General features: G+C 60.8%; 216 protein-coding genes, 3 tRNA genes and 1 other RNA gene (2 of these 220 running past the window's edge). 125 read left to right on the top strand and 95 right to left on the bottom strand.

Translation table 11 applies throughout. The features are described from left to right. Positions 1 to 648 carry the 5' portion of a phosphotransferase enzyme family protein gene (locus MC269_RS10825; RefSeq protein WP_239952398.1) on the bottom strand. It extends 357 nt beyond the left edge of the window, so 648 of the gene's 1005 nt are visible here — the first part of the coding sequence; it begins with the start codon at positions 646 to 648; the stop codon falls past the left edge of the window. 243 nt (positions 649 to 891) lie between these two features. On the opposite strand from MC269_RS10825, the gene eat reads away from it, so the two are divergent. From eat to MC269_RS10810, 3 genes are all read left to right on the top strand, one after another. Beyond that, the gene (gene eat, locus MC269_RS10820; protein WP_239952397.1) at positions 892 to 2256 is read left to right on the top strand and encodes an ethanolamine permease; all 1365 of its coding nucleotides are present in this window, start codon (positions 892 to 894) and stop codon (positions 2254 to 2256) included. Positions 2257 to 2308: 52 nt separating this feature from the next. Further along, positions 2309 to 3649: an aspartate aminotransferase family protein gene (locus MC269_RS10815; protein ID WP_239952396.1), complete on the top strand. Its 1341-nt coding sequence runs from the start codon at positions 2309 to 2311 to the stop codon at positions 3647 to 3649. Between the two features lie 170 nt (positions 3650 to 3819). After that, a complete protein-coding gene (locus MC269_RS10810) occupies positions 3820 to 4203 on the top strand; it encodes a RidA family protein (protein WP_239952395.1) in 384 nt (127 codons plus the stop codon). Positions 4204 to 4310: 107 nt separating this feature from the next. Here MC269_RS10810 and MC269_RS10805 read toward each other — a convergent pair whose 3' ends face one another. Continuing rightward, a complete protein-coding gene (locus MC269_RS10805; protein WP_239952394.1) occupies positions 4311 to 5063 on the bottom strand; it encodes a FadR/GntR family transcriptional regulator in 753 nt (250 codons plus the stop codon). A 195-nt stretch (positions 5064 to 5258) separates the two neighbouring features. Between MC269_RS10805 and MC269_RS10800 the strand changes: the two genes are divergently transcribed. From MC269_RS10800 to MC269_RS10770, 7 genes are read left to right on the top strand one after another with little or no spacing between them, the layout of a single operon-like run. Further along, complete coding sequence (locus MC269_RS10800; protein ID WP_239952393.1) at positions 5259 to 5999, top strand: SDR family oxidoreductase; 741 nt, start codon at positions 5259 to 5261, stop codon at positions 5997 to 5999. 13 nt (positions 6000 to 6012) lie between these two features. Beyond that, entirely contained in the window at positions 6013 to 6861 is an 849-nt protein-coding gene (locus MC269_RS10795) for a fumarylacetoacetate hydrolase family protein (RefSeq protein ID WP_239952392.1), read from the top strand. Then, positions 6858 to 8144: an L-fuconate dehydratase gene (locus tag MC269_RS10790; RefSeq protein WP_239952391.1), complete on the top strand. Its 1287-nt coding sequence runs from the start codon at positions 6858 to 6860 to the stop codon at positions 8142 to 8144. The genes MC269_RS10795 and MC269_RS10790 overlap by 4 nt, the downstream gene beginning before the upstream one ends. 1 nt (position 8145) lies before the next feature. Continuing rightward, positions 8146 to 9000, top strand: coding sequence for an amidohydrolase (locus MC269_RS10785; RefSeq protein WP_239952390.1), 855 nt, complete (start codon positions 8146 to 8148; stop codon positions 8998 to 9000). Further along, on the top strand, positions 8978 to 9754 hold the full coding sequence (locus MC269_RS10780) for an SDR family oxidoreductase (protein WP_239952389.1): 777 nt from the start codon (positions 8978 to 8980) through the stop codon (positions 9752 to 9754). Before MC269_RS10785 ends, MC269_RS10780 begins: the two co-directional genes overlap by 23 nt. After that, complete coding sequence (locus tag MC269_RS10775; RefSeq protein WP_239952388.1) at positions 9751 to 10101, top strand: L-rhamnose mutarotase; 351 nt, start codon at positions 9751 to 9753, stop codon at positions 10099 to 10101. Before MC269_RS10780 ends, MC269_RS10775 begins: the two co-directional genes overlap by 4 nt. 36 nt (positions 10102 to 10137) lie before the next feature. Further along, positions 10138 to 11364, top strand: coding sequence for a sugar MFS transporter (locus MC269_RS10770; RefSeq protein ID WP_081141114.1), 1227 nt, complete (start codon positions 10138 to 10140; stop codon positions 11362 to 11364). A gap of 35 nt (positions 11365 to 11399) precedes the next feature. Here MC269_RS10770 and MC269_RS10765 read toward each other — a convergent pair whose 3' ends face one another. Continuing rightward, positions 11400 to 12176 (bottom strand): hypothetical protein, encoded by a 777-nt coding sequence (locus MC269_RS10765; RefSeq protein ID WP_239952387.1) that lies wholly within the window; start codon positions 12174 to 12176, stop codon positions 11400 to 11402. Between the two features lie 397 nt (positions 12177 to 12573). Between MC269_RS10765 and MC269_RS10760 the strand changes: the two genes are divergently transcribed. The 3 genes from MC269_RS10760 to MC269_RS10750 all read left to right on the top strand — a co-directional run bounded on the left by MC269_RS10760 (position 12574) and on the right by MC269_RS10750 (position 14228). Next, positions 12574 to 13077: a DUF1543 domain-containing protein gene (locus MC269_RS10760; protein WP_239952386.1), complete on the top strand. Its 504-nt coding sequence runs from the start codon at positions 12574 to 12576 to the stop codon at positions 13075 to 13077. Positions 13078 to 13175: 98 nt separating this feature from the next. After that, positions 13176 to 13457, top strand: a complete 282-nt coding sequence (locus tag MC269_RS10755) for a hypothetical protein (protein ID WP_239952385.1) — start codon at positions 13176 to 13178, stop codon at positions 13455 to 13457. Between the two features lie 159 nt (positions 13458 to 13616). Further along, entirely contained in the window at positions 13617 to 14228 is a 612-nt protein-coding gene (locus MC269_RS10750; RefSeq protein ID WP_239952384.1) for a YbhB/YbcL family Raf kinase inhibitor-like protein, read from the top strand. Between the two features lie 31 nt (positions 14229 to 14259). Here MC269_RS10750 and MC269_RS10745 read toward each other — a convergent pair whose 3' ends face one another. Beyond that, positions 14260 to 15057, bottom strand: coding sequence for a helix-turn-helix transcriptional regulator (locus MC269_RS10745; RefSeq protein WP_239952383.1), 798 nt, complete (start codon positions 15055 to 15057; stop codon positions 14260 to 14262). A 345-nt stretch (positions 15058 to 15402) separates the two neighbouring features. Here MC269_RS10745 and MC269_RS10740 point away from each other — a divergent pair, with 345 nt between their 5' ends. Beyond that, positions 15403 to 15831: a GFA family protein gene (locus tag MC269_RS10740; RefSeq protein ID WP_239952382.1), complete on the top strand. Its 429-nt coding sequence runs from the start codon at positions 15403 to 15405 to the stop codon at positions 15829 to 15831. 104 nt (positions 15832 to 15935) lie between these two features. Here MC269_RS10740 and MC269_RS10735 read toward each other — a convergent pair whose 3' ends face one another. Beyond that, on the bottom strand, positions 15936 to 16388 hold the full coding sequence (locus tag MC269_RS10735) for an acyltransferase (protein WP_239952381.1): 453 nt from the start codon (positions 16386 to 16388) through the stop codon (positions 15936 to 15938). Between the two features lie 351 nt (positions 16389 to 16739). Here MC269_RS10735 and katE point away from each other — a divergent pair, with 351 nt between their 5' ends. Then, the gene (gene katE, locus MC269_RS10730; protein WP_239952380.1) at positions 16740 to 19004 is read left to right on the top strand and encodes a catalase HPII; all 2265 of its coding nucleotides are present in this window, start codon (positions 16740 to 16742) and stop codon (positions 19002 to 19004) included. A 70-nt stretch (positions 19005 to 19074) separates the two neighbouring features. Here the strand turns inward: katE and MC269_RS10725 are convergent, their stop codons facing one another. Continuing rightward, entirely contained in the window at positions 19075 to 19959 is an 885-nt protein-coding gene (locus tag MC269_RS10725; protein ID WP_371824335.1) for an SDR family oxidoreductase, read from the bottom strand. Between the two features lie 122 nt (positions 19960 to 20081). Here MC269_RS10725 and MC269_RS10720 point away from each other — a divergent pair, with 122 nt between their 5' ends. The 3 genes from MC269_RS10720 (at position 20082) to MC269_RS10710 (ending at position 23516) form a co-directional block, all read left to right on the top strand. Then, positions 20082 to 20984: an AraC family transcriptional regulator gene (locus MC269_RS10720; protein WP_239952379.1), complete on the top strand. Its 903-nt coding sequence runs from the start codon at positions 20082 to 20084 to the stop codon at positions 20982 to 20984. Between the two features lie 231 nt (positions 20985 to 21215). Next, positions 21216 to 23180, top strand: coding sequence for a methyl-accepting chemotaxis protein (locus MC269_RS10715; RefSeq protein WP_239952378.1), 1965 nt, complete (start codon positions 21216 to 21218; stop codon positions 23178 to 23180). Between the two features lie 129 nt (positions 23181 to 23309). After that, positions 23310 to 23516, top strand: a complete 207-nt coding sequence (locus MC269_RS10710) for a DUF2767 family protein (protein ID WP_081141125.1) — start codon at positions 23310 to 23312, stop codon at positions 23514 to 23516. Positions 23517 to 23545: 29 nt separating this feature from the next. Here MC269_RS10710 and MC269_RS10705 read toward each other — a convergent pair whose 3' ends face one another. Both MC269_RS10705 and MC269_RS10700 read right to left on the bottom strand, forming a co-directional pair. Continuing rightward, positions 23546 to 24109: a hypothetical protein gene (locus tag MC269_RS10705; RefSeq protein ID WP_239952377.1), complete on the bottom strand. Its 564-nt coding sequence runs from the start codon at positions 24107 to 24109 to the stop codon at positions 23546 to 23548. A 63-nt stretch (positions 24110 to 24172) separates the two neighbouring features. Continuing rightward, positions 24173 to 24502: a hypothetical protein gene (locus tag MC269_RS10700; protein ID WP_081141127.1), complete on the bottom strand. Its 330-nt coding sequence runs from the start codon at positions 24500 to 24502 to the stop codon at positions 24173 to 24175. Between the two features lie 213 nt (positions 24503 to 24715). Between MC269_RS10700 and MC269_RS10695 the strand changes: the two genes are divergently transcribed. Continuing rightward, entirely contained in the window at positions 24716 to 24895 is a 180-nt protein-coding gene (locus tag MC269_RS10695) for a hypothetical protein (RefSeq protein WP_081141128.1), read from the top strand. Between the two features lie 37 nt (positions 24896 to 24932). On the opposite strand, the gene MC269_RS10690 is transcribed toward MC269_RS10695, so the two are convergent. After that, a complete protein-coding gene (locus MC269_RS10690) occupies positions 24933 to 25289 on the bottom strand; it encodes a DUF4186 domain-containing protein (RefSeq protein WP_081141129.1) in 357 nt (118 codons plus the stop codon). Between the two features lie 98 nt (positions 25290 to 25387). Here MC269_RS10690 and MC269_RS10685 point away from each other — a divergent pair, with 98 nt between their 5' ends. The 3 genes from MC269_RS10685 (at position 25388) to MC269_RS10675 (ending at position 26553) form a co-directional block, all read left to right on the top strand. Further along, positions 25388 to 25612, top strand: coding sequence for a YgdI/YgdR family lipoprotein (locus tag MC269_RS10685; RefSeq protein WP_081141130.1), 225 nt, complete (start codon positions 25388 to 25390; stop codon positions 25610 to 25612). Between the two features lie 122 nt (positions 25613 to 25734). After that, entirely contained in the window at positions 25735 to 26118 is a 384-nt protein-coding gene (locus tag MC269_RS10680; RefSeq protein WP_239952376.1) for a hypothetical protein, read from the top strand. Between the two features lie 21 nt (positions 26119 to 26139). After that, positions 26140 to 26553 carry a GNAT family N-acetyltransferase gene (locus MC269_RS10675; protein ID WP_239952375.1) on the top strand — a complete coding sequence of 138 codons (414 nt, stop codon included), beginning with the start codon at positions 26140 to 26142 and terminating at the stop codon, positions 26551 to 26553. On the opposite strand, the gene MC269_RS10670 is transcribed toward MC269_RS10675, so the two are convergent. After that, positions 26554 to 27216, bottom strand: coding sequence for an MBL fold metallo-hydrolase (locus tag MC269_RS10670; protein ID WP_239952374.1), 663 nt, complete (start codon positions 27214 to 27216; stop codon positions 26554 to 26556). It abuts the gene before it with no gap. A 22-nt stretch (positions 27217 to 27238) separates the two neighbouring features. Beyond that, positions 27239 to 28165, bottom strand: coding sequence for a muramoyltetrapeptide carboxypeptidase (ldcA, locus tag MC269_RS10665; protein ID WP_239952373.1), 927 nt, complete (start codon positions 28163 to 28165; stop codon positions 27239 to 27241). Positions 28166 to 28332: 167 nt separating this feature from the next. Here ldcA and emtA point away from each other — a divergent pair, with 167 nt between their 5' ends. Beyond that, entirely contained in the window at positions 28333 to 28962 is a 630-nt protein-coding gene (gene emtA, locus MC269_RS10660; protein ID WP_239952372.1) for a membrane-bound lytic murein transglycosylase EmtA, read from the top strand. 4 nt (positions 28963 to 28966) lie between these two features. Here emtA and MC269_RS10655 read toward each other — a convergent pair whose 3' ends face one another. Then, complete coding sequence (locus tag MC269_RS10655) at positions 28967 to 29914, bottom strand: sugar-binding transcriptional regulator (protein WP_081141136.1); 948 nt, start codon at positions 29912 to 29914, stop codon at positions 28967 to 28969. Positions 29915 to 30097: 183 nt separating this feature from the next. Here MC269_RS10655 and MC269_RS10650 point away from each other — a divergent pair, with 183 nt between their 5' ends. From MC269_RS10650 to MC269_RS10620, 7 genes are all read left to right on the top strand, one after another. Then, complete coding sequence (locus tag MC269_RS10650; RefSeq protein ID WP_239952371.1) at positions 30098 to 31039, top strand: D-ribose ABC transporter substrate-binding protein; 942 nt, start codon at positions 30098 to 30100, stop codon at positions 31037 to 31039. A 20-nt stretch (positions 31040 to 31059) separates the two neighbouring features. Continuing rightward, positions 31060 to 31659, top strand: a complete 600-nt coding sequence (locus tag MC269_RS10645) for a DUF2291 family protein (protein WP_371824380.1) — start codon at positions 31060 to 31062, stop codon at positions 31657 to 31659. Then, entirely contained in the window at positions 31656 to 33170 is a 1515-nt protein-coding gene (locus MC269_RS10640; RefSeq protein ID WP_081141139.1) for a sugar ABC transporter ATP-binding protein, read from the top strand. The genes MC269_RS10645 and MC269_RS10640 overlap by 4 nt, the downstream gene beginning before the upstream one ends. Before the next feature lie 2 nt (positions 33171 to 33172). Continuing rightward, positions 33173 to 34279 (top strand): ABC transporter permease, encoded by a 1107-nt coding sequence (locus tag MC269_RS10635; protein ID WP_081141140.1) that lies wholly within the window; start codon positions 33173 to 33175, stop codon positions 34277 to 34279. A 94-nt stretch (positions 34280 to 34373) separates the two neighbouring features. Further along, the gene (locus MC269_RS10630; RefSeq protein WP_239952369.1) at positions 34374 to 35204 is read left to right on the top strand and encodes a transketolase; all 831 of its coding nucleotides are present in this window, start codon (positions 34374 to 34376) and stop codon (positions 35202 to 35204) included. Next, positions 35197 to 36141: a transketolase family protein gene (locus tag MC269_RS10625; protein ID WP_239952368.1), complete on the top strand. Its 945-nt coding sequence runs from the start codon at positions 35197 to 35199 to the stop codon at positions 36139 to 36141. Before MC269_RS10630 ends, MC269_RS10625 begins: the two co-directional genes overlap by 8 nt. 2 nt (positions 36142 to 36143) lie before the next feature. Beyond that, positions 36144 to 37631: an FGGY family carbohydrate kinase gene (locus MC269_RS10620; protein ID WP_239952367.1), complete on the top strand. Its 1488-nt coding sequence runs from the start codon at positions 36144 to 36146 to the stop codon at positions 37629 to 37631. Positions 37632 to 38088: 457 nt separating this feature from the next. On the opposite strand, the gene MC269_RS10615 is transcribed toward MC269_RS10620, so the two are convergent. Together MC269_RS10615 and MC269_RS10610 are read right to left on the bottom strand one after the other, a co-directional pair. Further along, positions 38089 to 39213, bottom strand: coding sequence for a mechanosensitive ion channel family protein (locus MC269_RS10615; protein ID WP_239952366.1), 1125 nt, complete (start codon positions 39211 to 39213; stop codon positions 38089 to 38091). Between the two features lie 95 nt (positions 39214 to 39308). Beyond that, positions 39309 to 40043 (bottom strand): flagellar brake protein, encoded by a 735-nt coding sequence (locus tag MC269_RS10610; RefSeq protein ID WP_239952365.1) that lies wholly within the window; start codon positions 40041 to 40043, stop codon positions 39309 to 39311. Positions 40044 to 40253: 210 nt separating this feature from the next. On the opposite strand from MC269_RS10610, the gene MC269_RS10605 reads away from it, so the two are divergent. Next, entirely contained in the window at positions 40254 to 40502 is a 249-nt protein-coding gene (locus tag MC269_RS10605) for a GlsB/YeaQ/YmgE family stress response membrane protein (protein ID WP_081141146.1), read from the top strand. Positions 40503 to 40562: 60 nt separating this feature from the next. Here the strand turns inward: MC269_RS10605 and MC269_RS10600 are convergent, their stop codons facing one another. Together MC269_RS10600 and treA are read right to left on the bottom strand one after the other, a co-directional pair. Then, positions 40563 to 42665, bottom strand: coding sequence for a TonB-dependent siderophore receptor (locus MC269_RS10600; protein WP_239952364.1), 2103 nt, complete (start codon positions 42663 to 42665; stop codon positions 40563 to 40565). Between the two features lie 165 nt (positions 42666 to 42830). Then, positions 42831 to 44516, bottom strand: a complete 1686-nt coding sequence (treA, locus tag MC269_RS10595) for an alpha,alpha-trehalase TreA (RefSeq protein ID WP_239952363.1) — start codon at positions 44514 to 44516, stop codon at positions 42831 to 42833. A 202-nt stretch (positions 44517 to 44718) separates the two neighbouring features. Between treA and ghrA the strand changes: the two genes are divergently transcribed. Genes ghrA through MC269_RS10580 form a run of 3 tightly spaced genes read left to right on the top strand, consistent with a single transcriptional unit; the run spans position 44719 to position 47027 of the window. Then, on the top strand, positions 44719 to 45660 hold the full coding sequence (gene ghrA / locus MC269_RS10590) for a glyoxylate/hydroxypyruvate reductase GhrA (protein ID WP_239952362.1): 942 nt from the start codon (positions 44719 to 44721) through the stop codon (positions 45658 to 45660). A 47-nt stretch (positions 45661 to 45707) separates the two neighbouring features. Continuing rightward, positions 45708 to 46445, top strand: a complete 738-nt coding sequence (locus MC269_RS10585; protein ID WP_239952361.1) for a phosphatase — start codon at positions 45708 to 45710, stop codon at positions 46443 to 46445. A 24-nt stretch (positions 46446 to 46469) separates the two neighbouring features. Beyond that, the gene (locus MC269_RS10580) at positions 46470 to 47027 is read left to right on the top strand and encodes a molecular chaperone (protein ID WP_239952360.1); all 558 of its coding nucleotides are present in this window, start codon (positions 46470 to 46472) and stop codon (positions 47025 to 47027) included. Between the two features lie 13 nt (positions 47028 to 47040). On the opposite strand, the gene MC269_RS10575 is transcribed toward MC269_RS10580, so the two are convergent. Both MC269_RS10575 and MC269_RS10570 read right to left on the bottom strand, forming a co-directional pair. Then, positions 47041 to 48399 (bottom strand): CoA transferase, encoded by a 1359-nt coding sequence (locus tag MC269_RS10575; RefSeq protein ID WP_239952359.1) that lies wholly within the window; start codon positions 48397 to 48399, stop codon positions 47041 to 47043. 47 nt (positions 48400 to 48446) lie between these two features. Then, positions 48447 to 49331 (bottom strand): DMT family transporter, encoded by an 885-nt coding sequence (locus MC269_RS10570; protein ID WP_239952358.1) that lies wholly within the window; start codon positions 49329 to 49331, stop codon positions 48447 to 48449. 180 nt (positions 49332 to 49511) lie between these two features. Between MC269_RS10570 and MC269_RS10565 the strand changes: the two genes are divergently transcribed. The 3 genes from MC269_RS10565 (at position 49512) to MC269_RS10555 (ending at position 52297) form a co-directional block, all read left to right on the top strand. Next, positions 49512 to 50234 (top strand): glutamine amidotransferase, encoded by a 723-nt coding sequence (locus tag MC269_RS10565; protein WP_239952357.1) that lies wholly within the window; start codon positions 49512 to 49514, stop codon positions 50232 to 50234. A 195-nt stretch (positions 50235 to 50429) separates the two neighbouring features. Next, positions 50430 to 51950, top strand: coding sequence for an aldehyde dehydrogenase family protein (locus tag MC269_RS10560; protein WP_081141155.1), 1521 nt, complete (start codon positions 50430 to 50432; stop codon positions 51948 to 51950). A 179-nt stretch (positions 51951 to 52129) separates the two neighbouring features. Further along, complete coding sequence (locus MC269_RS10555) at positions 52130 to 52297, top strand: hypothetical protein (RefSeq protein WP_239952356.1); 168 nt, start codon at positions 52130 to 52132, stop codon at positions 52295 to 52297. Positions 52298 to 52562: 265 nt separating this feature from the next. On the opposite strand, the gene fumA is transcribed toward MC269_RS10555, so the two are convergent. Then, the gene (gene fumA, locus MC269_RS10550) at positions 52563 to 54209 is read right to left on the bottom strand and encodes a class I fumarate hydratase FumA (protein WP_239952355.1); all 1647 of its coding nucleotides are present in this window, start codon (positions 54207 to 54209) and stop codon (positions 52563 to 52565) included. Positions 54210 to 54364: 155 nt separating this feature from the next. Next, positions 54365 to 55873 (bottom strand): anion permease, encoded by a 1509-nt coding sequence (locus MC269_RS10545; protein WP_094078531.1) that lies wholly within the window; start codon positions 55871 to 55873, stop codon positions 54365 to 54367. A gap of 579 nt (positions 55874 to 56452) precedes the next feature. Here MC269_RS10545 and MC269_RS10540 point away from each other — a divergent pair. Continuing rightward, positions 56453 to 59230, top strand: a complete 2778-nt coding sequence (locus tag MC269_RS10540) for a flavocytochrome c (RefSeq protein WP_239952354.1) — start codon at positions 56453 to 56455, stop codon at positions 59228 to 59230. A gap of 57 nt (positions 59231 to 59287) precedes the next feature. After that, a complete protein-coding gene (locus MC269_RS10535) occupies positions 59288 to 60262 on the top strand; it encodes an FAD:protein FMN transferase (RefSeq protein ID WP_239952353.1) in 975 nt (324 codons plus the stop codon). Here the strand turns inward: MC269_RS10535 and dcuR are convergent. From dcuR to pth, 5 genes are all read right to left on the bottom strand, one after another. Next, positions 60243 to 60962: a two-component system response regulator DcuR gene (gene dcuR / locus MC269_RS10530; RefSeq protein WP_081137182.1), complete on the bottom strand. Its 720-nt coding sequence runs from the start codon at positions 60960 to 60962 to the stop codon at positions 60243 to 60245. The genes MC269_RS10535 and dcuR overlap by 20 nt on opposite strands. Continuing rightward, on the bottom strand, positions 60959 to 62572 hold the full coding sequence (locus MC269_RS10525) for a sensor histidine kinase (protein ID WP_239952352.1): 1614 nt from the start codon (positions 62570 to 62572) through the stop codon (positions 60959 to 60961). Before MC269_RS10525 ends, dcuR begins: the two co-directional genes overlap by 4 nt. A gap of 104 nt (positions 62573 to 62676) precedes the next feature. Next, positions 62677 to 64455 (bottom strand): hypothetical protein, encoded by a 1779-nt coding sequence (locus MC269_RS10520; protein ID WP_239952351.1) that lies wholly within the window; start codon positions 64453 to 64455, stop codon positions 62677 to 62679. Between the two features lie 490 nt (positions 64456 to 64945). Continuing rightward, a complete protein-coding gene (gene ychF, locus MC269_RS10515; RefSeq protein ID WP_033747685.1) occupies positions 64946 to 66037 on the bottom strand; it encodes a redox-regulated ATPase YchF in 1092 nt (363 codons plus the stop codon). Positions 66038 to 66140: 103 nt separating this feature from the next. Further along, on the bottom strand, positions 66141 to 66728 hold the full coding sequence (gene pth, locus MC269_RS10510) for an aminoacyl-tRNA hydrolase (RefSeq protein ID WP_239952350.1): 588 nt from the start codon (positions 66726 to 66728) through the stop codon (positions 66141 to 66143). Between the two features lie 263 nt (positions 66729 to 66991). Between pth and ychH the strand changes: the two genes are divergently transcribed. After that, positions 66992 to 67261, top strand: a complete 270-nt coding sequence (gene ychH, locus MC269_RS10505; protein WP_239952349.1) for a stress-induced protein YchH — start codon at positions 66992 to 66994, stop codon at positions 67259 to 67261. Positions 67262 to 67320: 59 nt separating this feature from the next. Here ychH and prs read toward each other — a convergent pair whose 3' ends face one another. The 3 genes from prs to lolB form a co-directional block, all read right to left on the bottom strand. Further along, positions 67321 to 68268 (bottom strand): ribose-phosphate diphosphokinase, encoded by a 948-nt coding sequence (gene prs, locus MC269_RS10500; RefSeq protein WP_006118899.1) that lies wholly within the window; start codon positions 68266 to 68268, stop codon positions 67321 to 67323. Positions 68269 to 68405: 137 nt separating this feature from the next. Then, on the bottom strand, positions 68406 to 69263 hold the full coding sequence (gene ispE, locus MC269_RS10495) for a 4-(cytidine 5'-diphospho)-2-C-methyl-D-erythritol kinase (protein ID WP_239952348.1): 858 nt from the start codon (positions 69261 to 69263) through the stop codon (positions 68406 to 68408). Next, complete coding sequence (gene lolB / locus MC269_RS10490; protein WP_239952347.1) at positions 69260 to 69883, bottom strand: lipoprotein insertase outer membrane protein LolB; 624 nt, start codon at positions 69881 to 69883, stop codon at positions 69260 to 69262. Before lolB ends, ispE begins: the two co-directional genes overlap by 4 nt. Before the next feature lie 216 nt (positions 69884 to 70099). Between lolB and hemA the strand changes: the two genes are divergently transcribed. From hemA to kdsA, 6 genes are read left to right on the top strand one after another with little or no spacing between them, the layout of a single operon-like run. Further along, positions 70100 to 71356 carry a glutamyl-tRNA reductase gene (gene hemA, locus MC269_RS10485; RefSeq protein ID WP_239952346.1) on the top strand — a complete coding sequence of 419 codons (1257 nt, stop codon included), beginning with the start codon at positions 70100 to 70102 and terminating at the stop codon, positions 71354 to 71356. Positions 71357 to 71398: 42 nt separating this feature from the next. Then, the gene (gene prfA, locus MC269_RS10480) at positions 71399 to 72481 is read left to right on the top strand and encodes a peptide chain release factor 1 (protein WP_239952345.1); all 1083 of its coding nucleotides are present in this window, start codon (positions 71399 to 71401) and stop codon (positions 72479 to 72481) included. Continuing rightward, positions 72481 to 73314, top strand: a complete 834-nt coding sequence (prmC, locus tag MC269_RS10475; RefSeq protein ID WP_239952344.1) for a peptide chain release factor N(5)-glutamine methyltransferase — start codon at positions 72481 to 72483, stop codon at positions 73312 to 73314. The genes prfA and prmC overlap by 1 nt, the downstream gene beginning before the upstream one ends. A gap of 12 nt (positions 73315 to 73326) precedes the next feature. Beyond that, positions 73327 to 73725: a SirB2 family protein gene (locus tag MC269_RS10470; RefSeq protein ID WP_239952343.1), complete on the top strand. Its 399-nt coding sequence runs from the start codon at positions 73327 to 73329 to the stop codon at positions 73723 to 73725. Continuing rightward, entirely contained in the window at positions 73722 to 74531 is an 810-nt protein-coding gene (gene sirB1, locus MC269_RS10465; RefSeq protein ID WP_239952342.1) for an invasion regulator SirB1, read from the top strand. The genes MC269_RS10470 and sirB1 overlap by 4 nt, the downstream gene beginning before the upstream one ends. A gap of 26 nt (positions 74532 to 74557) precedes the next feature. Beyond that, positions 74558 to 75412, top strand: coding sequence for a 3-deoxy-8-phosphooctulonate synthase (kdsA, locus tag MC269_RS10460; RefSeq protein ID WP_096073022.1), 855 nt, complete (start codon positions 74558 to 74560; stop codon positions 75410 to 75412). A 635-nt stretch (positions 75413 to 76047) separates the two neighbouring features. Here kdsA and chaA read toward each other — a convergent pair. After that, complete coding sequence (gene chaA / locus MC269_RS10455; RefSeq protein WP_239952341.1) at positions 76048 to 77139, bottom strand: sodium-potassium/proton antiporter ChaA; 1092 nt, start codon at positions 77137 to 77139, stop codon at positions 76048 to 76050. A 369-nt stretch (positions 77140 to 77508) separates the two neighbouring features. Between chaA and chaB the strand changes: the two genes are divergently transcribed. Both chaB and MC269_RS10445 read left to right on the top strand, forming a co-directional pair. Continuing rightward, positions 77509 to 77739 carry a putative cation transport regulator ChaB gene (chaB, locus tag MC269_RS10450; RefSeq protein WP_239952340.1) on the top strand — a complete coding sequence of 77 codons (231 nt, stop codon included), beginning with the start codon at positions 77509 to 77511 and terminating at the stop codon, positions 77737 to 77739. 191 nt (positions 77740 to 77930) lie between these two features. Next, positions 77931 to 78608: a gamma-glutamylcyclotransferase gene (locus tag MC269_RS10445; protein WP_239952339.1), complete on the top strand. Its 678-nt coding sequence runs from the start codon at positions 77931 to 77933 to the stop codon at positions 78606 to 78608. Positions 78609 to 78645: 37 nt separating this feature from the next. Here MC269_RS10445 and MC269_RS10440 read toward each other — a convergent pair whose 3' ends face one another. The 8 genes from MC269_RS10440 to MC269_RS10405 form a co-directional block, all read right to left on the bottom strand. Further along, a complete protein-coding gene (locus tag MC269_RS10440; RefSeq protein WP_239952338.1) occupies positions 78646 to 80079 on the bottom strand; it encodes a serine/threonine-protein kinase in 1434 nt (477 codons plus the stop codon). A 44-nt stretch (positions 80080 to 80123) separates the two neighbouring features. Beyond that, positions 80124 to 81077, bottom strand: coding sequence for a hypothetical protein (locus MC269_RS10435; protein WP_239952337.1), 954 nt, complete (start codon positions 81075 to 81077; stop codon positions 80124 to 80126). Between the two features lie 14 nt (positions 81078 to 81091). Further along, a complete protein-coding gene (locus MC269_RS10430; RefSeq protein WP_081137213.1) occupies positions 81092 to 81868 on the bottom strand; it encodes a PP2C family serine/threonine-protein phosphatase in 777 nt (258 codons plus the stop codon). Then, a complete protein-coding gene (gene tagH, locus MC269_RS10425; protein WP_239952336.1) occupies positions 81865 to 82992 on the bottom strand; it encodes a type VI secretion system-associated FHA domain protein TagH in 1128 nt (375 codons plus the stop codon). The genes MC269_RS10430 and tagH overlap by 4 nt, the downstream gene beginning before the upstream one ends. A 36-nt stretch (positions 82993 to 83028) precedes the next feature. Continuing rightward, on the bottom strand, positions 83029 to 83727 hold the full coding sequence (tagF, locus tag MC269_RS10420; protein WP_239952335.1) for a type VI secretion system-associated protein TagF: 699 nt from the start codon (positions 83725 to 83727) through the stop codon (positions 83029 to 83031). A 13-nt stretch (positions 83728 to 83740) separates the two neighbouring features. Then, positions 83741 to 85852 (bottom strand): type VI secretion system membrane subunit TssM, encoded by a 2112-nt coding sequence (tssM, locus tag MC269_RS10415; RefSeq protein WP_239952334.1) that lies wholly within the window; start codon positions 85850 to 85852, stop codon positions 83741 to 83743. Continuing rightward, on the bottom strand, positions 85852 to 87069 hold the full coding sequence (icmH, locus tag MC269_RS10410; RefSeq protein ID WP_081137221.1) for a type IVB secretion system protein IcmH/DotU: 1218 nt from the start codon (positions 87067 to 87069) through the stop codon (positions 85852 to 85854). Before icmH ends, tssM begins: the two co-directional genes overlap by 1 nt. A gap of 85 nt (positions 87070 to 87154) precedes the next feature. After that, positions 87155 to 87649 (bottom strand): SH3 domain-containing protein, encoded by a 495-nt coding sequence (locus MC269_RS10405; RefSeq protein WP_239955104.1) that lies wholly within the window; start codon positions 87647 to 87649, stop codon positions 87155 to 87157. A 497-nt stretch (positions 87650 to 88146) separates the two neighbouring features. Between MC269_RS10405 and MC269_RS10400 the strand changes: the two genes are divergently transcribed. From MC269_RS10400 to cobA, 7 genes are all read left to right on the top strand, one after another. Next, entirely contained in the window at positions 88147 to 89376 is a 1230-nt protein-coding gene (locus MC269_RS10400; protein ID WP_239952333.1) for a nitrate regulatory protein, read from the top strand. A gap of 257 nt (positions 89377 to 89633) precedes the next feature. Next, the gene (locus MC269_RS10395; RefSeq protein WP_239952332.1) at positions 89634 to 90884 is read left to right on the top strand and encodes a CmpA/NrtA family ABC transporter substrate-binding protein; all 1251 of its coding nucleotides are present in this window, start codon (positions 89634 to 89636) and stop codon (positions 90882 to 90884) included. A gap of 11 nt (positions 90885 to 90895) precedes the next feature. Next, a complete protein-coding gene (gene ntrB / locus MC269_RS10390; protein ID WP_239952331.1) occupies positions 90896 to 91762 on the top strand; it encodes a nitrate ABC transporter permease in 867 nt (288 codons plus the stop codon). A gap of 9 nt (positions 91763 to 91771) precedes the next feature. Then, the gene (locus tag MC269_RS10385; RefSeq protein WP_239952330.1) at positions 91772 to 92557 is read left to right on the top strand and encodes an ABC transporter ATP-binding protein; all 786 of its coding nucleotides are present in this window, start codon (positions 91772 to 91774) and stop codon (positions 92555 to 92557) included. 10 nt (positions 92558 to 92567) lie between these two features. After that, entirely contained in the window at positions 92568 to 96632 is a 4065-nt protein-coding gene (gene nirB, locus MC269_RS10380; RefSeq protein ID WP_239952329.1) for a nitrite reductase large subunit NirB, read from the top strand. Then, positions 96629 to 99229, top strand: a complete 2601-nt coding sequence (locus MC269_RS10375) for a nitrate reductase (protein WP_239952328.1) — start codon at positions 96629 to 96631, stop codon at positions 99227 to 99229. Before nirB ends, MC269_RS10375 begins: the two co-directional genes overlap by 4 nt. Before the next feature lie 11 nt (positions 99230 to 99240). After that, positions 99241 to 100041 carry a uroporphyrinogen-III C-methyltransferase gene (cobA, locus tag MC269_RS10370; protein WP_081137235.1) on the top strand — a complete coding sequence of 267 codons (801 nt, stop codon included), beginning with the start codon at positions 99241 to 99243 and terminating at the stop codon, positions 100039 to 100041. On the opposite strand, the gene MC269_RS10365 is transcribed toward cobA, so the two are convergent. Next, entirely contained in the window at positions 100038 to 100856 is an 819-nt protein-coding gene (locus MC269_RS10365) for a DeoR/GlpR family DNA-binding transcription regulator (RefSeq protein WP_081137237.1), read from the bottom strand. The two genes, cobA and MC269_RS10365, sit on opposite strands and share 4 nt — an antisense overlap. Before the next feature lie 382 nt (positions 100857 to 101238). On the opposite strand from MC269_RS10365, the gene MC269_RS10360 reads away from it, so the two are divergent. The 9 genes from MC269_RS10360 (at position 101239) to MC269_RS10320 (ending at position 110225) form a co-directional block, all read left to right on the top strand. Further along, positions 101239 to 102036, top strand: a complete 798-nt coding sequence (locus MC269_RS10360; protein ID WP_239952327.1) for a GolD/DthD family dehydrogenase — start codon at positions 101239 to 101241, stop codon at positions 102034 to 102036. A 57-nt stretch (positions 102037 to 102093) separates the two neighbouring features. After that, the gene (locus MC269_RS10355; protein WP_081137241.1) at positions 102094 to 103029 is read left to right on the top strand and encodes a D-ribose ABC transporter substrate-binding protein; all 936 of its coding nucleotides are present in this window, start codon (positions 102094 to 102096) and stop codon (positions 103027 to 103029) included. Positions 103030 to 103074: 45 nt separating this feature from the next. Beyond that, the gene (locus MC269_RS10350) at positions 103075 to 103686 is read left to right on the top strand and encodes a DUF2291 family protein (RefSeq protein ID WP_239952326.1); all 612 of its coding nucleotides are present in this window, start codon (positions 103075 to 103077) and stop codon (positions 103684 to 103686) included. Between the two features lie 9 nt (positions 103687 to 103695). Beyond that, positions 103696 to 105228, top strand: a complete 1533-nt coding sequence (locus MC269_RS10345; RefSeq protein WP_239952325.1) for a sugar ABC transporter ATP-binding protein — start codon at positions 103696 to 103698, stop codon at positions 105226 to 105228. Between the two features lie 47 nt (positions 105229 to 105275). Beyond that, positions 105276 to 106343 carry an ABC transporter permease gene (locus tag MC269_RS10340; RefSeq protein ID WP_239952324.1) on the top strand — a complete coding sequence of 356 codons (1068 nt, stop codon included), beginning with the start codon at positions 105276 to 105278 and terminating at the stop codon, positions 106341 to 106343. Positions 106344 to 106355: 12 nt separating this feature from the next. Continuing rightward, on the top strand, positions 106356 to 107153 hold the full coding sequence (locus MC269_RS10335) for a glucose 1-dehydrogenase (protein WP_081137249.1): 798 nt from the start codon (positions 106356 to 106358) through the stop codon (positions 107151 to 107153). A 172-nt stretch (positions 107154 to 107325) separates the two neighbouring features. Beyond that, a complete protein-coding gene (locus MC269_RS10330; RefSeq protein ID WP_239952323.1) occupies positions 107326 to 108768 on the top strand; it encodes a YchO/YchP family invasin in 1443 nt (480 codons plus the stop codon). A 76-nt stretch (positions 108769 to 108844) separates the two neighbouring features. Then, complete coding sequence (locus tag MC269_RS10325; RefSeq protein ID WP_239952322.1) at positions 108845 to 109207, top strand: hypothetical protein; 363 nt, start codon at positions 108845 to 108847, stop codon at positions 109205 to 109207. A 109-nt stretch (positions 109208 to 109316) separates the two neighbouring features. After that, complete coding sequence (locus MC269_RS10320; protein ID WP_081137255.1) at positions 109317 to 110225, top strand: bestrophin family protein; 909 nt, start codon at positions 109317 to 109319, stop codon at positions 110223 to 110225. A 78-nt stretch (positions 110226 to 110303) separates the two neighbouring features. Here the strand turns inward: MC269_RS10320 and MC269_RS10315 are convergent, their stop codons facing one another. Beyond that, a complete protein-coding gene (locus tag MC269_RS10315; protein ID WP_305802618.1) occupies positions 110304 to 111377 on the bottom strand; it encodes a porin in 1074 nt (357 codons plus the stop codon). 918 nt (positions 111378 to 112295) lie between these two features. Here MC269_RS10315 and MC269_RS10310 point away from each other — a divergent pair. The 6 genes from MC269_RS10310 (at position 112296) to spy (ending at position 119128) form a co-directional block, all read left to right on the top strand. Further along, the gene (locus MC269_RS10310) at positions 112296 to 113516 is read left to right on the top strand and encodes an aspartate aminotransferase family protein (RefSeq protein WP_239952321.1); all 1221 of its coding nucleotides are present in this window, start codon (positions 112296 to 112298) and stop codon (positions 113514 to 113516) included. Further along, positions 113513 to 114544, top strand: a complete 1032-nt coding sequence (astA, locus tag MC269_RS10305) for an arginine N-succinyltransferase (RefSeq protein ID WP_239952320.1) — start codon at positions 113513 to 113515, stop codon at positions 114542 to 114544. The genes MC269_RS10310 and astA overlap by 4 nt, the downstream gene beginning before the upstream one ends. Continuing rightward, on the top strand, positions 114541 to 116010 hold the full coding sequence (gene astD, locus MC269_RS10300) for a succinylglutamate-semialdehyde dehydrogenase (RefSeq protein WP_239952319.1): 1470 nt from the start codon (positions 114541 to 114543) through the stop codon (positions 116008 to 116010). The genes astA and astD overlap by 4 nt, the downstream gene beginning before the upstream one ends. Continuing rightward, on the top strand, positions 116007 to 117332 hold the full coding sequence (gene astB / locus MC269_RS10295) for an N-succinylarginine dihydrolase (protein ID WP_239952318.1): 1326 nt from the start codon (positions 116007 to 116009) through the stop codon (positions 117330 to 117332). Before astD ends, astB begins: the two co-directional genes overlap by 4 nt. A gap of 36 nt (positions 117333 to 117368) precedes the next feature. Beyond that, positions 117369 to 118367 carry a succinylglutamate desuccinylase gene (astE, locus tag MC269_RS10290; RefSeq protein WP_239952317.1) on the top strand — a complete coding sequence of 333 codons (999 nt, stop codon included), beginning with the start codon at positions 117369 to 117371 and terminating at the stop codon, positions 118365 to 118367. 275 nt (positions 118368 to 118642) lie between these two features. Continuing rightward, positions 118643 to 119128, top strand: a complete 486-nt coding sequence (gene spy, locus MC269_RS10285; protein ID WP_239952316.1) for an ATP-independent periplasmic protein-refolding chaperone Spy — start codon at positions 118643 to 118645, stop codon at positions 119126 to 119128. 75 nt (positions 119129 to 119203) lie between these two features. Here the strand turns inward: spy and cho are convergent, their stop codons facing one another. The 4 genes from cho to MC269_RS10265 form a co-directional block, all read right to left on the bottom strand. Beyond that, on the bottom strand, positions 119204 to 120064 hold the full coding sequence (cho, locus tag MC269_RS10280; protein ID WP_239952315.1) for an excinuclease Cho: 861 nt from the start codon (positions 120062 to 120064) through the stop codon (positions 119204 to 119206). Between the two features lie 126 nt (positions 120065 to 120190). Beyond that, positions 120191 to 121015, bottom strand: coding sequence for an ammonia-dependent NAD(+) synthetase (gene nadE / locus MC269_RS10275; RefSeq protein WP_081137273.1), 825 nt, complete (start codon positions 121013 to 121015; stop codon positions 120191 to 120193). A 126-nt stretch (positions 121016 to 121141) separates the two neighbouring features. Further along, positions 121142 to 122335, bottom strand: a complete 1194-nt coding sequence (locus MC269_RS10270) for a multidrug effflux MFS transporter (RefSeq protein WP_239952314.1) — start codon at positions 122333 to 122335, stop codon at positions 121142 to 121144. Further along, a complete protein-coding gene (locus tag MC269_RS10265) occupies positions 122332 to 122919 on the bottom strand; it encodes a TetR/AcrR family transcriptional regulator (RefSeq protein ID WP_239952313.1) in 588 nt (195 codons plus the stop codon). Before MC269_RS10265 ends, MC269_RS10270 begins: the two co-directional genes overlap by 4 nt. Before the next feature lie 191 nt (positions 122920 to 123110). On the opposite strand from MC269_RS10265, the gene osmE reads away from it, so the two are divergent. Then, positions 123111 to 123446, top strand: coding sequence for an osmotically-inducible lipoprotein OsmE (gene osmE, locus MC269_RS10260; RefSeq protein ID WP_081137279.1), 336 nt, complete (start codon positions 123111 to 123113; stop codon positions 123444 to 123446). Positions 123447 to 123509: 63 nt separating this feature from the next. Here osmE and MC269_RS10255 read toward each other — a convergent pair whose 3' ends face one another. The 6 genes from MC269_RS10255 to hxpB form a co-directional block, all read right to left on the bottom strand. Continuing rightward, positions 123510 to 123893, bottom strand: a complete 384-nt coding sequence (locus MC269_RS10255) for a DUF6515 family protein (RefSeq protein ID WP_081137281.1) — start codon at positions 123891 to 123893, stop codon at positions 123510 to 123512. 797 nt (positions 123894 to 124690) lie between these two features. Further along, entirely contained in the window at positions 124691 to 126082 is a 1392-nt protein-coding gene (locus MC269_RS10250) for an L-cystine transporter (RefSeq protein WP_239952312.1), read from the bottom strand. A 154-nt stretch (positions 126083 to 126236) separates the two neighbouring features. After that, positions 126237 to 126827, bottom strand: coding sequence for a metal-dependent hydrolase (locus MC269_RS10245; protein WP_081137699.1), 591 nt, complete (start codon positions 126825 to 126827; stop codon positions 126237 to 126239). 140 nt (positions 126828 to 126967) lie between these two features. After that, complete coding sequence (gene kduD, locus MC269_RS10240) at positions 126968 to 127729, bottom strand: 2-dehydro-3-deoxy-D-gluconate 5-dehydrogenase KduD (protein ID WP_239952311.1); 762 nt, start codon at positions 127727 to 127729, stop codon at positions 126968 to 126970. A gap of 16 nt (positions 127730 to 127745) precedes the next feature. After that, complete coding sequence (kduI, locus tag MC269_RS10235) at positions 127746 to 128582, bottom strand: 5-dehydro-4-deoxy-D-glucuronate isomerase (RefSeq protein ID WP_239952310.1); 837 nt, start codon at positions 128580 to 128582, stop codon at positions 127746 to 127748. Between the two features lie 176 nt (positions 128583 to 128758). Beyond that, positions 128759 to 129439: a hexitol phosphatase HxpB gene (gene hxpB / locus MC269_RS10230; RefSeq protein WP_239952309.1), complete on the bottom strand. Its 681-nt coding sequence runs from the start codon at positions 129437 to 129439 to the stop codon at positions 128759 to 128761. A gap of 144 nt (positions 129440 to 129583) precedes the next feature. Between hxpB and MC269_RS10225 the strand changes: the two genes are divergently transcribed. Then, complete coding sequence (locus tag MC269_RS10225) at positions 129584 to 130120, top strand: YniB family protein (protein ID WP_239952308.1); 537 nt, start codon at positions 129584 to 129586, stop codon at positions 130118 to 130120. Positions 130121 to 130124: 4 nt separating this feature from the next. Here MC269_RS10225 and MC269_RS10220 read toward each other — a convergent pair whose 3' ends face one another. Further along, entirely contained in the window at positions 130125 to 131018 is an 894-nt protein-coding gene (locus MC269_RS10220; RefSeq protein ID WP_239952307.1) for a fructosamine kinase family protein, read from the bottom strand. Between the two features lie 136 nt (positions 131019 to 131154). After that, positions 131155 to 131445 (bottom strand): type V toxin-antitoxin system endoribonuclease antitoxin GhoS, encoded by a 291-nt coding sequence (ghoS, locus tag MC269_RS10215; RefSeq protein ID WP_081137295.1) that lies wholly within the window; start codon positions 131443 to 131445, stop codon positions 131155 to 131157. A gap of 354 nt (positions 131446 to 131799) precedes the next feature. Between ghoS and MC269_RS10210 the strand changes: the two genes are divergently transcribed. From MC269_RS10210 to MC269_RS10135, 16 genes are all read left to right on the top strand, one after another. Further along, positions 131800 to 132561, top strand: coding sequence for a YdiY family protein (locus tag MC269_RS10210; RefSeq protein WP_081137297.1), 762 nt, complete (start codon positions 131800 to 131802; stop codon positions 132559 to 132561). A gap of 240 nt (positions 132562 to 132801) precedes the next feature. Further along, the gene (thrS, locus tag MC269_RS10205; RefSeq protein WP_081137299.1) at positions 132802 to 134730 is read left to right on the top strand and encodes a threonine--tRNA ligase; all 1929 of its coding nucleotides are present in this window, start codon (positions 132802 to 132804) and stop codon (positions 134728 to 134730) included. Positions 134731 to 134734: 4 nt separating this feature from the next. Then, positions 134735 to 135277, top strand: a complete 543-nt coding sequence (gene infC / locus MC269_RS10200) for a translation initiation factor IF-3 (RefSeq protein ID WP_081137301.1) — start codon at positions 134735 to 134737, stop codon at positions 135275 to 135277. Positions 135278 to 135376: 99 nt separating this feature from the next. Continuing rightward, positions 135377 to 135574 (top strand): 50S ribosomal protein L35, encoded by a 198-nt coding sequence (gene rpmI, locus MC269_RS10195; RefSeq protein ID WP_081137701.1) that lies wholly within the window; start codon positions 135377 to 135379, stop codon positions 135572 to 135574. Positions 135575 to 135660: 86 nt separating this feature from the next. Continuing rightward, a complete protein-coding gene (rplT, locus tag MC269_RS10190; RefSeq protein ID WP_010616241.1) occupies positions 135661 to 136017 on the top strand; it encodes a 50S ribosomal protein L20 in 357 nt (118 codons plus the stop codon). A gap of 120 nt (positions 136018 to 136137) precedes the next feature. Continuing rightward, entirely contained in the window at positions 136138 to 136182 is a 45-nt protein-coding gene (gene pheM, locus MC269_RS10185; RefSeq protein ID WP_121626058.1) for a pheST operon leader peptide PheM, read from the top strand. A gap of 145 nt (positions 136183 to 136327) precedes the next feature. Next, positions 136328 to 137311 carry a phenylalanine--tRNA ligase subunit alpha gene (gene pheS / locus MC269_RS10180; protein WP_239952306.1) on the top strand — a complete coding sequence of 328 codons (984 nt, stop codon included), beginning with the start codon at positions 136328 to 136330 and terminating at the stop codon, positions 137309 to 137311. Between the two features lie 14 nt (positions 137312 to 137325). Beyond that, entirely contained in the window at positions 137326 to 139713 is a 2388-nt protein-coding gene (gene pheT / locus MC269_RS10175; RefSeq protein WP_239952305.1) for a phenylalanine--tRNA ligase subunit beta, read from the top strand. A 4-nt stretch (positions 139714 to 139717) separates the two neighbouring features. Further along, positions 139718 to 140020 (top strand): integration host factor subunit alpha, encoded by a 303-nt coding sequence (gene ihfA, locus MC269_RS10170; RefSeq protein ID WP_033747517.1) that lies wholly within the window; start codon positions 139718 to 139720, stop codon positions 140018 to 140020. A gap of 206 nt (positions 140021 to 140226) precedes the next feature. After that, positions 140227 to 140577, top strand: a complete 351-nt coding sequence (locus MC269_RS10165) for a DUF2502 domain-containing protein (protein ID WP_239952304.1) — start codon at positions 140227 to 140229, stop codon at positions 140575 to 140577. Between the two features lie 99 nt (positions 140578 to 140676). Further along, the gene (gene btuC, locus MC269_RS10160) at positions 140677 to 141660 is read left to right on the top strand and encodes a vitamin B12 ABC transporter permease BtuC (protein WP_239952303.1); all 984 of its coding nucleotides are present in this window, start codon (positions 140677 to 140679) and stop codon (positions 141658 to 141660) included. Positions 141661 to 141699: 39 nt separating this feature from the next. Then, the gene (locus tag MC269_RS10155; protein WP_239952302.1) at positions 141700 to 142245 is read left to right on the top strand and encodes a glutathione peroxidase; all 546 of its coding nucleotides are present in this window, start codon (positions 141700 to 141702) and stop codon (positions 142243 to 142245) included. A gap of 3 nt (positions 142246 to 142248) precedes the next feature. Then, positions 142249 to 142986, top strand: a complete 738-nt coding sequence (btuD, locus tag MC269_RS10150) for a vitamin B12 ABC transporter ATP-binding protein BtuD (RefSeq protein ID WP_239952301.1) — start codon at positions 142249 to 142251, stop codon at positions 142984 to 142986. Positions 142987 to 143058: 72 nt separating this feature from the next. Then, positions 143059 to 143520, top strand: coding sequence for a C40 family peptidase (locus MC269_RS10145; RefSeq protein WP_081137315.1), 462 nt, complete (start codon positions 143059 to 143061; stop codon positions 143518 to 143520). A gap of 303 nt (positions 143521 to 143823) precedes the next feature. Then, positions 143824 to 144555 carry an EAL domain-containing protein gene (locus MC269_RS10140; RefSeq protein WP_239952300.1) on the top strand — a complete coding sequence of 244 codons (732 nt, stop codon included), beginning with the start codon at positions 143824 to 143826 and terminating at the stop codon, positions 144553 to 144555. 137 nt (positions 144556 to 144692) lie between these two features. Further along, positions 144693 to 146129, top strand: coding sequence for a YdiU family protein (locus MC269_RS10135; protein WP_239952299.1), 1437 nt, complete (start codon positions 144693 to 144695; stop codon positions 146127 to 146129). A 4-nt stretch (positions 146130 to 146133) separates the two neighbouring features. Here MC269_RS10135 and MC269_RS10130 read toward each other — a convergent pair whose 3' ends face one another. Both MC269_RS10130 and MC269_RS10125 read right to left on the bottom strand, forming a co-directional pair. Beyond that, entirely contained in the window at positions 146134 to 147180 is a 1047-nt protein-coding gene (locus tag MC269_RS10130) for a 3-deoxy-7-phosphoheptulonate synthase (RefSeq protein WP_239952298.1), read from the bottom strand. Positions 147181 to 147331: 151 nt separating this feature from the next. Then, entirely contained in the window at positions 147332 to 148159 is an 828-nt protein-coding gene (locus tag MC269_RS10125; protein WP_081137326.1) for a pyruvate, water dikinase regulatory protein, read from the bottom strand. Between the two features lie 457 nt (positions 148160 to 148616). Here MC269_RS10125 and ppsA point away from each other — a divergent pair, with 457 nt between their 5' ends. Beyond that, the gene (gene ppsA / locus MC269_RS10120) at positions 148617 to 150992 is read left to right on the top strand and encodes a phosphoenolpyruvate synthase (protein ID WP_239952297.1); all 2376 of its coding nucleotides are present in this window, start codon (positions 148617 to 148619) and stop codon (positions 150990 to 150992) included. A gap of 70 nt (positions 150993 to 151062) precedes the next feature. Here ppsA and rprA read toward each other — a convergent pair. Both rprA and ydiK read right to left on the bottom strand, forming a co-directional pair. Continuing rightward, positions 151063 to 151170, bottom strand: an RNA gene (gene rprA / locus MC269_RS10115) — antisense sRNA RprA. Between the two features lie 244 nt (positions 151171 to 151414). Continuing rightward, positions 151415 to 152536 (bottom strand): AI-2E family transporter YdiK, encoded by a 1122-nt coding sequence (ydiK, locus tag MC269_RS10110; RefSeq protein ID WP_239952296.1) that lies wholly within the window; start codon positions 152534 to 152536, stop codon positions 151415 to 151417. 206 nt (positions 152537 to 152742) lie between these two features. On the opposite strand from ydiK, the gene MC269_RS10105 reads away from it, so the two are divergent. Beyond that, positions 152743 to 155796 (top strand): FAD-binding and (Fe-S)-binding domain-containing protein, encoded by a 3054-nt coding sequence (locus MC269_RS10105; protein ID WP_239952294.1) that lies wholly within the window; start codon positions 152743 to 152745, stop codon positions 155794 to 155796. A 33-nt stretch (positions 155797 to 155829) separates the two neighbouring features. On the opposite strand, the gene MC269_RS10100 is transcribed toward MC269_RS10105, so the two are convergent. After that, a complete protein-coding gene (locus MC269_RS10100; RefSeq protein ID WP_081137334.1) occupies positions 155830 to 156234 on the bottom strand; it encodes a hypothetical protein in 405 nt (134 codons plus the stop codon). A gap of 390 nt (positions 156235 to 156624) precedes the next feature. Between MC269_RS10100 and sufA the strand changes: the two genes are divergently transcribed. From sufA to MC269_RS10065, 7 genes are read left to right on the top strand one after another with little or no spacing between them, the layout of a single operon-like run. After that, a complete protein-coding gene (sufA, locus tag MC269_RS10095) occupies positions 156625 to 156999 on the top strand; it encodes a Fe-S cluster assembly scaffold SufA (protein WP_081137336.1) in 375 nt (124 codons plus the stop codon). Between the two features lie 7 nt (positions 157000 to 157006). After that, positions 157007 to 158500, top strand: coding sequence for a Fe-S cluster assembly protein SufB (gene sufB / locus MC269_RS10090; RefSeq protein ID WP_081137338.1), 1494 nt, complete (start codon positions 157007 to 157009; stop codon positions 158498 to 158500). A gap of 42 nt (positions 158501 to 158542) precedes the next feature. Continuing rightward, positions 158543 to 159289, top strand: coding sequence for a Fe-S cluster assembly ATPase SufC (sufC, locus tag MC269_RS10085; protein WP_239952293.1), 747 nt, complete (start codon positions 158543 to 158545; stop codon positions 159287 to 159289). Further along, positions 159264 to 160541, top strand: coding sequence for a Fe-S cluster assembly protein SufD (gene sufD / locus MC269_RS10080; RefSeq protein WP_239952292.1), 1278 nt, complete (start codon positions 159264 to 159266; stop codon positions 160539 to 160541). Before sufC ends, sufD begins: the two co-directional genes overlap by 26 nt. Next, positions 160541 to 161764, top strand: coding sequence for a cysteine desulfurase SufS (gene sufS, locus MC269_RS10075; protein ID WP_081137703.1), 1224 nt, complete (start codon positions 160541 to 160543; stop codon positions 161762 to 161764). The genes sufD and sufS overlap by 1 nt, the downstream gene beginning before the upstream one ends. Before the next feature lie 20 nt (positions 161765 to 161784). Continuing rightward, positions 161785 to 162201 (top strand): cysteine desulfuration protein SufE, encoded by a 417-nt coding sequence (gene sufE / locus MC269_RS10070; protein WP_081137342.1) that lies wholly within the window; start codon positions 161785 to 161787, stop codon positions 162199 to 162201. Positions 162202 to 162257: 56 nt separating this feature from the next. Next, the gene (locus MC269_RS10065) at positions 162258 to 163262 is read left to right on the top strand and encodes a L,D-transpeptidase family protein (RefSeq protein ID WP_239952291.1); all 1005 of its coding nucleotides are present in this window, start codon (positions 162258 to 162260) and stop codon (positions 163260 to 163262) included. 63 nt (positions 163263 to 163325) lie between these two features. On the opposite strand, the gene MC269_RS10060 is transcribed toward MC269_RS10065, so the two are convergent. From MC269_RS10060 to MC269_RS10035, 6 genes are all read right to left on the bottom strand, one after another. Continuing rightward, positions 163326 to 163562 carry a major outer membrane lipoprotein gene (locus MC269_RS10060; RefSeq protein WP_007374746.1) on the bottom strand — a complete coding sequence of 79 codons (237 nt, stop codon included), beginning with the start codon at positions 163560 to 163562 and terminating at the stop codon, positions 163326 to 163328. 301 nt (positions 163563 to 163863) lie between these two features. Next, complete coding sequence (gene pykF / locus MC269_RS10055) at positions 163864 to 165276, bottom strand: pyruvate kinase PykF (protein WP_239952290.1); 1413 nt, start codon at positions 165274 to 165276, stop codon at positions 163864 to 163866. 344 nt (positions 165277 to 165620) lie between these two features. After that, positions 165621 to 165697: transfer RNA gene (locus tag MC269_RS10050), tRNA-Val, on the bottom strand. A gap of 10 nt (positions 165698 to 165707) precedes the next feature. After that, positions 165708 to 165784: transfer RNA gene (locus tag MC269_RS10045), tRNA-Val, on the bottom strand. Positions 165785 to 165787: 3 nt separating this feature from the next. Next, positions 165788 to 165864, bottom strand: a tRNA-Val gene (locus MC269_RS10040). Positions 165865 to 166017: 153 nt separating this feature from the next. After that, a complete protein-coding gene (locus MC269_RS10035; RefSeq protein WP_239952289.1) occupies positions 166018 to 167391 on the bottom strand; it encodes an MATE family efflux transporter in 1374 nt (457 codons plus the stop codon). A gap of 193 nt (positions 167392 to 167584) precedes the next feature. Between MC269_RS10035 and MC269_RS10030 the strand changes: the two genes are divergently transcribed. Continuing rightward, positions 167585 to 168238 carry a riboflavin synthase subunit alpha gene (locus tag MC269_RS10030; RefSeq protein ID WP_239952288.1) on the top strand — a complete coding sequence of 218 codons (654 nt, stop codon included), beginning with the start codon at positions 167585 to 167587 and terminating at the stop codon, positions 168236 to 168238. Positions 168239 to 168274: 36 nt separating this feature from the next. On the opposite strand, the gene cfa is transcribed toward MC269_RS10030, so the two are convergent. Then, entirely contained in the window at positions 168275 to 169423 is a 1149-nt protein-coding gene (gene cfa, locus MC269_RS10025) for a cyclopropane fatty acyl phospholipid synthase (RefSeq protein ID WP_239952287.1), read from the bottom strand. 307 nt (positions 169424 to 169730) lie between these two features. Continuing rightward, positions 169731 to 170933 carry a purine nucleoside transporter PunC gene (punC, locus tag MC269_RS10020; protein ID WP_081137705.1) on the bottom strand — a complete coding sequence of 401 codons (1203 nt, stop codon included), beginning with the start codon at positions 170931 to 170933 and terminating at the stop codon, positions 169731 to 169733. Between the two features lie 123 nt (positions 170934 to 171056). Between punC and punR the strand changes: the two genes are divergently transcribed. Continuing rightward, positions 171057 to 171962 (top strand): DNA-binding transcriptional activator PunR, encoded by a 906-nt coding sequence (gene punR, locus MC269_RS10015; protein ID WP_239952286.1) that lies wholly within the window; start codon positions 171057 to 171059, stop codon positions 171960 to 171962. Here punR and purR read toward each other — a convergent pair. Beyond that, on the bottom strand, positions 171959 to 172984 hold the full coding sequence (purR, locus tag MC269_RS10010) for an HTH-type transcriptional repressor PurR (protein WP_081137356.1): 1026 nt from the start codon (positions 172982 to 172984) through the stop codon (positions 171959 to 171961). The two genes, punR and purR, sit on opposite strands and share 4 nt — an antisense overlap. A 285-nt stretch (positions 172985 to 173269) precedes the next feature. Here purR and MC269_RS10005 point away from each other — a divergent pair, with 285 nt between their 5' ends. Beyond that, positions 173270 to 173359, top strand: coding sequence for a YnhF family membrane protein (locus MC269_RS10005; protein WP_094078480.1), 90 nt, complete (start codon positions 173270 to 173272; stop codon positions 173357 to 173359). A gap of 45 nt (positions 173360 to 173404) precedes the next feature. On the opposite strand, the gene MC269_RS10000 is transcribed toward MC269_RS10005, so the two are convergent. Beyond that, a complete protein-coding gene (locus MC269_RS10000) occupies positions 173405 to 174205 on the bottom strand; it encodes a C40 family peptidase (protein WP_239952285.1) in 801 nt (266 codons plus the stop codon). 362 nt (positions 174206 to 174567) lie between these two features. On the opposite strand from MC269_RS10000, the gene MC269_RS09995 reads away from it, so the two are divergent. After that, a complete protein-coding gene (locus MC269_RS09995) occupies positions 174568 to 174903 on the top strand; it encodes a Grx4 family monothiol glutaredoxin (protein ID WP_174580892.1) in 336 nt (111 codons plus the stop codon). Positions 174904 to 174938: 35 nt separating this feature from the next. On the opposite strand, the gene rnt is transcribed toward MC269_RS09995, so the two are convergent. The 5 genes from rnt to eptA form a co-directional block, all read right to left on the bottom strand. Next, a complete protein-coding gene (rnt, locus tag MC269_RS09990; protein WP_081137707.1) occupies positions 174939 to 175610 on the bottom strand; it encodes a ribonuclease T in 672 nt (223 codons plus the stop codon). 111 nt (positions 175611 to 175721) lie between these two features. Further along, positions 175722 to 176129 (bottom strand): lactoylglutathione lyase, encoded by a 408-nt coding sequence (gloA, locus tag MC269_RS09985; RefSeq protein WP_081137362.1) that lies wholly within the window; start codon positions 176127 to 176129, stop codon positions 175722 to 175724. 111 nt (positions 176130 to 176240) lie between these two features. Further along, on the bottom strand, positions 176241 to 177338 hold the full coding sequence (locus tag MC269_RS09980) for an alkene reductase (RefSeq protein ID WP_239952284.1): 1098 nt from the start codon (positions 177336 to 177338) through the stop codon (positions 176241 to 176243). A gap of 48 nt (positions 177339 to 177386) precedes the next feature. After that, entirely contained in the window at positions 177387 to 177968 is a 582-nt protein-coding gene (locus MC269_RS09975) for a TetR/AcrR family transcriptional regulator (protein ID WP_239952283.1), read from the bottom strand. Positions 177969 to 178007: 39 nt separating this feature from the next. Further along, positions 178008 to 179648, bottom strand: a complete 1641-nt coding sequence (eptA, locus tag MC269_RS09970) for a phosphoethanolamine transferase EptA (RefSeq protein ID WP_239955101.1) — start codon at positions 179646 to 179648, stop codon at positions 178008 to 178010. Between the two features lie 202 nt (positions 179649 to 179850). Here eptA and MC269_RS09965 point away from each other — a divergent pair, with 202 nt between their 5' ends. The 4 genes from MC269_RS09965 (at position 179851) to MC269_RS09950 (ending at position 182256) form a co-directional block, all read left to right on the top strand. Further along, a complete protein-coding gene (locus MC269_RS09965) occupies positions 179851 to 180090 on the top strand; it encodes a DUF1289 domain-containing protein (RefSeq protein ID WP_239952282.1) in 240 nt (79 codons plus the stop codon). A gap of 57 nt (positions 180091 to 180147) precedes the next feature. Further along, on the top strand, positions 180148 to 181044 hold the full coding sequence (locus MC269_RS09960) for an aldo/keto reductase family oxidoreductase (RefSeq protein WP_239952281.1): 897 nt from the start codon (positions 180148 to 180150) through the stop codon (positions 181042 to 181044). Positions 181045 to 181160: 116 nt separating this feature from the next. Further along, positions 181161 to 181649 carry a superoxide dismutase [Cu-Zn] SodC gene (gene sodC / locus MC269_RS09955; RefSeq protein WP_371824334.1) on the top strand — a complete coding sequence of 163 codons (489 nt, stop codon included), beginning with the start codon at positions 181161 to 181163 and terminating at the stop codon, positions 181647 to 181649. 139 nt (positions 181650 to 181788) lie between these two features. Further along, positions 181789 to 182256 (top strand): hypothetical protein, encoded by a 468-nt coding sequence (locus MC269_RS09950; protein ID WP_081137374.1) that lies wholly within the window; start codon positions 181789 to 181791, stop codon positions 182254 to 182256. On the opposite strand, the gene MC269_RS09945 is transcribed toward MC269_RS09950, so the two are convergent. Genes MC269_RS09945 through MC269_RS09935 form a run of 3 tightly spaced genes read right to left on the bottom strand, consistent with a single transcriptional unit; the run spans position 182257 to position 185362 of the window. Further along, positions 182257 to 184257 (bottom strand): FUSC family protein, encoded by a 2001-nt coding sequence (locus MC269_RS09945; RefSeq protein ID WP_239952279.1) that lies wholly within the window; start codon positions 184255 to 184257, stop codon positions 182257 to 182259. Then, positions 184254 to 185120: an HlyD family secretion protein gene (locus tag MC269_RS09940; RefSeq protein WP_239952278.1), complete on the bottom strand. Its 867-nt coding sequence runs from the start codon at positions 185118 to 185120 to the stop codon at positions 184254 to 184256. Before MC269_RS09940 ends, MC269_RS09945 begins: the two co-directional genes overlap by 4 nt. After that, positions 185117 to 185362 (bottom strand): DUF1656 domain-containing protein, encoded by a 246-nt coding sequence (locus MC269_RS09935; protein ID WP_081137380.1) that lies wholly within the window; start codon positions 185360 to 185362, stop codon positions 185117 to 185119. The genes MC269_RS09940 and MC269_RS09935 overlap by 4 nt, the downstream gene beginning before the upstream one ends. A gap of 152 nt (positions 185363 to 185514) precedes the next feature. On the opposite strand from MC269_RS09935, the gene slyA reads away from it, so the two are divergent. Then, the gene (gene slyA / locus MC269_RS09930; RefSeq protein WP_081137382.1) at positions 185515 to 185952 is read left to right on the top strand and encodes a transcriptional regulator SlyA; all 438 of its coding nucleotides are present in this window, start codon (positions 185515 to 185517) and stop codon (positions 185950 to 185952) included. A gap of 42 nt (positions 185953 to 185994) precedes the next feature. Here slyA and MC269_RS09925 read toward each other — a convergent pair whose 3' ends face one another. Continuing rightward, entirely contained in the window at positions 185995 to 186462 is a 468-nt protein-coding gene (locus tag MC269_RS09925) for a glycine zipper 2TM domain-containing protein (RefSeq protein ID WP_081137384.1), read from the bottom strand. 282 nt (positions 186463 to 186744) lie between these two features. Here MC269_RS09925 and anmK point away from each other — a divergent pair, with 282 nt between their 5' ends. From anmK to pdxY, 5 genes are all read left to right on the top strand, one after another. Beyond that, on the top strand, positions 186745 to 187860 hold the full coding sequence (anmK, locus tag MC269_RS09920; protein ID WP_239952277.1) for an anhydro-N-acetylmuramic acid kinase: 1116 nt from the start codon (positions 186745 to 186747) through the stop codon (positions 187858 to 187860). Between the two features lie 17 nt (positions 187861 to 187877). After that, on the top strand, positions 187878 to 188210 hold the full coding sequence (locus MC269_RS09915; RefSeq protein WP_239952276.1) for an MliC family protein: 333 nt from the start codon (positions 187878 to 187880) through the stop codon (positions 188208 to 188210). A gap of 5 nt (positions 188211 to 188215) precedes the next feature. Then, positions 188216 to 188872 (top strand): pyridoxamine 5'-phosphate oxidase, encoded by a 657-nt coding sequence (gene pdxH / locus MC269_RS09910; protein ID WP_239952275.1) that lies wholly within the window; start codon positions 188216 to 188218, stop codon positions 188870 to 188872. 137 nt (positions 188873 to 189009) lie between these two features. Continuing rightward, on the top strand, positions 189010 to 190284 hold the full coding sequence (tyrS, locus tag MC269_RS09905) for a tyrosine--tRNA ligase (protein WP_081137391.1): 1275 nt from the start codon (positions 189010 to 189012) through the stop codon (positions 190282 to 190284). A 64-nt stretch (positions 190285 to 190348) separates the two neighbouring features. Then, complete coding sequence (gene pdxY / locus MC269_RS09900) at positions 190349 to 191209, top strand: pyridoxal kinase PdxY (RefSeq protein ID WP_239952274.1); 861 nt, start codon at positions 190349 to 190351, stop codon at positions 191207 to 191209. 6 nt (positions 191210 to 191215) lie between these two features. Here pdxY and gstA read toward each other — a convergent pair whose 3' ends face one another. Continuing rightward, positions 191216 to 191851 carry a glutathione transferase GstA gene (gene gstA, locus MC269_RS09895; RefSeq protein ID WP_239952273.1) on the bottom strand — a complete coding sequence of 212 codons (636 nt, stop codon included), beginning with the start codon at positions 191849 to 191851 and terminating at the stop codon, positions 191216 to 191218. A 145-nt stretch (positions 191852 to 191996) separates the two neighbouring features. After that, entirely contained in the window at positions 191997 to 193493 is a 1497-nt protein-coding gene (gene dtpA / locus MC269_RS09890) for a dipeptide/tripeptide permease DtpA (protein WP_081137398.1), read from the bottom strand. A gap of 443 nt (positions 193494 to 193936) precedes the next feature. On the opposite strand from dtpA, the gene MC269_RS09885 reads away from it, so the two are divergent. Continuing rightward, positions 193937 to 194143 (top strand): hypothetical protein, encoded by a 207-nt coding sequence (locus tag MC269_RS09885; RefSeq protein ID WP_239952272.1) that lies wholly within the window; start codon positions 193937 to 193939, stop codon positions 194141 to 194143. Between the two features lie 30 nt (positions 194144 to 194173). After that, the gene (locus MC269_RS09880; RefSeq protein ID WP_239952271.1) at positions 194174 to 194872 is read left to right on the top strand and encodes a CTP synthase; all 699 of its coding nucleotides are present in this window, start codon (positions 194174 to 194176) and stop codon (positions 194870 to 194872) included. 25 nt (positions 194873 to 194897) lie between these two features. On the opposite strand, the gene nth is transcribed toward MC269_RS09880, so the two are convergent. The 10 genes from nth to MC269_RS09830 all read right to left on the bottom strand — a co-directional run bounded on the left by nth (position 194898) and on the right by MC269_RS09830 (position 203636). Beyond that, a complete protein-coding gene (nth, locus tag MC269_RS09875) occupies positions 194898 to 195533 on the bottom strand; it encodes an endonuclease III (RefSeq protein WP_239952270.1) in 636 nt (211 codons plus the stop codon). After that, positions 195530 to 196234, bottom strand: a complete 705-nt coding sequence (locus MC269_RS09870) for an electron transport complex subunit E (protein WP_081137404.1) — start codon at positions 196232 to 196234, stop codon at positions 195530 to 195532. The genes nth and MC269_RS09870 overlap by 4 nt, the downstream gene beginning before the upstream one ends. Further along, on the bottom strand, positions 196227 to 196859 hold the full coding sequence (gene rsxG, locus MC269_RS09865; protein ID WP_239952269.1) for an electron transport complex subunit RsxG: 633 nt from the start codon (positions 196857 to 196859) through the stop codon (positions 196227 to 196229). Before rsxG ends, MC269_RS09870 begins: the two co-directional genes overlap by 8 nt. 3 nt (positions 196860 to 196862) lie before the next feature. Continuing rightward, positions 196863 to 197921, bottom strand: coding sequence for an electron transport complex subunit RsxD (rsxD, locus tag MC269_RS09860; RefSeq protein WP_239952268.1), 1059 nt, complete (start codon positions 197919 to 197921; stop codon positions 196863 to 196865). Beyond that, a complete protein-coding gene (rsxC, locus tag MC269_RS09855) occupies positions 197922 to 200186 on the bottom strand; it encodes an electron transport complex subunit RsxC (protein ID WP_239952267.1) in 2265 nt (754 codons plus the stop codon). Beyond that, positions 200179 to 200757 (bottom strand): electron transport complex subunit RsxB, encoded by a 579-nt coding sequence (gene rsxB / locus MC269_RS09850; RefSeq protein ID WP_033747391.1) that lies wholly within the window; start codon positions 200755 to 200757, stop codon positions 200179 to 200181. Before rsxB ends, rsxC begins: the two co-directional genes overlap by 8 nt. Beyond that, a complete protein-coding gene (rsxA, locus tag MC269_RS09845; protein ID WP_033747388.1) occupies positions 200757 to 201338 on the bottom strand; it encodes an electron transport complex subunit RsxA in 582 nt (193 codons plus the stop codon). Before rsxA ends, rsxB begins: the two co-directional genes overlap by 1 nt. A gap of 123 nt (positions 201339 to 201461) precedes the next feature. Continuing rightward, the gene (locus tag MC269_RS09840; RefSeq protein ID WP_081137412.1) at positions 201462 to 201905 is read right to left on the bottom strand and encodes a DUF2569 domain-containing protein; all 444 of its coding nucleotides are present in this window, start codon (positions 201903 to 201905) and stop codon (positions 201462 to 201464) included. A 91-nt stretch (positions 201906 to 201996) separates the two neighbouring features. After that, a complete protein-coding gene (gene ydgT, locus MC269_RS09835; RefSeq protein WP_081137414.1) occupies positions 201997 to 202212 on the bottom strand; it encodes a transcription modulator YdgT in 216 nt (71 codons plus the stop codon). Positions 202213 to 202667: 455 nt separating this feature from the next. Next, positions 202668 to 203636 (bottom strand): IS5-like element IS903B family transposase, encoded by a 969-nt coding sequence (locus MC269_RS09830; protein ID WP_000654812.1) that lies wholly within the window; start codon positions 203634 to 203636, stop codon positions 202668 to 202670. Between the two features lie 353 nt (positions 203637 to 203989). Here MC269_RS09830 and ytfQ point away from each other — a divergent pair, with 353 nt between their 5' ends. From ytfQ to yjfF, 4 genes are read left to right on the top strand one after another with little or no spacing between them, the layout of a single operon-like run. Continuing rightward, on the top strand, positions 203990 to 204946 hold the full coding sequence (gene ytfQ, locus MC269_RS09825; protein WP_239952266.1) for a galactofuranose ABC transporter, galactofuranose-binding protein YtfQ: 957 nt from the start codon (positions 203990 to 203992) through the stop codon (positions 204944 to 204946). A gap of 54 nt (positions 204947 to 205000) precedes the next feature. Further along, a complete protein-coding gene (locus MC269_RS09820) occupies positions 205001 to 206521 on the top strand; it encodes a sugar ABC transporter ATP-binding protein (protein WP_239952265.1) in 1521 nt (506 codons plus the stop codon). Next, positions 206514 to 207524: a galactofuranose ABC transporter, ATP-binding protein YtfT gene (gene ytfT / locus MC269_RS09815; RefSeq protein ID WP_239952264.1), complete on the top strand. Its 1011-nt coding sequence runs from the start codon at positions 206514 to 206516 to the stop codon at positions 207522 to 207524. Before MC269_RS09820 ends, ytfT begins: the two co-directional genes overlap by 8 nt. Beyond that, positions 207521 to 208507, top strand: coding sequence for a galactofuranose ABC transporter, permease protein YjfF (yjfF, locus tag MC269_RS09810; RefSeq protein ID WP_239952263.1), 987 nt, complete (start codon positions 207521 to 207523; stop codon positions 208505 to 208507). The genes ytfT and yjfF overlap by 4 nt, the downstream gene beginning before the upstream one ends. Before the next feature lie 507 nt (positions 208508 to 209014). On the opposite strand, the gene araA is transcribed toward yjfF, so the two are convergent. Together araA and MC269_RS09800 are read right to left on the bottom strand one after the other, a co-directional pair. After that, positions 209015 to 210517 carry an L-arabinose isomerase gene (gene araA, locus MC269_RS09805; protein WP_081137426.1) on the bottom strand — a complete coding sequence of 501 codons (1503 nt, stop codon included), beginning with the start codon at positions 210515 to 210517 and terminating at the stop codon, positions 209015 to 209017. Positions 210518 to 210528: 11 nt separating this feature from the next. Beyond that, on the bottom strand, positions 210529 to 212214 hold the full coding sequence (locus MC269_RS09800) for a ribulokinase (protein WP_239952262.1): 1686 nt from the start codon (positions 212212 to 212214) through the stop codon (positions 210529 to 210531). A 368-nt stretch (positions 212215 to 212582) separates the two neighbouring features. Between MC269_RS09800 and MC269_RS09795 the strand changes: the two genes are divergently transcribed. The 5 genes from MC269_RS09795 to MC269_RS09775 all read left to right on the top strand — a co-directional run bounded on the left by MC269_RS09795 (position 212583) and on the right by MC269_RS09775 (position 218247). Then, entirely contained in the window at positions 212583 to 213566 is a 984-nt protein-coding gene (locus MC269_RS09795; protein WP_239952261.1) for an arabinose ABC transporter substrate-binding protein, read from the top strand. A 61-nt stretch (positions 213567 to 213627) separates the two neighbouring features. Then, on the top strand, positions 213628 to 215148 hold the full coding sequence (gene araG / locus MC269_RS09790; protein WP_239952260.1) for an L-arabinose ABC transporter ATP-binding protein AraG: 1521 nt from the start codon (positions 213628 to 213630) through the stop codon (positions 215146 to 215148). Positions 215149 to 215162: 14 nt separating this feature from the next. Beyond that, positions 215163 to 216149 carry an L-arabinose ABC transporter permease AraH gene (araH, locus tag MC269_RS09785; protein WP_239952259.1) on the top strand — a complete coding sequence of 329 codons (987 nt, stop codon included), beginning with the start codon at positions 215163 to 215165 and terminating at the stop codon, positions 216147 to 216149. Between the two features lie 61 nt (positions 216150 to 216210). Beyond that, the gene (gene araC, locus MC269_RS09780; RefSeq protein WP_081137440.1) at positions 216211 to 217128 is read left to right on the top strand and encodes an arabinose operon transcriptional regulator AraC; all 918 of its coding nucleotides are present in this window, start codon (positions 216211 to 216213) and stop codon (positions 217126 to 217128) included. 78 nt (positions 217129 to 217206) lie between these two features. Continuing rightward, the gene (locus MC269_RS09775) at positions 217207 to 218247 is read left to right on the top strand and encodes an oxidoreductase (protein WP_239952258.1); all 1041 of its coding nucleotides are present in this window, start codon (positions 217207 to 217209) and stop codon (positions 218245 to 218247) included. 224 nt (positions 218248 to 218471) lie between these two features. On the opposite strand, the gene add is transcribed toward MC269_RS09775, so the two are convergent. From add to malX, 3 genes are all read right to left on the bottom strand, one after another. Further along, entirely contained in the window at positions 218472 to 219470 is a 999-nt protein-coding gene (gene add, locus MC269_RS09770) for an adenosine deaminase (protein WP_239952257.1), read from the bottom strand. 134 nt (positions 219471 to 219604) lie between these two features. After that, a complete protein-coding gene (locus MC269_RS09765; protein WP_239952256.1) occupies positions 219605 to 220786 on the bottom strand; it encodes a MalY/PatB family protein in 1182 nt (393 codons plus the stop codon). Between the two features lie 5 nt (positions 220787 to 220791). After that, positions 220792 to 222375, bottom strand: a complete 1584-nt coding sequence (gene malX, locus MC269_RS09760; RefSeq protein ID WP_239952255.1) for a maltose/glucose-specific PTS transporter subunit IIBC — start codon at positions 222373 to 222375, stop codon at positions 220792 to 220794. A 181-nt stretch (positions 222376 to 222556) separates the two neighbouring features. On the opposite strand from malX, the gene malI reads away from it, so the two are divergent. Then, positions 222557 to 223588: a Mal regulon transcriptional regulator MalI gene (malI, locus tag MC269_RS09755; protein ID WP_239952254.1), complete on the top strand. Its 1032-nt coding sequence runs from the start codon at positions 222557 to 222559 to the stop codon at positions 223586 to 223588. A 39-nt stretch (positions 223589 to 223627) separates the two neighbouring features. On the opposite strand, the gene MC269_RS09750 is transcribed toward malI, so the two are convergent. Continuing rightward, positions 223628 to 225127, bottom strand: a complete 1500-nt coding sequence (locus MC269_RS09750) for a YdgA family protein (RefSeq protein ID WP_239952253.1) — start codon at positions 225125 to 225127, stop codon at positions 223628 to 223630. Positions 225128 to 225260: 133 nt separating this feature from the next. After that, on the bottom strand, positions 225261 to 226436 hold the full coding sequence (gene manA, locus MC269_RS09745; RefSeq protein ID WP_239952252.1) for a mannose-6-phosphate isomerase: 1176 nt from the start codon (positions 226434 to 226436) through the stop codon (positions 225261 to 225263). A 189-nt stretch (positions 226437 to 226625) separates the two neighbouring features. On the opposite strand from manA, the gene fumC reads away from it, so the two are divergent. Beyond that, positions 226626 to 228023, top strand: coding sequence for a class II fumarate hydratase (fumC, locus tag MC269_RS09740; protein WP_239952251.1), 1398 nt, complete (start codon positions 226626 to 226628; stop codon positions 228021 to 228023). A gap of 42 nt (positions 228024 to 228065) precedes the next feature. Here the strand turns inward: fumC and tus are convergent, their stop codons facing one another. Next, positions 228066 to 228992, bottom strand: a complete 927-nt coding sequence (gene tus, locus MC269_RS09735; RefSeq protein WP_239952250.1) for a DNA replication terminus site-binding protein — start codon at positions 228990 to 228992, stop codon at positions 228066 to 228068. Between the two features lie 217 nt (positions 228993 to 229209). Between tus and MC269_RS09730 the strand changes: the two genes are divergently transcribed. Then, positions 229210 to 229516, top strand: the start of a protein-coding gene (locus MC269_RS09730) for an MFS transporter (protein ID WP_239952249.1). 809 nt of this gene lie beyond the right edge of the window; only the first 307 of its 1116 coding nucleotides appear in the window; the start codon lies at positions 229210 to 229212; its stop codon lies beyond the right edge, outside the window.

The following is a 229516-nucleotide window of genomic DNA, read 5'->3' as shown; positions in this document are numbered from 1 at the left end:
GCGCAGGTCGGCGTGGATTAGGCCGTAGCGGTCGGCCGACTGACCAAAGGCCGCCATCTCACGACCCACGTGCGCCAGCGTCTCTTCGATAATGCCGTGTTGTGACGGCGCTAAGCCCGCCACATCACGCCAGTCGCCCCAGTGGCCCGCGGGAGAGACCATGCTGTGATGATCCCAGACGATACGGCGAAAAGATTGCGGCTTTTGCCAGCGCCGACTGTGGTGGTGCAGCTGCGCGGTGATGCGGCCTAGCTGACGAAAAGCCGCCGGATCCACCGCATCGGTGAGCATATCGCCCTCGATCCAGTGAAACAGCACGGCATAGCGCTCACCGCCATCCGACAAGGGAAGGGTCTGGATGCGCTGACCCTGCTCGTCGCTCACGGCAACCGGCACGCAGATGTCAGCAGCCTGAAGGGCGTCCAGCCAGTGCAGCTCGCTTTCAATGTCCTGCTTAGCGTGGTAATCGCCCCGGTGAATGCGTAACGCATAGCGGCCCCGCGGCGTGGTGACAGTCAGGGTTGCGTTCTCGGAACGGCACAAAAGTTTGACCCCCGCGTGCCGACAGGCGGGATAGGCCTGCAGCGCCTGATGGGCAAGCTGAAGAATGGCGTCGTTACTTAAGGTGTCATATTGCTTAATGCTCATGGCTGGCTCCCGTTCTCTGCGTGTGGAGGCAGCATGGCGCTGAACCCACCTGGCACGCTTGACAGCAGAGCGGGCAAAAATTGACTTCAGCCGCGCGACCACGGCCTGAGCGGGGGCGACTTGACCGCAGCCGACGAGCTTCTGTTTTCTGCGGTCAAGTTTTTCTGAGGGCGCTGTGTCCATTATCTACCCGTCAGCTGTTTAGCCATCGCTTTTCACTTTACACAGACGGGGAACGCCGTGATGAAAGAGAAACTGAAACCCACCCTGGGCACCCTGCAACTCTGGGGCATCGCCGTGGGACTGGTTATATCGGGAGAGTATTTTGGCTGGAGCTATGGCTGGGGCGCTGCAGGCACCCTCGGCTTTCTGGTCACGACGTTGTTTGTCGCCGCCATGTACAGCTGTTTTATCTTCAGCTTTACCGAACTGACCACCGCCATTCCGCAGGCTGGCGGGCCCTTTGCCTACAGCCGTCGCGCCTTCGGCGATACTGGCGGATTGATTGCGGGCATCGCCACGCTGATCGAGTTTGTCTTCGCGCCCCCGGCCATCGCTATGGCGATCGGCGCTTATCTCAACGTGCAGTTCCCGGAGGTGAACCCCAAACTGATCGCCGTCTGCGCCTACCTGATCTTTATGGGCCTCAACATCATCGGCGTCAGCATTGCCGCCACCTTTGAGCTGCTGGTCACTCTGCTGGCGGTGATTGAACTGCTGGTGTTTATGGGCGTGGTGGCGCCGGGCTTCAGCCTGGCGAACTTTGTCGCGCACGGCTGGGCGGGGCAGGAGACGTTCTCGCTGGCGTCGGTGTCCGGCATGTTTGCCGCCATTCCTTTTGCCATCTGGTTTTTCCTCGCCATTGAAGGCGTGGCGATGGCGGCGGAAGAGGCAAAAGAGCCGCGCCGCACCATTCCTCGCGCCTATATCAGCGGCATTTTAACCCTGGTGGTGCTGGCGATTGGCGTCATGGTGTTTGCGGGCGGCGCAGGCGACTGGCGCACCCTCTCTGGCATTAACGATCCGCTGCCGCAGGCGATGAAAATGCTGGTCGGCAACGATTCGCGCTGGATGCACATGCTGGTGTGGATTGGGCTGTTCGGCCTGATCGCCAGTTTTCACGGCATTATTATGGGCTACTCTCGCCAGTTCTTTGCGCTGGCGCGCGAAGGCTATTTGCCGCCGTCGCTGGCAAAGCTGTCGCGCTTTAACACGCCGCACCGCGCGATTCTGGCGGGAGGCGCGGTCGGCATCCTTGCAATTTTCTCTGACGGCATCAGCTTTCAGGGCATGAGCCTTACCGCCGCGATGATCACCATGTCGGTGTTTGGCGCCATTGTCATGTACATCATGAGTATGCTGAGCCTGTTTAAACTGCGTCGCACGGCGCCGACGCTGGCGCGCAGCTACCGGGCGCCAGGTTATCCGCTGATCCCCGGCATCGCCCTGTGCGGCTCGGTGATCTGCCTGATCGCCATGCTGTGGTTCAACCCGCAGATCGGCGCGCTGTTTGTGGGGCTGATGGTGGCGGGCTACCTCTATTTTCTCACCACCCACTCGCGCCGCGGCGCGCTCGCGCAGCGCGCGGTTGCCGCAGAAACCGAGTAACGCTTATATCCGCCCTGCAGCGCCAGGGCAGCACCAAGACCAAGGAGTCACGATGACGGTACGATCAACCATTATGGATACCAACAGCTTTCGTGCTGAACACGCGGAAACGCTGGCGCCGGAGATTCGACAGCTGACCAGTAAGCGCAGCCAGGTGCTGGGCGAGTCCTATCGGCTGTTTTACCGCAACCCGGTGCATCTGGTGCGCGGGCAGGGCCAGTATCTGTGGGACAAGGCGGGCAATCAGTATCTGGATATGTACAACAACGTGGCCAGCATTGGTCACTGTCATCCGGCGGTGGTAGAGGCGGTGCATCAACAGATGATGCAGCTGAATACCCATACGCGCTATCTGCACGAGTCGATCCTGGCGTACAGCGAGCGCATTCTGGCCACTATGCCGGCAGAAATCGATCGCGCCATGTATATGTGCACCGGATCCGAAGCGAACGATCTGGCGATCCGCATTGCCCAGTGCTGGAGCGGCGGCACCGGGATCATCGTGTCTAAAGAGGCCTATCACGGCACCAGCGCGCTCACCTCCGGCGTCTCGCCTGCGCTGGGCAGCGGTCAGCCGCTGTCGCCGCATACCCGGCTGGTGGCGCCGCCCGACTTTTATCGCATCCAGACGGCGGATCAGGGCGCCTGGTTCGCGCAGCAAATTCAGCAGCAGATCGATGATATGCGCGCGCAGGGGATTAAATTTGCCGGTTTTCTGGCTGACTCGATCTTCTCGTCGGATGGCGTTTTACCGGGCCAGCCCGGCTTTCTGAAACAGGCGATTGACGTTGTGCATCAGAACGGCGGCATCTTTATTGCCGACGAAGTACAGCCCGGTTTCGCCCGCACCGGCGAGGCCTTTTGGGGCTTTGCCCGACACGGCATCGTGCCCGATGTGGTGACCACCGGCAAACCGATGGGCAACGGCATTCCGGTGTCGGGGCTGATGGCAAAAGCGCCGGTGCTGGCGGCGTTTAGCGATGCGCTGCCTTACTTCAATACCTTTGGCGGCAACCCGGTGTCGATGGCGGCGGCGCATGCGGTGCTGGATGTGATTGAGCAGGAGGGGCTGCAGGCGCACAGTCTGCACACCGGCGCCGCGCTGCTGGCGGCCCTGCAGGAGCTGCAGGCGACCTATCCCTGCATCGGTGAGGTGCGTGGTGCCGGTCTGTTTATCGGTTTTGAGCTGGTGAAGGACAGGGAAAGCAAGCAGCCGGATAAAGCGCTGGCGCTCGACCTGGTGGAGGCGCTACGCGAAGCGTTTGTGCTCACCTCTGTCGCCGGACCCTACGGCAACGTGCTGAAAATCCGCCCGCCGCTCTGTTTCCAGCTGCAGGATATCGACTGGGTGGTGAGCGCGATGGATCGCTGTTTGAGGAAGTTGACGGGCTGAGGTTAAGCTGTAAAACGCCTCCCTGTCCGCTGCAGGCGAAAAGCGGGCAGGGGAGAACATCCTCACCGCAGAGATAGTGTAATGCGCTTTGTTATGCTAAGAATATTTGCCAGGCAAAACGACTTTGCGCAGGCTGGCATTTATTCCATCCTCAGGGTGAGGAAAAAATCATGAAAAATTCGATAGTTCCTGAAGAGTTTCAGCATTATTTCAGTGACTGGCACTTCTCTCCCGTCATCGAAGCTGATGGCACTTTCTATCTTTCAGGTGTGACCGCCGCGCGTAAGGATAAACCGATAAGCCAGGACCCTGAAGAACAATTCCATGATGCGTTTTATAAGCTGGGTGTTTATTTAAACGCCGCCGGTTTAAATTATGAAAATATCCTTGAGATGACCACTTTTCATATCGACCTTAAAAAACACATCGCGGTTTTTTCCAGAGTAAAAGATGAATATATTAAGGCGCCATACCCGGCATGGTCTGCCATCGGCGTATCAGAATTTATTCCAGAAAATGCCCTCGTGGAAATGCGGATTGTGGCAAAAAGGTAGTTTTTGCGCGTCTCGCAAACAGGTCAGCCCTGTCCGCTGCTGCTAAAAAGCGGACAACGTTCTCTACTATCCAGTGGCCCAGTTCGCATCCAGCTGACCAGTTCCCCTCACTCCTGCGCCCGCTCAAACGTAGCGATCACCCGGTCAATATGCTGCTTCATCGCCGCTCTTGCCGCCTTGCCGTCGCGCTTCTCCAGCGCGGAGAGGATCTTAAGATGCTCGGTTTCCGACGCCAGCGGCATATCGCCCGGCGTATAGTGCGCCTGCAGCATGCGGAACATACTGCCGTAGCGATGGCCGAGCAGGTGACCGATGATAAAGCCGTAGGCGGGATTGCCGCTCGCCTGGGCAATGCGGATATGGAATAGCCGGTCGCCGGGATGGGTGCGCGACTGCGCGCGGTTATCTTCGCAGTTTTGCCGATAAGCTGCGCGGATCAGCGCCAGCTCCTCCTCGCTGGCGTGCACGGCGGCCAGCGCGGCGGCCTCCGGCTCAATCAGGCGGCGCGCCTGCAGCAGGGAAAAGGGCGGCAGCTCGGTGGAGAAATCGAGTTTGATGCCCAGCTCATCGTCCGGCTCGCTCCACTGATCGCGCCCGGCCTGCATCATCACCGGCTCCTGGGTGCTGGCGCGCGCTTTGACAATCACGCCATTGCCGACCTTCACATCCACCAGCCCGATCACCTCCAGCGCGATCAGCGCTTCACGCACTGAAGCACGACTGACCTGCAGCTGCTCAGCCAACTCCCGCTCCGCTGGCAGGCGACTGCCGGGGGGAAATTCGTTGTTGTTGATAAGCGTGATCAGCTGGTCAGCTATTTGTCTGTAAAGCCTGAGGTTTTCCATCTTTTTTATCGGCATGGCACAGCTACCTGTCTAAATAAATTCAGTGACCCGCTGCACAAATAATCAACAGGGCCCTTGTCAATGTTACGCAATTGTCAATAAAACGTAATGCGTCAGCGAAAAAGTAGCCAGCGTTATTTTGCACACCCGGACGGGCAAAACCTCTCTCCATTGGCCTGACCATTAGATCTTTGTACCAGAGGATATGCAATGAATTTACACGGAAAACGCGTATTAATCACCGCTGCCGGACAGGGCATTGGGCTGGCCAGCGCACGCTACTTCGCTCAGCAGGGCGCAGAGGTGATCGCCAGCGATATCAATCTGAACGCGCTGCAGGATCTGCCCGGCATCCGCGCCTACCGGCTGGATGTCACCGATCGCCAGGCGATCGCGGCGGCGGCGCAGGAGCTGGGCACGCTTGACGTCTTGTTTAACTGCGCGGGCGTGGTGCACAGCGGCAGCCTGCTGGCGTGCAGCGAAGAGGAGTGGCAGTTCGCGCTCGATCTCAACGTCACGGCGATGTTTCACATGATCCAGGCCTTTCTGCCCGCCATGCTGCAGCAGCGGAAAGGCTCGATTATCAACATGTCATCGGTGGCCTCCAGCGTGAAAGGGGTGGCGAATCGCTTTGCCTACAGCGCGACCAAGGCGGCGGTCATCGGCCTGACGCGATCGGTGGCGGCGGACTACATCGGCGAGGGCATCCGCTGCAACGCCATTTGCCCGGGCACGGTGGATTCGCCGTCGCTGCGCCAGCGCATCGCCGCACAGGCGCAGGCGGAAGGGCGCCCGGAAGCGGAAGTCTATGACGCCTTTGTGGCGCGTCAGCCCATTGGCCGTATCGGCACGCCAGAGGAGATCGCCTGTCTGGCGGCTTATCTGGCATCCGATGCCAGCGCCTACACCACCGGCACCGCCCAGATTATCGATGGCGGCTGGAGCAACTAACAGGAGTGGAACAATGAAATTATTACGTGTGGGCGAGCCGGGCAACGAGCGTCCGGCCCTGCTGGATGCGCAGGGCGAGCTGCGCGATCTGTCGCATTATATTGATGACCTCGCGGGCGAGGCGCTGCTGCCATCCTCGCTAGAGAAGCTGCGCCAGCTGCCCCTCAGCGAACTGCCTAAAATAGACGGCCAGCCGCGCATCGGCGCCTGCGTCGGGCAGATCGGCAAGTTTATCTGCATCGGCCTGAACTATGCCGATCACGCCGCCGAGACCGGCGCTGCCATCCCGCAGGAGCCGGTGGTGTTTGGTAAATGGACCAGCGCGGTGGTGGGACCTAACGACGCGGTGCGCATTCCGCGCGGCTCGGTGAAAACCGACTGGGAAGTAGAGCTGGGGGTGGTGATTGGCAAAGGCGGCAGCTATATCGACGAAGCGGATGCGCTCTCCCACGTCGCGGGCTACTGCGTGGTCAACGACGTCTCGGAGCGCGAATATCAGATCGAGCGCGGCGGCACCTGGGACAAAGGCAAAGGCTGCGACACCTTTGGCCCCATCGGCCCCTGGCTGGTGACCGCCGATGAGATCGCCGATCCGCAGCAGCTCGATCTCTGGCTGGAGGTTGACGGCAAACGCTATCAGAACGGCAACACCCGCACCATGATCTTCAGCGTCGCGCACATCATCAGCTATCTCAGCCGCTTTATGAGCCTGCAGCCGGGCGACGTGATCTCCACCGGCACGCCGCCGGGCGTCGGCATGGGGCAGAAGCCGCCGGTCTACCTGCGTCCGGGTCAGGTCATCCGCTTAGGCATCGCCGGACTGGGCGAGCAGCGTCAACTCACCGAGGGCAGCGAAGCATGACCAGACTGACTGCACTGCGCGTGGAAGATATCCGCTTTCCCACCTCCGCGCATCTCGACGGCTCGGACGCGATGAACCCGGATCCCGACTACTCTGCCGCCTACGTCATTATCGAAACCGATAACGCGGCGATCAGCGGGCACGGCCTGACCTTTACCATCGGGCGCGGCAATGAAATCTGCTGCGCGGCGATCCGCGCGCTGGAGCACCTGATCGTCGGCCGTCAGTTAGAGGCGATCGTTGCCGATATGGGGCAGTTCTGGCGCGATATCACCAGCGACAGCCAGCTGCGCTGGATCGGGCCGGATAAAGGCGCCATTCATCTGGCGACCGGCGCGGTGGTCAACGCGGTGTGGGATCTGTGGGCGAAGTCGGAAGAGAAGCCGCTGTGGCGGCTGGTGGCCGAACTGTCGCCGCAGGAGCTGGTGCGCTGCATCGACTTTCGCTACCTCACCGACTGCATCACGCCGGAAGAGGCGCTCGCCCTGCTGACGGCGCAGCAGCCGGGCAAAGCCGCGCGTATCCGTCAGCTTGAGCAGCACGGCTACCCCTGCTACACCACCTCGGCGGGCTGGCTCGGCTATGACGACGACAAGCTGCGCCGCCTCTGTCAGCAGGCGGTCGACGCCGGCTTCTCCCATATCAAACTCAAAGTGGGGCGCGATCTGGAGGATGACATTCGCCGCGTGCGCATTGCGCGCGAGGTGCTGGGGCCGGATCGCCAGCTGATGATCGACGCCAATCAGGTGTGGGAAGTCAATGATGCCATCGACTGGGTGCAGCAGCTGGCGTTCGCCGAGCCCTGGTTTATCGAAGAGCCCACCAGCCCGGACGACATCGAAGGCCACCGCACCATCCGTCAGGGCGTGGCGCCGGTCAAAGTCGCCACCGGCGAGATGTGCCAGAACCGCATCATCTTTAAGCAGCTAATGATGCGCGAGGCGATCGACGTGGTGCAGATCGACGCCTGTCGCCTCGGCGGCGTCAACGAAGTGCTGGCGGTGATGCTGATGGCGGCGAAATACCGGCTGCCGGTTTGTCCGCATGCCGGCGGCGTGGGGCTGTGCGAATACGTGCAGCACCTGTCGATGATCGACTTTGTCTGCATTGCCGGTAGCCATGAGGGCCGGGTCATCGAGTATGTCAATCATCTGCATGAACACTTCCTGCATCCGTGCGAGATCCGCGGCGCCGCCTATATGCCGCCGACCGTGCCCGGCTTCTCTATCGAAATGCTGCCCGCCTCGCGCGAGAGATACCGCTATCGCGGCGAGCGAGGCTGAGATGCGCATCGACGCGCATCACCATTACTGGCGCTACGACGCGACGAGCTATCCCTGGATCGCCGACAGCATGACGCGTCTGCAACAGGATTTTCTGCCGCAGGACCTTGCGCCGCTGCTGGCGCAACACCGGCTGGCGGGATCGATTGCGGTGCAGGCGCGGCAGAGCGCGGCGGAGACGCAGCAGCTGCTGCAGTGGGCGCAGGCGCTGCCGGCCACGCAGGTGGTGGGCTGGATCGACGTCACGGCGGCGGATCTGGCACCGCAGCTGGCGGCGCTGCGCCATCCGCGGCTGCGGGGATTTCGCCATCTGGTGCAGGATGAACCCGCTCCTGCTGGCTGGCTAAGGCAGCCGCGCGTGGCGGCGGGTATGCAGCAGCTGCAGGCGCAGCGTTACGTGTGGGAGATGCTGGTGACCTGGCGTCATCTGGCGGACGCCACGCAGTTTGCCGCGCGGCACGATCGCCACTGGCTGGTGCTTGACCATCTCGGCAAGCCGGATATTGCGCGCGGCGCGCAGGCCTGGGGCGAGCAGGTGGCCGAGCTGGCCGCGATGCCGCACGTGGTCTGCAAGCTCTCCGGGCTGGTGACCGAAGCGCCGCAGGGGCAGTGGAGCCGTGCGCAGCTGCGGCCCTTTATCGACGAAGCGCTGGCGCGTTTTGGGCCCGAGCGGCTGATGTTCGGCTCGGACTGGCCGGTCTGCTTGCTGGCGGCGGAGTATCACGCGGTGGCGCAGCTGGTTGACGAGGCAGCCGCTGAGCTGTCAACACACGAACAGGCCGCCCTCTGGGGCGAAACGGCCGCGCAGGTGTATGGCCTGACAGGAGAGAACAATGAATCTGTTTTTGCAGGATAAGGTGGTTATCGTCACCGGCGGCGGATCGGGCATCGGCGCCGCTATCTCCTGCCTGCTGGCGGAAGAGGGCGCGATCCCGGCAATCGTCACCAACGCGCAGCCGGATGAGAGGTGGCTGGCCGCGCTGCGTGAGCAACAGCCGCAAACCGAGGTCATCCTTGCCGATCTGTGCGACGAGCAGCAGTGCCAGCGCGCGGTTGAGAGGGTGCAGCAGCGCTTCGGGCGCATCGACGGGCTGGTGAACAATGCGGGCGTCAACGACGGCGTCGGGCTGGACGCGGGGCGCAGCGCCTTTGTTGCCTCGCTGGAGAAGAACCTGCTGCACTATTACCAGATGACGCACTTCTGCCAGCGCGCGCTGGAGAGAAGCCGTGGCGCCATCGTCAATATCGCGTCAAAAACCGCGCTGAGCGGGCAGGGCGGCACCAGCGGCTACTGCGCGGCAAAAGGAGCGATTCTGGCGCTGACGCGGGAGTGGGCGGTGTCGCTGCGGCACAGCGGCGTGCGGGTGAACGCCGTGGTGCCCGCCGAAGTGATGACGCCGCTTTATGAACGCTGGATTGGCACCTTTGCCGATCCCGCGGGCGAACTGGCAAAAATTACCCAGCGTATTCCGCTCGGCCAGCGCATGACCACGCCAGAGGAGATCGCCAACACCGTGCTGTTTTTGCTTTCGTCGCGCGCCTCGCACACCACCGGCGAGTGGCTGAGCGTCGACGGCGGCTATCTGCATCTCGATCGGGCGCTGCTATGAGCGGCGTCACCGCGCGCTACGCCCTAGCGCTGGATCTGGCGGACGAGGCGGAGAAGATCGCCGAATATCAGCGGCTGCATCAGCGCATCTGGCCGGAGGTGGCGCAGCATCTGCGCCAGCACGGCGTCGTCAATATGGAGATATACCGGCTCGGCACGCGCCTTTTTATGGTGATGGAGGTGAACAGACGCTTTAACGCGCAGGATTTTGCTCAGGCCTCTGAACAGGATCCGCACATTCAGCGCTGGGAGGCGCTGATGTGGCAGTTTCAACGGCCAACGCCCTGGACGCCCACAGGGGAAAAATGGGTGGCGATGGCGCGAATATTCTCTTTGCAGGACCAATAACAACACTTACCGACTCTACGCTACGAGGATATAACCATGGCAATACAACGCGTCGAGACGCCGGAAAATATCGGCGTCGGGGGATCGATCAGCCTGCGCTGGGCGTTCATGCTGATCACCACCCTGTTTTTTATGTGGGGCGTCTCCTACGGCCTGCTGGATGTGCTGAATAAACACTTCCAGGAAACGTTAAGCGTCACCAAAGCGCAATCGGGATTATTACAGGCGGCCTATTTTGGCGCCTATTTTATCGTGGCGCTGCCGGCCGGCTATTTTATGCGTCGTCACGGCTATAAGGCCGGCATCCTGGCGGGACTGGCGCTCTACGCCCTTGGCGCGCTGCTGTTTGTGCCGGCGGCGATGGTCAATAATTTCTCCGTGTTTCTGTTTGCGCTGTTCGTGCTGGCGTGCGGGCTGGGCTGTCTGGAAACCGCCGCCAACCCCTACGCCACGGTGCTGGGCGATGCCAGCGGCGCGGAGCGTCGTCTTAACCTGGCGCAGTCCTTTAACGGCCTCGGGCAGTTTGTCGGGCCGATGATCGGCGGCTCGCTGTTTTTCACCCACGCCACGCAGGATGCGGCGCAGGAGAGCGTAAAAACCACCTATGTGGTGATCGCCTTTGTGGTGATTGCCATTGCGCTGCTGTTTAAACGCACCGCCTTGCCCGATATCCGCGAGGCCGCCAGCGAACATGCGCAGCAGCCCGGCGCTACCCTGTGGCAGCAAAAACATTTTGTCGGCGGCGTGATTGCGCAGTTCTTTTACGTTGCGGCGCAGGTTGGCGTTGGCGCCTTCTTTATCAACTATGCCACCGAGCACTGGCACGGCGTCACCAACCAGAGCGCCTCCTATATGCTGTCGGTCGCGATGATCTGCTTTATGCTGGGCCGTTTCTTTTCCACCTGGCTGATGGGCCGCGTCAAGCCGGCGGCGATGCTGGCGGCCTATGCGCTGATCAATATCGTACTGTGCGCCGTGGTGATGCTGGGCGCGGGCGATGTCTCAGTAGTGGCGCTGATTGCTATCTTCTTTTTTATGTCCACCATGTTCCCGACCATCTTTGCCATGGGGGTAAAAAACCTCGGACCCTCCACCAAACAGGCCAGCTCGTTTATGATCATGGCGATTGTCGGCGGCGCGATTATGCCCTATTTCATGGGGCTGATTTCCGACCATGTCAGCACCGCCGTGGCCTATGGCCTGCCGCTGCTCTGCTTTGGCGTAGTGCTGGTGTATGCGCTGAGACAGCGTCGCGCGTTATAAAGGAGGGGCGATCCGGCGGGATCGCCCGGTTTGCTTTATCCTTGAGCCGGCGCGGCCTTCATAGCCGGACGCTGCGGCAGCAGCCAGAGGAAAGCGATAATCATCACCGTTAGCGCCAGCGAGGCGCTATAGCGGCTCAGCGCAAGGCCGCCGGCGGCGACTGGCTTGTCGAGGAAGTCGCCCACCACCGCGCCCAGCGGGCGGGTCAGAATAAAGGCCGCCCAGAACAGCGCGGTGCGCGAAAGCGAGGTAAAGCGGCTCGCCACCCATATAAGGGCCAGCGCGCCGACAAACAGCAGGATGCCGCCGTCGTAGCCCAGTCCTTCGCTGTCTGCCGTCCAGTCACCTAACGCGGTGCCCAGCGTTTGTGAAAACATAATGGTGACCCAGTAAAAGCACTCCGTAACGCCGTTGTTGACGGAGCTTACGGCGATGGTGCCGCAGGTCACGCGCCAGATAAACAGGGAGAGGATCAGCAGGGTGCTCAGCAGCAGCGTACCACCCAGATAGCCGATGCCCAGCGAGCGATCGGCAAAGTCCGCCAGCGTGGTGCCAACGGTGGTGGTGGCCACCACGGTAAACCAGTAGATCCATTTGTTGAAGCTGTGGCCTTTAATCTGCACCACCACAGCGACCAGAAAGATGATGGCAAAAATCAGCGTGCCGGTCAGGTAGCCAAGATTCATTGACATGGTCACCGCATCGCCGCCGGTTTCACCCAGGGTGGTCGCCGCGATTTTGGTTAACCAGAACGCCGCCGTGACGGCAGGAACTTTACTCAGAGATAGTGGGTCTGCGATCTTATTTTGCATAGGGAGTGCTCCGGAAAAGCCCAAAACGGGCTGATGCAGCACTGAAGCTATAGGATTATTCTTAAGAGAAGGTTAAGCGGGCGAGGCGACATGCAGAAGTGTGATCGCGCGCAGGAATGGGATAAGGGCGGAGAAGTTACAGGAGTGAAAAACACAATACAGTTACGCCTGCGTATATTAGCGATAGTCGCAATGGACCCAACTGTGAAATCAACCTTATCCCAGGTGGCGCCGCAATGACAACCGGATAGGGTTAAAGTAGCAGTAACGAAGGGCAGGTTTCGTACACCGATCAACGCCCAGATTCATAAACCCGGCAACATCTTTTACAGGATTGCAGTACAAGTCGTTATATATTTAAATGTATAGCGATGTTCATACCGAAAGAGGATGTTAAATGAATCTGTATATGTTCTATATTGGCGGCAATGCGGGTAAATCCAACATTGAAGTGCACGACATCCAGTTTGTTGCGGCAAACAAACCAGAGGATGCCTGGCCCGCTCTTCGTGACGTATGGTTTGGTGATAAAGATAAAATTCATATTGACGGCTACAGCCGTGTTACCTGGGCTGACGGATATTCTGTCACTCTGTCCGCTGAACCTTCCCGTTCAGCAAACAGGTTATTTTTCGTCAATGCAGGGGGCTACCGGCCTGATACGCTCGCTGAGTTACATGAATTCGATCTGTTTGTGGCCGAAAATGCGCAGCAGGCCAGGAAAAAAGCGTTACAGACGCTGCTGTGCGGCACCGACCATCAGCATAAGGATAATTTAAAGGACGTGGATGATTGCCTGTTGCTTGAAAAGATAGGTGAGTTCTTTATTCATTTGATTCCCTGCGACTCTGGACATCGTGATCAACCAGAGTGGCAGGGTTATCAACCTATAGGTATCTGACACTGGCCAGGCTGCAGGCGCGGCGATAATAGCAAAACATTTTTCTACCCGGCAGGTTATCTTAATTCCTGCCTAATCAACGGAGAAAGGACACTACCGTGAAAATCTACTGGACCCTGAAAAGCATCCCTGAACTGGCCGATTTATCCCTGTGGGAACGCGGCAGGCGGTGGCGGAGCGCATATAAGTCCGTTTATCGGCACTGGGAAACCTGGTGCGGGCTCGCGCTATGCGGTGGCTGTGCGGGTGTGGGCGCCCATGTATTTGATAGGGTGGGCGGCATACTGATGGCCGCACTGGGCGGTTTTCTGTACGGCCAAATAGCAACATACGTTGTCCTTAAATATTACCGCTATCGACTGCGCGGCGGAGCCAGGTAATTTTAGGAACGAACAACTTTTCCGCTCTGCAACTTCGCAATGGCATGCAATTTAGCTAACCGAAGCTGCTAATTAATTGCTAATAGATCCAGCAAAGCGTTTATTGAGCGTTTTGGATTAGAACATGAGCGGGGCGGGAGCGCGTTCTGGAGAAGGTCATTGATAGAATGGGGATCTGTTTTATTTCAACGGGTCAATATTGTGAATGCATTAAAAAAAATCATTGCCGCTGGTATTTTGTCCATTTTGAGTGGTGCGGCTCAGGCTAATCCCCCTGTCTCTTTCAAATTGTCCAGCCCGGAAATCAAAAATGGCCACTTTGAAAATAGCCATCTGAGCAGCGCCGCGTTGGGTTTGGGATGTGTTGGGGGAAATCGTTCACCTGCTCTTGAATGGGAACATGCTCCTGCTGGCACGCAGAGTTTTGTGCTGGAGATATTTGATAAAGATGCCCCAACGGGACACGGATGGGTGCACTGGACAGTGGTCAATATACCAGCCAGTAGCCACGCGCTTGCGGCTGGTATAGGATCAGATAATAAGGGATTGCCGTTACCTGCCTTTCAAACTCGCACCGATTTCGGTATACCGGGATACGGTGGGCCATGCCCGCCCGCCGGGCAGACACACCACTATGTGATCACCCTTAAAGCGCTGAATATTGCCACGCTGCCTCATGTTACAGCCGATGCTACTCCGGCTCTGGTTGGCTATCTTGCTAACATGAATATTCTTGCAGCAGCCCGTCTGGAAGTGATACAGAGCCGGTAATATTTCCAGGTTATGTCAGGGCAACGGGCGTTTACTGCACGCGAATTTGCTTTGGATTAAAACCATAGCGGGCACGGAAACGGGCAGAAAACTTCGATGGATTTTCATAACCCACGCTCAGCGCTATCTGGAATATTGTCTGGTCTGTAACCTGTAATAGTGCCAGGGCATGTCCCATTCTGGCTTCGGTGACAACATTCTTGAAAGAGGTATTTTCAGCATTAAGCCTGCGGCGCAATGTCGCCTCTGACATGGCAAAGTGACGGGAAATTTCTGATGCTGTCCAGTTTTTCAGGAGATCTTTTAATACCAGCTTTCTGATGCGCTGACTCAGCATTATGTTTGCCGCTGGCTTCAGCATCAGACCGAAACTTTCTAACCATAGGCACATTTCCTCCATGCGTTTCATTGCCACTCTGTCGGGAATGCCTGCGGTGTCCCGAATCGAGATGACCGCATGGTCGAAAGCCTGGCGAAAAACGAGGCTCACATCGCGGAGCACGCGCGGCATATTGCTTTCGTTTTCGCCAGTGGGGTCATATAGCGTTAATAAAGGAAAGCTCAGCCACACGGCCTCAAAAGGCGTGTGGTTTGATGGAGGAATATTGGTTACATCGAGTGAGCTTCCCGCACTGACCAATATGGCCTCGCCTGCAGACACAAGTATATCCTGGCCGCGCCACGCAATGCTTTTTTGCCCCTGGCGGACCATAACCAGCAGTGTTTCATCAATAAAAATCTGGTTTGTGAGTAAGCGTTCGACCTGAATAACATGGGCGGTACTGGCTATAGCCTCACGACTCCATAATGTCCTTGATGTTTTAAGCATGTGTCCTGTCTGAATGTCGGGAATGAAATACGAAAAAAGTCACTGTTATCGGACTGTATAACACGACAATTATTACCGCCAGGCATTTCCCCCGGCAGCGGCAGACCTGCCATCCAGTCGCGTACCGGGACGGAAGTGAGATTCACCTTATCCATGAAGCCTGCTGACAAGTTTACTGAATAATAATATGCACGTTGGATTCAATATTAACCTGATAGCGAAAAGTGGACGTCAAACCTGAGCATCAGCGGAGTTTACTCTCCCTCTCCAGGCGCGCTTATTCAGCATCACAAAAGATGATATTGTGTTTTACAGTAGCTAAACCTCAACCAGGATGGTTTTAAAATGAATGGCTCTTGTTTGTGTGGCACGGTGGTATTTGAATTATCTGATAAGCCAGCACGCTTTTATCGCTGCCACTGCTCGCTTTGCCGAAAGCAGAGTGGCGTAGGCTACAATCTCGCCACGCTGGTGAAAGGTGAGGGGTTTCGCTGGATCACAGGAGAAAACCATATCGCTTCATGGTCTAAACCTACTGGTTATCGCACCGATTTTTGCCAGCTATGTGGCTCGACGGTGCCTAATCCTTTGCGCGACCAACCTTATGTCTGGATCCCTGTGGGTTTACTGGATGAAAGCAGTGACATGGAATGTGCAGGCGATTTCTGTACTGATGATGCCATGCCCTGGGATAAAACGCGTTCAGCTAACCACCATCCAGGCGCTGTCGATTCACTGGCATCACTTTTAGAAAGCCTGAATATCGCGCTCTAATGCTGGCTCCTTGCCTCTGGTATCGGGTAGTAAAATGATAAACACGTTGGCTATTAACCAAACCAGAGGCTAACGGACGTTAACAAACAGCGTTGCCTTTACGGTTAAAGTTCTCTTAACAGCCTGGCGGGGTTACCCGCATAGATACCTTTAATCAGTATGGGTTTGGTCACCACGCTGCCTGCGCCGACAACCGCGCCACTACAGATTTCAGTTGTCAAAATGGTTGCGCCGCTACCTATGGTTACATCATCGCCTAATACAATGCGGATCCAGTTATCCGTGGTCGTGTCAGGACGACCCGTTTTAAACAAGTCGTTGGCGAAGTTAACGCCATGCCCAATAAAACACGCTTTACCCGTTGTCACATTTTCACAGATGAATGTATGAGACTGGACGCGGGTTCTGCTGCCGATAACACACCCTTTTTGTATTTCAACAAAGGGACCAATAAAGACATCGTCGCCCAGCTTACATTCATAAATATTCACAGGCATAACAACCCTGACATTCTGCCCTTCTTCAACATCGCGAATAGTGCTTTCGAAAATCTGCATATCACCTTTTACCTGGTTTCACTCTTTAGCGTTAAGATCGGTTAAAAAGCCAGAATGCCGTAATTTTTTACTTAGTAAAGATGAAAAATCTACGCCGAATTGACGCGGCTAAGACCAGCCAGCCTGTTGTACTTTGCTTTCGCAACATCGATTCTCGTCCCCGGCTATGATGGCCGGTTCCTGCCGGCTGCATCCACCCAAAACCCTGCGACCTTAGCAGCGAAAACAGGTCAAACCGCGCAAAAATCCACCACCGTCACCTTTATTGCCCGCCTTAACCCGCAGCTTCGTTCAGGTTGTTCTATCTTTAATGTCGTTAAAAAAATAAACCAACCGCTGGAGCATGGGTTAATGTCGAAAGAAACAGAGAAACAACCACTGAGCCACCGCGCGCCCACCACGGGCCCTGAATCCTCAGAACCGGGTTTAGGTTCGCTGGCACCGAAGGATGGGTCGCATCAGCCTTCGCCTGAGCCGACCCCGCCGGGCAAACAGCCAACCGCGCCAGGCAGCCTGAAAGCTCCGCAGACGCATAACGCCAAACTCGACCAGCTCGAAGCCAGCCGTAAAAACGGCACCGACCGCGCCCTTACCACCAATCAGGGCACACGCATCGCCAACGATCAAAACTCGCTGCGCGCCGGTTCGCGCGGTCCGACGCTGCTGGAAGACTTCATTATGCGTGAGAAGATCACGCACTTTGACCATGAGCGTATCCCGGAGCGCATCGTGCACGCGCGCGGCTCGGCGGCGCACGGCTATTTTCAGCCTTACCGCTCGTTAAAAGATCTTACCAAAGCGCAGTTCCTCAGCGATCCCGAGCAGACCACGCCGGTTTTCGTGCGTTTCTCCACAGTGCAGGGCGGCGCGGGTTCCGCCGATACCGTGCGTGATATTCGCGGCTTCGCCGCCAAGTTCTACACCGAAGAGGGGGTGTTTGACCTCGTCGGCAACAACACGCCGGTGTTCTTTATTCAGGACGCGCATAAATTCCCTGACTTTGTGCACGCGGTTAAGCCAGAGCCGCACAACGAAATTCCGCAGGGCCAGAGCGCCCATGACACCTTCTGGGATTACGTCTCTCTGCAGCCGGAAACCATGCATAACGTCATCTGGGCGATGTCCGATCGCGGCATTCCGCGCAGCTATCGCACCATGGAAGGGTTCGGTATCCACACCTTCCGCCTGATCAACGCCGAAGGCAAAGCGACCTTTGTTCGTTTCCACTGGAAGCCGGTGGCCGGTAAAGCGTCGCTGCTGTGGGATGAGTCGCAGAAGCTCACCGGTCGCGATCCCGATTTCCATCGCCGCGATCTGTGGGAGGCGATTGAAGCGGGGGACTACCCGGAATATGAGCTGGGGCTGCAGCTGATCCCGGAAGAGGATGAGTTCAAATTCGACTTCGATATTCTCGACGCCACCAAGCTGATCCCGGAGGCGCTGGTGCCGGTCGAGATCGTCGGCAAGATGGTGCTGAACCGTAACCCGGACAACTTCTTCGCGGAAACCGAGCAGGTGGCCTTCCACCCTGGCCATATCGTGCCGGGCCTGGATTTTACCAACGATCCGCTGCTGCAGGGGCGTCTGTTCTCCTACACCGACACCCAGATCAGCCGTCTGGGCGGGCCGAACTTCCACGAAATCCCGATCAACCGTCCGACCTGTCCTTACCATAATTTCCAGCGTCAGGGCATGCATCGTCAGGATATCGATACCAACCCGGCCAACTACGAGCCGAACTCCATCAACGACAACTGGCCGCGCGAAACGCCGCCGGCTGCTGAAGGCGGCGGTTTTGAAAGCTATCAGGAGCGGGTGGAAGGCCACAAGGTGCGCGAGCGTAGCCCCTCATTCGGAGAGTACTATGCCCAGCCGCGTCTGTTCTGGCTGAGCCAGACCGAGGTAGAGCAGCAGCACATCATCGGCGCCTACTCGTTTGAGCTGAGCAAGGTGGCGCGCGCCTATATCCGCGAGCGCGTGGTGGATCAGCTGGCGCGCATCGATATCGCACTGGCGCAGGGCGTGGCGGATAACCTCGGCATCGCCCTGACCGACGAGCAGCGTAATATTCAGCCGCCGGCGGCGGTAAATGGCCTGACCAAAGATGAGAGCCTGAGCCTCTATGCGAAGCCTGATGGCGAAATCAAAGGGCGTCAGGTCGCGCTGCTGATCAGCGATGGCGTCAAAGCCGCCGATGTGCTGAGCATCCTGCAGGCGCTGAAAGCCGAAGGCGTGCACGCCAAACTGCTGGCGCCGCATATGGGCCAGGTGCGCGCCGATGACGGCTCCGTGCTGCCGGTCGACGCCACCTTCGCCGGTCTGCCTTCTCTGACGTTTGACGCGGCGATCGTGCCGGACGGCAATATTGATGCGCTGCTGCTGAGCGGCGATGCCCGTTACTTCCTGCTGGAAGCCTACAAGCATCTCAAGGTGATTGGGCTGGTGGGTGGCGCGCGCCGCTTTAAAGCACAGTTCGGTCTGGAGGATGCGGACCAGGAAGAGGGAATTGTGCAGGGCGACAAAGCGGAGAGCGCGCTGATGGCGCAGTTCACGCAGGCGATGAAGGCGCACCGCGTCTGGTCACGCAGCCAGAAGGCTAAATCCATTCCGGCCTGACGGGATCCCGCAGGAGAGGAAACCGGGGCGCCATGTTTTCATGGCGCCCTTTTTTCGTGTAAGGGGGCAGTTAAACACGCATCTGCGCAAGATCGGCCAGCAAGCCCGGACCCGTCGGCTGCCATCCCAGCTGCGCCTGGGTGAGGGCGCCTGAGGCTGACATATCCAGCGCGACAAACTTGCTCAGCCAGCCAAAGTGCGCGGCGGCGTCAGCAGCGTTGATGCTTTTCACCGGAAGGTCAAGCAGGCGTCCAATGGTTTCGGCAAGGGTGCGCAATCGAATACCCTCTTCAGCCACGGCGTGATATCGACTGCCCGGCGCCGCCCGGTTCAGGGCCAGCAGGTAGAGCGCTGCCGCATCGTTCAGATGCACCGCAGACCAGCGAGTCTCCCCATCGTCAATCCAGGCCGACACGCCTTTCTCTCGGGCAAGCGCAATCAGCGGCGTAATCAGGCCCTGTTTTACCCGGTTGTGCACCTGAGAAAGGCGGATAAAAGAGACGTTGACGTTATTGCTCAACGCCGCGACGCCCGCCAGCTCTGACGCTTTACGCGGGTTGGGCTGTTCAGCATTGAAGTGATTTTCCACCGCGAGCGCGCCGGGTTTGTCCGCACCCATCCCGACAACCGAGGTGATCAGCAAAGGACGTGACGAGCCTTGCAGCGCGCGGGCGAGAGCGTCGATCGCCAGCCCGTCCCTTGCGCAGTTTGCGGGGAAGGTCGAAAAATCGTGATTGAACGCGGTGTGGATAACCCCATCGCTGGCCATTGCGCCGCGCCGCAGGCTTTCCGGCTCGGTGATATCGCCCGCCAGCGGCTCAACGCCCGCCGCGCGCAGCACCGCAGCTCCCTGCTGGCTGCGGGTGGGCCCGGTCACCTGATGGCCCGCCGCGATAAGCTGCGCCGCCACCGCCGAACCAATAAATCCGGTCGCTCCTGTCAAAAATATACGCATGCTCTCTGCCTTATCAGTAGGGAGGATTGCACTGTCAATCCAGCAGGGTCACTGTAAGCGCGGTCGCCAATACGATCTATGTGATAAAGTCGCTTTTTTATGTCTGATAGTCTGAGATTAAGATGGATTTACTGTCACAGCTGCTGTCGCTGCTTAAACCGGAAAGCTATGTCTCGGGCGGCGTGATGCTCGCGCCTGAACGGTCGGTGCAGTGGCCTTCTCATGACGGCGTAAAATGCTACGCCATCGTCTCGGGCGAGTGCTGGCTCGCGGTAGAGGGAGGTGCGCCGCTAAGGCTGCAAAAAGGCGACTGCTTTCTGCTGCCGCCTGGGCCCGCTTTCAGGCTGGCAACCGCGCTGTCGGCGCCAACGGTGGATTTCACCCGTGTGCGCACCGGTATGGTCTCTGCGGCAGCCGAAGTACAGGACGCAGCGTCAGGCTGCTTGCTGGCGGGCGGCCACTTTCTGCTGGCCGGGCGCGCGGCGAAGATGCTGCTGGATCCCTTGCCGACCGTGGTGCATATCCGCAACCCCGCAGACAGGGCCGCAATGCAGTGGGCGCTGGAAAGAATGGTTGAGGAGATCCGCGCGCCGCAGCCAGGCAGCGCGCTGATAGTGCAGCAGCTGGCATTTATGCTGCTGATACAGGCGCTGCGGCTCTATGCCAGCAGCAGTGAGAACACCGGCTGGCTGGCTGCTCTGCGCAACAAAAAACTGGCCGCTGCGCTGGTCAGTATGCACCAGCATCCCGAACAAAAATGGACGCTCGCGCAGCTTGCCGGCGAGGCGGGCATGTCGCGTGCGGTCTTTGCCAGACGATTTAAACAAACCGTGGGGATCGCGCCTGTCGACTATCTGACGCAGTGGAGAATGCTGATGGCCTGCGAGCGGTTGACCCATTCAGACGACACCATCGCGCAGGTAGCCGCCGCGTCTGGCTATGAGTCTGAGAGCGCCTTCGCCAAAGCCTTTAAGCAGGTGATCGGCTGTCCGCCAGGCAAGATCGCCGCGCCGCGCAAGGGCTAAACTCTGCCCCTTCAGGCTGCTGCTGCCCACCTCAACGCACACTTCCGATATCACATCAGTGATACCAATCACACTAATCGCTGAAGCTATTGGCGTGCGCGTCGATAACCTCCTCTCAGCGCCTCTTTAGCGCTGAACAGGGAACATGAGTACTGATTGCGAACGGACCTGCTTTTAGCCCCTCTTTTTTCAACACACCAGCAATTCTTTGATTACAGCGGAAATAATAATATGTCTCTCTTTAAGAGAATGGGTAAAAGCGTTATCGGTTCCCGTTTTGCCGGCGCGTCACAGCCCGCTAACGGTATTTTTAACTGTCAGGATCTACCGGCATCGCTCTCTGCGGCAGGCATCAACCGGCGCGCGGCGGGCATCCTGCTGACGTTCGTGCCGCCGGAGGCAAATTTCCATCAGGTCAGCCAGGCATGGCAGCGTTTTACCTCAGCGGATCTGACCGTGATTACGCTCTCCTCCAACGGCGCGCTCAGCGCCAGCGGCAGGCAGACCACCTACTGCAAAGGGGATGGACAAGAGGGAAGCTGGCTCTGGCTGCCCCGCAGCCTGATTGCGCAGCATGAAACTCATATCGTCGACCTGCATCTTGATGATGCCCATACGGCGACCGATCGCATTCGTGCCATCGAAGGGGAACTGGCCGCGCTGCAGCTGCAGATGCCGCTCTCCGCTGACCGCACCTTCGCCATGATCTACTGCGACGGGCTTTCGGCGTCGGAAGGTTTTCTGATGCAGGCCTGGTACAACAGCGGCCGCTTTCCCTGCCTGGCAATTGGCGGCTCCGCCGGCGGCCGCGTGAGCTTCGACGGCACCTGGATCGGCGTCGGCGGACGCGTGCTGCAGGGCAAAGCCGTTATCGTGTTCTGCCGCATGGCGGCGGGAAAATCGTTCTCGCCCTTTAAGAGCCAGAACTTTGAGCCGCTGAATAAAAGCTGGCTTATTGCAGAAGCGGATCCGGTGACGCGCACCCTGACCTCGGTGTTCAACGCGCAGGGACAGCAGAAGCCCTTTACCCAGGCGCTGGCGGAGCATCTGGCATGTCGCGAGCAAGAGCTGACGGAGCGGCTCAAAGGGCTGACCTTCGCCGTTAAGGTCGGCGATGCCTTTTTTATTCGCTCGGTGGCAAAGATAGAAAACCAGAAGCTGCACTTTTTCTGCGATCTGGAGTTTGGCGATCGGCTCTTTTTAATGCGCGAAACCGATTTCAAACAGGCCACGCTGCGCGACTGGCAGGCGTTTACCGCGCGCCACGGCAAGCCGGCGGCCGTGCTGATGAACGACTGCATCCTGCGCCGCGCGGGCAATGTCGATCGGCTGCACGACGCCCATTTCTTTAAGGGCATTCCCGCCGCCGGTTTCTCCAGCTTTGGCGAAATTCTTGGCGTGCCGATCAACCAGACCCTCTCTGCGCTGGTGTTTTTTAACCATGAGGCGAATGCCATGGCGCACTTTCCGGTGGAGTATGCCAGCTATGCCGCACACTACGCGCAGCGCGCGCTGCGCCGCTGGGAGGCGCTGAACCGCGTGCAGTCAGGGGTGCTGGCGCGCGTGGTCAACTATCAGCAGGAATTAGCTCCGATTGTGCAGGCGCTGCCGGTGCTGGAGGCGGCCACCCAGAGCCAGAGCGAGGCGCTGACCTTGGCCGAAAGCGCCATCCGCGGCATTAGCGATCTCGCCAGAGAGAGCCAGCAGGCGCAAAGCCGCCTGGGCGAAGGGCTGGACGATCTGGAAGCGATCTCGAACGGCATCAACGTCATCACGCATGGCATCAGCGATATCGCCTTCCAGACCAATATTCTGGCGCTTAACGCGGCGGTGGAAGCCGCGCGCGCCGGCGAGGCGGGCAGGGGATTTGCCGTGGTGGCGGGCGAGGTGCGCCGTCTGGCGCACTCCTCCCGCGAGCAGGCGGAAGCCACGGCGAGCAATATCAACGAGGCGGTAAGCACCATTTCACGCATTCGCGATGTAGCGACCCACACCGTTCAGACCGCCACCGATATGGCGGAACGCAGTATTCACGCCGCCGACAGCATTGCCGCCATGAGTCATCAAACGCGCCATGAGCGCGCCGATATGACCAAACAGCTGGACAGCCTGCGCACCCTGACGGCGGGCATGGACGCGATGCAGGAGGCGGTGGCGGAGCTGAAGGTGCTGCAAACCCTCTCCACCCGTCGCTAAGGCAGGGGAAAACGCAGCCCTAAACCGCAGATGCGCTCCTCAGCCGCTGGGTTTGCAGCCTGTACCAATCGTGACTACTGTTTCTGGACAGGCTGATAAAGCGACCGGCAAGGCGAAACAGGAGGAGCGATGAAGCGCGATGTCTTGAGTGAAGAGGATTACGATGAGGTGTGTCGCGTGATCGGCGATGCGGTGGTGGTGCTGGCGGAGTCGGGCCACGAAACCAAACGGGAAGAGATTTCCGGCCTGCTGAAGCGCGCGCGGCTGCATCGATCCCACAGCGAGCGCGATGAGCAGCGCATGCTGGAGCACGCTATTCGCCTGGTCAAGCCCTGAATGTCAAACCGGCCACCGCGCCGGTTTTTTTATGCCTGCCGCGCTGCTGGCGTCTGGCGGCAGGCGGGATACCAGCTCGCCAGAAAATGGCGCAGATGATCGAGGCACCATTCCGCCTCATCACGCTGCTGGCAGTAGTACATCACCGTGACCTTTTCATACTCCCGTCCACGCTGCCGCAGCGGCGACCAGCCCCAGTCGAGCACGCAGCGCGCGAAGTTAATCAGCGCGTCCGGCTCCAGCCCGTGCTGCGCCGCCTGCTCGCGCAGATAGCGGCCAAAGGCCTGATCGAGCGTCAGCGTCTCCTGTTGCGTCTCAGGCAGTTCGGGACGAAAGGCGAAATCGACGAAGCCGCACACCGCGTCGTCGCGCTGCTGCCAGTCACAGGCCAGCGTCATAAAGAGCCCGTCCTGCAGATTAATCTCTTCCAGCAAACGACGCAGATTAGCCGACTGCGCCAGCACCGCAATCTCATCAATGCGATCGGTCTGCAGGGTGAGGTCAATGCCGCACGGGTTCAGCGAGCCATCCTCGTTGCGCGTGGCGGGGAAGGGGAAATCGATATAGCCGTTGTTATCCAGTCGCTTTTCCATACGAGGTGAGCCTGCAGCCTGACAAGCCCCTGACAATAAACCATCTGGCCGCAGGACGCACGCTCAGGGGCACGTCCAGGTAATCATCGTATCTTCGTGCGGGTTGATCAGGCGGAACTGCTTATCTGACAGCCGCTGCGCGTAATAGCCTTCAGGGGTGACGGCGGAAGGCACATATTTGAAACGATCCAGCGATTGCAGTGTCCCACTCTGCACGTTAACCCCGTCGCGGCTGATGGTGAAGGCGCTGACGAGATCGAAGATCGTCGCCCGCGTCTGGCCCATCGGCTGCCCGTAGATGGTGCTGACTTCGCCCGGGCACTCCACCCCTTTCGGGCCGGAGGCGCAGCCGGCAAGCAGCGTAATAATAGTGAAAAGCGTGAGTCGCAACATATCCTGTACCTGCTTCAATCCCTGGGAATCCCGTGGCGCTGATTTCGACGCGTTGCGTCCCGGCTATTGTGATCATAGCAGGTCTGGCGCGGCTTCCCATTTGCAGTTCGATTAATAGTTAAGCTTTAAGCGTGCCAGAGGGTGACTTGAGTAGCACATTAAAGGTATTCTTGCCATCTTTGCGCACCAGTTGGGCGATTTAAGGGAAATTTAATGAAAGAAGAAGAAGCCAGTCTAATGATTATCCGTCATGCGATTGAAAAGCTTGAGGTTGAAAAAAAGCAACAGGTAATGGCATGCGTTGGGGCGATCCGCGACGTAATGCAGACGTTCGACGAGGAAAACGCCTACATGGCGCTGATGCTGATCGCCGCCGAGGTGGCTGCAGAATAATCCCCCGTCCGGCGCGGCAGGATGCGGCGCCGGGCTTCTATCGATTCATTTCCCCTACCAGCCAGCGGTGGATCACCGCGACGATCCAGGCCTGCTGCGCCTCGCTCAGCGGCTGATGGGCCGCAATATGGTGCCACTTCGCCAGACAGCCGCGACAGCAGGTCGCCGTGGCATGCTGGGCAATAAACACCGGATGACCGCGCATTGGCGTCTGCTTGCCGTCGTTAACCGGCTCCGCCGCCGCCAGACGCTGCGCGACGAAATCCGCCGCGTGCCGATCGATCACCTCGGGTCCTTTCGCCAGACAGTACGCTCGCTCTTTCGCCCCCAGATGAAAGCGGCGACGAAACGGCGACTGCGCCAGCCGCTGAAACAGCGCATCCTCGCGGGTCATGACATCTCCTTTAGGAATCAATGCGTTTTCAACCTGTTCCTGGTTTCGCTTTCGTCACGCTGTGCTAAACCTAATGCGAACCCAGGCAAGGAGGAAACATGAAAAAAACACTCACGATGATCGCTATGCTGAGCGCGGGCCTGATGCTGGCCGGCTGCGCCAACGACCATGTGCTGCACACCAACGACGGCCGCACCATTGTGGCGCAGGGCAAGCCGCAGGTGGATAGCGATACCGGTATGATCACCTATAAAGACGTCTACGGTAAAGAGCAGCAGATCAATCGCGACGCCATCAAAGATATGTCGGAAGTCGGGGATTAACGACAGCTTTTGACACATTTCGGCCCGCCCTGCGCGGGCCGTTTCGCTTTATGGGGCTGCTGGATATGTTACTCTGAAAATAATCAGATAAATCAGAGCATAACTTCAACGGAGCCTGAAAAATGAAAGCCCTTCTCGTGACCCTCGGCCTGCTAGGCTGCCATATCGCGCCCGCCTGGAGCGAAACCGAGTTTCAGATCACCTGTCCGGGCCGTCCCACCATGACCATCTCCCGCGCCGAGTATGGCCTCAGCACCCTGACGTGGCCGCAGCACCATTTTCAGATCGCCGCAGGCCAGCAGCGGATCCGCACCGAGGAGGGCGACAAGGTCTCCATTACCCGCTTTCGCAACGGCGATCGGCTGATCGTCAACAAGGCCAGCGAGGAAACCTTCTTCGTTTACCGCGACAGCGACCGGCTGTTACCCTGTAGCCGCAGCGAAACGCGCGATGTCGAGCAGCTGTCGCTGGAGCGCTATGACGATCGCGACCATCCGCACTCTTAACCCGCTTTAGCCGGAGAGCCTATGCAACTGAACGTGACGGAGAGGGTAACCCATCAGGATCTTGATGAGGTACGCCTGGGACTGAATGCCTTCAACAGCCGCTTTATCAATATCGACGAGTTAAAAGCGATCGGCGTCTTCGTCACCGACGAGCACGGCGTCAAGCTGGCGGGGCTGACCGGCTCTACCACCGGCAACTGGCTGCGCATCGACATGCTGTGGGTCAGCGACGCGCTGCGTGGGCAGGGCGTCGGCACGCAGCTGATCAGGGCGGCGGAAGCGGAGGCGCGTCAGCGCGGCTGTCGCTACGCGCAGGTCGATACCGCCAGCTTTCAGGCGCGCCCGTTCTATGAAAAATTAGGTTACACCCTGCGTTTCAGCCTCGATCGCTATCCGCGTCACCATCAGCGCCACTACCTCAGCAAGGCGCTGTAGCTAAAACAGCGGCTGCTGGCGCATATCCAGCGGCTGCTGCTCCGCCTCGTCAATCGCCGCCAGCCAGCTTTGCAGCGTCACCTCTACCCAGGAGAGATGGCCGCGCGTGGTGCTCAGCAGCACCACGTCGGGACGCAGCGTGCGGTAGAACTCCAGCGACTGCTGCAGCTCGTGCGGGTTGCTCTCCGGCACCAGCACGGTGATCCAGCGATGATGGTCGCGCGTCAGGGTATCGCCGACGAACAGGTAGGTGCGTCCCAGTGGAGAATGGTAGAGAAAGCTGCTGCTGCCCGGCGTATGGCCCGGCGTCGGCAGCAGATGGAAGTCGCCGAAGTGCGTCTCCTGCTGGGTAAAGGTATCGTCCGGCTCCAGCACGCGGCTGACCGGACCCAGCGAGCGGCTGTGGCAGTAGAGCGCGCTGCTGAAGCGCTGCTGGATGGCGCGTGCGCCGGGCGCCGCTTCATGCCAGTGCGTCAGGTAGTGGCGGATGACGCCGCCTTCGTCCGCCAGCGCCTCGTGATCGAGCGGATGCTCAACGCGGCCAATCAGCAGGTTGCCGCGCGGATGGCGCAGCATAAAGCCGTGCATCATCAGGTCGTTGACGGCCTCTTCTACCGGAAATTCCGGCGTGGAGATCCACAAATCGTCGTACAGCGGCTTCAATGGCGATCTCCCTGAGAACGGCTTATTGCTCGGGTAAAACCGGATGGCCGGTGGCCTGCAGCTCGGCCTGGTGGTCGGCCACGCGCAGGCAGGCGCGGGCGCCAAGCGGCAGCGTGACGGTATCCGCGTCGTGACCGAAGGCCAGATCGCTGATCACCGGCAGGCCGGTGAGGTCGCGCAGATAGCGCCAGACGCTGGCGAAATCAAAGCCGTTGTCATAGTCGCTCAGCGCGCTGCTGGTAAAGCTGCCGGTAATAATGGCGCGCTGTCGCGCCAGCACGCCGCTCTGCTGCAGCTGGATCAGCATGCGCTCGATGCGGAACGGATGCTCATTGACATCCTCGATCACCAGAATGCCGTCGTCGAACTGCGGCAGCCAGGGCGTGCCGATCAGCGAACAGATCATCGCCAGATTGCCGCCCCACAGCGTGCCCTGCCACTCGCCGGCGTCGGGCGTCTCGCTGCGCCAGCCCACTTTGACTGTAGGCGAAGTCAGCGCCTGCCAGAAGTGCGACAGGGTAAATTCAGATAAAGCCTCCGCGCCGAAGTTGCCCGCCAGCATGGGACCGCTGAAGCTCACCAGCCCGGTCTGCGCCAGCAGGGCGAGCTGCAGCGCGGTAAAGTCGCTGTGGCCGCACAGCGCCAGCGGCTGATTGAGCAGGCGACGCTGCAGGCCGACATAATCGATCTGCGCCAGCAGCCGACTGGCGCCGTAGCCGCCGCGCACCGCCAGCACGATATCGGGCAGCGTCTCAAGCTGCGCCAGCTGGTTAAACTCGGCGAGCCGCTCGGCGTCGGTGCCGGCGAAGCGCTGAAAACGGCGGGTGAGGGTTTCCAGGTTATCGACCTGATGGCCCGCCGCGCGCAGCCGCTCGACGCCGCGCCACGCGGCGGGCTGATTGTGACAATATCCAGAGGGCGAAACGAGGTGGATGGAGCGCGAAATCATAAGGCTATTCCTGCGGTTAGCGGGCGATTATCTGGCCGATGATGACGAAAAGCGCGACGGAAGTCACTGCGCGACACGCTTTTTTACGCAATTAAGATAAACGGCAATTTTGCTGCCGCGCGCGCCAGGTATGATAGCCTGCGACCCTATTGCATCAGGATGAATAATTGGTGAAATTTCGATACCTTGCCCTTTCCGCGCTGCTGCTCGCCGGCTGCGCCAGCGAGCCGCCAAAACAGGTCGTCAGACAACCCAACACGCCGTTAACCCAGGCGCCACCGTCAAATATCAACGCGGCCTGGGCGATGTTCACCGAAGATGCCGCCAGTCATTATGGCGTTGATGAGAAACTGCTCAGCGCCATTATTACTGTCGAGTCGGGCGGCAATCCCCGCGTCGTCAGCCGCTCCAACGCGGTGGGCCTGATGCAGATTAAAGCCGCGACGGCGGGCAGGGAGGTCTATCGCGTGCAGGGACGTCGCGGCCAGCCCTCTAACGCCGAGCTGCGCGATCCGGCAAAAAATATCGATATCGGCGCCGCCTATATCAAAATCCTGCAGCAGTCGGCGCTTGCCGGCATTCGCGATCCGCTGACGCTGCGCTACGCCACCATCGTCTCCTACGCCAACGGCGCGGGCGCGCTGCTGCGCACCTTCTCGCGCGACCGCGATCGCGCCATTGCCATGATTAACGCCATGTCGCCGGACGAGTTCTACCAGCACGTGCAGAACAAGCATCCTGCCGCGCAGGCGCCGCGCTACCTCTGGAAGGTGACCACGGCGTACCGCACCATCTAAAACGTTACTCCACCAGCAGCCGCGCGGTGGGGTAATCGACGATCAGCACGTTGACGTAGCCGCCGCGCAGCGCGCCGCGAATGGCGTGCGCTTTCTCTTTGCCGCCCGCCAGCGCCACCACCTGCTGGCAGTGGCGCACCTGCGCCAGCTCCATGCCAATCACCGGATCTTCCTCCGCGCTCAGCACCGGTTCGCCCTGCGCGTCGAAGTAGTGCAGGCAGATATCGCCCACCGCGCCGCGCTGCGCCAGGGTGCGCAGCATCTCTTCGTCGTAATAGTTGCCGGAGTTGCGCAGCAGCGCCGACGGCTCCAGGTCGCCGATGCCGACGATGGCCAGATCCACCTGCTCAAACTTCTCCAGCACCTCGGCGACGTCGGGGCTGGCGGCGAGCCGCTGACGATCCTGCACCGAATGCTCGATCGACTGCGACGGCAGCAGCCACGACGGGCAGTTGAGCAGCGCCGCCAGGTTCTGCGTCAGGATGGTCGCCTGCACGTTGCCGTTGGCGCCGACGCCGCCCAGCAGCTGGATCACCCCTTTGCAGGGCACGTTCAGCGGATGCAGCGCATCCACCATGGCGCGAATGGTGCCGCTCCAGGAGGAGATGCCGATCAGCTCGTCGGCGCGCAGCCGGGTCTCCAGATAGTGCGCCGCCGCCGAGCCGATCGCCTGCTTGATCTGCAGCGAGGAGGCGTTGTCCGGCACGTCCACCACAATCGCCTGCGGCAATCCGTAAGTCTGCTCGATCGCCTTCTCGATCGCCGGGAAAATATTGGCGGGCGGCACCACGCTGATCTTCACCACACCCTCTTTCACGCTGCGGTTGAGAATGCGCGAGACAAACGACTGCGATAACTTCAGCAGCTGCGCGATATCTGACTGCTTCATTCCTTCGCTGTAGTAAAGCGTGGCAATCTTCACCATCAGCCGTTGCTCATCCTGTTTCGCCATTCATCCTTCCTCTCTGTGTCGGCCTGGTATTGTTAACCAGGATGCCGTAAATCACAACGCAGGACATTTTGTGATCCTTTTCGCTTTTTAAACATTCCGGGTTGCGCGCCCGGTCAGAGCGGGTGCATAGTCATGTTGCATATAAAATCGCAATTGAATATTTATTCAAGCGGAGAATAACGAATGAACGCACCTCTCGTCAAACTTACCCTACTGGCTTCACTGATGGCGCTCTCGGCCGCCACGCACGCCGCCGATAAAGGCCTGCTGGCGATCATTACCCCGTCGCACGATAACCCCTTCTTTAAAGCGGAGGCGGACGGCGCGCAGGAGAAAGCTAAAGCGCTCGGCTACGCCACGCTGGTGGCGTCGCACGACGACGACGTCAGCAAGCAGAACCAGCTGATTGAAACCGCCATCGCGCGCAAGGCGAAGGCGATTATCCTCGACAACGCCGGCGCGGACGCCACCGTCGGCCCGGTGCAGAAGGCCAAAGAAGCCGGCATCCCGACGTTCCTGATCGACCGGGAGATCAACAAAACCGGCATCGCCGTGGCGCAGATCGTCTCCAACAACTACCAGGGCGCGCAGCTCGGCGCCGAGAAGTTCGCCAAACTGCTTAACGGCAAAGGGAGCTACGTCGAGCTGCTGGGCAAAGAGTCGGACACCAACGCCGGCGTGCGCTCGCAGGGCTATCACGACGTGCTGGACGACTACACCGATCTGAAAATGGTGGCGCAGCAGAGCGCCAACTGGAGCCAGACCGAGGCGTTCAGCCGCATGGAGACCATCCTGCAGAAGAACCCGAACATCGTCGGCGTGATCTCCGGCAACGACACCATGGCGCTGGGCGCGGAGGCGGCGCTGAAGGCGGCGGGCAAAACCAACGTTATCGTGGTGGGCTTCGACGGCAGCGACTACACCCGCGACTCCATTATCAACAAAGGCAATATCAAGGCCACGGTGCTGCAGCCGGGCTGGGCGCAGGCGCAGATGGCGGTGGAGCAGGCGGACTACTACCTGAAAAACGGCAAAGCGCAGAAAGAAGAGAAGCAGCTGATGGACTGCGTGCTGATTGACGACAGCAACGCGTCGAAGCTGAAAAACTTTAACCTGGCGAAATAACCGGAGGCGGCATGAAGCGGATGCGGGCCATTCTGGCCATTAGCCTGGCGTTAGCAGTAAGCGGCTGTACCGTGGTGGATCTCGACGCCAGCGGCAATCCGATCATGCCGAAAGATCCCCATGCGAAACCCGGCTACAGCAACCAGACGCCGCAGCAGATCGCCGAAGCGAGCTGGCAGAGCCGGGTGCTCGACGTGGCCCAGCAGCACGCCCTGAGCTGGGCGGATATGGAAACCAAAAGCAGCACGGTGAAAGCGGGCGGCAGCGAAAGCGTCTTCGTGCGCGCCAGCGGCACGGTGGCGGCGCTGGATGAGAGCAACAGCCGCGAACGCATCCTGACGCTGACCCTGAACGGCAAGCCGGTCAGGGTCAGTATCGGCCCGGTGATACGCAGCAACGCGCTGCGTGACGCGGCGGGTTTCCGCTTCGAGGAGTTCACCAATCAGGTGCAGTATGCGCAGCTGACCCGCGCGCTTAACCGCCACGCGGTGCAGCAGCTGCCGAAGGTGGACGCCAGCTGGGTCGGCAAACCGGTGCAGGCGCTGCTGGCGGTGGAGATGGGTCACGGCACCGTCAATGATGTGATGGCGGTCGAGCTGAAATCGGGAGAGGCGCCATGAGCGACGACATCATCCTGAGCGCCCACAACATCTCCATGCTGTTCCCCGGCACGCTGGCGCTGGATCGCGTCGACTACCGCGTCTGGCGCGGCAAGGTCAACGTGATTATCGGCGAGAACGGCGCGGGCAAATCGACCCTGATGAAAATCCTCGCCGGGGTGCAGCAGCCCACCAGCGGCGAACTCTTCCTCAACGGCGAAAAGGTGGTGCTGAGCAGCACGCGCGCCGCGGCGAAGCTCGGCATCGGCATGGTGCATCAGGAGCTGAACCTGTTTGAAAACCTCTCGGTGGCGGAAAATATCTTTCTCGGCCGCGAGCTGCAGCGCGGCATTCGGCCGATTAACGAAGCGGAGCAGGAGCGGCGCACCGCCGCGCTGATGGCGCGCCTCGACCAGCCGATTTCGCCGAAAGAGCACGTCGGCAATCTTAAGGTCGGGCAGCAGCAGCTGGTGGAGATCGCCAAAGCGCTGGCGGAAGACGCCGACATTCTGATCCTCGACGAACCCACCTCGGCGCTGAGCAAAACCGAGGTGGAGATCCTGTTCCGTGTGATCCGCGAGCTGACGCGCCAGGGCGTCACCATCATCTACATCTCGCACCGCCTCGAAGAGCTGATGGCGATCGGCGACAGGATCACCATCCTGCGCGACGGCCGCTTTCAGGCGGAGGCGGCGGTCAGCGAGATCGACGTGCCCTGGATCGTGCGCGAGATGCTCGGCAGCGAGCCGATGAGCAACTTCCTGCCGGAGGGACGCGCGTTCGGCGCGCCGGTGCTGGAGGCGGAGCATATCACCTGCGTCAGCCCCAACGGCAACACGGTGGTGGATGACGTCACCTTTAACGTGCGCGCCGGGGAGATCGTCGGCATCTACGGCCTGATGGGCGCCGGACGCACCGAGCTGTTCGAATGCCTGCTCGGCAGCGAGCGCAACTATCTTGGCAAAATCTGGCTCGACAGCAAGCCGGTGCCGACGCGGCTGCCGCCCGCCGAACGCATCCGCATGGGTATGAGCCTGGTGCCGGAAGATCGCAAGCGCGCCGGGATTTTTCCGGTGTCGTCGGTGGCGAGCAATCTCACCATCGCCAGCCTGTGGCGGCGGCTGTCGCACCGCTTCGCCATCGCCCAGCAGCAAGAGCAGGAGGCGGTAACGCACACCGTCGGCAATCTGGCGATCAAGATCTCCTCGCCGGAGGTGGCGATCAGCGCGCTGAGCGGCGGCAACCAGCAGAAGGTGGTCATCGGCCGCTCGCTGCTGACCAACCCGCGCCTGCTGCTGCTCGACGAGCCGAGCCGCGGCATCGACGTCGGCGCCAAGGCGGAGGTGTTCCGCATGATGGTGCGGCTGTCGGAGCAGGGCATCGCGGTGCTGTTCTCCACCTCCGATTTAAAAGAGATCATGGCGGTGGCCGATCGCATCCTGGTGATGTCGGGCGGCAAACTCACGGCTGATATCGCTCGCGGCGACGCGGAAGAGTCAGCGCTGGTCAAAGCAAGCGCACAGGGGTTTTAAGCATGAAAGGCAACAACGCTATGACGATGGCCGGCCAGCCGGCGAAGGCGTTTAACTCGCGCGAAAGCATTATCCTGCTGCTGCTGAAGCTGCGCACCTTTATCGCGCTGTTTTTGATCGTCGGCTTCTTTGCGATAACCGTGCCCGACTTTCTCGCGGTGGGCAGTCTGGTGATTATGGTGAAGCATATCGCCATCAACGCCTTCCTGGCGCTGGGCATCACCTTCGTGATCATCACCGCCGGCATCGACCTCTCTATCGGCGCAACGCTGGGGCTGTGCGGCATGATCGCCGGCTGGATGATCACCAAAGGGATCGTGCTGCCGATGTTCGGCATCGCCATCTTTCCCAGCGTCTGGATCATCGTGCCGCTGGTGCTGTTCATCGGCGGGCTCATTGGCGCGGCGAACGGCTGGATCATCACGCGCTACAACGTTGCGCCCTTTATCTGCACGCTGGGCACCATGTATATCCTGCGCGGCGCGGCGATGCTCACTTCGGGCGGGGAGACCTTTCCAGGCCTGCAGGGCAATCCGCTGCTCGGCAACACCGGCTTCGACCGCATCGGCGCCGGCTCGCTGCTCGGCCTGCCGTACGCCATCTGGATGATGGTGCTGCTGGCGCTGGTGATCGCCTATATCGCGCGCCGTCTGCCGTTTGGCCGTCAGGTCTACGCTATCGGCGACAACGAGCGCGCCGCCGAACTCTCTGGCGTCAAGGTGAAACAGGTGAAGATCTGGGTCTATACGCTCTCCGGCTTCTGCGCGGCGATTGCGGGCATCGTGGTGTCGTCGCAGCTGGTGGCCAGCCATCCCGCCAATGGCACCTCGTTTGAGATGAACGCCATTGCGGCGGTGGTGCTGGGCGGCACCTCGCTGGCGGGCGGACGCGGCACCATTCTCGGCACCCTGGTCGGCGCCTTTGTCATCGGCTTTCTCGCCGACGGCCTGATCATGATGGGGGTCAGCGAATTCTGGCAGATGGTGATCAAGGGCATCGTTATCATCATCGCCGTCATCATCGACCAGATGCAAAACCGCATGCAGCAGAAAGCGGCGGTGGTGGCGCAGAAGGCGCTGATCGAGGAGGGTGGCGAGGCGAAAAGTTAATCGGTGGCGGTGCAGGCGAGCTGTTTTGCTGCACCCCTTTTTTTACCCACTATGAATATATATTCGTATATGATTTTTAATTCAGAGGTGAGAGATGAATCCTTTCAATCTTCCGGTCGACGAACTGCAGCGTAAGGCGCGCGCCGTGCGCCGCCGTATTATCCAGCTTAACGCCGGCAGCCCGGCGGGCGGCCACACCGGCGCGGATCTGTCGCAGGCGGATATCGTCACCGCGCTCTATTTCCGCATTCTTAACTGCGCGCCGGATCGCACCGAGGATCCGCAGCGCGACATCTATATCCAGTCGAAAGGCCACGCCGTCGGTGGTTACTACTGCGTGCTGGCGGAGGCGGGCTATTTCCCCACCGAGTGGCTGCCGACCTATCAGCATGCTGACTCGCATCTGCCGGGCCATCCGGTGCGGCAGAAAACCCCCGGCGTCGAACTCAACACCGGCGCGCTCGGCCACGGCCTGCCGGTGGCGGTAGGGCTGGCGCTGGCGGCGAAAAAAGATGGCAGCCAGCGGCGCATCTTCGTGGTGACCGGCGACGGTGAGCTGGCGGAAGGCAGCAACTGGGAGGCGGCGCTGGTGGCGGCTCACTACGGCCTCGATAACCTGATTATCATCAACGACAAAAACAAGCTGCAGCTGGCGGGCGCGACGCGCGACATCATGAACACCGATCCGCTACCGGAAAAATGGCGCGCCTTCGGCCTGGAGGTGACGGAGTGCAACGGCAACGATATGGCGCAGCTGGTCGACACGCTGGAAAGCCTGCCGCAGAACGGCAGGCCACAGGTGGTGGTGGCGCACACCGAGAAAGGGTTTGGCGTCTCCTTTATTCAGAGCAAGGCGGAGTGGCATCACCGCGTGCCGAAGGGCGAAGAGATTGAACTGGCACTGGAGGAACTGAAAGATGAGTAATGCACAACATTTAGCCAGCGTAATGGTGAACGCGTTTATCGACGCGGTGAATCGCGGCGTCGATCTGGTGCCGGTGGTGGCAGACTCCACCTCCACCGCGAAAATTTCGCCTTTTATTAAAGCCTTTCCCGACCGGCTGGTGAACGTCGGCATCGCCGAACAGACGCTGGTCGGCACCGCCGCCGGGCTGGCGCTCGGCGGTAAGATCGCCGTCACCTGCAACGCCGCGCCGTTTCTGGTGTCGCGCGCCAACGAGCAGGTCAAAGTCGACGTCTGCTACAACAACACCAACGTCAAGCTGTTCGGCCTGAACGCCGGCGCCAGCTACGGCCCGCTCGCCAGCACCCACCACAGCATCGACGATATCGCGGTGATGCGCGGCTTCGGCAACATTGAAATCTATGCGCCATCCTGTCCGCTGGAGTGCCGCCAGATTATCGATTACGCCATTGAGCATGTCGGCCCGGTCTATATTCGCCTCGACGGCAAAGATCTGCCGCAGCTGCACGATGAAAACTACCGCTTCGAGCCGGGCAAAATCGATTGTCTGCGCGAAGGCAAGGATATTGCGCTGGTGGCGATGGGCTCGACGGTGCATGAGATTGTTCACGCGGCGGAGCAACTGGCTGAAAAAGGGATCGCGGCGGGTGTGATCAGCGTTCCATCCATCAGACCTTGCGATACCCAACAGCTGCGCAACCTGTTAAATCACTATCCAGCCGTGATCAGCGTGGAAGAGCACAACGTCAACGGCGGCGTCGGCAGCCTGGTGGCGGAAGTGCTGGCGGAAGGGGGCTGCGCCATTCCGCTGCTGCGGCTCGGCATCCCTGACGGCCAGTACGCTATTGCGGGCGATCGCGCCTCAACCCGAGCGCATCACGGCATCGACGCCGCGAGCGTGGTTAACAGCGCAGTGCGCATTTGCGCGGGAGCCTGACCATGGAAGACGCCGTTATTCTGGCGATTGATGAAGGCACCACCAACGCCAAGGCGATCGCCGTCAATCGTCAGGGCAGCGTGGTGGCGCGCGGCAGCCAGCCGCTGTCGCTGTCGCATCCGCAGCCGGGGCTGGCGGAGCAGGACGCGCTGGCGATCTGGCAGGCGGTGAAGCAGGCGGTGACCGACTGTCTGGCGCAGTGTCGCGGCGCGCCCGTGGCGGCGGTGGCGATCAGCAATCAGCGCGAGTCGGTGCTGATCTGGCAGCGGCGCGACGGCAAGCCGCTCACGCCGCTGGTGAGCTGGCAGGATCGCCGCTCTGAAGCGTTCTGCCGCGATCTGCGCGCCGCCGGCAGCGCCTCGCGCATTACCGGGCTGACCGGGCTGGCGGTGGATCCGATGTTCCCGGCGGCGAAGCTGACCGGCATGCTGGCGGGGATCCCGGACGGCGCGGCGCGCGCGGCGGCGGGCGAGCTGTGCATCGGCACCGTCGACAGCTGGCTCGCCTGGCAGCTCAGCGCGGGTGAGAGCTTTGTGACCGATCACGCCAACGCCGCGCGCACCCAGCTCTACAGCCTGCACAGCAACGGCTGGGACGATGAGCTGCTGCGGCTGTTCCAGCTGCCGCGCGCCGCGCTGCCGACCATTGTGCCGTCGGCCAGCGCGCAGGGCGTGGTGGCGATTGACGATATTCCCGGCCTGCCGCGCGGCACGCCGCTGCTGGCGCGCATCGGCGACTCGCACGCGGCGCTACAGGCGCAGCGGCGCGGCGACGAAGAGGTGGTAAAGGCGACCTACGGCACCGGCTCGTCGCTGATGATGTCGATGGCGACGCCGCTGCTCACCGACAACGGCCTCAGCACTACGGTTGCCTGGCATGACGGCGAGCTGCGTTTCGCCTTTGAGGGCAATATCACCCATACCGGCTCCGGCGCCGCCTGGCTGGGTAAAATGCTCGGCATTCAGGACCCGCGCGAGCTGACCGCGCTGGCGCAGCGCACCGACAGCAATCAGGGCATCTATTTTGTGCCGGCGCTCTCCGGGCTGGGCGCGCCCTGGTGGGATCTCAAGGCGCGCGGCATGGTGTGCGGCCTGACCGACGCCGCCACGCCTGCGGTGCTGGCGCGGGTGGCGCTGGAGTCGATCGTTTTTCAGATCGCCGACGTTTTCTTTGCTATGGAGCAGGCCGGCGGCCAGCATCTTTCGGCGCTCTGCGTGGACGGCAGCGCCACCGCCAACGACTGGCTGATGCAGCTGCAGGCGGACGTGCTGCAGCGTCCGCTGCTGCGCGCGCCCACGGCGGAGGTTTCCGCGCTCGGCGCGGCGCTGCTGGCGGGCAAGACGCTGGGCTGGTGGCAGCAGGGCAGCGAGATGCAGGCGCTGCAGGGCGGCACGCGCGTCGAGCCGCGCCGCGAGCAGGCGCAGGCGATGCGGGAGAACTACCAGGGCTGGCTGGAGGCGGTGGCGCGCTGTCGGTTTCAGCCGGCGTGAATGTTAGTGAATGTATTAAATGAGGTCTTCAACAAGGTGCGGACGTGGGTGACAAGGCCCGATCGCAAAGACGCAAAAAGCGTCATCCCTGACAGCTCGGCCCGCGCGTTTACGCCCCTCATCCCTGAGGGGCGCCCGTCACCGGGCCAACGCGTTGCGTTGTTCAAAAACGCTCCTGGCGTTTTTGTCCTTGTCGCGGGACGCTTTGCTCTTCGGTCCATGTCACCCACGTTTTAAGTTTATTAGCCGCCTGAAAAAGCATGGCATGACTATTTATTAACTGGGCCTCTAAACAGCCACACCATAGCCAAAGGGAAAGGGCGCTTCGCCCGAAGAGCAAAGCGTCCCGCGACAAGGATGTCGCGGGCCGAGGCGCAGGGATGCTTTATGCCGTCTTTGCGATCGGGCGAAACGCCCTTGACCCATCACGAAACGTAAAGCGACGGGTTCTGGCAAACTACGCCCGCCGCGCCTCTTTCTCATCGTTCTCCGCGTGCAGCATCTCCACCGGCGGAATACGTCCGCCGCTGAACTCCACCTGACGGATCGGGAAGGCGAAACGGATATCGCGCTGCTCCAGCGCCGCCATCAGCTGCAGGTTAATCTCCTGCTGAATATCCATATATTTGTTGTAGTCGGCGTCGAGCACGAAATAGACCACCTCGAAGGTAAGCTTCGAATCTTCGAAAGCGAAAAAATGGGCGCGGTCGAAGCGGGTCAGCTCGATGCCCTGAATAATCGACTTCACCAGATCGCTCACTTCGCGCACCTCAGCGGAGGGCGTGCCGTAGCTCAGGCCAAAACGAAACACAATGCGCCGCTGCTGCATACGCTTGTAGTTGTGGATGGTCTGCTGCAGCAAAATGGTATTGGAGCAGACAATCTGCTCGCCGCTCAGGCTGCGCAGGCGCGTGGTCTTCAGGCCGATATGCTCGATAGAGCCGGCGATATCGCCGAACACGATAAAATCGCCGTGCTCAAACGGCTTATCGAAGCCGATCGCCAGCGAGGCGAAGACGTCGCTCAGCACCGTCTGGATCGCCAGTGCGATGGCGATACCGCCTACGCCGAGACTCGCCACCAGCGCGGTAATATTGATGCCCATATTCGACAGAATGGCGAGCAGCATCATCACCCAGACCACCACGCGCAGCAGAATGCCGAGGATCACCGTGGTGACCGGGTTGCGCACATGCAGCGGGTCGCGCAGCAGATTATGCAACCACAGCCGGATGCCGCAGTCGATCCACATGGCCAGCTGCACGGCGAACGCGAGGAACCAGCCGTGGGAGATAAACCCGTTCCAGCTGGCAGGCACGTCGACGAAGCGCAGGGCGATCAGCAGCGAAAAAATCAGCAGCAGCAGCTGGCTGGTGCTGCGCAGGATCTCTACCAGAATCGAGGTGACGCGCACATGACGCTGCTCGCTGTAGCGCGCGATGCGGCCGCAGATAAAGCGAATGGCGCTGCGCAACAGCCAGTAGATCACCAGCGTGCCCACGACCACGATAGCGCTGTTGATCCAGAAAGTTTGATTAAGAAAAAGACGTTGAAAATAGCCGGATGAGAGCCAGTTTTCCATTGGGGAGATTCTCCTTGCTGGGAGCCGGTTTAAAAAAGAGAGCAAGGAGAAGCATAGCCTGGATGCGGCCGGAGGCCGCGCAAATCACTGAATAATTACTGAAATCGATTCGCTTTGTCGCGCGCCAGGCGCTCAAGGGCGAAAATCACCTGCTGCAGCTGACGCTCCTGCAGCGGCTCGATAGCGGTAAAACGGAAGCTGAGGCGTGGCGTAACGCGCGTTTCATTTTTGCTGCTGACCACGCTGCGCTCGCCGATATGCAGCAGCTGCGCCCCGACCTCAAACTGGCCATACTCGCCCAGCTCGACGCGCAGCTTGTTAAACCTGTCGCCGCTGTTCAAACCGTCCGGCAGCGCCTCGTCTACCAGCACGCCGATGCCGCCCAGCGACAGATCCTGCAGGCGAAAACGCACCTTCTTGCCGTTGGGCCACTCGCTGTGACAGTAAAACGTCGGCTCCAGCGGCGCAGAGATACGGAAAAATTCGCGGCGCTGAATTTGCCACAGCAGCTCCGGCAGCGGCGCGCTAAAGGCGGGCAGCCCGTCGAAGGTGGTTCTCTCCAGCGTGCCGAGGCTGAACTCTACCTTGGCGCCATGCGTTTCAGCGGAGACGCTCACCTCGTGGCAGGCGAGAATATAGTCGTTGTCGAGATTATTGCTGCCGAGATCGAAAATAATGCGCTCTGCATCGGCATCCAGCATGCGGCTGATAAACTGACCGCGCGAAAAAGTGACCATCAAGGGCGTCTGAAAACGCAGCAGATCCTTCATTACGCCTAAAACCGCCAGCGTGCCACGTTTGAGATACTGTTCGTTGTCGGCTTCTTTCACTTCCTGGCTCCAAAAGAGGGCAAATTTACGGTTCGTTAATCCATTATTCTTTGACCATTATCGGCGATCGCCGCGGGAGCTTTAGATTTTTAAGTCAATTTTTTGCCGCCGTTTACCCTGCAGTAAAAAATTTACTGTCTATACTTATCTCTGTAATTCTCCTGATTAATCAGGCGGTCACAAATTAAACGCAAAAGAAAGGAGTAGTTGATGGGTATCATTTCATGGATCATCTTTGGTTTAATCGCCGGTATTCTCGCTAAGTGGATCATGCCGGGTCGCGATGGCGGCGGTTTTATCGTCACGGTGATCCTGGGGATTATCGGTGCGGTGGTCGGCGGCTGGATCAGTACGCTGTTCGGCTTCGGTCGAGTAGACGGCTTCAACTTCGGCAGCTTTGTGGTGGCAGTTATCGGTGCGCTGGTGGTGCTGTTTATCTACCGTAAAGTCCGTAGCTAGTACGCATTGCGTCAGAACTGCAACGGGACGACCTCTGGTCGTCCCGTTTTACGTTAAACGCTAGAAATCATATCCCACCGTTAACAGCAGCGAGCGATCCGCGCCCCAGTAGCAATAGCCGGTGCCGTAGCAGGCCGCGACATAGTGACGGTTGGTCAGGTTACTGGCGTTAACCTGCAGCCACGCGCCCTTCAGGCTGTGCTGCCAGGCGCCTAAATCGGCGCGCACCGAGGCGTCAAACAGCGTAACCGAAGGCACGCGCCGGCTGTTTTCATTGTCCGCCCACTGCTTGCCGATATAGCGCACGCCCGCGCCGACGCCAATCCCGGCGTCAAACTGATAGTGGCCCCAGAATGAGGCGATGCTGTTGGGCGTTACATAGGGCGTATGGCCATCATTGCCGTCCACCGTCTCTTTATAGCGCAGATGATTCAGCGTATAGCCCGCCACCGTACTCAGGCGCGGCGTCAGCTGATTATGCGCCTCCAGCTCAATCCCCTGCGAATGCACCTTGCCGGTCGGCGTATAGGTGGAGTCGACGATATTGCGCGTGGCGACATCCTTTTGCGTCAGATCGTAGAGCGCCAGCGTGTAGAGATCGCGCGTGCCCGGCGGCTGAAACTTCACGCCCGCCTCATACTGCTCTGAGGTGGTCGGCTGCAGCAGATTGCCATCCGAGCCGGTCAGGGCGGTGGGGGTAATCGCCTGGCTGTAGCTGAGGTAAGGGGAGACGCCGCTGTCAAAGGCGTAGAGCAGCGCCGCGCGCCCGCTGATATGGTCGTCCTGCCGGCGCGCCGTGCCGCTGTTGTCGGCGACGATGCGGTCGTAGCGTCCAGAGAGATCGAGATGCCAGCGATCCCACGCCATCTCATCCTGCAGGTAGATCCCGGTCTGATAGTAGCGGCGCGTCTCGCGCGTCCAGCTCATGTCCGGCATCGGCCCGAGCGCCGCGCCGGTGGCGGCGTCGAGCGCGCTGGCGGCGCCGCTCGCCTCGCTGAGATCGTTCTTATAGCGATGATATTCCGCGCCGAGCGACAGGCGATGCGTCAGCTCACCGGTGGCGAACTCCGCCGTGATGCGGTTATCCGTCGCCCAGGCGGAAAGCGAGGAGCGCTCGCCGGAGTAGTAGCGGTTTAGCACGCGGCTGTCGGGCGCCTGCCAGCCGATCTGATAGACCTGATCGAGATCGACGTCAGAGTGGCTGTAGCTGCCCACCGAGCTAAAGGACCAGACGTCGTTAAAACGATGCTGGAAGTCATAGCTGTAGATCTGCTCGCGCCGTTTAAACTGGTCCAGCGACGGATCGCCGTCGTAGAATCCGGTGCTGAGCTTCGCGCCGTTGTGGGCGCTCAGCGCGCCGTCGCCCGGCACCGACCCGTGATAGCCACCCGACGGATCTTTTTGCAAATAGGCGCGCAGCAGCAGCTGCGTATCTTCCGTGGGCTGCCACATCAGCTGCGGCATCAGCGCATACTTCTCCTCGCGCGTGTGGTCATACTGGGTATCGCTGTTGCGCGTCATGCCGGTCAGGCGAAACGCCCACTGGTCGTTGATGGCGTTGGCATAGTCGAACGCCGCGCCGCGCGCGTCGTGGTTGCCCGCCGACAGCCGGAAGTGTCCCGTTTCGCTGAACTGCGGACGGCGCGTGGTCTGGTTCACCAGCCCGCCCGGCACCGTCTGGCCGTAGAGCGCGGACGAGGGGCCTTTGATTACGTCGACGCGCTCCAGAAACCAGGGGTCGACCTGCAGCACGTTATAGCTGCCGCCGTCGCTCATCAGGCGCAGGCCGTCGAGAAAGGTGTTATCGACGTCGCCGCCGTGGAAGCCGCGCAGCGAAATCGTATCGTAGCGCGTCGCCGCGCCGCCGAAGTTGGTAAACACCCCTGGCGTATAGTTCAGCACCTGATTGAGATCGATCGCGCCCTGATCGTCTATCTGCTGGCGGGTAATCACCGACACCGACTGCGGCGTCGTCACCAGCGAACGATCGCTTTTGGTGGCGCCCGCGCTGGTGGTGGCGAGGTAGCCCTGCGTCGGGCTGTCCGCGCGATCCTGCGGCGAAGCGGTGACCATAAGCGTCTCAGCCGCCAGGCTGGCGGCGGGCAGCGCGATCGCCAGCGCGCACAGCAGCGCGCAGCGGTGAGGGGTAAACGGCAGCGTCATGTCCTGTCCTTGTTTGGGCCGCAAAACGGGCGCGGCGGATAAATAGTAAAGATTCTCAAAATCAGAGTGAGAATTATTATCAATATGTGAAAAATGTTTCAAGCGTTGTGACAGGAGAGGAGTCTGAAAAAAGGGGCGAAGGGAGAACCCTTCGCCTGAGGGAGGTTATTTCGTGGTGGCCGAAGCCTGAGGAATATCCTGCGCGCTGTTACAGGTTTTCTCTTTCGGACAGTATTTGTCGAGCAGCATCAGCGTCACGCCGTTGGTCCAGCCGAAGCCGTCCTGCAGCGGATATTCGCCACCGCCGCCGCCGCCGAGGTTCGGCCCGTCGACCACATACTTCTCAACCAGCTTGTGCTCTTTGTCGTAGGTGGTCTGCACGTTCTGCAGGAAGCGCAGGCCGACCTGCTGCGCCAGCTGCGGCTTGTTGTAGTGCTCCAGACCTTCCACCGCTACCCACTGCAGCGGCGCCCAGCCGTTTGGCGCATCCCACTGCTGGCCGTTGTTCACCGTAGTGGTGAGCAGACCGCCCGCCTTCAGCAGCTGTTTCTCTACCGCCGAGGCGGTGCGATCGGCCTGCTTGTCGCTGGCCAGCTGCATATAGAGCGGGAAGAGCGCCGCGGCGGTCAGCTGCGGGCTGGCCTGGCGCGTCTTGCTGTCGTAGTCGGCGTACCAGCCCTGTTTCTCATCCCACAGGTAGCGATTCACCGCCGCCTGGCGCTTCTCCGCCCGATCCGCGAACTGCTTCGCCTTATCCTGCTGCTTGTCAAGGCGATACCCGTTGGCCAGCGTCTTCTCCAGGTGGAACATCAGGCTGTTAAGATCGACCGGCGCCAGCTGAGTGGTGCGAATTGAGGCCAGATTGTGCGCGTCGCTGAACCAGCGCGAGCTGAAGTCCCAGCCGGAGGCCGCGCCGGCGCGCAGGTCACGGTACAGTTCGCCTTTGTCACGCTGCGGCGCTTTCTTCGCGGTATTGACGTCATCCAGCCAGGATTCGGTGCGCGGCGCGTCGCGCGCGTCCCAGTAGCGGTTGAGCACCGTGCCGTCCGCCAGCTTGATCACGCGCTTGCTCGCCTGACCAGCGGCAACGCTGTCGCTGTCTGCCATCCAGTAGTCATACTCTTTTTGCAGCTGCGGCAGATATTTGCGGTAGGCCGCGTCGCCCTCGTGCGTCGCCAGCAGATCGATCATCAGGCTAAAGAAGGGCGGCTGCGAGCGGCTGAGGTAGTAACTGCGGTTGCCGTTGGGGATGTGGCCGTAGGTATCCAGCTCCCAGGCGAAGTTATCCACCATATCCTGCACGCGATCCCAGTGGCCGCTCTCGGCCAGGCCGAGCATGGTGAAATAGCTGTCCCAGTAGTACACCTCGCGGAAGCGGCCGCCCGGCACCACGTAGGGCTTCGGCAGCGGCAGCAGCGAGTCGTAGCGCCCGGCGCTTTTGGCGGTGCGCGTCAGCACCGGCCACAGGCCGTCGATATGCGCGCGCAGGCTTTGACCGGCGGGCGGCACATACTTTTCGCCCGCGGCGGGTAGGGTGAAGTTGCTGGCGACGAAGCGCTTGAGATCGAAATTGCGCTGATTTTTCTGCATCTGCCAGTCCGCCAGGATCGACGCGGGATCGAACTTAGGCACCGCGTCGGCAAAGGTTTTCTGGTCTGGATAAAACTGCGCCTGCTGCACCGCACTGAACAACGGGCCAAGCCGCACGTCCGGCGGCTGCGGCTGGCTGCTGAGCATACGGGATTGATCCTCTGCGTGCGCCGTCAGCGCAGGCAAACCCAGCAGCAGGGTCAGCAGCACTGGCGCGACGCCATGACGCCCGACAGGCGCGGTTACGACAGTTTTTTTCATCGGTTTTTCTCCTTGTCCGAAAGGCGGCCGCGCGTAACGCATTGACCACTCAAACAACTTTAGTCGCAATCTGGCAACGTAGCGCAACCAGACTACGGAAATGTGAAGCAGGCCAGGAGTGCGACACTACCCGACGCGGCGCTTTTCGCTTGCCCTGGCGCCGCTTTTACCGGAGGCTGAGGGCAAAAAAACGAGGAGCAAAATGGATATTATCTGGTATCACCCGACGCAGGAGGGCGCGATCTGGCTGGAGGGAATGCAGCGGCGCCTGCCGCAGGCGCGCGTGCGGCGCTGGCAGCCGGGCGACAATGCGCCCGCTGATTATGCGATTGTACGTCAGCCGCCGCGCGAGCTGCTGGCGGATCGGCCGGGCCTGCGTGGCGTGTTCGCCATGGGCGCGGGCGTGGACGATATTCTCGCCCAGCTGGCGCGCTATCCCGAAATGCTGGCGCCGTCGGTGCCGCTGATCCGGCTGGAGGATGGCGGCATGGCGCGGCAGATGCAGGAGTACGCGCTCTGCTGCGTGCTCAGCTGGTTTCGCCGCTTCGACGACTATGCCCGGCAGCAGCAGCAGGCGCAGTGGCAGCCTTTGCCGCTGATGCCGCGCGAGGCGTTCAGCGTCGGCGTGCTCGGCGCGGGCGTGCTGGGGAAGAGCGTGATCGACGCGCTGAGGCCCTGGGGTTTCCCGCTGCGCGTCTGGAGCCGATCGCCCAAGCAGATCGCCGGCGTCGAGAGCTTTGCCGGCCGCGCGTCGCTCGACGCCTTTTTGCGCGGCGCGCAGGTGGTTATCAATCTGCTGCCCACCACGCCGGAAACCCTTAACCTGTTTGACGCGCGCACCCTGCGCCAGCTGCCGCACGGCGCCTGTTTCCTCAATATGGCGCGCGGCGCGCAGGTGGTGGAAGCGGATCTGCTGGCGGCGCTGGAGAGCGGGGAGCTGCGCGCCGCCGCGCTGGACGTGTTCCAGCAGGAGCCGCTGCCGCAGCATCACCCGCTGTGGCGTCATCCGCGCGTCACCGTCACGCCGCATATTGCGGCATTGACGCTGCCGGATGAGTCGATGGACGCCATTGCGCGCGCTATCGGCGCCATCGAGGCGGGCGAGAAACCGTCGGGCTGCGTTGATCGCCAGCGCGGCTACTGATGCGCTAATGATTGTCCGCCCGCACGGGCGGCTGAGAGGAGAAGAGAATGTATCCTGTTGATTTGCATATGCACACCGTTGCCAGCACCCACGCCTACAGCACGCTGCACGACTATGTCGCGCAGGCGAAAAACAACGGCATCCGGCTGTTCGCCATCACCGATCACGGCCCCGATATGGCCGACGCGCCGCACTACTGGCACTTCGTCAATATGAAAATCTGGCCGCGCGTTATCGACGGCGTCGGCATTCTGCGCGGCATCGAGGCCAATATCAAAAACCAGCAGGGCGAAATCGACTGCTCCGGCCCGATGCTCGGCTCGCTGGATCTGATTATCGCCGGCTTTCACGAGCCGGTTTACGCCCCGCGCGACAAGAGTCATCACACCGACGCGATGATTGCCACCATGGCCAACGGCGTGGCGCATATTATTAGCCATCCGGGCAACCCGAAGTTCCCGGTCGATATCCGCGCTATCGCCGAAGCGGCGGCGCACTACAACGTGGCGCTGGAGATCAACAACTCTTCGTTTACCACCTCGCGTCCCGGCAGCGAGCCGAACTGCCGCGCCATCGCCGAAGCGGTGCGCGACGCCGGCGGCAGGCTGGCGTTTGGCTCCGATTCCCACACCGCCTTTACGCTGGGGAATTTCGAGCACTGCCTGCGCATCACGCGCGAAGTGGATTTTCCTGATGATCGCGTGTTAAATGTCACGCCGCGCCGCCTGCTCGATTTTCTTGAGCAGCGTACCGGCAAGCAGATTGCCGAACTGGCGGATTTTTAAACCCTTTTGCCTCTGGAATAGTGCATGAACGAGTTTTCCATTCTCTGCCGCGTCATCGGTTCCCTGTTTAATCGCCAGCCGCAGGATCCGCTGCTGGTGCCGCTGTTTACGCTGCTGCGCGAGGGCAAACTCAGCGCGCAATGGCCGCTGGAGCAGGATGAGCTGCTGCAGCGCCTGCAGCAGAACAGCGATCCGCAGGCGCTGGCGGCGGACTATAACGCGCTGTTTGTCGGCCCCGACTGCAGCGTGCTGCCCTATGCCTCGCAGTGGCCGGAGGGTAAACCTGAGCCGGAAGTGCGCGCCTTTCTCGCCTCGCGCGGCATGCCGCTCGGCGACGCGCCCGCCGACCACTTCGGCGTGCTGATGCTGGCTGCCTCCTGGCTGGAAGATCAGTCGGCGGAAGATGAGAGCGCGGCGCAGTGCGCCCTGTTTGACAGCTATCTGCTGCCCTGGTGCGGCGCGTTTCTTGGCAAAGTCGAGGCGCACGCCACTACCGCCTTCTACCGCACGCTGGCGATGCTGAGCCGTGAAGCGATCCAGGCGATGTGGGATGAGCTGAACGAAGAGGCGGGCGACGCGTAACGCCGCCCGCTGTTTACCAGCGCGCCGGGTGCGCGCCCGGTTCGCAGCCCGGCGTCGCGCAGAGCTGCGGTGTGCCGGGCAGACGCGCGGCGGCGCGTAGCCGTTCGCCGACGCCCCAGGGCGTCAGCTCTGTTGTGGGCAGCAGGTCATGCTGATGGGCGCTAATGCCTGCGCTCGCGTGCCGGGAAGGATGCTGCTGTAGCAGCAGGGCGGTGCGCGCCAGCGACAGCCGCGCCTGGCTGCCGTAGCCGGTGACGCGGCGCTGACGCAGCCCCTCCAGCGCGGCGGCGGCCATCAGATAGCCGGTGGCGTGATCCAGCGCCTGCACCGGCAGCGGCGTCGGCCTGTCGCTTGCCGCCCAGACCATGCCGCGCTCGGCGATGCCGCACGCCATCTGCACCAGACTGTCGAAGCCGCGTCGGTTGCGCCACGGGCCGCGCCAGCCCCAGGCGTTAAGGCTGATATCCACCAGCCCCGGCGCCAGCGTTGCGCGCGTCTCTGCGTCAAACCCCAGCCGCTCCAGCGCGTCGGCGCGATAGCCATGCACCAGCACGTCCGCCTGCCGCAGCAGCGCGCGCAGCGTCTCGCGGCCCGCCGCCGTGGTGAAATCGACCACCGCGCGCCGTTTGCCGCAGCTCATCTCTTCATCCAGCGTCGGCTCGCCCCAGTCGGGCGGATCGAGACGCAGCACCTCTGCGCCCAGGCTGGCGAGAAAGCGGGTCGCTACCGGTCCGGCGATCACGCGCGTTAAATCGAGCACCCGCACGCCGAGCAGGGGTCGGGCGGCGGGCATCGGCCAGTTGCGCGCTGGCGCGGCGGCGCCACGCTGCCAGGCGATCAGCGGCTCGTCGCGCACTGCCTGACCCTGTGCATGCTGCTGCCACCCCTTTTCGCTGCGCATCTGCGCGGCGCAGCCGCCTGCGTCAACAATCGCCTGCTCCAGCGTCTCCGTCTGCCAGCGTGCAACCTGCTGCGCCAGCGCGTGGCGATCGGCGTGCCGGCCCAGCACGGATTCCATCGCCGCGCGGTGAGGCGGCGCGTTGGTGTGCAGGCGGATCCAGCCGTCGGCGCTGCGGTAATCACCGGCAAAGGCGTCCCAGAGCGCGGGCGCAGGGCGATTACGCGGGGAAAAGCTGTGCTGAAACCAGCGCGAGGCGAGGCGCACATTGACGCTGACCGGCTGGTCGCTGCCGATCAGCTCTGCCGTTGCCCGCGTCGCCAGCCCGATGCTGGTGGCGGCCAGCTCGCTGACGGCGAAGGCGGAGGAGAAGGTGGCGGTATCGAGAAAAACAGGCGCGGCGGCGGCGGGCTGCGGGCCGCGCAATCCTTGCCACAGCTGCTGCCACAGCGACGCGGCGAGCGGATAATCCATAAGTGTGCTCCAGAAATAAGCGGTATCCAGAGCATAGCACCGCTTGTCTAGCGGCGGCGCAGACGCGGAAAGCGCGCGTGCATACGCAGGCTGCGCAGGTTGATCACCGCAATCGCCGTGCCGCAGACCACCAGCGAGGCGCCGATAATCTTAAAGCTGTTGAGGCTGTCGCCCAGCACCAGGATGCCCATCAGCACCGACAGCACCGGCGTCAGCAGCGAGTAGGGCATGATCAGATTGACGTTGTACTGCTTCAGCAGTCCGTACCAGAGGGTATAGGCGACAATGGAGGAGGCGAGGGCGCTGTAGAGAATGCCGAACCAGCCGCGCCAGCCCGCCTGGCTCAACGCGTAGAACTGATGCGACTCCATCACAAAGCTCGACAGGCCGACGATGGGCACCGCCAGAAAGGCGATCCAGCCGGTCATGGTAAGCGGCTTAATCGGCGGCGATTTCTTGACGATCAGATTGCTCACCGCCCAGCCGGTGGCGCTGCAGAGCAGGATCGCCAGCACCCACCAGGCGGGAATGGTCGGGCTGCCGGAGAGCACCGCCACGCCGCACAGCGAGACGGCGATGCCGACCAGCTGGATCGCCCGCAGCCGCTCTTTCAGCACCACCATCGCCAGCAGCATGGCGATAGGCGTGCCGAGCTGCACCACAATCGCGCCGGTGCCGGCGTCGGTATAGCGCATGCCGACGAACAGCAGCGAGAAGTGCATAAAGCCGAAGGTAAAGGCGAGCGCTATCAGCCACGGCAGCTGCTGCCGCGTGATGCGGCAGAAGGGGATCAGCACGATCGCCACCACCACGAAGCGCATCCAGGTGAGAAACAGCGGCGGCAGCTCCAGCAGCCCCCACTTTACCGCCACGTTGTTGAATGCCCAGATGGATACCACCATCAACACCAGAAAAAAATGCCGCAATGCCACAATACTGTCCTTCGCTGTTATTTTTTCGCCACGCCCTAATGATGGCACGAAGCGGCGAGGCGCCGACAGGCGGCGACAAATATTTTTATGTTATGACGCGGGCGGGAAAATCATAAGACAAGCCGCCGCTTTGCTGTCAGACTGCTCTACCGAGACGTTCACCTGCAAAGGAGTCGATTCGTGACTGCCACTTCCGCTTTGCCTCTTGCCCTGATTCAGTTAGAAACGCCCCCTGCCGACGTAGTCGCGCGTATCGGTGAACAGCCGCGCTGGTTTATCGAGGCGCTCGGCCTGCAGCCTGACGATTATGTGATTGTGCGCCCCCATCTGGGCGAATCCCTGCCGCAGTTCGATCAGATCGGCGGCGCCATCCTCAGCGGCTCCTGGGCGATGGTCACCGATCACGCCGAGTGGAGCGAGCGCAGCGCGGCATGGGTACGGGCGGCGCTGGAGGCGCAGCTGCCGCTGCTCGGCGTCTGCTACGGTCATCAGCTGATGGCCTACGCGCTGGGCGGCAAAGTGGCGGACAACCCCAACGGCTGGGAGCGCGGTCTGCTGCCGGTGGTGTGCGACGCGGCGGCGCGGCGCGACAACCTGCTGGCAGCGCTGCCGGAACGGTTTAGCGTCTGGCTGTCGCATCGCCAGTCGGTGTTAGTCCCGCCGCCGCAGGCGCAGGTGCTGGCGGCGTCGGAGAAAGATGGCTGTCAGATCCTGCGCTACTCGCCGCAGGCGCTGTCGGTGCAGTTTCACCCGGAATTTTCGCGTCGCATTATGCGCGCCTGTTTGCCGCCGGGCGTCAGCGACAGCGGCGCGGATATCGACGGCGACGACTGGGCGCGCGAACTGCTGCTGGCGTTCTGGCAGCAGACGCGTCCGCAGGCGAGCCAGGCGCAGGGCGCCTGAGCGAAAAAGCGCGCTGCCTCTCCTTTCAGCCACCCGTACTCCTCTCTGTTTCGCCTGCCATGCGCAGGCGTTACGCTTTTCCTTTGCGGCGGTCACAGTTCTAGACAGCAACATCTGACAGGCCAGGTTTGTTCGTTCATTGTTAACAACACGTTTCATTGTTGTTTCAAATCCTGACCTGAAAGGAGTTTGATCATGCGTTACGCCTCTCCCGGAGAACAGGGTTCTCTGATCCAGCTGCAGAAAACCTACGGCAACTTTATTAACGGCGAATTCGTGACGCCGGTGAACGGCAACTACTTTACCAACACCTCGCCGGTCAACGGCTCTGACGCGGGCGAGTTTCCGCGCTCTGATAAGGCGGACGTCGACAATGCCGTCGCCGCAGCGCAGGCCGCCGCTGACGCCTGGGGCAAAACCTCGCCGCAGCTGCGTTCGCTGGCGCTGCTGAAGATTGCCGACCGGCTGGAGCAGAACCTCGAGTATATGGCGGTCAACGAGACCTGGGATAACGGCAAGCCGGTGCGCGAAACCCTGGCCGCCGATCTGCCGCTGGCGGTGGATCACTTCCGCTATTTCGCCGGCTGCGTGCGCGCTCAGGAGGGCACCGCCGCCGAGATTGATGAATTTACCGCCGCCTACCATTTTCATGAGCCGCTCGGCGTGGTGGCGCAGATTATTCCCTGGAACTTCCCGCTGCTGATGGCGGCGTGGAAGCTGGCGCCGGCGCTGGGCGCGGGCAACTGCGTGGTGCTGAAGCCCGCCGAGCAGACGCCGCTGAGCATCACGCTGTTTGTCGAACTGATTAAAGATCTGCTGCCGCCCGGCGTGATTAACGTGGTGCACGGCTACGGCAAAGAGGCGGGCGAGGCGCTGGCCTCCCATCCCGGCATCGCCAAGGTGGCGTTTACCGGATCCACGGCGACCGGCGGCCATATTCTCGAGCTGGCGGCGAAAAGCCTGATCCCTTCAACCGTCGAGCTGGGCGGCAAATCGCCGAATATTTTCTTCGAAGATATTATGCAGGCGGAAGAGAGCTTTATCGAGAAGGCCGCGGAAGGGGTGGTGCTCGGCTTCCTCAATCAGGGCGAGGTCTGCACCTGTCCGTCGCGCGCGCTGGTGCAGGAGTCTATCTACGAGCCGTTTATGGCAGCGGTGATGAAGCGCATCAAAACCATTAAGCGCGGCGATCCGATGGACAGCGAAACCATGGTGGGCGCGCAGGCGTCGCAGCAGCAGTTCGACAAGATCCTCTCTTATCTGGAGATCGCCCAGCAGGAGGGCGCGGAAGTGCTGGCCGGCGGCGGCATAGAGAAGCTGGAAGGCCATCTCGCCAGCGGCTACTACATTCAGCCGACGCTGCTGAAGGGCAACAACAGCATGCGCGTTTTCCAGGAGGAGATTTTCGGGCCGGTGGTGGGCATCACCACCTTTAAGGATGAGGCGGAGGCGATCGCCATCGCCAACGACTCGATTTACGGGCTGGGCGCAGGCGTCTGGACGCGCGACATCAACCGCGCCTACCGCGTCGGCCGCGCCATTAAGGCGGGGCGCGTCTGGACCAACTGCTATCACCTCTATCCGGCGCACGCCGCGTTCGGCGGCTATAAAAAATCGGGCATCGGGCGCGAAACCCACAAGATGATGCTGGATCACTATCAGCAAACCAAAAACCTGCTGGTGAGCTACAGCGTGCAGCCGCTCGGTTTCTTCTGATTTCGCGGCTGACGGCGTGTTGCCGCTGGGCAACACGCCGTTTTTGTTTCATCTTTATCTCAGTGCATTTAGCGGTTTTTCGACCCATTGTGAACTGTCATAACAGCGTAAAATAGCTGTGGCATGGTCAGGGCGGTGGTTCCTGACAGGCCAGAGGCCGAACTGAATAAGGAATGTTGATGAACGAATTTTATAATGTGCTGACTGAACATGACGAGGTGCTGGACGGCGTGGAGTACAGCATCATTGCGGTTAATTTGCCGGTTTCGCTGCGCGATGGCGATGCCGCCGCTCGACTGCAGGCGGGAGAAACGAGCGATGCGGCGGAAGTGCCGCGTTTCTGGTAAAGACAGACTGGCGTGGTGAGGTCTGCAGCCGTTGCGCAGACGCGGACGGCAGGGTCTGATCGCAAAGTCGCTCAAGGCATCCATGCGCGCTCGGCCCGCGAGGATACGCACCTCATCCATGAGGTGCGCCCGTAAACGGGTCAACGCTGCGCGTTATTCAAAAACGCTCCCGGCGTTTTTGTCCCTGGCGCGGGACGCTTTGCTCTCCAGACCCTGCCGTCCGCTGGTTAAAGCAGGGTGCGGTCTTTAAAAGCCTGGCCCAGTACTATTTCACGCAGCGCGCGCAGGTGCTGTCCTGAATCTGCTTAAAGAAGTCGTTGCCTTTGTCATCCACCAGGATAAACGCCGGGAAGTTCTCTACCTCAATCTTCCAGATCGCCTCCATACCGAGTTCGGCATACTCCACGCACTCCAGTTTCTTGATGCTCTGCTGCGCCAGCACCGCCGCCGGGCCGCCGATGCTGCCGAGGTAGAAACCGCCGTGCTTGTGGCAGGCGTCCGTTACCTGCTGGCTGCGGTTGCCCTTCGCCAGCATGATCATGCTGCCGCCGTGCGACTGCAGCAGATCGACATAGGAGTCCATGCGGCCAGCGGTGGTCGGGCCAAGCGAGCCGGAGGCGTAGCCTGCCGGGGTCTTCGCCGGGCCAGCGTAATAGATCGGGTGATCTTTCACGTACTGCGGCAGCCCTTCGCCGCTGTCGATGCGCTCTTTCAGCTTGGCGTGGGCGATATCGCGCGCCACGATAATGGTGCCGCTCAGCGACAGACGCGTAGAGACCGGCCAGGCTGACAGCTGCGCCAGAATCTCTTGCATCGGCCGGTTAAGATCGACGCTGACCACGCCGCCTTCGCCCTGCTGACGCAGCGCTTCCGGAATATACTGCGCCGGATTGTCCTCCAGCTTCTCGATCCAGATGCCGTCGCGGTTAATCTTCGCTTTGATATTGCGGTCCGCCGAACAGGAAACGCCCATCCCCACCGGACAGGAGGCGCCGTGACGCGGCAGACGGATCACCCGAATATCGTGGGCGAAATATTTGCCGCCAAACTGCGCCCCCAGACCCAGCTGCTGCGCCGCCTCCAGCAGCTCCTGCTCCAGCGCCAGATCGCGAAACGCCTGACCGTGCTCGTTGCCGCTGGTGGGCAGGCTGTCGTAGTAGTGCGTCGAGGCGAGCTTCACGGTCTTCAGCGTGGCCTCCGCCGAGGTGCCGCCAATCACGAAGGCGATGTGATAGGGCGGACAGGCGGCGGTGCCGAGCGACATCATCTTATCTACCAGATAGTTCTTCAGCTTGCCGGGAGAGAGCAGCGCTTTGGTCTCCTGATAGAGATAGGTTTTATTGGCGGAGCCGCCGCCCTTGGCGATGCAGAGAAACTTATACTCGTCGCCGTCGGTGCTGTAGAGATCGATCTGCGCCGGCAGGTTGGTGCCGGTGTTCACCTCGTTATACATATCGAGCGCGGCGTTCTGCGAATAGCGCAGGTTATCTTCGATAAAGGTGTTATAGACGCCCTGCGACAGCGCGGCTTCATCGCCGCCGCCGGTCCAGACGCGCTGCCCTTTTTTGCCCATAATAATCGCCGTGCCGGTGTCCTGGCAGGTCGGCAGCACGCCTTTGGCGGCGATTTCCGAGTTACGCAGAAACTGCAGAGCGACATATTTATCGTTCTCGCTCGCTTCATCGTCCGCGAGGATAGAGGCGACCTGCTGCTGGTGCGCCGGACGCAGCATAAAAGAGGCGTCGTGAAACGCCTGCTGCGCCAGCAGCGTCAGCGCTTTGGGATCGACCTTCAGCACCTCTTCGCCCTCGAACCGGGCGATGGAGACGTGCTCGCGCGTCAGCAGATAGTACTGGGTGTCATCATGGGACAGCGGAAAGGGTTCTTGATAGTAGAAAGGTTTGTTCGACATCTCGGCTCACTTAATGCGACGGCTCCGCCTCACGCAGCGCGAGGAAAACAGCCGCAAATCTTGTTGGTTTTTATTTCGCCAGCCGCGCGGGACGCGGCTGGCGTAAGCAGAAGGGAAAAGATTTTACACTTTATTAACCTGTTTCGTCGCCCTCTTTAGAACATCATCACCATCCACGGATAGGCGATCAGCATCAGCAGCACCAGGAACAGCAGGCCGAAAATGGTGCCCAGACGCCAGTAGTCTTTGGTGGGCAGATAGCCGCTGCCGTAGTAAATCGGGCTTGGGCCGGTGCCGTACGGGGTGATAATCCCCATCACGCCGAGCGAGGTGCAGAGCATCAGGCAGAACACCGGCATATTGATGCCCGGGATCGCCGCGGCGATGGTCAGCATCGCGGGCAGCAGCGCGGTGGTGTGCGCGGTGGTGCTGGCGAACAGGTAGTGCAGCAGATAGAAGGCGATCAGCAGCACCACAGCGGAGACCTGCGGGTCATACCCCTGCAGCAGCATGCCGCCCTCTTTGCCCAGCCAGGCGATAAAGCCAACGCGCGCCAGACCATCCGCCAGCGCCACCAGGGTGGCGAACCAGGCGAAGGTGTTCCACGCCGCTTTGTTGCTGGTGATATCGCTCCAGTTCAGCACGCCGGTCCAGAGCATCAGTATGATCACCAGCAGGGCGGCCATCGCTGGCTCAATCCAGGCGGTGGCGAAAATCCACATCAGCAGGGCGCACACCACAAAGATCAGCAGCAGGATCTCATTGCGCGACAGCTTGCCCAGTTTTGCCAGTTCAGCGGTCGCCCAGCGCGGCACCTCGTCGTTGACTTTCACTTCCGGCGGATAGAGCCAGTAGGCCAGCAGCGGCATGGTAAGGATCAGCAGCACGCCAAGCGGCAGGAAGGCGATAAACCACATGCCCCAGGAGATATCGAAGCCCACCACGCTTTTTACCAGCGCCAGCGCCAGCAGGTTCGGCGCCAGCGCCGAGAGGAACATCGAGCTGGTGATACAGGCGGCGGTGATGGCGACCCACATCAGATAGGAGCCGATGCGGCGCGCGCTCGGGTCGTTGGGTTTCGAGCCGTAAAGCGGCGGCAGGTTGGCGATAATCGGGTAGATGGTGCCGCCGCTGCGCGCGGTGTTCGACGGCGTAAAGGGCGCCAGCAGCAGATCGGCGAAGGTGATGGCGTAGCCGAGCGTCAGGCTACGGCGGCCGAGATATTTCACCAGGATCAGCGCCAGGCGGCGGCCGAACTGGGTTTTATCGTAGCCGGCGGCGAACATAAAGGCGCCGAAGATCAGCCAGACGGTGGAGTTGCCGAAGCCGCTGACGCCCCATTTAAACGCCTCGGTGGCGACTTTGAAGCCCGGCTTCGCCAGCTCGGCGGGGCTGAACAGCACATACTGGCTGAACAGGGCGATAACCACTACCCCGGTCAGGCCGATTACCGCGCCCGGCAGGGGTTCAAAGATCAGCCCGACAATCACACCGACAAAAATGGCGAAGAAGTGCCAGGCGTAGGGTTCAAGGCCCGCCGGCGTCGGCACCAGCAGCAGCAGCGCGGCGACAACAATCGGCAGGGCCAGCATGATCCAGCGTTTGTGTTGTCCCGGCGGCGGGACGGGCGCAGGTTGCGCGGCTTCGTTCAGCGTCGTTTTCATGTTCATAGTGTTGGTCTGCAAGTTATAAAGAAGAGAATGTCGGCTTTGTTGATGCGCGATTTAATATTAACGCGCGTGTGAAGCTTGTCAGCAAAACCTTATTGAATAACGTCTCTGTATGACAACTTTATTAAATAATCTTTTGCGCCATGGCTATATGATGCGCCAGCCGTAATAGTAAATTTTGATCTAGATCAAAGAGTGAGTCAGCGTTTTTATTGACTTAAACCCTTTAAAAATGCTGCGGCTTCGTTAAGAAGAATCCTATGATGCGCTAAGAATTTTAGACGCTTTTTTCTGCAAATATCTAACAGATTATCATATTGTTTTTCAATGGTTATTTTTTAATTTTAACAATAATTTGATTTTTTCAGCGCTTTCGCTAACATTACTATAACTAAAATTGCAGGCATTGCAAAATAAATAACTCCGCTGGTTCAAAAGTTTTATAACTATATTCATTTCTTTTGTAGTTAAAGTTACTGGTATATTAGTGGCATGAAGTCGGACCTTTGAATAATCACCAGGATGCCCTGTCCGCAGAAATTTCTCAGCTTTTAATTTCCGGAGTTAATCTAGATGAATACTCGCACCCCGCTTTTAAATCCACTGACATTGCCGAACGGCGCGGTATTAAAAAATCGTCTGGTAATGGCGCCGATGACCACCTGTACGGGCTTTTATGACGGCACCGTGACCAGCGAACTGGTGGAGTACTATCGCGCCCGCGCAGGCACCCTCGGTACGGTTATCGTTGAGTCCTGTTTTATCGACACCAAAGGCCCAGCCTTTCCCGGCGCCATCGGTATTGACAGCGACAACAAGATCCCTGGACTTGCCCGCATCGCCGACGCAATCAAATCGCAGGGCTCGACGGCGATCCTGCAGATTTATCATGGCGGCCGCATGGTGGAGCCGGGGCTAATTGGCGGGAAAACCCCCGTCGGCCCCAGCGCCATCGCCGCGCCGCGCGAAGGCGCCACCACGCCGCAGGCGCTGACCGCCGATGAAGTCGAGGTGATGATCACCAAATTCGGCGACGCGGTGAACCGCGCCATCAAGGCGGGCTTCGACGGCGTCGAGCTGCATGGCGCCAACACCTACTTGATCCAGCAGTTCTTTTCCCCCAACTCTAACCAGCGCGACGACAAGTGGGGCGGCAGCCGCGAAAACCGCGCACGCTTCCCGCTGGCGGTGCTGGATATCGCCCATAAAATGGCGGAGCGCATCGCGCACAACACCTTTATTATCGGCTATCGCTTCTCGCCGGAAGAGATTGAAGTGCCCGGCATCCGCTTTGCCGACACGCTCTATCTGCTGGAGAAACTGGCGGAGCGCGGCCTCGACTACGTGCACTTTTCCATGGGGCAGCTGCTGCGTCCCTCTATCGTCGACACGCGCGATCCCACGCCGCTGATCGATAAATATATCGCCCAGCGCTCTGAGCGTCTGGCGAAGGTGCCGGTGATTGGCGTCGGCGGCACGGTGAATAAAGCCGACGCGGAGATGGCGCTGGAACACGGCTACGATCTGGTGGCGATCGGCAAAGCCTGCATCGCCTACCCGGACTGGGCGGATCGCGTGCTGAACAACGAGCATCTCGACCTCTATATCGACAGCACCCAGCGTGAAGCGCTGATGATCCCGGAGCCGCTGTGGCGCTTCTCGCTGGTGGACGCGATGATCCGCGAAGTCAGCGCACCGGGCCGCAAATACAAGGCGGGCGTCTATCAGGAGAAAGTCGAGGCGGAAGCGCTGAAGCTGAAAATCAACGTTACCCTCGACACCGACCGTATTACCGATATCTCAATGGTGCCGGACGATACGCTGGACGTCGACTTCACCGAAACCTTTGAAAGCCTGCGCAACCGCATCCTGGTGGCCAACAGCCCGCACGTCGACGCCATTACCGGCGCCACCACCCAGAGCGAGGCGCTGAAAAAAGCGGTGTCGCGTGCGCTCTCTACCTCCAGCAAAGAGTATGTGATTGAAGAGGGCGGCAACCCGTCGGCGCCGCAAAACTACGACGTGGTGGTGATCGGCAGCGGCGGCGCGGGGCTGGCGGCGGCAATTCAGGCGCACGACGAAGGCGCGCGCGTGGTGATCATCGAGAAAATGCCGACCATCGGCGGCAACACCATTAAAGCGTCGGTGGGGATGAACGCGGCGGAAACCCGCTTCCAGGCGATGAAAGGCATCAAGGACAGCAAAGAGCTGTTCTATCAGGAGACGCTGAAGGGCGGCCAGCATAAAAACAACCCGGTGCTGCTGCGCGAATTCGTCGAGCTGGCGCCAGAGGCAATCGACTGGCTGGCCGATCACGGCATCGAGCTGAACGATATCACCATCACCGGCGGCATGAGCATCGACCGCACGCACCGTCCGGCGGATCGCTCGGCGGTGGGCGGCTACCTGATCAGCGGCCTGGTGAAAAACATCAACAAGCGCAACATTGAAGTGCTGCTCGATACCTCGGTGGCGGAAATCCTCACCGAGAACGGTGCGGTAACCGGCGTGAAAGTGGTGGATGAGTATTACGACAGCCGCATCCTCTACGCGAAAAGCGTGATCGTCGCCACCGGCGGCTTCAGCGCCAACCGCGAGATGGTGGTGAAATATCGCCCGGAACTGGACGGTTTCGTCACCACCAACCACAAAGGCGCCACCGGCAGCGGCATCGCCATGCTGCAGAAGCTGGGCGCGGACACCGTGGATATGGGCGAAATTCAGATCCATCCCACCGTCGAGCAGACCACCTCCTATCTGATCTCCGAGTCGATTCGCGGCGGCGGCGCTATTCTGGTGTCGCAGGCGGGCAAACGCTTCTTTAACGAGATGGAGACGCGCGACAAGGTCTCTGCGCAGATTATCGCGCTGCCGGAGAAAAGTGCCTGGGTGGTGTTCGACGAACAGGTGCGCGCCAACAACAAAGCGGCGGACGAGTATATCGCCAAGGGCTTTGTTATCAGCGCGCCGACCGTGGGCGAGCTGGCGGTGAAACTCAATATGGAACACACCACGCTGGAGGAGACGCTGGCGCGCTATAACCAGTTTGTGGTGGACCAGAAGGATGAGGATTTCGGCCGTACCACTGCGCTGCGCCATCCGCTCAATCAGGGGCCGTTTTACGCCATCCGCGTCGCGCCTGGCGTGCACCACACCATGGGCGGCGTCACCATCAACACCGACACCGCAGTGCTGGACGGCAACAAACAGCCGATCCGCGGCGCCTGGGCGGCGGGTGAAGTGGTCGGCGGCATTCACGGCGCCAACCGCATCGGCGGCAACGCCGTGGCGGATATCATCATCTTCGGCATTCTTGCCGGACGCAACGCGGCGGCGCTGGCGCGCAGCTGAGGAATCAGGCGGCGCTTGCAATGGGCGCCGCCGCTTACCCTGACAGCCGAGGCGATTATGTCAGCCGACAGTGGCGTTTACGCCTATTCCGCAGTGCTGATGGGTTCGCCCATTCTGCTCAAACTCTTCGACGATAACGCCGCGCTCGCCGCGCAGGTGTTTCGCCTCATCCGCCACTACGAGAACATCCTGACGGTAAACCGCGCCGAGTCCGAGGTGATGGCGATCAACCACGCCGCCGGCCAGGCGGCGGTCAGCGTCAGCCGCGAGGTGTTCGATCTCATTCAGTGCGCCCATCAGGTGAGCCTGCTGCCGCACAGCCTGTTCAACTTCACCATCGGTCCGCTGGTCAAGCGCTGGAAGATTGGCTTTCAGGGCCGCAGCGTGCCGCCGCAGCGGGAGCTGGAGAGGCTGATGGCGTTAACCGATCCGCGCCAGGTGGCGCTGGATCCCGCAACCCGCAGCGTGTTTCTGCGCCAGCCCGGTATGGAGATCGATCTGGGCGCTATCGCCAAAGGCTATATCGCCGACGTGGTGCGCAGCTTTTTGCGCCAGCAGGGCGTGGAAAGGGCGCTGATCAACCTCGGCGGCAACGTGCAGACGCTGGGCGCGCCGCCGCACGCCGCCGGCTGGTCGGTGGGGCTGAAAACCCCGTTTGGCCAGGCTGACGAACTGATCGGCGTAATTGAGGTGGCGGGTAAATCGGTGGTCACATCGGGCATTTACGAACGCTATTTTGAGCTGGACGGGCGCCTCTATCACCATATTCTTGACGCCAGCAGCGGCTATCCGCTGGATAACGAGCTGCTGAGCGTCACGGTGATTTCAGACCGCTCGATAGACGGCGATATCTACACCACGCTGCTCTACGGGCTGGGCGTCGAGAAAAGCCTCGCGGCGCTGCGCGACACGCCGCACATCGAGGCGATATTCGTCACCCGCGATCGCGAAGTGATCTGCTCCTCGACGCGCCAGTTCGCCTTTCACCTGCACGACAGCCGCTATCGGCGGGTTACTGGCAGTACTGCTTAAGCAGCGAATGGTACTCCGGCTGCAAGCGATAGCGGTAAACCGGGCGGCCGGTGGCGCCGTAGTGGATGCTGGTGAACAGGATATTAATCTGCGCCAGCCAGATAAGATATTTACGGCAGGAGACGCGCGAGATATTTACCTCCGCCGCCAGTTCGTCGGTGGAGAACTCGCTGCCGGGATGAGCGTCGATCCACTGGCAGAGCGTGCGCAGCGTCTGCGGCGTCAGCCCCTTCGGCAGCCGTTTGCTGTCGCTGCTGGTGGGCGGGTTGCCGTGGATCAGCTGGTCGACCTCCGCCTGCTGATAGTAGAGATGGTTATCCATCAGCGATTTTTTCTGCCGCCAGTTGGTCAGCGCCTCTTCAAAGCGCGGAAACTGGAACGGCTTGATCAGGTAATCCACCACGCCGTAGTGCAGCGAGGTTTTGATGGTGGCGGCGTCGGCGGCGGATGAGATAATGATCACCTCAACGGGCTGCTTCGCCTCGCGCAGCTCCGGCAGCAGATCCAGTCCGTTTTCATGCTGCAGATAGATATCGAGCAGCACCAGCTCCACCGCCGGCTCGCTGTGTAAAATCATCTCTTTCGCCTGCTGCAGCGTCGACGCCGTGCCGACGCAGTGAAAGCCCGGCACCTGCCCGACGTAAACGCGATTCAGCTCGGCGACCATAGCGTCATCATCGACCACTAACACATTGATCATGCGGTTTTGTTGCCTCCATCCCAGGGAAGTTGTACGAAAAATTGGGTGAACACGCCAGGTTCTGACTCCACGCTGACGCTGCCGCCGAGGCTCTCCGTCTGCTGCTTCAGCAGATAAAGCCCGACGCCGCGATCCTCGCCTTTGGTTGAGAAGCCTTTGTCAAAGATAGCATCCAGCTGCTCGGTCGGGATGCCGGGGCCGTCGTCGCTCACTTCGCACGCCAGCCAGCCGTTCTGGTAGTGCAGCATCACGTGGATATCGCCGTTGTTTTCGCTGCCCAGCGCGTCGAGCGCGTTCTCAATCAGATTGCCGAGCACGGTGATCAGCACGGCGATCTGCTGCTCGTTGCCGATATCGGGCAAAAAGCTGGCGTCGCTCAGCGTCAGGCGATGGCCGCTGTCCGAGGCGCGATTGATCTTGCTCAGCAGGAAGCCGGCGATCACCGGCGACTTGATCTTATCCAGCAGCGAACCGATCTCGGTCTGATAGTTGTTCGCCGTCTTGAGAATATAGGCTTCCACCTGCGCATAGTTTTTCATGTGCAGCAGGCCAAGAATGACGTGCAGCTTGTTCATAAATTCATGCGAGCGCTCACGCAGCGCGTCGACGTAGTTTACCATGCCGCTCAGCCGCTGCAGCAGCTGCGCGATTTCGGTTTTATCGCGGAAGGTGCAGACCGCGCCGATCAGCCGCTGCTGGCTGTAAACCGGCACGGTGTTGCTCAGCAGCAGGTGACCGTTGATGTTCAGCTCTTCGTCGCGCCGCGCGCGGCCGCTGCGCAGCGTCTCCTGCAGCTGGGCGTGGATCACGCTGGCCTCATCCATGCTGCCGCTGGTTTTCTCTGTCAGCAGCTTTTGCGCCGCCTCGTTGATCAGCGACACCTCGGCGTGGGCGTCCACTGCGATTACGCCCTCTTTGACCGAGTGCAGGATCGCCTGACGCTGCTCGAACAGCGAGGAGATCTCCCAGGGTTCCAGCCCGAAGAGGATGCGCTTCAGGGTTTTCACCAGCGCCAGCGTGCCGAGCGCGCCCGCCAGCACGCCGATCAGAATGGTCCAGAGAATGCTCCAGCGGCTCTGGTTGATCTGGTCGCTCACCGCCTCCAGCGAGATGCCGATCGACACCACGCCGATCTGCCGCTGCTGCGCGTCATAAACCGGGGTAAAGACGCGCAGCGCCTCCGCCAGCGAGCCGCGATTCACCGAGACGTTCTCTTTGCCCTGCAGCGCCGGATTGATGTCGTCGCCGATAAAATGGTGGCCGATCAGCGCCGGATTAAGGTGCGAGTAGCGAATGCCCTGCATATTGGTCACCACCACGAACAGCAGATTGTTGTGCTGCTGCGCCGCGCGCGCGATAGGCTGAATAATGCCGGCGTCGGGCGGGCCGCTGAGCGCCTGCTGAATCGCCGGCACATCCGCCAGGGTGCGGGCGACCGCCATCGCCTTGTCTTCCAGCTGATGCTGGGTGGCGTTGCCGATCTGCACGAAGTAGAGCAAATGCACGCTCAGCAGCACGAAGCTCACCACCGCGCCGATCATCAGCGTCACCAGGGTGCTCAGCTTCATATGTTTTTTGCGGGTCAGGTTGCCTTGCGGGGTGTCGCGCATCGTCGGGCCTTTGTCGGAAAGCGGTGGGCTATTATCCCTTTCTCGACGGCTTTGCAAAGGCTTTTAGCAAAAAGGCCCGCGCCAGCGCGCGGGCCTGAGGGGCATTACTCGGTGACCGGCGTCAGCGCGATAGTGTAGGGGGTGCCATTAACCAGCACTCTCATTTTGTTGTCACTAACAGGCGCATGAAACAGCAGATCGTGATTGTTGTTATAGCCGAAGCCGACCTGATCGTTGCCCATCCAGTGCTGCATCAAGCACCAGCTGTCTGATTTGCTCTCCAGATCGGTGACGGTGGCGGCATCCGCTTTGCTGTAGGCCGGGATAAAGCGGAAATGGACGCCGGCCTCAAAGCGGTTATGGGTGTTGGTGGTGATATAGGCTTTCACATAGCCGGTCCAGGCGGCGATCTTAAGGTAGATCTTCGCCATATTGTTGCTGCCTGGCTCAACGTAGGCGGCGACGATCGGTGAGGCGCCGGTCGCTGACCAGCTGCCGCCGACGGTGCCGTTGATGTTTTGCAGCGAGAGCAGCGCGCCGCCCTCTGGGGTTTTGCCGGTGTAATCGGTGGGGGTTTCCGTCCAGGTGTTATAGGTCGCGCTGGCCACCAGCTGGATCTGCACCTGCGTGCTGTAGTCGCCCGCCTCAATTTCCCCCAGCAGGAACCAGGCGGCGCTCTCGGCGCGGTTATCCATCGACTTCAGGTTAGAGATATAGTCATAGCTCAGCGAGCCGTGAATATTGATGCCGTAGTTTTCGATATGGGTGGTGCCGTCCTCGTAAACGCTCAGCCAGCGCTCGCCCGCCTCGCTGGTGTCGAGGCCGTTAGCGCCCTGTACGTTAAGCGCGATAATGGTGAGGCGCGCGTAGTGGCAGGCGAGCGGTTTGCCGTTGCCTTCGAGGCTCAGGGTGTTGATGACCCATTCGCCGTTGGAGAGGTCGCCGGGGTTCTCGGTGTGCTCGATCCAGCCGTTGTGCAAGATGCACTGGGTGGCGCGCTGCAGATCAATCATCGGCTTATCGTAGCCGCTCTGGATGTTGAAGTTGCTCAGCTCGATGGCGGTCAGATGGTCCCAGTTGCCGGAGGCCTGGCCGGACCAGGCGCCGTAAATCACCGTGGCATGACACTGCGAGGCGTACCACTGGTCGATTTTGCAGTCGAGCGTATCGAGCAGATCCAGCCCGCGGCCGCCGAGATTGCTGAAGGTGACGCAGGAGACGCGCAGATACTGGCCGCCTTCAACGATATTGCGGAAAAAGCCTTTGGTATTAACCGCGCCTGTTGAATAGTCGCTTTCGCCATCCACCGCGATGCCGGTGATCTCCACCCGACGCGCTTTTACCTTGAACATATACTCATTGTTCTTTTTATCGGACACCAGCGTGGTGGTGGCGAAGTAGCCGAATTTTACCGGCTCGCCGCACAGGCGGAAGTGGGAGACTTCGCCGCTGACGTTGGAAATATCGAATTTTGAGATCATAAAGCGGCCCGCCGGGAAGCGGATGCCGAGGTTGAGATGATCCGCCAGGCCGCTGGCGGTGACCTGCTGCACCCAGTACCACATTCTGATCACTGCCTCTACGCAGTCGGTGACGCCGTCCGGCACCGCGCCGAAGTGGGTCACGTTCACCAGGTTGTAGTCGCTGATCTGCCGCGTCCAGAGTTTGCCGCCGGTGGTTCTGACGTTGACGCCGTCGTCGTTGGGCGTCGCGGTGTCGGTGATATCACTGACGAAAATGCCGCCGCCATACAGCGTGCCGGCGTTGTACTCGACAACCAGCACGCTCTCACCCGACGTGGTGGGTTCATAAGCGCGCAGATCGGCAAGAGTTTGCAGCGTGGCGACGGTGCCAGCGGCGGCGAGCGTATATTGGTTTTCCATGATTATTTTCCTTAATGTTTAAATGACGCAGTTCGTTGCGCCAGTTAAAGGGTGCCGAAAATAAAGCGGGAAAAAGTGCGCACAGATCACGCTTAATTGGCTTATTGCGGTTTTATGAATCCTGTTGATAATTGCGTGAAGGAGCGGTGTCATTCTGCGTTTTGCGTAGCCAGGCGGCGGGAATTATTTCATGTCTGTTTCAGCAGAAGAGGGTAGTGCATTATTTTACGCTGTGCTGCTGGCGACGATTTTGCGATGTCGAATGGTAAGATTAATTGGTGAAAAATAATCTATATTAATGATTTTTATCAGTTTAGTAATCAGGCTCGAGGAATGGAGCACGATAGTCTTTTTTGAGGTGAAGAAAGCGAAGGCTATTTTTAACAGCAATGAAAACTTATCTGTTAAATAAAGAGGGAGGATAAAAAAATCCACGCCGGAGCGTGGATTGAAAACAACTGTCGCGCGTTGTGAAACGGCGTAGGCGTTATTAGACGTTAAACAGGAAGTTCATTACATCGCCATCTTTCACGATGTACTCTTTCCCTTCTGAACGCATTTTGCCCGCTTCTTTCGCGCCCTGTTCGCCTTTATAGGCAACAAAGTCGTCAAAAGCGATGGTCTGCGCGCGGATAAAGCCTTTCTCGAAATCGGTGTGGATTTTACCTGCCGCCTGCGGCGCAGTGGCGCCGACCGGGATGGTCCAGGCGCGCACTTCTTTCACGCCGGCGGTGAAGTAGGTCTGCAGGTTCAGCAGCGCATAACCGGCGCGGATCACGCGGTTGAGGCCCGGCTCTTCCAGACCCAGCTCGGCCATAAACTCGGCGCGATCTTCATCATCCAGCTCGGCGATATCTGATTCTACCGCCGCACAAACCGGTACCACCACCGAGCCTTCCGCTTCCGCGATGGCGCGCACCTGGTCCAGGTAGGGGTTGTTCTCGAAGCCATCTTCGTTAACGTTGGCGATATACATGGTCGGCTTCAGAGTCAGGAAGCTGAGATAGCGGATCGCCGCTTTCTCGTCGGCGTCCAGCTTCAGTGCGCGCAGCATACCGGCGTTTTCCAGATGTGGCAGGCACTTCTCCAGCGCCGCCAGCTCAACCTTCGCGTCTTTATCGCCGCCTTTGGCTTTCTTCTGCACGCGCTGAATGGCGCGCTCGCAGGTTTCCAGATCGGAAAGCGCCAGCTCGGTGTTGATCACGTCGATATCTTCTGCCGGATCGACTTTGCCCGCGACGTGAATGATGTTTTCGTTCTCGAAGCAGCGCACCACGTGGCCGATCGCTTCGGTTTCGCGGATGTTGGTCAGGAACTGGTTGCCCAGGCCTTCGCCTTTCGACGCGCCTTTCACCAGGCCCGCGATGTCAACGAACTCCATGGTGGTCGGCACCAGACGCTGCGGTTTGACGATCTCCGCCAGCTGGTCAAGGCGCGGATCCGGCATCGGCACCACGCCGGTGTTGGGCTCGATGGTGCAGAACGGGAAGTTAGCTGCTTCGATGCCCGCTTTGGTCAGCGCGTTGAACAGGGTGGATTTACCGACGTTCGGCAGGCCCACGATACCGCATTTGAATCCCATGGTTGGTTACCCTTCTGACTTGATGTGCAACGCCTGCTGCAGGCGTTGCCGGAAACGAAAAAAAGTTGGCGCATTATACACAGAAATCGCGCGGGCAGGGCGTTTAGCTCGCCTTGAACGCGTGCAGCCGGTTCATCGCCTTCAGGCGATCCTCTTTCAGCCACACTTCGGTGCAGCGCGCCGCTTCATCAATGGCGTCGTCGATCAGCTTCTGCTCGCTGGCGGGCGGCTTGCCCAGCACAAATCCCGTCACCTTGTTGCGATCGCCCGGATGGCCGATGCCGATGCGCAGGCGGTGAAAGTTATTGTTGTTGCCCAGCCTGCTGATGATGTCCTTCAGCCCGTTATGGCCGCCGTGTCCGCCGCCCTGTTTGAACTTAGCCACGCCAGGCGGCAGATCCAGCTCATCGTGCGCCACCAGAATCTCCTCCGGCGCAATGCGGAAAAAGGTCGCCATCGCCGCCACGGCTTTGCCGCTGAGGTTCATAAAGGTGGTCGGCACCAGCAGGCGCACATCTTCACCCGCCAGGCTGATGCGCGCGGTGTAGCCGAAGAACTTCGCCTCTTCCTTCAGAGACTGATTGTGACGCTCCGCCAGCAAATCAACATACCAGGCGCCCGCGTTATGCCGCGTCGCGGCGTACTCCGCGCCCGGGTTGGCCAGGCCCACAATCAGTTTAATGCTGCTCACGATGATTATCCTGCTCAGGTGATGAAAAGGCGTTAGTGTACTGCGCGGCAGAGAAGAGAACAAACGGTGCAGCAAAGGGGTGATTACGTCGCGTGATTAACTATTTATTTCTTTAAATCAAGCGTCTAAGCGTAAATTTACGTCAGCCTTTATTGGGGTTTGTGATCCTGGACGCAATTCATCCGGGCTTCATTGCCTAAACTTATGACAAGTTAACATTACGTGCGGTTGGTATTGCTTGTTCATATGGACAGAGGTGAGTTATGAAACATCAACATTGTCGCAAAGCAGGAAACGCCATGATGGTTGTGGGGCTGATCGTGATGGTCTCCAGCATCATCTTCTCGGTGCTCAACCAGCTGCCAAATATGCAGATGCCGGCGTTGCTGGCGCAGGGCGCGATTTTAGGCATCTTTATCGGCGCGCTGCTGTGGCTGACCGGCGCGCGCGTCAGCGGCCGCGAGAAGATCGAAGACCGCTACTTCTGGCATCGCCACTATGACAAACGCTGCCGCCGCACGCCGCACCACTAACAGGGCCATTCAGGCATAAAAAAACCGGGCGCATGGCCCGGTTTTTTATTAGGCGAAAATCAGTGCTCGAACATTGCCGAGATCGATTCTTCGTTGCTGATACGACGGATCGCTTCCGCCAGCATGCCGGAAAGCGTCAGGGTGCGGACGTTCGGCAGCGACTTCATCTCTTCGGAAAGGGGGATGGTGTCGCAGACGATAACCTGATCAATCACCGATTTACGCAGGTTCTCCACCGCGTTGCCGGAGAAAATCGGGTGAGTGGCGTAGGCGAAGACGCGTTTCGCGCCGCGCTCTTTCAGCGCTTCCGCCGCTTTGCACAGCGTGCCGCCGGTGTCGATCATATCGTCGACCAGCACGCAGTCGCGGCCCGCCACGTCGCCGATGATGTGCATCACCTGAGAAACGTTTGCGCGCGGACGACGTTTATCGATGATAGCCATATCGGTATCGTTGAGCAGTTTGGCGATGGCGCGGGCACGCACAACGCCGCCGATGTCCGGGGAAACCACGATCGGGTTTTCCAGACCAATTTGCAGCATATCTTCCAGCAGGATCGGGCTGCCGAAAACGTTATCAACCGGGACGTCAAAGAAGCCCTGGATTTGCTCGGCGTGAAGATCGACCGTCAGAACGCGATCGACGCCAACGCTGGAAAGGAAATCCGCGACCACTTTAGCGGTAATCGGTACGCGAGCGGAGCGCACGCGGCGGTCCTGACGGGCATAGCCGAAGTAGGGAATAACCGCGGTAATACGACCAGCAGAAGCTCGACGCAGCGCGTCGACCATCACAACCAGTTCCATCAGATTATCGTTGGTGGGAGCACAGGTGGACTGGATGATGAAAATATCACCACCGCGTACATTTTCATTGATTTGTACACTCACTTCGCCATCGCTGAAACGGCCCACTGCGGCGTCTCCGAGGCTGGTGTAAAGGCGGTTGGCAATACGTTGTGCTAGTTCCGGGGTGGCGTTACCAGCAAATAGCTTCATATCAGGCACGAGAAGAACCTCAGGCTTGGCGTCCAGAGAATGAACGGCATTAGGGTAACCGGCGCATACCCTGATGCATGTTCATACGGGTGTGTTAATGCGCCGTGTGCAGCGTCTGGAACAGGGTGACACTGTCACACATGCGCTTACAGCCCGGAAAGGGTGCGATGCAGAGGCGAGACGTTAACGCCTCGCGCGACAAATCCGCATACCCATTTCGGGGCGAGTTCCAGCACCTGACGAGCGGCTGACTCGGTGTCAAATTCGGCAAACACGCAAGCGCCAGTGCCAGTCAGGCGCGACGGCGCGTATTCTAGCAGCCAGGAAACAAGCTCATCAACCTCGCGAAAACGTTTTCTTACCACTGCCTCACAATCATTGTGAAAGGGTGTCGATAAAAGCGCCGCCAGCGAACGCACCGGCGTGTCGCGCGTCAGCTGTGGATCGTTAAACACCTGTGGCGTCGAGACGCTGACGCCGGGATGCGCCACCAGATACCATTTTTCCGCCGGATCGGCAGGCTGCAGCTGCTCGCCAACCCCCTGTGCGAAGGCGGCGAACCCTCTGACGAACACCGGCACGTCCGCGCCGAGCGTGATGCCCAGCTCGGCCAGCGCCTCGAGCGAGAAGCCCGTGCCCCACAGATGATTGAGCGCTACCAGCACCGTGGCGGCGTCGGAAGAGCCGCCGCCCAGCCCGCCGCCCATCGGCAGCCTTTTTTCAATGGCGATCTGCGCGCCGGCGTCGGCGGGCAGCCGGTGCTGCGCCAGCGCCGCCTGGCGCAGCAGCAGCGCGGCGCGCACCATCAGGTTGTCGTCATGGGCGACCCCTGCGACCGGCGTGGTCAGGGTGACACGGCCGCTGCTGTCCGGTGTGATGTGCAGCTGGTCACCGTAGTCGAGAAACTGGAACAGGGTTTGCAGATTATGGTAGCCGTCAGCGCGACGGCCGGTGATATAGAGAAACAGGTTCAGCTTTGCCGGTGCGGGCCACGAGGTGATCATTGCAGCGTCCAGCTATCCATACGCAGCTTGATGCGCTGATCGCCTTCGCGCAGCTCAAGGTTCGCCGGCAGCGGCGGGGTGGTTTTGCTGTCGTAGTCCTGAATCGTCACCTGCCACGTCTGGCCGTTGGCGCTGTAATTCAGGCTTTTCAGCTGATAGTTGCTGTTGAGCTGATAGTCGCTGGCGTCGCCGGGCAGGCCCATCATCCACTGGCGCAGGTTGGCGAGCGGGATATCCATGCCGGTCAGCTGGGCGATCATCTTCTCCGCGTCGTTGCTGACGTAGCGTTTGCCTTTATTGTCCACCAGCTGCACGGTCTGGCCCTGCGCGTCGAGCTGAAGCTCGGTGCTGCCCAGCGGGTTGGTCAGCAGCAGGCGATAGCGATCCGGCGCGGTCTGCTGCCAGTTAAAGCGCGCATAGACCTTCTGCTTGTCGGACAGGTAGGCGAAGGCGCCGCGTGTCTGGTAGTGCGTGACGTGCGCCACAGCCTGCTGGTGCTGCTGCCACTGCGGCGCGGTGGTGCTCGGACCTGGACCCTGAGGTTGTTTAACGGCACAGGCGGCTAACAGGACGCTTGCCAGCGGCAAAAGGCGCAACATCGTGCGGGGTGAAAAGGTCATCACGTGGTCATCTCCTCGGACACGTTTTTAATTCGTAACGGATAACGCTAGCGATCCGCTTATAAACCGTCAATGCTGATAACAGTAAAATTGCGCACGATCAGTTTAATCTTATTACAGTCATAGCCTTTGTATGGCTTTTCATGATCTGCCGCATCTTGTAGAATGCGCATCACAAAACCCTGACATTATTGGGACATCCCAACTTTTATCGCCATGACGCTGCTCGCTCTCGGAATCAACCATAAAACTGCACCTGTCGCCCTGCGTGAACGCGTTGCGTTCGGGCCGGATGTGCTGGAGCAGGCGCTCGACAGCCTGCTTTCCCAGCCGATGGTGCAGAGCGGCGTCGTTCTCTCTACCTGCAACCGCACTGAACTCTACCTTAGCGTAGAACAGCAGGCGGATCTGCAGGAGCGCCTGGTGCGCTGGCTGTGTGACTATCACCATCTTAATGAAGAGGACGTGCGTCAAAGTCTTTACTGGCATCAGGACAACGCGGCGGTGAGCCATCTGATGCGCGTGGCGAGCGGTCTCGACTCGCTGGTGCTGGGCGAACCGCAAATCCTCGGCCAGGTGAAAAAAGCCTTCGCCGACTCGCAGCGCGGCCATGCGCTGAGCAGCGAGCTGGAGCGTATGTTCCAGAAAACCTTCTCGGTCGCCAAACGGGTGCGCACTGAAACGGAAATCGGCGCCAGCGCGGTGTCGGTCGCCTTCGCCGCCTGCACCCTGGCGCGGCAGATCTTCGAGTCGCTCTCTACCGTCAACGTGCTGCTGGTGGGCGCGGGCGAAACCATCGAGCTGGTGGCGCGCCACCTGCGCGAGCATAAAGTGCAGAAGCTGATTATCGCCAACCGCACGCGCGAGCGCGCCGAGCGGCTGGCAGAAGAGGTTGGCGCAGAGGTGATCGGCCTCGCCGACATCGACGCGCGCCTCGCCGACGCCGATATCGTGATCTCTTCTACCGCCAGCCCGCTGCCGATTATCGGCAAAGGGATGATGGAGCGCGCGCTGAAAGCGCGCCGCAACAAGCCGGTGCTGCTGGTGGATATCGCCGTGCCGCGCGACGTCGAGCCGGAAGTGGGCAAGCTGCCTAACGCCTATCTCTACAGCGTTGACGATCTGCAGGCGATTATCGAGCAAAATATGGCGCAGCGCAAAGCCGCCGCCGTACAGGCCGAAAGCATCGTGGTGCAGGAGAGCGGCGAGTTTATGTCCTGGCTGCGCGCCCAGAGCGCGGTTGAGACCATCCGCGAATACCGCTCTCAGGCGGAAGGCGTGCGCGCCGATCTCGAATCACGCGCGCTGGCCGCGCTGCAGCAGGGCGCTGATCCGCAGAAAGTGCTGCAGGAGCTGGCGCACAAGCTGACCAACCGTTTAATTCACGCACCAACCAAATCTCTGCAGCAGGCCGCCCGCGACGGCGACACTGAACGCCTGCAATTGCTTCGCGACAGCCTCGGTCTCGAGTAGACTGCGGGGCTGTTGCCCTCTGTAACGAGAAATCCATCACCAATGAAAACCTCTATTGTTGCCAAACTGGAAGCGCTGCAGGAGCGCCACGAAGAAGTGGAAGCGATGCTGGGCGATGCCAGCGTGATCGCCGATCAGGACCGCTTCCGCGCGCTGTCACGCGAATATGCGCAGTTAACCGACGTGACCCAATGTTTCCGCGCGTGGCAGAGGACCCAGGACGATATCGAGACCGCCCAGCTGATGCTGGAGGATGCGGAAATGCGCGATATGGCGCAGGAAGAGCTGCAGCAGGCGCGCGCCGAGAGCGAGCGGCTGGAGCAGCAGCTGCAGGTGCTGCTGCTGCCGAAAGATCCCGACGACGAACGCGCCTGCTTTGTTGAAGTGCGCGCCGGCACCGGCGGCGACGAGGCGGCGATCTTCGCCGGCGATCTGTTCCGCATGTACAGCCGCTACGCCGAGGCCCGCCGCTGGCGCGTGGAGATCGTCAGCGCCAACGAGGGCGAGCACGGCGGCTATAAAGAGGTGATCGCCCGCGTCACCGGCGAGGGCGCCTACGGCCGACTGAAGTTCGAGTCGGGCGGCCATCGCGTGCAGCGCGTGCCGGAAACCGAGTCCCAGGGACGCATCCATACCTCCGCCTGCACCGTGGCGGTGATGCCGGAGGTGCCGGAAGCGGAGCTGCCGGAGATCAACCCGTCCGATCTGAAGATCGACACCTTCCGCTCGTCCGGCGCGGGCGGTCAGCACGTTAACACCACCGACTCCGCTATCCGCATCACCCACCTGCCGACCGGCATCGTGGTGGAGTGCCAGGATGAGCGCTCGCAGCACAAAAACAAAGCCAAAGCGCTGGCGGTGCTGGGCGCGCGCATTCGCGCCGCAGAGATGGCGAAGCGCCACGAGGCGGAGGCGAGCACGCGCCGCAACCTGCTGGGCAGCGGCGACCGCTCTGACCGTATCCGCACCTACAACTTCCCGCAGGGCCGCGTCACCGACCACCGCATCAACCTCACCATTTACCGCCTGGACGAGACGATGGAAGGCAAGCTGGACAACCTGATTGAGCCGATCGTGCAGGAGTATCAGGCCGATCAGCTGGCCGCGCTGGCTGGTCAGGAGTAATGACCTTTCGTGACTGGCTGAAACAGGCTGTCGCCGCGCTACAGGGCGGAGATAGCCCGAAGCGCGACGCGCAGATCCTGCTGGGGTTCGTCACCGGCAAATCGCGCAGCTGGCTGATGGCGTTCGACGAAACCGCGCTGCTGCCCGAGCAGCTGACGCGCCTTGACGCGCTGCTGGCGCGTCGCGTGCGCGGCGAGCCGGTGGCGCACCTGATCGGCGAGCGCGAGTTCTGGTCGCTGCCGCTGCGCGTCTCCGACGCCACGCTAATCCCGCGTCCCGATACCGAAGTGCTGGTGGAGCAGGCGCTGGCGCGTCTGCCCGCCGCGCCGGCGCGCATTCTCGACCTCGGCACCGGCACCGGCGCCATTGCGCTGGCGCTGGCGAGCGAACGGCCCGACTGCGCGGTGCTGGGCGTGGATCGCATCGAGGCCGCGGTGGCGCTGGCGCAAAGCAACGCCGAACGGCTGGCGATCCCCAACGCCGCCTTTGCGCTGAGCCACTGGTTTGACGCGCTGCCCGCCGGGCGCTTTGACCTGATCGTCAGCAATCCTCCCTATATCGACGCAGCCGATGCGCATCTGTCGCAAGGCGACGTGCGCTTTGAGCCGCGCAGCGCGCTGGTGGCGGACGATGCGGGCCTGGCGGATCTGCGCCTGCTGGTAGCTCAGGCGCCGCAGTGGCTCGCGCCCGGCGGCTGGCTGCTGCTGGAGCATGGCTGGCAGCAGGACGCCGCCGTGCGCGCGCTAATGCAGCAGCACGATTTTCTTCAGGTCGCGACCGTGCAGGACTACGGCGGTAATCCGCGCGTCACGCTCGGTCAGATTTCATCTTAAAAAGGACGCACCATGGCCGCTTACTACCCGCTTATTAAACAACTGCATCTGCTGACGGTGTTTATCAGCATTGCGCTTTTTGTCCTGCGCTTTTACTGGCTGCGCAGCGGCTCGGCGCTGCTGCAGCGGCGCTGGGTGCGCATTACGCCGCACGTTAACGACACCTTTTTACTGCTTACCGGCGTGCTGCTGGTGGTGATTACGCACTTTTACCCGTTTTCACCGCAAGGAAGCTGGCTGACGGAGAAGCTTTTAGGCGTTATTATCTACATCGCCTTAGGTTCCGTGGCATTGAGTCGTCGCCCGCACACCAGCCGCACGCGCTGGATCGCTTTCCTGGTCGCGCTGGTCGCGCTGGTGACAGTGATTAAGCTGGCGGTGACCAAAATGCCGTTATTGGGGATAGTATGACCTCCGCAGAACAATTAGATTTTAGCCAGACGCCGCTGTGTGAAGCGGTGATTGGCGCCACCCGCGCCATCCGCGCCGATTTCCCGGCGTCGTCCGTGCAGGAGCAGCTGGCGGCGCTGGTGGCGGAAGCCCGCCGCTACGTCAGCGGCGAGCAGGACGCCGATATGCAGCTGGAGAAGCTGCTGGAACTCTTTTATCGCCAGTGGGGCTTCGGCGGCGCCAGCGGCGTTTATAACCTCTCTGACGCGCTGTGGCTGGATAAAGTGCTGAAGTCGCGCCAGGGCACGGCGGTGTCGCTTGGGGTGATCCTGCTGCATATCGCGCAAGAGCTCGAGATCCCGCTGATGCCGGTGATTTTTCCCACCCAGCTGATTCTGCGCGCCGACTGGATCGACGGCGATATGTGGCTGATCAATCCTTTCAACGGCGAGACGCTGGATACCCACACGCTGGAAGTGTGGCTGAAAGGCAATATCAGCCCGACGGCGAAGCTCTATGACGACGATCTGGAAGAGGCGAAGACCATCAGCGTGATGCGCAAGATGCTCGACACCATGAAGGCGGCGCTGATGGAGGAGAAGCAGATGGAGCTGGCGCTCGGCGTGAGTCAGGTGCTGCTGCAGATCGATCCTGACGACCCGTATGAGATCCGCGATCGCGGGTTGATCTACGCGCAGCTGGAGTGCGAGCATATCGCGTTGAACGATTTAACCTACTTCGTTGAGCAGTGTCCTGAGGATCCGGTCAGCGAGATGATCAAAGTGCAAATTCACGCAATTGAACAGAAACAGGTGACGCTGCACTAAGCGCACCACACAGTTAAGGAAAGGGCATGACTCAGAAAGTCGTCACTATTGGTGATATCAAGGTCGCTAACGATCTGCCGTTTGTGCTGTTTGGCGGTATGAACGTGCTGGAATCGCGCGATCTCGCCATGCGTATTTGCGAACACTACGTCAAGGTGACCGATAAGCTCGGCATCCCGTACGTGTTCAAAGCCTCTTTTGATAAGGCGAACCGCTCTTCCATTAAATCTTATCGCGGTCCTGGCCTCGAAGAAGGGATGAAGATTTTTCAGGAGCTGAAGCAGGCGTTCGGCGTGAAGATCATCACCGACGTGCACGAGGCGGCGCAGGCGCAGCCGGTAGCCGACGTGGTGGATGTGATCCAGCTGCCCGCGTTCCTGGCGCGTCAGACTGACCTGGTAGAAGCGATGGCGAAGACCGGCGCGGTGATCAACGTGAAGAAGCCGCAGTTTGTCAGCCCCGGCCAGATGGGCAATATCGTGGATAAGTTCGCGGAAGGCGGCAACGATAAGGTGATCCTGTGCGATCGCGGCAGCAACTTCGGCTATGACAACCTGGTTGTCGATATGCTCGGTTTTAACGTGATGAAGAAGGTCACCAACAACAGCCCGGTGATTTTCGACGTGACCCACGCGCTGCAGACGCGCGACCCGTTCGGCGCTGCCTCTGGCGGCCGTCGCGCCCAGGTGGGCGAGCTGGCGCGCGCCGGGATGGCGGTCGGCATTGCCGGCCTGTTTATCGAAGCGCATCCGGACCCGGATCACGCGAAATGCGACGGCCCGTCCGCGCTGCCGCTGGACAAGCTGGAGCCGTTCCTGGTTCAAATGAAGGCGATTGACGATCTGGTGAAGAGCTTCCCGGAGCTGGACACCAGCAAGTAAGTCGCGCTTCGCGCTAAGAAATAAAACAGAGCGACTCTGGTCGTGATGCTTGTCAGTAAAGGCCGCCGTTTTTTCAAAACGGCGGCCTTTGTTTTATGCGTGTGAGCTGTTGGTGCGGGCCACTGCACCTCCTCTGCTGCCGGGCCCTCCTCGCGCCGCTTCGCGGTGCCTTCGGCTGCAACGTCGTGCCGGACGGACCGTTCGTGTACGGCCATCCTGGCCTCCCCGAACTGCCTGTCGCATCCCTGCGACAGGCTCCTGGCACAACGTTTCCGCCTCAGCGCTGCGAATAGCCCTCTACAGCAGAGAAGGCGCAGTGGCCTCAGACAGGGTGCCTGTGTAGCCGTAAAAACGCCGCCGTTCTTTTCCAGCAGCGTACACGGAAGCTGGCCAGCAGGCTGGTGCCGCTCCGGGGCGGGCATTTCGCAGCGCTGAACAGAATGAGGCTGCCAGGAGAGCCCGCAGGGATGCGGGCGAAAGGTGGGGCTGGAACAGGGATGTTCCATCCCCACCGGTCCGTCAGGCAGGCGAATGGCGTGAAGGGACCGCGTCAGCGGCGCGAGGACCGTCCGCCCCGGAGCGGCACCAGACTGCGTAATTACCTCATGCCTGGTCGCTCTTTTTTTGCCTGCCGTTTACAGCATGATCGTCATCAGATAGCCAGCGAAAATCGCCAGGTGCGCCGCGCCGTTCAGCACATTGGTGCGCCCGGTGGAAAACGAGATATGGCACAGGATCAGCGCCGCTGACATCATCACCATCTGCGGCGGCTCCAGGCCGAACACCAGCTGCTGGTCGGTCAGGGTGGCGATAATAGTCACCGCCGGCACGGTCAGCGAGATGGTGGCCAGCACCGAGCCGAAAAACAGGTTCATGGCGCGCTGCACCTGATTCATCAGCACCGCCTTTAGCGCGCCCAGGCCTTCCGGCGACAGGATCAGCAGCGCCACCAGGAAGCCGGTGAACTGCGCGGGCGCATTAAACTCCGACAGCAGATGCTCCAGCGTGTTGGCGTTCATCTTGGTAACGCTGATCACCGCGATCAGATGCACGATCAGCCAGACGGTGTGCCAGACGCTGCTGTGCGCCGACGGCTTGCCATGATGCGGATCGCCGTCGTCGCTGTCATCCTCGTGCTCGTAAACAAACAGGCTCTGGTGCGTGCGGGTCTGGATCAGCAGGAAAACGCCATACATCGCTGCGGAAATGGCGGCAATCAGCAGCGCCTGGGTGGTGGTGAAGTTGCCGCCCGGCAGCGCGTTGGGGAACACCAGCACCAGGATCGCCAGCGGAAAGATGGCGATCAGATACTGTTTAACCCCGGCCAGATTGACATACTGGGTGGCGAATTTTCGCCCGCCCAGCAGCAGAGAGAAGCCCACCAGGCCGCCGGTGACGATCATGATAATAGAGTAGAGGGTGTCGCGCATCAGCGCGGGGGCCGCGTCACCGGTCGCCATCAGCGCGGAGATCAAACTGACCTCCAGAATCACCACCGACAGGCTAAGGATCAGCGAGCCGTAGGGTTCGCCCAGACGATGCGCCAGCACGTCGGCATGACGCACCACGCTAAAGGCGCTGCTGAGGATCGCCACCAGCGCCAGCAGGTTGATGCCGATCACCAGCGGCAGGCTGGTCTGGCCGCCAAAGAAAAACAGCACGCCCAGCGCGGCGAGAGGCAGTATCAGCGAGAACTCTTTGTGACGGGTTTTTTCATGTGTGGTCATTCACCATCCTCTTGGGAAAAATATTGGCGAAACCCAAACGGGGCTTCACAAAAGAGTAGAACTTTTATTGCGTTAAAGAGTGTAACTTTTCGCCGCTGCCGACGTGGAAAATTTACCGCTTTTTACTTTTAGGCTAAAAAAGTTCGACCATCTTGAAAAAGGCGATAAAGCAAAATTAAAGCCAGCTATTCAGCCTGTTAATTTTTACATTTATCTGTTTTTTACGCGGTTAAACGAGATAAACAGGGCGGTTAAGATCCTTTTTTGCGGTCTTGGTCTCTGTTTTGTCTTCAGAGGCGAGGAAAAGGCAGGTGGAAATTCTGTCTCCTTGCGCCAGGCTTAAGCCAGGCCCACAATGGAGAAAATAGCATGCCCTATAAAAACCGCGACGCGCTGCCGGACAACGTGAAACATGTGCTGCCGCCGCACGCGCAGGATATCTACCAAAAGGCCTTTAACAGCGCCTGGGATCAGTACAAAGATAAAGATGAGCGCCGCGGCGACGAGTCGCAGGAAGAGGTGGCGCACAAGGTCGCCTGGTCGGCGGTGAAAAAAGAGTATGAAAAGGGTGACGACGACAAATGGCATCCTAAAAAATAACCCGCCGCAGAGGAGGCCAGCCAGCCTGGCCTTTTTCCTGGATTTTTTTAATTTCCCCTCCTGTCGCAGCCTTGAAAGCGCTGCGGAAAATGCATACTGTCAGTGAATGCTGCGGCTCAAGTATGGTGCTCGCAAGCCGATTCTATAAAGGAGCCCGTCGGACAGGACGTTAATGACGTCAGGAGGTCGCATTGTTAACCCGAGAATTTTTATTAAAAGCAGACTGCAAAACGTCATTCGGCGATATTGAAGAGTCCCTGCTCTGGAGCTGTGAGCAGCGCGCGGCGTCGCTGGCGGCGACGCTGGCCTGTCGTCCCGACCAGAGCCCGGTCTGGATTTTCGGCTATGGATCGCTGATGTGGAACCCCGTCTTCGAGGCGGACGAGGTTGCTTCCGGCACGCTGGAAGGGTGGCATCGCGCCTTCTGCCTGCGCCTGATCGCCGGACGCGGCACCTCATCCCATCCGGGCCGCATGCTGGCGCTAAAAGAGGGCGGCTCGACCAGCGGCCTGGCATTTCGCCTGCCGGAGACGCGCCTGCATGAAGAGCTGGAATTGCTGTGGAAGCGCGAGATGATCACCGGCTGCTATCTGCCCACCTGGTGCGCGCTAACGCTGGAGGATGGACGCAGCGTCACCGCGCTGGCCTTTATTATGGATCCGCGTCATCCGCTCTATGAGTCGGACTCTTGTCCTGAGGCGATCGCGCCTTTGATCGCGGCGGCCAGCGGCCCGCTGGGCAGCAACGCGCAGTATCTCTTTTCGCTGGAGCAGGAGCTGGCGAAGCGCGGCATGGAAGAGGAAAACCTGAGTCGCCTGGCGCATCAGGTGCGCGCGCTGCAGGCGGGCGTGCGCTGCGCGCAGGGATAGCGGCTCGCGGCGTGTGGATGCACGCCGCGACAGCGCGCTAGTTGCCCGGATTCAGCAGCCAGGTGCCCGGCTTGTCAATCACCAGCGACTGCGCATGCATGCTGGTGCCCGAATGCACCTCGATACGATACTGCCCCGCCGCCAGGTTAAGCGCGGCAAAACCGTTGTTGCCGGTTTTTACCTCGACAGGCTGACCGTTCAGCACCACGTTGGCGCCGCGATCCAGCTTGAGGTAGACGGTTGCCAGCGCAGCCGGCGTGGTGACCGGCGGCGATGCGGTCGCCGTTGGGGGGGGCGCGGCGCTTTCGGACGCGTCGCTCTGCGGCGTCGCCGCGTGTCGGTTGGTCAGCCAGGTCACCGTCACCACGGCCAGCAGCGCCACCGCTGCCAGCGCCACCAGGCCCGGCGAGAGACGACGCACGTTGCGCGGCGTCACCGGCTCTACGCTGGCCGAGCCATGATTGACCGCCATCACCACCGGTGCGGGCGCGACGATCTCCTCTTCTTCCACCACGGGCGCGGGCGGCGGATCCGGCGGCGCCTGCAGGCGAGTCACCACCGCCTCCACATCGCTTACCGGCAGGTCGATCAGCGCCGCAAAGGCGTCAATCGACTGCGGCCGATCGGCGGGCTTCATCGCCAGCGCGCAGTCCACCGCGTGCAGCAGCGGCAGCGAATAGCCCGGCGGCTGCCGCTCCACCAGCGGCTGATAGTTGTCCTCGATGCAGCGCACCACGCTCACCGGCGGCGGATTGCTGGTGATCAGGCTGTGCAGCACCGCGCCGAGCGCATAGATATCGGTCCAGGGACCCTGTTCGTTTTCACCCTCTTCGCTGTACTGCTCAATCGGCGCGAAACCCGGCTTCAGCATAATCTCGGTTTCATCCGACAGGTTGCCGATCTCTTTGCGCGCCGAGCCAAAGTCGAGCAGCACCGGCAGCTGGTTTTCCTGAATCTGAATATTATCCAGCGAAATATCGCGATGCAGATAGCCCGCCTGATGAATGGTGTTGATGGCGCCAAACAGCGGCGGCAGCAGCCGACGGATCCAGGCTTCGTTCACCGATTCGGGGCTGGTCAGCTGCCACTCTTTCAGCGTCATGCCGCTGTAGTAGAGCGTGCCCATATAGGCGGTGCCGTTCTGTTCCCAGAAGCGCAGCACGTGCAGCAGGCCGGGATGGTTGAAACGCGCCAGCAGGCGCGCCTCCTGAATAAAGCTGGTCAGGCCGGCGGTAAACAGCCTTTGATAGCGTTCGCCGCGCAGCTCCAGCGACAGGTCTTCCGCACGCACCGCCAGCGACACCGGCATATACTCTTTGATGGCGATGGTGCGCTCGAGCTGATGATCCCAGGCGCGGTAAACGATGCCAAAGCCGCCGCCGCCAATCACTTCCTTGATTTCAAACTCGTTAAAACGGTATCCCGCCGGAAGGGCGTTAGGCACCGCTTTTTGATTATCATTTGCCGACATAGTGAACTCTCTGAACACCGCCTGGCGAGCAGGCTGCGCGGTAATTAATTGATGTTACGCCACGCACCTATCGCCGGGTCAACCAAATCGGCGTGCAGGGTGTCGATCAGTAACACATTCACTTTTTGCTGTGGCATAAACTGCGGTCCCCAAAGACCGCGCAACGTTTCCACCCGCGATTTCACGGCGTCAGGATCCTGCTGCGCCATATTCTTGTCCATTTTCACCAGCAGCGTGCCGTTAAAGCGCCAGACGTGGCTGGCGGGGTCGAAAGGCAGCACCAGCCAGCTATCCGCCGCATCGGCGCGCGTCACGATCATGCGCTCTTTATTCACGGCCACGATTTCCAGCGAGTTGCCGGCGATCGCCAGACTGGCGATCGGATAGCCCTGATAGAAGGTGATCGGCAGGGCGCCTGTTTTGCCCTTGTCCGCCACGGTGATCTCGCTTTTGCCCTCCAGCCAGCCGTCGTGCGGGCACTGGCTTTTCGCGCCGTCGGGAATAAACAGCGACTGGCCGTCGGCGTCCCACGCCGTACGGAAGCGGCAGCCGCCCGGCAGGTCGAAGTGCTGCAGCGGCGCGCTGTTCGCCGGGCGCGACAGATCGAGCGGCGCGGCGTTGGTCGCGCTGGCGCTGGCGGTGGCGTCGGCCATCACGATCGGCCGCCAGTTTTGCAATTTGCTGGCGCTGCCGCTGGCCAGCACGCTGCCCTCTTTACTGGTCATCTGCCAGGGCAGCACGTCCAGCGTGCCGCACTGGTTGGCCAGCAGGGTGCCGACGCGCGGCAAAAAGGTGGTCAGCACGGCGGAATCGGTGCTTTTGCCGGAGACGATACGCAGCGGCAGCGTCTCTTTACACCAGTCGTCGGGCGCTTTGCTTTTAACGTCGTCGATAAAGACTTCCAGCGCCAGGCTGGGCGAATAGACCACGCGATAATTTTCGGCCTGCGCGCTAAAGGCGATCAGCAACGTCGCAATGCCGGACAACCACAATTTCATAAGGATCCTTGGTATCAGTAGCGAGGCGGCAAAAAGCGCGCCGAATCCGCCGCGGAATAGAGCAGTGTGGCGTCCTGAGGTTCGCCGATCCAGACCGAGAGCGCGCTGAGATTATCTTTCTTCACGCTGCGGCTGACCGCTTTTTCCATCAGCGCCAGCCACTCTTCGCAGGCGTTGACCATGCGCAGCGCCTGCTCCATCTCTTTCGTCGTCAGGTTAAGCCAGAACCCGTCGGTGCAGACCAGAAAGGCGTCGCCATCTTCCAGCGCCAGTTCGGCGGAGAAGGTCACCGGACGTGCCGGATCCGCGCCGAGCGCATTATAGAGTAAATTACTGTTAATGCCGGTATTTTCATAGCCCGCATCTTTTAGCTGCTGCGCCAGGCTGTGATCGCGCGTGACGTCGAACAGGGTGCCGTGGCGAAAATGGTAAACCCGGCTGTCGCCGGCGTGCGCCCACCAGGCGCGCTGCTGCTGGCGATCGATAAACAGCGCGGCCAGCGTGGTGCTCATGCGCGACGCGTGCGCGTTGCGCGCCTGCTCTTCGCGCAGCGCCTCGCGGCAGCGCTCAATCGCCGCGTGGGTGTTCTCCGGCGTCAGGCGGGGCTGCTCATGCAGTTCGGCCAGCAGGGTGTCGCGCACCAGCTGCGCGGCGCGATCGCCGCCGGGCAGGCCCGCCACGCCGTCGCACACCACAAAACAGGCTTTATCCTCGTTGATCTCCGCGCCGGTGCGGTCCTGGTTCTCATCGCGCAGTCCCTGCTGGCAGCGACTGGCAAATACAATCTTCATGCTTCGTCCGTCCGGGTCTGCGAATCTTTATACTGGTTAACCTCCACGTCGTAGGCGTGCAGGAAGGCTTCGCCGAACAGGGTGTGGAAATCGTCTTCAATTTCGCCGGCGGTGCGCTGATAGTTACGCATAAAGTAGTCCCAGAGAGCGGCTTTTCGCGCCGTCGAGAAGGGGAGTTTCGGCAGCACGCCTTCGCTGCGCGCCTGCTCTTCCAGACGCTGCGGATTAAACGACTGCAGCATGGCGGCAATAATGGCGCGGATGCCGGCGATCATGCCGAGCTGATGCGCCTGTAAATCGACTAACGCGTCGCGCACCGCCTGTTCCGGCGGCATAAAGCCTGGCATCTGGCTCTGGTACATCTGCATCAGCACGGTTTTGCCGGAGGGCAGGATTTTAAACGGGTTGTTCGCCTCGTTGAGGATCATCGTCATATCCGCTTTCACGCCGCGCTTGAGGATCTGACGCGACGACAGCAGCGCCACCGTGCCCTGGGAAAAGAGGCTCAGCATCCGGCCGGTGACGCGCATCTGCTCTTCATCAACCGGGGTCGCATGGCCGTTATTCAGCCCCATGCCCTCCAGCAGCGCGGCGATCAGCTTCTCCTGATCCGGCAGCGCGGCCTCCGTCAGGCGGCGCGACTCGCTTTGCTGCGGATCGATAGCCAGCCGCGCGTCGCTGTGGCGCGCCGCCGTCGGCATGGCCGCTGCAACGTTCTCCGCCGGTTCGATGGCGAACAGGCCGAGCGGATCCGCTTCCTGCTGCGTCTCGTCGACGAACAGCGCCAGCGGATCGTCTTTGGCCGCCGCGGCGCGCGCCGGATCCTGCACCGCCAGCTGATAGTCGCCGATCTGCAGCGCGTCGCCGTGGCGCAGCTGCACCTGCGCGCCCCGACCCAGCGCGACGCCGTTGTGCACCACCGAGGTTACGCTGCCCTGGTTGGTCAGGCGGCAGTCGCCGTCGGCGGAAAGGTGCACCAGCGCCTGCAGACGCGAGATGGCGCGCGATTCATCCGGCAATACCAGATCGTTATCCTGGCTACGGCCGATGGTGCCGCCGGGCGGCTGAAACGCCACGGTGGTTACCGGAACATCCGTATTGCACTGCACAATGGTAAATTGCATGGGTCATCCCGTGTCTGATGGGCAAACGCAACGCCGTCACTCGAACATTGGCGGATAGAGGCCGTTACGTCCCGGCTGAGTGCCTGCCGCCGGGTTAAAAAGTAATGAAAACAGTTGCGCCGTCAGGTTGCCGCTGTGCTTATGGGTCGCATGGGCGAAGCCGTCGCAGCGGTTGGTCCACCAGTAGCTGATATGCTGCTGGGGATCGAAACGGTCCGCCACCTCGCGCCAGCTCAGGGTGCAGGGCAGATCGCCGAAGCCGATCACCTCCATGATGTCGGAGCGCCGTTTCTCCGGCACCATCAGCGGCGGCAGCGCCTGAATCTGCTGCTCCAGCTGCGCGGCGCTGCTCTGCACCTGCACCGCCTGGTAGAGCGCGGCGCCTAAATCCTGAAACCAGTCGCCGGAGATGGCCAGCTGCGCCGGATGCCACTGGCTGAGCGGGAAGGTGCGCAGCGCCAGCAGCGGCCAGGCGCGTCCGACGCGATCGCACGAGGGCATCAGACAGCCCATCTGCACCTGCTGCACGCCCGGCGTGACCGGCAACACGAAGTTCCACACCGGCGCCTGCAGAAACCAGCTGGTCGCCGCCTGCTCCTGACTGTGCCAGTGCATCAGCCCCTGCTGAAACCAGTGGGTCCAGGGCGCGATATGTTTCTCGCTCAACCGGTGGCGTAAAAAATCGCCGGTTGAGGGCAGCTTCCCGTACCAGCCGGGCGCGACGATCGCAGCCATACTCACCTCATCATTACTCGCTATGCGCGGTCAATCGCTGCGCGTCGACCGCGGGCGTCACGGCCAGCGCGCTGCCTTCACGGCCCGCATTTTTCAGATTTTCCGCAAGCTTGCGCATCATCAGCGCATTGTCGCGCGCATAGGGCGAAGACTGAATCTGCTGATCCAGCAGCTGGCTGAGATGCCAGTCAAGCTGTTGCAGACCGCGCGCGCTGACGTTTTCCGGCAGCGAGCGCTGTAAATTTTGCATCAGCCAGGCGCGGAGAAATTCGCCGTCGTAGTTGCGCGGCTGATAGAGCATCTGATAGGCGCGCAGCGCGTTGCGGCTGTAGTCGTTATCGTCGCCCTTGTCGTCACGCAGCAGGTTGGTGATCTGCTGCGCAACGCGCGGTAATAGCAAAGACTTTAGCGCATTTTGATAAAGCGCCCAGGCGGCATCGCTGACCTGGGTGCCGCGATAAAGGCCGGCGCGCATGGTAACCGGAGGATTATCCAGCGAAAAATGGTCAGAGAGCGGCAGCTTCACCAGATTATTCAAAAAGGGAAGCAGGTCAAAAATATTGTCAGCGGGCTGATGGATCACCTGCTGGCTCTGCCGGACGATGGCCGGCACGCGATAGGCCACCTGATGCAGGTAGCGCTGATTCTGGAAAAAACTCAGCAGCCAGAGTCCCGAGGCGATCGCCAGCCCGCCCGCCAGCACGCCGTAGCCGATCCAGTGAAACAGCTGGTTGCGGTACTCCCAGTGGCGGTTGCTGCCCGCCAGGCCGCTTTCGCGGAACACCAGGTCGCTGAGCAGGTCACGAATAAAGAAGCTCTGGCCTTTGTTGCCCGGAATCGGGCTGTTGCGGTTAACGCTGTCCCAGGCGGCGATGGTCTGGCCGCCGGCGTGCGGCAGCTGTAGCTTGCGGCTCAGCTCGCCCATGATGCGGTCGAAGGGCAGACCCTCCTGGGTGCCGCTGGTAAAGAAGAGGCCGCGCGCGCTCCAGGCGACCGGCTCCTGCTGGGCGGAGAACACCACGTCGAGATACTCATTCAGCAGCGGCCGCAGCGAGGCGAACTCCTGCGGAAACAGGAAGCAGTCGGCGCGCTGGTTAAGATCGCGCTCCTGCGCCATTTTGTGGCTGAGCTGCTGCTGCAGCTGCTGCTCGAGACGGTGAAACTGCTGGTTAAAGCTGCGATGCCACTCATCTTTATGCGGCTTGCCCGGCTCCCAGGGAAAGGTAAAGCCCCAGATGGCGTCGCGCTGACGCTTCTCCAGCGCGCCGAAATAGCCCATAAACCCTTTCAGCAGATCGGTCTTGGTCACCATCACATAGACCGGAAAGTGAATGCCGGTCTGCTGGTGTAGTTCGCTCAGGCGGTTGCGCATGGCGCTCGCCTGCGCGAAGCGCGTTTCGGCGGATTCGCTCAGCAGGTCGGCCACGCTGAGGGTCATAATCACGCCGTTGATCGGCTGGCGCGTGCGGTAGCGCTTCAGCAAATTAATAAAGCTGTGCCACTCGCCGGCGTCGCGCGCGCGCTGGCTCTCCTGCAGGGTGTAGCGCCCGGCGGTGTCGATCAGCACCGCCTGGTCGGTAAACCACCAGTCGCAGTGGCGCGTGCCGCCGACGCCGCGAATGGCGGTTTTGCCGACGCTGTCGGTCAGCGGGAAATCGAGCCCGGCGTTGAGCAGCGCGGTGGTCTTGCCCGCGCCGGGCGCGCCGATCACCAGATACCACGGCAGCTGATAGAGATAGTTGGCGTGAAAGCGCGCCAGCCAGCCGCCGCTTTTGCGGCTGAACGGCAGACGCTTCAGCTGCATCACCGCTTCGCTGAAGCGCTGGGTCAGCAGCTCTTCGGTCGCCTGACGGTCGGAGAGCTCCTCCGCGCCGGCCTGCTGCAGATTATTCAGCAGTTTGCTGTTGAACCAGGCGCGGTAGAGCGACGGAATGAACTGAAACAGGATCCAGATAAAAAACAGCAGGCCGACCGCCAGCTGGCGCGGCAGCGCCGGCTCCAGCGGGCGGGTTTCCCCCCAGCTCCAGAACGGGCCGAGGATCCAGACCAGGCAACTCAACGCCGTGACGCCGATAAAGCTCCACAGCAGGCGGTGAGTTAAAACAGAGCGTAAGGACGCGCGCATTACTGGGCTCCCTGATGATTACTGAGCGTTTCCGGCGCGGCGAACAGCGTGATCTCGACGCGACGGTTGCGCGTCCGGTTTTCGTTGCTGTCGTTGGGCAGCAGCGGATCGCTGTCGCCGCGTCCTTCAGAGCGGATGGCGTGGCCATCGGCGAGCTGGGTTTGCAACAGCTGCGTGACCGCGCGGGCGCGGGCAAAAGAGAATTCATAGCTGGAGGCGAAGCGGCTGTTGTCGACCGGTCGGTTGTCGGTAAACACCGACACCAGCACCGTGCCCTTGACGTTCTTCATCGCCGTGGCGACGCGCGCCAGCAGCGCGCGGCCCACCGGGTTAATGGCGGTGCCCTGTTCGGCGAACAGCTTGTCGGCAGGAATAATCACCTTGCTGCCGAAGGCGCCGTCGCTGACTTCGAGCTGACCGGCGGCAATCACGTCGTTCAGACGCTGGCGCAGATCGAGCAGCGCCTGCGGCGACGAGGGGCGGCGGCCGACGGTAATCTGCGGCAGCGGCGTCTGATAGATGGCGCGCAGCAGCGGCTCGGCGTCGTTGCCCAGCCGCCAGTTCAGGGCGCTGTAGAGCAGGCAGGCGATCAGCGCGGCGACGGTGGCGCAGGCCCAGAGCGGGATCATCGGGCGGGAGAGGGTGCTGACCAGTGGATGCACCTCCACCAGCGGCGCGACGCGCGCGCTTTCCGGCTGACGCTGCTCGTCAATCAGCTTCGCCAGGCGCTTGCGAATGGCGTCGCACTGCGTCCGTCCGCTGTCGCTGCCGCGATAGCGGCCTTCGTAGCCGAGCAGCAAGCAGTAGTGCACCACCTCCAGCAGCCAGAGGTGCTGCGCCGGGCTTTGCGAAATGCGCGACAGCAGCTGAAAAAATTTCTCGCCGCCCCAGCTTTCATTGTGGAAGGTGACCAGCATGCCGTTGCCCGACCAGACGCCGCGCGTGCCCCAGGGCGTCTGCGCGGCGGCTTCGTCCAGCGCGCTGCACAGGCAGTAGCGCGCGCCGATAATCATCTCGAACGGCAGTCCGGCCTGCTTACAGCGCTGCTCGAACTGGCGGATTTCATCAATCAGCGACTGACGCAGGCCAGCGGGATCGTCATGCGTGACCGCCTGACGAAGCTGCACCACGGCGTTCAGCAGCGGCGCCGCAGCCTGCAAAAGAAGGTTATCGTTGCCGGAGGCGTTAGCCTCTGCGGCCTGCGATTCTTGTGTCATTAACAGGGGTTCTTCCAGACAGGCGCACCTCCCTGAGTGGCGAACTCAGGGAGTAAAAAAGGGCAATATGCGCCGAATTCCATTATCAGTCTAAGATCCAGGTCGCGGTATCGTTAGTGCGACACGCCTTGCTGGCGCCGCCGACGTCGACGCAAACCTGCTTATTCTTACCGCGCGGGCGAGGGCGATCGCTGCGCAGGGTCGCCTCGTAGCGGCCGCTCTCAACGCCCGCCTTCAGCGGCACGTAGCCGATCAGCGGACCGTCAGCCTGGTCGGCGATCGCCAGCCAGTGATTTTCGACGCTTCCCAGCACCTCAAAGGGTTTCCCGTTCTCCAGGTAGCGCACCACCTTGCCGCCATAGTCGGGCGTGGTCATCACCGACGCCGCATAGAGCGCGCGCCAGGTCTCATTGACCGGAGTAAATTCGGCAGGCGCAGCGACCGCATGACGATGGACTAACTTCACGCCGTTGACTTCGCTGGTGACCAGCGTGTCATCGGTAACGGACGGCGGCGGCGCTTTACAGCCCGCCAGGGTCAAGGTCGCCAGCAGCATTAACGCAAGACTCTTTTTCACCATGTTCCTCGATTTCATCAGAGTAACTGCATAATACGCCGCCATCGTCATCCCTGTGACGACCTGCGTGCAGCATCATGCCTCTACAACATCAGCTAAAAAACAGACAAATTACATCAGGATAGTACTCTGCTCAGTCTACCTAAGACTTTTGAGATTTCAAACCATTGCGCTCGCGCTTCAGCCATGCTAGCCGCCCTGAAACCGCTTGCGTAAAAAAGCTGAAAAATACCGCCGTTTAGTACAGTTAAAGCAAACTTACTAATGGGCGAGGTAAGCCGATGAATTGTGCAGCAGCGTATTCTGTCACGCGCGCCGATGAATAGGAAATTATTAAATTTTTTTAATTGCTCACCTGACGTAAGGAGGATCGCGCTCCGCTAAGCAGCGGTTTATTTTCAGAATATCCGCGCGCGTCCGATCGCATTATTTCCCTAAAGCGGCACGCCTTTTGCTTCAATTTGCCTCAAACACGCGACCCGACACCCGAGGTGACCTCTATGACCGACGCGCTGGCGTATCTCAAGGCATCGCGCGACAGCGACATCGCCAGCCTGCAGCGGCTGCTGCATACCGGCCAGCTGATTGCGGCGCTGAGCGAGCTTATCCATCAGCTGCAGCGCGAGCGCGGCGCCAGCAATATCTGGATCTGCTCGCAGGGGCGGCTGTTCGCCCGTGAGCGGCTGGCGCGTGAGCAGGATGTCAGCGCGGCGACGCAGCGCGTCGCCCAGGCGCTGCCGCCCGCCGTCGCGCATCCCGGCGACAGCCGCTTCTGCAACCTTATCGCCGCCGCGCTGCAGGCGCTGGCGGCGCTCCCCGACTTGCGCGCGCAGATGCTGGCGGGCGAGCGCGATCAGGCGCAGGCGATGCAGGCGTTCAACGCGGTGATCCGCACGCTGTTGAATCTGGTGTTCGAAGCGGCCGACACCGCCAGCCACCCCGATATCTCGCGCGCGCTGATCGCGCTGTTCAGCTTTATGCAGGGCAAAGAGCTGGCGGGGCAGGAGCGCGCCACCGGCTCGGCGGGTTTTGCCGCCGGACGCTTCAGCGACGCCCAGCGGCAGCGCATGGTGGCGCTGATCGCGGCGCAGGAGCAGAGTTTCGCCACCTTCAGCCAGTTCGCCGACGCCGAGGCGCTGGCGCGCTGGCGTCCGCTCGCCTCCGCCAGCCGCGAGGTCGAGCGACTGCGGCGCATCGCCTGCACCTTCGATCAGGCCGAGGAGTCGGGCACGCTGCGCTGGTTTTCCCTGCTCAGCGCCCGCATCGATCAGATGAAAAGCCTGGAGGATCACCTGACCGCCACGCTGATGGCGCGCTGTCGTCAGGCGATTGAGACGGCGCACAGCGAGGCGCCGCCGGCGGCGCCAGCGGCGGACGGCAGCTTTAGCCTCTACGTTGGCGGCGCCGACTGGCTGCCGCCGACGGAGACCCGGCTGCACAGCGACGGGCTGGCGCCGCAGCTTGGCCGCTCGGTGCTGTCGCTGGTGCGCGAACAGGCGCAGCGCCTGCAGCGGCAGGCGGATGAACTGGCGACAATGCGCGCCACGCTGGACGAGCGTCGAATCATCGATCAGGCCAAAGCCTGGCTGATGCAGCAGCATCGCTACAGCGAGCAAGACGCCTGGCAGGCGCTGCGCAAAAGCGCCATGAACCAGAACAAACGCGTCATTGATATCGCCCAGGCGGTGCTGGCGGTGGCGGCGATGGCCCAGCCGCCCGCGTCGCCCTGACTACCTCCTGAGAGGTAGATGCACAACCGCTGTGCGCTGCGCGCCTTAGCAAAGTGCATCCGTCAGGCTTAGCCACGCGCCGCGCCGCGCCCGCGCGGCTTCTCCGACCTGGCACGCCTCTTGCTGTGCTTAAAGTGAATTCGCACTTCTTTCGCCAACGGCGGTGAAAAGAGTGCTTTGGATAAAGGCGTCCATCCGCATGCGCAGGCATGTCGGCGGGACGCCTTTTTTTATTCTCTTTTTTCAGGAAGCGAGCGATGAGTCAGACCCCATTTTCCGCCTCACGGCGTAAGTTGTTACTCGCCAGCGCCGCGGCTGGCGGCGCATACCTGCTGCCAGGGCTGCGCAACGCCGTCTGGGCCGCGGGTTCGGACGCGCCGGAAAAGATGAGCCTGCGCGTCGGCTTTATCCCGCTGACCGACTGCGCGCCGGTGGTGATGGCGGCGGTGAAGGGTTTCGATAAGAAGTACGGCCTGACGCTGCAGCCGAGCAAAGAGGCGAGCTGGGCGGCGGTGCGCGACAAGCTCACCTCCGGCGAGCTGGATGCCGCCCATGCGCTTTACGGCATGATCTACGGGCTGCAGCTGGGCGTCGCCGGGCCGCAGCACGACATGGCCAACCTGATGACCCTGAACAATAACGGCCAGGCGATCACGCTCTCCAGCCAGCTACAGGCGCAGGGCGTCACCGACGGTGCCAGCCTGAAGCGGGCGGTGGCGGCGCAGCCGAAAGGCGCTTTCACCTTCGCTCACACCTTTCCCACCAGCACCCACGCCATGTGGCTCTACTACTGGCTGGCCAACGCCGGCATCCATCCCTTCGACGACGTGCGCACGGTCGTGGTGCCGCCGCCGCAGATGGTGATGAACATGAAGATCGGCAATATGAGCGGCTTTTGCGTCGGCGAGCCGTGGAACCAGCGCGCCATCAGCGACCACATCGGCTTCACCGCCGCCACCTCGCAGCAGATCTGGCCGGATCACCCGGAAAAGATCCTCGCCACCCGCGCCGAGTGGGTCGCGGCCAACCCCAACAGCGCCCGCGCGCTCACCGCCGCGGTGCTGGAGGCGGCGCGCTGGATCGACGCCTCGGACGACAACCGCCGCGAAACCGCCGCGGTGCTGGCGCAGCGCGCCTGGATCAACACCAAAGTCGACACCCTGGAAGGGCGCATGCTCGGCCAGTACCAGAACGGCCTCGGCAAAAGCTGGCAGGACGCGCACCCGATGCGCTTCTTCCGCGACGGCGCGGTGAGCTTTCCCTGGCTCTCCGACGGCATGTGGTTTCTGACGCAGATGAAACGCTGGGGCATGCTCAGCGCCGAGCCGGACTATCTGGCGGTGGCGCGGCAGATCAACCGTATCGACATCTATAAACAGGCGGCGTCCGCCGTCGGCAACGTCGCGCTGCCGCAAAGCGAACTGCGCAGCAGCACCCTGATCGACGGCAACGTCTGGGACGGCAGCGATCCTGCCGCCTACGCCGCCGGTTTCGCCCTGAAACGATAAGCGAGGCAAACATGAAAAAAACCGCTCAGATCATTGCGCCCGCGGCCAGCGCGCCGGCGACCGTCGTGACCCTTAACATTACGCCGAAGCCCGCGCCGCGCCCGGCGCGCCTGCGTCCGCTGATGCAGCGGCTGATCCCGGCGCTGTGCGGCGGGGTGCTGATGCTGCTGGTGTGGCAGATCGCCGCGCTCTGGAGCAGCGGCTTTCCGACGCCCTACGCCACCTGGCAGGCGGCGCAGGTGCTGTTCGCCGATCCCTTCTATAACGCCGGCCCGAACGATCAGGGCATCGGCTGGAACGTGCTCGCCTCGCTGCAGCGCGTCGCCGTCGGCTTTGGCCTGGCGGCGCTGGTGGGTATTCCCGCCGGTTTTTTGCTCGGGCGCTTCACCTTTGTGGCGCGCATGTTCAACCCGATTATCGCGCTGCTGCGCCCGGTCAGCCCGCTCGCCTGGCTGCCTATCGGCCTGCTGCTGTTTCAGCGCGCCGAACCCGCCTCGAGCTGGACCATTTTTATCTGCTCGATCTGGCCAATGGTGATCAACACCGCCGAAGGGGTGCAGCGCATTCCGCAGGACTACCTCAACGTAGCGCGCGTGCTGCAGCTGTCGGAGTGGACGGTGATGCGCCGCATTCTGTTTCCCGCCGTGCTGCCGGCGGTGCTCACCGGCGTGCGGCTGTCGATCGGCATCGCCTGGCTGGTGATTGTCGCCGCCGAAATGCTCACCGGCGGCCTCGGCATCGGCTTCTGGATCTGGAACGAGTGGAACAACCTCAACGTGGAAAACATCCTCATCGCCATCCTGATTATCGGCGTGGTGGGGCTGTTGCTGGAGCAGGGCCTGATGCTGCTGGCCCGCCGTTTTGCCTGGGATAAATAAGGAGCCGCTATGTCACCGATTATTCGCGTTCAGCAGGTCAGCCAGCGTTTCACCACCGCGGGCGGCGATTTTCTCGCCCTCGACAACGTTTCGTTCGATATCCACGAAGGAGAGACCCTCAGCCTGATCGGCCACTCCGGCTGCGGCAAATCAACGCTGCTTAACCTGATCGCCGGGCTGACCGCGCCGAGCAGCGGCGTGCTGCTGTGCGACAACCGCGAAATCGCCGGGCCGGGGCCGGAGCGCGCGGTGGTGTTTCAGAACCACTCGCTGCTGCCCTGGCTCACCGCCTGGCAGAACGTCGAGCTGGCGGTGGATCAGGTGTTTCAGCAGAGCATGAGCAAGGCGGAAAGAGCGGAGTGGATCGAGCACAACCTCAATCAGGTGCAGATGAGCCACGCGATGCACAAGCGGCCCGGCGAGATCTCCGGCGGCATGAAGCAGCGCGTCGGCATTGCGCGCGCGCTGGCGATGAAGCCGCGCGTGCTGCTGCTCGACGAGCCGTTCGGCGCGCTTGACGCCCTGACGCGCGCCCATCTGCAGGAGAGCGTGATGCGCATCCAGCAGGCGCTTAACACCACCATCGTGCTGATCACCCACGACGTCGACGAGGCGGTGCTGCTCTCCGATCGGGTGCTGATGATGACCAACGGCCCGGCGGCGAAGGTGGGCGAGATCCTGAACGTCGATCTCCCGAGGCCGCGCTCGCGCGTGGCGCTGGCGGACGAGCCGCGCTACCACCAGCTGCGCCAGCAGGTGCTGCATTTCCTGTATGAAAAACAGACCGCAGCCTGAGGAGCAGCCGATGAAGCAACGGCTGCTGGTGGTGGGCAACGGCATGGCGGGGATGCGCATGGTCGAGCGCCTGCTGCATCTCGCGCCGCATCGCTATGCCATCACGGTGATCGGGCGCGAGCCGCACGGCAACTACAACCGCGTGCTGCTGTCGCCGGTGCTGGCGGGCGAGAAAACCTTCGACGAGACGCTGATCCATCCGCGCGACTGGTACACGGCCAACGGCGTCACGCTGCTGGCGGGCGAAACGGCGCAGCGCGTCGATCTGACGGCGCGTCGGCTCGACACCGACCGGCGCGCGCTCGGCTGGGATCGGCTGGTGTTCGCCACCGGATCGCGGCCGCGGCTGCCCGCCATTCCCGGCATTGAGCGGCCGCAGGTGAGGGGCTTTCGCAGCAAAGCGGACGTCGACGCGCTGCTGGCGGGCACGGGGCCGGTGGTGGTGCTGGGCGGCGGCTTTCTCGGCATCGAAGCGGCCGCCGCGCTGCAGGCTCAGGGACGCGACGTCACGCTGCTGCACCACAAGGCCTGGCTGCTGGATCGCCAGCTCGACGCCCATGCGGGCGCGCTGCTCCTCGCTCAGCTCCGCGCGCGCGGCCTGCGCGTGGCGCTCAACAGCGGGCTGGCGGCAGTAACGGAAACCGGCGTGCAGCTGACTGACGGCCGCACGCTGCCCGCCGCGCAGGTGGTGATCGCCATCGGCGTCGAGCCGGAGATCGCCGTCGCGGCGGCGGCCGGCGTGCCCTGTCGGCGCGGCATTGTGGTGGATCGTCAGTTGCGCAGCGCGCTGCCCGACGTCTACGCCCTCGGCGAGTGCTGTGAAATCGGCGGCGACACCGCTGGCCTGGTGGCGCCCTGTCTGGCACAGGCAGAGGTGCTGGCGGCGCAGCTCGCCGGTCAGCCGGTGGCGGATTTCCGCTATCAGGAGAGCGGCACCCGGCTCAAGGTGAGCGGCATTTCGCTGTTCAGCGCGGGCGATATCCGCGAGGCGGAGAGCTGCGTCAGCGTCGATCCGCTCTCCGGCGACTATCGCCGCCTGTTTCTGCGCGACGGCCGCCTGCGCGGCATCGTGCTCTACGGCGACTGCCAGCAGGCGGCGCCGCTGCTGGCGAAGCTGCAGGCGGGCGAGCGCGCCGCGCTGCACACCCTTTTTGATAATCAACCTGAACCGCAGCCGCAGGCTGCAGGAAGCCTGATGATGAGTAAACCGGTATTAGCCGTGGTCGGCCACGGCATGGTCAGCCACCACTTTCTCGAACAGCTGGTGGCGCGCGCGCTGCATCAGCGCTATCACATCGTGGTCTACGGCGACGAGCGGCTGCCCGCCTACGACCGCGTGCATCTCTCATCTTACTTTGACGGCAAAAGCGCCGCCGATCTGTCGCTGGTGGGCGATAACTTCTTTGCCGACCACAATATCGAACTGCGCAGCGACTGCCGCGTGGTCGCCATCGATCGCCAGCGGCGCAGCCTGCGCGACAGCCGCGGCAGCGAACTGGCGTGGGACAAGCTGGTGCTCGCCACCGGATCGCGCGCCTTTGTGCCGCCGATCCCCGGCCATGACGACGCCCACTGTTTCGTCTACCGCACGCTGGAGGATCTCGACGCCATCTCCGCGCGCGCGCGCCACAGCCGACGCGGCGTGGTGATCGGCGGCGGCCTGCTGGGGCTGGAGGCGGCCAACGCGCTGCGCCAGCTCGGGCTGGAAACCCACGTGGTCGAGTTCGCGCCGCGCCTGATGGCGGTGCAGCTGGACGACGGCGGCGCGCAGATGCTGCGGCGCAAAATTGAGGCGCTCGGCGTGCAGGTGCACACCGCGAAGCAGACGCAGACCATCGACCGCGAGGCGGATGGCAGCCTGACGCTGCGCTTCGCCGACGGCGAGACGCTGAACAGCGATCTGGTGCTTTTCTCGGCGGGCATTCGCCCGCGCGACGAGCTGGCGCGCGAGGCGGGGCTAACCCTCGGCCCGCGCGGCGGCATTGAGATAAACGACCTGTGCCAGACCAGCGACAGCGAGGTTTACGCTATCGGCGAATGCGCGCTGTGGAACGGGCAGATCTTCGGCCTGGTTGCGCCGGGCTACCAGATGGCGCGCGTGCTGGCCGGACACCTCGCCGACGAGGCGAGCGCCTTTCGCGGCGCGGATATGAGCACCCGGCTCAAGCTGCTCGGCGTCGAGGTCGCCTCGTTCGGCGACGCGCACGGCCGCACGCCGGGCAGCCAGAGCCTCTACTGGACCGACGAGCCCAAAGGCGTCTACAAAAAAATCGTGGTGTGCGCCGAGGGCAAAGCCCTGCTGGGCGGCGTGCTGGTGGGCGACAGCGGCGACTACAGCACGCTGCTGCAGATGATGCTTAACCAGATGGCGCTGCCCGCCGCGCCGGAGAGCCTGATCCTGCCCGCGCTGGCGGGCGCGCCGTCAGCGGGGCTGGGCGTGGCGGCGCTGCCTGATAGCGCGCAGCTCTGCTCCTGCCACAACGTCAGCAAGGGCGACATCTGCGCGGCGGTGCAGGGCGGCTGTGGCGATATGGCGGCGGTAAAGCAGTGCACCCGCGCGGCCACCGGCTGCGGCGGCTGCGCGGCGCTGGTGAAGCAGGTGATGGAGCATCAGCTGGCGGATCTCGGCGTCGAGGTGAAGAAAGATATCTGCGAGCACTTCGCGTATTCGCGTCAGGAGCTGTACCACCTGATGCGCGTCGGCGAGCTGAAAAGCTGGGAGGCGCTGCTGGCGGCGCACGGGCGCGGCCACGGCTGCGAGGTCTGCAAGCCGCTGGCGGCGTCGCTGCTCGCCTCCTGCTGGAACGACTACCTGCTGAAACCGGCGCACCTGCCGCTGCAGGAGACCAACGATCGCTACTTCGCCAATATCCAGAAAGATGGCAGCTACTCCGTGGTGCCGCGCGTGCCGGGCGGCGAGATCACGCCGCAGGGATTGATCGCCATTGGCGAGGTGGCGGCGCGCTACGATCTCTACACCAAAATCACCGGCGGCCAGCGCATCGACCTCTTCGGCGCGCGGCTCGATCAGCTGCCCGCCATCTGGGAGGCGCTGCTGGCGGCGGGCTTTGAGACCGGGCACGCCTACGGCAAATCGCTGCGCACGGTGAAATCGTGCGTTGGCTCCAGCTGGTGCCGCTACGGCGTGCAGGACTCGACCGCCTTTGCCATCGCGCTGGAGCAGCGCTACAAGGGGCTGCGCGCGCCGCACAAGATCAAGATGGCGGTGTCGGGCTGCACCCGCGAGTGCGCCGAGGCGCAGAGCAAGGATATCGGCGTCATCGCCACCGACAAAGGCTGGAACCTCTACGTCTGCGGCAACGGCGGCATGAAGCCGCGCCACGCCGATCTCTTCGCCAGCGACCTCGACGACGAGACGCTGATGCGCTACGTCGACCGCATTCTGATGTTCTACGTGCGCACCGCCGACCGGCTGCAGCGCACCAGCGTCTGGCTGGACAACCTTGAGGGCGGGCTGGATTACCTGCGCCAGGTGGTGATCGACGACAGCCTCAACATCGCGGCGACGCTGGAGGCGGAGATGCAGCAGGTGGTCGCGACGTATCAGTGCGAATGGCGCACCACGCTGGCGGATCCGTCGCGCCGCGCGCTGTTTACCACCGCGCTCAACAGCGACCAGCCGGATGAAACCCTGCACTATGCGCGGGTGCGCGACCAGCGCCAGCCCGCCGCGCAGCCGCGCATTCCGCTGCGGCAGCTGCCCGCCGAGCCCTGGAGCGCGCTGTGCGATCTTGAAGCAGTGCCGCCGCAGGCGGGCATCGGCGCGCGCCTCGGCAGCGAGCGCATCGCGCTGTTCCGCTTCGGCGACGATCTCTACGCGCTGGAGGATCGCGAACCCGGCAGCGAGGTCAGCGTGCTGTCGCGCGGCATCCTCGGCGACGTGGCGGGCGAGCCGGTGGTGATTTCGCCGCTCTATAAGCAGCGCGTGCGGCTGCGCGACGGCCAGAGCCTCGACAATCCGCAGCACCAGCTGCGCTGCTGGCCGGTGAAGCTGGAAGCGGGGCGCATCTGGGTGGCGAACCGCCCCCTTAACCTGATGGCGGAAGCGTCATGAACAGCACCTGTCCCTACTGTGGCGTCGGCTGCGGCGTCAGCGTGCGCGACGACGGCAGCGTCGCGGGCGACGTCAGCCATCCGGCCAACCTTGGCCGCCTGTGCGTCAAAGGCGCGGCGCTGGGCGAAACCCTGAACGCCAGCGGGCGGCTGCTGTGGGCGCAGGTGGATGGCGCGCGCGCGCCGCTGGAAACGGCACTGGAGAGCGCCGCCGCGCGGCTGCGCGCCATTATCGACCAGCACGGCCCTGAGGCGGTGGCGATCTACGCTTCAGGGCAGCTGCTCACCGAGGATTACTACGTCGCCAACAAGCTGATGAAGGGCTATATCGGCGCGGCCAATATCGACACCAACTCGCGGCTCTGCATGGCCTCGGCGGTGGTGGGCTACAAGCGCGCCTTCGGCGCAGACGCGGTACCCTGCTGCTATGAGGATTTTGCCGCCGCGGATCTGGTGGTGCTGGTCGGCTCAAACGCCGCCTGGACCCATCCGGTGGCCTATCAGCGGCTGGTGCAGGCGAAGCAGCAGCGTCCGGCGCTGCGCGTGGTGGTGATCGATCCACGCCGCACCGCCAGCGCCGATCTGGCGGATCGCCATCTGCCGCTGCGGCCGGGCAGCGACGGCGCGCTGTTCAGCGGCCTGCTCCACTGGCTGGCGCAGCATGAGGGCATCGACAGCAGCATGCTGCCGCACCTGAACGGGGTGGCGGAGACGCTTGAGGCGGCGCAGCCCTGGACGCTGGCGCGCGTCGCCGCGGCGTGCGAGCTGGAGGAGGCGGCGCTGGCGGACTTCTACCGGCTGTTTACCCGCTGCGAGCGCGTGCTGACGCTCTGGTGCATGGGCGTCAACCAGTCGGCGACCGGCAGCGACACCAACAACGCCATCCTTAACGTGCATCTGCTGAGCGGCAAGCTGGGCCGCGCGGGCTGCGGGCCGTTTTCGCTGACCGGTCAGCCCAACGCTATGGGCGGCCGCGAAGTGGGTGGGCTGGCGAACCAGCTGGCGGCGCATATGGGCTTTAGCGACGCGGAGTGCGACCGGCTGCAGCGCTTCTGGCGCAGCCCGACTGTGGCGCGGCGGCCCGGCCTGACCGCCGTTGCGCTGTTTGAGGCGGTGGCGCGCGGCGAGGTCAAAGCGGTGTGGATCCTCGGCACCAATCCGGCGGTGTCGATGCCGGAGGGCAACCGCGTGGCGCAGGCGCTGGCCGCCTGTCCGCTGGTGATCGTCTCCGACGTCATGGCGCACACCGACACCACCGCCTTCGCCGATATTCTGCTGCCCGCGCTCGGCTGGGGCGAGAAAAATGGCACCGTCACCAACTCCGAGCGGCGCCTGTCGCGCCAGCGCGCCTTTGTGCCGCCGCCCGGTGAGGCGAAGCCGGACTGGTGGCTGCTGGCGCAGGTGGCGCAGCGGCTCGGCTTCGGCGACGCCTTTGGCTGGAGCCATCCGGCGCAGATATTTCGCGAGCACGCCGCGCTCTCCGGCTTTGAAAATCACGGCCAGCGCGCCTTTGACATCAGCGGGCTGGCGCAGCTCAGCGACGCGCAGTGGGATCGGCTGCAGCCGGTGCAGTGGCCGGTCAACGCGCGCTTTCCCGACGGCTGCGCCCGCCTGTTCGGCGATCGGCGCTTTTACCATGCCGACGGCAAAGCGCGGCTGCTGCCCTGCGCCGCGCCCGCTGCGACGCCGGTCAGCGCGGCGCTGCCGCTACTGATGAACAGCGGGCGCATTCGCGATCAGTGGCACACCATGACGCGCACCGGCGCGGTGGCGCGACTGATGCAGCATATCGACGAGCCCTTTATCGCCCTGCATCCGGCGACGGCGCAGCGCTGGGGCCTCGCCAGCGGCGACCTGGCGCGCGTGCAGTCGGCGCACGGCTGGATGGCGGCGCGTGTACGCCTCGACAGCGGCATGCGGCTCAACGAGCTCTTTGCGCCGATGCACTGGAGCCGTCAGTTCGCGCTGCAGAGCAGCGTCGACGCGCTGGTGGCGGCGCGCGGTTGTCCCCATTCGGGACAGCCCGCCTTCAAACAGACGGCGGTGCGCCTGGCGCCGCTGCGCGCCGACTGGCAGGGCTGGCTGTGGCAGCGCGGCATCGCCGCGCCCGACGGCGTGCGCTACTGGGCGCGCGCGCCGCAGGCAGGCGCGCAGCGACTGACGCTGGCGGGCGACGGCACCGCGCATGACTGGGCGCAGGCGCAACTGGCGACCCAGGGAATGCAGCTGCAGCAGGCCGTGGGGGCCGCCGGAGAATACCGGCTGCTGGCGTGGCGCGACGGCGCGTTACAGCTGGCGTTCTACGCCGCGCCGCGTTTGCCGACCCTCGATCAGGATCTGATCGCCGCCGCCTTCCGCGCGCCGCCTGGCGACGCCGCCGGGCGCTTTGCACTGCTGGCGGGCCGCGCGGCGCAGAGCAGCGGCACAGGCCGCATCATCTGCAGCTGCTTCGGCGTCGGCGAAAACGCTATCCGCCAGGCGATCGCGCAGGGCTGCGACTCGCCGGCGGCGCTGGGCACCGCGCTAAAGTGCGGCACCAACTGCGGCTCCTGCCTGCCTGAACTGAAACAACTGTTAGTCACGCCGGCCACGGCGTAACGGAGAAGCTGATGACCTGTGCAATCGAAACACTGAATACACTGCTGGCGAACGGCCAGGGAGAGGGGCGCGTCTGGCTGGTGGGCGCCGGTCCGGGCGACGTCGAGCTGCTGACGGTAAAAGCGCTACGGCTGCTACACCAGGCGGAGGTGGTGGTCTATGACCGGCTGGTGAGCGAGGCGGTGATGGCGGAGGTGCCGGCCTCGGCGATCTGCATCGACGTCGGCAAGCAGCCGGGCCGTCACGGGCTGAAGCAGGGCGAGATCAATCAGCTGCTGGCGGATCTGGCGCGCGGCGGCCGCGAGGTGGTGCGCCTGAAAGGGGGCGATCCCTTTATCTTCGGGCGCGGCGGCGAGGAGCTGGCGTTTCTGCAGCAGGCGCAGGTGCGCTGCGAGGTGGTGCCGGGCATTACCGCCGCGGTCGGCTGCGCCGCCGCCAGCACTATCCCGCTGACGCACCGCGACTGCGCCCAGTCGCTGCGCTTGATCACCGGCCACGGCAAACTCGGCGAGCCGCGGCTGGCGGAGCAGGCGCTGAGCGACCCGCGCGAGACGCTGGTGTTCTATATGGGGCTGCGCTGGAGCGCGTCGATCGCCGAACAGCTGCAGCGCCAGGGGCGCGCGGGCGAGACGCCGGTGGCCATTATCGAGAACGGCACGCGTGCGGATCAGCGGGTGCTGATCACCACGCTGGCGGCGCTGGCAGAGACGGTGGCGCAGCAGCAGCCGGTGTCACCGTCGCTGCTGATCGTCGGCGAGGTGGTGCGCTACGCCGCCGCCGCGCAGCCCGCCGCGGCCGCCGCACAGGCCTAAACCGCGCGCCGCTGCGCCTGCGGCAGCGACGCCACCAGCACGTTGACGCCAAGCGCCTCGAAGGCGGCGATCTGCGCCGCGCTGATGCCGTCATCGGTGATCAGATAGTGGATATGGCTCCAGTCGCAGGGCAGCGCGAACATCGACACCTTGTCGATTTTGCTGGAGTCCGCCACCACGTAGACCTGGCTGGCGGATTTAATCATCGCCATTTTTACTTTGATGTCGGTCTCGCTGGGAAAGCTGAGGCCGAGGCGCGGCGAGATGCAGGCGGTGGCGAGAAACAGCTTCTCTGCCAGCACGTTTTCAAAGAAGTTCGCCGCCTTTTCGCCGGAGGTGGAGAGCGTGGGGAACTTAAAGGTGCCGCCGGTCAGCAGGATGTTGATGCCTGGCTCGCCGCCCAGCTTGAGGGCGATATTCACCGCCGTGGTGACCACCGACAGGCGGCGAATATGGCCAATCGCTTCGGCAATGGCGGTGGTGGTGGTGCCTGAATCGAAAATCACCGTGTCGCCGTTTTCGATATGCTGCGCCGCCAGCCGGCCAATCGCCTCTTTCTCCTCCAGATGGGTCTGCCGCTCCAGCAGCAGCGCCCCGGTATTCTGCTTGCCGGTCATCAGGGTGGCGCCGCCGTGATAGCGCTGCACAAACCCCTGCTTTTGCAGCATTCTCAGGTCGGTACGGATGGTGGCCTCTGTCAGGCCGAACGCCTCCGTCAGCGCCTTCACCGTCACCGTGCCGTCTTCGCGGATCATCTCCAGGATCTTTTCGCGGCGCTGCTGCATATCGGCAAGCTGCTCAGTTTTGCTTTTCAATCGAAATGCTCCCTCTTTTCAACCACGGTCGTTTCTGGCGAACAGGCGCCTGTCGCTGAGTTTACCCCGCACTTTTGGCGATTGCGAGACGGCTCGGTGGTGCTTTTATTTTCGAACGAAAATGATATGTGCGCATGTTGTTGAATGTGCTGGGTTCGCGTAGCGCCTTTATCCATGCGGCTTGTTAGCATTACCGCTGATTGCACGGCAAAACAAGGGGATAAAATTTATTTTTGCGAGGTGTATGAAATTTGATCTCACCCACATACCGTATCGATTCGATAGCATATATTTTTGTTCGAAAATGAATGATTCCTTTGCGGCCAGTAAAAAATCACGGTTATCGGGCGCGGCCGCCCGGCACCACACAGGAGAAGCACAGATGAGCAGTGAATATGACGTAAACCTGCGCTACGGCGTCGACAGCAGCCTGGATCTCGGCGGCAAAGTGGCGGTGGTCACCGGCGGATTGGGCGGCATCGCCATGGCGAGCAACGAGATGCTGCTGGCGAAAGGGGCGCGTCTGGCGCTGCTCTATCCCCCTTTTGAGGCGGAGAAAGTCGCCAGCCTGCGCGACGGCTTCGACGCCGATAAGGTGCAGTTCGTCGAGTGCGACGTCACCGAACCCGCCTCGGTGGAAAGGGCGTTCGACGCGGTGGCGCAGCACTACGGGCAGATCGACATTCTGGTCAACTGCGCCGGCTACGTGATGCTGCAGCCGGTGCTGGAGACCGACTTCGCCGAATGGCAGAAGCAGATCGCCGTCAACCTCACCGGGCCGTTTCTCTGCGCCCAGGCGGCGGGCAAACGCATGGTGGCAGCGGGCAACGGCGGCAAGATTATCAACATCGCTTCGCAGGCCGCCTCTATCGCCATCGACAACCATGTCGCCTACACCTCGGCGAAGGCGGGCCTGCTCGGCATGACCAAAGTGATGGCGAAAGAGTTCGCCCCGCACCGCATCAACGTCAACACCCTGTCGCCCACCGTGGTGCTGACGCCGATGGGCGAAAAAGCCTGGCGCGGCGAGAAAGGCGAACAGATGAAAAAACTGATCCCGTTAGGACGCTTCGCCTACACCGACGAAATCGCCGCCGCCGTGCTGTTTTTCGCCAGCAACGGCAGCGACATGATTACCGGCGCCGATCTGATGATCGATGGCGGTTTTACCATCTGGTAATGCAGCACCACACCCGTACAGCGTCACAACCCTACACATAGAAGAGAGAACCTCACCATGACCATCCGCTCCCTGTTGTGCACCGCGATCGCCGCCAGCCTCTTCTCCAGCGCCGGCTTCGCGGCGGAGAAAGGCACCATCATGATCCTCGTTAACTCGCTGGATAATCCCTATTACGCCTCGGAAGCCAAAGGCGCCAACCTCAAGGCGCAGGCGCTGGGCTACAAAACCTCGGTGCTGTCGCACGGCGAAGACGTCAAGAAGCAGAGCGAGCTGATTGACGCCGCCATCGGCAAAAAGGTGCAGGGCATTATTCTCGACAACGCCGACTCTACCGCCAGCGTGGCGGCGATCAAAAAAGCCAAAGCGGCCGGCATCCCGGTGGTGCTGATCAACCGCGAGATCCCGGTGGATGACGTGGCACTGGAGCAGATCACCCATAACAACTTCCAGGCCGGCTCCGACGTCGCCACCGTGTTCGTTGAGAAGATGGGCGAGAAGGGCAAATACGCCGAGCTGACCTGCAACCTGGCGGACAACAACTGCGTCACGCGTTCGAAATCCTTCCATCAGGTACTGGATCAGTATCCCGATATGCAGAGCGTGGCGCGTCAGGACGCGAAAGGCACCCTGATCGACGGCAAGCGCATTATGGACAGCATCCTGCAGGCGCACCCCGATGTGAAAGGGGTGATCTGCGGCAACGGGCCGGTGGCGCTGGGCGCTATCGCCGCGCTGAAGGCGGCGGGGCGCGACGACGTTACCGTGGTGGGCATCGACGGCAGCAACGACGAGCGCGACGCGGTGAAAGCCGGCACGCTGAAAGCCACGGTGATGCTGCAGGCGCAGGCCATCGCCGCCCAGGGCGTCACCGATCTGGACAACTTCATTCAGAAAGGCACTAAACCGGCGAAGCAGCGCGTGATGTTCCGCGGCATCCTGATCACGCCGGACAACGCCAGCGGCGTGCAGGACTTCAACTTTAAGTCGTAATCACTCGCAGCGGCGCCCGTGCTCGACGGGCGTCAGGAGAATCGAATGGACAGACGACTCTGGCTTCTGCTGCCGATGATGGTGCTCGGCGGTTGCCGCATTGTGTCGCAGCAGGAGCTGGCGGATCTGAAAAATCCGCCCAACCCGAAGATGGCGAATATCGCCCAGACCTGGCGCGAGCAGCTGGTGCCGCAGGTGCAGCACGATGCGAAACCGGCGGCAGCGCTGCTGCAGGCGCTGCAGGCGGAGAAAGATTTCGACGCCGCCTGCCGCACGCTGGGCTACCGCAGCCAGGCGGAAAACCCCTGCATCTTTAGCGTCAGCGTCAGCGGTGAGGTGACGGCGCTCAACACCACCTCGCGCAACGGCCGCATGACGGTGAAAACCGCCGCCGGCGACAGCGTAACGGTGCAGACCGGCCCGATTATCCCCGGCACCGCGCTGCGCGACGCCTACAAGGGCGCCAGCTATCAGGACTTCAACGATCAGGTGCTGTTCGGCGACTACGGCCGCGCCATCAATCAGCAGGCCGCCGATATGATGGCGGCGTTTAAACCGGAGGTCGGCGACAGGGTTCAGCTGACGGGCGTGTTCAGCAGCTGGGACGTGCCGCAGCAGATCCCGAACGTGACGCCCGTCGCAATCGCGCGGCAGTAAGGAGCGGCTATGCATAATCCACAAGCGGACGCGGCCAGCGAGGTGATCATCGAGACGCGCAACTTGTCGCGCATCTATCCCGGCGTCACCGCGCTCGATCAGGTCAACTACCGCGTCTACCGCAACAAGGTCAATGTGCTGATCGGCGAAAACGGCGCGGGCAAATCCACCATGATGAAGATGCTGGCTGGCGTGGAAACACTCTCCAGCGGCGAGATCCTGCTCGACGGGCAGCCGGTGACGCTCGCCTCGACCCATCAGGCGGAAAAACAGGGCATCAGCATCATCTTTCAGGAGCTGAACCTGTTCCCCAATATGAACGTAATGGACAACATCTTTATCGCCAACGAGTTCTTCCAGCGCGGCACCATCAACGAGAAGTATCAGTATGCGCTGGCGAAGTCGCTGCTGGAGCGGCTGGAGCTGGATGTCGACCCCTACGCGCCGCTCGGCGAACTGGGCATCGGCCATCAGCAGCTGGTGGAGATCGCGCGCGCGCTCTCGAAAGATACGCGCGTGCTGATTATGGACGAGCCGACCAGCGCGCTCAGCCAGTCAGAGGTGCGGGTGCTGTTCAATGTGATCGACCAGCTGAAGCGGCGCGGCGTCACCATTATCTATATCTCCCATCGGCTGGAGGAGCTGATGGAGATCGGCGACCACATCACCATCTTCCGCGACGGCCGCTTTATCAGCGAGCGCGAGGTGCGCGACGCCAGCGTGCCCTGGATTATCGAGCAGATGGTTGGCGACAAGAAAAAGCACTTCGACTATCAGGCGGCGCCGCAGGGGGAGACGGTGCTGGAGGTGAGCGGCCTGACTGCGCTGCACCAGAACGGCGGCTACCGCCTCAACGACGTCAGCTTCTCGCTGCGCAAAGGGGAAGTGATCGGCATTTACGGCCTGCTGGGCGCCGGGCGCACCGAGCTGTTCAAGGGGCTGATCGGTTTAATGCACTGTCAGTCGGGCAAGGTGCGGCTGGCGGGCAGCGCGCTGGAGCGCAGCAGCTTTCAGCAGCGTCTGAAGCGCGGCATCGCGCTGGTGCCGGAGGATCGCCAGGGCGAAGGGGTGGTGCAGCTGATGTCGATCACCGCCAATATGACCCTGACCGACCTCAGCCTGCGCGGCTTTCGCCGCGCGCTGCGGCTGCTGCGTCCGGCGCAGGAGAAGCGGCGCGTGGACGAAATGATCGGGCACCTGGCGATCAAGGTCAGCGATCCCGAGCTGCCGATCACCTCGCTGAGCGGCGGTAACCAGCAGAAGGTGGTGCTGGGCAAGGCGCTGATGACCGGGCCGCAGGTGGTGCTGCTGGATGAGCCGACGCGCGGCATCGACGTCGGCGCAAAAACCGACGTTTATCACCTGATCGGCACGCTGGCGCAGCAGGGACTGGCGGTGATGTTCTCTTCGTCCGAGCTGGATGAGGTAATGGCGCTGGCGGACCGCGTGCTGGTGATGGCCGACGGACGCATTACCGCCGATTTATCCCGCGCCGACGCCACGCGCGAGAAACTGATTACGGCCTCGACGCCGCATGACTAAGCCGCCGGTTTCACAGGCATGACGGGCGATCGCCTGCTGGAGAAATGATGAACCAAAAATACCTGCTCTATATGTACCTGCTGAAAGCGCGCACCTTTATCGCGCTGCTGATTGTTATCGGCTTTTTCAGCGTGATGGTGCCGAACTTCCTTACCCCGTCGAACCTGCTGATTATGACCCAGCACGTCGCCATTACCGGGCTGCTGGCCATCGGCATGACGCTGGTGATCCTCACCGGCGGCATCGACCTCTCGGTCGGCGCGGTGGCGGGCATCTGCGGCATGGTGGCGGGCGCGCTGCTCACCAGCGGCGTGCCGCTGTGGGGCGGCAACACCCTGTTCCTTAACGTGCCGGAGGTGATCCTGGCGGTAGCCGTGTTTGGCATGATTATCGGGCTGGTGAACGGCGCGGTGATCACCCGGCTCGGCGTCGCGCCCTTTATCTGCACCCTCGGCATGATGTACGTGGCGCGCGGCGCGGCGCTGCTGTTCAACGACGGCAGCACCTACGCCAACCTGGTGGGCCTGCCGGCGCTCGGCAACACCGGCTTCGCCTTTCTCGGCTCCGGCACGCTGCTCGGCGTCTACTTGCCGATCTGGCTGATGGTGGGCTTTCTGCTGCTCGGCCTCTACCTGACGCGCAAAACCCCGCTGGGACGCTATATCTACGCCACCGGCGGCAACGAGTCGGCCGCGCGGCTGGCGGGCGTGCCGATCGTCAAGGTGAAGATTTTCGTCTACGCCTTCTCCGGCCTCTGCGCCGGGCTGGTAGGGCTGGTGGTGGCGTCGCAGCTGCAAACCGCCCATCCAATGACCGGCAATATGTTCGAGATGGACGCCATCGGCGCCACGGTGCTGGGCGGCACGGCGCTGGCGGGCGGACGCGGCCGCGTCTCCGGCTCGATTATCGGCGCCTTCGTTATCGTCTTCCTTGCCGACGGCATGGTGATGATGGGCGTCAGCGATTTCTGGCAGATGGTGATCAAAGGGCTGGTGATCGTCACCGCCGTGGTGATCGACCAGTTCCAGCAACGGTTGCAAAGCAAAGTGGTGCTGCTGCGTCGCCATGAAAAAAAGCAGCAGTCGACACCCCTGTCTAAAGTGAGTCATGGATAAGCGGAGGGCAACATGACGCGTAATTTTCAAGGACAAACCGTAGTGATTACCGGCGCCTGTCGCGGCATCGGCGCCGGCATCGCCGAGCGCTTCGCGCGCGACGGCGCAAACCTGGTGATGGTCTCCAACGCCGAGCGGGTGTTTGCCACCGCCGAGACGCTGGCGGCGCGCTACGGCAGCGAGATCCTGGCGCTGCAGGCGGACGTCACCGATGAAGAGGCGGTGCGCCAGCTTTACCAGCAGGCGTTTGACCGCTTTGGCCGCATCGACGTCTCAATTCAGAACGCAGGGGTGATCACCATCGATCGCTTCGACGCGATGCCGAAAGCGGACTTTGAGAAAGTGCTGGCGGTCAACACCACCGGCGTCTGGCTCTGCTGTCGTGAAGCGGCGAAATATATGGTGCAGCAGAATCGCGGCAGTTTAATCAACACCTCGTCGGGCCAGGGCCGTCAGGGCTTTATCTATACGCCGCACTACGCGGCGAGCAAGATGGGGGTAATCGGTATCACCCAGAGCCTGGCGCTCGAGCTGGCGCCCTGGCATATCACCGTCAACGCCTTCTGTCCCGGTATTATCGAAAGCGAGATGTGGGATTATAACGATCGCGTCTGGGGTGAGATCCTCAGCAGCGAGAAGAAAACCTATGGCAAGGGCGAGCTGATGGCGGAGTGGGTCGAAAATATTCCGCTGAAGCGCGCCGGTCAGCCCGAGGATGTTGCCGGACTGGTGGCGTTCCTCGCCTCGGAGGACGCGCGCTATATTACCGGCCAGACCATCAACGTCGACGGCGGCCTGATCTTCTCCTGACGTATCCGCTGGGTAAACAGCCTGTTTATCCAGCGTTCCCCCGCCTTTTTCGCCCGCTTTTCCCACTATATTGCCGCTTCGGCCTGCATAATAATGACGATGTGTTAAAGTTACGCTATTGGTTTTGTGAGCAAGGTCTCGTTAATACGCTGAAAAACAGATTGTGCCCCTGATGCTTTTTTATCGTTCTCCTCTCTTACTGGGTAGATGGCTACGGGTCGCTGCGGCGGCGCTTATTAGCGTGCCTGCCGCCCAGGCCTTTACCGAAACGCCCTCTGTCGCGCAGGCGCCCTTCGACGATCCGGCGCGCTTTCAGCAGCAGCTGGCGGCGCTGCCCGCGCTGGGCAACGCCAGCAGCGACGATGAGTGGAATAAGCGCCTCGCCACCATCGCCAAAAGCATCGGCGAAGCGAGTCAAAACGGCGACAGCGACACCACGTTCGGCCAGCAGGCGGGCGTCTGGGCCTTTAACCACTTCCGCGACGAGGTAGCGAACCGCGTCGAGAGCGAAGGGAAGTCGCTGCTCTCGCCCTACGGCAACGCCCAGCTCGATCTGATGGTGGATATGCAGGGCAGCTTTACCGGCACCGGCGGCGATCTTTTTACCGCGCTGTCGGACCAGCGCAGCCATCTTACTTTTAGCCAGGTCGGGCTGCGCGACACCAGCGACGGGCTGGTGGGCAACGTCGGGCTGGGCCAGCGTTGGGTGACGCCGAACTGGCTGCTTGGCTACAACGCCTTTCTTGACCGCAGCGTCGATATCGGCCAGCAGCGCGCCTCGCTCGGCACCGAGGCCTGGAACGAAAATCTGCGCCTCTCCGCCAACTACTATCATCCGCTGGGCGGCTGGAAGAACAGCGGCGAGACGCAGCAGCAGCGCATGGCGCGCGGCTATGACATCACCACCCAGAGCTATCTGCCGTTCTACCGCCAGCTCGGCGTGTCGCTGAGCTGGGAGCAGTATCTCGGCGACAACGTCGATCTGTTTCACAGCGGTAACCGCTATCACAATCCCTCAGCGCTGTCGCTCGGCCTCTCCTATACGCCGGTGCCGCTGGTAACGCTGTCGGCCAGCCATAAAACCAGCAGCGCGGGGGAAACCCAGGATCAGCTCGGCCTGAAGCTCAACTACCGCTTCGGCGTGGCGCTGAGCAAGCAGCTGGAGGCGAGCAATGTTGCCGAGGCGCGCTCGCTACGCGGCAGCCGCTACGACCGCGTTACCCGCTCAGACACGCCGGTGCTCGATTTCCGCCAGCGTAAAACCCTGTCGGTGTTTCTCGCCACGCCGCCGTGGCAGCTGACGCCGGGCGAAAGCCTGCCGCTGAAGCTGCAGATCCGCCACAGCAACCCGATCAAGGCGGTGAGCTGGCAGGGCGACACCCAGGCGCTGAGCCTGACGCCGCCGGCGGATAACAGCCAGCCGCAGGGCTGGAGCCTGATTGTGCCCGCGTGGGACGACTCCCCAGGCGCCAGCAACGAGTACCGTCTGTCAGTGACGCTGGAGGATGATAAGCAGCAGCGCGTCACCTCCAACTGGATCACCCTGACGGTGCAGCCGCCGATGCGGGTCGATAACGGGCAGGAAGGGGATCGCTTCGATATTATGGCGCCCTGAAGCGTTGTTGAGGCGAGCGTGACGCAGCGTGCGCTAGAGTCACCTTTTTACGCTTAACGCCTTAAAGGGGGATACCATGAAAGCACTTTCTCTCGCCTTTGCTGCCTGCCTGCTCAGCGGCTGCGTCGATCTGGGGCATGTGTCGGCCCATCCTGAAACCACCGTCGGCTACTTTTCTGGCCATCGGGCCGGCGTTGAGGCGTGTCTGGCCAGAGAGGCGCGCCACCAGCGACTGCGCCTGGAAGCCGACGATCCTCTGCCGGGCGGCGTCGACCGATTCAACCTGCTGGATGGGCATGACGAGGCGGTGGCCTGGGTTGAGGTGACGACAGCCAGCCGCCGCGAAACCAGCGCTCAGTTCTATTACGCGCCGGATGAGCCTGACGCCGCGCGCGCCGTGGCGGCGATGCTTGCCCGCTGCGGCAGTATCAGCGCGTAACCTGTCTGCCTGGTCAGCGATTAATTGTGACAATTGTCACAATTAATCGCTGGTCAGGCGCGCGGGAAAGTCGCAGAATCGCCGCAAAATCCCTTTTCATCTGCCTATCATGATCGTTCGTCCCCATCGCCACTGGTTCGTTCGTTTGTTCGCCTGGCACGGCTCAGTGCTGCCTGATATTTCGTTTCGTCTGTTTCTCAATTTGCTGATGTCGCTGCTGGCGCTCTGGCTGCTCAACTGGTACGAGACGCTCGGCATCCGGCTGACGCTGGCGCCGTTTAGCCTGCTCGGCGTCTCTATCGCGGTTTTTCTCGGCTTCCGCAACAGCGTCTGCTTTGCACGCTTCAGCGAGGCGCGTCACTTTTTCGGCGCGCTGCTGATCGCCTGCCGCACGCTGCAGCGTCAGGTGCTGGCGCTGTTTCCCAACGATGCGCCGCGCATCCAGGCGCTGCTGCTGGCGTTCTGCTACAGCCTGAAGCATCAGCTGCGGCGCAGCGATGCGCGCGCCGATCTGCAGCGGCTGCTGGGCGAAGAGGCTGAATGGGTGCTGTCGCGCCGCTCGCCGACCAATATGCTGCATCTGCAGCTGTCGCACTGGCTGGCGGATCAGCGCCGTCAGGGCAACATCAGCGATCTGGTGTGGAGCAACATTGACGAGAGCCTGAATCAGCTGGCGGCGGTGCTCGGCGGCTGCGAGCGGCTGGCGAGCATGCCGGTGCCGTTCGCCTACGGGCTGCTGCTGCACCGCACCGTCTACCTGTTTTGCACGCTGCTGCCGTTCGCGCTGGCGCCCGATCTGCACTACATGACGCCGCTGGTGTCGATGTTTATCTCCTATACCTTTTTGTCGCTCGATACGCTGGCGGAGGAGCTGGAGATGCCGTTCGGCTATCAGAACAACCATCTGCCGATGGATGCCATCTGCGCCAATATTGAGATCAGCCTGCGCGAAATGGCGGGAGAAGAGGAGACGCTGCCGACGCCGCTGCGGCCCGACGTGCGCTACCGGCTGACGTAAAGCGATAAAAAAAGGCCGCTTGCGCGGCCTTTGCGCGCCCGACTGACACAAACCGGGCGCCTGTGAGGGTAAAGCGACTCAGAACTGGTAGATCAGACCGACGGCGGTGATATCGTCGGTTTTCAGGCCGAGCGGGTTATTATCGTCAAGCAGGTTGATCTTGTACTCCACGTAGGTGGACATGTTCTTGTTGAAGTAGTAGGTGACGCCAGCAGAGACATATTTGAAAATGTCGGCGTCGCCGATATTTTCAATCTCTTTGCCCTTCGATGAGACATAGGCCAGCGACGGACGGAACCCGTTCAGGAACTGGTACTGCGCCACCGCTTCAAAGTTTTGCGCTTTGTTGGCGAAGCCGCCGCTGATCGGCGTGGCGTTCAGGGTTTCGCCATACATCGCCGCCAGGTAGATCTGGTTGGCGTCATATTTCACCGCCGTCGCCCAGTTCTGCGCTTTGTCGCCGTCACCGCGCGCCGCCGCGTTCTGCGCCTCGGTGCGATCCAGGCTGGCGTAAGCGCCGCTGATGCTCAGGCCGAAATCAGTATCGTAGCTGGCAGAGAGCGCATAGCCGTCGCCGTTAGAGCGGCGTACGCCATCGGTGTTAGCGGCGCGATCGTTTTTGCCTTCATACTGCGCCGCCAGGTTCAGGCCCTTCAGCAGCCCAAAGAAATCTTTATTGCGCCAGGTCAGCACGCCGGTAGAGCGGCCCGCGAGGAAGCCGTCGGTGTAGCCCGAGTCGCCGCCGAAGAAGGGCAGCATATCGGTGTAGGCCAGTGAATCGTAGACCAGACCGTAGTTGCGGCCGTAGTCCAGCGAGCCCGCCTTGCCGAACTTCAGGCCGGCGTAGCCCAGGCGAGTGCGGTTGCCGGTCTGGGCGTCGCTGCCTTCAGAGTTGCGCAGGCTGTACTGATACTGCCAGAAGCCGTAGCCGGTGAGCTGGTCGGTGATTTTCGTCTCGCCCTTAAAGCCCAGACGGGCATAAGAGGAGGTATCGCCGTCATTGTTACTGTCGTCTGAAAACAGGTGCGAGACGTTAATTTTCCCGACTAAATCGAGCTTGTTGCCATCTTTATTATAAATTTCTGCTGCCTGACCGGCAGATATTCCGAGCATGGACGACACCACCGTCGCCAGTAAAGCGCGCTTCATCATTTATATTTACCCTGTCTTTGTAAGTTATTATTCCCCGCTATCTGGGGTGAAAGAAAAATGACACAAAAGGATAAATTGACCTAGTGCAATAAGTGTAACTAAATATTTCTATGCGGGTTTTCCTCTTTGTGGTGCAATGGTTGTGCATCAGGTGGGATTGCGCCAGCGGGTCAGACAGAAATGTTCAGACAGCTTATTTTATTTTAACTTTATGATAATTATTTAATTTTATGGGTGGGTCTGGCTTTTATCTTATTGCGCATAACGGCAGGTTATTCGCTAGCTAATCCCGGATGAAAATCAAGCTTAACCAAAAAAGTGCAAAGAAAAATATAAACCTGATGCTCTAATAATTAGCTTGCTTACAGTTGTTTCCGACTGGGAGTGGTTTATTTCTGGCCTGATAATAACGTCAGCAATAATTGTGTTGGCGCTCATCATTTATTATCTATTTCTGCTCAAAAAATAGCCTTTTCTTTTCTCGCCTGCTTTATTTGCGCGTGATGAAAAAGGTTGTGCGCATTATTTCTGACGCACGGCCGCCTTATTTTTTTGCCTGCGCTGCGCGTTTACAGGGCAGCATGCACCGTCAGAGTGCGTAAATTGCCCTTAAGCGGCCATAAAAGTCAGGAGCGATCACAAAAGCAACATTTACTCCGGCGAGTGCATAAATCCGCTGCGGATTGTGCGGCGCAAGCGCGGCGCCAGCAAAATTATTCACTATCTATTCATTTTAAGTGAATAGCGTCGTTGCGTAACATGTTGATATTCCGTTGCGTCGAGGCTTTTATGCATTTCTTCGCTTGGCTGGCACGTTAGCTGCAATCTAGAGTAGGGCTGCGTTTACCCCGATTTCACAAATTTAAAACATTCGCTTTACTCACCGGCGCGCCGGGCGGGAAGGCAGGAGAAACAGTTATGTCACTGCAGGTTTCGCGTCACGATTTCGATCAATGGATGGTGCCGGTCTATGCGCCAGCGAACTTTGTCCCGGTACGCGCTGCGGGATCGACGCTCTGGGATCAGAACGGCAAGGAGTATATCGACTTTGCCGGCGGCATCGCCGTTAACGCGCTGGGCCATGCGCATCCGGCGCTGCAGCAGGCGCTGACCGAACAGGCGGCGCGCCTGTGGCATACCGGCAACGGCTACACCAACGAGCCGATTTTGCGCCTGGCGAAGCAGCTGATCGACGCCACCTTCGCTGACCGCGTCTTCTTCTGCAACTCCGGCGCCGAAGCCAACGAGGCGGCGCTCAAGCTGGCGCGCAAAACCGCGCACGATCGTTTCGGCGCGCAGAAAAGCACCATTGTCGCCTTTAATAACGCCTTTCACGGCCGCACCCTGTTTACCGTGTCCGCCGGCGGCCAGCCCGCCTACTCAAAAGATTTCGCCCCGCTGCCGCCCGATATTCGTCATGCCCCGTTTAACGACCTGGAGGCGGCGGCGCAGCTGATTGACGACAATACCTGCGCGGTGATTGTCGAACCGATTCAGGGGGAAGGCGGCGTGCTGCCCGCCGATCCCGCCTTTTTGCGCGGCCTGCGCGAACTCTGCGATCGACACCAGGCGCTGCTGATTTTTGACGAAGTGCAGAGCGGGGTGGGCCGCACCGGGTCGCTTTACGCCTATATGCACTACGGCGTCACCCCGGACGTGCTGACCACCGCCAAAGCGTTAGGCGGCGGTTTTCCCATCGGCGCAATGCTGACGCGCGAGGATCTGGCGCAGGTGATGAACGTCGGCACCCACGGCACCACCTACGGCGGCAATCCGCTGGCGGGCGCGGTGGCGGGCAAGGTGCTGGAGCTGATCAACCAGCCCGTCACGCTGGTGGGCGTAATGGAGCGCCATCGCTGGATCGTCGAGGCGCTGGAGGAGATCAACCAGCGGCTGCATCTGTTTAAAGAGGTGCGCGGCCTTGGTCTGCTGATCGGCGCGGTGCTGAATGATGACTACGCCGGCAAGGCGAAGCAGTTTAACCTGGCCGCCGCCGAGCAGGGCGTAATGGTGCTGATCGCCGGCGCGAACGTGGTGCGCTTCGCGCCCGCGTTAAATATCAGTGAAGAAGAGGTGAAAACCGGCATGGCGCGCTTCGCCGTCGCCTGCGAACACCTGGCGCGAGGATCGACATCATGATGGTAATACGCCCGGTTGAACATGACGATCTGGCGCAGCTGCTGGCGCTGGCGGCGAAAACCGGCGGCGGCCTGACCTCGCTGCCGGTGGACAGTCCAACTCTACAGGCGCGCATCGAGCGATCGCTGCAAACCTGGCAGGATGCGCTGCCGCGCGCCGAACAGGGCTACGTCTTTGTGCTGGCGGACAGCGAAGATAACCGCGCCGTAGGCATCTGCGCCATTGAGGTGGCGGTCGGGCTGCAGGAGCCCTGGTACAATTTTCGCGTCGGCACCCAGGTGCACGCCTCGAAAGAGCTGAACGTCTACGCGGCGCTGCCGACGCTGTCGCTGAGCAACGACCACACCGGCAGCAGCGAACTCTGCACCCTGTTTCTCGATCCCGACTACCGCGACGGTAAAAACGGCTATCTGCTGTCGAAGTCGCGCTTTTTGTTTATGGCCAATTTTCGCCATCTGTTTATGGATCGCGTGGTGGCGGAGATGCGCGGCGTCAGCGACGACGAAGGGCATTCGCCGTTCTGGGAGAGCGTCGGCAGCCGCTTTTTCTCGATGGAGTTCCGTAAGGCGGACTTTCTCAGCGGCACCGGCCAGAAGGCGTTTATCGCCGAACTGATGCCGAAGCATCCGCTCTATATTGATTATCTCTCGCCCGAGGCGAAGGCGGTGATTGGTCAGGTGCATGAGAAAACCGCGCCCGCGCGCGCGGTGCTGGAGGCAGAAGGCTTCCGCTATCGCAACTATATCGACATCTTCGACGGCGGCCCGACGCTGGAGTGCGAAATCGACGACATTCGCGCCATTCGCAAAAGCCACGTGCGCAGCGCGGCGCTCGGCGAGCCGGACCCTCATGCGCCGCTCTGTCTGGTGGCGAATCTGGACTACCACCATTTCCGCGTCGCGCTGCTGCCGGCGCGTATTGAGCAGCACGACGTAGTGCTGAATGAGCATCAGCTCAGGGCACTGCGCGTGCAGTCAGGCGACAGCCTGCGCGTGGTGACGCTGGGTGGCGAGGAGAAAAGAGCATGACGCAGATGATTAACGGCGAATGGCTGCCGGGCCAGGGCGACCCCCTGCATAAAATCGATCCGGTTTCCGGCGACACCCTGTGGCAGGGCAACGCCGCCACGGCAGAGCAGATTGCGCAGGCCGCCGCCGCCGCCCGCGAGGCGTTTCCCGCCTGGGCGCGGCGCCCCTTCGCCGAGCGCCAGGCGCTGGCGGAGCGGTTCGCCGCGCGGCTGGAGAGCAGTAAAACTGAGCTGGCGGAAACCATCGCCGCCGAAACCGGCAAGCCGCGCTGGGAGGCGCTGACCGAAGTGCAGGCGATGATCAATAAGGTCGCTATCTCGGTAAAGGCTTTCCACACGCGCACCGGCGAACAGCACGAAGGCGAAAGCTCGCTGCGCCATCGGCCGCACGGCGTGCTGGCGGTGTTCGGCCCCTATAACTTTCCCGGCCATCTGCCTAACGGCCATATCGTGCCGGCGCTGCTGGCGGGCAACTGCGTGCTGTTCAAGCCGAGCGAACTGACGCCGCTGACGGCGGAAAAAACCGTGCGGCTCTGGCTGGAGGCGGGGCTGCCGCGCGGCGTGCTGGCCCTGCTGCAGGGGGCGCGCGCCACCGGCCAGGCGCTGGCGGCAGAGGCGCAGATCGACGGCGTGCTCTTTACCGGCAGCGCGGGCACCGGCTATCAGCTGCATCGCCAGTTCGCTGGACAGCCAGAGAAGATGCTGGCGCTGGAGATGGGCGGCAACAACGCGCTGATCGTTGAGGATCCCGCTGATATCGACGCGGCGGTGCATATCGCCATCCAGTCGGCCTTTATTACCGCCGGCCAGCGCTGCACCTGCGCGCGCCGCCTGCTGGTGAAGCGCGGCGCGGCGGGCGACGCCTTTCTGCAGCGGCTGGTGGAGGTGAGCGCGCGGCTGCAGCCTGACGCGTGGAACGCCGACCCGCAGCCCTTTATGGGCAGCGTGATCTCTGTCGAGGCGGCGGAAAAAATTTATCAGGCGTGGCAGCATCGCGTCGCGCTCGGCGGCAGGCCGCTGCTGGAGATGCGCTGGCCGCGACGCGGCGCGGCGCTGCTGACGCCGGGCATTATCGACGTCACCCAGCTAAGCGGTCTGCCAGACGAAGAGGTGTTCGGCCCGCTGCTGAACGTCATCCGCTACGATCGCTTTGATGAGGCGATCCGCCTCGCCAACGATACGCGCTACGGCCTCTCATGCGGCCTGATCTCACCCTCACGCGGTCAGTTCGACCAGCTGCTGCTGGAGGCGCGCGCCGGTATTGTCAACTGGAATAAACCGCTGACCGGCGCGGCGAGCAGCGCGCCGTTCGGCGGCATCGGCGCCTCCGGCAACCATCGCGCCAGCGCCTGGTATGCAGCGGATTACTGCGCCTGGCCGATGGCGTCGCTGGAGACGCCCGACCTGACGCTGCCCGCCGCGCTCTCGCCGGGGCTCGATTTCTCGGCGCGCGAGGAGCAGGCATGAAAACAGTTGAAGCGAACTTCGACGGGCTGGTGGGCCTGACGCACCACTACGCTGGATTATCGTTCGGCAATGAAGCCTCGACGCGCCACCAGCATCAGCCGTCGAATCCGCGGCTGGCGGCGAAGCAGGGGCTGCTGAAGATGAAAGCGCTGGCGGATCGCGGATTTTTGCAGGGGGTGATCCCGCCGCATGAGCGGCCCAATCTGCCGCTGCTGCGCCAGCTCGGCTTTAGCGGCAGCGATGCGCAGGTGCTGGCGCAGGCGGCGAAACGCTCGCCAGGACTGCTGTCGGCGGTGAGTTCCGCCTCGGCGATGTGGGTCGCCAACGCGGCGACGGTGTCGCCTTCGGCCGACAGCGCCGACGGACGGCTGCACTTCACCGTGGCGAACCTGAATAACAAATTCCATCGCGCCATGGAGGCGCCGCAGACCGCCCGGCTGCTGCGCGCTATCTTTCGCGATCCGCAGCGCTTCGCCGTGCACGACGCGCTGCCGCAGTCGGCGCTGTTCGGCGACGAAGGGGCCGCCAACCATAACCGCCTCGGCACGGCGTATGGCGAACGCAGCCTGCAGCTGTTCGTTTACGGGCGCGACGATAACGGCGGCAGCGCGCCGGGACGCTATCCCGCGCGGCAGACGCTGCAGGCGAGCCAGGCGGTTGCCCGACTGCATCAGCTGGACGAGCGCCACACGCTCTTTGCCCAGCAAAATCCGCAGGTGATCGATCAGGGCGTGTTTCACAATGACGTTATCGCGGTGAGCAACCGTGAGGTGCTGTTCTGCCATCAGCAGGCGTTTGTCGATCAGCCGGCGCTGCTGGCGACGCTGCAGCAGCGCGTGCCGGGCTTTACCGCTATCGAAGTGCCCGCCAGCCGCGTTTCGGTGGCGGACGCGGTCAGCACCTATCTGTTTAACAGCCAGCTGCTGACGCGTGAAGATGGCGCGATGCTGCTGGTGCTGCCAGAGGAATCGCGCCAGCATGCGGGCGTCTGGAATTACCTGAACGAACAGCTGGAGCAGGGCGGACCGCTGCGCGAGCTGCTCAGCTTCGATCTGCGCGAAAGCATGCACAACGGCGGTGGCCCCGCCTGCCTGCGGCTGCGCGTGGTGCTGACGCCGCAGGAGCAGCAGGCGCTGAACCCGGCGGTAATGATGGACGATCGCCTGTTCGCCACGCTCAACGGCTGGGTGGATCGCCACTACCGCGACCGCCTGACGCAGGCGGATCTGGCGGATCCGCAGCTGCTGATCGAGGGGCGCGACGCGCTGGACGAGCTGACGCGGCTGCTGGACTTAGGCAGCGTATATGCGTTCCAGCAGTAGCGGGAACGGCGCTTTACATCGCAGACAGGAGTAGCTATGCACGATTTTCTTCAGCAAACGCTGTCAGGGGAGGCGCCGCGTCAGCGATGCGGCAAGACGCCCTGGTTGCGCTGGCAGTGGCACGATCATGGTATTCTTCAGCTCGATCCCCTCAGCGACCCGCAGCAGGCGCTGGTGCTGTCGGCGGGTATTCACGGCAATGAGACCGCGCCGGTAGAGATCATGAACAGCCTTATCGGCGCGCTGCTGCGCGGCGAAATGGCGCTGCGCCATCGCGTGCTGGCGATCCTCGGCAACCCTGCCGCGCTGCGCGCCAACAAGCGCTACCTGCGCCATGACGTCAATCGCCTGTTCGGCGGACGCTGGCAGCAGATTGACGACTGTGACGAGGCGCGGCGCGCGCTGCGCCTGGAGCAGGCGATAGAAGCCTTCTGGCTGCAGGGATGCAAAGAGGATCAGCCGCGCTGGCATCTCGATCTGCATACCGCCATTCGCGGCTCCTGGCATACGCGCTTTGGCGTGCTGCCGCTTAATCCCCAGCCCTGGCCGGACGCCTTTCTTCACTGGCTCGCGGCGGCGGGGCTGGAGGCGCTGGTGTACCACACCGCGCCCGGCGGCACCTTTACCCACTTCAGCTGCGCCACTTTTAACGCCGCCAGCTGCACGCTGGAGCTGGGCAAAGCGCTGCCGTTCGGCGCCAACGACCTGACCCAGTTCGCCGCCGCGCAGCAGGCGCTGACCGCGTTGCTGAGCGACGCGCCGCTGCCGGCGCCGCAGCAGACGCCGCGCCGCTACCGGGTGGTGCAGCAGATCACCCGACTCAGCGAGCGGTTCAAACTGCATATGGACGCGGAGACGCGCAACTTCACCGCCTTTCCGCAGGGCACGCTGCTGGCGGAGGATGGCGAGACGCAATACGTGGTGCAGCAGGCGCGCGAGTGTGTGCTGTTTCCCAATCCTGGCGTGGCGCTGGGGCTGCGCGCCGGGCTAATGCTGGTGGAGGAGGGCGCGTCAGCCGAGGCGCTGCCGCGCTGACGAAAAAAACGGCGGCAGGTGCGGGATTTTCCTTCCGCTTTGCTGCCGTAACCCTTACACTCCTCCACTATTCCTGCCATATTCGCTTTAAATTCATACTCTTTTGCAATTCCTCACGCAATTCTTCTCATTCTCTCCATGATTGGCCGAATGTTGTCTTTTATGCTTTCACGGCTTTACTCACTCTCTGAGTGATTGACATTCAGCAGCGTAATCTTGTTCTCGAAGACGCGACAGGCTGCTGTCGTCATTAACTGAATGATAAGGACACTATTATGCGTAAACTGACTTCCCTGATTCTGGCTTCTACTCTGGCATTCGGTGCGGCAAGCGCGGTGCACGCAGCGGCCGACAACCTGACGCCGCCGCCGGGCGGCAGCGAAAAGCCGATGCATAAGCCACCGATGCACCACGGCATGATGATGTTCAAAGGCCTCAACCTGACCGACGCGCAGAAGACCCAGATCCGCGACATCATGAAAGAGAGCCATAAAGAGTTTAAACGTCCGTCGCTGGAAGAGCGCCGCGCCGGCCACGCGATTATCGCCTCTGACAGCTTCGACCGCGCCAAAGCGGAAGCGCAGGCAGAGAAAATGACCGCAGACGCGAAAGAGCGCGCGGTGGCGATGATGGAAACCCAGAACAAGCTCTATAACGTGCTGACGCCGGAGCAGAAAAAGCAGTACAACGCCAATTTTGAAAAGCGTCTGACCGAGAAAGGCCCGCGTGACGGCAAAATGGCACCGCCGCCGGCTGAATAATCCGCTGAATTAAGGCAGTAAGACCGCCGACGTTGTCCAGACAAGCAGAAAGTCTGGGCAGCGTCGGCGGTTTTTTTATAGGGGTTCGATAGGATAGTGGCCGGAGAGCAGCGGCCGACACAAAATTTTATAGCCGTCGTGATCGAAGCCGCTCGGCGCGCGCTTCAGCCGGCGCGCCTCTTCCATACTGTTAACCGACCCCAGATAGAACCAGTGATCGATAACGTGGATCTGCGTCATCAGCTTGCCTTCCTCGATCAGCGCCACCGGACCCTGCCACGGCCAGCAGATCACCCGCACGCTCTCCAGCGCCTCCAGCAGGCGCGCCTGATGATCGTCCAGCGTCTCGCGGCCGCAGCAGGCGCCGGCGCAGCGGCGCAGGGCGGCACGGAAACAGGCGCGGTTGGCGCTCAGCTTCTCCAGCCCGAGCAGCCCGTGACAGAGCTGATGCTCGTCGGCGAGATATTTCAGCGTCTCCAGCGCCTTATGGCGGCTGCGGTAGAGGCCGAACAGGTTGGGCGAGTGGGAAAAGTCGACGTCGCGCGCGTAAACCACCTCGGGCTTGCCCTCGGCGATCTGAATCGAGCAGAGCTGGCGATTTTTGCGCAGGCGCTTGTTGAACAGCGGCTGCTGCGTTTTGATCATCTGCGCTTCCAGCAGCAGCGCGCCGAGATCGCCGGCGGTGGGGATCCAGCTGACGCGCCGTGACTGGCGCAGCATGCGCGCCTCTTCCGGCGTGCGAAAATGGGACATCACTCGCGATCGCAGATTAATGCTTTTCCCGATATAGAGCGGCAGCGTCTCGCTGTCGCCGTGAAAGGTGTAGACGCCCGGCTGATTGGGCAATCCTTCCAGCCATTCGCGCAGGTGTTCGGGATATTCGTAGATGGCAGCCGCGTCGAACTCGAGGCGGTGCGTGGCGGCACGTCGAACCAAGACAGACTCCTGTAACTGTGTATTCATACAGCATATCAGTCTGCTCAGGCTTTCGCCAGCGGGTTAATCGGTGAACATTCAGGCGGGAAAACATTTCCCCTGCCGGTGAGCAGGGGAAAAGGGCGCTTATTTCCAGAAGTCGTCGAATACCGTGATTGGCGGGCGACGTTTGTGCTCGGTTTTCTGATACCAGTTTTCGATGATTTTCGCCGTTTCCGGCGCGACGCTTTTGCCTTCCAGATAGTCGTCAATCATCTCATAGGTGACGCCGAGCGCGACTTCATCCTCCAGGCCAGGACGATCGTCTTCCAGATCCGCCGTCGGACGTTTCAGGTAGAGATGCTCCGGGCAGCCGAGGGTTTTCAGCAGCAGCTTGCCCTGGCGCTTATTCAGGCGGAACAGTGGGTTGATGTCGGTGCCGCCGTCGCCATATTTGGTGAAGAAGCCGGTTACCGCTTCCGCCGCATGGTCGGTGCCCACCACCAGGCCTTTGCTCATGCCGGCAATGCTGTACTGCGCCTTCATACGCTCGCGCGCTTTTTCATTGCCGCGCACAAAGTCAGAGAGTTCAATGCCCGCCTCGCGCAGCGCGCGTTCGCTGGCCAGCACCGACTCTTTGATATTGACCACCAGCGAGCGATCCGGCTGGATAAACGCCAGCGCGTCCTGACAGTCCTGCTCATCCGCTTGCACGCCATAGGGCAGACGCACGGCGATAAAGGCATAGGCGCTGTCGCCGCTCTCTTCGCGCAGTTCGCTGATGGCGAGCTGTGACAGCTTGCCCGCCAGCGTCGAGTCCTGGCCGCCGCTAATGCCCAGCACCAGCGTTTTCAAAAACGGATTGCGCTTCAGATAGCTTTTGAGGAAATCGACGCTGCGGCGAATTTCCTGCTGCGCGTCGATTTCAGGGCTAACGCCGAGTGCGGTAATGATTTCCTGCTGCAGTGACATGAATCTCTCCTCGAGTCAGAGGCCTGTCGGCCCGTGCGAACCTTTTATTAAAGCTAACGTGCATCGCCGAAAACAACAAGCCAAAGCGCCGGTTGTTTCCGGTTAACCGTTGCCATATCAGGCAGTTTATCCGCGCGGCACCGGTTTCTGCGCCAGGAAAATAAACATCAGGATCGCCAGCATAAAGCAGCCGAAGATGGTGCCGGTCATGCTGAGCAGCGAGGTGCCGCCCAGCCCGGTCACGGGCACGGCGATGGCGCCGAGCGAGAACATGCAGACGCCGATCACCGCCGAGGCGCTGCCGGCGCGATGGCCCTGGCTCTGCATCGCCAGCGAGGAGGCGGTGGTGGCGATCACCCCGTTGCTGGCGATAGTGAAGAAGAGCGCGACCAGCACCAGCGGCAGCGGCGCGCCGGTGATACCCGCCAGCAGCAGCAGGCTGGAGGCGACGAACGCCAGCGTCAGGCCGCCTTTCAGCACGCGATACTCCCCCCAGAGCGGGCAGAGGCGCGCGCTGGTCTGCGAAGCGATCACCAGACCGACACCGTTTGCGGCGAAGCAGAAGCTAAACGCCTGCGGCGACAGGCCATAAATCTGCTGCAGCACGAACGGCGAGGCGCCGATATAGGCGAACATGCCCGACATCATAAACGCCTGCGTCAAACAGAAGCCCATAAAGGGACGATGGACGATCACCTGGCCCAGCGCCGCCCAGGCGGAAAAGACCGAGCCCTGGCTGCGGCGTTCAGGCGGCAGGGTTTCATGCAGCTTCCAGCGCGCCGGCAGGATCAGCAGCAGCGCCGTCGCGCCCAGCACCGCGAAGATGCCGCGCCAGTTAAGCACCGTCATCAGCACGCCGCCCAGCACCGGCGCGCCAATCGGCGCCAGTCCGTTGACCAGCATCAGCAGGGCGAAAAAGCGCGTCAGCTCATGCCCGCTGTACATATCACGCGCCACCGCGCGCGACAGCACCGCGCCGCCTGCGCCCGCCAGGCCTTCAAACAGGCGCGCCAGCAGCAGCTGGTGGATATCCTGCGCCAGCGCGCAGCCGATGGAGGCGATAAACAGCAGGATCAGCGAGAGCGTCAGCGGGCGCAGACGGCCGAACTTATCGCTCATCGGCCCGAACAGCAGCTGCCCCGCGCCCAGCCCGAGCAGGCCAGCGGTCAGGCTCAGCTGCGCGGTGGCGGTCGAGGTATGGAGATCGCGCGCCAGTTCAGGCAGCGCGGGAAGGTAGAGATCGATGCAGAGCGGGCCGAGCGCCGCCAGCAGACCTAGCGTGATGGCATAGACCAGTCGGTTATTTAGTGCAGGTGTCATTTGTCCTCTGAGGGCTTAACTAAGTCGTGGATCATCTGTTTGTAGAGGGTATGAAGCAGGTCCGCTGACGCTTTCTGCGTCGTCAGGCGGCGAAACGCGGTGCCTTCCACCAGCACTGCCAGCACTTCAACGCAGGCGGCGCGCTGCGCGTCGCTGAGGTGCGGATAGTCGACGCGCATTTTTTCACAGGCGTTGTGAAACAGCCGCGTTTCGGCGGTTTGCAGGATCTCGGCGACGCGCGGATTGCGGCTCGCTTCGGCGGCCACCTCCAGCATCAGCATCTCATCCTCTTCGTTCAGGGTGTCGCGACGGGCAATCATATCGGCGAGATGGCTGGCGTCGGTCTGTTCGCTCATCGCCGCCACGCGGCTGTCGACGATGCGCGTGACCATCTCTTCAATCAGCGCGTCTTTACTGGGAAAGTAGCGGTAGATCTGCCCGACGCTCAGGCTGGCGGCGCTGGCGAGCTGCGCCATGCTGGCGGCGTGAAAGCCCGACTGACGAAAACAGCGGCGCGCCGCCGCGATGATTTCATCCTGGCGGGTACGATGTCGCACATCGCGCGCTTCACGCTGTTTGTTCATCTCGCCTCCGAAACTAGTTTTGAGAGTGCTTATTCTCGCGCCAAATTATACGGGTCGATCGCCATAAGAACAGCTTTTTTACGCTAACCTGACGTTTCAGACTCAACTTAAAAACGCGCCATAAAGTTGATTAATCTGCTTTTATGTTCCAGGCTTATGCTCACATGGACTATACAATGAGGAACAACAAGATGAAAAAAGCAATGGGATGTATCGCTGCGGCGCTGGCGCTGGCCGCACTGTCTGGTTGTACGGCTTACGATCGTGCTGAGAGCTACGTCAGCAAGCCGGTAGTTAAGGATGTGAAAAAAGGCATGACGCGCGATCAGGTGCGCCAGATTGCGGGACCGGCTTCCACGGAAATCACCATGGTCCACGCGCGCGGCACCTGCCAGACCTATGTGCTGGGCGAGCGTGACGGCAAACCGCAGACCTACTTCGTCAGCTACAGCGACACCGGTCGCGTGATGAACTACGGCTTCCAGAGCTGTAAAGATTACGACACCGATCCGCAGGCTGCGCAGTAAGCCGCGACCCCACAGAATAGCAAACGGCCCGTCATTGACGGGCCGTTTTTCGTTGGGCGGTTTTTACAGGCCGGCGGGACGCGGCACTTCGATATATTCGCCGTTAATGTCGCGCTGGTAGTAGTGGCCTTCCTGCACGTAGAAGCGACGGCCGTTAAAGTCCAGCACGCGCATTGCGCTGCCCGGCTCCGCTGGCGGCTGCACCACCACGTAGTTTTCGCCCTGACGCTGGTAGTAGGCGCCGTTGAGCATATAGTAGGTCAGACCGCCGATCAGCACCGCGGTGGCCGCTTCAGGCAGGAAGCGCAGCGGGCCGGGACCACCCCAGCCGCGACCGGGACCGCCCCAGTGCGGGCCTGGGCCGGGACCCCAACCGCCGGGATGAGCAGAGACAATGGCTGGCGACAACAGCGTTAACGCCAGCAGTGAGGCGATAACTTTTTTCATGGGTTTTCTCCTGCGATAACTGCCAGCAGCATTCGCTTTTTCCGTCGAAAAAACAAGCGCAGAGGCGCGACTTTTTCCTCTCTTTACCACGCTTAACGCTTTCTTAACGGGGCCGCCATAAAGGCAGCGGATTAAGGAGCGCAGCCTTAAAAAACCGGCCTAATACTTGTCAGTTAAGCACGCGGTGATCACGTAGTCGGGGGCCGCTCAGGGGCGTGCGGTCCTCGCGCCGCTGACGCGGTACCTTCACGCCATTCGCCTGCCTGACGGACCGGTGGGGATGGAACATCCCTGTTCCAGCCCCACCTTTCGCCCGCTTCCCTGCGGGCTCTCCTGGCAGACTCACTCTGTTCAGCGCTGCGAAATGCCCGCCCCTGAACGGCCCCAGCCTGCTGGCCAGCTTCCGTGTGCGCTGTTAAAACAGGACGGCAGCGTTTTTACAGCTACAAAGGGCACTCTGCCTGAGGCCACTGCGCCTCCTCTGCTGTAGAGGGCTATTCGCAGCGCTGAGGCGGAGACGTTGTGCCAGGAGCCTGTCGCAGGGATGCGACAGGCAGTTCGGGTAGGCCTGGATGGCCGTACCCGAACGGTCCGTCCGGCACGACGTTGCAGCCGAAGGCACCGCGAAGCGGCGCGAGGACGGCCCGGCAGCAGAGGAGGTGCAGTGGCCCGCACCGGCATGCTCACATGCGTATAAAAAAGGCCGCCATTTAAAAAAATAGCGGCCTTACCTGAACATGACCTTAACTGACAAGCATCAGGCGCAGCGGCCCGCTTTCAGTTGGCGAAGCGAGCGCTTAGCGATGCGCCAGCTCGGCCTGTTCGTCGCTCTCCAGCACCGCTTTGTCGGTCAGGCCGAGCCAGCGGCTGGTGAGCGAGCCGGCGGTCATCGCGCCGTTGACGTTAAGCGCAGTGCGGCCCATATCGATCAGTGGTTCGATAGAGATCAGCAGGGCGACCAGCGTCACCGGCAGGCCCATGGCCGGCAGCACGATCAGCGCGGCAAAGGTCGCGCCGCCGCCGACGCCTGCGACGCCCGCCGAACTCAGGGTAACGATGCCGACCAGCGTGGCGATCCAGATCGGATCGAACGGGTTGATGCCGACCGTTGGCGCGACCATCACCGCCAGCATCGTCGGGTAGAGGCCGGCGCAGCCGTTCTGACCAATAGTGGCGCCAAAAGAGGCGGAGAAGCTGGCGATAGACTCCGGCACGCCCAGGCGACGCGTCTGGGTTTCCACATTCAGCGGAATGCTCGCGGCGCTGGAGCGGCTGGTAAAGGCAAAGGTGATCACCGGCCACACCTTGCGGAAGAAGCGCAGCGGATTGATGCCGTTGACCGACAGCAGCAGCGCGTGCACGCCGAACATAATCGCCAGCCCCAGATAGGAGGCGACGACGAAGCCGCCGAGCTTGATGATGTCCTGCAGATTGGAGCCGGCGACCACTTTGGTCATCAGCGCCAGCACGCCGTAGGGGGTCAGCTTCATGATCAGGCGTACCAGCTTCATCACCCAGGACTGCAGGGTGTCGATCGCCACCAGCACGCGCTCGCCTTTGGCGGCGTCATCTTTCAGCAGCTGCAGCGCCGCGACGCCGAGGAAGGCGGCGAAGATCACCACGCTGATGATCGAGGTCGGGCTGGCGCCGGTCAGATCGGCGAACGGGTTTTTCGGCACAAACGAGAGCAGCAGCTGAGGAACGGTCAGATCCGCCACTTTGCCCGCATAGTTGCTCTGGATAGCGGCCAGACGCGCGCTCTCCTGCGCGCCCTGTACCAGACCCTCGGCGCTGAGATGGAACAGGCCGGTAACGAAAACGCCGACCAGCGCCGAGATAGCCGTGGTCACCAGCAGCACGCCGATGGTCAGCAGGCTGATTTTGCCCAGCGACGAGGCGTTATGCAGACGCGCCACCGCGCTGAGGATCGAGGCGAACACCAGCGGCATGACAATCATCTGCAGCAGCTGCACGTAGCCGTTGCCGACAATATTGAACCAGCTAATAGAGGTTTTCAGCACCTCGCTCTGCTGACCATAAATCGCCTGCAGCGCCAGTCCGAACAGCACGCCGATCACCAGGCCGACCAGCACCTTTTTCGACAGGCTCCAGCCTTGACGGCCAAGGCGCGACAGCAGCAGCAGCAGCGCAACGAAGGCCACGAGATTAAGTATCAGAGGTAGATCCATATTGGCTCCAGAGAGAACGTCCGGCTGCGCACGCCGCGCCGGCACGCCAGATAATGTGACGCACGAATTAAGTGCCGGTATGTTACCAGCTCGCCTGCGCGCTCACTTATATCCAAATGGAATGGCTTATAACCAGACAGCGTTTTCTGCTGCTTTAATGCGCTTTTTGCGTAGATATCAGTCGGGAAACGCCATTTTGCAACGTATCGAAGAGCTGCGACGGCCACCCTTGCGCACCAAAAGAGGGCGCGCCCGGCGGGAACCAGAGCGCGTAGCCCACCAGCGCCAGGCAAAGCGTGCGCTCCAGCTGGTTGCCTTTCTGGCTTCTGAGAATGGGCAGGCGAAAACGCCAGCGGCACGGCCACAGCAGCGGCACGCCGGCGGGCGTCAGCATATCCGCCACAATATGGCTGAGATAACCAAGCGTCATGCCCTGCAGGACATCCGCAGGCAGCAGCCAGTCGTCCGGCACGTTGATCTGAAACAGCCACAGGCTGGCCGCTACCGCCAGCAGGCTATGGGTAAAGCCGCGATGGCCAAAGGCGCGCGCGATAGGATAGGAGAGCCACTTCAGCCGCTGGCCGAGCAGCGACTTAGGGTGATCGATATCAGGCAGCAGGCAGGTGAGCAGCGAGGCGGAGATAAGGTGCCACCAGTCAGCCTGCGCCAGCACGGGCGTCAGCTCCGCGCGCTTGGCAAAAATAGCGGTGGCAATAGCGAAAATTACGTGGCCTTCGCCCGTCATGATAAAACCTGGCTGCAAACTGTCGATGCATCCAGTATAGGGATTTATCCAGTAAATGAGAAGTTGTGACGCTGTAACGAGGCGTGAATTTTTTCACGACACAGCGGCAGGGCGCCGCCGTGTCGTCAGGCAAGAAAGGCTTAGCGCGCCAGCCATCCGCCGTCGACGGCCAGCGTATAGCCGTTAACATAGTCTGAGGCGGCAGACGCCAGGAACACCACCGGCCCCATCATATCCTCCGGCACGCCCCAGCGTGCGGCGGGAATACGCCCCAGAATCTCCGCGCTGCGGCCTTCGTCGCTGCGCAGCTGCTCGGTATTGTTGGTGGCCATATAGCCCGGCGCGATGGCATTAACGTTGATGCCGTGCTTCGCCCACTCGTTTGCCATCAGGCGCGTCAGCCCCATTACCGCGCTTTTCGACGCGGTGTACGAGGGCACGCGGATGCCGCCCTGGAACGACAGCATAGAGGCGATATTGATGATCTTGCCGCCGCTGCCCTGAGCGATAAACTGGCGCGCCACCTGCTGCGACAGGAAGAAAACGCTTTTACTATTGATGTTCATCACATCATCCCAGTCCTGCTCGCTGAAATTAAGCGCGTCTTCGCGACGGATGATCCCGGCGTTATTGACCAGAATATCGATTCTGCCGGCGGCGGCCACCGCCTGTTCCACCACGCCCGGCACCTGTTCGGTGCGGATCAGATCCGCCTGAAGCGACCAGAAGCGGCGGCCCAGCGCCTCGACGCGCTGCTGCGTTTCCGTGGGATCGTCGCGGTTGACCCCAACGATATCGCAGCCGGCCTGTGCCAGCCCCAGCGCCATACCCTGGCCGAGACCGGTGTTGCAGCCGGTGACCAGCGCGATTTTTCCTTCCAGATTAAATGCGTTAAGTATCATGAGAGCGCCTCCTTTATTAGCGCAGATCGCGGATGTTGACATGATCCATGTCGTCGAATACCTGATTCTCGCCGACCATGCCCCAGATAAAGGCGTAACGTTCGGTGCCGACGCCAGCGTGAATCGACCAGCTGGGGGAGATGACCGCCTGCTCGTTATGCACCAGCAGATGACGTGTCTCCTGTGGCTGGCCCATCATATGAAACACTGCGCTTTCCGGGTTCATATCGAAGTAGAAATAGACCTCCATGCGGCGCTCGTGGGTGTGACAAGGCATGGTGTTCCACAGGTTGCCATTCTCGAGGCGGGTCAGGCCCATCGTAAGCTGACAGGTGGGCAGCACGTCCGGCACCAGGTATTTGTTGATGGTGCGTCGGTTTGAGGTCGCCGCATCGCCGAGCGTGGTGCGCACCGCCTCCTCTTTGCCGATTTTTTTATCGGGAAAGCGGCTGTGCGCCGGGGCGCTGTTGAAATAGAACCTGGCCGGACGGCTGGCGTCGTGGCTGCGGAAGCTCAGGGTTTCGGCGCCTTTGCCCACATAGAGCGCCTCTTCGCTGCCGATCTCCCAGACTTTGCCGTCCACCTCGACGCTGCCTGGGCCGCCGATATTGATCATGCCCAGCTCCCGCCGCTCCAGGAAGTAGCTTACGCCGAGCTGTTTGCCCATCTCATTGCCGAAGGCGACGCTGCCGGCAACCGGCATCACGCCGCCGATAATAATGCGGTCGATATGGCTGTAGGTCAGGGTATAGCGGTCGGCTTCAAAGATTTTCTCAATCAGAAATTCGCGGCGCAGCCCGGCGGTGTCGAGCTGCCTGGCGTGCTCACTATGAATGCTTTGACGTACGTCCATCTTAATCCTCTCTGGCGAAGTCAGGTACGCGTGCCCCGCAGGGCGTCTGAAGGGCATCTTAAGAGGAGTGGGCGCGCAATTCAATAAAAATGAAACGATGTTTTATTTTTTGAGAGGGCGATCATGCCGCAACAAAAAACCCGCCGCTGGCGGGTTTCTGCGATGAACAGCCTGCATCAGCTGTGCGCATTGCCCAGCAGATGCGCGGCGGTCAGCTGGGTCAGATCGTCCAGCCTGACGTCTGCCAGCGACCAGCGCGCATCATCGCGCAGCGCCGCAGGCGGTACTACCACAGAGCGCATGCGCGCCGCTTTGGTGGCGATCATGCCGTTAACCGAGTCCTCTAGCGTCACGCAGTGCAGCGGATCGACGTTGAGCCGCGCCGCGGCGTCGAGATAGACCTGCGGATGCGGCTTGCTGTAGGGCAGCGCCTCGGCGGAGACCAGCACGTCGAAATCGCCGCGCAAATCGAACAGCGCCAGCACCCGCTCCAGCATCATCAGCGGCGAGGCGGAAACCAGCCCCGTTTTTAGTCCACGCTCGCGGCACAGCTGCAGCGCCTGTTTCACACCCGGCAGCAGCGGCCGCTTCTCCTCTATTAGCGCCAGCGCGCGGGCGATAATGCGCGCGGTCACCTCCTGCTGATCCGGGCCGGACCAGGGCAGGGTTTCATACCACATGCGCACCACCTGATCGATGCGCAGGCCCAGCGTGTCTGGCAGTTCGGCGCGGCGCGACAGGTCGATGCCCAGCGAGGCGAAAATATCGAGTTCGGCCCGATCCCACAGCGGTTCGGAGTCGATAATCAGGCCATCCATATCAAACAGGGCGGCGTAAACAGGGCGGGTATAGGGCATCGGCTGGCTCCTTGTAGAATTTGCGCTACCTTATCATGGGCTGAGGCGCGCGGCGAAAGCGGCGCAGGTGACGCTTTTTTCAGGAAATAAAAGTGACAGGCAGGTAGACTGACTGCAAACGGGAATTCAGGTACAGGAGATACCATGACATATCAACAGGCTGGCCGCATCGCCATCCTTAAGCGAGTGGCTGGCTGGGCAATTTTTTTGCTCGCGCTGCTGTCGACCATGATTTCAGTGCTGAGCTTTATGTTCAGGCACAGCGAAAAACAGCCGGGCATCGATGCCGTGATGCTCGACTTCGTGCATGTGATCGTCGATATGATCCGCTTTAACACGCCGTTCCTCGGCTTTTTCTGGCGTAATTCGCCGGTGCCGGAGTTTCACGGCCAGATGAATGTCGGCTTCTGGATTATCTATATCCTGATTTTCGTCGGTCTGGCGCTGGAGGCGTCGGGGTCGCGCATGGGTCGTCAGGCGAAGCACATCAAAGAGGGAATTGAGGATCAGCTGATCCTGGAGCAGGCGAGAGGCAGCGAGGCCCGCACGCGACAGCAGCTGGAGGAGAAAATCCGCGTGCCGCACCATACGATTTTTCTACAGATTTTTCCGCTCTATATCCTGCCGGTCGTAATCGCCGTCGCGGGCTATTTCGTGCTGTCGCTGCTCGGGTTTCTGTAAGCCGTCAGGCCGGTCTGGCCTGACGCTGCGCCAGCGCGTCTTCGTCGAGCAGGCGCGCGATGGCGAACTGCGCCTCGCTTACCCAGCTGCCGCCGAAGACGTTGGCGCGATTAAGCAGATAGTAGAGCTGATAGACCGGCTGGCGCTGTGAGAAGCCGTCCGGCAGCGGCCAGACGCTTTGATAGCCCTCATAAATCTCTCGCGGCATGGCGGGAAACCAGCTCAGCATTGCCAGATCGCACTCGCGATCGCCCCAGTAGCAGGCAGGGTCGAAAATCCAGGGGCCGCCTGCGCTGCCGGCGCAGTTGGCGGGCCAGAGATCGCCATGCAGCAGCGAAGGCTGTGGATGATGCGAGGCGAGGGCGCGCTGCACGCAGTTGACGATCGCTTCGGTATTGCCGTAGGTGACGCCTTTCTCTTCGGCCAGCTGCAGCTGCCAGCCGATACGCTGTTCCGCGAAAAACACCGACCAGCGTCGCAGCCAGCTGTTGGGCTGCGGCGTAGTGGTGATGTTATTATCGAAGTCGAGGCCAAACTGCGCCTGCTCGCTCCACTGGTGCAGACGCGCCAGCTGCTGTCCCAGCGCAAAGGCGTTCTCTCCCTCCAGCGGCTCAGGGGCAATATACTCCAGCAGCAGAAAGCTTTGGTCGCGGTGGTGGCCAACGCCGTAGACCGCCGGCACGCGAACGCTCTGCGTGCGCGCCAGCAGCGCCAGCTGATCCGCCTCCCAGGTGAACAGGGTCAGCATCTCTCGATGATTGCACTTCATAAAGACGTCGTGCTCGCCATAGCGAATACGCCAGGCGGGATGGACGTCGCCGCCAGGAAGCTCATGGCGTTCGGTAATCTCGGCATGGCCAAACTGTTCGCTTAACAGACGACTAATAGCGTTCCACATTGGGCGATCCTCTTTTTAACCTGTCAGGCTGCAAAGTCGGTCAGGGTTCTCTCCTGCACCGCGGCGATTATATCGCGTGAAAACAGGCGAAAACCCGCGCTTGCGCACAGCTTACCGGAACGGATAGCGCGCGTGTTTACAAATGGGCGTCGCGTAAGAACGCGTCCAGCGTCGTAACGCTGACGTCGGGCTTTTGATGCAGCACGCTTTCCCCGGCGGCAACGGCCTGCTGCTGCAGATCGTCCGGCGAGAGCGCGCTGATGAGCCCAAAGCTGTTGGTGCCCAGCTCGTGCGGTTTGCCTTCATCGTCGTTGAGCGTGGTGGTGAATCCGGCGGCGACCATCGCGCTGTTAAGCGCCTGAATGTCGCCGAGTCCCGATTCCTGATAGCGAAAGGTGACAATGTAACGCTTAAGTTCGTCGTTCATCTTCTACCTCTGTGCGGCATGACTGTGCTCAGCGTAGACCATGGTGAAAAAATGCGCGAATAATGAACGGGATAAAGCGTGCGGTTTGTTACAAGCACAAAAGTAAAGCTGGGTAAAGGCAGGGAAACAGTCAGGTGAAAAATCTTGTCGCAACTGAGCTGTTTTTTTCTTGCCCGATCACTATAATGCGCGCCGTTAATGAGAAAAGTCCCAATAATCAAGCGGGATTGCGCGTATGCGGCGTCTTTCTGGCGAGTTAATACTTATTTACAATACTTACCGTAAATTGCATTGATTGGCCCGCAAAACTCTTCACACTCACTGTTTTTTAAACTGTCGTACGGGTCACAATAAATGAAAGTGCTTAACAAGCTCTCTGCCGTTCTTTTGCTCTCCGCCGGCGCGTTTTGCCACCAGGCATTGGCGGACAACACCGTTTTCACCGCGATGGACGATCCCTCAACGGCGAAAAAGCCGTTCGACGGCAGCGCGTCCGCGGGTTACCTGGCGCAAACGGGTAACACCACCAGCTCCTCGCTGACCGCGCAAACCAATATGACGTGGTACCAGAGCTCGATGGCGTACAGCCTGTGGGGCAACGCGTCGAACACCTCGTCCAACGATGAGCGCTCGTCGGAAACCTACAGCATCGGCGGCCGTTCGCGCTACAACCTCAACAGCTTCGACTACCTGTTTGGCCAGGCGAGCTGGCTGAGCGACCGTTTCAACGGCTACGACTCACGCGACGTGCTGACCGCCGGTTACGGTCGTCAGATCCTGAACGGCCCGATCCATTCGCTGCGTGCGGAATTTGGTCCGGGCGTGCGCTATGACGATTTCCACGACGGCGGCAGCGAAACCAAAGCGCTGGGCTACGGCGCGCTGAGCTATCAGTGGCAGCTCACCGACAACACCAAATTTATTCAGGGCGTCTCGGTGCTGAGCAGCTTCGGCGAAGACACCACCGTGAACTCGGAAACCGGTCTGCAGGTCGGCATCAACGATCACTTCGCGCTGAAGCTGGCGTATAACGTCACCTGGAACAACAATCCGCCGGAATCTGCGCCCGATCGCACCGACACCAAAACCAGCATTATGCTGACCTACGCGATGTAACCTCGCCGCGTAAACCACTTACTGACCGCAGCCCTGGCTGCGGTTTTTTTTCGTCGCTTCCTCGACTTAGCAAGCCGTGCACGGGTTTTGCTGGCCGTTCAAAGCTGTTATCATCAGCGGCGCACTACAATCCTGGCGTCATTCCGACAACGTGGGTCTGACATCACGCCGGGCAACGACTCTTACTCAATGTTGTATGTAAGCTTTCGTGTGGCTTACCACTGCAATTAAGGATATGAAATGCCTGTAATTACTCTTCCTGATGGCAGCCAGCGCAGCTACGATCGCGCGGTGAGCGTGATGGATATCGCGCTGGATATCGGTCCTGGCCTGGCGAAAGCCTGTATTGCCGGACGCGTTAACGGGCAGCTGGTGGATGCGGTCGATCCCATCACCGAAGATGCCTCCGTCGCCATCATTACCGCAAAAGATGAAGCGGGTCTGGAGATCATTCGCCACTCCTGCGCGCATCTGCTGGGACACGCTATCAAACAGCTGTGGCCCAACACCAAAATGGCGATCGGTCCGGTTATCGACAACGGCTTCTACTATGATGTCGATCTCGATCATACCCTGACGCAGGAAGATATCGACGCGCTGGAAAAACGCATGCACCAGCTGGCCGAAACCAACTACGACGTGGTGAAGAAAGTCGTCAGCTGGCAGCAGGCGCGCGATGTGTTCGCCGAGCGCGGCGAGAGCTATAAAATCACCATTCTGGATGAGAACATCAGCCACGACGACCATCCTGGCCTCTATCATCACGAAGAATATGTCGACATGTGCCGCGGTCCGCACGTGCCGAACATGCGTTTCTGTCACCACTTTAAGCTGCAGAAAATCGCGGGCGCCTACTGGCGCGGCGACAGCAACAATAAAATGCTGCAGCGTATTTACGGCACCGCCTGGGCGGATAAGAAGCAGCTCAACGCCTATCTGCAGCGTCTGGAAGAGGCGGCGAAGCGCGATCACCGTAAAATCGGCAAGCAGCTCGACCTCTACCATATGCAGGAAGAGGCGCCGGGCATGGTTTTCTGGCATAATGACGGCTGGACCATCTTCCGCGAACTGGAAGTGTTCGTGCGCAGCAAGCTGAAAGAGTACCAGTACCAGGAAGTGAAAGGTCCGTTTATGATGGACCGCGTGCTGTGGGAAAAAACCGGGCACTGGGAAAACTACAAAGAGGCGATGTTCACTACCTCTTCTGAGAACCGTGAATACTGCATCAAACCGATGAACTGTCCGGGCCACGTGCAGATCTTCAATCAGGGGCTGAAGTCCTACCGCGATCTGCCGCTGCGCATGGCGGAGTTCGGCAGCTGTCACCGCAACGAGCCGTCAGGCGCGCTGCATGGCCTGATGCGCGTCCGCGGCTTCACCCAGGATGACGCCCACGTCTTCTGTACTGAAGATCAGGTGCGCGACGAAGTGAACAGCTGTATTCGCATGGTGTATGACATGTACAGCACCTTCGGCTTTGAAAAGATCGTGGTGAAGCTCTCCACGCGTCCTGAGAAGCGCATCGGCACCGATGAAATGTGGGACCGCGCGGAAGAAGATTTAGCCGCCGCGTTGAATGAAAACGAAATTCCGTTTGAATTTCAGCCCGGAGAAGGTGCATTCTACGGTCCGAAAATTGAATTCACCCTGTATGACTGTCTCGATCGCGCCTGGCAGTGCGGCACAGTTCAGCTAGACTTTTCCCTGCCAAAACGTCTGGACGCCACCTATGTGGGCGAAAACAACGATCGGCAGACGCCGGTGATGATTCACCGCGCCATTCTCGGTTCAATGGAGCGCTTTATCGGCATCCTGACCGAAGAGTTTGCCGGTTTCTTCCCGACGTGGCTGGCGCCGATGCAGGCGGTAGTGATGAATATTACCGATGCGCAGGCAGAATATGTCGACATGTTGACACGCAAATTGCAGAATGCTGGCATTCGTGTGAAAGCAGACTTGAGAAACGAGAAGATAGGCTTTAAAATCCGCGAGCACACATTACGTCGCGTCCCTTATATGCTGGTCTGCGGTGACAAAGAGGTGGAAGCTGGCAAAGTGGCCGTTCGCACCCGCCGTGGTAAAGACCTCGGGACGATGGACATCGATGTGTTTGTTGAGAAGCTGCAACAAGAGATTCGCAGCCGCAATCTTCACCAATTAGAGGAATAAGGTTATTAAAGGCGGAAAACGAGTACAACCGACGCGTCCGAATCGAATCAACGGTGAAATCCGTGCCACTGAAGTACGCTTGACTGGCGTGGATGGCGAACAGATTGGTATTGTCAGCCTTCGCGAAGCTATTGAAAAAGCTGAGGAAGCAGGTGTTGATTTAGTAGAAATCAGCCCAAACGCCGAACCGCCGGTGTGCCGTATTATGGACTACGGCAAGTTCCTTTATGAAAAAAGCAAATCTTCTAAGGAACAGAAGAAGAAGCAAAAAGTTATCCAGGTTAAGGAAATTAAATTCCGTCCTGGTACCGATGAAGGCGACTATCAGGTAAAACTCCGCAGCCTGATTCGTTTTCTGGAAGAAGGCGATAAAGCCAAGATCACGCTGCGTTTCCGCGGTCGTGAGATGGCGCACCAACAGATCGGTATTGAAGTGCTTAACCGCGTGAAAGAAGATCTGGTTGAACTGGCAGTGGTCGAATCCTTCCCATCGAAGATCGAAGGCCGCCAGATGATTATGGTGCTCGCTCCCAAGAAGAAACAGTAGGCTTTCAAGTAACAGTGACCGCGCAGCGTTCGCGCTGTGCGGTTCTTTGTTCGCCTGTCTGATTCGTTTTATTAACAATGCGAAGTGGATATTTTTAAAATGCCAAAGATTAAAACTGTACGTGGCGCGGCTAAGCGCTTCAAGAAGACCGCTTCTGGCGGCTTCAAGCGTAAGCACGCAAACCTGCGTCATATTCTGACTAAAAAATCAACTAAGCGTAAACGTCACCTGCGTCCGAAAGGCCTGGTGTCTAAAGGCGATCTGGGTCTGGTTGTTGCCTGCCTGCCGTACGCATAAGTTAACTTTTTTATAAATCTGCCCCAGGCCTTTGCGATAAGCAGAGGAGTCAGGGCATCACAGAATATTGATACAGGAGAGCTCACATGGCTCGCGTAAAACGTGGTGTAATTGCTCGCGCACGTCACAAAAAAATCTTAAAACAAGCTAAAGGCTACTACGGTGCACGTTCACGTGTATACCGCGTTGCCTTCCAGGCTGTTATCAAAGCTGGTCAGTACGCTTACCGTGACCGTCGTCAGCGTAAGCGTCAGTTCCGTCAACTGTGGATTGCGCGTATCAACGCCGCAGCGCGTCAGAACGGCATCTCTTACAGCCGTTTCATCAATGGCCTGAAAAAAGCGTCCATTGAAATTGACCGTAAGATCCTGGCTGACATCGCTGTATTCGACAAAGTGGCGTTCACCGCACTGGTCGAAAAAGCAAAATCAGCTCTGGCGTAAGTCAGATGAAAAAGGGAGCTTGCTCCCTTTTTTATTGCCTGTAACTCAAGCAAAAGATTGACATTTTCACCGCAGGGCTTTTCAATAGTGCCCTCAGAATCACAGCAAGGTAACGCAAGCATGCATGCTGCTATTTTCCGTTTCTTTTTTTACTTTAGCGCCTGACACTCAGGGGCTTTTGCGCATAGAAAAGAAACGAAAAATCGCGCCGAAAGCCTCCCTCGTGGAGGCTTTCGTGTTTCTGGCGAAGCATATTGGACGGATACGTCCCAACGAGAACTGACCAGCCCGGCTGGAAGAAGAGGAAACCATGTCCCAACTCGCAGAACTGGTGGCCCGCGCCACGGCCGCTATCGACGAGGCGACGGATATCGCCACCCTTGACGCGGTGCGCGTCGAATATACCGGCAAAAAAGGCCACCTGACGCAGCTGATGACCACGCTGCGCGAGCTGCCGCCGGAAGAGCGTCCGGCCGCTGGCGCGGTGATCAACGAGGCGAAGCAGCAGGTGCAGGAGCGTCTTAACGCGCGCAAAGAGACGCTGGAGTCCGCCGCGCTCAACGCGCGCCTCGCCGCCGAAACCATCGACGTCTCCCTGCCGGGGCGCCGCACGGAAAACGGCGGGCTGCATCCGGTGACGCGCACCATCGATCGCATCGAAAACTTCTTCGGCGAGCTGGGTTTCGCGGTGGTGACCGGTCCGGAAATCGAAGATGACTACCATAACTTCGACGCGCTCAATATTCCGGGCCATCATCCGGCGCGCGCCGATCACGACACCTTCTGGTTCGACGCCACGCGTCTGCTGCGCACTCAGACCTCTGGCGTGCAGATCCGCACCATGAAAAATCAGCAGCCGCCGATCCGCATCATCGCGCCGGGCCGCGTCTACCGTAACGATTACGATCAGACCCATACCCCGATGTTCCACCAGATGGAAGGGCTGATCGTCGACAAGAACATCAGCTTCACCAATCTGAAAGGCACGCTGCACGACTTCCTGCGCAACTTCTTTGAAGAAGATTTGCAGGTTCGCTTCCGTCCATCCTACTTCCCGTTTACCGAACCCTCAGCGGAAGTGGACGTGATGGGTAAAAACGGCAAGTGGCTGGAAGTGCTGGGCTGCGGCATGGTGCATCCGAACGTATTGCGCAACGTCGGCATCGATCCGGAAATTTACTCCGGCTTCGCCTTCGGTATGGGCATGGAGCGTCTCACCATGTTGCGCTACGGCGTGAGCGATCTGCGCGCCTTCTTCGAAAATGATTTACGTTTCCTCAAACAATTTAAATAAGGGCAGGTTATCCAATGAAATTCAGTGAACTCTGGTTACGCGAATGGGTAAACCCGGCTCTGGACAGCGCTGCGCTCTCTGAACAGATCACCATGGCCGGTCTGGAAGTGGACGGCGTGGAGCCGGTTGCCGGCGCGTTTCATGGCGTAGTGGTCGGTGAAGTGGTGGAGTGCGGCCAGCACCCGAACGCGGATAAACTGCGCGTCACCAAAATCAACGTCGGCGGCGATCGCCTGCTCGATATCGTCTGCGGCGCGCCAAACTGCCGTCAGGGTCTCAAGGTCGCCGTCGCCACCGTCGGCGCCGTGCTGCCGGGCGATTTTAAAATCAAAGCGGCGAAGCTGCGCGGCGAGCCGTCGGAAGGGATGCTCTGCTCCTTCTCCGAGCTGGGCATTTCCGACGATCACAGCGGCATTATCGAGCTGCCGGCCGATGCGCCGATTGGCGCGGATATCCGCGACTACCTGAAGCTCGATGACAACACCATCGAGATCAGCGTCACACCGAACCGCGCCGACTGCCTCGGCATTATCGGCGTGGCGCGCGACGTGGCGGTGCTGAACGGCCTGCCGCTTACCGCGCCGGCCATCGAGCCAGTGCCCGCCGCGATCGGCGACACCTTCCCCATCCGCGTCGACGCCACTGACGCCTGCCCGCGCTACCTGGGCCGGGTGGTGAAAGGCATCAACGTTAAAGCCGCAACGCCGCTCTGGATGCGCGAAAAGCTGCGCCGCTGCGGCATCCGCTCTATCGATCCGGTGGTGGATATCACCAACTACGTACTGCTTGAGCTGGGCCAGCCGATGCACGCCTTCGACCTCGACCGCATCGACGGCGGCATCGTGGTGCGCATGGCGAAAGAGGGCGAAGCCCTGACGCTGCTCGACGGCAGCGAAGCGACGCTCAGCAGCGACACGCTGGTGATCGCCGATCATCATAAGGCGCTGGCGATGGGCGGCATCTTTGGCGGCGAGCACTCTGGCGTCAATGAAGAGACGCAGAACATCCTGTTCGAGTGCGCTTATTTTGACCCGCTGGCGATCACCGGTCGCGCACGCCGTCACGGCCTGCACACCGACGCCTCGCACCGCTACGAGCGCGGCGTCGATCCGGCGCTGCAGCACAAAGCTATCGAGCGCGCCACGCAGCTGCTGCTGGATATCTGCGGCGGCCAGGCCGGTCCGGTTATCGATCAGACGCACGCGGCCACGCTGCCGGCGCGCACCACCATCACGCTGCGCCGCGAGAAGCTGGATCGCCTGATTGGCCATGTGGTGGCCGACGAGCAGGTGACCGACATTCTGACGCGCCTCGGCTGCGAGGTGACGCTGGGCGAGGGCGAGTGGAAAGCGGTGGCGCCGAGCTGGCGCTTCGACATGGCGATTGAAGAGGATCTGATTGAAGAGGTCGCGCGCGTCTACGGCTATAACAACATCCCGGACGTGCCGGTGCAGGCAGGCCTGGTGATGACCCAACACCGCGAAGCGGATCTCTCGCTGAAGCGCGCCAAAACCCTGCTGGTGGATAAAGGCTATCAGGAAGCGATCACCTACAGCTTCGTCGACCCGAAGATTCAGCAGCTGCTGCATCCGGGCGAAGAGGCGCTGATCCTGCCGAGCCCAATCTCCAGCGAGATGTCGGCGATGCGCCTGTCGCTGTGGACCGGCCTGCTGAGTGCCGTGGTCTACAACCAGAACCGCCAGCAGAGCCGCGTGCGCCTGTTTGAGAGTGGTCTGCGCTTTGTGCCTGATACCCAGGCGGATTTGGGCATCCGTCAGGATCTTATGCTGGCGGGCGTGCTGAGCGGCAACCGCAGTGAAGAGCACTGGGATCTGGCGCGTCAGGCGGTTGACTTCTATGATTTAAAAGGCGATTTAGAATCGCTGCTCGATTTAACCGGCAAACTGGACGATATCCGTTTCCGTGCCGAAGCCAATCCGGCGCTGCATCCGGGGCAGAGCGCGGCAATTTATTTGCAGGACGAGCGAATCGGATTTATCGGGGTGGTTCATCCTGAGCTGGAACGTAAGCTGGATCTCAACGGTCGCACCTTAGTCTTTGAACTGCTTTGGAATAAGGTCGCAGACCGCGTCCTGCCTGATGCGCGCGAGATTTCACGCTTCCCGGCGAACCGTCGTGATATCGCCGTTGTGGTGGCGGAAAACGTCCCCGCAGCAGATATCATCGCCGAGTGTAAGAAAGTTGGCGTAAATCAGGTAGTTGGCGTAAACTTGTTTGACGTGTACCGCGGTAAGGGTGTTGAAGAGGGTTTCAAGAGCCTCGCCATCAGCCTGATTTTGCAGGATACCAGCCGGACACTCGAAGAAGAGGAGATTGCCGCGACCGTTGGCAAATGCGTTGCGGCATTAAAAGAGCGATTCCAGGCAACCTTGAGGGATTGAACCTATGGCGCTTACAAAAGCTGAAATGTCAGAGTACCTGTTTGAGAAGCTTGGGCTGAGCAAACGCGACGCGAAAGAGCTGGTGGAGCTGTTTTTTGAAGAGGTTCGCCGCGCTCTGGAGAATGGCGAGCAGGTAAAACTGTCTGGGTTTGGTAATTTCGACCTGCGCGATAAAAATCAGCGTCCAGGCAGAAATCCAAAAACGGGGGAAGATATTCCAATTACCGCGCGCCGCGTGGTGACGTTCCGCCCGGGTCAGAAGCTGAAAAGCCGCGTCGAAAACGCTTCTCCGAAAGATAACGACTGACCGATTTCAGTGTTCTAAAAAGGCCGCTTATGCGGCCTTTTTCATTGATGCGCGCGGGCGCATTTTTCGCCGTTCTCCCCGTTCCCTCCACAGTGTCAGCATTTCGTAAGCATCTGGAAAAAGAGCTGAAAATCGGCACGCGCCGATAGTGACGCGCGCAACGCTTTTGTTATAACTGCGCCGACAGATAACAAGAGGTGACTCAAATGAAAAAAACTGCACTGCTTTTAAGCGTCCTGTTGGGGATGCCGCTGCTGGCGAGCGCCAATGCGCCGCATCACAACAACGCACCGGGCGTCAGCGTCCATATCGGCGACCGCGATCATCGCGGCTACTACTGGGACGGCTTTGACTGGCGCGCGCCGACCTGGTGGAAAGCGCACCATGGCCGCAACGTCGGGCTGAAAGGGCCGCACGGCTACTGGAACGGTAACGGCTGGCAGGCGCAGCGCCCGGGCCACGACAAACCCGCAGCGAAGCGCGACAGTGCGCCGCGTCACGACGCCCAGGCGCATAACGATCGCGAGCCGGTGCCGCCGCGTCCTGACCACGGTTGATCTCCCGTGCGGCGCCCCTCGGCGCCGCCTACGCCAGCCTTTCTTTTTTCGCCAATCTCTCTACAATCAAATCTCTGTTTTCTCAGCGAATCCTCAATTATGTCCTTGCTGGAGCAGCTTGCTCATCAGGCGGATCGTCGCAGCCAACGCGCGATAGCGGCGTTGAGCCTTCTCTTGCTGGCCCTGATTATTCTCAGCCTGTGCGCGGGCGACAGCTGGATTGCGCCGTCGCGGTGGCTCAGCGACAGCGGCCAGCTCTTCGTCTGGCAGCTGCGCCTGCCGCGCACGCTGGCGGTGGTGCTGGTCGGCGCGGCGCTGGCGGTGTGCGGTGTGGTCATGCAGGCCTTGTTTACCAATCCGCTGGCGGAACCCGGCCTGCTCGGCGTTTCTAACGGCGCGGGCGTCGGGCTGGTGCTGGGCGTGCTCTTCGGCAGCGGCTCGCTCTGGAGTCTGAGCCTGGCGGCGATGGCCGGCGCGCTGCTGATGACCCTGATCCTGCTCTATTTTGCGCACCGTCAGCTCTCGATCACGCGCCTGCTGCTGACCGGCGTGGCGCTGGGCATTATCTGCAGCGCTATCATGACCTGGGCGGTCTACTTCAGCACCAGCCTCGATCTGCGCCAGCTGATGTACTGGATGATGGGCGGCTTTAGCGGCATCGACTGGCGCTACGGCTGGATGATGCTGGCGCTGCTGCCCGTGACCGGCGGGCTGATCGCCACCGCACGCGTGCTGAACCTGCTGGCGCTGGGCGAAACCTCGGCGCGGCAGCTCGGCCTGCCGCTTTTTTTCTGGCGCAATATTCTGGTGCTGGCGATGGGCTGGCTGGTGGGCGTCAGCGTCGCCATGGCGGGCGCCATCGGCTTTGTTGGCCTGGTGATCCCGCACCTGCTGCGGCTGAGCGGCATCAGCGACCACCGCTATCTGCTGCCCGCCTCGGCGCTGGCGGGTGCCGGCGTGCTGCTGGCGGCCGACATCCTTGCGCGCCTGGCGCTGACCGCGGCGGAACTGCCCATTGGCGTGGTGACCGCCACGCTGGGCGCGCCGCTGTTTATTGCGCTGTTAGTTAAATCAACGCGCTAGCTGCGGCTGGCGTATCTGCATCCACGACAGGAGAGTGCTATGAGCCTTTATCAAACCGAACTGACCACCATCGACGGCGAAAAAACCACGCTGGAAGCGTGGCAGGGCAAGGTGCTGCTGGTGGTGAACGTCGCCTCAAAGTGCGGCCTGACGCCGCAGTATGAGCAGCTGGAGGCGCTGCAGCAGCGCTATCAGGCGCAGGGTTTCAGCGTGCTCGGCTTTCCCTGCAACCAGTTCCTCGAGCAGGAGCCCGGCAGCAATAGCGAAATCAAAACCTTTTGCAGCACTACCTACGGCGTCTCGTTTCCGCTGCTGGCCAAAGGGGACGTCAACGGTGAAGCGCGCCATCCGCTCTATGCCCAGCTGATCGCGGCGCAGCCAGAGGCGCTGCGTCCGGAAGGCAGCGGCTTCTATGAGCGCATGGCAAGCAAAGGCCGCGCGCCGAAAGCGCCAGGCGATATTCTGTGGAACTTCGAGAAGTTCCTTATCGATCGTCAGGGCAACGTGGTGCAACGCTTTGCGCCGGATATGACGCCGGACGACGCCCTGATCCAGCAGAGCATTGAGCAGGCGCTGGCGCAGTAAAAGATGCTGAGCCTTAAGGACGCCGCCGTTCCGGGACGGCTGGCGTCATTCTCCGCCGAGGTGGCCACCGGCACGCTGCTGCATCTGGTCGGGCCGAACGGCGCCGGCAAAAGCAGCCTGCTGGCCCTGATGGCGGGCCTGCTGCCGGGCGAAGGGGAGATCCGTCTGTGCGCGCGTCCGCTGAGCGCCTGGCGTGCTCCGGCGCTGGCGCGGGCGCGCGCCTGGCTGCCGCAGCAGGTCGCGCCGGGCTTTATGCCGGTCTATCACTACCTGCGTCTGCATCTGGGCGACGCGCCGCCGGACGCGTCGGTGGCCGCGCTGCTCGAGCAACTGCAGCTGCAGGACAAACTGGCACGCCCGCTGACCCAGCTGTCGGGCGGCGAATGGCAGCGCGTCAGGCTGGCGGCGGTGCTGGCCCAGATCGATCCGTCGCGTAATCCCGACGCCCGCGTGCTGCTGCTGGACGAACCGATGACGGGGCTGGATATCGCGCAGCAGCAGGCGGTTCACGCTCTGATCGTCGAACGCTGTCGCGCCGGGATTGCCGTAATTGCCAGCAGCCACGATCTCAACCACACGCTGCGCCACGCCGACAGCGTCTGGCTGATGGCGCAGGGCAGAGTCGTCGCGCAGGGCGCGGCAGAGGCGATCATGACGCCAGCGCGCCTCAGCGACCTCTACGCCATTCCTTTCCGCCAGCTGGAGCTGGATGGCCGACCGCTGCTGACTGCGCAGCCCTGACGGGCACCGCTTGCCAGGCCGCGCGCCTGACGCTAGAGTGTGGCCGTTGCGACTAACGGAGAGTGTGCGCGGATGCGGATGGGCGTGTTATTACTGGTGCTAATACTGGCAGGATGCAGCAGCCATCGCGCGCCGCCGGTGAACGGGCGGCTGTCGGACAGCATTATGGTGGTGGCGCAGCTCAACGAGCAGCTGGGTCAGTGGCGCGGCACGCCCTATCGCTACGGCGGCATGAGCCGCGGCGGCGTCGACTGCTCCGGTTTCGTCTATCTCACTATGCGCGACAAATTCGACCTGCAGCTGCCGCGCAGCACACGGGCGCAAAGCGACATCGGCACGCGCATCAGCAAGGCGGATCTGCAGCCGGGCGATCTGGTATTTTTCAAAACCGGCGCGGGGGAAAACGGCCTGCACGTCGGCATCTACGACAGCGACAACGCCTTTATTCACGCCTCGACCAGCCAGGGCGTCATACGCTCCTCGCTGGACAATCAGTACTGGCGCAAAGCGTTCTGGCAGGCGCGCCGTATTTAAGCCAAATGCGCGCGCGGCCCTGACGCCGGCGGGAAAATAAAGGCGCAAAAAATGCGCCGCAGGATAACTCTTATTTAAAATGGCACTTTACGCTGCTGAAAAATAATTATATCAATAGGGCGAGTCGTTAATATCAGGGTAAACGCTATTTCACGCCATCGTTATTTGGCTTAGGGATCTAAGGCAGCGGCCAAAGCGCAATTTAACGGCAAAGATGTCCATCTCTTCCCGCGTTTGGTGCTATTGCCTGCCCGATTTCGATGATATACGATGCGCCAGTCGCCACTTTATCTGGCTGTAAAAATGAAAGTTCATATATCGGCCGACTATCAGTCGGAAATTTGGTTTTATCCCGCCTGCACAATAAGCGGGCAGCTGGTGGCCGTAGAGCTGGTCAGCCAGTTTGTGCACGACACGGCGCCGGTGACCCTGCCGCAGGACTTGCTGTTGCCGCAGCTCAATGAAACGCAGAGGCTGCGCCTGCTGCAGCGCCAGATTGCCTTACTGGAACAGCATTACGCCTTTTTTGATGAAAACCAGGTTCTGGCTTTTATGCGCATTGACGAACATCTGGCGCAAACGCTGCTGGCAAGCGAATTACTGATACGCAAAATTAAGCAGCTGCCGTTTTTATTACTCGATCTCAGCGAAACGTTTCCGCAGCTTTTAAACGGCGTAAATGACCCGCTAATATCCGCGCTAAAACAACAGTTCCGTTTATCATTATCGCATTTCGGCGCGGGCAAATCCTCGACCCGCGCGGTCTACGATAATCTGTTTGACTGCATTAAACTGGATAAAACCTTTATTCAGGCGCTGGCGAAACGCGCCTCTTTCCAGCCCTTTATTCAAAGCATCATCGATAACTTTCGCAGCCATACGCAGCTGATGATTATTTGCGGCATTGACGACCGCAATCTGCTGGATAAAATCGCCACGCTGCCGGACGCCGTGATGCAGGGCGCGCTTTTTCCGCCGGTCAAAGCCGAGGCGCTCAACCGCCTGATCGCGCGCGAATGCTGCGCGCCTGACTAAGCCCGCCTGTTGTAATCGCCTGCCCGCCACTATACTTGGCGCTATCCCGCCGTAGCGCGTCTGCGCGGGACGATCCCTGTCCTGTTTTCACAACGACGACGGCCCTGAACGCCACTGGCCGCCGCTCGGGAGAGTCTATGCTGTTTGATAATAGCTGGCAGCGCGAGCTGCCGGGTTGCTATACCCCTCAGTCGCCGACCGCGCTTCAGGGCGGACGCCTGTTCTACCACAACGCGCCGCTGGCGCAGGCCCTTAACCTTGATGCAGCACTGTTTGCCGGCGACGGTCACGGCGTCTGGCACGGCGCCGCGCTGCTGCCCGGCATGCAGCCGCTGGCGCAGGTTTACAGCGGACATCAGTTCGGCGTCTGGGCTGGCCAGCTGGGCGACGGCCGCGGCATTTTGCTCGGCGAACAGCGTCTCTCTGCCAGCAGCAAGGTGGACTGGCACCTCAAAGGCGCAGGGCTGACCCCTTACTCGCGCATGGGCGACGGACGCGCGGTGGTGCGCTCGACGGTGCGGGAATTTCTCGCCTCGGAGGCGCTGCATCACCTTGGCATTCCCACGACGCGTGCCCTCGCCATCGCCATCGGCGACGAGCCGGTCTATCGCGAAACCCCGGAGCGCGGTGCCACCCTGATGCGCATCGCTGAAAGCCATCTGCGCTTCGGCCATTTCGAGCATTTTTTCTATAACCAGCAGCAGGAAAAGGTCACGCAGCTGGCGGACTATGCGCTGCGCCATCACTGGCCGCAGCTGGTCGACGAGGCGGATAAATATCTTTTATGGTTTACCGACGTGGTGGAGCGCACCGCGCGTCTGATTGCCCAGTGGCAGAGCGTTGGCTTCGCGCACGGCGTGATGAATACCGATAACATGTCGCTGCTGGGACTCACTATCGACTACGGCCCTTACGGCTTCCTCGACGACTATCAGCCCGGCTTTATCTGCAACCACAGCGACTATCAGGGACGCTATAGCTTCGAAAATCAGCCGATGATCGGTTTGTGGAATTTGAACCGGCTGGCGCATGCGCTCTCCGGCCTGCTGAGCGTCGATCAGCTCAAACAGGCGCTGAGCCACTATGAGCCGGCTTTGATGCAGGAGTGGGGCGAGCGCATGCGGGCGAAGCTGGGCTTCACCCAGGCCGACAGCGGCGATAACGCGCTGCTGGTGGATCTGCTGGCGCTGATGGCGCAGGAGCGCAGCGACTATACCCTGACGTTCCGCCTGCTGAGCGAGACGGAGCAGGCAGAGGCGCGTTCGCCGCTGCGCGACGAATTTATCGATCGCAACGCGTTTGACGGCTGGTATCAGCGCTATCGTGCGCGATTGCAGCAGGAGGGCGTCAGCGACGCGGCGCGGCAGCAGGCAATGAAGGCGGTCAATCCGGCGCTGGTGCTGCGTAACTATCTGGCGCAGCAGGCGATCGACGGCGCGGAGCAAGGGGAAAGCGGGGCGCTGGCGAGGCTACATCAGGCGCTGCAGCAGCCGTTTAGCGACGAAACGGCCGCTGAGTATCGTCAGCGGCCGCCGGACTGGGGAAAAACGCTGGAGGTGAGCTGCTCCAGCTAGCGGCTCAGAAACGGCTATTTACCGCCTCGGCCAGCAGCGCCAGCACCGCTTCGCTGTCCTGCCAGCCGAGGCAGGGATCGGTAATCGACTGGCCGTAAACCAGCGGCTCGCCCGCGGCCACCTTCTGATTGCCCTCTTCGATAAAGCTTTCGATCATCACCCCCGCCACCGCGCGTGAGCCGGCGCGGATCTGCTGCGCCACCTCTGCCGCCACCTCTTTCTGACGACGATGCTGCTTCAGGCAGTTGCCGTGGCTGAAGTCGATCACCAGCTGTTCCGGCAGGCTGAACTCGCGCAGGCTGGCGCCGGCGGCGGCCACGTCGTCGGCGTGGTAGTTTGGCGCCTTGCCGCCGCGCAGAATAACGTGACCGTGCGGGTTGCCGCTGGTCTGATAGATGGTCATCTGACCGGTTTTGTCCGGCGAGAGAAACATATGGCTGGCGCGCGCGGCGCGGATCGCATCCACCGCAATGCGCACGTTGCCGTCGGTGCCGTTTTTAAAGCCCACCGGACAGGAGAGCGCAGAGGCCATCTCGCGGTGGATCTGACTCTCGGTGGTGCGCGCGCCAATGGCGCCCCAGCTGATCAGGTCGGCGATAAACTGGCCGGTGACCATATCGAGGAATTCCGTCGCGGTGGGCAGCCCAAGGCGGTTGATGTCGAGCAGGATCTGGCGCGCCAGGCCGATGCCGCGGTTGACGTTAAAGCTGCCGTCCAGATCGGGATCGGAGATCAGGCCTTTCCAGCCCACGACGGTGCGCGGCTTCTCAAAATAGGTGCGCATCACGATTTCCAGGCGGTCGGCGTAGCGTTCGCGCAGCGTGTTGAGCCGCTGCGCGTAGTCCAGCGCCGCGCGCGGATCGTGCAGCGAGCAGGGGCCGACAATGACCAGCAGACGCGCGTCTTCGCCGGTCAAAATACGGGCGATGCGCTGACGCGCCCGGGTAACGTTCTCCGCCACGTCGGCGGAAAGGGGATGTTCAGCGGCTAACGCGGCAGGCGTGATCAGGCTGCCGATGCGTGCCGTACGCAGTTCATCAGTTTTGTTCATGAGGATCTCGAAAGCTTTTCTTCGCAGCGGTGACATACCGGGAAGTGATGGTGATCACAATAAATTATTAGCCTGCGAATGCAACCCTATAAACTGAAATGGATTTTTAGCGGACGGCAGCGGCGGTTTACAACGCGCTGCCGTCGGCGGCTCAGTACATGCGGCGCGTCAGGCCCATAATGTCGAGTATCTTGGTGGCGATCTCCTCCACCGAATAGTTGGTGCTGTTGAGATAGCGGATCTGATGGGTGCGAAACAGCGCTTCAACCTCACCGACCTCAAGCCGACACTGGCGCATCGAGGCGTAGCGAGTATTTTCCGCCCGCTCCTGGCGAATGGCGGCGAGCCGTTCCGGATCGATGGTCAGCCCGAACAGCTTGTTCTGAAACGGACGCAGCGCGGCGGGCAGCTTCAGGTTGTCCATATCGTCGGCAATAAAGGGGTAGTTGGCGGCGCGAATGCCGAACTGCATCGCCAGGTAGAGGCTGGTGGGGGTTTTGCCGCAGCGCGATACCCCCAGCAGGATCACCTGCGCATCCTCCAGCCCGCGCAGCGAGATGCCGTCGTCGTGCGCCAGGGTGTAGTCGATGGCGGCGATGCGCGCGTCATACTTGCCCAGATTACTGGCGTCCAGCCCGTGGGTGCGGTGCGCGACCGGTGCCGGCGCCATGCCCAGCTCCTCCTGCAGCGGCGCCACCAGCGCCTGGACGATATCCTGACAAAACCCTTCGCTCTGCATAATGATGTCGCGCACTTCCGGCGTTACGATGGAGAAAAACACCAGCGGTCGCACGCCGCTTTTCTGATAGAGCGCGTTAATTTGCGCTTTCACCGCCTGAGCGCGCTGCACGTTCTCGACAAAGGGCAGCGTCAGGCTGTTAAATCCCACCGGAAACTGCGACAGCACGGCGTGGCCCAGCACTTCAGCCGTAATGGCGGTGCCGTCTGAAATATAAAAAACGCTTCTTTCGCTGCTCATGGCGTTATCCTGTTGCGGAAGAGGAGATCGATTACGTTAGCAGTTTTAGTCGATCGGCTTAAACAAAATAAAAAATCCATAGGTGACTTTTATGAATTTTTTGTTTTTTCGTGATTAACCTCGCGTATAAGGGCGGCGTTAAATAGTGAAATGGTGTTTTATTTCGTCTTTTTTCCTGCCGGGTTTGTCGGGAACAGGAAATAAGCCCGCGCGGCGTTGCGCAACAAAAAAGTGCGTTAAGCTGATGAAATATAGACTAAACCAATAACATCATGCAGTTAGCGTAAAATAGCCGCTTTGCGCAACAGGCAAAATTTATCGGAATAATTCCTAATTTGTCTGTTCTTCTGCGCTTTAACGATTCAACACTTAGTCTTTAATTGCGCGTTGTGCCAGGCTGATTTTGCGAATAGCAAAATGTTCCATGTGCCCATTCATTCTTAAAAGGATAATCTCGATGTCCATTACAGGCGAACAGCCGTTAGTGCTCTGGTATAACCAGCTTGGCATGCATGATGTCGATCGCGTGGGAGGAAAAAATGCCTCTCTCGGTGAAATGATTACGAATTTGTCGTCGCTGGGCGTCTCTGTGCCCAACGGATATGCGACCACATCTTACGCCTTTAATCAGTTCCTCGATCAGAGCGGCCTGAACCAGCGCATTTACGATTTACTGGACAAAACCGACATTGACGATGTGGATCAGCTGGCGAAAGCCGGTAAGCAGATCCGTCAGTGGGTGGTGGATACTCCGTTCCAGCCCGAGCTGGAAACGGCTATTCGCGAGGCTTACGCGCAGCTCTCCTCTGATGATGCGGAGGCGTCGTTCGCCGTGCGCTCCTCCGCCACGGCGGAAGATATGCCGGACGCCTCTTTCGCCGGTCAGCAGGAGACGTTCCTGAACGTGCAGGGCTTTGACGCGGTGATGATCGCCGTGAAGCACGTTTACGCCTCCCTGTTTAACGATCGCGCCATCTCCTATCGCGTGCACCAGGGCTACGACCATCGCGGCGTGGCGCTGTCGGCGGGCATTCAGCGTATGGTGCGTTCCGATCTCGCCTCGTCAGGCGTGATGTTTACTATCGATACCGAATCGGGCTTCGATCAGGTGGTGTTTATCACCTCCGCCTTCGGCCTCGGCGAAATGGTGGTGCAGGGCGCGGTCAACCCGGACGAGTTTTACGTGCACAAGCCAACGCTGGCCGCCGATCGTCCCGCTATCGTGCGCCGCAATATGGGCTCGAAAAAGGTGCGCATGGTTTACGCCGACTCCCAGTCGCACGGCGAACAGGTGCGTATTGAAGACGTGCCGGACGTCGAGCGCGACCGCTTCTCCCTGAGCGATGAAGAAGTAGAGGCGCTGGCGCGCCAGGCGGTGCTGATCGAGCAGCACTACCAGCGCCCGATGGATATCGAATGGGCCAAAGATGGCCACACCGGCAAGCTGTTTATCGTTCAGGCGCGTCCGGAAACCGTACGCTCTAACGGCCAGGTGATGGAGCGCTACAACCTGCAGGGCAAAGGCAGCGTGGTGGTGGAAGGCCGCGCCATCGGCCACCGCATCGGCGCCGGCGAAGTGAAGGTGATCCACGACATCAGCGAGATGAACCGCATCGAGAAAGGCGACGTGCTGGTGACCGACATGACAGACCCGGACTGGGAGCCGATCATGAAGAAAGCGTCGGCGATCGTCACCAACCGCGGCGGACGCACCTGTCACGCGGCGATTATCGCGCGCGAGCTGGGCATTCCAGCGGTGGTCGGCTGCGGCGACGCCACCGACCGCCTGAAAGACGGCAATAAAGTCACCGTCTCCTGCGCCGAAGGCGATACCGGCTATGTCTATAACGATCTGCTCGACTTTGAAGTGACCAGCTCGCAGGTAGATGAAATGCCGGCGCTGCCGCTGAAGATTATGATGAACGTCGGCAACCCGGACCGCGCGTTCGACTTCGCCTGCCTGCCGAACGAGGGCGTTGGCCTGGCGCGTCTGGAGTTCATTATCAACCGCATGATCGGCGTGCACCCGAAAGCGCTGCTGGAGTTTGATCAGCAGACGCCAGAGCTGCAGCAGCAGATCTGCGCCATGATGAAAGGCTTCGACGATCCGGTTGAGTTCTATATCGCGCGCCTGACTGAAGGGATCGCCACGCTGGGCGCCGCCTTTGCGCCGAAGCGGGTGATTGTGCGCCTGTCGGACTTCAAATCGAACGAGTACGCCAATTTAGTCGGTGGCGAGCGCTACGAGCCGGAAGAAGAGAACCCGATGCTCGGCTTCCGCGGTGCGGGCCGCTATGTGGCAGACAGCTTCCGCGACTGTTTCGCGCTGGAGTGCGCCGCGGTGAAGCGTGTGCGTAACGAGATGGGGCTGACCAACGTTGAAATCATGGTTCCCTTTGTGCGCACCGTGGATCAGGCGCAAGCCGTGGTCGAGGAGCTGGCGCGTCAGGGGCTGAAGCGCGGCGAGAACGGGCTGAAGATCATCATGATGTGCGAAATTCCTTCGAACGCCCTGCTGGCCGAGCAGTTCCTGGAGCACTTCGACGGCTTCTCTATTGGCTCGAACGATATGACGCAGCTGGCGCTGGGGCTGGATCGCGACTCCGGCGTGGTGTCGGCGCTGTTCGACGAACGCAACGAGGCGGTGAAGGCGCTGCTGTCGATGGCAATTCAGGCGGCGAAGAAACAGGGCAAATATGTCGGCATCTGCGGCCAGGGGCCGTCCGACCATCAGGATTTCGCTGCCTGGCTGATGGAGCAGGGCATCGACAGCCTGTCGCTGAACCCCGATACCGTGGTGGAAACCTGGCTGTCGCTGGCGGAAATCAGCTAGCGCACCAGCCGCATTGAGTCATGCCACTAATAAAAGGCCAGCGCTGCTGGCCTTTTTACATTAATTCGGCCAAAAAAAAAGCCCATCACAGGGGATGGGCAAAGACTACACACAGCAATTCTTTACTTTACTCAGGGGAAAAAGGTTGTTTAAAAATCAGTAGGTTGATTTCAAACATAGGCATCATGTTATTCACCGCGCCGCCCTGAGTCTTTAAGAATCCTCTTATTAGTTTAAAGCCAGTAAACTTTTGTCACCTCTTTTGCGCGAAAAGTCGGGTAAAACAGTGCGAAAAATAAACTATTCGCCGCTGATATGCGGCCTCATGGCCGAAAACTGCGTTTTTTCTTAAAAAGCGCTAATGGAAAAAAATATTACCGTGACGCAAATGCATCGGGGCGGTTAACCGCCCCGATGCGGATTCAGGAAGGAAGGTGCTCTTCATCGTGATCGGACAAAATCTCCACCACACTGGCGAGATCGCCCTCAGGCGGCGGCGGGGCTTCATGCATCCAGACGGAGACCAGACGGTAGGAGACCGCCAGCACCACCGGCCCGATAAACAGGCCGATCAGGCCGAACGCTACCAGTCCACCGATGACGCCGGAGAGGATAAGGATCATCGGCAGATCCGCGCCCATGCGGATTAGCATCGGACGCAGCACGTTGTCCAGCGTGCCGACCACGCAGCTCCAGATCAACAGCACCGTGCCCCAGGTGGTGTCGCCGCTCCAGTAAAGCCAGATAATGGCGGGCACCAGCACGATCAGCGGCCCAATCTGCACCAGGCAGCAGAGGATCATCAGCACGGTGAGCAGCGTGGCGTAGGGGATGCCAGAGAGCGCCAGCCCAATGCCGCCCAGCACGCCCTGCACCAGTGCGGTCACCACCACGCCGAGCGCCACGGCGCGGATCGCCTGACCGGCCAGCAGCACGGTCGCGTCGCCGCGGCGGCCCGCCATGCGAAAGGCGAAGTGGCGGATGCCCTGCGCCGCCTGTTCACCGCGCCAGAACAGCAGGGCGCTAAACAGCAGCATGACGCCGAGGTGGATCATCAGCCGGCCAAAGTGGCCCGCCTGAGCGACGAAAAACCCGGTGGTGCGGCCGACGTAGGGCTGCAGCTTCGCCATAATGGCGGAGCCGCCGCCCGCGATCAGCTTATGGTAGCTGGAGAAGAGCTTGTCGCCGATGGCCGGAATATCATTCAGCCACAGCAGCGAGGGCATCTCCATATGGCCCTGGGTCGCCCAGGCGATAACGGGGGCGCTGTTGTCGATCAGGCTGTTGACCAGCAGCGCAATAGGAATAATAAACAGCAGCAGCAGCAGCAGGGTCATTACCACCACCGCCAGCGAGCGACGGTTCCACAGCAGCCGCTGCACGCGCAGCATCAGCGGCCAGGTCGCAATTACCACCATGCTCGCCCAGGCGAAGCCCAGAATAAAAGGTTGAACAATCCAGATACAGGCGACGATCATCAGCAGGATAAACATCAGCGTAAAGAGCATCTGCGGCATATCCGTGGAGCGGTGCAGGTTTTTCATAACAGAGAACGACCTCTAATAATCCTTCATTAAGGGGCAATCAGGCCCGGTTTAATGATGAGCTATTTTGTCCGCTTTAAACAGAGGCGAAAGGGGCGCTTTTTCCCTTTCCTGAAAAAACAGCGAGCGCGAAAAAAATGTGTTAAAACGGAACGTTCAGACAAAACAAGCAACGCAAACGTTTACAACATCCTGGTCTCTCAATAATGATCCCACAGATTTCTCAGGCGCCCGGCCTCGTTCAACGGGTGCTGACATTCCTCGAGGCGCTGAAGGCGCAGGGTTTCACCGGCGATACCGCCACCAGCTATGCCGACCGCCTGCTGATGTCCACTGACAACAGCATCTATCAGCTGCTGCCGGACGCGGTGCTCTTTCCGCGCTCCACCGCCGACGTGGCGCTGATCGCGCGCGTAGCGGGTGAGGCGCGCTTTAATGAACTGGTCTTCACGCCGCGCGGCGGCGGCACCGGCACCAACGGCCAGTCGCTGAATCAGGGCATCGTGGTGGATATGTCGCGCTACATGAACCGCATTCTGGAGATTAATCCGGAGCAGGGCTGGGTGCGCGTCGAAGCGGGCGTGGTCAAAGATCAGCTCAACGCCTGGCTGAAGCCCTACGGCTTTTTCTTCTCGCCGGAACTCTCTACCAGCAACCGCGCCACGCTGGGCGGCATGATCAATACCGACGCCTCTGGCCAGGGATCGCTGGTTTACGGTAAAACCTCCGATCATGTGCTGGGGCTGCGCGCGGTGCTGCTGGGCGGCGATATTCTCGATACCCGGCCGATGGCCGCCGCGCTGGCAGAGACGCTGGCGCAGAGCGCGACGCCGGAGGGGCGTATTTATCAGCAGGTGTTAACGCGCTGCCGCGAGCAGCGCGCGCTGATCCTGGAGAAATTCCCGAAGCTCAACCGCTTCCTGACCGGCTACGACCTGCGCCACGTCTTTAGCGACGATATGCAGACCTTCGATCTGACGCGCATTCTGTGCGGCGCGGAAGGTACGCTGGCCTTTATCACCGAGGCGCGGCTCGATATCACCCCGATCCCGAAAGTGCGTCGCCTGGTGAACATCAAATATGACTCGTTCGACTCCGCGCTGCGCAACGCGCCCTTTATGGTGGAGGCGCAGGCGCTGTCGGTTGAAACGGTCGACTCTAAGGTGCTCAACCTGGCGCGGGAAGATATCGTCTGGCATTCGGTGCGCGAGCTGATCGCCGACGTGCCGGATAAAGAGATGCTTGGCCTGAACATCGTTGAGTTTGCCGGCGACGACGGCGCGCTGATCGAACAGCAGGTCTCCTCGCTCTGCGCGCGGCTCGAAACGCTGATGGCGCAGCGTCAGGGCGGCGTGATCGGCTACCAGCTCTGCGACGACCTCGACGGCATCGAGCGCATCTATAACATGCGCAAAAAAGCGGTGGGCCTGCTGGGCAACGCCAAAGGCCGCGCCAAGCCGATCCCCTTCGTCGAGGACACCGCCGTGCCGCCGGAGCACCTCGCCGACTATATCGTCGAGTTTCGCGCGCTGCTCGACAGCCACGGCCTGAGCTATGGCATGTTCGGCCACGTCGACGCGGGGGTGCTGCACGTGCGCCCGGCGCTGGATATGTGCGATCCGCAGCAGGAGATGCTGATGAAAACCCTGTCGGATGAGGTGGTGGCGCTGACCGCCCGCTACGGCGGACTGCTGTGGGGCGAGCACGGCAAAGGCTTCCGCGCGCAGTACAGCCCGGCCTTTTTCGGCGAAACCCTGTTCAATGAGCTGCGCCGCATCAAGGCGGCGTTCGATCCCGACAACCGCATGAACCCCGGCAAGATCTGCACGCCGCTCGGCAGCAACGAGCCAATGATGCAGGTAGACGCGGTGAAGCGCGGCAGCTATGACCGCCAGATCCCGCTGACGGTGCGCAGCGACTGGCGCGGGGCGATGGAGTGCAACGGCAACGGCCTCTGCTTTAACTTCGATGCGCGCAGCCCGATGTGCCCGTCGATGAAGATCACCCGCAACCGCATTCATTCGCCGAAAGGGCGCGCCACCCTGACGCGCGAATGGCTGCGCCTGCTGGCGGAGCAGGGTGTCGATCCGCAGCAGCTGGAGAAGCAGCTGCCGGAAAACAGCCTGTCGCTGCGGGCGCTGATTGGCCGGGTGCGCAACAGCTGGCACGCCAGCAAAGGGGAGTATGACTTCTCTCATGAGGTGCATGAGGCGATGTCCGGCTGTCTCGCCTGTAAGGCCTGCTCAACGCAGTGCCCGATCAAAATCGACGTGCCGGACTTTCGCGCGCGCTTTTTACAGCTCTACCACACGCGCTATCTGCGCCCGGTAAGCGACCATCTGGTGGCGGCAGTGGAGAGCTACGCGCCGCTGATGGCGAAGGCGCCAAAGACCTTTAACTTCTTCCTGAAGCAGCCGTGGATGCGCGAGCTGAGCAAGAACCATATCGGCATGGTCGATCTGCCGCTGCTGTCGTCGCCGTCGCTGAAAAGGACGCTGAGCGGCCATCCAGCGATGAACATGACGCTGGAGCAGCTGGAGGCGCTAAGCGTCGAGGCGCGCGCCGACACGGTGCTGGTGGTGCAGGATCCTTTCACCAGCTTCTACGAGGCGCAGCTGATTGCCGATTTTATCCGCCTGATCGAAAAGCTCGGCCTGCGGCCGGTGCTGCTGCCCTTTATGCCCAACGGCAAGGCGCAGCACGTGAAAGGCTTTCTGCAGCGCTTTGCGCGCACCGCCGGCAAAACCGCGGACTTTCTCAATCGCGTGGCGAAACTCGGCATGCCGATGGTCGGCGTCGATCCGGCGACGGTGCTCTGCTATCGCGATGAATATAAGCAGACGCTCGGCGAGGCGCGCGGCGATTTTCATGTGCAGCTGGTGCATGAGTGGCTGCGCGACGTGCTGAGCGCGCGCGCCGCGCAGCCGGTGAGCGGGGAGAGCTGGTATCTGTTCGCGCACTGCACCGAGGTGACGGCGCTGCCGAACACGCCGAATCAGTGGCAGGAGATCTTCGCCCGCTTCGGCGCGAAGCTGGAAAACATTAACGTCGGCTGCTGCGGGATGGCGGGCACCTACGGCCATGAAAGCAAGAATCTCGACAATTCGCTGGGCATTTATGGGCTGTCATGGCATCCACAGCTGCAGAAGCTGCCGCGTCAGCGCTGCCTGGCGACGGGCTTCTCCTGCCGCAGCCAGGTGAAAAGGCTGGAGGGCAACGGTATGCGTCATCCGCTGCAGGCGCTGCTGGCATTAATGTAACGAAATTGTGCGCGACGTCACGACGCGGCTGGATTAGAATATCCAGCCCGCGTGACGCACGAAGTCGCTCTGCAGCGCGGTGGCTTTGTCCCACTCACCGACCAGCGCCAGCTGATGGCACAGGCGGGTGAGCGAGAGGCGCGCCAGCTGATAGGCCTGAATGCGGAACAGCCGATCGCGTTCGCTGTTGCCCATCTCTTGCACCAGACGATGATGCAGTTTGCCCATGGCGTGCAGGTAGCTTTGATCGTCTCCGTTGATCTGGCAGATTTCCGCCATATCCAGACAGGTGTCGTTAAACTGACGCAGCTGATGAATGGTGCAGTCGGCGCGGTTGAGCTTTGCCTGCGCCATATAGAAATCAACGGTGAGATCGCGCACCGAGAATTTGTAGTCGTCGATTTTGTGCTGTAACCAGGCGGAGACGGAAAGCGTCATGGCGCCACCTCAAATGGTTAATGATAATAATTATCATATTCAACTGGGTGAGGATTGCAATTGCGCTGGGCGAAAAATTTGATGATTTACTTAGCCTGTTAATAAAATCGGCAACAACAATCCCCAAAGGTTTCATAAAGGCGTAACCTATCAATAAGAATTTATTAATAACTGGCTGAAAATTTTTTTACGTAATTTTAACAGGTTAGGCTATCGATTTGCGCGCGCGCTGTCTCGCCGCAAAGGGCTGCGAAGCAGCTATGCTTAATAAAGCAGCGATTAAAAACAGCACAAGATGATTATCCCTGCAAAACAAGAGGTTGAAGTGATCGCCCAGATCCTTACCATAGGGGGATAGCCTGAAAAGGTCCGGACTTACGAGGTATCAACATGGCATCTGTAAATGCAGCAACTTTCTCTCCCGACGATTTCGTCTGGAAAGGGGTCACGCTCACTGATTCCGCCGCGAAGCAAATTCTTAACCTGGTGGCGCAAGATCCTGAAGTTAAAGGCTTGCACCTGGGCGTGAAGCAATCCGGCTGCGCCGGTTTCGGTTACGTCATGGATCTGGTGAAAACGCCCGCCGACGACGATCTGCAGTTTACCCATAACGGCGCATCGCTCTATGTGCCGCTTCAGGCAATGCCGTTTATCGACGGCACCGAAGTGGATTACGTCCGCGAAGGCCTGAATCAGATTTTTAAATTCAATAACCCTAAAGCTCAACACGCCTGCGGGTGCGGTGAAAGCTTTGGCGTCGAGTAAGTGAAATATGTCACGACACAGCGAAACATCTGACGATGTACAAATGTGGGAAGGCAAGCTCAACTACAAAGAGGGCTTCTTTACCCAGTTGCAAACCGACGAAATGGCGCACGGCATCAATGAGGATGTGGTGCGCGCGATCTCGGCTAAACGTAACGAGCCAGAGTGGATGCTGGAGTTTCGTCTTAAAGCCTTTCGCGCCTGGCTCGAAATGGAAGAGCCGCACTGGCTGAAAGCGCATTACGACAAGCTTGATTACCAGGATTACAGCTATTACTCGGCGCCCTCCTGCGGCAACTGCGACGACAGCTGCGCCTCAGAGCCGGGCGCGCTGCAGTCGTCAGGCATCGAAGAGACCAACAACTACCTGACGCAGGAAGTTGAGAAAGCGTTCGATCAGCTCGGCGTGCCGGTGCGCGAAGGGCGCGAAGTGGCGGTCGACGCAATTTTCGACTCCGTTTCCGTCGCCACCACCTATCGCGGCAAGCTGGCGGAGCAGGGCATTATCTTCTGCTCCTTTGGCGAAGCGATTCAGGAACACCCTGAGCTGGTGCAGAAGTATCTCGGCACCGTGGTGCCGGCCAACGACAACTTCTTCGCCGCGCTGAACTCGGCGGTCGCCTCTGACGGCACCTTCGTTTATATCCCGAAAGGGGTGCGCTGCCCGATGGAGCTGTCGACCTATTTCCGCATCAACGCGGCGAAAACCGGTCAGTTCGAGCGCACCATCCTGATTGCGGATGAAGACAGCTACGTCAGCTACATTGAAGGCTGTTCGGCACCGGTGCGTGACACCTATCAGCTGCACGCGGCGGTAGTGGAAGTGATCATCCACAAAAACGCGGAAGTGAAATACTCCACCGTGCAGAACTGGTTCCCTGGCGGCGAAGGCGAAGGCGGTATCCTGAACTTCGTGACCAAGCGTGCGCTGTGCGAAGGCGAGAACAGCAAAATGTCCTGGACGCAGTCCGAGACCGGCTCCGCCATTACCTGGAAATACCCGAGCTGCATTCTGCGCGGCGACAACTCCATCGGCGAATTCTATTCGGTGGCGCTGACCAGCGGACGCCAGCAGGCAGATACCGGCACCAAGATGATCCATATTGGTAAAAACACCAAATCGACCATCATCTCTAAGGGTATCTCCGCCGGTAAGAGCCAGAATACCTATCGCGGCCTGGTGAAAATCATGCCGACCGCGACCAACGCGCGTAACTTTACCCAGTGCGACTCGATGCTGATCGGCCCTGATTGCGGCGCGCATACCTTCCCGTATGTGGAAACCCGCAACAACACCGCTCAGCTCGAGCATGAGGCGACCACCTCACGCATCGGCGAAGATCAGCTGTTTTACTGCCTGCAGCGCGGTATCAGCGAAGAAGATGCGATCTCCATGATCGTTAACGGCTTCTGTAAAGACGTTTTCTCTGAGCTGCCACTGGAGTTCGCCGTGGAAGCGCAAAAACTGTTAGCCATCAGCCTTGAGCACAGTGTGGGCTGATGCCGTCACACGCGTTGCCGGAAGCAATGTGAAGGAATAAGTATGTTAAGCATTAAAGATTTACAGGTTAGCGTTGAAGACAAAGAGATTCTGCGCGGTCTTAACCTCGAAGTGAAACCGGGCGAAGTGCACGCTATTATGGGCCCGAACGGCTCAGGCAAAAGCACGCTCTCTGCCACGCTGGCTGGCCGTGAAGATTACGAAATCACCGGCGGTTCCGTGAGCTTCAAAGGCAAAGATCTGCTGGAGCTTGACCCAGAAGATCGCGCGGGCGAAGGCATCTTTATGGCGTTTCAGTATCCGGTGGAGATCCCAGGCGTCAGCAACCAGTTCTTCTTGCAGACCGCGGTCAACGCGGTGCGTAAATATCGCGGCAACGAAGAGCTGGATCGCTTTGACTTCCAGGACTTTATCGAAGACAAGATCCATCTGCTGAAGATGCCGGAAGATCTACTGACCCGTTCCGTTAACGTCGGCTTCTCCGGCGGCGAAAAGAAACGCAACGACATTCTGCAGATGGCGGCGCTGGAGCCTGAGCTGTGCATCCTCGATGAAACCGACTCCGGTCTCGATATCGATGCGCTGAAAATCGTCGCGAAAGGCGTTAACAGCCTGCGCGACGAGAAGCGCGCCTTTATTATCGTGACCCACTACCAGCGTATTCTGGACTACATCAAGCCAGACTTCGTGCACGTGCTGTACAAAGGCAAGATCGTCAAATCTGGCGACTTTACTCTGGTGAAACAGCTGGAGGAGCAAGGCTATGGCTGGCTTACCGACGAAGAGTGATAACGCCCTGCAGCAGTGGCATCATCTGTTTGAATCGCGCGGCGAGTCACGCTCGCTGCAGGCTCAGCAGCACTGGCAGCAGCTGATGCGCGTCGGCCTGCCGACGCGTAAGCATGAAAACTGGAAATACACCGCGCTGGACGGCCTGCTGGCCCACCAGTTCGTGCTGCCGCAGGCGAACAGCCTGAGTCAGGCGCAGGTTGACGCGCTGGCGCTGCCGCTCGACGCCATTCGTCTGGTGTTCGTCGACGGCCAGTTTCAGCCGTCGCTGAGCGCGGGCGACACCGAGCTGTTCGCCGTGCAGCACAGCCGCGCCGCCGAGCGTCGTCCGCTGCCGGCACCGGTGCAGCCAGAGGTGTTTCTGCACCTGACCGAAAGCCTGGCGGAAGAGGTAACCTCGATTCGCCTGGCGCGCGGCAAAGCGGCGGCGCGTCCGCTCTATCTGCTGCATATCACCAGCGGTCAGGCTGATGCGCTCAACACCGTGCATCATCGCCACCACTTCGAGCTGGAAGAGAGCGCGCAGGCGCAGGTCATCGAGCACTACGTGACGCTGAACGGCACGCAGCACTTTACCGGCGCGCGCTTCACCTTCGCGGTGGGCGACAACGCCCAGCTGACGCATATCAAGCTGGCGTTTGAAGAGAGCAGCAGCTACCACTTCGCCCATAACGATATCGTTATTGGCCGTGATGCGCAGGTCAGCAGCACCAGCTTCCTGCTGGGCGCCGGTCTCTCGCGCCACAACACCAGCGTGCAGCTCAACGGTGAAAACACCCAGCTGTCGCTTAACAGCCTGGTGCTGCCGATGAATGCGGAAGTGGCGGACACGCGCAGCTATCTGGAGCACAACAAAGGCTACTGCCTGAGTCGTCAGCTGCACAAAACCATTTCGCGCGACAAAGGCCGCGCGGTGTTCAACGGCCACATTAAAGTGGCGCAGCACGCGCTGAAAACTGACGGACAGATGACCAACAACAACCTGTTGCTGGGCCGTCTGGCGGAAGTAGACACCAAGCCGCAGCTGGAAATCTACGCCGACGACGTGAAGTGCAGCCACGGCGCGACCATCGGCCGCATCGATGACGAACAGATGTTCTACCTGCGCTCGCGCGGTATTGCAGAAGAGGCGGCGCAGCAGATGATTATTCACGCTTTCGCCGCTGAGCTGACCGAAGCGCTGGATGATGAGACGCTGCGTCAGGCGGTTCTGCAACGCATCGCGGCGCGTTTCCCTGGAGATGCCTCATGATGAACTTCGATCTCGAACGTATCAGGGCCGACTTCCCGATCCTGAAGCGTGAGGTCAACGGTCATCCGCTGGCCTACCTTGACAGCGCGGCCAGCGCCCAGCGTCCGCTGGCGGTGATTAACGCCGAAAGCCATTTCTATCAGCACGGCTATGCGGCCGTGCATCGCGGCATTCACAGCCTGAGCGCGCAGGCCACCACCGATATGGAAAACGTCCGCCTGCAGGCGGCGCGTTTCCTTAACGCCTCTTCGCCGGAAGAGATCGTGTTTGTCAAAGGCACCACCGAGGGGATCAACCTGGTGGCGAACAGCTGGGGCGCAAGCCAGCTCAAAGCCGGCGACAATCTGATCATTACCGAGATGGAGCACCACGCCAATATCGTGCCGTGGCAGATGGTGGCGCAGCGCACCGGCGCGGAAATCCGCGTGCTGCCGCTGAACGACAACGGCGAGCTGGCGCTCGAGGCGCTGGCGGAGCTGATCGATAGCCGCACGCGACTGCTGGCGGTGACGCACGTCTCCAACGTGCTCGGCACCGTTAACCCGGTCAAGGCGCTGGTGGCGCAGGCGAAAGCCGCGGGTCTGGTGACGCTGGTGGACGGCGCGCAGGCGGTGATGCACGGCAAGGTCGACGTGCAGGATATCGACTGCGACTTCTACGTCTTCTCCAGCCACAAAATTTACGGCCCTAACGGCGTCGGCATTCTCTACGGGCGCAAAGCGCTGCTCGACGAGATGCCGCCGTGGGAAGGGGGCGGCTCGATGATCGATCAGGTCCTGCTGCCGACCGGCACCACCTGGAACAAGGCGCCGTGGCGTTTTGAAGCGGGCACGCCCAACACCGGCGGCATCATCGGCTTTGGCGCGGCGCTGAACTATGTGGAGTCGATTGGTCTGGACGCTATCCAGCAGCGCGAACAGGCGCTGATGCGCTATGCGCTCGACAAGCTCGCCTCGGTGCCCGATCTGGTGATTTACGGTCCGCAGGATCGCGCAGGCGTCATCGCCTTTAATCTGGGCAAGCATCACGCCTATGACGTTGGCAGCTTCCTCGATCAGTACGGTATCGCCATCCGCACCGGCCATCACTGCGCTATGCCGCTGATGCGTCGCTTTGCGGTTCCCGCCATGTGCCGCGCCTCGTTCGCCTTCTACAACAGCGAAGAAGAGGCCGATCGTCTGGCGGCCGGTTTGACCCGTATTCATCGTCTGCTGGGCGGTTGAGCAGAGTTCAGGAGTAAGTGATGGCTACGTTGCCAGAAAAAGAGAAACTGGTGCGCAACTTTAACCGTTGCGCCAACTGGGAAGAGAAGTACCTCTACATCATCGAGCTGGGGGCGAAACTTCCAGAATCATCCGAAAGCCTGCATCAGCCGGAAAATGTCATCTCTGGCTGCCAGAGCCAGGTCTGGATCAAGATGCATCCGCAGAGCGACGGCACCATCGCCTTTGAAGGCGACAGCGACGCCGCTATCGTTAAGGGATTGATTGCGGTAGTGTTTAGCCTCTATCAAAACCTGACGCCAGCGGATATCGTCGCGCTGGACGTGCGTCACTGGTTCGAAGAGCTGGCGCTGACGCAGCATCTGACGCCTTCACGGTCGCAGGGCCTTGAGGCGATGATTCGGGCAATTCGCCATAACGCTCAAAATCTCCTCTGAGTTAAACTAGCAGACGCCAACAGGCGTCTGTTTTTTTATCTGAAAGAGAAGATTGCATGAAATCAGCCTTACGTTTCGCCGGTGCGCTGCTGCTAAGCGTTGGACTCAACGCACCGGCTTTTTCCACGGACTATCCGCTTCCTCCCGCTGACAGCCGTCTTATCGGCGAAAACCAGTTAACCACCGTTCCCGACGACAAACGTCCCCTTGAAGCGATTGCGGCGAAGTATCAGATCGGGCTGCTGAGCATGCTGGAGGCGAATCCGGGCACCGATCCCTGGCTTCCCAAAGCGGGCACGCAGCTCGTGGTGCCGCAGCAGATGCTGCTGCCGGATACGCCGCGCGAGGGGATTGTGGTCAACCTGGCCGAACTGCGCCTCTATTACTATCCGAAAGGCGAGGACAAGGTCATCGTCTATCCTATCGGCATCGGCCAGCTCGGCGCCGCGACGCCGGTGATGGTCACCAGCATCAGCCAGAAAATCCCTAACCCCACCTGGACGCCTACCGTCAACATACGCAAGCGCTACGCCAAAGAGGGCGTGACGCTGCCAGCGGTGGTGCCTGCAGGCCCGGAGAACCCGATGGGGCTGTTTGCGCTGCGTCTGGCGCGCGGCAGCGGCAACTACCTGATCCACGGCACCAACGCGGACTTCGGCATCGGCATGCGCGTCAGCTCCGGCTGCATTCGTCTGCGCCCGCAGGATATCGAGGCGCTGTTCAACAGTGTACCGAAAGGGACGCGCGTGCAGGTGATCAACCAGCCGGTGAAATATGCCGTCGAGCCGGACGGAAAACGCTACGTCGAGGTGCATCAGCCGCTGTCGCACAGCGACAAAGACGATCCCCAGACCATGCCGCTCGCGCTCAGCCCGGCGCTGAAGAAGTTTATCAAGAGTCCGCACAGCGACAGCGCGCTGATTAAAGCGGCGCTGGAGCGTCGTTCCGGTATGCCGGTGCTGGTGTCGGCTGGCGAGGCGGCGGATGCGCAGACGCGCGATGAGGCGCAGAAGAGTGCGCAGGCCGCGCCGGTGGATCAAACGGCGGCAGCGACGCCCTGAGGGCGAGAAAATCAGGGCAAAAAAAATGGCGCCACATGGGCGCCATTTTTCAAACCAGAACTCTTACTTACGGTAAGAGTGAGCCTGGTTGTCCAGACGCTGGTTAGCACGAGCTGCGTCATCTTTAGCAGCCTGCACGTCAGAACGGATTGCGTTCACGTCGTTGCTCAGCTGGTCAACTTTCGCGTTCAGAGTCTGAACGTCTGAAGACAGCTGGTCGATTTTAGCGTTGCTTGAGCAACCAGCCAGCAGAGTTGAACCCAGGATTACCGCGCCCAGTACCAGTTTAGTACGATTCATTATTTATACCCTCTAGATTGAGTTAATCTCCATGTAGCGTTACAAGTATTACACAAAGCTTTTTAAGTTGAGAATAAATTTTTGATGAGAAGATGCTTAAACTTGATCGTTCGCTCAAAGAAGCAGCGCTTCGCCGCATATGATAAAAATATTTAGCGAAAACAGAGAGATTTAATCGGATTAACCTTAATTTAGGAGGATATTGAATAGTTATTATCGATTGGAAATTTTTGGGTTTTGTATTAGTGGCAGAATAAAAAAAGCGCCCCGAAAGGCGCTCTTAAATTAAATTTCAGGGTAATTAAATCACGTGTACTGAGGCGGTATTTGTGGTACCGCTTGGTACTAATGCGCCAGAGACCATGACCACCACGTCGCCTTTCTGCGCGTAGCCGCTTTCCAGCGCCATCTCTTTGCCGATGCGGTAGAAATCGTCGGTAGAGGCGATCTCAGTCACCAGACGCGTTTCCACCCCTTTGCTCAGGATCAGCTGACGCGCGGTGGTCGCGTTGGTGGTCAGCGCCAGAATGGTGGCGTCCGGGAAGTATTTACGCACCGACTTGGCAGATTTGCCGCCTTCGGTCGCCACCACGATCAGCGGCGCTTCCAGTTTTTCCGCGGTTTCCACCGCGCCACGACACACCGCCTCGGTGATACGCAGCTTGCGGGAATCTTCCAGCGTGTCGATACGCGACTTCATCACGCGGTCAGTGCGCTCGCAGATGGTGGCCATAATGGTCACCGACTCCAGCGGGTATTTGCCTTTGGCGCTCTCGCCGGACAACATCACCGCATCGGTGCCGTCAAGGATGGCGTTGGCCACGTCGCCCGCTTCCGCGCGGGTAGGGCGCGGGTTTTTGATCATCGAGTCGAGCATCTGGGTGGCGGTGATCACCACTTTACGCGCCTTGTTGCACTTTTTGATCATCATCTTCTGCGCGAAAATCACCTCTTCAACCGGGATTTCCACGCCGAGATCGCCGCGCGCCACCATGATGCCGTCAGAGGCGTCAAGGATCTCGTCGAAGTTGTTCAGGCCTTCCTGGTTTTCAATCTTGGAGATGATCTGAATATGCTCGCCGCCGTGCGCTTTCAGGTGCTCACGGATTTCCAACACGTCGGAACGCTTGCGAATAAACGACGCCGCCACGAAGTCGACACCCTGCTCGCAGCCGAAGATCAGGTCGCGCTTGTCTTTTTCCGCCAGCGCAGGCAGCTGAATGGAGACGCCCGGCAGGTTAACGCCTTTGTTCTCGCCCAGGTCGCCGTTGTTCAGCACGGTGCACACTACGGCATTCTCGGTGACTTCGGTCACTTCCATGCCGATCAGGCCGTCATCCACCAGCACGGTGTTGCCGATTTTCAGATCTTCGGTGAAGCCGGAATAGGTGACGGCAACGCGTTCGCTGTTGCCGATCACGCTCTGATCGGTGGTAAAGGTAAAGGTCTGACCCGCTTTCAGCGACACGTCCTGACCGCCTTCCAGCTTCATGGTACGGATTTCCGGACCTTTGGTGTCAAGCAGAATGCCAGCCTGGCGACCGGTTTTTTGCATCACCGCACGCATATTGGCGATGCGCTGGCCATGTTCGGCGTAGTCACCGTGGGAGAAATTGAGGCGCATAACGTTCATGCCGGCTTCAAGCAGCTGGGTCAGCATCTCTTCCGATTCGGTTTTCGGACCGATAGTACAAACGATCTTGGTCTTTTTCATGACAGGTTATCTGTAAGTTGTGATGGATGATAAAGGTTGGGATTCGACGACGACGCATCGAAATGAAAATTCTGGTTGATATCGAAACGGACGGTACAGAGTAAGAATAGGTGACGCAGGCGGAGCGTGCAGGGAAGTTGTGCGGTTACGTCTGGAAACCGACAAACGCGTGTTGCGCAAAGAGTATGAGTTATCGCCATAGGCACGCCGCGCTGAAACCTTTCAAGTGGAACAACGCGGCATAGTATAGACGCTAAGTATCCGAAAACCAATTAAAAAGCAGAGAAGGAAACGACGGAGATCAAGAAAAGGTGAAGTTGCGCAAGGGAGATAAACAGCAAGAGTGGTGCGTTCTAATGGACTCGAACCATCGACCCCCACCATGTCAAGGTGGTGCTCTAACCAACTGAGCTAAGAACGCATTTGAGAAATGGTGCGTCCGAGTGGACTCGAACCACCGACCCCCACCATGTCAAGGTGGTGCTCTAACCAACTGAGCTACGGACGCACTTGGTGCGCTCTAATGGACTCGAACCATCGACCCCCACCATGTCAAGGTGGTGCTCTAACCAACTGAGCTAAGAGCGCAACACGCTGTCAGGGCGACAGCGGGGACGAATATTAACGACAGGCCGCCACGCTGGCAAGCGGAAAAACGCTTTTTTCACGCTGACTGACCAGCAACTGTGCTATGCGTCGTTTTTTTAGGCGTCACGGGCCTTTTCCGGCCCGTTCAGCTACTTAGCGCGCCGCGCGCGCCAGGATCACCTGCGCAGGCAGCAGCTGCAGGCGACGAATGCGCCACAGCATCATGATCGCCGCCGAGGTCAGGCCGATAATAAAGCCGCACCAGAAACCGGCCGGACCGAGACGCGGCACCACCCAGTCGGTCATCGCCAGCGTATAGCCGCTGGGCAGCCCCAGCAGCCAGTAGGCGATAAAGGTAATAAAGAAGATGGAGCGCGTATCTTTATAGCCGCGCAGGATGCCGCTGCCGATAACCTGAATCGAATCGGAGAACTGGTAAATTGCCGCCAGCAGCATCAGCTGCGCCGCCAGCGCCACCACCTCGGGATTATCGTTGTAGAGCAGGGCGATCTGATGGCGGAAGGTGACGGTAAACAAGGCGGTCACCGCCACCATGCAGACGCCGACGGCCTGCGCGGTCCAGGCCGCCACGCGCGCCTGCTCGGCCGAGCCCTGACCGAGGCGGTAGCCGACGCGAATGGTGGTGGCGACGCCCAGCGAGAGCGGCAGCACGAACATCAGCGAGCTAAAGTTGAGCGCGATCTGATGCCCCGCCACGTCGACGATGCCGAGCGGCGACACCATCAGCGCCACCACGGCGAACAGGGTCACTTCAAAGAAAAGCGCCAGCGCCACCGGCAGGCCAAGGGAGACCAGCCGCTGCAGAACGGCGCGCGACGGCGGCGACCAGCGAGTCTGCATGCGGATGTCGCGCATGCTGCCCATGCGGCGCACCCAGAGGCGCATGACGAGGAACATCACCCAGTAAACCGAGCCGGTTGCCACGCCGCAGCCGACGCCGCCCAGCGCCGGCATGCCGAAATGGCCGTAGATAAAGATCCAGTTCAGCGGGATATTGACCAGCAGGCCGATAAACCCCATCACCATGCCAGGCTTGGTTTTCGACAGCCCTTCGCACTGGTTGCGCATCACCTGAAAGAAGAGGTAGCCGGGCGCGCCCCACAGCAGCGCGTGCAGATAGCCCTCTGCCTTGAGAGCAAGCTGCTCATCGATATCGTGCATCGCGCGGATAACGTAACCGGCATTCCACAGCAGCACCATAATCAGGATAGCGACGAAAAACGCCAGCCAGTAAGCCTGCCGAACCTGTTCGGCAATGCGTTCGCGGCGGCCGGAGCCGTTGAGTTGCGCAACGGTTGGCGTCAATGCAAGCAGAAGACCGTGGCCAAACAAGATGGCCGGAAGCCAGATAGAGGTGCCGACTGCGACGGCGGCCATATCCGTGGCGCTTACCGCGCCGGCCATAATGGTATCCACAAATCCCATTGCGGTCTGCGCCACCTGAGCAAGGATGACCGGGATCGCAAGGGCAAGCAATTGACGCGCTTCTGTTAAATACTTCTGCACGTTAACACCTGTTAAAAAAAGAAAGGGGAGTAAACCTTAAGAAATGCGCGCTCAGTGTAGCGGGATTAACCCGATTCACCAAGCTTTGTCACGCCGTGCGTTATATTGCCGCCGTCATGCGCACGCGACGCGGAAATAATATCCGCGCGCTAAGCTGTGATAAGCTAGGGCAAAATTCGAGGAGGCCAAAACTATGTTTACCGGAATTGTGCAGGGCACCGCAAAGATTGTGTCCATTGAAGAGAAAGAGCTATTTCGCACCCATGTCGCCGAGCTGCCGGAAGAGCTGCTGCCGGGGCTGGCGCTGGGCGCGTCGGTGGCCCACAACGGCTGCTGCTTAACCGTGACAGCCATTGACGGCAATCGCGTCAGTTTCGACCTGATCAAAGAAACGCTGCGCGTCACCAATTTAGGCGATCTGCAGCAGGGCGACGTGGTAAATATTGAGCGTGCGGCAAAATTCAGCGATGAGATTGGCGGTCATCTGATGTCTGGCCATATTATGACCACTGCGGAAATCTGCAAAATTATCCAGTCGGAAAATAACCGCGAGATCTGGTTTAAAATCCAGGATCCGGCACAGATGAAATATATTCTGCATAAAGGTTTTGTCGGCATCGACGGCATTAGTCTCACCGTGGGCGACGTCACGAAAAGCAAATTTTGCGTCTACCTGATTCCGGAAACCCTGGAGCGCACCACGCTCGGGGCGAAAAAGCTCGGCCATCGCGTCAATATCGAGATCGATCCGCACACCCAGGCGATCGTCGACACCGTAGAGCGCGTGCTGGCGCAGCGCGAAGCCGCCGCCGCCGCTCTGCTCGACAGCGATACGCAGCAGGCATAAAAAAGGCGCTCAGGGCGCCTCCTCTTCTTGTGCGGTTTAGCGCGCCACGCGCAAACCGCCTTCTGCTCCACGGCTAAAGAGCACCTGCCACAGCTGAATATCGCGCGCGCGAAACGCACCCGCGCAGGCGTTGAGGTAGTAGCTGAACATCCGTTTGAAACGCTCGCCATACTTCTCCGACAGCTGCGGCCAGGCCTGCAGAAACCGTTCATACCAGGCCATCAGCGTGGTGTCGTAGTCGGCGCCGAAATTGTGCCAGTCTTCGAGAATAAAGTGGGGTTCGCTGGCGTCGGCGATATGGCGCACCGACGGCAGGCAGCCGTTGGGAAAAATATATTTATCGATCCAGGGATCGACATTCATATCGGTGCGGATGGCGCCGATGGTGTGCAGCAAAAAGAGGCCGTCCGGCTTCAGATTGCGGTCCACCACGTCGAAGTAGGTGGCGTAGTTTTTTGGGCCAACATGCTCGAACATGCCGACCGACACGATACGGTCAAACTGCCGATCGAGATCGCGATAGTCCTGCAGCAGGATGGTGACGTCGAGCCCTTCGCAGCGCTGCTGCGCCAGCTTCTGCTGCTCGGCCGAGATGGTGACGCCGTGCACGATCGCGCCGTAGTGACGCGCGGCGTAGGCCGCCAGCCCGCCCCAGCCGCAGCCGATATCCAGCAGGGTCATGCCTGGCTCAAGCTGCAGCTTGCGGCAGATCATATCGAGCTTCGCTTCCTGCGCCTGCTCCAGGGTGTCAGCCTCTTTCCAGTAGCCACAGGAGTACTGCATATAGGGATCAAGCATCAGCGAGAACAGGTCGTTGCCGAGATCGTAATGCTCTTTGCCCACGATCCAGGCGCGCTTTTTCGACTGCAGGTTGGTCAGACGCGCCGCGGCGATGCGCAGCGTATCTTTGAAGTGGTGCGGCAGCTGCTGATCCAGCTTGTGCTTCAGCACGCGGTGAAAAAACATATCGAGCCGCTCGCACTCCCACCAGCCATCCATATAGGACTCACCCAGACCGAGTGAGCCATCCTGAATAACGCGCTTGAAAAAGTCAGGATGCTTAACCTGAATATCCCAGGGACGACTGCCGTTTATGGCGATATCCGCTTTTTCCAGCATTTCATGGACGATGCGATACCAGTGGTTCTCTTCAAGGCTCACTTCTTCTATACACGATGAACTCATAGCTTCTCCATCACCTGTCCGCTTGAACCTGAGAAAAGAATAGCCAATTTCCCAGGCGTTGTGAGAAAAGTCACGGATCGCTCCGTGCGCCTGATATCCGACGTTTTACAGAGGATTGAATCTGAAAATCTTTGTCTGACACAACAGGGAGGTAATCGTGCAGACACCATCCGGGCGAAAAGGATCGCCTAAGAATAAAACTATTATGTTATTGATTTGTTGCAGATTTATTGACCTGGTCGAGTATAAGCTCAACCAGGTCAATATTCAACGACTTATTGTTAGGCGGCTAACTATAAAAGTTGCCTTAGTGATTATCCTGGCAGGGTGCGGGCGCGTGGACAATATCCGTTTGTGCGCTGGCGCGTCGCTGCCAGGCATAGCCCGCTGCCGCCAGGAGAATCGTCGTTACCATAATCAGCGTAGTCATCAGCAGCGGTTGTTGTAAACCTGCAGAGACCGCGAGGCTGGCAAGAAAGCAGAGGCCGAGCTGCAGCGTGTTCTGCAGCGCGGCGGCTTTACCGGTAGCGTGCGGAAAGGGCAGCAGCGCGTTCGACACCACGATGGGGTAAATTGCGCCGTTCGCCAGCGCCATGCCGCAAAAAGGCGCCAGCAGGGCGACCAGGCTATGGCTGCCGGTCAACGCCACGGCGAACAGGGTTGCTACGCTCAGGCTGTAAAGAGCCAGCAGCCAGGGCAGCAGCTGTGCGCCGGCGAAGCGATTAAGCAGCGCGCGGCAGCCGAACCCGCCCAGTAAAAAGGCGATGGTTTGCGGGATATAGCTCAGGCCAATATCGGCTGGCGTCAGGCCCGCATCGGCGAGAATGAACGGCGAGCCGGTGAGCCAGGCGAAAAAGCTGGCGGAGCAGGCGGCGTAGATCAGCACGTTGCCGCCATAGACGCCCGAGCGCAGCAGGGCGAAAAATCCCGGCTGATCGACGGCGGTTTTCGGCGCGGGCGGGCGAGCGGGCAGGCGCAGCGTCACCAGCATCAGCGCGACGCCGGTGAGCGTCAGCACCAGAAAAATCGAACGCCAGTGAAAATGGCTTATCAGCCAGGCGCCGAGCAGCGGCGCCAGCGCAGGCGAAAGGGCCACCAGCGGCATAATGGTGGCGAACACCTTATTGGCGCGCGCGCGCGGATAGCGATCCACCACCAGCGCCTGCCAGCTGACGGCTGCGGCGCAGACGCCGATCGCCTGCAGAAAGCGCAGCGCCAGCATCAGCGCGACATTGTCCACCCACAGCATGCCGGCGCAGCCGAGCGCAAACAGCGCCAGTCCCATCAGCAGCACCGGCTTGCGGCCGATGCGATCGGAAAGTGGTCCCCAGAACAGCTGGCCGACGGCGAAGCCCGCCAGGAACAGGCTCATGCTGGCGCTAATCACGCCGGGAGAGGTATTAAAGCTGAGCTGCATCGCGCCAAAAGCGGGCAGATACATATCGGTCGCCAGAAAGCCCAGCATGCTGAGCAGGGCGAGATAGGGCATAAATCCTTTTGATAACGGCATGGTTTTACTCATTCTCATCATTAGTCAGGCAGGTTAAACGCGGCAAAGTGTAAAAGGGTGCGCCCGCCACTGTGAAACGCTAATATTTGCCGAGTGCTGTGAAAAAATTTGAAGGGAAAAAGCATGTGGTCTGAATATGCCCTGGAGGTGGTTGACGCGGTGGCGCGCACCGGCAGCTTTAGTGCGGCCGCCGAAGAGCTGCACCGCGTGCCCTCTGCCGTCAGCTATACGGTGCGTCAGCTGGAAACCTGGCTGGCGGTGCCGCTGTTCGAACGTCAGCATCGCAACGTGGCGTTGACCGCCGCGGGCGAACATTTTGTGCGCGAGGGGCGCGAGGTTATCAAAAAAATGCTTGCCACCCGGCGTCAGTGCCAGCAGCTGGCGAACGGCTGGCGCGGGCAGCTGAGCATCGCGGTGGATCGCATCGTCAAGCTACCACGCAGCCGTCAGCTGGTGACCGACTTCTACCGTCACTTCCCCGACATGGAATTGCACATCAGCTACGAAGTTTTTAACGGCGTCTGGGATGCGCTGGCTGACGGACGCGTCGACGTCGCCATCGGCGCGACGCAGGCGATCCCGGTCGGCGGCCGCTTCTCCTTTCGCGATATGGGCGCGCTCAACTGGCGCTGCGTGGTGGCGCGCCAGCATCCGCTCACCCGGCTGCCGCGGCTCGATGACGACGCGCTGCGCGCCTGGCCGTCGCTGGTGCTGGAGGATACCGCGCGCGCGCTGCCGCGCCGCATGACCTGGACGCTCGACAATCAGCGACGGCTGGTGGTGCCGGACTGGCAGGCGGGGCTGGCGTGTGTGCTGGAGGGATTATGCGTGGCGATGATGCCGGGCCATCTGGCGCGCCCGTTGCTGGATAAAGGCGATCTGGCGGAGCTGACGCTGCCGGCGCCTTTTCCCGAGAGTCCCTGCTGCGTCAGCTGGTCGGAAGCGGGCGCATCGCCCGCGCTAGGCTGGCTGCTTAGCTATCTGGGCGATGCGCAAACCCTGAATCAGGAGTGGCTGAGCGAGGATTAACGGCGGTAGTCGCGGAACGGGCCGTCGCCGACCGAGCGGCGCTCGATCAGGGTCGGATGCACCTCAATGGTCTGCGACTCTTCGCGTTTGCTGGTGATGCGGTCCAGCAGCATCTCCAGCGCTTTCTCGCCCAGCTGCGCTTTCGGCTGATGCACGGTGGTCAGCGCTGGCGTGAAGTAGCGCGCGTTGCGCACGTTGTCATAGCCGATCACCGAAATATCCTGCGGCACGCGCAGTCCCATCTCGTCGGCGGCGCAGATAGCGCCCATCGCCATGATATCGCCGCCGCAGAAAATCGCCGTCGGGCGCTGCTTCTGCTGCAGGATCTGCTGCATCGCCTGGTAGCCCGACTCCGGCTCGAAATCACCCTGCACGATCCACTCCGCGCGCACCGCGATGCCCGCTTCCTCCAGCGCTTTTAAAAAGCCCGCGTGGCGTCCGCCGCCGGTGTTGCGCTCCAGCTGGCCGGGAATGGCGCCGATATCGCGGTGACCGCGTTCGATCAGATAGCGTCCCGCCAGATAGCCGCCCTGGAAAGCGTTATCCAGCACGGTATCGGTAAAGTCGGCGCGCGATTCGCCCCAGTCCATGACCACCATGGGAATATTGCGGTTCTCTTCCAGCATCTTCAGCAGGTCGTCAGGATACTCAGAGCACATCACCAGCAGGCCATCGACGCGCTTTTGCGCCATCATCGACAGGTAGGCGCGCTGTTTCTGCAGATCGTTGTGAGCATTGCCGAGGATCAGGGTATAGCCGCGCTCAAAGCAGTGATGCTCAACCGCCTCGATGATTTCGGCGAAATAGGGTGCCTCGCTGGAGGTGGCAAGCAGCCCCAGCGTTTTCGTGTGATTGACCTTCAGGCTACGCGCAACGGCGCTGGGCGAGTAGTGCAGTTCCTGAATCGCCTGCCAGACGGCGTTGCGCGTCTCTTCCGCGACAAAGCGCGTTTTATTGATAACGTGAGAAACGGTGGTTGTGGAGACACCGGCACGCTTCGCGACATCTTTGATTGTTGCCATTAAAAAGAGACTCCAGAACTTATCAGTAAGCCGCTGATAAGCATAATGTTAATCGTTTGCGTCCGCCAGGATGGTTTTCTGTTAATTCGCTACAGTTTTTTGTCGGTGAAACACGCACTGGGCAGGACAAAACAGGGGCTGTTGCGTGCGAACGGCACGGGCGTTGCGTCAGTTGCGCAACAAAGGCGGGGATTCTAGCAAGGCTTGCGGGATAAAACGAGATTTTTACCGGCGACTGTGGGAAAATCCGCAAGACCCTGACAAATGTGTGGATAAGGAGTAGCTATGAGCACAGATTTAAAACTGGCGCTGATGACCACCGGCGCGGCGCTGCTGATGATCGTGGCCTTTAGCTTTACCGCCGTGATGCACTAACAGCAGCAATAAAAAAACCGGGGACATCCCCGGTTTTCTTTTTTCTTAGCGAATGGTTTTCGGCGTCATCATACGGCGCGCGCCGATATAGTGGCGCTGCCAGTAATCTTCCGACAGCGCGCTAATCTGAATATCTTTCCCGGTGCGCGGCGACTGAATAAACTTGCCGTTGCCGAGGTAAACCCCAACGTGATCCGCCGTGCCGCGGCCGTTGATGCGGAAGAAGACCAGATCGCCTTTCTCCAGCGACTCGCGCTTCACCTCTGCGGCGTCGCGCAGGTGGTACATCTCATTGGCGGTGCGCGGGATACGGAATTTCACTAAGTCCTTATAGGCGTACCAGACCAGGCCGCTGCAGTCGAAACCGGTATGCGGCGAGGTGCCGCCCCACTGATAAGGCTTGCCCAGCTGACCCATCAGCTTGGTCATCGCGGTTTCGCGCGCTTTTTGATAGCGCAGGCGATGGGACTTGCTCATTTTAATGGTGGTAGGATCGTCCGCTTCCAGCAGCCCGGCGCCCGCGGTTTTAGCCGTGCTTAACGGGCGCTGATGACCATAGCGCTTACGGGTGTTTTTAGCGGATTTTTTCTTGTCGCTGACGGGATGAGAGAGGGCGGCCGTGTCGAGTTTCTGCTGTTTTTTCAGTTTGAGTTTTTGCGCAGTCGAGGGGCGAGATTTTTTGGCGCTGGTTTTCACCGGACGGCGTTTGCGCCGCTCATCTTCACGCGCGCTCTTTTTTTCCGCTTTATGCAGACTGGCGTTAACCGGCGTTTGCGGCGAAGCCGACGCAATGTTCAGAAACAGCTGCGCGAAAGCTAAGATAAAAAGCGTAATCAGTAATCGCATCGTCCGGTTTCAGGGTTAGCGGTTACGACAACAGGCCGTAACGAGGTTAGAAAAATCTGATCGGTGATCAGCGCCGGGGCCATTCTAAGCCAGGTTTTTTTCAAAAGTTAAGCCATTTTTCTATTAAACTGTTACAGGGTTGCAACTGGCTCTTAAATGAGCAATTTCAGCAGGTTATAGCAGCAAAATTATTACCAGTTATGAATAGCTTAGGTTTTGATTATCGTCAGGAAAAAGCAGATCTTTAGCTGAGAACTTAACAAACATGGCGGTTTCACCTGACAAGCGAGAAATTGTCGTTTTCAGTGATGGGGCGAAGTCGCTACAATAAACAAACACGAAGTAGGGAATTAAGGAAGGCAATTATGAGTACTGTAGAAAAAATTCAGCGCCAGATCGCAGAAAACCCGGTCCTGCTGTACATGAAAGGTTCGCCGAAGCTGCCAAGCTGCGGTTTCTCCTCGCAGGCGGTGCAGGCGCTTTCCGCCTGCGGCGAGCGCTTTGCCTACGTGGATATTCTGCAGAACCCTGATATTCGCGCCGAGCTGCCGAAATACGCCAACTGGCCGACCTTCCCGCAGCTGTGGGTTGACGGCGAGCTGGTGGGCGGCTGCGACATTATCGTGGAGATGTTTCAGCGTGGCGAACTGCAGTCGCTGATCAAAGAGACCGCGGAAAAGCACAAAGAAGCGGAATAAATAAAAGAGCCGACGCCAGTCGGCTTTTTTTATGCTCAGGCCGATGCGGCCTGCTGCTCGTCGTCGCCTTCTGCCATCGGCAGTGGCCAGCCGCCCAGGCGTTTCCAGCGGTTCACCAGCTCGCAAAACAGCGTCGCCGTCTGCTCGGTGTCGTAGAGCGCGGAGTGCGCCTGCGTGCTGTCAAAATCCATGCCCGCCGCCTTGCAGGCTTTCGCCAGCACCGTCTGCCCCAGCACCAGCCCGCTCAGCGCCGCGGTGTCGAAGGTGGCGAACGGGTGAAAAGGGTTGCGCTTGAGCGCGGCGCGCCCGGCGGCGGCCATCATAAAGTTCAGATCGAACGTCGCGTTATGCGCCACCATAATGGCGCGATTGCAGTGGTGATCCTTGATGCCTTTGCGCACCATCTTAAAGATGGCGTGCAGCGCCTCATATTCGCTGACCGCGCCGCGCAGGGGATTGCTGGGATCGATGCCGGTAAACGCCAGCGCTTCCGGATGAAGCAGCGACCCTTCAAAGGGTTCAACGTGAAAATGCAGCGTCTGGTCGCGATGCAGCCAGCCGTCTTCATCCATTTTCAGCGTGGTGGCGGCGATCTCCAGCAGCGCATCGGTCTGCGCGTTAAAGCCCGCGGTCTCGACATCGATCACCACAGGATAAAAGCCTCGGAAACGTTGATTTAGCGCGTTCAGGGAGTTCGTTTCAGACATCAGCATCTCATAGCAGGAATTGGGCAGCGCGCATTATGGCAAAAAAAAAGAGAGGGTGCAGCAGCAGGGAAGGCTTCAGCCCGCCGCAGAGAGCAGGCTGAAGCGGCAAACTTAGTTGCCCAGGCCGTGACCGGCGTGTTTATTTTCGATCAGTTCGATCTTGTATCCGTCTGGATCTTCGACGAAGGCAATAATGGTCGAGCCGCCTTTTACCGGACCCGCTTCACGCGTTACGTTGCCGCCCGCGTTGCGAATGCGGTCGCAGGTCGCCGCCACGTCATCCACGCCCAGCGCGATATGACCGTAAGCGTTGCCGAGATCGTAGCTCTCGACGCCCCAGTTATAGGTCAGTTCGATCACCGCGCCTTCGCTCTCTTCGGTGTAACCCACGAATGCCAGCGTGTATTTGTATTCAGTGTTTTCGCTCTGACGCAGCACGCGCATGCCGAGCACGCGGGTGTAGAAATCGATAGAACGTTGCAGATCGCCAACGCGTAACATGGTGTGAAGTAAACGCATAACATCCTCTTTTATTGAATCGCCATCTTCCGATGGCGCAAACGCTAAGTATAGCGGTGAAAATAGCAAAAAACGGGCGCTGGCGTAACCGTTGTCGCGCCAGCGTCGCGCTTAAAGCGTGGGGTAGTCGGTGTAGCCTTCCGCGCCGCCGCCGTAGAAACTTTCCGGGCGCTGCGGGTTGAGCGGGGCGTCCTGCTGCAGGCGCGCCACCAGATCGGGGTTGGCGATAAAGTCGCGGCCAAAGGCCACGGCGTCGATCAGGCCGCGCGCGATCAGGTTGTCCGCTTTCTCGACGCTGTAGGCACCGGCGCCGATAATCACGCCAGGGAACAGCGCGCGCACTTTTTCGCGGAAGGCGTCGGTGTAAGGCTTACCGCCCGCCCAGTCCGGTTCGGAGAGGTGCAGATAGGCGATATTGCGCTTCGCCAGCTCGCCGATATACCACAGCGCCGCCTCTTCCTCATCAGGGCCGTTATCCAGATTCTGGAAACTGCCGATAGGCGAGACGCGAATGCCGATACGGTCGGCGGACCAGTTGGCAATAGCGGCGTCCACCACTTCCAGCGCGAAACGGCCGCGCTTCTCGATGCTGCCGCCATACTCATCGGTGCGGCGGTTGGAATCAGGTGCCAGGAACTGGTGCATCAGGTAGCCGTGTGCCGAATGCAGCTCCAGCAGATCGAAATCCGCCTCGCGCGCGTTGGCGGCGGCCTGGCCGAAGTCCGCCACAATCTGCCTGATTTCGGCGACGGTCAGGGCGCGCGGCGTAGAGGTCTCTTCGCGATAGACGCTGCCATCTTCCGCGCGCAGCGAGGTGCGCGTGCCGGCGGCCAAAGCAGAGGGCGCGACAGGCGCATTGCCTTCCGGCTGGACGCTGTAATGGGAAATACGGCCGGTATGCCACAGCTGAACGGCGCTGTGGCCGCCCGCCTCATGAATGCCGGCGTTGATCGTTTTCCACGCGGCGATCTGCTGCTGGGTGTGAAGGCCCGGCGCGCCGGCGTAGCCTTTCGCCTGGAAGGAGACCTGCGTCGCCTCGGTGATGATCAGACCGGCGCTGGCGCGCTGGCGATAATATTCGCCCATCAGCGGAGTGGGTACGTCGCCGGGTTCGATGCTGCGCAGGCGCGTCAGCGGCGCCATAAATACGCGGTTGGGTACGGTGATCGCGCCCACTTTAAGCGGGCTAAACAGCCGGGAACTTGCCATAACATCTCCTGTAGTAGACCGGTCAACTATCAATCAAGGTTTTTTAAATCAGGGCGTGCTCAGCCACTGTTCGAGCGTTCTTAGCGCCAGACGCAGCGGCTGCGCTTCACGAGAAAGCTTGCTCTGCAGGCTCGCGCCCAGCCATAAAATATAGATTAGCTGCGCCATCTCGCGCGGCGCGTAAGGCAACGGCCCATCCGCCTCGAGCGTCTGCGCGTAAAGCGCAATGATGCGGCTGGCGCCATGCTGCAGCGCGTCGCGCATCGGCTCGGAGAGATCGCACACCTCGGCAGAGAGCTTCACCGCCAGGCAGCCGACGAGCTGTCCCTGTTCGCTGAACAGCTGTTCCGCCTGACGAAAGTGGTGCAACAGCCGCTGGCGCGGCGGCGCCTCGCCCTGGCGCAGCTGCGCCTCGAGCTGCTGATAAAGCGCGTGAAAGTAGCGCTCCAGCAGCGCCACGCCGAACGCCTCTTTCGAACGGAAGTAGTAATAAAAAGAGCCTTTCGGCACTTCTGCCCGCGCCAGTAGCTCGCTCAGCCCCATGCCGGTAAAGCCCCGCTGCAGGCAGAGCTGCTCGCCGGTGGCGAGCAGATGTTCACGGGTGTCGATACGGGGTAGCGTCTTGTTCATGGCGGTTAAGGTAGTAGACCGATCGGTCAGATGCAACGCTTAACCCGCTTTTCGGCACGTTCTGATCATGTCGAGCTGCGGCTGATATTCGCCGGTCTGCACATCAAACATCCCCAGCAGCGTATGGAACAGGTTGTCCTGCGACACCTCCGCCGTGGGCGCCTGACGGCGCAAACAGGCTTCATCAATCTGGTAAGCGCGGGCATAGCCGTCCGACATCCACATCAGCAGCGGGATATGGGTCTGCTGTGACGGCGCAAACAGGTAGGGCGTGCCGTGCAGATACATGCCGTGATCGCCGAGGGATTCGCCGTGATCGGAGAGATAGACCAGCGCCACGTTAAAGCGGTCGCTGAGCGCTTTTAGCGAATCGATGGTGCGGCTCAGCATATCGTCGCTGTAGAGCAGCGTATTGTCATAGGTGTTCATCAGCGCCTGATGATCGCAGTCCTGGATCTGATTGCTGTCGCAGGTCGGCGTAAACTGGCGAAACTGCGGCGGATAGCGGCGGTAGTAGGCGGGGCCGTGACTGCCCATCTGGTGCAGCACGATGATGCCGTCGTTATGCAGGCTCTCAGTGTAGTTATCCAGCCGGTGCAACAGAACGTCGTCCAGGCAGGAGCCATCCTTGCACCAGTTATCAAGCTTCCACAGGGTCATATCGGTATGCGGCACGCGATCGCAGGCGCCTTTGCAGCCACCGTCGTTTTCGCGCCACAGTACGCTAATGCCCGCGTGCGCCAGAATATCCAGCACGCCATCCTGATGGTGCGCCAGGTTGGCGTCGTAATGGGCGCGCGGCATGTTGGAGAACATGCAGGGCACCGAGATTGCCGTCTCCGTGCCGCAGGAGGTCGCCTGCGGATAGTAGATAACGTTTTGTTTTTTCAGCTGCGGGTTGGTTTCGCGCCCGTAGCCGCCCAGCGAAAAATTCTCCGCGCGCGCGGTTTCGCCAACCACCAGCACCACCAGCGTTTTTTTCTGCTCTGCCTGGATAACCGGGCCTTTGTGCGCGTCCTGGCCGATATGCACCCAGGCCTGACTCCCTTTCATCCAGCGGTTATTCACGTAGTGGCCGGTGCCGCTGATGATATTGGCGGGCGTCACCATTTTCACCAGCCCTTTATTGTTGCGGATCAGCGACGCGTAATCTTTGTAAAACAGCAGCGCCATCAGCACGATCGCGCCGAGCGCGGCCGCCATCGACAGCGCGCGCCACGCCAGGTTCATCCACCAGCTGTCGCGCCGTTTAAAGCGTACGGAAACCATCAGGAGGGTCGGCACTACGCCCATCAGTCCGACCCACAGCAGGGCGTTGCGGCTCAGTAGCGCCACGGACTCCTGCACATCGGTTTCAAACACGTTTTGCACCATATTGGTGTCGATAACGGTGCCGAAGCTGAACATAAAATAGTTCGCTGCCGCACTGGCGAGGATCAGTACCGCCAGCAGCGGCTTACGCAGATAAGGCCAGGCAACGAGGTTAAAAATCAGGGTGAACGCCGCGGTCAGCACCACCGGAAGGCTGGCGGCAAAGGCGTAATCATGCAGCGAGGTGTAGGGGATCCGCTCCCAGGCTCGAAACAAGAAGAGACCGTTTAGCGCCAGCGCAAAGAAGAGAGCAACAACGATATTAAAGGTGCTTTCGTGACAGCGTAACTTATTTAACAGCATGAGTATCCAGTTAAAAATCAAAGGTCGCTTCAAGAGCATAAGGGGAATAAATGAGGAGAACCTTAACGAAAGCTCAACACTATGCCGTGAGTTTTAAGATAAGCCAAACTAAATAGTTACATTTAGTGACAAGAGCCGCTTCTCGTCAGCAGAAAGGCGCAGCCAATAGGCTATCTTTAAGGGAGTTATCGATTGAAACGAGGACGTTGTGGCGGAGCAACTAGAGTTTTTCCCGGTACCCAGTCCCTGTCGCGGCATCTGCCAGACGGATGCGCGCGGCTACTGCATCGGCTGCCTGCGCAGCCGTGACGAACGCTTTAACTGGATGAACTTCAGCGACGCGCAAAAACGCGACGTGCTGCGCCTGTGCCATCTGCGGCGCCTGCGCCTGCAGCGCCAGCAAAAGCCGAACGACGATCCAGAACCGCAGCAGCCGTCCCTGTTTTGACCGCTTTTCGCTATACTGCCTGTCAGCGCTTTTCCGGACAAACACAGGGATATCATCATGCTACAACCGCAACCGATTTCACCGCAGGGTCCCGCTTTTTCACCGTTGATTATGGGCTACTGGCGCCTGATGGCGTGGGAAATGACGCCGCAGCAGCGCGTCAGCTTTATTGAACACCACCTTTCTCTCGGCATCACCACGGTGGATCACGCCGATATCTATGGCGACTACCGCTGCGAAGCCGCTTTTGGCGAGGCGCTGAAGCTGGCGCCCGATTTGCGCGACCGCCTGCAAATCGTCACCAAATGCGGCATCGCTACCCGCGCGAAGCCCGAGCACCAGATCGGCCACTACAACACCGATAAAGCACACATTCTGCAGAGCGCAGAAAATTCGCTGCGCCATTTCGCCACCGACCGGCTGGATCTGCTGTTGATCCACCGTCCCGATCCGCTGATGAACGCCGACGCGGTGGCCGAGGCGTTTCTGGAACTGCATCAGAGCGGCAAGGTGCTGCACTTCGGCGTGTCAAATTTTACCCCTGCGCAGTTTGCGCTGCTGCAGTCGCGCCTGCCCTTTACCCTGGCGACCAATCAGGTAGAAATTTCGCCGATTCAGCAGAATGTAATTCTGGATGGCACTCTCGACCAGTGCCAGCAGCTGCGCCTGCGTCCGATGGCGTGGTCCTGCCTCGGCGGCGGGGAGCTGTTCCACGACCCGCACTATCAGCCGCTGCGCGAGGAGCTGGAAAAGGTGCGCCTCGAAACCGGCGCCGCCAGCCTGGCGCAGGTGGTCTACGCCTGGGTGCTGGCACTGCCGAGCCAGCCGCTGCCGATTATCGGCTCCGGTAATGTTGACCGTGTCAGCGAAGCGGCCGCGGCGCTGCGCATTCAGCTTGATCGTCAGCAGTGGTTCCGCATTCGCAAAGCGGCACTCGGCTACGATGTCCCCTGAAGCGTAAAACTGTGTCAAAGCGCGGCAGAGAGCGGAAATAGCGGCCAGGCTTATCTCACCTTTGGGAAAGATAAGAGGCAATAATGAAAAAGTCGTTATTAGCAGGATTACTCCTGATGAGCAGCGCCATGGCCGACGGCGCGCTGGCGCAGCAGGTGACGCTGCATAAGGTCAGCGCCGAAGGCATCGGCGAGGCGATCGGCACGGTCGAAATCGAACAGACGACATACGGCCTGCAGTTTACGCCGGCGCTTAAGGGGCTAACCCCAGGCGTGCACGGCTTCCATGTTCACGCCAACGGCAGCTGCGAGCCTGGCGTCTCGGAAGGGAAAACGGTGGCGGCGGGCGCGGCGGGCGGTCATCTCGACCCGCAAAAAACCGGCAAACACCTTGGGCCCTACGCAGAGGGCCACCTCGGCGACCTGCCGGCGCTCTATGTCGACGAAAAAGGCCGCGCCGACTACCCGGTGCTGGCGCCGCGTCTCACCTCGCTCGACGCGATTAAGGGCAAGGCGCTGATGGTGCATATCGGCGGCGACAACCACGCCGATCATCCGCAGCCGCTTGGCGGCGGCGGCGGGCGTTACGCCTGCGGCGTAATCTGAATGTTGACGCGCTAACGGCTCCTGCGGGAGCCGTTTTATTATCATTTAGTTTACTCTCTGGCTATATTCTCCTGATGATTTACCGCCTATGATACTGATTCTGGACACTTTCATCTGGTGCGGTCAAAGGAGAAATGGAATGAGAAAAACGGGCGCGCTGCTGTTCTGCCTGCTGCTGGCGGGCTGCGATCAACCCAATGAGACCCAGCTCATGACCGAAACCGGACGTCAGCTGCAGCGCACCATCGACGTCAGTCCGGCGCGCGGCGAGTGTGAAGATATTGCAAAGGGGCGTGAGTGGCTCAGCCACGGCGCGCGGAAGCGTCTCGAAGAGAAGGGGTGTCAGTTCGTGCTGCGCAGCGCCACCGAAACCAACTTCGAACAGGCGGCCATCTATCGCACCAGCATGACCATGGTGTGCGGCAGCATTGTCGGCAAGAGCTTCACCGGCAGCGAAATCCGGCGGCGTTTTATCTACTCGCCGGAGGAGCGGGAGCTGGTGATCGAGCCGATGTCGCCCAATGATAAAACGCGCTTCGAACAGCGAAAGACCCTGGCGCAGCTACAGGCAGATTTCGAACGCCAGCAGCTGCAATACTGTAAATAGCTATTCCGGCACTGCCTGTTTGAGCTGCGCCAATGAGCAGCGCAGACGCCACAGGATGCCCGCCAGGCTAATCGCCTCAGACTCGCCAGCCGCCGCTAGCTGACGGGTCATCTCATCCAGCCTGGTCAGCGTCTGGTCGAGCGACTTATGCCGCACGCCGCGCGCGCTCATAATCCGCTGCAAATCCTGCAGGCTCGCCTCGCGCATCTGCGCCAGCGCGGGCGACGCGGGCTGCCAGTCGCGCAGCTGCCAGACAATATGCGAACAGTTCAACAGCACCACGCCCCAGCGCAGCAGCCAGACGCGCGCCTGTTCGTCACGGCTACTGCTCAGCTGGCTGATGCGATGATAAATCTGCGACTCGAAGCGGGTTTCGTTCAGGCGCGGACGGCGGCGCAGCTGATCGAGAAAGGCGAGGCGCAGCGCGCGGATATGACGACGGCTGCGGCGCGCGTCGGAGCTGGGACGCAGTATCTGAAACGCCAGCCAGGCGAGCAGCACGCCGCATACCTTGGCGATATTGTCATTGAGAAAGTCCGCGTAATCCCAGCTCGGCGGATTGGTCACCGCAATAAACGAGCCCATAAAGACGATAAACTGCCCCCAGAGCGCGGCGCGCTGTTTCTGCTGCAGCTTAAACAGCTGCAGGGTCAGCAGCAGCGGAAACAGAACCAGCAGAAACTGCCACAGCTGGGAGATCTGCACCATCAGGCCGAACTTCATCACAAAGCTAAACAACGACAGCCAGAGCAAAGTTTTCAGCAGCAGCGAGACGCTGCCGCTGGGCGAGGGCGCGGACGAGTAGAGCACGCAGGCGATGGCGGTCAGGGTCAGCGCCGCCGCGCCGGCCGACCACTGGGTGGCGATCCAGAAGGCGCAGCCCGCCACGACGGCGCAAAAGGTGCGCAGGGCGCTCCATCCCGCCTCGGCGCTGTCGCTCTCACGCGCCAGCGAGGGCACGCGCGGCGGCTGAAAGCGGGTATCGGCGTCGGCGCGGGTCAGCAGGCGGATCCAGCGGCTGACGTTAAGGTACATCCAGCAGAAATAGCGCAGACGCTGGCAAAAGGCGCGCTGGCGATAGTCGCCGTCAGCGGCGGGGGTCACGCTGCGCAGGATCTGCGCCAGCCGGTATTTGTCGCACTGCGCGCGGGCCAGCTCCTGCATCAGCGCGTCGATAGCCTGGTAGAGCGCTGGCGGCGCGTCGGGCCAGTTAAGCAGCATGCGGCGCAGGCTGGAGAGCACGCTGGTCAGCCGCAGCTGCTGGTGCAGCACATAGTTGAGCACGTTATTTTGGCGGCGAAAGCGGTAGTGGCTCCAGAACGCCTGAATGCGCAGCAGGTTCATGGTGAGGATCTGGCTGATCACCGCTTCATGCGCGGCGCGCACGTTGTCGCCGGCGCCGGGCTGTAGCAGCAGCGCGGCATGTTCCAGCAGCCGCGCGTGCATTTTTTGCAGCGACGTCATCAGCGCGTCGCCGTCCGAGGTGCTCGGCAGCACCATCATCATAAAACCGGCGCAGAGAATGCCTGAGATCACCTCGCACACCCGCGCCTGGGTCAGGGTCCAGAGATCGGTGGCATCGGTCAGATCGACGCTGCTGAAGACGATAATCGCCGCGGTGTAGCCCGCCAGCGAAAAGGCGTAGGCGACGTTATTTTGATAGTGGTTGGCGATGCCGGTGCAGAGCGCCAGCCAGCCGGCGATAAAAAAGGTAAACAGCCAGGGTTCGTTGAGGGTGTGGCCGGCGATCAGCAGGGCGGCACCTGCGCCCATCAGGCTGCCGACAATGCGCCCGAGGCTTTTGCTGATGGCGCCGCCGACGGTGGGAAAGCTGATCACCGCCGCCGAGGTCATCGCCCAGTAGGGCTCATCCAGATCGAGCGCATAGGCGATGCTGAGCGCCAGACACATGGCAATGGCGTTGCGCAGGGCGTAGCGCCACTGGCTGGCATTTGCCTTGACCCACGGCAGCCGATCCCACGCCAGCCACTGCAGGTTCATTGCGCCTGCGGCTCGACAGAAATGGTGCAGGTGGTGCCCGCCACCAGCGGCACGTTATCCGGGATGTGCGCCAGGCGAATGCGCACAGGCACGCGCTGCGCCAGCCGCACCCAGGGCACGTTCGGTTTGATATCCGGCACCAGTCCGCTGTCGCTGTCGACGCTCTGGTCGTAGATGGCGCGGCCGATGCTCTCAACCTCGCCCTGCAGCCGCGCGCCATTGCTGTAGAGCACGATGTTCGCCGGCGCGCCGGGACGAATATGGCGCAGCTTGGTCTCTTCGAAGTAGCCCATCACATAGTAAGAGTGGCTGTCGACCAGCGCGAAGAGCGGCGTGCCGGCGGTGGCGTAATCGCCGACGCGCAGCGTCAGGTTGCTGACCCAGCCGTCGGCGGGTGCGATTACGGTGGTTTGCTGCAGGTTCCAGCGCGCCTGGTCCAGCGCCGCCTGCGCCGCTTTGGCGCTGGCCGCCATCGAGGCGGCGTTAAGCTGCGCGGCATCAAGATCTTCGGCGGAGATAACGTTGCGCGGCAGGCTGGCGCGACGTCGCGCTTCATGCTGGGCCTTCGCCAGATCGGCCTGCGCTTTCGCCAGCTGCGCCTCGGCGTTGTCCAGCGCGATCTGCCAGGGCACGCGATCCAGCGTCAGCAGGGTCTGACCCCGATGCACAAACTGATTATCCTTTACCGTCAGGCTGACGATGCGCGCCGAGATCTGCGGGGTAATCTGCACCAGCTCTGCCCGCACCTTGCCGTCGCGCGTCCAGGGCGACTGCATGTAGTAGTTCCACATCCAGCCGCCCGCCAGCAGGGCGGCCGCGAAGACGATCAGCGTCGAAAAGTACTTTATCGGGTTAAATCTCATGACGAATATCCCTGTCCCATCAGAAAAAGCGCGGCGGCGACGCAGAGCACGAACAGCGAGAGATCGAGCAGCGTGGGATGCCAGACGTCGCCCGAGTAGATCCAGCCGCGCAGCAGCGGGTGCACGATCAGCCAGAAAAAGAAACCCAGCAGGACCGCTTTAAACAGCGGCGGAAAAAACAGCGAGGCGCCGAACACCAGGTCCGTCAGGGGGTCGGCTGCAAGAAAGGGGGAGATGGCCACGTATCATCCTTCTGAAATCACCCTGGCATCGGTCTCAAAAAGCGGTGATGAACCGGTGCGGCTTCGCCTGGGGTTTGTAATTTGTCCTTTAAACTCGCAGAATAGTGTAAAATCTGGCTTGATAGCTAGCAAGCTAATTATAAGGAGATGAAATGGATACGCCCCTTGGAACGGACTTGTCTCGGCTGGTGCGCATCTGGCGCGCGTTGATCGATCAGCGCCTGAAGCCGCTTGAGCTGACGCAGACGCACTGGGTCACGCTGCACAATATCCATCAGCTGCCGCCGGAACAGTCGCAGATTCAGCTGGCGAAGGCCATCGGCATCGAGCAGCCGTCGCTGGTGCGCACGCTGGATCAGCTGGAAGAAAAAGGGCTGATCACCCGCTCTACCTGCGCCAACGATCGCCGCGCGAAGCGCATTAAGCTGACGCGTCAGGCAGAGCCGATCATCGAACAGGTCGAGAGCGTCATCGACGCGACGCGCGACGATATTCTCGCTGGCATCAGCCGTGAGGAGATCAACCAGATGGTGACGCTTATCGCCCGTCTGGAGAAAAACATCCTCGAGCTACAGCAGCGCGAGAAATAAAAAAACCGACGCAGCGGCGTCGGTTTTTTTTTGCTCACAGAGTTAGCGCGGAGATACGGTAATCTGGCTGCCGTTGGACGCCAACGCCACGCGCTGACCGACCGAGTAGCGGCTGGCCGCCTGCTTCTGCACCACCATGATGGTATTGCCGTCATCCTTACGGATTTCCAGCTCCACGCCGTCAGCTTTATTGATCGCGCCCTGCACGCCCTGGCCCGCCAGGCCGCCGGCAATCGCGCCGCCTGCGGTGGCCAGGCTGCGTCCGGTGCCGCCGCCGATGGTGTTGCCGAGGAAACCGCCCAGCACCGCGCCGCCGATAGCGCCGATCACGTTGTTATCATCGCCGCCCTGAATTTTCACCGGACGGACCGACACCAGCGTGCCATAAGAGACGCTCTGAACCTGTTTGGCCTCACTGGCACTGTAGGTATCGCCGGAGAGCGTGCTGGTATTTGAGCAGCCAGCCAGCGTAATGCCAGCCAGTGCGACCGCAACGAAACGCTTGATCATCTGTAACTCCTTTCTTAAGCAATGCGCCATGTGTATCGCGAAATCCTGCAAACAGTATAAGACACAAAGCAAATTAATCTTAGTCTGAGTAAAACAGGGTAGAGCCAAGCATAGACTATCGGCGCTTAACAATAATTCAACCGCAGCGCAAAAAAAGCGGGCGCAACGCCGTTTGTCGCACAAAGTTGTGAGAAAACCTCAGGTAAACGTCGAATCGGACGCGGGAATTTGCCAGACTGATCGCAGTTGAATCGCACTTCCGCCAGGGAGTAAGGAGCAGGAATGAAATCAGGACGTTATATCGGCGTGATGTCGGGCACCAGCCTCGATGGCATCGACGTGGTGCTGGCCGCCATCGATGACAATATGGTGGCGCAGCAGGCCAGCTACTGCCATCCGATGCCGGGCGAACTGCGTCAGCAGATCCTGGCGATCTGCCAGGGGCAGACGCTGACGCTCTCGCAGCTCGGCCAGCTCGATACCCGGCTCGGCCAGCTTTTCGCCGAGGCGGTCAATACGCTGATGCGGCGCGAGGCGCTGGAGCCGAGCGATATCGTCGCCATCGGCTGTCATGGACAGACCGTCTGGCATGAGCCGCAGAGCGACGCGCCTAATACGCTGCAAATCGGCGACAACAACCAGCTGGTGGCGGCGACCGGCATTACCGTGGTGGGCGATTTTCGCCGCCGCGATATGGCGCTGGGCGGACAGGGCGCGCCGCTGGTGCCCGCCTTTCACCAGGCGCTGCTGATGGACGCGGTCGAGCGCCGCATGGTGCTCAACATCGGCGGCATCGCCAATCTCTCGCTGCTGCTGCCTGGCCAGCCGGTGCGCGGCTTCGATACCGGACCCGGCAATATGCTGATCGACGCCTGGATCTGGCGCCATCAGGGCAAGCCTTTCGATCAGGACGGCGCTTGGGCGCGCAGCGGCAAGGTGGCGCCCGCGCTGCTGGAGCAGATGCTGGGCGACCCCTGGTTCGCGCTGCCGCCGCCGAAAAGCACCGGGCGCGAGCATTTCAATCTGGGCTGGGTCGAGCGCCAGCTGCAAACCTTCCCCGGCCTGGCGCCGCAGGATGTGCAGGCGACGCTGACCGAGCTGAGCGCCGTGACTATCGCGCAGCAGGTGCAGCTGAATGACGGCTGCGATCGGCTGCTGGTATGCGGCGGCGGCGGGCGTAATCCGCTGCTGATGGCGCGTCTGGCCGCGCTGCTGCCCGGCACCGAAGTCGCCGCCACCGACAGCGCGGGCATCCGCGGCGACGACATGGAGGCGCTGGCGTTCGCCTGGCTGGCCTGCCGCACGCTTTCTGGCCTGCCGGGCAATCTGCCCGCCGTCACCGGCGCGCGCGCAAAGAGCGTGCTCGGCGCCATCTACCCGGCGAATCCGTTCTACTGACAGTAAGGAAAATAACGATGAAACAGGGGTTAACCTTGGCCGCCGCGCTGCTGCTGGCGGGATGCGGACTGATGAACAAGCAGCCCGAGGCGCCGCAGACGCTGCACTATCGCTGCGGCACGCTGCCGCTGACGGTTACGCTCGACAATGCCAGCGAGCAGGTGAGCTTTATTATGGATGGCCAGCCGCTGACGCTGAAGCGGGCGATCTCCGCCTCAGGCGCGCGCTACAGCGACGGAAAATATGTATTCTGGAGCAAAGGCGACACCGCCTTTATCGAGCGTGACGACAAAGTCGTCGTGAATGACTGTGAACTGCAGCCTGCCAGCCAGACTGCTCATTTTGAGTAACCCGTATGAGCACGAATTTCACACTGCAAGATATCGCCAGCCTGCGCCGCGAGTATACGCGCGGCGGGCTGCGCCGTAAGGATCTGCCTGAGCAGCCGCTGGCGCTGTTCGAAACCTGGCTACGCCAGGCGTGCGACGCGCAGCTGCCCGATCCCACCGCCATGACCGTGGCGACGGTGGATGAGCAGGGCCAGCCTTACCAGCGCATCGTGCTGCTGAAGCACTATGACGACAGCGGCCTGGTGTTCTACACCAACCTCGGCAGCCGCAAGGCGCAGCAGCTGGCGAACAATCCGCGCATTTCGCTGCATTTTCCCTGGCACTTCCTCGAGCGTCAGGTGATGGTGCTGGGTGAAGTGGAAAAACTCTCGCCGCTGGAGGTGCTGAAATATTTCCACAGCCGTCCACGCGACAGTCAGATCGGCGCCTGGGTGTCGCGTCAGTCGAGCCGCATCTCGGCGCGCGGCGTGCTGGAGGGAAAATTCCTCGAGCTGAAGCAAAAATTTCAGCAGGGCGAGGTGCCGCTGCCGAGCTTCTGGGGCGGATACCGGGTTAAATTTCATACCATGGAGTTCTGGCAGGGCGGCGAGCATCGCCTGCATGACCGTTTCCTCTACCAGCGCAGCGACAACGGCTGGAAAATCGACCGCTTAGCCCCGTAAAACAGCGTTTTTCTCCGCTCTCAGCGCTGGCAAGGAAGTCGCCAGCGCTTTATGCTATAGCCCTCATTTTTTTCTTCCGCACTCAGCGGAAAGCTGTGTACCAGCATAGGTGCAGTCTGATCAATTTGGAGTCAGTGATGACCAGCAGTAACCTGATACAACAATTGCAGGAACGGGGCTTAATCGCCCAGGTAACGGACGAGGAAGCGTTAGCAGAGCGACTGGCGCAAGGGCCGATCGCCCTCTATTGCGGCTTCGATCCGACCGCTGACAGCTTGCATTTGGGCCATCTGGTGCCGCTGCTCTGCCTGAAACGTTTTCAGGATGCCGGACACAAGCCGGTCGCGCTGGTGGGTGGTGCCACCGGTCTGATTGGCGATCCCAGCTTTAAAGCAGCAGAACGTAAACTCAATACCAGCGAAACCGTCGGCGAATGGGTTGAGAAGATCCGCCGTCAGGTGGCGCCGTTCCTCGATTTCGACTGCGGCGACAACAGTGCTATCGCCGCCAACAACTACGACTGGTTCGGCGGCATGAACGTGCTGACCTTCCTGCGCGATATCGGCAAGCACTTCTCTGTGAATCAGATGATCAACAAAGAAGCGGTGAAACAGCGCCTGAACCGCGACGACCAGGGGATCTCCTTTACCGAGTTCTCCTACAACCTGCTGCAGGGCTACGACTTCGCCGAGCTGAACAAGCGTCACGGCGTAGCGCTGCAGATTGGTGGATCCGATCAGTGGGGCAATATCACCTCCGGCATCGATCTGACGCGTCGTCTCTATCAGAACCAGGTCTTCGGCCTGACGGTGCCGCTGATCACCAAATCAGACGGTACCAAGTTTGGTAAAACCGAAGGCGGTGCGGTGTGGCTCGATGCGAAGAAAACCAGCCCCTATAAGTTCTACCAGTTCTGGATCAACACCGCGGACGCCGACGTCTACCGCTTCCTGAAGTTCTTCACCTTCCTTAGCCTTGACGAGATCAACGCGCTGGAAGAAGAGGACAAAAACAGCGGCAAGGCGCCGCGCGCGCAGTACGTGCTGGCCGAGAACGTCACGCGCCTGGTGCATGGCGAGGCGGGCCTGGCGGCGGCGAAACGTATCACCGACAGCCTCTTCTCCGGCGCGCTGAGCGAGATGACCGAAGCGGACTTCGAACAGCTGGCGCAGGACGGTATGCCGACCGTGCAGCTCGGCGCGGAAGACGATCTGCAGCAGGCGCTGGTCAAGGCCGAACTGGTGCCGTCACGCGGCCAGGCGCGCACCATGATTGGCTCCAACGCCGTCACCCTGAACGGCGAGAAGCAGTCGGACGCGGAGTATCGCTTCAGCGACAGCGACAAGCTGTTTGGTCGCTACACGCTGCTGCGTCGCGGCAAAAAACACTACTGCCTGATCGTCTGGCAGTAAGCGCTTCAGGGCCGGTTTCCGGCCCTTTTTTTATGGCAGGCAAGGGCAAGACAGCAACAGCATAATGAAAAATATTCTCGCAATTCAGTCGCACGTCGTCTTCGGACACGCCGGCAACGCCGCCGCCGAATTTCCGATGCGGCGCATGGGGGCCAACGTCTGGCCGCTGAACACCGTACAGTTCTCCAACCACACGCAGTATGGCCACTGGACCGGCACCGTGATGCCCGCCACGCATCTGACCGATATCGTTAAGGGCATCAGCGATATTGACCGGCTGAAAACCTGCGACGCGGTGCTGAGCGGCTATCTCGGCTCCGCCGAGCAGGGCGAGCAGATCCTCGAGATCGTGCGCATGGTGAAGGCCGCCAATCCCGACGCCTGGTTCTTTTGCGATCCGGTGATGGGACATCCTGAAAAAGGCTGCATCGTGGCGCCTGGCGTGGCGGAGTACCACTGCAAATACGCCATGCCCGCCAGCGATATTATCGCGCCCAACCTGCTGGAGCTGGAGATGCTCAGCGAGCGCAGCGTTGCCAGCGTGGAAGAGGCGATTGCCGCGGCGCGTGCGCTGATTGCGCAGGGGCCGCGCGTGGTGCTGGTGAAACACCTGGCGCGCGCCGGACGCCGCAGCGATCGCTTCGAGATGCTGCTGGTCACGGCGCAAGAAGCCTGGCACATCAGCAGGCCGCTGGTCGATTTCGGCGTGCGTCAGCCGGTCGGCGTCGGCGATCTCACCAGCGGCCTGCTGCTGGTCAACCTGCTGCACGGCAAGGATCTGCGCAGCGCGCTGGAGCACGTTACCGCCGCGGTCTATGAGGTGATGCTGACCATGCACGCCATGGGCGAGTATGAGCTGCAGCTGGTGGCCGCTCAGGACGCCATCGCGCAGCCGACCCAGCACTTTGCCGCTGAACGACTGTAATCTCTGTCAGGGCCGACCGCGCGTCGGCCCTGTTTCCTGAGCCAGACCTTCCGCCTTGAGCGCCGCCTGCACCGCAGGCCGCTGCGACGTCCGCTGAAACCAGGCCTCCAGCGCTGTCAGATCCGCCAGCTCCAGCTTCAGCGCGTGCGCCCAGCGCACCATCACATAAAGATAAGCGTCCGCCACGCTAAAGCGCAGCCCCATCAGCCACTGCTTATCCTGCAGCGCCTTGTCGACGAAGCGAAACTGCTGCTCCAGCCGGGCGCGCAGCAGCGGCTTATAGCTGTCGGGCGTGTCGGGTTTAAACAGCGGCGTAAAGGTTTTATGCAGCTCGCTGCTGATAAAGCTGAGCCACTCCAGCGTATGGTAGCGCGTCAGGCTGCCAACCGGCGCCAGCAGCTGGCGATCGGGCTTCAGGTCCGCCAGATACTGTACGATCGCTACCCCTTCGGTCAGCAGGGTGCCGTCATCCAGCTCCAGCGCCGGCACCTGGCCTTTGGGATTGATTTGCCAGTAATCTTCGCTGCATTCGGTGACTTTCTTCACCAGATCGACGCTTACCTGGGTGAAGTCGAGCCCGCACTCGCGCAGCACGATATGCGGCGAAAGCGAGCAGGCTCCCGCCTTACAGAACAGTTTCATCACGGACCTCCGGGTTTCGACAGGATCATTGCAGCTTAATGCGTTGCCGCCGATTTGCCAGTGACCGCGATCAAGCGCCGCCGCTGGCCCGGAAAAAGAGAAAAAAAAGCCGGGCGCATGGCCCGGCAGCAGGAGGCGTGAAGCATCAGGCCTGCGCTTTTTTCAGCTCCGCCTGCGGCGACTGCGCCATGCGGTTCAGCAGCGGCGCGGTCAGCAGCATCAGCACGGCGATCACGCCGGTGACGATGCCAATCTGCTGGAAGACGCTGCTGTAGACGTTCAGCGACGCCAGCGGATCGGTGACGTTTTCCGGCACCGCCATCAGGCCAGCCACTTTACCGGCGATCATCGCCGCGCCAGCGGTGGTCAGGAACCAGGAGCCCATGATAAAGCCCATCAGACGCTGCGGCACCAGCTGCGCCACCATCGCCAGGCCCAGGCCGGAGATCATCAGCTCGCCGATGCTCTGCAGCGCATAGCTCAGGATCAGCCAGTTCACCGAGACGATACCCGCATCAGAAGCGAACTTCGCGCCGAGCGGCAGCACCAGGAAGGCGGCGGAGCAGAGCACCATGCCGATAGCAAACTTAAACGGCATCGGCAGCTTATCGCCCAGCTTGTTGTAGACCGCCGCCAGCAGCGGGCTGGCCAACATGATCCAGAACGGGTTAAGCGCCTGGAACTGCTCCGGCTCGAAGGTGATGCCCAGAATGGTGTGCTCAACGTTGCGAATGGCGAAGAAGTTAAGCGAGGTCGGCATCTGCATATAGAGCACGAAGAAGACGATCGCCTCTACCATCAGCAGAAAGGCCACGATCATTTTGCGACGCGCCGCGCCGTGCAGCGAGAAGGCCTCTTTGGCGAAGATCAGGATAATGCCCAGCGCCACCACGCCCAGCGTAATGCGCGCGATGGTCTGGTTATGCAGCAGCCAGGTGGCGATAGCGACCAGCACCACCACGCCAACCAGCGTCATCAGCAGCTTGCTGACGTTGAGCGGGGCGAAGTCCGGCTTTGAGCCGTAGTTTTTCACCAGGCCTTTACAGAACAGGAAATTGAGCAGGGTGATCACCAGGCCGACGACCGACAGTGAAAAAGCAACGCTCCAGCCATATTTCGCCGCCAGCCACGGGGTCAGCATCATCGAGAAGAGCGAACCGACGTTGATGGACATGTAGAACATGGTGAAGGCGCCGTCGAGGCGCGGATCGTCTTTTTCGTAGCAGGTAGACAGCAGCGAAGAGGGGTTGGCTTTAAACAGGCCGCTGCCGACCGCGATGGTCGCCATGCCGACATAGACCATGCCGACGTCATGCCCGGAGAAGGCGACCAGCGCATAACCGAGCGCCAGCACGATCACGCCCAAAACGATGACGCGTTTGGTGCCCAGCACCTTATCGCCCAGCCAGCCACCAATCGCCACCAGGCCGTAGACCAGCGCGCTGAATGAAGCAAAAAGGGTAATAGACGCCGCTTCCGACATGCCGAGCTGCTTAACCAGGTAAACAGCCATGATGGCCTGCAGGCCGTAAAAGCCGAAACGTTCCCACAACTCAATTGAGAAGATCAGGTAGAACGCCTTCGGCTGTTTGAACGCATTGAGGCTGACCGCCTCATCAGTGTGTTTGTTTGCAGTTGACACGTGTACCTCAGTTTTTCTCGTACCCTGTTTTACGACAGGAAATAAGTCCGCGTCATGTCAGGATTCCATGCGCGACATTGTTATTAGTAGGGAAAAGCGGCGCCTAATGTGGCTGATTAAGCGCATCAGGGCAAGAATTTTTTGAATGCTGAAAACCCCTGGCGAGGTAAGGTTTAAAAACTTAACCGCGACTGGGAATCGGATTTAAATATCAGTGAGGAAGATTATATCAGAACAAACGTTTGTTTTTCACGATCAAGGGGCGATATAAACCAGATAAGCTGCTTTTGCAGTAATCGACAGATTATGGTGTCAATGATTGATAATTAATCAGCTTTTTGTTCGGCATTTATGGCGTTTATTAGCCAGTTTGCATAAGGATCAAACAGATTGTCTTCCGGAAAGGGGTGTGGTGCGGTAAAACTTGATCTCTCGCACAAAATTTGCAATTAATTCATGAAGTAAAAGAAGAAAGCGTTTGCGCAGGCGTAAAAGGCGGGAAAAAAGCGGCGATAAGGCAAAACGGAAGGGGAAAAAAACAGATCGCTTCGCTGGCCAGGCTGCGGCGTTTTCGGCGCCTGAACGCGGCAACGTTGTCAGATAAAGATTGCGATTTTTACCGTCTCGACAACAAATTAACGATCCGGTAACCTCGAAATTTCCCCTTACAGGACGTAATCATGGCAGCTTCTTTAAACCTGGCGCTGGTGGGCGATTATCGCGCCAGCGCCGTTGCGCATCAGGCTATTCCTCCTGCTATCGAGCGCGCCGCCCAGCACCTCGGCGCATCTGTCTCTTTCAACTGGCTGGCAACCGACGAGGCAGGCGTGGTCGACGCCGCGCGCAGCAGCGACGCCCTCTGGGTGGTGCCGGGCAGCCCCTATAAAAACGATGACGCCGTGTTTGAAATTATTCGCTGGGCGCGCGAGCAGCGCCATCCGTTTCTTGGATCCTGCGGCGGCTTTCAGTATGCAGTAATTGAATATGCGCGCAACGCGCTGGGCTGGCAGGATGCGAATCACGCCGAAACCGACGAAGGCGGCCGTATGGTAATTGCGCCCCTGAGCTGTTCGCTGGTAGAGCAGCGGGGCGAGGTGAGGTTCGCGCCGGGATCGCGCATCGCCGAGGCCTATGGCGCGCAGTCGAGTGATGAGGGCTACCACTGTAATTTTGGCGTCAATCCCGCCTTTAGCGAGGCGCTGGAGGGGGAGAATCTGCGCATTACCTCATGGGACGCCGCGGGAGACGTGCGCGGCATTGAGCTGATCGATCACCCTTTCTTTGTCGCCACGCTATTTCAGTCGGAGCGGGCGGCGCTGCAGGATAAAGCGTCGCCGCTGGTTATCGCCTGGCTGCAGGCGGCGCTGGCGCGCGGCTGACGCGTAACGGGCGTCGCGACGCCCGTTAAATCTCGGTCTTGTCGGGAAACTCGCACAGATCTTCGATCAGGCAGGCGCCGCAGCGCGGCTTGCGCGCCACGCAGGTGTAGCGGCCATGCAGGATCAGCCAGTGATGGCAGTCGACCTTAAACTCTTTTGGCACCACCTTCAGCAGCTTCGCCTCAACTTCCTCGACGTTTTTCCCCGGCGCAAAGCGGGTGCGGTTGCTGACGCGGAAAATATGGGTGTCGACCGCGATGGTCGGCCAGCCGAAAGCGGTATTCAGCACCACGTTAGCGGTTTTGCGGCCGACGCCAGGCAGCGCCTCCAGCGCGGCGCGATCTTCCGGCACCTCGCCGCCGTGCTGCTCCAGCAGGATGCGACAGGTCTTGATCACGTTTTCCGCTTTGCTGTTGAACAGGCCGATGGTTTTGATATGTTCCTTGACCCCATCGACGCCCAGCGCCAGCATCGCGGCGGGGGTATTCGCCACCGGATAGAGCTTCGCCGTGGCTTTATTGACGCTAACGTCGGTAGCCTGCGCCGACAGCAACACGGCGATCAGCAGTTCAAACGGCGAGGAGAAGTTAAGCTCGGTGGTGGGATGCGGGTTACTGGCCCGCAGCCGGCTAAGAATTTCTACGCGTTTGCTCTGATTCACACCGCTTTCCCGGCAGGCGCGTGCGGTTCGGCCGCTGCAGCTTCAGCGTCGCGGCGCGCGGCGCGCTGTTTCATCTTCTGATCGATAAGGTACTTCGCCGCCAGCAGCATGCCGAGTCCGATAAAGGCGCCCGGCGGCAGCATCGCCAGCAGCATCGGCGAGTCGAAATGCACCACCTCGATGCGCAGCGCCTTCGCCCACGGACCGAGCAGCTGATCCGCACCGTTAAACAGCGTGCCGCTGCCAATCAGCTCGCGGATCGAGCCAAGCGTCACCATGGCGCAGGTGGCGCCCATGCCGATAGCAAAGCCATCCAGCGCGGCAAGGGGAATGCTGCTCTTCGAGGCGACCGCTTCGGCGCGGCCCACCACGATGCAGTTGGTGACGATTAGCGGAATAAAGATGCCGAGCGACTGATAGAGACCGTAGGCGTAAGCGTTGATCAGCATCTGCACGCAGCTCACCACCGAGGCGATGATCATCACGTAGATCGGAATGCGAATTTCCGACGGCACCCAGCGGCGCGAGGCGGAAATGGCGCTGTTGGTGATGGTCAGCACCAGTGTGGTCGCCAGCCCCAGGCCCAGCGCGTTGGTGGCCGTCGAGGTGACCGCCAGCAGCGGACAGAGCCCCAGCAGCTGCACCAGCGCCGAGTTGTTTTTCCACAGGCCGCCAACCAGTAAATTCTTAGCTTCACTCATTTGCGTCTCCACATTCAGGCAGCGACGAGAGCCTGCCGCTCAAAGATTCAATCAGAAGCGCGGTTCGTTTGGTGGCGTTGACCACGGCGCGCGGGGTAATGGTGGCGCCGGTAAACTGGTCGAATTCGCCGCCGTCTTTCTTCACCGCAAAGGCTTTATCGTCGGCGCCGTGCACCACTTTGCCGTTGAAGCTATTGATCCAGTCAGAGATGCGCAGCTCGATTTTGTCACCGAGTCCGGGCGTTTCGTGATGTTCGATGACGCGCACACCCAGCACCTTGCCATGAAAATCAGCGCCGACCAGCATCTGGATGGCACCAGAATAGCCATCCGGCGCGGTGGTCTCAAGCGCGGCGGCGACCGGGGCATCGCCTTTGCGCGCCAGATAGAGATGATGCGGCGCGGCGTTGCCCAGCGCGGCGTCGGTGACAAGGTAACATTCGCGCTGGATCTGATTATCGTACAGATCCACCGGCACCACCTGATCCAGCAGGTTTTTCTGGTTGAGCGCCGTCTGATGCGCGATGGTCGGTTTGGTCACGTAGTTCACCACCGCCGTCAAACCGGTGGTGAAGACGGCGAACAGCGCCAGGGTGACAGCGTTTTTACGGATAGTCTCAAGCATCGATCACTCCTTGCGATGGCCGTAAACGCGCGGCTGCGTGTAGTAATCGATCAGCGGCACGCAGATATTCGCCAGCAGCACGGCAAAGGCGACGCCGTCCGGATAGCCGCCGAAACTGCGGATCAGCCACACCAGCAGACCGATCAGCGCGCCGTAAATCAGACGCCCGCGGTTGGTGGTGGAGGCGGTCACCGGATCGGTGGCGATAAAAAACGCGCCGAGCATGGTGGCGCCGGAAAAGAGGTGGATCAGCGGCGTGTTCAGGGTCTCGGGCGAAATCAGCCAGCCCAGCGTGGCGCAGAAGGCCAGCGACAGCAGCATCGCGGCGGGAATATGCCAGCGAATACCGTTCTTCCACAGCAGGAACAGGCCGCCCGCCAGATAGCCGACGTTAATCCACTGCCAGCCGAGACCGGCCAGTACGCCAGTGTAGATCGGCTGCGCCAGCAGCTGCTCCGCGCTGTGGCCGGCGCGCAGGCCGGTTTTGAAGGTATCCAGCGGCGTCGCCTGGCTGACGCCGTCGACGCCGAGCTGCAACTGCTGCATGGTATCGCCCGCCAGCGTATGGCCGGTGAAAATCATGCTCAGCGAGTCGAGCAGGCCGGGTTTCACCGCCTGCAGCGCGTCGGGCGGCAGCCAGCTGGTCATCTGCACCGGGAAGGAGATCAGCAGCACCACATAGCCGACCATTGCCGGGTTGAAGGGGTTCTGGCCCAGTCCGCCGTAGAGCTGCTTGGCAATGACGATAGCGAACAGGGTGCCGATCACCACCAGCCACCAGGGCGCGAGCGGCGGCAGGCTGATGCCGATCAGCACGGCGGTGAGCAGCGCGGAGTTATCCGCGAGGCTGGGGACGATCGGCGCCTTGCGCAGGCGCAGAATGGCCGCTTCCGCCAGCCAGGCGGTCAGGACCGCCAGCAGCAGCTGAAACAGGCTGCCGTAGCCAAAGAAATAGCATTGCGCGGCAAAGCCGGGCACGGCCGCCAGCGCCACCAGCAGCATGATATTGCCGGTGCTGCGGCGGTTGTGGGTATAGGGAGAACTTGCGATACGAAAAGCCATTTATTCCTCAAACGTCGACGGCGTCTGCGCTTTACGCGCTTTGGCCCGGGCGATAGCGGCAGCGACGGCTGCCTTGCGCGCGTCTTGCGACGGATGCGCATCACTGTTTTCAACGTCGGGGGTGACGACGTCCTTTTCTGACTGCTGCGCGGCGGCGGCTTTTTTCGCCTTCGCACGCGCGATAGCGGCTTCCACCGCCGCCTTACGCGGATCCACCGGCGGTACATCCTCAACCGGCAATACCTCTTCGGTCAGGGTGCCAGCGGCGGCCTGCGCCGCTTCGGCTTTCTTCGCTTTGGCGCGGGCAATAGCCGCTTCTACCGCTGCCTTGCGCGGATCCACCGGCTCGGCTGCAGCGTCCAGCTGCGGCGCCTCGGCCTGCGCGGCTTTCTTCGCTTTGGCGCGGGCAATAGCCGCTTCCACCGCCGCCTTGCGCGGGTCCTCTGCTTCGGCTGCGGCGTCCGGCTGCGGCGCCTCGGCCTGCGCGGCTTTTTTCGCTTTGGCGCGGGCAATAGCGGCTTCTACCGCCGCCTTGCGCGGGTCCTCTGCTGGTTCAGCAGCCTCTGGCTGCGCGACCTTCTTCGCCTTCGCACGGGCGATAGCGGCCTCGACCGCCGCTTTACGCGGATCGGCCGTCTGACGGGTCACCGGCTGGGTTTCCGCCTGCGCTTCAGCCTGACGCAGATGCGCCTGCGCATGGCGCGCCTGACGCTGCGCCTCTTCCACCGCCGGATCGACTTCGCCCGCGGCCTGACGCTTCGCCATCACGCGTTCGCGCGCGGCCGCCAGCTCGCCTTCGTCGCTGCGCGCCACGCGCTGCTTCGCCTGCTCATGTTTCGCTTCGCGCGCCAGCTTCTCGCGTTCCAGACGCGCCTGGCGCGCCTCGAAGCGCGCCTTCGCCTCTGCGGTGCGCTTCGCCTCAAGGTCAATGGCGCGCAGCTCCGCCTTCTCCTGGCGGTAATACTGCACCAGCGGGATATTGCTCGGGCAGACATAGGCACAGGCGCCGCACTCAATGCAGTCGTCGATATGGTGGGCGCGCGCTTTATCGTGATCGCCGCCCTGGCTGTACCAGTAGAGCTGCTGCGGCAGCAGCTTAGCTGGACAGGCGTCAGCGCAGGCTGAGCAGCGAATACAGGACTGCTCCTCGTCGTTGTTGCCCATCTCGCTGGCGGAGGGCGCCAGAATACAGTTGGTGATCTTCACCACCGGCACATCCAGCGACGGCAGGGTAAAGCCCATCAGCGGACCGCCCATAATCACCATCTGGCGCGGCGCGGGAGTAAAGCCGACCTGATGCAGCAGATGGCTAATGGGCGTGCCGATGCGGCTCCAGACGTTGCGCGGCTGCGCTATCGCCTCGCCGGTCAGCGTCACCACGCGTTCGGTCAGCGGCTCGCCGTCGATCACCGCGCGCTTCACCGCCCAGGCGGTGCCAACGTTCTGCATCAGTACGCCGATATCGGTGGAGCGGCCGCCGTGCGGCACTTCCAGCCCGGTGAGAATTTTGGTCAGCTGCTTCGCGCCGCCGGAGGGATACTTGGTCGGAATGACGCGGATCTGCAGATCGCGCTCGCCGCCCAGCGCCTGTTTCAGCGCGGCAATCGCCTCCGGCTTGTTGTCTTCAATGCCGATCAACACGCGCTCAGCCTGCAACACCCAGGCGAGAATGCGGCTGCCTTCCAGCACTTCGGCGGCACAGTCCTGCATCAGACGGTCGTCGGCGGTGATATAGGGCTCGCATTCGGCGGCGTTGATAATCAGCGTTTTTACGCCGCGCAGCCCGCCGCGCAGCTTGGTGCCGGTCGGGAAGCCCGCGCCGCCGAGGCCGGCGACGCCCGCGTCGTGAATGCGCTGCACGATATCGGCGCGTGCGCGCTGGCGATAGTCCGCCAGCGGCTCAAGGGTCGTCCAGCGATCCTCGCCGTCCGGCGACATAAAAATGCAGAGTTCCGACAGCCCGGAAGGGTGCGCGGTCATATGCTGCGCAATGGCGTCGACGGTGCCGGAGGTGGGCGCATGAACCGGCAGCATGCGGCCGTTGCCGAACGTCAGCGGCTGGCCGCGCAGCACGCGATCGCCCGGCGCCACGCAGATCTCGCCTTCGTGGCCGATATGCTGCTTGAGGGGAATAATAAAACGGTCCGGCAGCGGCAGCTGGCTCAGCGGCGTGCCGTTCGACTGGGTTTTCATTTCCGGCGGATGAATGCCGCCTTCGAAATCCCACAGTTTCTCTTTACGAAAGATATTCAACAGATTAAGCATGACTTTCTACCGGGATCACCCGTACAGGAATGGTTTCAAGATCCCACTTCCAGTTAGCGGTCGTGGTCGCCACGGGACGCATCTCGATGCAGTCGGTAGGACAGGGCGCGACGCAGAGATCGCAGCCGGTGCAGACATCGCTGAGTACGGTGTGCATGGCGCGCGTCGCGCCGACGATGGCGTCGACCGGACAGGCCTGAATGCATTTGGTACAGCCGATGCAGTTGGCTTCATCGATCCAGGCCACGGTGCGCACCGGCTCTTTTGCCGTCTCGTCGCCGTCAATCGGCTGAGGATCGACGTTGAGCAGCGCCGCCAGCTTAAGCATGGTCTGCTCGCCGCCCGGCGCGCATTTGTTGATCGCCTCGCCGTTGTTGCCCACCGCGTCCGCATAGGGACGGCAGCCGGGATAGCCGCACTGGCCGCACTGGCTCTGCGGCAGCAGCTCGTCGATCTGCTCAACGATGGGATCTTCTTCCACTTCAAAGCGGCGCGAGGCGTAGCCCAGCAGGGCGCCGAACACCAGGCTCAGCGCGCTCAGAACGATAATGGCAATCCAGATCGCGCTCATCAGAATTTCACCAGACCGGTAAAGCCCATAAACGCCAGCGCCATCAGGCCGGCGGTCACCAGCGCGATAGAGGAGCCTTTAAAGGGCGCGGGCACGTTAGCCAGCACCAGACGCTCGCGCATGCCGGCAAACAGCACCATCACCAGCGAAAAGCCGAGCGAGGCGCTGAACCCGTAAAGAGCCGCCTGTAAAAAGGTGTGGTTAAGGTTGACGCTCAACAGCGGCACGCCGAGCACCGCGCAGTTGGTGGTGATCAGCGGCAGAAAGATGCCCAGCAGGCGGTAGAGCGACGGGCTGGTTTTACGCACCACCATCTCGGTGAACTGCACCACCACCGCGATCACCAGGATATAGGCCATGGTGCGCAGGTAGACGAGGTCGAGCGGCACCAGAATCAGGTGGTTCACCAGCCAGGCGCAGATTGACGCCAGGGTGATCACGAAAGTGGTAGCGAGACCCATGCCAATCGCCGTTTCCAGTTTTTTGGAGACGCCCATAAAGGGACAAAGGCCGAGAAACTTCACCAGCACGAAGTTATTCACCAGCACAGTGCCTACAAACAGCAAGAGATAATCGGTCATTTTTTCGCCATTGATTCGGAAAGCGGCCTATTATCTGTGATCTGTGACGCTATCTCAACCACTGTGCGAGGCGCAGCGGACGCTATCGCACTCAGAATTAAATTCCTGACTAAACTCGCGGCGTTACGGCTGAATAAAGGTGCTTTTGACCCGCTGAGAACGTTTGAAATAGGGCACGAAAACCGCCGCGGCGAGCAGCGCCAGCAGCAGCGTCTGCGCGGCCTTGCCGTCGGAGACCGGCGTAAAGGCGAAGGTTTTCAGCGCCAGCAGCAGGGTCACCAGCAGCCAGATAATGTAGTGACGCGGCAGGCGACGCGAACGCTTACAAAAAATCCAGCAGACCCACAGGCTGTAGAGCCAGACCGCCAGCGCGGTGAGCAGCGAAACCGCCCAGTTAGTGACCAGCATGCCGTCGTGCGAAAACAGCGTGACGCGCCATACCGGATTAAACAGCGGGCTGAGGTACATCGCCAGCACCATGGCGCTGGTGAGCATCATCATAATCAGCCAGGCGAGCGGGAGAAGCAGCCAGCCCCCAAGACGCGGCGCGGTTACCGATTCATTCATTGAGACGATCCTGTTGCGGCGAGAAAAGCGGGGAGAATATCACGTTCCGGGCGGGCCTGCCTGCGCGCAGTCCAGACCCAAACCTGGCGGCTCAAACGACGTAGTGCCATACCGTTTTCGGCACGCGGCCCAAATCGTAAAGGCGTCCGCCCGATGCCAGCTCGGCGCGTCGATGATCCGCCGCGCGGTACATATTGATAATCTCTTTATCATCGGTAAGCGAGTAGTTGAGATGATCGTAGAGTTTTTCCAGACTTTCCAGATTATTCACTTTGCGGAATTTGAGCAGGTAATCTTGCGCGGTCATGATTGCCATAATAGAGAGAACAGAGAAGCGCCCAGTATAGGGAGCCGCCGTCTGCTGTCCAGCGCCTTATGCTAAAAAAGGCATAAATGATTTATGCGCGCTAATCAATAAGTCAAAAACGCCACTTTTTATCAGGCGCGGCCGCCTGCTCAATGCGGAATAACGCCGCCAGCCGCGGCGGCAGACCCGACTCGCCGCTCTTTCTCTGTTAACGCAGCGGCAATATTAATGACGCTAATAGCGGCCAAAAGTCGCCTCGCTTAGGGCTATAAACTGCTATTTATTACGCTTAGCCGCCTGGCTGGCGCAAAACACATAAAGAATTCCCTTACTGAGTTGAGTGCGGATTTATTTTTTTCTGCATAAGCCGCTCTGCTTACGACCATTTAGCCGCGCGACGGCTTTGTTGAATAAATCAGATTTCGGGTAAGTCTCCCCCGTAGCGGGTTGTGTTTTCAGGCAATACGCACGCTTTCAGGCATACCTGCTTTCGTCATTTTGTTCAGCGCTCGTACCAGGGCCATAGCCTCTGCAACCTGACCATCGTAGTCACGCAGTGTCAGTGAACCCCCGAACAGCTGTTTTACCCGGTACATCGCCGTTTCCGCTATCGAGCGACGGTTGTAATCTGTTGTCCATTTCCACCGCGCATTACTCCCGGTCATTCGCTGATTAGCCACTGCACGGTTACGGTCTGCATATTCACCGGGCCAGTAACCCGCACCTTTTCGGGGAGGGATAAGCGCGCTGATTTTCTTACGCCGCAGTTCATCGTGACATAGCCGGGTATCGTAAGCGCCATCGGCGGCGGCTGACCTGATTTTCCGGTGGGTTTGCCGGATTAACCCGGGGAAGGCCTCTGAGTCCGTAACGTTGTTCAGCGACAGGTCAGCGCAGATGATTTCATGTGTTTTACTGTCAACGGCGAGATGCAGCTTACGCCAGATACGGCGGCGTTCCTGGCCATGCTTTTTGACTTTCCACTCGCCTTCACCGAAGACCTTCAGCCCGGTGGAATCAATTACCAGGTGTGCGATTTCACCCCGGGTGGGCGTTTTGAAACTGACATTAACCGACTTTGCCCGCCTGCTGACACAGCTGTAATCCGGGCAGCGTAGCGGAACGTTCATCAGAGAAAAAATGGAATCAATAAAGCCCTGCGCAGCGCGCAGGGTCAGCCTGAATACGCGTTTAATGACCAGCACAGTCGTGATGGCAAGGTCAGAATAGCGCTGAGGTCTGCCTCGTGAAGAAGGTGTTGCTGACTCATACCAGGCCTGAATAGCTTCATCATCCAGCCAGAAAGTTATGGAGCCACGGTTGATGAGGGCTTTATTGTAGGTGGGCCAGTTGGTGATTTTGAACTTTTGCTTTGCCACGGAACGGTCTGCGTTGTCGGGAAGATACGTGATCTGATCCTTCAACTCAGCAAAAGTTCGATTTATTCAACAAAGCCCCGCGCGACTGTGCGGATAATCACAAATTTGTTATTTCGTCTGGGGAGAAGAGTAATGACCAAAGTTTACGTATTGTTGTAATCGCTTTCAGAACTCATTTTCATAAACGATTCTGTTTATTACATTTATTTAACCGGCATTTTCAGAAAACACAGTTAATTTGTCCATGCGCCGTCAGGCGAAACTTCGTGTTACCTGCACGTAACCCCTTTAATTTGCACTGTTTTGTGAGGCGCGTCGCCCTTATTTAGCCTGTTTTACGCCAGGCTAAACGGGCTCTTTACCCTTACTCGCAAAAGCCCTTCAGAGGAATGCAAACTATGTGGAAACGTTTACTTTTGACCGGCCTGGTCAGCGCCGCATTATCCGCGCAGGTCTCGGCGGCTGACCTGACGGTCGGCTTCTCTCAGGTCGGCTCCGAATCCGGCTGGCGTTCAGCGGAAACCAACGTGGCGAAAAGTGAAGCGGCGAAGCGCGGCATCACGCTGAAAATCGCAGACGGTCAGCAGAAGCAGGAGAACCAGATCAAGGCGGTGCGCTCGTTTATCGCTCAGGGTGTGGACGCCATCTTCATCGCGCCGGTGGTGCAGACCGGCTGGGAGCCGGTGCTGGAAGAAGCTAAAGATGCCAAAATCCCGGTCTTCCTGCTGGATCGCGCCATCGTGGTAAAAGACAAATCGCTCTATATGACGGTGGTCACCGCCGACAACGTACTGGAAGGCAAGCTGATCGGCGACTGGCTGGTGAAAACCGTTGGCGACAAGCCGTGCAACGTCGTCGAGCTGCAGGGCACCGTCGGCGCCAGCGTGGCCATCGACCGTAAGAAAGGCTTTGCCGAGGCGATCGCCGGCCACTCCAATATCAAACTGGTGCGCTCGCAGTCGGGCGACTTTACCCGCAGCAAGGGCAAAGAGGTGATGGAGAGCTTTATCAAAGCGGAGAACAACGGCAAGAACATCTGCATGGTCTACGCGCACAACGACGATATGGCTATTGGCGCCATCCAGGCGATTAAAGAGGCGGGCCTGAAGCCGGGCAAAGATATTCTCACCGGCTCGATCGACGGCGTGCCCGATATCTATAAGGCGATGCTGGCGGGCGAAGCCAACGCCAACGTCGAGCTGACGCCAAATATGGCCGGTCCGGCTTTCGACGCGCTGGAGAAATTCAAGAAAGACGGCACGCTGCCGCCGAAAATCACCAAAACTGAATCCCGCCTCTATCTGCCAGCCGACGCCCAGGCGCAGCTGGACACCAAAAAAGGCATGGGTTACTGAGCCGCGCGCCGCTCTGCGGAGCGGCTTTTTATCTGTTGAGGCGGAGCTGACAAGATGATTAGGCACAATGACGATGCGCTGCTCACCATCAGCGGCGTCAGTAAGGGCTTTCCCGGCGTGAAGGCGCTGGATAACGTGTCGTTTAGCGTGCGCAAAGGCGAGATCATGGCGCTGCTGGGCGAGAATGGCGCGGGCAAGTCGACCCTGATTAAGGTGTTGACCGGGGTTTACAGCCGCGACGCCGGCACGCTGACGCTGAACGGGCAGACCATTGCGCCGCGCAGCACCGCCGATGCGCAGAAGATGGGTATCGGCACGGTTTATCAGGAAGTGAATATGCTGCCGAACATGTCGGTGGCCGACAACCTGTTTATCGGCCGCGAGCCGCGCCGCTTCGGCATGGTGGATCGCCGCCGCATGGTGCGCGACGCCGACGCGCTGATGCGCAATTACGGTTTTGTTCTCGACGTGACCCGTCCGCTGGGGCACTTTTCGGTGGCGATGCAGCAGATTATCGCCATCTGTCGCGCCGTCGACCTGTCAGCGCAGGTGTTGATCCTCGACGAGCCGACCGCCAGCCTGGACGCCAGCGAAGTGGAGATGCTGTTTACCCTGATGGCGCAGCTGAAAGCCAAAGGCATGAGCCTGATCTTCGTGACGCACTTTCTCGATCAGGTCTACCGCATTACCGACCGGATTACGGTGCTGCGCAACGGCCAGTTTATCGCCACGCGCGACACCGCGACCCTGCCGCAGCTTGAGCTGATCAAGCTGATGCTGGGGCGCGAGCTGCTGGAGACTGCGCTGCAGCGTCAGGGCAGCACGCTGCGCAGCAACCAGCCGGTGGCGTCGTTTCGCGACTACGGCAAGAAGGGCACCATCGAGCCGTTCGACATGGAAGTGCGACCAGGGGAAGTGGTCGGGCTGGCCGGGCTGCTCGGCTCTGGCCGCACCGAGACCGCCGAGGTGCTGTTCGGCATTCGTCGTCCCGATCGCGGCACGGCGACCATCAAGGGCAAACCCCAGACCATCCGTTCGCCGGCCAAGGCGTCGCGCCTCGGCATCGGCTTTTGTCCCGAAGATCGCAAGACCGACGGCATTATCGGCGCCGCCTCGGTGCGCGAGAATATTATCCTCGCGCTGCAGGCGCAGCGCGGCTGGCTGCGGCCGATCAAGCGGCGCGAGCAGCAGGCGATCGCCGAGCGCTTTATCAAAAGCCTCGGCATTCGCACGCCGCACGCCGAGCAGTCGGTGGAGCTGCTCTCCGGCGGCAATCAGCAGAAGGTGCTGCTGTCGCGCTGGCTGGTGACTAAACCGCAGTTTCTGATCCTCGACGAGCCGACGCGCGGCATTGACGTCGGCGCGCACGCCGAGATTATTCGCCTGATTGAGTCCCTGTGCGCCGATGGTCTGGCGCTGCTGGTGATCTCGTCTGAGCTGGAGGAGCTGGTGGGCTACGCCGATCGCGTGGTGATTATGCGCGACCTGAAGCAGGTGGCGGAGATCCCGCTGGAGCAGCTGTCGGTGGCGTCGATCGTGAACGCCATCGCCGACGGAGGGGCACAACATGCTTGAATCCCATATGACGAAACCTGAACGCCGTAAATTTCGCCTGCCGCCGGGCCTGCCGCAGATTGCCGCGCTGGCGCTGGTGCTGCTGGTAGACAGCCTGGTGGCGAATAATTTTTTCGCCGTGCATCTGCAGGATGGCCGCCTGTTTGGCAGCCCGATCGATATTCTCAACCGCGCCGCGCCGGTGGCGCTGCTGGCGATCGGCATGACGCTGGTGATCGCCACCGGCGGCATCGATTTGTCCGTCGGCGCGGTGATGGCCATCGCGGGTGCCACCGCCGCGACCTTAACCGTGTCGGGGCACAGTCTGGCGGTGGTGATTTTTGCCGCGCTGGGCGCGGGGCTGCTGTGCGGCCTGTGGAACGGCGTGCTGGTGGCGCTGCTGCGCATTCAGCCATTTGTCGCCACGCTGATCCTGATGGTGGCGGGGCGCGGCGTGGCGCAGCTGATTACCCAGGGGCAGATCGTGACCTTTGACAGCGCGACGCTGGCCTGGCTGGGCAGCGGCTCGCTGTGGCTGCTGCCGGTGCCGGTGTGGATTACCCTGGCGGCGGCGCTGCTGGTCTGGCTGCTGACGCGCAAAACCGCGCTCGGACTGTTTATCGAGGCGGTCGGCATTAATCTGCGCGCGGCGCGCAATGCGGGCGTCAACGGCTGGCTGGTGGTAATGTCCACCTATGTGATGAGCGGGCTGTGCGCGGCGGTGGCCGGGCTGATTGTTACCGCCGATATTCGCGGCGCGGACGCTAATAACGCCGGGCTTTGGCTCGAGCTGGACGCCATCCTCGCCGTGGTGATCGGCGGCGCTTCGCTGATGGGCGGCCGGTTTAATCTGGCGCTGTCGCTGGTGGGCGCGCTGATTATTCAGGCGATGAATACCGGCATTTTGCTGTCGGGCTTTCCGCCGGAGCTGAATCAGGTGGTGAAGGCGGTGGTGGTGATGTGCGTGCTGCTGCTGCAGTCGCCGCGCTTTCTGGCGATGTTGAAACGGAGACGTCCCCAATGATTAAACGTCATCTTCCCCTGATGATTACGCTGCTGGTGTTTGTCGCGGGCTATCTTTTTTGTCTGAGTCAGTTTCCCGGCTTCGCCTCGACGCGGGTGATTTGCAATATTCTCACCGATAACGCCTTTCTCGGCATTATCGCCGTCGGCATGACGTTTGTGATTTTGTCTGGCGGCATCGATCTGTCGGTCGGCGCGGTGATCGCCTTTACCGGCGTGTTTCTGGCGCGCGCTATCGGCGATTTGCATATTCATCCGCTGCTGGCGTTCGCTATTATTCTGGCGGCGGGCGCGCTGTTCGGCGCCATGATGGGCTGGCTGATCGACGCGCTGAAGATCCCGGCGTTTATTATTACGCTGGCGGGGATGTTTTTTCTGCGCGGCTGTAGCTATCTGGTGTCGGAGAATTCGATTCCCATCGATCATCCGCTGTACGCCACGCTTTCCAGTCTGGCATGGAAGGTGCCGGGCGGCGGTCGCCTGAGTTTGCTGGCGCTGGTGATGCTGCTGGTGGTGGCGGGCGGGATTCTGCTGGCGCACCGTACGCGCTTCGGTAATCAGGTTTACGCCATTGGCGGCAGCGTGACCTCGGCGCAGCTGATGGGGATCTCTACCCGCGCCACTACTATCCGCATTTATATGCTTTCCACCACGCTGGCGACGCTGGCCGGGATCGTTTTCTCGATTTACACCTCGGCAGGCTACGCGCTGGCGGGGCTGGGCGTCGAGCTGGACGCAATCGCCTCGGTGGTGATCGGCGGCACGCTGTTGTCCGGCGGCGTCGGCACCGTGCTGGGCACGCTGTTCGGGGTGCTGATTCAGGGGCTGATCCAGACCTGGATTAATTTTGACGGCACGCTGAGTTCCTGGTGGACCAAGATCGCCATCGGCATTTTGCTGTTTGCCTTTATCGCGCTGCAGCGCCTGCTGACGGTGATGTGGGATCGGCAGAAGAATGCGCCGGTGAAGCGGATAGCGACCTGACCGGTCGGATGAGAGTGAAGCCGCCTGCGGGGCGGCTTTTTGTTTGGGGAGTGGCTGCGAGAATGTGCGGCGTGGTGGCGTAGCGGTGAGAATGTGCAACGTGAAAGGGGGTTCTGCCCGATCGCAAAGGATTCCCGCATCCATGCGGATCGGCCTCGCCATCCTGGCTCGGACGCTTTGCTCTTCGGGCAGAACCCCCTTCCACGTATGGGCATTTTTATGGCTGTTAGGCAAACCGCACAGAGGTTCATGAAGGAGGGAGGATGGGCAGTGGAGTGAAGCGTCCGAGCCATGGACAAAAACGCCGGGAGCGTTTTTGAATAACGCGTAGCGTTGGCCCGCTTGCGGGCGAGCCCCAGGGATGGGGCGAGTAAGGCGAGGCCGAGGCTCCAGGGATGGATTTACGCCGACTTCACGGAACTGCCCATCTTCCCGACTGGGCAGCTCGGTTTTATCCTGACAGCGTCGTCTTTGATAAACCGGCGCTGATTTCTCTCAGACTAGAACTTAGCGTTTCGAGCGGTAATACACCTCATTCCAGCGCAGCGCATCTTTAAACGCCGGCAGCCGCGTGTGCTCGTCAATCACCAGCACTTCAATGTCGTTCATCTCGCCGTACAGATACATATCCTCCAGCGTCAGCGCCTGGCTAAACACCGTATGGTGCGCGCCGCCCGCCAGAATCCAGGCCTCCGAGGCGGTGGCCAGCGACGGCTGGGCGCGCCACAGCGCGCGCGCCACCGGCAGCTTCGGCAGCGGCTTCGGCTGCTCAATCGCATCTACCACGTTCACCAGCAGGCGGAAACGGTCGCCCATATCGATCACGCTGGCGTTCACCGCGCGTCCGGCCGGGGTGGAGAAAATCAGGCGCGCCGGATCGGCTTTGCCGCCGATGCCAAGGAACTGCACGTCGATCAGCGGCTTCTCCTCTTTGGCGATGGAGGGGCAGACCTCCAGCATATGCGACCCTAACACCAGGTCGTTGCCTGGGGAGAAGTGATAGGTGTAATCCTCCATAAAGGAGGTGCCGCCCGGACGGTCGCCCGCCAGCACTTTAAAAATGCGCAGCAGCGCGGCGGTTTTCCAGTCGCCTTCGCCGGCGAAACCGTAGCCCTGGCCCATCAGGCGCTGCACCGCCAGTCCGGGAAGCTGCGTCATGCCGTGCAGCGTCTGGAAGTTGGTGGTAAAGGCTTTGCAGCCCTCGCTGTCGAGGAAGCGCTTAATGCCGATCTCGATACGCGCCGCATCCAGCACGTTCTGGCGCTTCTCGCCGCCGCTCGCCGCCACCTCGCTAAAGCGATAGAGGCTTTCATACTCATCGATCAGCGCGTTGACCTCGCCGTCGCCGACCTGATTGATCACCTCGACCAGATCGCCGACGCCCCAGCCGTTGACCGAATAGCCAAACTGGATCTGCGCCGCGACTTTATCCCCTTCGGTCACTGCTACTTCGCGCATATTGTCGCCAAAGCGCGCCACTTTCAGCTGCTGACTGGCCTGCTTCGCGAACGCGGCGCGCATCCAGTTGCCGATGCGCTGCTGGCTGGCCGGATCCTGCCAGTGGCCGGTCACCACGCTGTGCTGCAGCCCCATGCGCGCGCCGATAAAGCCGAACTCGCGGCCGCCGTGCGCGGTCTGATTCAGGTTCATAAAGTCCATATCCATGCTGTCCCACGGGATCTCCGCGTTAAACTGGGTATGGAACTGCAGCAGCGGCTTGTTCAGCACGTTCAGCCCGCCGATCCACATTTTGGCGGGCGAGAAGGTGTGCAGCCAGGTGATGATGCCGACGCAGCTATCGTCATGACTGGCGTCGCGGCAGAGCGCCAGCGCTTCATCCGGCGACTTCACCAGCGGCTTGACGATAAGCTTTAACGGCAAGGCGGAAGAGGCGTTCAGGCCTTCCACCACCTGGCGGGCGTGATCTTCCACCTGACGCAGGGTTTCCGCGCCGTAAAGATGCTGGGTGCCAATCACAAACCATACGCTGTGCGCGTTGTACTGATCCATAAACCTGCTCCTTAATGAGTGTTGGCGGGGCGCGACGCATACTGCGGCTCGGCCGCCGCGCACCAGAGTTGATAACGTTCGTAAAGCTGCTGATAGCGCGCGACGCGCGCGGCATCAGGCTGTAGCGTGACGGCGACCGGACTGGCCATGGCTTTTTGCGCCTCGGGCACCGAGGCGTAGACGCCGGCGGCGACGGCGGCGAAGATCGCCGCGCCCAGCGCGCAGCACTCGTCAGAGGCGACGATATCGAGCGGGCGGTTCATCACGTCGCAGCACGCCTGCATGATGGCAGGGGATTTGCGCGCGATGCCGCCCAGCGTCAGGATGTTCTCCACCGGGATTTGCTGCTGTTCGAAGCACTCCATAATGGCGCGCGCGCCAAAGGCGGTGGCGGCAATCAGGCCGCCGAACAGCGCCGGGGCGTCGGTGCCGAGATTAAGGTCGGTGATCACCCCCTTCAGGCGCTGGTTGGCGTTTGGGGTGCGGCGGCCGTTAAACCAGTCGAGCACCACCGGCAGATGATCGAGCTGCGGATCGGCGGCCCAGGCCTCGGTCAGCTGACGCAGCAGGTTACGCTGCATCTCCGCCAGCTGCGGCTGAAGCTCCGGATGCTGCGCCGCCGCCTGCTGCAGCGGCCAGCCGAGCAGGCGGCTAAACCAGGCGTAGATATCGCCGAACGCCGACTGGCCCGCTTCGCAGCCAATCGCGCCCGGCATCACGCTGCCGTCGACCTGGCCGCAGATACCGCTGATGGCGCGATCGCCCACGCGCTGCGCGTCGGCAATCAGGATGTCGCAGGTCGAGGTGCCGATCACTTTGACCAGCGTATAGGGCTGCGCGCCGGCACCCACCGCGCCCATATGGCAGTCGAACGCGCCGCCGGCGATAGTGACGCTCTGCGTCAGGCCGAGCCGCTGCGCCCATTCCGCGCTCAGGGTGCCGACCGGGATATCGGCGGTCCAGGTGTCGTGGAACAGCGGCGAGTCGAGCTGCTGGGTCAGCAGCGGGTCGAGCGCGTTGAGGAAATCGACATCGGGCAGACCCTGCCATTCAGGGTGCCAGAGCGCCTTATGGCCCGCGGCGCAGCGGCTACGGCGCAGGCTGGCGGGCGCGGTGGTGCCGCTCAGCAGCGCCGGCACCCAGTCGCACAGCTCCACCCAGGAGACGGCGGCGTCGCGCACCGCGGCGTCGGCGCGGGAAACGTGCAGAATTTTGGCCCAGAACCACTCAGACGAGTAGATGCCGCCGATATAGCGGCTGTAGTCGGTAAAGCGGCCGCTGCGGCAGAGCTGATTAATCGCCTCAGCCTCTTCAATCGCGGTGTGATCTTTCCACAGCACGAACATGGCGTTGGGGTTGTCGGCAAAGTCGGGACGCAGCGCCAGCACGTTGCCGTCGCGGTCGATGGGCGCGGGCGTAGAGCCGGTGGTATCGACGCCGATTCCCGTGACGTTGTCACGTTGATCCGGCGTCAGCGCGTCAAGCACGCCCAGCAGTGCCTTTTCCATCGCCTCAATATAGTCGAGCGGATGATGACGAAAACGGTTGGCGTGGGGATCGCTGTACAAACCCTGCTGCCAGCGCGAGTAGTTCACCACGGCGGTTTGCAGCTCGCTACCGCTGCTGCAGTCCACCGCCAGCGCACGCACCGAATCACTGCCAAAGTCGAGGCCCAGAGTGATGGCTCCAGCACGCATCAGAAATCTCCTGTTATCAATAATCGTCCTTCCATCCTGTGGCGACGGCGGCGGAAACGTTAATCACCGATGGCTGAGAATATGCACTTTTCTGCCATCAGCAGCGATTTTGTGATCGCCGGCAAAAGTTGCCGGTCGGTTAAAATTGCTGAATATATGGAACATTTTGCCGTGATTTCAGGGTGTGATACCGCTCTACATTTTTCATCTGCTTTCCCGCTACAACTAGCCCAGCGTTTGCACAGGCTTTACTCATTCGCCGTTCTAACGCGCTGATTTTCATCTGTACCCAAAAAAGAAAATTAACTGGTAGCGTTTACACCGATTCGTTAACAGCAGGGAAAAACACCCTGGCTCCGGAGAGCATCATGCATAAATTCACTAAAGCGTTCGCGGCCATCGGCCTGGCAGCGGTTATGTCACATTCCGCTATCGCCGACACCATGAAGCTGGGATTTCTCGTCAAGCAGCCCGAAGAACCCTGGTTCCAGACCGAGTGGAAATTCGCGGACAAGGCCGGCAAGGATTTAGGCTTTGAAGTGATCAAAATCGCCATTCCCGACGGCGAGAAAACCCTTAACGCCATCGACAGCCTGGCCGCGAGCGGCGCGAAGGGCTTCGTGATCTGCACCCCCGATCCTAAACTCGGCTCCGCTATCGTTGCCAAGGCGCGCGGCTACGACCTGAAGGTGATCGCCGTTGACGACCAGTTCGTTAACGCCAAAGGCAAACCGATGGAGAGCGTGCCGCTGGTGATGATGGCCGCCACCAAAATCGGCGAGCGTCAGGGGCAGGAACTCTATAAAGAGATGCAGAAGCGCGGCTGGAACGCTAAAGAGACCGGCGTGATGGCGATTACCGCCAACGAGCTGGATACCGCCCGCCGCCGCACCGGCGGATCGATGGATGCGCTGAAAGCGGCCGGCTTCCCGGCGGCGCAGATTTATCAGGTGCCGACCAAATCTAACGATATCCCCGGCGCGTTTGACGCCGGCAACTCGCTGCTGGTGCAGCATCCGGAAGTGAAACACTGGCTGATCGTCGGCATGAATGACAACACCGTGCTGGGCGGCGTGCGCGCCACCGAAGGCCAGGGCTTTAAGGCGGCGGACGTGATCGGCATCGGCATCAACGGCGTCGACGCCATCAGCGAACTCTCAAAGGACAAGGCGACCGGCTTCTACGGATCGCTGCTGCCGAGCCCGGACGTGCACGGCTACAAGAGCAGCCAGATGCTCTACGAATGGGTGAGCAAAGGGGCTGAGCCGCCGAAATTTACCGAAGTCACCGACGTGGTGCTGATTACCCGCGATAACTTCAAAACCGAACTGGCGAAGAAAGGGTTGATGTAAACCCGCGTACCGTGCCGCCGCCTGCGCGGCGGCACCTTTACGGTAAACCAGAGGAGTTACCATGAATAGCGAGCCAACCTTTATGTCGTTTCATGGCATCAGCAAAACCTTTCCCGGCGTCAAGGCGCTGCAGGATATCTCATTTGACTGCCGCGGCGGTGAAGTGCACGCCCTGATGGGCGAGAACGGCGCGGGCAAATCGACGCTGCTGAAAATTCTCAGCGGCAGCTATCAGCCGAGCGGCGGCGAAATCCGCATCAAAGGCGAGCCGGTAAGCTTTCAGCATACCGGCGAGGCGCTGGACGCCGGCGTCGCCATCATCTACCAGGAGCTGCATCTGGTGCCGGAGATGAGCGTGGCGGAGAACATCTACCTCGGCCAGATCCCGCACCGGCGTGGGCTGGTGAACCGCAAGCTGCTGCGCTACGAAGCGGGGCTGCAGCTGAAAAATCTCGGCATGGATATCGATCCCGATATGCCGCTGAAATATCTCTCTCTTGGCCAGTGGCAGATGGTGGAGATCGCCAAGGCGCTGGCGCGCAACGCGCGCATTATCGCCTTCGATGAGCCGACCAGCTCGCTGTCGGCGCGTGAAATCGAGAACCTGTTCCGCGTCATCCGCCAGCTGCGCGCGGAGGGACGCGTGGTGCTCTACGTCTCGCACCGCATGGAGGAGATCTTCGCCCTGAGCGACGCCATTACCGTATTCAAGGATGGCCGCTACGTGCGCACCTTTACCGATATGGCCAATACCCATCACGACGATCTGGTGCAGGCGATGGTGGGACGCAACCTCGGCGACATCTACGGCTATACGCCGCGTCCGCACGGGCCGGTGCGTCTGGTGCTGGAGAAGGTCGAGGCGAAGGGCGTGCGCGAGCCGATTTCGCTTGAGGTGCGCGCCGGGGAAATTGTCGGCCTGTTCGGGCTGGTGGGCGCCGGGCGCAGCGAACTGATGAAAGGGGTATTTGGCGCCACGCGACTGCGCGGCGGCCGCATTCTGCTGGATGGTGAGGTGCTGAAGCTGCGCGAGCCGATCGACGCCATCCGCGCCGGCGTGATGCTCTGCCCGGAAGATCGTAAAGCCGAAGGGATCATCCCGGTGCACTCGGTGCGCGACAATATCAACATCAGCGCGCGGCGTCACAACCTCACCGCCGGCTGCCTGATCAAAAATCAGTGGGAAACGCGCAACGCCGACAGCCATATTCGCTCGCTCAATATCAAAACGCCGCACGCCGAGCAGCTGATCATGAATCTCTCCGGCGGCAATCAGCAGAAGGCGATTCTCGGCCGCTGGCTGTCGGAAGAGATGAAGGTGATCCTGCTGGATGAACCGACGCGCGGTATCGACGTCGGCGCGAAGCATGAAATCTACAACCTGATCTATCAGCTGGCGAGCAAAGGCATCGCGGTGCTGTTCGCCTCCAGCGATCTGCCGGAGGTGATGGGCCTGGCCGACCGCATCGTGGTGATGCGCGAAGGCGCCATCGCCGGCGAACTGCTGCATGACGACGCCACGGAGCAGCAGACGCTGAGCCTGGCGATGCCTAAAACCACCCAAGCGGCCGCTGTGGCCTGACAGAGGAAAATATTATGTCTTCATCCACAACTTCAGGTACGCCGCCGGTGCAGCAGCGCAGCGGGCTGCGCTTTGGGCGCATCTGGGACAATTTCGGCATGCTGGTGGTGTTCGCGCTGCTGTTTGTCGCCTGCGCCCTGTTCGTGCCTAACTTCGGCTCCTTTATCAATATGAAAGGGCTGGGCCTGGCGATGTCGATGTCGGGCATGGTGGCGTGCGGCATGCTGTTCTGCCTCGCCTCCGGCGATTTCGACCTGTCGGTCGCCTCGGTGATTGCCTGCGCCGGCGTGGTCGCCGCGGTGGTGATCAATATGACCGAAAGCCTGTGGATCGGCGTCTTCGCCGGCCTGCTGATCGGCGTCGCCACCGGCTTCGTCAACGGCTTTGTTATCGCGCGGCTGAAAATCAACGCCCTGATCACCACGCTGGCGACGATGCAGATCGTGCGCGGCCTGGCCTATATCTTTTCCGACGGCAAGGCGGTCGGCATTGAAGATGAGCGCTTCTTTACCCTCGGCTTCGCCAACTGGCTCGGCGTGCCCGCGCCTATCTGGCTCACTATTGCCACCATGCTGATCTTTGGCTTCCTGCTGAATAAAACCACCTTTGGCCGCAACACGCTGGCGATCGGCGGCAATGAAGAGGCGGCGCGGCTGGCGGGCGTGCCGGTGGTGCGCACCCGCATCATTATCTTTATTCTCTCCGGGCTGGTGTCGGCGGCGGCGGGCATTATTCTCGCCTCGCGCATGACCAGCGGTCAGCCGATGACTTCACTGGGCTATGAGCTGGTGGTGATCTCCGCCTGCGTGCTGGGCGGCGTCTCGCTGAAGGGCGGCATCGGCAAGATTTCCTACGTGGTCGCAGGGGTGCTGATCCTCGGCACCGTTGAAAATGCGATGAATTTACTGAATATCTCGCCATTCTCACAGTACGTTGTGCGTGGTCTGATACTGTTAGCGGCGGTGATTTTCGACCGCTACAAACAGAAGCATAAAGCCTGACGGCAAAAGAGGCGGCGCTCAGGCGCCGCGCTCTGCTCAATCCCGACTAAGTGAGGACGTTATGTACCACCGTGAATCCACAGCGGCGCAGCAAAATCCTCTGTTGCCTGGTTATCCCTTTAACGCCTGGCTGGTCGCCGGGCTGACCCCTGTGACGGCCGATGGGCCGCTCGACTTTTTTATCGACCGTCCCCACGGCATGAAAGGCTTTATTCTTAACCTCACCATTAAAGGCAAAGGGCGCGTGTTCGACGGCGAAAACGGCTTCGACTGCCTGCCGGGCGATATGCTGCTGTTTCAGCCGAAAACCCCGCACTACTATGGACGCGCGTCGGACAGCCCCGAATGGCATCACCGCTGGGTTTATTTTCGGCCGCGCGCCTACTGGAACGACTGGCTGCAGTGGCAGGACGCGCGCGAGGGCGTAGGCCGGCTGCATCTTAACGAGACGCTGCGTGCCGAGTTCGACCGGCTGTTCGCCAGCATCGAGCAGACCCACAACTCGGGTCGCCGCTTTGCCGAGGAGCTGGCGATGAACCTGCTGGAGCGTCTGCTGCTGCGCGCGGTAGAGGAAGATCCGCGCAGCCATCAGCAGGTGCGCGATCCGCGCATTATCGAAGCCTGTCAGTACGTCACCAACCATCTCGCCAGCGAGGTGAAAATCGAAGAGGTGGCGCGCCACGTCTGTTTGTCACCGTCGCGGCTGGCGCACCTGTTTCGCGAACAGATGGGGGTGAATCTGCTGCGCTGGCGCGAAGACCAGCGCGTGATCCGCGCCAAGCTGCTGCTGCAAACCACCCAGGAGCCGATTGCCAGCGTCGGACGCGAAGTCGGCTACGACGACCAGCTCTACTTTTCGCGCGTGTTCCGCAAGCGCGTCGGCGTCAGCCCCAGCGATTTCCGCCGCCGCAACCAGGATGCGCAGGACAGCCTGATCGCCGAAACGCCCTGGCCAATGGCGCAGAGTGCTATCTCCTGATTTTTCGGGGGATTCCCGCTTGTTCTAACCGACGCAATGGTCTTAAATCAGTCGGGTATGCGAATAAGAGGAGTGATAATGAGCGACAAACTTCGTGTTGGATTGATAGGGTATGGCTTCGCCAGTAAGACGTTTCACGCGCCGCTGATTGCGGGCACGCCCGATGTCGAGCTGGCCGCTATCTCCAGTAGCGACGAAGCGAAAGTGCACGCCGACTGGCCGCAGGTAAAGGTGGTGGCCGACCCGCAGGCGCTGCTGGAGGATCCCTCTCTGCAGCTGATCGTCATCCCGACGCCGAACGATACCCATTTCCCGCTGGCCAAGGCGGCGCTGAATGCCGGTAAGCATGTGGTGGTGGACAAACCGTTTACCGTGACGTTGTCACAGGCACGCGAGCTGGAGGCGCTGGCGAAAGCCAAAGGTCTGCTGCTTTCCGTGTTCCATAACCGCCGCTGGGACAGCGACTTCCTGACCCTCAAGCAGCTGCTGAACGATGGCACGCTGGGCGAGGTGCGCTATTTCGAATCCCATTTCGACCGTTTCCGTCCTGAAGTGCGTCAGCGCTGGCGCGAGATGAAGGGCGCAGGCAGCGGCATCTGGTACGATCTGGGGCCGCATCTGCTCGATCAGGCGCTGCAGCTTTTCGGCGCGCCGGTGGCCATCAACGTCGATATGGCGGAGATGCGTCCGGGCGCGCAGACCACCGACTACTTCCACGCCACGCTGACCTATCCACAGCGCCGCGTGGTGCTGCACGCCAGCATGCTGGTGGCCGCCGAGTCGCCGCGCTACGTGGTGCACGGCACGCGCGGCAGCTACGTGAAGTACGGTCTGGATCCGCAGGAGGATCGGCTGAAAGCGGGCGATTTTCCGCCGGGCGAAGAGTGGGGCTATGACATGCGCGACGGCGTGCTGACGCTGGCGGAAGGCGACGGCGTGAAAGAAGAGACGCTGATGACGCAGCCAGGCAACTATCCCGCCTACTATGCGGCGGTGCGCGACGCCATTAGCGGACGCGGCAGCAATCCGGTCACGGCACAAGAGGCGATTCAGGTGATGGAGCTGATTGAGCTGGGGCTGCAGTCGGCGGAGAAGCGCCAGACGCTGTCGCTGAAGTAAATTAAATTTAGCTGCACATTGAGTCCTTTATGTCATGTCGTCGCTCGATCTCAGACGGCTGGAAACTCAAAACGTGGGTGACATGGACCGAAGAGCAAAGCGTCCCGCGCAAGGGACTGCGCGGGCCGAGCCGCCATGGATGGCATTTTTGCGTCTTTGCGATCGGGCCATGTCACCCGCGTCAGCACATTACTGACAACCTCAGGCCGCTTTCGCGGCCTTTTTTACGCCTGCACTTTATTGCGGATGGCGATTTTTTCAGCGTCGCTCAGGAAGGCGATGGCTAAACCGTTTTCCTGCGCCTGGCGCATCTGCGCGGCGCTCAGCCCGGCGGCAGGCGCGGCGTGCTGATACTCGTGCGCCAGCTCAATGCCCTGAACCGCCGGATCGTCGGTATTGATGGTGGCGAGGATGCCGTGCTCAAGGAACTGTTTCAGCGGATGGTGCGCCAGCGAAGAGACGGTGCTGGTCTGGATATTGGAGGTCAGACAGGATTCGATGCCGATGCGGTGCTCGGCCAGAAAATCCATCAGCGCGCGGTCTTCAATCGCCTTCACGCCGTGGCCGATACGCTCGGCGCCCAGCTCGCGGATCGCCTGCCAGATGCTCTCCGGACCGGCCGCTTCGCCCGCATGCACCGTCACGCGGAACCCGGCGTCGCGCGCCTGGGTAAAGTGGCTGAGGAACTCGCTGCCGGGGAAGCCTAACTCGTCGCCCGCCAGATCGACGGCGGTAATATGATCGCGGTGCGCCAGCAGGCCTTCCAGCTCGCGCAGGCAGGCTTCGTCGCCGAAGGTGCGGCTCATGATGCCGATCAGACGCACGTCGACGTTATATTTCTGGCAGCCCGCTTTGATCCCGTCGATGACCGCCTCAACCACGCCCGCCACCGGCAGATTGTGGTTCATCGCCATATAGCCCGGCGAAAAGCGCAGCTCGGCGTAGTGAATGCCGGCGCGTGCCGCATCTTCTACGTTTTCCAGCGCGATGCGGCGACAGGCGTCGAGATCCCCCAGCACTTTGACGCCCCAGTCGAGCTTATTCAGGAAGCTCACCAGGTCGGGCTGGTTTTCCACCACCTGAACGTGCGGGCGCAGCGATTCCAGCGTAGCGGCGGGCAGGGCGAGGTTAAACTGGCGGCCTAAATCCAGAATGGTTTGCGCGCGAATGTTGCCGTCAAGATGGCGATGAATATCGGTAACGGGAAGGCTGGGATCGAACATGCTGCACTCTCTGACAGGGATAAAAGTGCAGACCATTATAGAAACATCTTGCGCAACATAGCGAGTCCTTTGCGCAACCTGCGGCGCATCTGCTGGCATAGTAAGCGACAGGGCGGCTGCTCAGCCGCCCGTTTTCACACCCCGAGCGCGTGCAGCGCTGCGATCAGGCGATGCACGCCATCCTCCAGCTTGCTGCGCGGACAGCCGGCGTTCAGGCGCAAAAATCCCCGGCTTGCGTCGCCATAGGTTGAGCCCGGCATCATCGCCACTTTCTGCTGGCGGATAAGCTGCTGCTGCAGCGCCGTCTCGTCGACGCCGAGCGGGTTAAGATCGAGCCACGCCAGGTAGGTCGCCTGCGGCGGCTGCCAGTCGAGCGCCGGAAAGGCGGCGTTAAGCCGCTGGGCGATAAAATGCATATTCGCCTGCAGGTAGGCGCGCAGGGCGTCGAGCCAGGGCGCGCCGTTGCGGTAGGCGGCGATATGCGCTGCCACGGCGAGCACTGCAGGCGATGAGAGGCCGTTCGCCTTCAACTGCCTTAAAAAGGCGTGGCGATCTCCTGCATGTGGGATAATCCCCCATGCACCAGTCAGCGCGGGAATATTAAAGCTCTTGGACGCGGAGGAGAACAGCGCCCAGTCGCTGCGCGCCACCTCGCTCCAGGGCAGATGCACAGCCTCATCCATCACCATATCCATATGGATCTCATCGCTGATCACTCGCACCTGGTAACGCTCGCACAGCGCCGCCATCTGCGTCAGTTCGTCGTGCGTCCAGACTTTGCCCGTGGGATTATGCGGGCTGCAGAGCAGCATCACTTTGCAGCCAGGCCGGGCAAGCTGGTGTTCCAGCGCCTGCATATCGCAGCGCCAGCCGCGAATATCGCGCTGCAGCGGCTGCGGTAAAATGTGCCGTTGACTGGCTGTCAACAAGGTATAAAACGCATCATAGGCGGGCGTATGGATCACCACTTCGTCCCCGGGTTCGGTCCAGCAATACAACATCTGCGCCACCATAGCGATCACGGACGGCGCGTATACCAGCGTGCTCTCATCCAGCGTGGCGTTAAAACGTGTCTGCATCCAGTGGCAGATTGCCGAGAGAAAGTCGCTATGCTGCCAGCGGCTGTAGCCGAACACGCCGTGGTCGATGCGCTGCTGCAGCGCCGCGCGAATGGCGGGCGCCACGGCGAAATCCATATCTGAAATGGTAAAGGGCAGCAGATCGGGCGCACCAAAGCGATCGGCGACAAAATCCCACTGAGTGCAGTAGCTGCCGCGGCGGTCGATAACCTGGTCAAAATCAAAAAGTTTCGTCATATCAGTTACACCGTCACATTCATCAGCGACGCCAGCTCTTCTTTAACGGACTGCACCTGCGGTCCAATCACCACCTGCAGCGTCACCGGGCTAAGGTGCACCACGCCGATGGCGCCGTTGGCCTTCAGCGCGGCGTCATTGACCTTGCTCATATCAACGATGCGCAGACGCAGGCGGGTCAGGCAGTTATCCAGCGAACTGATATTCTCCACGCCGCCCAGCGCGTCGAGGATAGCGGGCGCGCTATAGCCCGATTTGCCCGCGCCGGCGCGGCTCACCTGCCGCTCCACGCCGCTCTCTTGCTCGCGCCCTGGCGTGGCGATATTGAAGCGGACAATGGCGAAGCGAAACAGCGCATAGTAACCGGCAAACCAGATCGCGGCGGCGACGGGCACCCAGTACCATTTGGTCGCCAAACCGTGCAGCATGCCAAACACCACAAAATCGATAATGTTGCCGTCGGTGTTGCCGATGGTGACGCCCAGCACTGCCATCAGCGTAAAGCCCAGCCCGGTGAGCAGCGCATGCAGCAGATAGAGCACGGGCGCCACGAACAGGAACAGGAATTCAATCGGTTCGGTGGTGCCGCCCACCACGCAGGCCACCACGCCGGAAATCAGCAGGCCTTTGATCTTGTGGCGATTCTCCGGCCTGGCGCAGTGATAGATTGCCAGCGCCGCGCCAGGCAGACCGCCGAGAAACGCGGGCATTTTTCCCTGGGAGAGAAAGCGGGTGGCGCTCTCTGAGAAGCCCTGAACCTCCGGGCAGGCGAGCTGCGCCTGGAATATGGTCAGCGCGCCGCTGACGCTTTTGCCGCACACTTCCATCGTGCCGCCCGCATCGGTGAAGCGAATAATCGCCACCAGAATATGCTGCAGTCCAAAGGGCAGCAGCAAACGTTCGCCGGTGCCGAACAGCATCGGGCCGAGGTCGCCCGCGCCGTTGATCATCCAGCCGAGGCCCGCAATGCCGCGCGCGAAAAAAGGCCAGATCAGCGGCACCGCAAGGCCGAGTAGTCCGGTGACCAGCAGAGTAATAATAGGGACAAAGCGCGTGCCGCCGAAAAACGCCAGCGCGTCCGGCAGCCGAATAGTGTGAAAGCGCTCATGCAGCCAGAACACCACCACGCCGACAATCACGGCGCCAAGAATACCGGTGTCGATCGCCTGAATGCCCAGCACCGACTGCACATTGTTCGCCTTCAGCAGCGCGGCGTCGCCGGTGGGCAAAATCCCCTTCATGGTTAACCAGAAGTTGCTGCTGAGGTTCATCACCGTATAGCCGACGAAACCGGCAAAGGCGGCGACGCCTTTATTCTCGCGCGCCATGCCGAGGGGAATGGCGATAGCGAACATCACCGGCAGAAAGCGAAAGGCGAAGGCGCCGGTGGCCGCCATCCAGGTAAACAGATGCTGCAACAGCGGCTGATCCAGCAGCGGGATCAGCGTCAGCACGTCGCGGCTGCTGAGCGAGCTGCCGATGCCGAGCATAATGCCGCAAAAAGAGAGCAGAGCGACGGGCAGCATAAAGGTCTTGCCCAGGCTCTGAAAAAACTCCCAGAGCGACAGGCGAGGAAGCGGAGCAGACATATTTTCTCCTGAAAAGGAAGTAGGCGGTTTAGCAGGTGAAAAGATGATAAAACGTTTTATCACTCGATATTGCGCGGTTCGTCACAAGCCAGTGTCGTCTGGTGAAGTTAAGTTTATTCAGCAGGTGAAACGTTTTACTTATATGATAGGGGCATTCTCTTTTGTTCCGCAGGCGCCCGTTATGACGCAGCAAAAAATCACCATTAACGACGTCGCCGAAGCGGCGGGCGTTTCCGTCACCACCGTGTCGCTGGTGCTCTCCGGCAAGGGGCGCATCTCGCCCGCCACGGCGGCGCGCGTGAACCAGGCTATCGAGCAGTCAGGCTATGTGCGCAACCGCACGGCGGCCGCGCTGCGCGGTGGCAGCAGCGGCGTCATCGGCTTAATTGTGCGGGATCTCAGCCAGCGGTTTTACGCCGAGATGACCGCCGGGCTCAGCGAGGCGCTGGAGGCACAGGATAAGATGCTGGTGCTGACCCAGAGCGGCGCGCAGGGACAGCATCTGACGCGCTGCTTCGAGTCGCTGGTGGCGCAGGGCGTCGACGGCGTGGTGCTGGGCGGCGACGCCGGCAATGGCGCCGCACTGGCGTCGCGCGCCGCCGAGCTCGGGCTGCCGCTGATCTGCGCCTCGCGCGCCAGCTATCTGGAGGGCAGCGACAGTCTGCGGCCGGACAATGCGCTGGGCGCCCGGATGGCAACGGAATACCTTATCCGCCAGGGCCATCAGCATATCGCCTGGCTGGGCGGCAGCGGCGCCTCACTGACGCGCGCCGAGCGCATCGGCGGCTACTGCGCCACGCTGCTGCAGTACGGTTTGCCGTTTAAGCCGGAGTGGATTATTGAGTGCGACGAGAGCCAGCAGGCGGCGGCCGAGGCGACCACGCGACTGCTGCAGCGTTTTCCCCGGCTGACGGCGATTATCGCCAGCAACGCCGCCACCGCGCTGGGCAGCTACTTCGCGCTGCTGCGCAGCGGCCGCACGCTGGGCAAGGGCGCGGTTGACAGCTACTACGCGCAGCAGACGGCGCTGGTGGGATTTAGCGATGAGCTGCAGGCGAATCTGAGCGATCCGCCGCTGACCTTTATCTGCAGCCCGGCGCGTGAGATGGGGCGCGCCGCGGCGGCGCGCATGCTGCTGCGGCTTAGCGCGCCGGAAACGGCCAGCCAGCATATGATTATTACGCCGACGCTGATCGCGGGCGACGGCCCATAAAAAAAGCGACCCTGGGGTCGCTTTTTATCGCCATACCGCTTACTGCGGCATGCCCTCGCTGGTAGGCAGGCCGAGCATATAGCGCGACATAAACTGCTCCAGCGTCATCGTATCGCCGTTCATATTCACCTGGCCGTTGGTGTACTGCAGGCTGGTGACAATATTGTTGTCCTGCTGCTGGGTCAGACGGAACATCTGGCCCATCGCCGCCAGGCCTTTCACCTGCTGATCCGCCAGCTTCTGCGCGTCGTCGCCGGTATAGCCTTCGGCGAGGCCAACGCTGCGCATCACTTCGGTCGCCATCGGCATATTGATCACCAGCTTGCCCGACAGATTCTTCAGCACGCGATCCACCATGCCGGCCAGGTTTTGCGGCTGACCGGTGACGGTGGCCGGATCGTTAAAGTTAACCGTCAGGTTGAAGGTGCTCTCGCCTTTGCCGTTCTTCCAGCTCAGCGGCGCGATGCTCACTGACGGCGCGCCTTTCAGCAGCGTCGGCAGGTTGTTCATCAGGATGGTGTTGACCCCGGCCTGATAGCGGATCGGATCGTTGGCCAGACCCTGCTGGTTCATTAAATCCTGCATCTGGGCGTTGTAGTTATCGGAGAACGCCTTCACCGCCTGGGCGTCGAACTGCGCCAGCTTCATGCTCAGCTTCGCTTCGCCAAAATCGTTATTCTGCAGATGGACGTTATCGACGTGGTAGTCGATATCGCCGCTGATCTTGCCCGCCTTGTTATCGAACGACGAGGTGCCGTTGAGCTTCTGCAGCGTTAACGCCTCTTTGCCGTTGACGCTGGCGTTAAGTTTTTCCAGCTCGACTTTCTGATCGCCAATGCGCACGCCTTCCGGCGTCAGATGCGTATTGCCGCTCAGCTTCACGCCATTGGCGGTAAAGAGCACCGGCATACCCATCTCGTTTTTGCTGGTTATGGCGATGCTGCCGATATCGCTGTCGAGAGAGACTTTATCGCCCTTGCTGTCGGCGCTGACGTTCAGGGTGCCGCCGTTGGTGGCGACGCGCTGGCCGCTCTGCGCATTCTGGTAATCCAGCGGTAAAAAGCGCAGGGCGGTGTCGGTGGCGCCGCTATAGCCGATGCGGGTGTCCGCGTCGATCGGCGATTTGTTGTCGGTCAGGGCGAACAGGGTTTTCAGCGCATCGGTGTTTTCCAGCTCGCTATGCACCGACGCCATGCTCGGGATCAGGGTAAAGCGGCGCAGCTGCGCGAACGGGAAAGGACCATGATCGATGGTTTCGTTAAAGACGATGCTCTGGCCCGGCTTCAGCAGCGCGTTGTCTTCGGTCTGCGAGCTGGCCTGCAGCACCAGCTTCGCTTTGCTGCTGAACACGCCGCGCTGATAATCCTGATAGCTCACTTTAAGGCGGCTGTTGGGCGCCCAGGCGTTGAGCTGCGTATTGGCGTTCTGCACCAGTTCATCCATATGGCTTTCCAGCTGCTTACCGGTAAACCATGCCGCGCCGGTCCAGATTACGCCCAGGGCGATAATCACACCTACGGCAACGTTGGTCTTTTTCATTGCTGAGTCGTCCTTATCCTTGTGTCCGCTTACGCCGCTGTCCGACGCCCGGCGAGGAGAGAAAAACGCCCGCAGGCGTTTTTTATCTAATAGATTGAAATAATAGCAGTTAGGTCCAGATTCGTCAGCCGCTTCAGCGCAACGCGTTAAAAACGCGCGCCAGACGACCGCGTCCGGTGGCTTTCAGCGCGCCGTCGCTGGCGGGAACAAAGCAGGATCCCCCAGGCACCAGCGTCAGCTGCTGCTCGCCCTGCGTCAGCGTCGCCTCGCCTTCGATGCAGAACAGGATCGCCGCGCTCTCCTGAGAGAGCAGCTGGGGTTCGCTGTCCAGCGCGTGAATGGCGAACGCGAAATCCTCCACCGGGATGGGAAAGTTCTGGGCGCGATCCTGCTGTTGCGGCTGGGTAAGCAGCTGCGACGCCGGTTTTGACTGAAACTTCAGGTTGGCCAGCAGCTCGGGAATGTCGATATATTTTGGCGTCAGGCCCGCACGCAGCACGTTGTCCGAGTTGGCCATCACCTCCAGCGCGACGCCGTTAAGGTAGGCGTGCGGGGTTTCGGCATAGAGAAACATCGCCTCGCCCGGCTGCAGGGTGATGACGTTCAGCAGCAGCGGCGAGAACAGCCCGCTGTCGTCCGGATACTCCACCGCGATCGCCCGGATGGTTTCCCACGGCTGACCTTCGCGCGCGTTAAGCGCGGCTTTCAGCACGCCCAGCGCCAGCGACTTCGCTTCGCCCTGCAGCGACAGCAGCGTAGCAAACAGCGTCGCCAGATTCTTTTCGTCGGGCTGCTGCAGGAAATGGGCGATCTGCGGATGCGCGCCCGCGACCGGCTGCAGCAGCGAGGCGATGTCGCTCAGCTCGCGAAAGCCGTTCATCGCCTGAAAGGGCGTCAGGGCATAGACCAGTTCAGGTTTATGGTTGGCGTCTTTGTAGTTGCGCTCCGGCGCGTTAAGCGGAATGCCCGCTGCATTTTCGCGCGCAAAACCCTCTTCGGCGGCGCTTTTGCTGGGATGGACCTGAATCGACAGTGGCCGATCGGCGCACAGCACCTTAAACAGGAAAGGCAGCTCGCCAAAGCGCTTTGCCACCGCATAGCCCAGCATCGCTTCGGGATCGGCGTCGATGATATCGCGCAGCGAGCGGCGCTCGCCCTTGACCTCAATCTGCGACGGGCTTTTGGGATGCGCGCCCATCCACAGCTCCGCCATCGGCGCATGGTGTGGATTGGCAACGCCATAGAGTTCCGTTAAGGCGGTTTTGCTGCCCCATGCGTAATTTTGCAGCGAATTGACCATTTTTTGCATGATTAACCCTTAATCACGGGAAGTTATTGCGACTATTAAAGCAGAAAATGGTGCTGATAATACATATCAAGTGCAAACAGCGCGACAGACTCGCATAATGTTAAATTCTTGTATGTAAGCATTCTGCGCGTCCAGCCTTTTCGCGCTGGGCGACCAATCACCACAACCTGTGCTAAAGGAGACGTAGACATGGCAGCCACGCGCATTGAAAAAGATTCAATGGGGCCCATTGATGTACCCGAAGACAAGTTATGGGGCGCGCAAACGCAGCGCTCGCTGGAACACTTCCGTATCTCGACAGAAAAAATGCCTACCGAGCTGGTCTATGCGTTAGCGCAGACCAAGCGCGCCGCCGCCACCGTTAACCGCGATCTCGGCCTGCTGCCGGTCGAACGCGCGGACGCCATTGTTAAAGCCGCCGATGAGGTGCTGGCGGACCAGCACAGCGGTGAGTTCCCGCTGGCGATCTGGCAAACCGGCTCCGGCACCCAGACCAATATGAACATGAATGAGGTGCTGGCCAACCGCGCCAGCGAACTGCTCGGCGGCGAACGCGGCATGTCGCGCCTGGTGCATCCCAATGACGATGTGAATAAAAGCCAGAGTTCCAACGACGTCTTCCCGACGGCGATGCACGTCGCGGCGGTGATCGCGCTGCGCGAGAAGCTGATCCCGCAGATTGAAGTGCTGAAAAACACCCTGAGCGAGAAGTCCAGCGCCTTTAAAGATATCGTCAAGATTGGCCGTACCCATCTGCAGGATGCGACGCCGCTGACCCTGGGCCAGGAGATCTCCGGCTGGGTGGCGATGCTGGAACATAATCTTAAGCATATCGAGCAGAGCATTCCTCACGTCGCCGAACTGGCGCTGGGCGGCACCGCCGTCGGCACCGGGCTGAATACCCATCCCGAATATGCGGTGCGCGTGGCGAAAGCGCTGGCCGAGCTGACCGGACAGCCGTTCGTCACCGCGCCGAACAAGTTCGAGGCGCTGGCGACCACCGATGCGCTGGTGCACGCGCACGGCGCGCTGAAAGGGCTGGCGGCGTCGCTGATGAAGATCGCCAACGACGTGCGCTGGCTGGCGTCAGGCCCGCGCTGCGGCATCGGCGAACTCTCTATTCCAGAGAACGAGCCGGGCAGCTCTATCATGCCGGGCAAGGTGAATCCGACCCAGTGCGAAGCGCTGACCATGCTCTGCTGTCAGGTGATGGGCAACGACGTGGCGATCAACATCGGCGGCGCCTCGGGCAACTTCGAGCTGAACGTTTTCCGGCCGATGGTGATCCACAACTTCCTGCAGTCGGTGCGTCTGCTGGCTGACGGCATGGACAGCTTTAACCACCACTGCGCCGTCGGCATTGAGCCGAACCGCGATCGCATTTCGCAGCTGCTGAATGAATCGCTGATGCTGGTCACCGCGTTGAATACCCATATCGGCTATGACAAAGCAGCTGAAATTGCGAAAAAAGCGCACAAAGAGGGGCTGACGCTGAAAGGCTCGGCGCTGAAGCTCGGCTATCTCACCGAAGAGGAGTTTGACGCCTGGGTGCGTCCGGAAGAGATGGTCGGCAGCATGAAGGCGTAATCCAGCCAACACCAAAAGGCCAGCTTTGCTGGCCTTTTTGCGTTATATCGGGCAGTCGACCCACAGATGCAGCCGCGGGATCAGCAGGTTTAGCGGTTCCGCCGCCGGCTTATAGCGATGCTGCACGTTATCCGCGTTGTAGTTCAGCAGCTCTCCCAGCACCGGCACCTGCGTGCGGTCGCGACACAGCACCACGATCGGCGACGGGCAGGCGAGCTGGGTCTGCTTTTTCTCCTCGGCACGCCAGACGCGCGCGATAGGCTGCACCTTCACCGGCCGCTTGATCTTCAGCCGCGCGGTAGCGGGCAGGGCGCGCACGCTCTCCAGCTCATCCTGCACCTTCTCTGCCCACTGTTCGCGCGTCCAGGGCGCCTGCGCGCGATTGGCGCTCAGGCTGCGCTCCAGCTGCGCGACGATCTCTTCACGCTTGACGTTTTTGATGACGTGCTTGTTGGCCCAGCCGAAGCGCAGGCTGTCCGGCGCCTGCAGCAGGGTGATGGTGCGGTAGGCGTTGAGCGTGATCAGGCCGCGCAGATGCTGGTGCACGAACTCAAAGCGCGCCTCGCTCGGCAGCCCTGATTCCACGGTAATGATCTGCTCCAGCCGCGCTTTGTACTGATTGACCTGGGCGATCTGCGCGGTGAGGGCGGCGGCATGCTCATCATCAGCTTCGATGCAGATCGCGCCGGGCAGACGGACGGCCGCTTTGGTGCTGAGCTTCTCGGACTGATGCTGCATAAAGAGGCGACAGAAGTGCGCCAGCGCCATGTCGCGCGCGGTGGCGCCCAGATGCTGTTCCACGGCGATTTCCGTCACCGCGTCGTGCTCGTGGCCTTTTTCCACCGGGGGCAGGGAAAAGACGCGCGCAATCAGCAGCGGCTGCGCCATGATCATCTCGCGCAGCTCGCCGAGCGACTGTTCCAGGCTGTTTGCGCACTCATGCAGGTCGGATATCAGGTCATAACGCATTGGTTGCTCTCCCTAGTTACAACATACCTTACTCTGGCAGAGTGTGGCGCTGTGCGCAATATGTTCTAGTAGTTACAACATACATAAGGCATGCTTAATTCAAACCGTGCGGCCAGCAGGCTAACCAGTAAAAGTGGGGCAGCGGGTGCCGTTTCGGTTTTTTGCTTATGGCATAACATGTTATAAAAGTCGTTACCTGTAAAAAGCGGTGACAGATGTGGATCAACAGAATAAACCGGGCGTGCTGGCGGTCGTGGTGCTGGGCCTGGTGCAGATACTCTCATGGGGCGGTTCATTTTATCTGATGGCCGTCATGGCGACCCCCATCGTCGCGGAAACTGGCTGGTCGCAGCAGTGGGTTTACGGCGCGCTCTCGACCGGCATTCTGGTTTCCGGTCTGCTGGCGCCGCTTAGCGGACGCATTATCGCGCGCACCGGCGGCCGGATGCTGCTGGCGCTGAGCGGGGCGGTGATGGCGGTCGGGCTGGTTATCATGGGACTAAGCCACTCGCTGCTGCTCTTTT

The organism is Pantoea sp. Z09, assembly GCF_022394795.1.
Taxonomy (GTDB): Bacteria; Pseudomonadota; Gammaproteobacteria; order Enterobacterales; family Enterobacteriaceae; genus Pantoea; species Pantoea latae.
This window is presented reverse-complemented; position numbering and strand designations above follow the sequence as displayed.

Coding starts and splice junctions, on each gene's coding strand:
- MC269_RS10400 (WP_239952333.1), top strand. CDS start 88,147: ATGACCGACGCGCTGGCGTATCTCAAGGCATCGCGCGACAGCGACATC.
- rsxA (WP_033747388.1), bottom strand. CDS start 201,338: ATGACCGATTATCTCTTGCTGTTTGTAGGCACTGTGCTGGTGAATAAC.
- kduI (WP_239952310.1), bottom strand. CDS start 128,582: ATGGACGTACGTCAAAGCATTCATAGTGAGCACGCCAGGCAGCTCGAC.
- MC269_RS10655 (WP_081141136.1), bottom strand. CDS start 29,914: ATGGCGAAACAGGATGAGCAACGGCTGATGGTGAAGATTGCCACGCTT.
- MC269_RS10395 (WP_239952332.1), top strand. CDS start 89,634: ATGAGTCAGACCCCATTTTCCGCCTCACGGCGTAAGTTGTTACTCGCC.
- ytfT (WP_239952264.1), top strand. CDS start 206,514: ATGCTTGAATCCCATATGACGAAACCTGAACGCCGTAAATTTCGCCTG.
- MC269_RS10645 (WP_371824380.1), top strand. CDS start 31,060: ATGCGGGCCATTCTGGCCATTAGCCTGGCGTTAGCAGTAAGCGGCTGT.
- MC269_RS10685 (WP_081141130.1), top strand. CDS start 25,388: ATGAAAAAAACACTCACGATGATCGCTATGCTGAGCGCGGGCCTGATG.
- sufA (WP_081137336.1), top strand. CDS start 156,625: ATGGCATCTGTAAATGCAGCAACTTTCTCTCCCGACGATTTCGTCTGG.
- pykF (WP_239952290.1), bottom strand. CDS start 165,276: ATGAAAAAGACCAAGATCGTTTGTACTATCGGTCCGAAAACCGAATCG.
- MC269_RS10375 (WP_239952328.1), top strand. CDS start 96,629: ATGAACAGCACCTGTCCCTACTGTGGCGTCGGCTGCGGCGTCAGCGTG.
- MC269_RS10030 (WP_239952288.1), top strand. CDS start 167,585: ATGTTTACCGGAATTGTGCAGGGCACCGCAAAGATTGTGTCCATTGAA.
- kduD (WP_239952311.1), bottom strand. CDS start 127,729: ATGATACTTAACGCATTTAATCTGGAAGGAAAAATCGCGCTGGTCACC.
- icmH (WP_081137221.1), bottom strand. CDS start 87,069: ATGACACAAGAATCGCAGGCCGCAGAGGCTAACGCCTCCGGCAACGAT.
- MC269_RS10060 (WP_007374746.1), bottom strand. CDS start 163,562: ATGAATCGTACTAAACTGGTACTGGGCGCGGTAATCCTGGGTTCAACT.
- astE (WP_239952317.1), top strand. CDS start 117,369: ATGCACGATTTTCTTCAGCAAACGCTGTCAGGGGAGGCGCCGCGTCAG.
- fumA (WP_239952355.1), bottom strand. CDS start 54,209: ATGTCGAACAAACCTTTCTACTATCAAGAACCCTTTCCGCTGTCCCAT.
- MC269_RS10100 (WP_081137334.1), bottom strand. CDS start 156,234: ATGACGCTTTCCGTCTCCGCCTGGTTACAGCACAAAATCGACGACTAC.
- MC269_RS10355 (WP_081137241.1), top strand. CDS start 102,094: ATGACCATCCGCTCCCTGTTGTGCACCGCGATCGCCGCCAGCCTCTTC.
- MC269_RS10440 (WP_239952338.1), bottom strand. CDS start 80,079: ATGTCGGCAAATGATAATCAAAAAGCGGTGCCTAACGCCCTTCCGGCG.
- astA (WP_239952320.1), top strand. CDS start 113,513: ATGATGGTAATACGCCCGGTTGAACATGACGATCTGGCGCAGCTGCTG.
- MC269_RS10790 (WP_239952391.1), top strand. CDS start 6,858: ATGACCAGACTGACTGCACTGCGCGTGGAAGATATCCGCTTTCCCACC.
- btuC (WP_239952303.1), top strand. CDS start 140,677: ATGTCCTTGCTGGAGCAGCTTGCTCATCAGGCGGATCGTCGCAGCCAA.
- MC269_RS10620 (WP_239952367.1), top strand. CDS start 36,144: ATGGAAGACGCCGTTATTCTGGCGATTGATGAAGGCACCACCAACGCC.
- MC269_RS10745 (WP_239952383.1), bottom strand. CDS start 15,057: ATGCTTAAAACATCAAGGACATTATGGAGTCGTGAGGCTATAGCCAGT.
- MC269_RS10810 (WP_239952395.1), top strand. CDS start 3,820: ATGAAAAATTCGATAGTTCCTGAAGAGTTTCAGCATTATTTCAGTGAC.
- araG (WP_239952260.1), top strand. CDS start 213,628: ATGAATAGCGAGCCAACCTTTATGTCGTTTCATGGCATCAGCAAAACC.
- ydgT (WP_081137414.1), bottom strand. CDS start 202,212: ATGACCGCGCAAGATTACCTGCTCAAATTCCGCAAAGTGAATAATCTG.
- MC269_RS10700 (WP_081141127.1), bottom strand. CDS start 24,502: ATGTTGCGACTCACGCTTTTCACTATTATTACGCTGCTTGCCGGCTGC.
- punC (WP_081137705.1), bottom strand. CDS start 170,933: ATGCCGTTATCAAAAGGATTTATGCCCTATCTCGCCCTGCTCAGCATG.
- MC269_RS10330 (WP_239952323.1), top strand. CDS start 107,326: ATGCTTTTTTATCGTTCTCCTCTCTTACTGGGTAGATGGCTACGGGTC.
- MC269_RS10720 (WP_239952379.1), top strand. CDS start 20,082: ATGGATTTACTGTCACAGCTGCTGTCGCTGCTTAAACCGGAAAGCTAT.
- MC269_RS10245 (WP_081137699.1), bottom strand. CDS start 126,827: ATGACGGGCGAAGGCCACGTAATTTTCGCTATTGCCACCGCTATTTTT.
- cobA (WP_081137235.1), top strand. CDS start 99,241: ATGACCTGTGCAATCGAAACACTGAATACACTGCTGGCGAACGGCCAG.
- kdsA (WP_096073022.1), top strand. CDS start 74,558: ATGACTCAGAAAGTCGTCACTATTGGTGATATCAAGGTCGCTAACGAT.
- MC269_RS10135 (WP_239952299.1), top strand. CDS start 144,693: ATGCTGTTTGATAATAGCTGGCAGCGCGAGCTGCCGGGTTGCTATACC.
- sirB1 (WP_239952342.1), top strand. CDS start 73,722: ATGACCTCCGCAGAACAATTAGATTTTAGCCAGACGCCGCTGTGTGAA.
- MC269_RS10770 (WP_081141114.1), top strand. CDS start 10,138: ATGGCAATACAACGCGTCGAGACGCCGGAAAATATCGGCGTCGGGGGA.
- rpmI (WP_081137701.1), top strand. CDS start 135,377: ATGCCAAAGATTAAAACTGTACGTGGCGCGGCTAAGCGCTTCAAGAAG.
- chaB (WP_239952340.1), top strand. CDS start 77,509: ATGCCCTATAAAAACCGCGACGCGCTGCCGGACAACGTGAAACATGTG.
- MC269_RS10585 (WP_239952361.1), top strand. CDS start 45,708: ATGTATCCTGTTGATTTGCATATGCACACCGTTGCCAGCACCCACGCC.
- rsxC (WP_239952267.1), bottom strand. CDS start 200,186: ATGCTTAATCTGTTGAATATCTTTCGTAAAGAGAAACTGTGGGATTTC.
- punR (WP_239952286.1), top strand. CDS start 171,057: ATGTGGTCTGAATATGCCCTGGAGGTGGTTGACGCGGTGGCGCGCACC.
- MC269_RS10210 (WP_081137297.1), top strand. CDS start 131,800: ATGAAAGTGCTTAACAAGCTCTCTGCCGTTCTTTTGCTCTCCGCCGGC.
- MC269_RS10625 (WP_239952368.1), top strand. CDS start 35,197: ATGAGTAATGCACAACATTTAGCCAGCGTAATGGTGAACGCGTTTATC.
- add (WP_239952257.1), bottom strand. CDS start 219,470: ATGTTCGATCCCAGCCTTCCCGTTACCGATATTCATCGCCATCTTGAC.
- MC269_RS10265 (WP_239952313.1), bottom strand. CDS start 122,919: ATGAACAAACAGCGTGAAGCGCGCGATGTGCGACATCGTACCCGCCAG.
- prfA (WP_239952345.1), top strand. CDS start 71,399: ATGAAAACCTCTATTGTTGCCAAACTGGAAGCGCTGCAGGAGCGCCAC.
- ldcA (WP_239952373.1), bottom strand. CDS start 28,165: ATGATTTCGCGCTCCATCCACCTCGTTTCGCCCTCTGGATATTGTCAC.
- ntrB (WP_239952331.1), top strand. CDS start 90,896: ATGAAAAAAACCGCTCAGATCATTGCGCCCGCGGCCAGCGCGCCGGCG.
- sufS (WP_081137703.1), top strand. CDS start 160,541: ATGAACTTCGATCTCGAACGTATCAGGGCCGACTTCCCGATCCTGAAG.
- MC269_RS10335 (WP_081137249.1), top strand. CDS start 106,356: ATGACGCGTAATTTTCAAGGACAAACCGTAGTGATTACCGGCGCCTGT.
- MC269_RS10815 (WP_239952396.1), top strand. CDS start 2,309: ATGACGGTACGATCAACCATTATGGATACCAACAGCTTTCGTGCTGAA.
- MC269_RS10405 (WP_239955104.1), bottom strand. CDS start 87,649: ATGGTGAAAAAGAGTCTTGCGTTAATGCTGCTGGCGACCTTGACCCTG.
- MC269_RS09800 (WP_239952262.1), bottom strand. CDS start 212,214: ATGCGTGCTGGAGCCATCACTCTGGGCCTCGACTTTGGCAGTGATTCG.
- MC269_RS09940 (WP_239952278.1), bottom strand. CDS start 185,120: ATGAGATTTAACCCGATAAAGTACTTTTCGACGCTGATCGTCTTCGCG.
- MC269_RS10540 (WP_239952354.1), top strand. CDS start 56,453: ATGAATACTCGCACCCCGCTTTTAAATCCACTGACATTGCCGAACGGC.
- MC269_RS10125 (WP_081137326.1), bottom strand. CDS start 148,159: ATGAGCAGCGAAAGAAGCGTTTTTTATATTTCAGACGGCACCGCCATT.
- dcuR (WP_081137182.1), bottom strand. CDS start 60,962: ATGATCAATGTGTTAGTGGTCGATGATGACGCTATGGTCGCCGAGCTG.
- MC269_RS10800 (WP_239952393.1), top strand. CDS start 5,259: ATGAATTTACACGGAAAACGCGTATTAATCACCGCTGCCGGACAGGGC.
- ychH (WP_239952349.1), top strand. CDS start 66,992: ATGAAACATCAACATTGTCGCAAAGCAGGAAACGCCATGATGGTTGTG.
- MC269_RS10255 (WP_081137281.1), bottom strand. CDS start 123,893: ATGAAAAAAGTTATCGCCTCACTGCTGGCGTTAACGCTGTTGTCGCCA.
- MC269_RS10470 (WP_239952343.1), top strand. CDS start 73,327: ATGGCCGCTTACTACCCGCTTATTAAACAACTGCATCTGCTGACGGTG.
- nadE (WP_081137273.1), bottom strand. CDS start 121,015: ATGTCACTGCAGCAGGAAATCATTACCGCACTCGGCGTTAGCCCTGAA.
- pdxH (WP_239952275.1), top strand. CDS start 188,216: ATGAGCACGAATTTCACACTGCAAGATATCGCCAGCCTGCGCCGCGAG.
- MC269_RS10360 (WP_239952327.1), top strand. CDS start 101,239: ATGAGCAGTGAATATGACGTAAACCTGCGCTACGGCGTCGACAGCAGC.
- araC (WP_081137440.1), top strand. CDS start 216,211: ATGTACCACCGTGAATCCACAGCGGCGCAGCAAAATCCTCTGTTGCCT.
- tyrS (WP_081137391.1), top strand. CDS start 189,010: ATGACCAGCAGTAACCTGATACAACAATTGCAGGAACGGGGCTTAATC.
- MC269_RS10675 (WP_239952375.1), top strand. CDS start 26,140: ATGCAACTGAACGTGACGGAGAGGGTAACCCATCAGGATCTTGATGAG.
- thrS (WP_081137299.1), top strand. CDS start 132,802: ATGCCTGTAATTACTCTTCCTGATGGCAGCCAGCGCAGCTACGATCGC.
- ychF (WP_033747685.1), bottom strand. CDS start 66,037: ATGGGATTCAAATGCGGTATCGTGGGCCTGCCGAACGTCGGTAAATCC.
- btuD (WP_239952301.1), top strand. CDS start 142,249: ATGCTGAGCCTTAAGGACGCCGCCGTTCCGGGACGGCTGGCGTCATTC.
- MC269_RS10760 (WP_239952386.1), top strand. CDS start 12,574: ATGAATCTGTATATGTTCTATATTGGCGGCAATGCGGGTAAATCCAAC.
- ghoS (WP_081137295.1), bottom strand. CDS start 131,445: ATGAACGACGAACTTAAGCGTTACATTGTCACCTTTCGCTATCAGGAA.
- yjfF (WP_239952263.1), top strand. CDS start 207,521: ATGATTAAACGTCATCTTCCCCTGATGATTACGCTGCTGGTGTTTGTC.
- MC269_RS10605 (WP_081141146.1), top strand. CDS start 40,254: ATGGGTATCATTTCATGGATCATCTTTGGTTTAATCGCCGGTATTCTC.
- tssM (WP_239952334.1), bottom strand. CDS start 85,852: ATGCGCGCGTCCTTACGCTCTGTTTTAACTCACCGCCTGCTGTGGAGC.
- MC269_RS10725 (WP_371824335.1), bottom strand. CDS start 19,959: ATGCGTATATTTTTGACAGGAGCGACCGGATTTATTGGTTCGGCGGTG.
- MC269_RS10705 (WP_239952377.1), bottom strand. CDS start 24,109: ATGGAAAAGCGACTGGATAACAACGGCTATATCGATTTCCCCTTCCCC.
- MC269_RS09765 (WP_239952256.1), bottom strand. CDS start 220,786: ATGACGAAACTTTTTGATTTTGACCAGGTTATCGACCGCCGCGGCAGC.
- astD (WP_239952319.1), top strand. CDS start 114,541: ATGACGCAGATGATTAACGGCGAATGGCTGCCGGGCCAGGGCGACCCC.
- MC269_RS10430 (WP_081137213.1), bottom strand. CDS start 81,868: ATGAAGATTGTATTTGCCAGTCGCTGCCAGCAGGGACTGCGCGATGAG.
- ihfA (WP_033747517.1), top strand. CDS start 139,718: ATGGCGCTTACAAAAGCTGAAATGTCAGAGTACCTGTTTGAGAAGCTT.
- MC269_RS10310 (WP_239952321.1), top strand. CDS start 112,296: ATGTCACTGCAGGTTTCGCGTCACGATTTCGATCAATGGATGGTGCCG.
- rsxG (WP_239952269.1), bottom strand. CDS start 196,859: ATGCTTGAGACTATCCGTAAAAACGCTGTCACCCTGGCGCTGTTCGCC.
- MC269_RS10345 (WP_239952325.1), top strand. CDS start 103,696: ATGCATAATCCACAAGCGGACGCGGCCAGCGAGGTGATCATCGAGACG.
- MC269_RS10145 (WP_081137315.1), top strand. CDS start 143,059: ATGCGGATGGGCGTGTTATTACTGGTGCTAATACTGGCAGGATGCAGC.
- gstA (WP_239952273.1), bottom strand. CDS start 191,851: ATGAAACTGTTCTGTAAGGCGGGAGCCTGCTCGCTTTCGCCGCATATC.
- MC269_RS10615 (WP_239952366.1), bottom strand. CDS start 39,213: ATGGAAAACTGGCTCTCATCCGGCTATTTTCAACGTCTTTTTCTTAAT.
- MC269_RS10690 (WP_081141129.1), bottom strand. CDS start 25,289: ATGACCCGCGAGGATGCGCTGTTTCAGCGGCTGGCGCAGTCGCCGTTT.
- anmK (WP_239952277.1), top strand. CDS start 186,745: ATGAAATCAGGACGTTATATCGGCGTGATGTCGGGCACCAGCCTCGAT.
- MC269_RS10765 (WP_239952387.1), bottom strand. CDS start 12,176: ATGCAAAATAAGATCGCAGACCCACTATCTCTGAGTAAAGTTCCTGCC.
- tus (WP_239952250.1), bottom strand. CDS start 228,992: ATGCGTTATGACCTGATATCCGACCTGCATGAGTGCGCAAACAGCCTG.
- MC269_RS10220 (WP_239952307.1), bottom strand. CDS start 131,018: ATGTGGAACGCTATTAGTCGTCTGTTAAGCGAACAGTTTGGCCATGCC.
- MC269_RS10525 (WP_239952352.1), bottom strand. CDS start 62,572: ATGCGCGACACCCCGCAAGGCAACCTGACCCGCAAAAAACATATGAAG.
- treA (WP_239952363.1), bottom strand. CDS start 44,516: ATGAAAAAAACTGTCGTAACCGCGCCTGTCGGGCGTCATGGCGTCGCG.
- prmC (WP_239952344.1), top strand. CDS start 72,481: ATGACCTTTCGTGACTGGCTGAAACAGGCTGTCGCCGCGCTACAGGGC.
- MC269_RS10350 (WP_239952326.1), top strand. CDS start 103,075: ATGGACAGACGACTCTGGCTTCTGCTGCCGATGATGGTGCTCGGCGGT.
- sufB (WP_081137338.1), top strand. CDS start 157,007: ATGTCACGACACAGCGAAACATCTGACGATGTACAAATGTGGGAAGGC.
- sodC (WP_371824334.1), top strand. CDS start 181,161: ATGAGCAGCGCCATGGCCGACGGCGCGCTGGCGCAGCAGGTGACGCTG.
- MC269_RS10785 (WP_239952390.1), top strand. CDS start 8,146: ATGCGCATCGACGCGCATCACCATTACTGGCGCTACGACGCGACGAGC.
- MC269_RS10630 (WP_239952369.1), top strand. CDS start 34,374: ATGAATCCTTTCAATCTTCCGGTCGACGAACTGCAGCGTAAGGCGCGC.
- fumC (WP_239952251.1), top strand. CDS start 226,626: ATGGCAGCCACGCGCATTGAAAAAGATTCAATGGGGCCCATTGATGTA.
- MC269_RS10385 (WP_239952330.1), top strand. CDS start 91,772: ATGTCACCGATTATTCGCGTTCAGCAGGTCAGCCAGCGTTTCACCACC.
- MC269_RS10795 (WP_239952392.1), top strand. CDS start 6,013: ATGAAATTATTACGTGTGGGCGAGCCGGGCAACGAGCGTCCGGCCCTG.
- MC269_RS10680 (WP_239952376.1), top strand. CDS start 25,735: ATGAAAGCCCTTCTCGTGACCCTCGGCCTGCTAGGCTGCCATATCGCG.
- MC269_RS10005 (WP_094078480.1), top strand. CDS start 173,270: ATGAGCACAGATTTAAAACTGGCGCTGATGACCACCGGCGCGGCGCTG.
- MC269_RS10000 (WP_239952285.1), bottom strand. CDS start 174,205: ATGCGATTACTGATTACGCTTTTTATCTTAGCTTTCGCGCAGCTGTTT.
- MC269_RS10140 (WP_239952300.1), top strand. CDS start 143,824: ATGAAAGTTCATATATCGGCCGACTATCAGTCGGAAATTTGGTTTTAT.
- MC269_RS10225 (WP_239952308.1), top strand. CDS start 129,584: ATGACATATCAACAGGCTGGCCGCATCGCCATCCTTAAGCGAGTGGCT.
- MC269_RS10735 (WP_239952381.1), bottom strand. CDS start 16,388: ATGCAGATTTTCGAAAGCACTATTCGCGATGTTGAAGAAGGGCAGAAT.
- MC269_RS09880 (WP_239952271.1), top strand. CDS start 194,174: ATGGCAGCTTCTTTAAACCTGGCGCTGGTGGGCGATTATCGCGCCAGC.
- MC269_RS09820 (WP_239952265.1), top strand. CDS start 205,001: ATGATTAGGCACAATGACGATGCGCTGCTCACCATCAGCGGCGTCAGT.
- rnt (WP_081137707.1), bottom strand. CDS start 175,610: ATGTCTGAAACGAACTCCCTGAACGCGCTAAATCAACGTTTCCGAGGC.
- chaA (WP_239952341.1), bottom strand. CDS start 77,139: ATGACCACACATGAAAAAACCCGTCACAAAGAGTTCTCGCTGATACTG.
- ghrA (WP_239952362.1), top strand. CDS start 44,719: ATGGATATTATCTGGTATCACCCGACGCAGGAGGGCGCGATCTGGCTG.
- MC269_RS10635 (WP_081141140.1), top strand. CDS start 33,173: ATGAAAGGCAACAACGCTATGACGATGGCCGGCCAGCCGGCGAAGGCG.
- rplT (WP_010616241.1), top strand. CDS start 135,661: ATGGCTCGCGTAAAACGTGGTGTAATTGCTCGCGCACGTCACAAAAAA.
- sufE (WP_081137342.1), top strand. CDS start 161,785: ATGGCTACGTTGCCAGAAAAAGAGAAACTGGTGCGCAACTTTAACCGT.
- gloA (WP_081137362.1), bottom strand. CDS start 176,129: ATGCGTTTACTTCACACCATGTTACGCGTTGGCGATCTGCAACGTTCT.
- malI (WP_239952254.1), top strand. CDS start 222,557: ATGACGCAGCAAAAAATCACCATTAACGACGTCGCCGAAGCGGCGGGC.
- astB (WP_239952318.1), top strand. CDS start 116,007: ATGAAAACAGTTGAAGCGAACTTCGACGGGCTGGTGGGCCTGACGCAC.
- malX (WP_239952255.1), bottom strand. CDS start 222,375: ATGTCTGCTCCGCTTCCTCGCCTGTCGCTCTGGGAGTTTTTTCAGAGC.
- ytfQ (WP_239952266.1), top strand. CDS start 203,990: ATGTGGAAACGTTTACTTTTGACCGGCCTGGTCAGCGCCGCATTATCC.
- MC269_RS10340 (WP_239952324.1), top strand. CDS start 105,276: ATGAACCAAAAATACCTGCTCTATATGTACCTGCTGAAAGCGCGCACC.
- araA (WP_081137426.1), bottom strand. CDS start 210,517: ATGGATCAGTACAACGCGCACAGCGTATGGTTTGTGATTGGCACCCAG.
- MC269_RS10065 (WP_239952291.1), top strand. CDS start 162,258: ATGAAATCAGCCTTACGTTTCGCCGGTGCGCTGCTGCTAAGCGTTGGA.
- MC269_RS10130 (WP_239952298.1), bottom strand. CDS start 147,180: ATGAACAAAACTGATGAACTGCGTACGGCACGCATCGGCAGCCTGATC.
- lolB (WP_239952347.1), bottom strand. CDS start 69,883: ATGACCTTTTCACCCCGCACGATGTTGCGCCTTTTGCCGCTGGCAAGC.
- MC269_RS10650 (WP_239952371.1), top strand. CDS start 30,098: ATGAACGCACCTCTCGTCAAACTTACCCTACTGGCTTCACTGATGGCG.
- pdxY (WP_239952274.1), top strand. CDS start 190,349: ATGAAAAATATTCTCGCAATTCAGTCGCACGTCGTCTTCGGACACGCC.
- MC269_RS10315 (WP_305802618.1), bottom strand. CDS start 111,377: ATGATGAAGCGCGCTTTACTGGCGACGGTGGTGTCGTCCATGCTCGGA.
- osmE (WP_081137279.1), top strand. CDS start 123,111: ATGAAAAAAGCAATGGGATGTATCGCTGCGGCGCTGGCGCTGGCCGCA.
- ydiK (WP_239952296.1), bottom strand. CDS start 152,536: ATGAAAAACCTGCACCGCTCCACGGATATGCCGCAGATGCTCTTTACG.
- hemA (WP_239952346.1), top strand. CDS start 70,100: ATGACGCTGCTCGCTCTCGGAATCAACCATAAAACTGCACCTGTCGCC.
- katE (WP_239952380.1), top strand. CDS start 16,740: ATGTCGAAAGAAACAGAGAAACAACCACTGAGCCACCGCGCGCCCACC.
- cfa (WP_239952287.1), bottom strand. CDS start 169,423: ATGAGTTCATCGTGTATAGAAGAAGTGAGCCTTGAAGAGAACCACTGG.
- MC269_RS09750 (WP_239952253.1), bottom strand. CDS start 225,127: ATGAAAAAGACCAACGTTGCCGTAGGTGTGATTATCGCCCTGGGCGTA.
- sufD (WP_239952292.1), top strand. CDS start 159,264: ATGGCTGGCTTACCGACGAAGAGTGATAACGCCCTGCAGCAGTGGCAT.
- MC269_RS10250 (WP_239952312.1), bottom strand. CDS start 126,082: ATGGATCTACCTCTGATACTTAATCTCGTGGCCTTCGTTGCGCTGCTG.
- MC269_RS09915 (WP_239952276.1), top strand. CDS start 187,878: ATGAAACAGGGGTTAACCTTGGCCGCCGCGCTGCTGCTGGCGGGATGC.
- ppsA (WP_239952297.1), top strand. CDS start 148,617: ATGTCCATTACAGGCGAACAGCCGTTAGTGCTCTGGTATAACCAGCTT.
- rsxB (WP_033747391.1), bottom strand. CDS start 200,757: ATGAGCGCGATCTGGATTGCCATTATCGTTCTGAGCGCGCTGAGCCTG.
- pheT (WP_239952305.1), top strand. CDS start 137,326: ATGAAATTCAGTGAACTCTGGTTACGCGAATGGGTAAACCCGGCTCTG.
- MC269_RS10805 (WP_239952394.1), bottom strand. CDS start 5,063: ATGCCGATAAAAAAGATGGAAAACCTCAGGCTTTACAGACAAATAGCT.
- MC269_RS09870 (WP_081137404.1), bottom strand. CDS start 196,234: ATGAGTGAAGCTAAGAATTTACTGGTTGGCGGCCTGTGGAAAAACAAC.
- MC269_RS10740 (WP_239952382.1), top strand. CDS start 15,403: ATGAATGGCTCTTGTTTGTGTGGCACGGTGGTATTTGAATTATCTGAT.
- tagF (WP_239952335.1), bottom strand. CDS start 83,727: ATGGCTGCGATCGTCGCGCCCGGCTGGTACGGGAAGCTGCCCTCAACC.
- MC269_RS10535 (WP_239952353.1), top strand. CDS start 59,288: ATGTCAGCCGACAGTGGCGTTTACGCCTATTCCGCAGTGCTGATGGGT.
- eat (WP_239952397.1), top strand. CDS start 892: ATGAAAGAGAAACTGAAACCCACCCTGGGCACCCTGCAACTCTGGGGC.
- MC269_RS09775 (WP_239952258.1), top strand. CDS start 217,207: ATGAGCGACAAACTTCGTGTTGGATTGATAGGGTATGGCTTCGCCAGT.
- MC269_RS10435 (WP_239952337.1), bottom strand. CDS start 81,077: ATGAAATTGTGGTTGTCCGGCATTGCGACGTTGCTGATCGCCTTTAGC.
- MC269_RS09980 (WP_239952284.1), bottom strand. CDS start 177,338: ATGGCAAGTTCCCGGCTGTTTAGCCCGCTTAAAGTGGGCGCGATCACC.
- MC269_RS10640 (WP_081141139.1), top strand. CDS start 31,656: ATGAGCGACGACATCATCCTGAGCGCCCACAACATCTCCATGCTGTTC.
- MC269_RS09950 (WP_081137374.1), top strand. CDS start 181,789: ATGAGAAAAACGGGCGCGCTGCTGTTCTGCCTGCTGCTGGCGGGCTGC.
- MC269_RS10155 (WP_239952302.1), top strand. CDS start 141,700: ATGAGCCTTTATCAAACCGAACTGACCACCATCGACGGCGAAAAAACC.
- pheS (WP_239952306.1), top strand. CDS start 136,328: ATGTCCCAACTCGCAGAACTGGTGGCCCGCGCCACGGCCGCTATCGAC.
- MC269_RS10165 (WP_239952304.1), top strand. CDS start 140,227: ATGAAAAAAACTGCACTGCTTTTAAGCGTCCTGTTGGGGATGCCGCTG.
- MC269_RS10520 (WP_239952351.1), bottom strand. CDS start 64,455: ATGGAAAACCAATATACGCTCGCCGCCGCTGGCACCGTCGCCACGCTG.
- MC269_RS10695 (WP_081141128.1), top strand. CDS start 24,716: ATGAAAGAAGAAGAAGCCAGTCTAATGATTATCCGTCATGCGATTGAA.
- MC269_RS10555 (WP_239952356.1), top strand. CDS start 52,130: ATGAACGAATTTTATAATGTGCTGACTGAACATGACGAGGTGCTGGAC.
- MC269_RS10560 (WP_081141155.1), top strand. CDS start 50,430: ATGCGTTACGCCTCTCCCGGAGAACAGGGTTCTCTGATCCAGCTGCAG.
- MC269_RS10780 (WP_239952389.1), top strand. CDS start 8,978: ATGAATCTGTTTTTGCAGGATAAGGTGGTTATCGTCACCGGCGGCGGA.
- purR (WP_081137356.1), bottom strand. CDS start 172,984: ATGGCAACAATCAAAGATGTCGCGAAGCGTGCCGGTGTCTCCACAACC.
- manA (WP_239952252.1), bottom strand. CDS start 226,436: ATGCAAAAAATGGTCAATTCGCTGCAAAATTACGCATGGGGCAGCAAA.
- spy (WP_239952316.1), top strand. CDS start 118,643: ATGCGTAAACTGACTTCCCTGATTCTGGCTTCTACTCTGGCATTCGGT.
- MC269_RS10320 (WP_081137255.1), top strand. CDS start 109,317: ATGATCGTTCGTCCCCATCGCCACTGGTTCGTTCGTTTGTTCGCCTGG.
- MC269_RS10775 (WP_239952388.1), top strand. CDS start 9,751: ATGAGCGGCGTCACCGCGCGCTACGCCCTAGCGCTGGATCTGGCGGAC.
- nirB (WP_239952329.1), top strand. CDS start 92,568: ATGAAGCAACGGCTGCTGGTGGTGGGCAACGGCATGGCGGGGATGCGC.
- sufC (WP_239952293.1), top strand. CDS start 158,543: ATGTTAAGCATTAAAGATTTACAGGTTAGCGTTGAAGACAAAGAGATT.
- MC269_RS10545 (WP_094078531.1), bottom strand. CDS start 55,873: ATGAAAACGACGCTGAACGAAGCCGCGCAACCTGCGCCCGTCCCGCCG.
- tagH (WP_239952336.1), bottom strand. CDS start 82,992: ATGCAATTTACCATTGTGCAGTGCAATACGGATGTTCCGGTAACCACC.
- hxpB (WP_239952309.1), bottom strand. CDS start 129,439: ATGCCCTATACCCGCCCTGTTTACGCCGCCCTGTTTGATATGGATGGC.
- MC269_RS10580 (WP_239952360.1), top strand. CDS start 46,470: ATGAACGAGTTTTCCATTCTCTGCCGCGTCATCGGTTCCCTGTTTAAT.
- MC269_RS09960 (WP_239952281.1), top strand. CDS start 180,148: ATGCTACAACCGCAACCGATTTCACCGCAGGGTCCCGCTTTTTCACCG.
- MC269_RS10715 (WP_239952378.1), top strand. CDS start 21,216: ATGTCTCTCTTTAAGAGAATGGGTAAAAGCGTTATCGGTTCCCGTTTT.
- MC269_RS09925 (WP_081137384.1), bottom strand. CDS start 186,462: ATGATCAAGCGTTTCGTTGCGGTCGCACTGGCTGGCATTACGCTGGCT.
- ispE (WP_239952348.1), bottom strand. CDS start 69,263: ATGATCACCTCGTGGCCCGCACCGGCAAAGCTGAACCTGTTTCTCTAT.
- MC269_RS10105 (WP_239952294.1), top strand. CDS start 152,743: ATGATCCCACAGATTTCTCAGGCGCCCGGCCTCGTTCAACGGGTGCTG.
- MC269_RS10710 (WP_081141125.1), top strand. CDS start 23,310: ATGAAGCGCGATGTCTTGAGTGAAGAGGATTACGATGAGGTGTGTCGC.
- slyA (WP_081137382.1), top strand. CDS start 185,515: ATGGATACGCCCCTTGGAACGGACTTGTCTCGGCTGGTGCGCATCTGG.
- MC269_RS09840 (WP_081137412.1), bottom strand. CDS start 201,905: ATGAATGAATCGGTAACCGCGCCGCGTCTTGGGGGCTGGCTGCTTCTC.
- MC269_RS09975 (WP_239952283.1), bottom strand. CDS start 177,968: ATGAACAAGACGCTACCCCGTATCGACACCCGTGAACATCTGCTCGCC.
- MC269_RS09795 (WP_239952261.1), top strand. CDS start 212,583: ATGCATAAATTCACTAAAGCGTTCGCGGCCATCGGCCTGGCAGCGGTT.
- MC269_RS10600 (WP_239952364.1), bottom strand. CDS start 42,665: ATGACGCTGCCGTTTACCCCTCACCGCTGCGCGCTGCTGTGCGCGCTG.
- MC269_RS09945 (WP_239952279.1), bottom strand. CDS start 184,257: ATGAACCTGCAGTGGCTGGCGTGGGATCGGCTGCCGTGGGTCAAGGCA.
- araH (WP_239952259.1), top strand. CDS start 215,163: ATGTCTTCATCCACAACTTCAGGTACGCCGCCGGTGCAGCAGCGCAGC.
- rsxD (WP_239952268.1), bottom strand. CDS start 197,921: ATGGCTTTTCGTATCGCAAGTTCTCCCTATACCCACAACCGCCGCAGC.
- MC269_RS10270 (WP_239952314.1), bottom strand. CDS start 122,335: ATGACACCTGCACTAAATAACCGACTGGTCTATGCCATCACGCTAGGT.
- MC269_RS10575 (WP_239952359.1), bottom strand. CDS start 48,399: ATGGATTATCCGCTCGCCGCGTCGCTGTGGCAGCAGCTGTGGCAAGGA.
- MC269_RS10325 (WP_239952322.1), top strand. CDS start 108,845: ATGAAAGCACTTTCTCTCGCCTTTGCTGCCTGCCTGCTCAGCGGCTGC.